The following is a 230,686-nucleotide window of genomic DNA, read 5'->3' as shown; positions in this document are numbered from 1 at the left end:
ATCACGATTTTAAGTGAGAGCAGCGGCTGAATAAAAAAATCCAGAGCCTAAAAGACTCTGGATTTGAATTCGGTCAAAATATCCCGTTATCGATGGCTATCAGTCATCGATCAATGAGGGGTTATCCTAATGCTTTTTCAATATCAGCACTGACTTCAGCAACCTGTTTCGTCCCATCCAATTTCAGATACTGGGTCTTGCCTGCTGCTGCTTCTTTGCTGTAGTACTCAATCAGTGGTGCTGTCTGTTCATGGTACACCGCCAGACGTGAACGAACCGTTTCTTCTTTGTCGTCATCACGAATCACAAGCGCTTCGCCCGTGACATCATCTTTACCTTCAACTTTCGGTGGATTGTATACCACATGATAAGTCCGTCCAGACGGTAAATGAGCACGACGACCAGCCATACGCTCAACAATCACTTTATCCGCCACATCGAACTCGATCACATAATCGATTTCAATACCCATTTCTTTCAGACCATCCGCTTGAGGAATTGTCCGAGGAAAACCATCCAGCAAGAAGCCTTTCTCACAATCAGGCTGAGCAATTCGTTCTTGAATCAATCCCAGAATAATATCATCAGAAACTAACTGACCAGCATCGATAACGGCTTTGGCTTGCTTACCCAATTCAGTGCCGGCTTTAATTGCAGCACGAAGCATGTCACCAGTAGAAATCTGTGGAATACCATATTTCTCCATAATGAACTGAGCTTGTGTTCCTTTACCTGCACCTGGAGCACCCAGAAGAATGATGCGCATGTTTAATCCTCTTTAGAAAATGATGAATTATACCGAAACTCACTGCATTCACGTTGCCACGGAAAGTTTCGGTATAAGCGTGTTATTCAAGTCATCAGACCATTCAATAGGCGAGCAAAATACACGCCTTCCCTAAGACATTCAAGTCTGGGATTCTACCATAAGGATTTGTTTCTCAACCTCAGGTACGACTAAAGATGAATAGATATCTGACGTTCTGTGACAAACATGATATAAAATATCAATGGTTTTCATGTGGTTACATGAACACAAAAAAATAAGCCCGCACAGCGGGCTTACTGTATACCCAAAAACTTATTGGACCTTCGTCAAGAGTCGGTTAACCGCACTCAAGAATTGAGCAGGATCTTCCATTGAACCTCTTTCTGCCAGCATCGCCTGACCTAACAGAATTTCAACCCAACGGCCAAACTGCTCTTCATCCGGCTCATCCGCCATTTTCTTAACCAGATCATGTTCAGGATTTAACTCCAGAATATATTTCACTTCCGGTGCTGCCTGACCCGCAGCTTCTAATAACTTCGCCATTTGTGTCCCGATCTCATAATCATCGGTCACAACAACGGCTGGTGTCGAGGCAAGTTTAAATGTGGTACGAACTTCCTTAACGCGCTCACCAAGATAAGATTGCGTTCTTTCGACGACTGTTTTAAACGCTTCCTCAGTCTCTTTATGTTTTTCTTTCTCGGCTTCGTCCTCGAACTGGCTCAAATCAAGTCCGGCTTTGGTGATGGATTGGAACTGCTTGCCATCGAACTCGGTGAGATAGTTCATGAGCCATTCATCAATGCGGTCATACATCAGAACGACTTCAATACCTTTAGACTTGAATTGTTCTAAGTGAGGACTATTCTTCGCTGCCGCATAGCTGTCCGCCGTCAGATAGTAGATTTTATCCTGACCTTCTTTCATGCGTTCAACATATGCTTTCAGCCCGACATTCTGCTCGGAACTGTCAGTGTGTGTTGAGGCAAATCGCAGCAACCCAGCAATCTTCTCACGGTTTGAAAAGTCTTCAGCAGGACCTTCTTTCATGACCAGACCAAACTCTTTCCAGAATGTCTGATATTTTTCTTCATCGCTGGACATCCGCTCCAGCATCGATAACACGCGCTTGGTACATGCATTGCGAAGTGACTGAGTCACTTTGTTATCCTGCAAAATTTCACGAGATACGTTCAACGGTAAGTCATTTGAATCAATCAAGCCGCGAACAAACCGTAGATAAGAAGGCATAAACTGGGAAGCATCATCCATAATGAACACACGCTGCACATAAAGTTTCAGACCACTTTTATGATCACGGTTCATCATGTCCCACGGTGCTTTAGAAGGGATATACAACAGACTTGTATAATCATTTTTCCCTTCGACTTTATTGTGGCTCCAGACTAATGGATCGGTAAAGTCATGAGAAACATGTTTGTAAAACGCTTTGTACTCTTCCTCACTGATTTCAGACTTAGGCTGTGTCCATAGAGCTTCTGCCTTATTGACTTTTTCCCACTCAGTCTCCCCGGTTTCCTTACCCTCTTCGTCGGTTTTGACGGTTTGAATATAAACAGGAATCCCAATATGATCAGAATACTTGGAAACCAGCTCTTTCAAGCGCCATTCAGATAAGAACTCTTCACCCTCTTCACGTAAGTGCAGGATAATATCGGTACCACGACTCTCTTTATGAATCGTTTCCAGCGTATATTCTCCTTCACCTTGAGAGTGCCATAAAACCCCTTCATCAGCGGAAAGGTTGGCATCACGAGTCCGGACAGTCACTGCATCAGCGACAATAAAAGCAGAATAGAAGCCGACACCAAACTGGCCAATTAGCTGTGAATCTTTGACCTGATCATCAGATAGCTTGGCAAAAAACTCTTTTGTACCAGATTTAGCAATCGTCCCGAGGTTATCGATCACGCTGTCCCGACTCATACCAATACCATTGTCTGAGATCGTTAATGTCTTCGCTTCTTTATCGAAAGACAAACGAACGGCAAGGTCAGCATCTCCTTGGTATAGCTCTGAATCTGATAGCGCCTGAAAGCGTAATTTATCAGCCGCATCAGATGCATTGGAGATCAACTCCCGTAAAAATATCTCTTTATTCGAATAGAGAGAATGAATCATCAGATTCAGCAATTGCTTTACTTCTGACTGAAAACCACGAGTTTCTTTGTTGTTCGTAATCGTTTCGCTCATACTAGCTCCATGACTTAATGCATTCATACCGATTCATAAGGTATACAAATATTCTTACTTGCTAGTAAAATATGGGTCATGAAAGTGAATTCAAGGTTAGACAATCTAAAAACAGTGTTTTTTTCTAAAAATTTTATTATCCTGTGCTCAAGAAATCTCAATATATCTAAATGGCATCAAGAAAGCTTAACTCGCCCTTAACTCAGACATTGAGATAATCACAGAACCAATCGTCAGTATTCAATACATAAAAAGAAGACATTGATGAATACCATAAGCTCAAAGTTCATTCTGGCTGAACGCTTTACCTTCGTTCCCAACAATAACTCGTTGGTCGATAAAGAAAATGATAATGAGACTATCCGGCTAGGGAGTAACGAAAGTAGAATTTTATTGATGCTTGCCCAGCATCCCAATGAGGTCATTCGTCGTAATGAGCTCCATGATTTTGTGTGGCGTAAACAAGGTTTTGAAGTCGACGATTCAAGTCTCACTCAAGCGATTTCAACACTAAGAAAAATGCTCAATGACTCCACCAAGTCACCGCGCTACATCAAAACGGTTCCCAAGCGAGGCTACCAGCTAATCGCAAGTGTAGAGCCGCTTCCGACCGTAAATCCGAACGCATCAGATAAAGATGAGTCTCCGGAACAATCGGAGGAACTGCTGCCACTTCAGGAAGATGCATTGGTCGAGTCAACACATAACACTGCCACAGAATCGGAAAACAATTCGCTCGATATCGTTTCCGATCAGCAGGCAATACCGATGACGCAAGCGACCACTCAAAAAATGAGTTGGAAAACCAAGCTGAGTTACCTGCTCGCATTTATTTTACCAATCATCGCTGTTATGTATAACGGCCCGACTCACTCTCAGTTTCGTAATTTAACTGTCATTGATGATATTCCGATTAAAACGCTAAAAAGCCATCCTGAGTTAACTTCATGGCTGCCGTCCATTGAGATCTGCGTGAAAAAATACCGGGCTGCGCATTCGATGGATACGCCACCGAGTCAGATTATTGCAACCAATGGCCAAGACAACAAAATGATACTGAACTATATCTACCCAATAGAACACAGTGACAAAAATGCCACCTTGAATATTGTTGTCAATCAAGAGGATCTCACGAAGGTATGCCAGTGAAAAAGATGAACCAACGCATTGCGACGCTCACGCTACTTGCATCCATTGCTTTAAGTGCTTGGCTATACTGGGGAAGTGATCTGAAACTCAAACAAGTGCTGACATCAAGTGAATGGCAGTCCAAAGTCGTCACCCTGATCGAAAGTAAAAATGAAGTCGCCTCGGTTGGCCCGCTTCGTCGGGTTGATGTACTCTCGAATGTCAAATATCTTCCCAACAAAACATATATCCGTGTCTCCGTGATTCAGTTATATGCCAATGGGAAAGAGCCTGAGAGTAAAATAGATATCTCAGAAACCGGTACTTGGGAACTCAGTGAAAACTATTTACTGATCTCTCCGACCGAATTTAAAGATGTTTCTTCCAGCGAGAGTAAAGATTTTACGCCGAAGCAATTAAATCTGATCAAACAATTTTTTAAAATGGATGCCCAACAAAGCAGACGCGTTGATGTCATTGACAGTAAGACACTGCTGTTGACCAGTTTGAATCACGATTCAACCATCCTCTTTAAAAACTAACGCTCTTGTCTGTTGCAGCGAAGGGGCTTGATTAAACCAGCCCCTGAATATACCCAGCGAATATCATAGAATGAACATTCACGGGACTCGTCAGCAACAAGGAAACGCAGTCAAAAGATAATTGTGTTTGTTTTTGCTTTTTTTAGATGAATTTTTATTGCTCACATTCATCAAATTTATCCCTATTTGAGATTGATATTCGTGCAAAAAATTAATATTCGTATTTTCTACTGCCGTCAATGTAATTGGATGTTGCGCGCTTCTTGGTTAGCACAAGAGCTACTTCATACATTCAGTGAAGAGATCGAGCAAGTTTCGCTCTGTCCGGATACTGGCGGGCGTTTCGAGATTTTCTGTAATGATATTCAGATTTGGGAACGTCAGAAAGATCAGGGCTTTCCCGACGCCAAGACGCTAAAGCAACGCGTTCGGGATGTGTTCGATCCCGAACGCAATTTAGGTCATATTGATCGATAAACGGCTCTGTGGGCAGTCTCATGCCCAGTGAGCCTCGTCTTACTCAAGATCGTCTTCTTCAAGCATTCCATTGACAACAATATTATTGTAGCTAACCATACCGATCACTTTACCCTGTTCAATCACAGGCGCTCGGCTGATACCAAACCGCTCAAATAAACGAGCACAATATTTAACCTTCATATCAGGATTCACAGACAATGCTGGTTTGGTCATGATCTCATAAATATTCGTCCGCTTTGATGAACGGTTACTGGCAAGCACTTTTTTGGCAATGTCATTCATCAGCACAATGCCGAATTCATCATCCTCTTGGCGTTTATTGACAATCAACGCTTTGATCTGCTGCTGTTTCGCTATTCGAATCGCTTCATAGACAGTCATCAAACCATCAACAAGAGCATAGGTCTCGGTCATCACATCACGGACTCTCACGCTATCATGTCTATTCATAATTCGTCCTCAACGTATTTGGTTAACTTTTCAACCTGATGAGAGATGCCAACGACATCTTCAATATCAATTTGAAAGGCGATTCCCTGCCCCGACTCCGTTTCAAACTCTCCGACTTCGTTAATGGTTTCCAGAATTTGACGAGACAAATGCTCTTCAACGACAAAGAGCACCATATCCTTCTGTACCTCCAATGTCAGACCAAAGAAGGTGGTTTTCTGATTGAGTCCTTCACCTCTGGCATTATTGATCACAGTCGCACCTGTCGCTCCTGCTTGTCTGGCGGCATCTAATACTTTGTCTGTTTTGCTATCTTCAACAAAGGCAACGATTAATTTAAAGCGCATTGTCTTTTTTCTCCATCAGAGAGCGTCTACGGTTCAACCATTGCGTCACTTGCGCATATCCCATCACAGATATCATGGGGAAAAGGCTAGCGAATGCGATTAAACCAAATCCATCGATCAACGGACTCCGCCCCGGAACCGTTGATGCGAGTCCTAACCCCAGCGCCGTCACAACGGGTACAGTGACCGTTGATGTGGTAACACCGCCAGAATCATAAGCTAAAGGCACGATCATTTTTGGGGCATAAAATGTCTGAATCACGACCAGCAAATAACCAATAATGATGTAATAGTGCAACGGATCACCCACGACAATACGGTAACTCCCCAACGTAATACCAAATGCCACACCTAAAGCGACTGCAACCCTCAAACCATTCACACCAATCGAACCGCCTGACACTTTATTGGCTTTAATCGCAACGGCAATCAAAGACGGTTCAGCAATCGTCGTACTAAACCCGATACAAAATGCAAACAGATAAACCCAATAGTAATTGATCCAATGGTACAGTTCTGCATCATTCAAACGGACTTGTGCAAGAAATGAGGGCGCGGTCAACTGCTGTGCCATCATTTCTCCCAGCGGAAACAAGGCAGCATCTAACCCCATCAAGAAAAGAGATAATCCCAGAATGACGTATCCGAACCCAAGAATCACATGGGGTAGACGGGCAACTGGCTTACGCAATATGACCAACTGGAATACAAATAAAATGATCGCAATCGGTAAAACATCCAAGATCGTGGTCCATAAAACCTGCAAGAAATGAGTCATGGTTATCATGCTATCGTCATCCCATAAATCATCACAAAAATCATTGGGAGCAACGATGCAAATGCGATCAATCCAAACCCATCCACCATCGGATTACGCCCTTTAATCGAAGAAGCCAATCCAACCCCTAACGCAGTGACTAAAGGAACCGTGATCGTCGACGTTGTCACACCACCTGAATCATAAGCAATTCCGATAATGGTTTCAGGTGCGAAAATAGTCAGGATCATGACACACGTGTAACCACAGATAATCATCAAATGAATCGACCACCCCTTCAGGATTCTCAAGACCCCTAAAACGATAGCAAGCCCAACGGACAAGGCCACGGTTAATCGTAATCCTATGGTGTAGTTGTTCATCGATTGCGCAGTCATCTCTATCACACCACCCGACGCTGCGACCTTTGCAGCTTCAGCAGCAACCGCGGTCAATGCGGGCTCTGCAATCGTGGTTCCAAACCCCAAACAAAAAGCGAACCCCAATAATCCCAATAAACTCCCTTTCTTGGCTAATGCCTGAGCCATACTTTCACCGATCGGAAACAACCCCATTTCCAGACCAAAAATAAAAAACGTCAAGCCGAGAACAACGAATAACAATCCACCCAAAATTGAAATCAAATCCGGAAGAGGTTGTTGCAAAATGATTAACTGGAAAAATGCAATAACCAAAATTATCGGGAGTAGATCTTTAAAACTTCCCAGCATTACTCTGAGTAACGCGATGAATGCTTTCATGTCTCCTCACTTGAGCCAGACTGACAAACCCGCTCCGAGAGGGAAAAGGTCTTTGTGGCAAGTATCTTCGACGACCTGCATCGTATGGAACAACTTGATTATATGATGACAGATCTATCCAATATTGCGTGTGACTTCGCTAAATTCATCGACTAAAACCAAGAATCAATCACAAAAATATAACACGAACACCGCCTTGGCTGCGTGTCTCTACTTTCTAAAATCATTTATGATTATTCTGTATGTAATGAATTAAACCAACGGATAGAATCACCTCAAACCATTACAAGTACATTCAAACAACATGAAATGGATAGGATATGAAAATACTGATTACCGGCGGTTCGGGACTCATCGGCAGTGAGTTAATCAAGCAGCTTATCACCCATGAACATGAAATTGTTGTGTTGACGCGTTCAGAGAAACAAACTCGGGGAAAGCTCAATCATCTCAACCATTATCCACTTGAATTAATCACCAGCTTAGACAGCCTCCATGACCTCAATCATTTCGATGCTGTGATTAACCTCGCTGGGGAACCCATTGCTGATCGGCGATGGACAGAGATGCAGAAACAAATCATTTGTCAGAGTCGCTGGCAAATCACGGAAAAAATTGTTGAACTCATTCATGCCAGTTCATCCCCGCCATCCGTGTTCATCAGTGGCTCAGCTGTCGGCTTCTACGGCGATCAACAGGATCATCCGATTGATGAAAGCCTGCAAATTCAAAGTAATGAGTTCTCTCACTCAGTGTGTGTCACTTGGGAAAATATCGCCAAAAAAGCCGAGTCTGAAAATACCCGGGTGTGTTTACTCAGAACAGGGGTCGTTCTATCAGCAGACGGTGGTGCATTACCAAAAATGCTGCTGCCCTATCGGTTCGGTTGCGGGGGCCCGATAGGCTCAGGCAATCAATATCTGCCTTGGATTCATATTCAGGATATGGTTCAGGGAATCCTCTTTTTATTAGCAACCACCTATGCTCACGGGCCATTCAACCTCTGTGCCCCCCATCCGGTTCCGAACAAAATTTTTAGTAAAACACTGGCAAAAACACTACACAGACCACATCTAATGTTTGTACCCGTATGGGCAATTCGGCTGCTCATGGGCGAATCAGCAGCACTGCTTCTTGATAGCACTCGCGCGAAGCCGAAAAAATTAACAGAACTCGGATTTAAATTTCAGTACTCTCATCTGGAACCTGCACTCAAACAGATTTTGCAGACATTGCCATAACATCAACCGATGATGTGGCAATGGCTGCATACCCACGAGGAAATTATGTCTAAAACAATACTCATTACCGGATGCTCATCGGGTATCGGCTACGTCACTGCTCATGCTTTACATAAAAAAGGCTATCAAGTCATTGCCTCATGCAGAGATATTGCAGATGTACAACGGCTTCAAAATGAAGGTCTGACAACGATTCATCTCGATGTAACCAATCCAACGAGCATTGACGCTGCGATTAAAGAAGTGATGACACTAACCAATCACCGCCTCGATGCGCTGTTCAATAACGGCGCTTACGGTCAACCCGGTGCGCTGGAAGATCTCCCCACTCAGGCAATGAGAGAACAGTTCGAAACCAATTTTTTTGGATGGCACGATCTAACCACCAAACTGCTACCACAGTTTCGCCGCCAAGGTCATGGCAGGATCATTCAGAATAGTTCGGTTCTGGGATTTGCTGCGATGAAATATCGTGGTGCCTATAATGCCTCAAAATTTGCGATCGAAGGCTGGACTGATACGCTGCGTCTCGAACTCAAACAAACTGACATTCATATCAGTATCCTTGAGCCCGGACCAATCGAGACACAATTTCGCGAAAATGCACTGGCGGTATTCTTACGTTGGGTGACACCGCAAAACAGTATTCATGCCCAAGCGTATCAACAACAGATTGAGCGCCTGAGTCAAGAAAAGTCTAACAATCGGTTCTCATTACCACCGGAAGACTGTCTGCCTGCGATTTTTCATGCCTTAGAAAGCCCGACCCCCAGAATCCGATATCGAATTACCAGACCCACACAAGTTTTTGCCGTACTTAAACGTCTGCTGCCAACCCGTTTGCTTGACAACATCCTCAATAAAGCCGCTTAGAACACGGCGCAGATCATATCGCGACGGGCTGTCATGATTATTTCATAATCACCTTCTAATATGCTTATTGTTCTCGACCGAGAATGCCACATCTTCTGGAATCGGTAAAAATGAGTCTCAATCAGCTAAACTGGCTAAGTATTTGCGTTGTTGTAATGTTTCTGATCATATTTTAACTACACTTGTCCGGTAGAAAACAATCCTGACACATCAGGGATCAGCGCTAACTGACATAGATTTATCAATGGATATAGTCGGTTTTACTTGATTTTTAACAACCCGCCCACACTTATATGCTATTGCCCATTGAATTCAGGAAGTTCACCGTATGCACACACCACTTCACGTTGATGTCACCCAAGAAAATATCCGAGAGCTATTAGAGGGTTCTTTTTCTGCACCGATCCTATTTTATTTTTGGGCACCGATGGACGAATCCAGTGCTGCACTGATCCAACCGTTGCAAGGATTAGCACAAAAATATCAGGGCGCTTTTACACTCGCTTTACTGAATTGTCAGGAAGAGCAAGCCATCGCGGCACAGTTTGGTATTCAGTCAATTCCAACCCTGGCGCTTTTCTCTCAAGGACGTCCTGTGGATGGATTGGGTGGTCCACAAAGCATTGAGTCAGTGACCGCCATGCTTGAGAAACATCTTCCCAGCCAAGACGAAATGAATTTGCAACAAGCACTGGCGATGATAGAGCAGCAAGAATATGTTCAGGCGCTGACTTTATTACAAGCACTCCCTGAAACGCTGCAAAATAAAGGTGAAGTAAAACTTGCCTTAGCCAATTGCCTATTGGAAACCCAGCAGTTTGAAGCGGCTGAAGCGCTCTTACAACATATTCCTTTAGAATTTCAGGATAACGAGTTCAAGAGCCTGCTCGCTAAATTGGAATTGCATCATCAAGCCGCCAATAGCCCGGAAATTGTTGCACTAGAAGAGGCATTGCAACGTTCGCCACAAGATATGAAACTCGCCTGTGAATTGGCCGCACAATACCATCAGGTTCAGAGAGATGAAGAAGCACTGGCACTACTCTGGTCATTTTTGAGCACCGATCTCAATGCCCATGACGGGGAGATGAAAAAAATATTTATGGATATTCTAAGTGCGTTGGGACAAGGGAATCCATTAGCAAGTCAGTACCGTCGTAAACTCTATTCTCTACTCTACTGATTTCACGCAGCTGATCGGTGAGTAACCATCAGTCATCATACTCATGGTTCCCGATGAGAGGACTGCCCCTTTAAATCATCAATAATGGGGCAGTCGCTGTTATCATCACCGGGACATTCAGCAATCCATTGTTCTAACTGAGACTGAATCAGCTGCAACTCATTCAGCTTACGCGTGACTTGCGTCAATTTCTTTCGCGCTTCAGCTTTCACCGCACAACTTTTACGACTCGGATCATTTGCTAAATGAACCAGTAATTTGCATTCCTCAAGATTAAAACCAACCCGTTTTGCCCGGGCAATCAAGAGTAAATCATCAATATGTGACTGCTGATAGACCCGATAGCCATTGTCCCCACGCAAAGGTGGCGACAATATACCCTTCTCTTCATAAAGACGGATTGATTTAGCTGTCAAGCCAGTCAACTTTGACACTTCACTGATATTCACCAAGACCTCCCGATGCCGTAGCATTCAATCAACAAGATGTGTATTGACGTGCTCAGGAAAGTGATGCGATCAAAGCCATCAGATCTTGTTCCGATTGCACCTCGACGCCGAGATCCTGAGCTTTGGTCAGTTTAGAGCCCGCGTTGTCACCGGCAAATAACACATCCGTATTTTTAGACACACTCCCCGTGACCTTTGCGCCCATCGCTTCAAGAGCTGCTTTGGCATCCTGACGTGATAACTCGGTCAGCGTACCGGTCAAGACCACCGTTTTCCCAGCCAGCGGTAAAGCTTCCGGCGCTTCAGCGGCAACCATGTCTGGCCACGTAATTCCCATCGACAACAAATCATCAACAACATCTTGATTTTTCTCTTCCGAGAAGAAAGCAATGATATGACTCGCAACAATCGAACCTATATCGTTCACTTCAATCAGCGCCTCATGCGTCGCATGGCGGACATTTTCCAACGTGAGGAAATATCGCGCTAAATTATTGGCTGTCGCCTCCCCGACTTCCCGAATACCAAGTGAATATAAAAAGCGAGGCAAGGTGGTTGACTTCGATTGTTGTAACGCTTGCACCACATTTTGTGCCGATTTAGGCCCCATCCGGTCAAGCACAGTTAATTGGCCCGCAGAGAGACGGTATAAATCAGCCGGTGTTTTGATCATTTCTTTATCCACCAGCTGTTCAATCACTTTATCTCCCAAGCCATCGACATCCATCGCCTTACGAGAGACGAAATGCTTCAGCGCTTCTTTTCGCTGCGCCTGACACACCAAACCACCGGTACAGCGTGTAACGGCTTCCCCTTCTATCCGCTCAACATCAGAATGGCAAATCGGACACTGTGACGGAAAAATAATCTCCTGAGTATCCTCAGGTCGCTGTTCTAACACAACAGAAACAATTTGCGGAATGACGTCACCAGCACGACGAATCACCACCGTATCCTTGATACGAACACCTAACCGGGCGATTTCATCTGCATTATGTAATGTGGCATTACTCACCGTCACACCACCGACAAACACCGGCTCCAGTTTTGCAACAGGTGTAATCGCCCCCGTTCTGCCGACCTGAAATTCAACATCTTTCAAACGGGTCATTTCTTCTTGGGCAGGAAACTTGTAGGCGATGGCCCAACGTGGCGCTTTTGAGATAAATCCGAGCTGTTCCTGCAGCGCCAGATCATCAACCTTAATGACCACGCCATCAATCTCATAAGCCAGATTATCTCGACGTTGTAATATGTCCTGATAATACATCTTCACCATATCCAGATTCGCCACCTGGCTGGTTTCAGGACACATCGGCAGTCCCCACTGCTTTAACTGTGCCAGACGTTGATAATGTGAAGATGCCAGTGTTGCCCCTTCAATCACACCAATACCATAAGCGTAGAAACTGAGCGGGCGTTTTGCTGTAATTCGTGAGTCAAGCTGCCTCAAGCTACCCGCTGCAGCATTCCTCGGGTTAACAAACGTTTTTTCACCTTTCTTGATGGCAGCATCATTAAGTGCTTCAAATCCGGCTTTGGGCATAAAGACCTCGCCCCGAACTTCAATGCGAACCGGCCAGTCATTTCCTCTGAGTTTTAATGGAATAGCGCGAATCGTTTTCACATTTTCGGTAATATTTTCTCCGGTGGTACCATCACCACGCGTTGCCGCTCGGACTAAGACGCCATTCTCATAAAGCAAGCTGACGGCCAGACCGTCCAATTTGGGTTCACAACAGAACAAAGCAACACGTTGTCCGGCTAAACGCTCATTGATGCGCCGCGAAAAGCTGTCCAGCTCTTGATCGTCAAAAGCATTATCTAACGACAGCATCGGAATCTCATGTTGGACCGTTTCAAAACCATCAAGCGGCATCCCACCGACACGCTGTGACGGAGAATCCGGCGCAATGAACTCGGGATTTGCTGCTTCCAACGCGATCAGTTCTCTCATCAGACGATCATATTCTGCATCAGGAATCGATGGATTATCTTCAACGTAATATAAGATAGAGTGATGGTGGAGCGTGTCCCGCAATTCTTGAATTTTTTGTTCTATGGTCTGCATGTTTTACTTCTCGGATTCATGAAAAAAGGCTCCATGCCGGAGCCTCCTCACCAGATACCTAAACAATTGAGTCAAGCTGTTGTTTGGGTATCTCTATGACAATTAAACAGCTTGGGCTTTAAAGGCCTGAATCTGACGCCGATAATCGGCAAGTTTGTCCGGTGTCATCAACAAACGTTGATCATCAAGGACATTCCCCCCTAAATCATCGGCAATTTGCTGCGCTGTTTTCAGCATTAACTTAAAATTCTGTTCTGGGTCACCGTAACAAGGCAACGTCATAAAAAATGAAATGCCTTTGGTGGTAAATTCGTTCGGATCATCATGTTTCAACGTACCGGGTTGCATGATATTGGCAACACTAAACAATACTCTGCCCGTTCCTGATAAATCAGCATGTCGATGGTAAATATCCATTTCACCGTAGAGCAAGCCGTTCTGTTGCAAGCTATCAAATAGCTTGGTGCCAACAAAAGACTCGCTGCCAGCGCAGTGTACATTGAGCACAATGACTTGATAATCCGGCTCATCACTACCACTGTCGGTTTGTTGTGCTGATTCGGCTTGTTGAATATCTTCATCTTGTGCAACGGGTTGGTCTATATTCGAATCAACATCAATGCCAGACTCGTTTTCAGCTTCAATATCAGCGATGGTCTGATGTTCCAAATCATATGACCGCTTCTCTTCTTCAGGCACATATCCAGCAAATAGTGGATCGACTCTATCATGATGCGTGTCGTCATCCATGAATGGGTCAGTCGTGTTATCGTCCAGTGAAAAGTCCGGCTCCTTACGGGATTTTTTATGCTCACGCTCCTGTGGAAAAGCTCGGGTATTTTTTATAGATGATGCTTCTTCCTCTATTCTGCCTAATGGCTTATCTCCAAATTTCGATTTACTCTCTTTCCGGCTGGTCCACAGCCCATGAAAAAGTAATGCGGCGATGGCGAGTGCGCCAACGATGATGAGTACGAATCGCAATTCTTGCATCTTTAACTCTCAGTCTTCCCGATAACTTGCTTCTGAACAGAATCGCTTAAGTAAGTGTCATGCTCAGAGATTCTCTCCACTGATCCACACACTTTAGCAAAAGTCACCCCTACATTTGAACAAATTAATGTTAGAACTGCGGGATTTTTCTGACTTTCATTCTATATTGGGTCAGTTAGAATACATGCAAACGCCTCACTTTCTTTTTAATAACAACACAGGGAAACAGAATGACGTTAAAAAAACGTTCAGGATTCGGCTATTTCTTTTTCGGAATGAAACTGGCAGTCACCCCCGGGATCAGAAGATTTGTGATACTTCCTCTGCTGGCCAATGTGCTATTGCTCGGCGGCGCACTCTATTATGTGTTTACGCAAATGGGAAACTGGCTCGATCATCTGATGTCCTATGTGCCTGACTTTCTGTCATGGCTCAACTACATCATTTGGCCACTGGCTGTCCTGTCAATACTTTTTGTAACGATGTATTTCTTCAGTGCAGTTGCCAACATTATCGCTTCTCCCTTCAATGGCTTGTTGGCAGAGAAAGTTGAAAAGCTGCTCGATGGTCATACGATAAACGATGAAGGCCTGTGGAGTTTTGTCAAAGATATCCCCCGCATCTTTGCCCGAGAATGGCGCAAGCTACGTTATACCATTCCAAAGATGATTGGCTTATTTATTCTGTTGCTGATTCCTGGAATCGGACAAACCGTTGGCCCATTGGTCTGGTTCATTTTTACAGCGTGGATGCTCGCAATCCAATATTGTGATTACCCTTTTGATAATCACAAAGTCAGCTTTAATACCATGCGTATGCAACTAAAAGGCAAACAGGGACGCGCTTACGGCTTCGGTATGCTGGTCACGCTATTTACAACCATCCCTATCATCAACTTAATTGTGATGCCGGCTGCCGTCTGTGGCGCGACGGCGATGTGGGTCAATGAGTTTAAAGCCGAAACGCTCAAATCCCAGAATTAGGGACCATGGGAGTTTGCAAACATTGATGAATGTAAGAAGAAATTAAGCGGTACATTGAACTTTCAGCTATCCCCTCAAACAAAGCCGTATGGCTTAAACTGTAAAGTTCAATAACCCCTATAAGATATAACTTTTTAATCCTTTCATCATATTAGCGGACATCCTATGCTCTACGGGTCCCCACAAAAAACGTGTTTTCGCTCAATAAAACAACACGAAAATGTGCAATGAAGGAATATAACAATGAGTAAGATTTTCGAAGACAACTCCCTGACCATCGGTAACACCCCACTCGTCCGTCTGAACAAAGTGAGTCAAGGTAACGTACTCGCTAAGGTAGAAGCTCGTAACCCAAGTTTCAGCGTGAAGTGTCGTATCGGTGCCAACATGATTTGGGAAGCTGAAAAATCCGGCAAACTCAAACCGGGTATTGAACTTGTTGAACCAACCAGTGGTAATACCGGTATTGCACTCGCGTTTGTCGCTGCTGCCCGTGGCTACAAGCTGACCCTGACAATGCCTGAGTCAATGAGTTTAGAGCGCCGTAAACTGCTCAAAGCGCTGGGAGCTAATCTCGAGTTGACAGAGGCAGCAAAAGGGATGAAAGGTGCAATCAACAAAGCAGAAGAGATTGTTGCCAGTAACCCTGACAAATATTTGCTACTACAACAATTTGATAATCCGGCAAACCCGGAAATTCATGAAAAAACCACAGGTCCTGAAATCTGGGACGCAACTGACGGTGAAGTAGACGTATTCGTCGCAGGTGTCGGAACTGGTGGTACATTGACAGGAACCAGCCGCTATCTCAAAGGAGAGAAAGGCAAAGCGATTATCTCTGTTGCAGTTGAACCAGAAGAATCACCTGTCATAACTCAGGCCCTAGCTGGCGAAGAAATCAAACCGGCGCCGCACAAAATTCAGGGGATCGGTGCTGGTTTTATCCCGGGTAATCTCGATTTATCTCTCATCGACCGTGTTGAACGCGTGACGTCTGAAGATGCAATTGACATGGCCCGTCGCCTGATGGAAGAGGAAGGAATTCTCGCGGGAATCTCCTCTGGTGCAGCCGTTGTAGCTGCAAATCGTCTGGCTGAACGCCCTGAATTTAAAGATAAAACAATCGTCGTGATTCTGCCGAGCTCCGGTGAGCGTTACCTCAGCACTGCACTATTTGCCGGTATATTTACCGAGAAAGAGAACCAACAATAATATGTGGTGAAATCAATTTTTTTATGAAAAAAGCCCCTAATTGGGGCTTTTTTGTTGATCCTTGCCCAACCTTTGGTAATATCAGACTTGCTTTATTTTTAGGTTCGAAATAAAGAACGCAAGAAGCTTGGTGTCGTCCACTGTATCGCAAACTAGCGTAACAAGGTGACAGCAGCTAAGCTTCATTTGGTTCTAAACTAAGAAAAAAATAAATTAAATTGGGGTATATACAATGTACGAGAAGCAAGTAGAAATCACTGCTGAAAACGGCCTTCACACTCGTCCTGCTGCACAGTTCGTGAAAGAAGCAAAAGAATTTGATGCTGAAATCACCGTTACTTCAAACGGAAAAAGCGCCAGTGCGAAAAGCCTATTCAAACTACAAACACTCGGCCTTGTCAAAGGTACTGTTGTTACCATCTCTGCCGAAGGTGCTCAAGCGAAACAAGCAGTTGATCACTTAGTTGCTTTGATGGATCACCTTGAATAATTCGAAGCACTGAATTTTGAGGCCATTTTACTATAATAGTAGAATGGCTTTTGTTCATGATATATGACAAATGCTAACAATATCGTTAGCATTTAGTTTTGTAATCTCTCAATAAATTTGACCAGTTTAAGGTATGGCTATGATTTCAGGCATCCTAGCATCTCCTGGTATTGCTATCGGTAAAGCACTACTACTTCAAGAAGACGAAATCGTCCTTAACACCAACACTATCTCAGACGCGCAAGTAGAAACTGAGGTACAAAAATTCTACGACGCACGCGATAAATCAAAAACGCAGTTAGAAGTCATTAAACAGAAAGCGCTTGAGACATTTGGCGAAGAAAAAGAAGCTATTTTCGAAGGCCACATCATGTTGCTTGAAGATGAAGAGCTGGAAGAAGAAATTTTAGCCCTCATCAAAAACGATAAGCTCCATGCTGACAACGCAATTCATACCGTCATCGAAGAACAAGCTGAGGCTCTGGAATCATTAGATGACGAATACCTCAAAGAACGTGCGACAGACATTCGCGATATCGGGAACCGCTTTGTAAAAAATGCATTAGGTATCCATATCGTCAATCTGAGTGCGATCAACGAACAAGTCATTCTTGTTGCCTACGATCTGACACCTTCAGAAACAGCGCAAATCAACCTCGATTATGTATTAGGTTTTGTCACTGACATCGGTGGCCGGACATCCCATACATCAATTATGGCACGCTCTCTTGAGTTACCTGCTGTTGTTGGTACCAATGATATTACCAGCCATGTAAAAAATGGTGACACGCTCGTTTTAGATGCGATCAACAATAAAATCATCATTAATCCTTCAGAAGATGAACTCGCTGAAGCAAAAAGCGTTCGTGAGACGTTCTTTGCTGAAAAAGAAGAGCTGGCTAAACTGAAAGATTTACCTGCAGAAACCCTAGACGGGCACCGTGTTGAAGTCTGCGGTAACATCGGTACAGTGAAAGATTGTGACGGTGTGATGCGTAACGGTGGTGAAGGTGTCGGTCTCTACCGCACTGAATTCCTGTTTATGGATCGCACCTCTCTGCCGACCGAGCAAGAACAGTACGAAGCTTATAAAGAAGTGGCAGAAGCAATGCAGGGCGAGCCTGTCATTATTCGTACCATGGATATCGGTGGCGATAAAGATTTGCCATATATGGACTTGCCAAAAGAGATGAACCCATTTCTCGGCTGGCGTGCAATTCGAATCAGTCTGGATCGTCGCGAAATTTTGCGTGACCAGCTGCGTGCGATTTTGCGGGCATCGGCTCATGGTAAGCTACGCATCATGTTCCCGATGATTATTTCTGTTGAAGAAATCCGTGAATTAAAAGATGCGCTTGAAACCTATAAAGCTGAGCTGCGTGAAGATGGTCATGATTTCGATGAATCAATTGAAGTCGGTGTCATGGTGGAAACACCAGCAGCAGCAGCGATTGCTCACCATCTGGCAAAAGAAGTGTCATTTTTCTCTATCGGTACAAACGACCTGACCCAATATACGCTGGCAGTTGACCGTGGTAATGAAATGATTTCTCACTTATATAACCCACTCTCTCCTGCTGTGCTGAATGTGATTAAGCAAGTCATTGATGCTTCTCACGCAGAAGGCAAATGGACTGGGATGTGTGGTGAACTTGCCGGTGATGAACGGGCAACACTACTTCTTCTGGGTATGGGACTTGATGAATTCTCAATGAGTGGCATCTCTATCCCGAAAGTGAAAAAAGTGATTCGAGATGTAGACTTTCAGGCGGTCAAAGCGATGGCTGAGGAAGCACTATCTTTCCCTACAGCTGAAGAAATTGATGCTTGTGTAGAGAAGTTTATCTCAGAAAAGTCACAATAATGATATAAGCATTTGCAGTGGGCCCACAAAAGTGGTCGCCTACTGCATATCATTAGTATACTATAACCCGAAAGAATAAATTCAAACTTTAGGAGCTGACACAATGGGGCTGTTTGACAAACTTAAAAAGTTAGTATCTGACGACAGTGCTGACACAGGCGCAATTGATATTATTGCACCGTTATCTGGTGAAATCGTCAATATTGAAGATGTGCCTGATGTCGTTTTTGCTGAAAAAATCGTTGGAGATGGCATTGCTATCAAACCATCTGGAGATAAGATGGTTGCTCCTGTAAACGGCACAATTGGTAAAATCTTCGAAACAAATCATGCATTTTCTATTGAATCAGAAGATGGCGTCGAGTTATTCGTTCATTTCGGTATCGATACTGTTGAACTGAAAGGCGAAGGGTTCAAGCGTATCGCAGAAGAAGGCCAACCTGTTAAAGCAGGTGACACTGTGATTGAATTTGATCTTGCGCTTTTAGAAGAAAAAGCAAAATCAACGCTAACACCAGTTGTGATCTCAAACATGGATGAAATCAAAGAACTGAACAAACTCTCTGGTTCAGTTGTTGTTGGTGAAACGCCTGTACTACGAGTGACCAAATAAACACAATCACCATCGTGAGAATGTTTATTCATTAAACGCTGCCCCAAAAGCAGCGTTTTTTATATGTCCTTTCCCCTTCATGACAAACCAATCGCGTAACGTAACACTTGTTTTTTAAGCATCCCGGAATGATTTGCTAATTTTAAGGCAACATTTCTGACGATTTTTACTGGTGTATGATCGTTGCTAAAAGTTTTATAAAATACATCCATTCCTGTTTGCATCAGTAAATTATCCGGCCTTCTACGCTGTTCGTAACGCACAAAAGCGCTTTCGTTGAGCTCTCTCGATTCTGAAAGCTGCTTGAGCAAACACTTCACATCTTTAAAGCCGAGATTCACACCTTGTCCGGCAAGCGGATGAATCGTATGAGCCGCATCACCAATCAAAACACAACGTTTGGCAACATATTGATGTGCATGGCGCCGAGTCAAAGCAAATGATCCATGCTGAACCACATCGATCTCTCCAAGCTCTGGAGGGAAATGAGCTTGAATTTGTTGCGCCAGTTGTGTTGAAGATAACTGGCTCAATTGGCGAATTTTCTGGGGTGAATCGTACCAGACGAGTGAAGCCTGATGCCCACTTAACGGTAAAAATGAACGCGGGCCTGATGGATAAAAGCGTTGCCAAGTCACGTCCTGTTGTGGCTGTTCGGTCTTTACATGAATCAGCATACAGTGTTGACGATAATCCCATGCGGTGACCCCAATACGAGCGAAATCACGCACCTGAGAATGAGCACCATCGGCACCGACAACCCACTGAGCACAAATCATCGGTTCTTTATCCAGATGTAAACAATTCTCCTGCTCACCGAACTCAATCTTTTGTAAGCGGCTCGGGCACTTTACCGTTAAATTAGGATATTGCTGAAATGCCTGCCATATGCCAAGTTGGATAATACGGTTTTCAACCATGTAACCCAACTGTTCCAACCCGATATCATGCGCATTAAAACTGGTTCTGCATTCAACAGATTCCCATGTTTCAAGGCGGCGGTAGGGACACACTCGCATCGACTCAATATGTTGCCACACTCCCAATGATTCAAGCAGTTTGACCGAGGCCATCGAGATAGCAGAAACCCGGACATCCATGGGCTGAGTTGCATCAAAAGGCTGCGGCTGATGGCTTTCCAGTAAAACAACTTTTTTACCCTGCTGTGCCAACCCCAAGGCTAAAGCGGCACCGACCATGCCACCACCGACAACAGCAACTTGATATGTTTCCATAATGCTGACTACTTATGACTAATTTTGACCCCGTGATTGTACGGGCTCACTGGCATCTTGAGAACTGATTTTGTCTCATTCACTTAGTCAGACAAAGATATTGCGAATGATTTAACACTAAAGGACATCAAACTTCTGATTGCCGTTTCATTGTATATTGTGATCAGTGTTAAACACTGGTCAGCAGGTTTTGAAAACAGTACAATACGCCGCTTACCGTCAGTACGGTAATTTTCAGTATATACTAGGGCATGAGCCCCAAAGCATTCAGACAGACAAAACGAGCGAAAGTGAGATGAGTAAGAAACTGCTAATTAAAACCTGGGGTTGCCAAATGAATGAATATGATTCATCCAAAATGGCCGACCTACTCAACGCAGCAAATGGCTATGAGTTAACAGAAGAACCAGAGGAAGCAGATGTCCTACTATTGAATACCTGTTCAATCCGAGAAAAAGCGCAAGAAAAGGTATTCCATCAATTAGGTCGCTGGAAAAACTTAAAGGATAATAAGCCGGGTGTTGTCATTGGCGTCGGTGGTTGCGTCGCCACTCAAGAAGGTGACCATATCCGTGAACGGGCACCATTCGTTGATGTGATCTTTGGACCACAAACGCTACATCGCCTGCCGGAAATGATTAAGCAATCTCAATCTGATGAAGCGCCCGTCATGGACATTTCCTTCCCAGAAATTGAAAAATTTGACAGTCTGCCGGAGCCTCGGGCAGATGGTGCAACAGCTTATGTTTCTATCATGGAAGGCTGCTCAAAATACTGCACTTACTGTGTGGTGCCGTATACACGTGGTGAAGAAGTCAGCCGTCCAATGGATGATGTGCTGTATGAAATTGCGCAACTTGCCGAACAAGGCGTTCGCGAGGTCAACCTGCTCGGGCAGAACGTCAATGCGTACCGTGGCGCCACGCATGATGGTGAAATTTGCTCATTTGCAGATCTATTACGGTTGGTTGCATCGATTGATGGTATTGACCGGATCCGTTTCACGACAAGCCATCCGTTGGAATTCACCGACGATATTATAGCGGTTTACGAAGATACTCCGGAATTGGTCAGCTTCCTGCATCTCCCGGTACAAAGTGGCTCTGATCGTATTTTAACAATGATGAAACGTCCGCATACGGCCATTGAATATAAATCGATCATTCGTAAACTACGCAAAGCACGTCCGAATATTCAAATCAGTTCTGACTTTATTGTCGGCTTCCCCGGAGAATCGGATAAAGATTTTCAGGATACGATGAAACTGATTCGAGATGTAGACTTTGATATGAGTTTCAGCTTCATCTTCTCTCCTCGCCCGGGTACACCGGCAGCAGATTACCCTTGCGATCTGAGCGAAGCTGTGAAGAAAGAGCGTCTGTATGAATTACAGCAAACCATTAATAGTCAGGCAATGCGCTACTCACGTCTGATGTCAGATACTGAGCAACGTATTCTGGTTGAAGGACCATCGAAAAAGAATTTGATGGAATTACGGGGTAGAACAGAAAATAATCGTGTTGTGAATTTTGAAGGTTCAGCAGACCTGATCGGTCAGTTTGTTGATGTCAAGATTGTGGATGTTTTCCCGAACTCTCTGCGCGGTGAACTGATTCGTACCGAGCAGGAAATGGATCTGCGCGTGGTTACTTCCCCGCTGGAGATGATCCAAAAGACACGTCGAGAAAATGAACTGGGAGTTGCTACCTTTACCCCATAGTCTCGAACAATTCCCCATCCGGTTTCCGGTCAAAATCGGAAACCCGAGGATGGCACCATGAGAGGTCACATTGAGTAATAAAATTATCACACTTGAAATCAGTCTGGAACCATCCGATAACCGTCGCCTTGCCAGTCTGTGTGGGCCGTTTGATGATAATATCAAGCAGCTTGAACGTCGTCTGGGCGTTGAAATCAATTACCGCAATCACCAGTTTACCGTCGTCGGTAAACCGCATACCGCAACGGCAGCTATCGATATTCTCAAAACGCTTTACGTGAATACGGCACCGGTCAGAGGACAAATTCCGGATATTGAGCCTGAACAAATTCACCTTGCCATCAAAGAGTCCGGTATTCTGGAACAGCATGCTGAACCTTCCTTTGAGCACGGGAAAGAAGTCTTCGTCAAAACGAAGAAAGGGATGATAAAACCCAGAACACCCAATCAGGCACAATATCTGATGAATATGGTGACTCATGATATTACTTTTGGGGTTGGCCCTGCCGGTACAGGAAAAACATATCTTGCCGTAGCCGCAGCCGTTGACGCGCTCGAACGACAAGAAATTCGTCGTATTCTGTTAACACGTCCAGCCGTTGAAGCGGGAGAGAAACTCGGATTTCTTCCGGGCGATCTCAGTCAAAAAGTCGATCCTTACCTTCGTCCACTATACGATGCGCTGTTTGAAATGCTAGGCTTTGAACGGGTTGAAAAGCTGATTGAGAGAAACGTAATTGAAGTGGCTCCTCTCGCCTATATGCGAGGCCGGACACTCAACGATGCATTTATTATCTTGGATGAAAGCCAGAATACCACGGTCGAACAGATGAAAATGTTTTTGACCCGTATCGGTTTCAATTCAAGAGCGGTCATCACTGGTGATGTAACTCAGATTGACCTACCTCGTGGTGCCAAATCAGGACTCCGTCACGCAGTTGAAGTTCTGAATGACGTCAATGAAATCAGCTTCAATTTTTTCCAGGCAGACGATGTCGTTCGTCATCCGGTTGTTGCCCGGATTATCAATGCTTATGAAAAATGGGAAGCACAAGATCAAAGAGAGCGTAAAGAGTACGAGAAAAGACGTCGCGAAGCACAACAAAATCGCGCTGCTGAAGAGCAACAAGACACTTCTCCCACCGTACCGGAGTCTGATCAGTCATGAGTATTGTGCTCGATTTACAAGTTGCCGTAGAACATTCAGAAAACATTCCCTCTGAAGCGAATTTTTCTCGCTGGCTCACGGCAGCAGTCTCCCCTTTTCAGACACAAGCAGAAGTCACCGTTCGAATTGTTGACCACGCTGAAAGTCAGCAACTAAACTCTCAATATCGTGGAAAAGACAAACCGACCAATGTATTGTCATTTCCGTTTGAATCACCACCGGGTGTCACACTGGATCTGTTAGGCGATCTAGTCATTTGCCGCGAAGTTGTCGAACAAGAATCCGATGAGCAGCATAAACCGTTACTCGCTCATTGGGCGCATATGGTTGTACATGGTAGCCTTCATCTGTTAGGTTATGATCATATCGACGATGACGAAGCTGTAGAAATGGAGTCACTCGAAACAGAAATCATGTTGAAATTGGGCTATCAAGACCCATATTTAACAGAGAAATAGTAGAACAGATAATCAACACCCCCCTGTTCTACGATGTGTGCTATCACACGTCTGATAGCGTGACTGAATAGAGTAACAATGAACGAAGACAATTCGCAGAATTCTGAAGGTCCGAGTAAGAAGTCCTTTTTTGGACGTTTAGGTCAGCTTTTTCAGGGCGACCCCAAAGATCGACAGGAATTGGTAGAAGTTATCCGAGATTCGGAAATCAACGACCTGATCGATCACGATACGAAAGATATGTTGGAAGGGGTCATTCAAATTTCTGAAATGCGAGTTCGGGATATTATGATACCCCGCTCTCAGATGGTGACGATTGACCGAGATGCATCTCTCGACAAACTCATCACTCTCATCACAGATGCCCAACACTCACGGTATCCCATCATCAGTGAAGATAAAGACCATGTTGATGGTATCTTGCTGGCAAAAGATCTACTCAAATATCTCGGTTCAACATGTACACCATTTCATATTGATGAAGTTATCCGTCCTGCGGTGGTCGTTCCCGAAAGTAAGCGCGTAGATCGGTTGTTGAAAGAGTTCCGGGAAGAACGCTACCACATGGCGATTGTTGTCGATGAATTTGGCGGAGTGTCCGGGCTGGTGACAATCGAGGATATACTGGAAGAAATCGTCGGAGATATCGAAGATGAGACCGATGATGAAGAACAACAGGATATCCGAAAACTAAGCAAACATACCTTTTCCATCAATGCTCTGACGACGATTGAAGACTTTAATCAGACATTCGGCACCAACTTCAGTGATGAAGAAGTGGATACCGTTGGTGGGCTGGTGATGACAGCATTCGGTCATCTCCCTGAACGGGGTGAAGTGGTTCAATTGTCTGACTATCAGTTTAAAGTGACCAGTGCAGATAATCGGCGCGTTGTTCAACTACAAGTGACAATTCCTGACGTTGAAACCGTTTCAGAAGAGTTCCAAGAATAGTAATATAATCGGTAACTATTCTCTATCGAGTTCAATCATAATCACTGATGTCTAATCCAAACTATTCTCGTTTTATACGGCCATTCATGGCCGTTTTTTCTGGTGCCATCGGGTCATTTGCTTTTGCACCCTATGCATGGTGGCCGTTAGCCTTCCTCTCTCTGTATTTTTTATTTCTTCTGTTATATCAGCGTTCAGCGAAACAAGCTTTCCTGGTAGGGCTACTTTGGGGACTCGGATTCTTCGGTCACGGGGTCTATTGGATTCACGTCAGCATTGATACGTTTGGTGGTGTACCGAAAGTGGTTAGCATTCTCCTAATGGGGTTACTTTCTGCTTATCTGGCTCTTTATCCGGCCTTGTTCAGTTATGTCCTGAACCGATATTTTCCTCGAGAATCTGCAATCCGCTATCTATTGGCAGCTCCTGCGCTTTGGCTGGTGAACGAATGGTTAAGGGGGTGGGTATTTACTGGTTTTCCGTGGCTCTGGCTCGGATATAGCCAAATCGATACGCCTTTAGCAAATTATGCCCCCATCGGAGGCGTCGAACTAATCACACTCGCGATAGCCTTAATCTCAGCGGCGATGGCATATTTCACTTTGCAGCGACAGTGGCGCGCCCTACTCGTTCCATTCGGTATTTACGGGATTGCAGCTGGCCTCAATTGGGTTCACTGGGTCTCTCCACAACCTGAACGTCAAACCACCGTTGCGCTTGTTCAAGGCAATATTGATCAAGCGCTCAAATGGCGTCCCAGCGAGCGATGGCCAACGCTGATGAAATATGCAGATTACACGCAAGAGAACTGGGATGCAGATATTATCATCTGGCCGGAAGCCGCAATTCCAGCCTTTGAACATGAATTACCAGCGTATCTGAGCTCTCTGGATGAACACGCCCGAGAAAATCACTCAGCACTACTCACGGGGATATTAACCAGACCCGATAATCACACATTCTATAACAGTATTCTTGCGCTCGGTCAGGGAACACCCGTATACCAAAGTGTCAACAGACCCAAATATAAGAAACATCATCTGCTGCCATTTGGCGAGTTTGTTCCCTTTGAGCAGTGGCTACGACCACTGGCTCCACTGTTCAATCTCCCCATGTCTTCATTTTCTCCGGGCCCCTATATTCAGCCAAATATTCAGGCAAATGGCCGCTTCTTCGTGGCTGCACTTTGCTATGAAATCGTATTTAACGAACAGATTCGGGAAAATGTCACCGATCAGACTGATTTTCTGCTGACCTTGTCAAACGATGCTTGGTTTGGACGCTCGATCGGCCCGCTCCAGCATATGGAAATCGCGAGAATGCGGGCACTTGAACTGGGGATTCCCCTCATTCGTTCAACCAATAATGGCGTGACAGCCATCACTGACTATCGAGGGAAAATCACCCATCGGTTGCCACAATTTGAAGCGGGTGTTCTCAAAACGACACTGACACCAACTCAAGGAAAAACGCCTTATCGCATATTAGGCTCGTGGCCACTTTATGGCTGGATAGCGTTCAGTTTATGCTTAGGATTTATCATCACCCGCTCTCGTGCTCAGTAACGATATGACGTAAGCGGGTGACAAAGTTCAGCCTTTCTGTCACGACTTTGAGTGAAAAGAAACCCGGCTGAACTGCTCATGACCGCAGTTCATACAAGGGATAATTTCTGTCGGGTGGTTATATTCCATTTTATGACCACACCGTTCACAAACCAGTACGCCAAGGCCAATCACATCACCCGCTTTATACGTCCCTTGATGATCCAGTTCATGATGGAGTTCCGCCCATTCTAACGCTGTTCGATCCGTAATCGATGCTAAAGCCTCCCAGATCGAGTTAGAAATCATCACAGAAAAAGGACCACTTTTGCTTTCCTCATAATGTTCAGCAAACTCATGCAAATCGGCTTTCATATAAGCAGAGATTAGTGCCAATTCATCTTTAGTCATATCAGATGCAGCCTGAACCACTTTTTCCGATGTTTCGATTGCATGCTGTAGCCGTTCCGGACTCTGTTGTACGGTTTCAACCACCTCTTGTAACAGAGTTTCATATCCCGATTTATGTTTTGACATGACAAACCTCTTCCAAACTAGATTGACTATTGTTGTGTACTCTCGCTTTAGGTATTCTATGGCGATCTATTCGTACCTGTTCTAACTGAACTCACAAATTCCAAGATAATCGGACATCATCGATGCAAGAACAATATAATCCACAAGAAATTGAGCCCAAAGTTCAAGCGCATTGGGAAAGTAGCAAAACCTTTACTGTTACAGAAGATCCTAGCAGAGAAAAATTTTACTGTTTATCTATGTTTCCGTACCCAAGTGGCCGACTACACATGGGACACGTACGTAATTATACGATCGGTGATGTGATTTCCCGCTTTCAACGCCTGCAAGGTAAAAATGTCATGCAGCCCATTGGATGGGATGCATTCGGTCTTCCGGCTGAAAATGCAGCAGTTAAAAATAAAACTGCACCGGCACCGTGGACCTATGAAAATATCGAATACATGAAAAACCAGTTGAAACTGCTGGGATTTGGCTATGACTGGAACCGGGAGTTTGCAACCTGCCGCCCTGAATACTACCGCTGGGAACAAGAGTTCTTCACCAAGTTGTATGAAAAAGGCTTAGTCTACAAAAAAACCTCTTCTGTAAACTGGTGTCCGACCGACCAAACGGTTCTGGCCAACGAACAGGTCGAAAGCGGCTGTTGCTGGCGTTGTGATACCCCCGTCGAACAGAAAGAAATCCCGCAATGGTTTATTAAAATCACCGCTTATGCTCAGGAACTTCTGGACGATCTGGATACACTGGACGGCTGGCCAGAAATGGTTAAAACCATGCAGCGTAACTGGATTGGTCGTTCTGAAGGGGTTGAGTTACAGTTTGACGTTCCGAACTACGGCGCACTGGAAGTCTACACCACTCGTCCGGATACATTAATGGGAGTGACTTATGTCGGTATCGCAGCAGGTCATCCGTTGGCGGCCATTGCTGCGCAGAATAGTCCGGAAATCGAGCAATTTATCGAAGCGTGTAAAAATAACAAAGTTGCTGAAGCCGAATTGGCAACAATGGAGAAGAAAGGCATCGATACGGGCCTGAAAGCCATCCACCCACTCAATGGACGTGAAGTGCCAGTCTATATTGCCAATTTTGTCCTGATGGATTACGGCACAGGTGCAGTCATGGCTGTCCCTGCCCATGACCAGCGAGACTTTGAATTTGCGACTAAATACGGGCTAGATATTCAACCGGTCATTCAACCAACCGACGGAAGCTCCTTTGATATTGCTGAAGCGGCTTATACAGAAAAAGGCATCTTGTGCAATTCCGGTGAGTTTGATGGTCTGAACTTCGACCAAGCGCTGGATGCCATTGCCGCCAGACTCGAATCAGAAGGCAAAGGACGCAAGACCGTCAATTTCCGTTTGCGTGACTGGGGTGTCTCCCGCCAACGCTACTGGGGTGCACCAATCCCGATGGTCACCACGCAAGACGGTGAAGTTCATCCGGTACCAGCCGACCAATTACCCGTACGCCTCCCGGAAGATGTCGTGATGGATGGAGTGACCAGCCCGATTAAAGCAGACAAAACATGGGCTGAAACGACTTATAACGGTCAACCAGCACTGCGTGAAACCGATACTTTCGATACCTTTATGGAATCATCCTGGTATTACGCTCGCTACTGTTCACCGCAAGCCGATCAAATCGTAGATCCCGAGCAAGCTAACTATTGGCTCCCTGTCGATCAGTATGTCGGCGGTATTGAACACGCATGTATGCACCTGCTTTATTCACGCTTCTTCCATAAACTCCTTCGTGATGCCGGTTATATCTCTTCAGATGAGCCATTCAAGAAGTTGTTGTGCCAAGGTATGGTTTTGGCCGATGCATTCAGCTACCAGAATGAAAAAGGTGGCAAAGAATGGGTTTCACCAACTGAAGTAAAAATTGAGCGTGACGGCAAAGGACGTATCACCTCTGCCATCGATGCAAAAGGGCGTCAGGTAGCGCATTCCGGCATGGTCAAAATGTCGAAATCGAAAAATAACGGTATCGACCCTCAGGAAATGGTCGACAAATACGGTGCGGATACGGTCCGACTGTTTATGATGTTTGCCTCCCCTGCGGATATGACGTTGGAATGGCAGGAATCAGGCGTTGAAGGCGCAAACCGCTTTTTGAAACGTGTCTGGAAGCTGGTACTTGAGCATACCACTCAAGGCGAAGCGCCTGCCGTTGAACCACAATCACTGAATAATGAACAAAAAGCACTTCGTCGAGAAGTTCATAAGACCATTGCAAAAGTTACCGACGATATTGAGCGCCGTCAGACGTTCAATACCGCGATAGCCGCGATTATGGAATTAATGAACAAATTGGGCAAAGCCCCTCAGGAAAATCCTCAGGATCGCGCCATACTGGACGAATCTCTCAAAGCAATTGTGGTGATGCTGTCACCAATTACACCGCATATCTGCTTCGAAATGTGGCAAGCTTTAGGGAATTCGGATCTCGATCATGCCCCTTGGCCGACCTACGATGAAAAAGCGCTGGTCGAAGATGAAAAACTGATTGTTCTGCAAGTCAATGGTAAGGTGCGTGGTAAACTGACCGTTGCCGCAGATGCCCCCCAAGAGCAAGTAGAAAGCTTGGGACTGCAAGACGAAAATGTTCAGAAATTTACCGATGGTCTGACGATCCGCAAAGTGATCTATGTTCCGGGTAAGCTACTGAGCATTGTGGCAAACTGATTGGATTGTATGTTCACAACAGATTGTATGTTCACAACAAATTGCACGTTATAAATCAATTTGTCTGTTAACAACACCAACATGTTTGCAAATGCGAATAGTACGTGACGAACAAGATCGTACTAAAAAGATGGTACGTTGCTCAAAGAATAACGTACCATCTTGAATTGTGATGAACTCAATCACTAAATAGGAGTCAGTAGACAGACGTTGATAATGTTTACTGACTCTAGTGGATATTTCCCATCATCGATGGTTTGTCACACGGTGTGATGGTCTGGAACTATCTCTGTTCAATAGATTAAAATAGGACTCGAATGCGTTCACTTCATCCCTCATTACTACGACATATTTTCCTGACACTGCTGACAATCTCGTTGACGGCCTGCGGTTTTCATTTACGGGGAGATTATGATGTGCCGGAAGCGTTAGATAAGCTATCGGTGACCAGTTACGACCAATACAGTCAGTTTACCCGAATCGTTAAAAACCGGCTGAGACTGAATGAAATTGAGATTGTTGAACCGGCTGAAGACATTCCTAATTTACATCTCGTCAGCGAAGCGATTTCATCAAGAACACTGTCTATTTATCAGAATACAATCGCAGCGGAAAAAGAGCTGACACTCAATGCGACGTTCCGCGTTACAGTTCCCGATGTGGGTACCAAAACCTTCACAACGACGGTTACGCGTAGTTATCTGGACAACCCGCTCACGGCTTTGGCAAAGTCAATGGAAAGTGCCATGCTCATTGATGAGATGCGTCAACTGGCTTCATCTCAGATTATCCGTCTCATGGCGCGTTTAAAACCAGACCTGACTTTATCTGAACGTTCAGAGCGTTCACGGCAACACAAGATGTCTGAGCAAGGTGATAGCCATGTGTCAACCACTGAGGTTTCAACGGAACAACACACCATAAGCCAATAGAGTTTAACTGAGATTTTGATGCGTATATTTGCGGAAAAATTGCCGGAACATCTTCAACATCAGTTGATGCCAGTTTATCTCCTCTTCGGAAATGAACCATTATTATTGCAAGAGTCCCGGCTCTCGATTGCCCAGAAAGCCAAAGCGCAAGGTTTTACTGAAATCTACCGTTATCAGGCCGACAGCACACTGGATTGGCACCAAGTCTTTGACCATTTTCAGGCATTTAGTCTGTTTTCGAGCCAACAAATGGTCGAGTTAACCCTCCCTGACGGTAATATGAATGCGCAGTTGACGGGACAGTTACTTGCGCTGGGAGAAATGTTACATCCGGATACGATTCTGGTGGTGATTGGCAATAAACTCACCAAAGCGCAGGAAAATACCAAATGGTTTAAAGCCTTAGCCACACAAGGCTGCTTGGTTAACTGCCTGACACCAGATCTCAACCGTCTGCCACAATTCGTCATGCAACGTTGCCGGAAACTGGAACTCGTTCCCGACCCGGAAGCATTACAAATGTTGGCACAATGGCATGAGGGAAACCTACTGGCTCTTGCTCAGAGTCTGGAAAAACTAGCGCTACTCTATCCCGACGGGCAACTGACACTGATCCGAGTCGAAGCATCGCTATCCCGACATAATCATTTTACGGTTTACAACTGGACAGATGCTTTACTGGACGGCAAATCCAACCGTTGCCAACGAATTTTACGTCAGCTCGAAGCCGAAGGCACTGAACCCGTATTACTGTTACGTTCAGTCCAGAAAGAATTACGCTTGCTGACCACCCTTCAAGCCGAGCAACAGGATGCCTCGCTGCATACATTGATGGATAAACACCGCATCTGGAAAAATAAGCGTTCACTTTATGTCAATGCACTCAATCGACTCAGTGCGGACAAACTATACATGCTGATTCATGCCTTGAGTCATATTGAACTCTCGGTCAAAACACGCTATGACATCAATCCATGGCCGCTACTTCAGGCATTTAGCTTACAATTTACCCAAGCCGGTTTGACACCCGCTTTGCCTGATTAAAAGCATGATATACTTTAAACAGGTTTGAAATACGTGAAAGATTCGAATCTGCTCATAAAATGAGTCATTGAAAAGTAGAACAAAGTGAGAGGAAATTTCATTGCAGCACGAAGAACTGAAAAATTTTTTAGTGGATAAAGCAGATGATATGAAAGCTGAAAATATCACAGCACTTCATGTCACCGGAAAATCCAGCGTCACCGACTACATGGTGATCTGCACCGGAACATCAAAACGTCATGTGTCATCGATTGCCAATCATGTCGCCAGTGAAGCCAAAAAATTAGGCATGCCTCCTTTGGGAATGGAAGGTGACTCAGAAGGAGAATGGGTCGTGCTGGATATGGGAACATCGATGTTGCACGTCATGCAAGAAGAACAGCGATCGCTCTATCAGCTTGAAAAACTCTGGAGCTAAAGCGTGAAGATTCAGCTAGTTGCTGTGGGCACAAAAATGCCCCAATGGGTTGAGCAGGGATTCAATGAATATCAACGTCGCTTCCCGCATGATATGCCTTTAGAGCTGATTGAAATCCCTGCAGGAAAGCGGGGTAAAAATGCAGATATCCCGAGAATACTCGATAAGGAAGGGGAAGCGATGCTCGCTGCAATTCCAAAAGGACATCGTATTGTTACTCTCGATATTCCGGGAAAGCGCTGGGATACCCACCAACTAGCACAACAGATGGAAAGTTGGAAATTAGATGCCCGTAATGTCTCCATCTTAATTGGTGGCCCAGAAGGGTTATCACCAGCCTGCAAACAAGCCGCAGAGCAAAGCTGGTCTTTATCACCGCTGACCCTCCCTCACCCTTTAGTCCGTATTGTGATGGCTGAAAGTTTATACCGGGCCTGGAGTGTGACCACCAACCATCCTTATCATCGAGAATAATACGAGATGCTTCGCAAACGCAGTCAGATCCGAGACTACAAGTCAGAAGACAATCTGTTTCGAAACAGGGCCATCATTTCGTTTTTAGCGATTATCATTCTGGTTGGTGTGTTAATCGCAAACTTGTATACCCTTCAGGTTGTGCAATTTCAGGATTACAGAACCCGCTCTAACGATAACCGGATTAAAATTGTCCCTATCGCTCCAAACCGTGGGCTGATTTATGATCGTAATGGGGTCTTACTGGCAGAGAACCGTCCTATCTTTGATTTGGAGATTACACCGGAACAAGTCGATAATATGGATGCGACGATCCAACGGTTAAGACAAGTCGTTGATATTTCGCCGGAGCAAGTTGCAGCTTTCCACAAAGAGTTACGTCAAACCCGACGCTTCAATTCTGTACCGATCCTGACGCAATTAACACCGGAAGAAGTTGCTAAATTTTCGGTAAATCAATACAAATATCCGGGCGTTGCTGTCACAGCCCGTCTAAAGCGTTATTACCCTTTCGGTAAAATGCTGACTCATGTAATCGGCTATGTGTCCCGAATCAACGATCACGATATTGAACGCCTGAAACGAGAAGCAAAAGAGGTCAATTATCAGGCAACCCGTGACATCGGTAAGTTGGGTATCGAACGCTATTACGAAGATATTTTACACGGCATGCCGGGTTATCAAGAAGTTGAAGTCAACAGCCGTGGACGCGTCATCCGTACCCTTAAATACGTGCCGCCGGTACCGGGCAAAGATCTGGTATTGAATATAGACATCAACTTACAACGTTACGTTTATCATTTGCTGGATGGCAAAAGAGGCTCAGCCGTCGTCCTTGATCCGAAAGACAATGGCGTTCTGGCCATGGTTTCCAGCCCAAGCTATGATCCCAATGCCTTTGTCCATGGTATCACCAGTAAAGCTTATCGGGCCCTGTTGAGTAATAAAGACCATCCTCTGGTCAATCGTGCCACGTTAGGCATCTATCCGCCGGCATCCACTGTCAAACCGTTAATTGCTGTTTCTGCATTGCAAGAAGGCGTCATCACACCACACACCACTCGCAATGATCCGGGATACTGGCGAATTCCTAATTCAAAAACCAAGCCTTTCAGGGATTGGCTCCGATGGGGACATGGTAAAGTCAACATCACCAAAGCATTGGAAGAGTCCGTTGATACATTCTTCTATCAAGTCGCTTACGATATGGGCATCGATCGGCTATCTCGCTGGATGAAAATGTTCGGTTATGGCGAATATACCGGTATTGATATTTTCGAAGAAAGTAAAGCCAATATGCCGACCAGAGAGTGGAAAATGGCTCGCCATCGAACCCCTTGGTATCAGGGAGACACCATCCCCGTTGGAATTGGTCAGGGCTATTGGACTGCAACGCCGATGCAAATCACGAAAGCGATCTCAGTCTTAGTCCACCACGGTAAGGTACTGGCACCACATTTCCTCCGGGCAACCATTGAAAATGGAGAGCCCTTTAGCAAGCGGCAAATGGCAGAAGTTGAAACCTATCCACCGATTACCGGCGTACCGGAAAAATACTGGAACATCGCAATCAATGGGATGTATCTGGTCAATCATGGGCCTCGCGGAACGGCACGTCATGCATTCAAGCACCTAAAATATAAAAGTGCCGGTAAGTCAGGGACAGCTCAGGTCTTTGGCCTCGCGGAAGGGGAAGAATATAATGCAGACGACCTTGCAGAACACTTGCGCGACCATGCACTATTCACTGGATTTGCCCCCGTCGATAACCCGAAAGCCATTGTGACGATCGTATTGGAAAATGCGGGAGGCGGCTCCAGCCATGGTGCTCCGGTGGTGCGAAAAATCTTTGATCACATTATTCTAGATGAAGACCAACAAGAGAAGAAAGACTAATGGAATTCGATCCATCTACAGGCCAAAGCCGAGCATTCTTTGAACGTTTGCACATTGACCTTCCTCTATTACTCGGTCTACTACTGGTAATGGGGTTCGGGCTCGTAGTGATGTATAGTGCCAGTGGCCAAAATATGGCGATGATGGAGCGTCAAGCGATGCGGATGGTCTTAGCGGTCGCCATCATGGTTGGCCTTGCTCAGTTATCGCCCCGAAGTTATGAATCTTTGGCACCATTTCTGTTTTTCTGTGGGGTGCTACTCCTTGTTGGAGTCCTGATTGCAGGAGAAGTTTCGAAAGGTGCGCAACGCTGGCTCGATATCGGAGTGATCCGTTTTCAGCCTTCAGAATTACTCAAACTAGCCGTCCCGCTGATGGTCGCACGATATATCGGCAAACATCCGCTCCCACCGTCATTTAAGACCCTCTGCGTCTCTTTGGTTATGGTTTTTGTCCCGACAATTCTCATCGCAAAACAGCCCGATTTAGGGACATCGATTCTGATTGCAGCTTCCGGAATCTTCGTCATATTCCTAGCCGGTATTAGCTGGCGTATTATCTTTGCCGCGCTCTTTGCCGCAGGGGCTTTTGTGCCAATTCTGTGGTTCTTTTTGATGCGTGAGTACCAGAAAGTGCGTGTACGAACATTGTTCAACCCCGAATCCGACCCATTAGGCGCCGGCTATCACATTATCCAGAGTAAGATCGCCATTGGCTCGGGTGGTATTCTGGGCAAAGGCTGGCTACACGGGACTCAGTCACAACTTGAATTTCTGCCAGAACGCCATACCGATTTTATCTTTGCCGTGATTGCCGAAGAATGGGGGCTGATTGGGATTGTTGCTTTGCTCTCCGTTTACCTGTTTATCATCGGACGAGGTCTTTATCTGGCCAGTAATGCCCAGACCGCTTTCGGAAAAATGATGGCGGGAAGTATTGTACTTAGCTTTTTTGTCTACGTGTTTGTCAATATTGGTATGGTGAGTGGAATTTTACCTGTTGTTGGCGTTCCGCTGCCATTAATCAGTTATGGTGGGACATCCATGGTAACACTCATGGCAGGCTTTGGCATTCTGATGTCAATTCATACTCACCGAAAAGCATTTTCAAAGGCAATCTGATGAGCATTCGACTGCTTCTATATTATGGCGCAATCCTTCTGTTTATGGCTGGCTGTAGCTCCTCCGGCCGTTATGATATCCGTGATGATGTGGCTCCCAAGCAGCCCATCTCCGTTGATAATATCGAAGATGCCCACCCCAAATATGAATCTTATAGTCTTGGCGGAAACAAAGACTATACCGTTCGGGGAAAGAGATACCATATCATCAAAAATCCAAAGGGATTTAAGGAACAAGGGCTTGCCTCTTGGTATGGCAAAAAATTCCATGGTCATCAAACCTCCAATGGTGAGATTTATGACATGTACTCCATGACTGCAGCCCACAAAACGTTGCCAATTCCCAGCTATGTCAGGGTTACAAATACGAATAATGGAAAAACAGCGATTGTTCGCGTCAATGACCGCGGACCGTTCCACACCGGAAGAATTATCGATTTAAGCTATGCCGCAGCATACAAGCTTGACGTCATCCGGACAGGCACTGCCCCCGTCAAAATAGAGGTACTGACTTATGACCGCCCAACTGTGACAGCGGCGGCTCCCCCGAAAAAACACCAGTCTGACTATGTCATTCAAGTTTCTTCCTCAAGACATTTGGAAAGAACCCGAACTTTATCGCAAGATTTGAGTCAGAAGTTATCTGTGACCAGCTATATCGATAGCCTGAACGGTAGTCATCGGGTTTTTCTCGGCCCCTTTCATGATTACTCCCAGACACAACAAACTCTGGAACAGGTGAAACAGCTGGGCTACAGCACCGCCTTTATCAGGAAGCACCGGCAGATACAATAAATACCGGAAAATCTGGCCGAATCGCCCTTTGGGTCTGGCTTGAGAAAATGAGTTTCTGTTAAGATATATATAACTAATCGTAAAATTCTGCATTTATCATGAATAAAAAAATATTTTTGAAGTCGATTTCTACCCCTTTTATTGCCTTAGCAGCAATATTTACATTCACTGCTTCAGCCTCTCCGATAGTGGTTCCGGATGCACCTCAAATTGCAGCCCGAGGCTATGTTCTGATGGATTATCATTCAGGTAAGATCCTTGCAGAAAAAGAGATGAACACCAAACTGCCCCCAGCAAGTTTGACCAAAATGATGACCAGTTATGTTATCGGTCAAGAACTGGCTCGTGGCAACATTTCTCCAGATGACGATGTGGTTATCAGTAAAAACGCATGGGCGAAAAACTTTCCGGACTCATCCAAAATGTTCATCGAAGTTGGAACAACCGTGAAAGTGAAAGACTTAAACCGCGGTATCATTATCCAATCCGGTAATGATGCGTGTGTGGCGATGGCTGAGCATGTCGCAGGTTCCGAAGATGCGTTTGTCGATTTGATGAATGCCTGGGCCAACACCATCGGTATGAAGAATACTCATTTTGAAAACGTACACGGACTAGACCACGGTAATCATTATTCAACGCCTTATGATATGGCAATTTTGGCACAAGCACTGATTCGCGATGTGCCAAACGAATATAAACTCTATTCTGAAAAGAAATTCACTTATAACGGCATTACCCAATATAACCGTAACGGTCTGCTCTGGGATAAGAGCATGAACGTTGATGGCATCAAGACAGGCCACACCAGCCATGCAGGTTACAGCCTTGTCAGCTCAGCGACAGAAGGCAACATGCGTTTGATCGCTGTAGTGATGGGGACGAAAAGTTCAAATGCACGGAAGTCAGAAAGTAAAAAACTACTCAGCTATGGCTTCCGCTTCTTTGAAACTGTTGCACCGCATAAAGCCGGAGAAACGTTTATTAATGAGCGTATCTGGATGGGTAACAAAGATACGGTTGCATTAGGTGTGGATAAAGATACCTATGTTACGTTACCAAGAGGACAAGCGAAAAACCTGAAAGCCAGTTTTGTCTTAGAGAAAGAGCTGGAAGCCCCGATTAAGAAAGGTGATGTCGTTGGTAAACTGTACTACCAGCTCGAAGGTAAAGATGTTGCTCAATATCCATTAATCGCACTGGAAGATGTCAACAAAGGTGGTATTTTCAGTCGTCTATGGGATTACATCGTCTTGTTATTTAAAGGGTTATTCTAATCCTGACGATAGCGTGATGTAAAAATCACCCTCAAGAAAAAGCCTGACACGATGTCAGGCTTTTTTGTCACTAAGCGCTTCGTGCTATCGAACCATCCAATCTTGTACACGGCCTGCCGATTATGTCTCTTGTTCTGCTGTCCGTTGTGGCCAAAGCAGTGACTCTCGACGCAACACTCTCTCGATATCTTTAAGCTGTGCGGGTTTCGGCAGTACATCATCCATTCCGCAGGTTTTATACTGCTCAATATCTTCTTCACTGGCGTTAGCCGTGTAAGCGACAATATAAGGCTGCTTCATCTCAATCTGGCGGCGAATTTCACGTGTTGCTTCCATCCCGTTCATCTTGCTCATGTAGATATCCATTAAAATCACATCATAATTGCTGTTTTGGACCGTCTTTAACACTTGGGTGCCATCTTCGATGGTATAAACCCGATGACCTAATTTCTCCAACATAAACCGAGCTAACGATTGATTGAGTGAACTATCATCGACCACCAGAATATTCAGCGGCCTATGATACTGGAGCGACAGTCTGTTTTTAACAGCTGGGTCACTCCCCTGTCCGACGCCCTGATAGGGAATATCAAACCAAAATGTCGCCCCAAGTCCGGGCATACTTTCGACCTGAATATCTCCCCCCATCATTTCAACAAAGCTCTTACAAATCGAAAGACCTAACCCTGTGCCTCCCACGTGGGACCCCACTTGCATGAAAGGCTGAAACAGACGTTTCAGGTGTTCTTGTTCAATCCCGATGCCTGAATCCTTAATCTTAAAGACAAGACGAGGCTTACTCTCATCGAATGTTAGATTTACGCGAAGATGAATTTCACCGTGATAAGTAAACTTGGCTGCATTCCCTAACAAATTAATCAAAATCTGTTGCAGCTTTTTGGGGTCGCTCCGGATATATTGAGGCACATCATCGCTAATCTCATAACTCAGTTGAATCTCTGACGATTTCAGTTGTGGACGAATTAAATCAATCACGGTCGAGATCAGTGGACGTAGCTCGAAGTTGTCAGGCTCGAAGGTAATTTTATCTGCCTCAATTTTCGACAGATCAAGGATATCATTCACAATCGCCAGTAATGAACTCCCACCAGACTCAATAATATTGAGAAACTCTTGCTGTTTGGCATCCAAACGGGAATGGCTCAGAAGTTCGGTGGCACCAAGAATGCCATTCAACGGTGTTCGGATTTCATGACTCATCACCGCAACAAATTTACTTTTGGCCCGGTTGGCAGATTCAGCGGTTTTTCTGGCCGCTTGTAGTGCAGCGGTACTACGACGTAACTGCATCAAGTTATGTCGGATATACGTTAAATACACCCCAACCAAAATGCTGAAATTGATAAAGAGAAAAATAGAAAATCCAGCCAAGCGAAGGCGAGTCTCACCTTCCTCTGCTTTTTGGTGTGCGTAATACTCTCTCATCGACATCTCGGCCGCAGCAATGTAGCGCGAGCCATCTGCGGATCGCATCGGGACGAAGACAGCACGAAAGTCGCCCCAATGGTCATCATAATCCGCCCAGATAATACGATCTTCATGTAATGCGGTGAGTAATTGGTGGCTGGCATCAGGATAGGGATCAAAAAAGCGGACATAAGTATTATTTTTCAACTCATCTTTAGATGCGCTGGATGATACGAGAACCGCCTGTCCGCCCCGCTCAATCACCGTATAAATATAAGTCAGATCCATCTTTCTGCTATATTCGGTCAATCGCTCGATCGCATGCCAATCTTCGGCTTCCGTTTTAGAATTTTTATTAATTAATTCGTCATGGTAATGCTCTCCCAAAACCGCAGAGGCGACCAAAGCACCATGATAGAGCCGATTATTCAGATCATCCTCAATCGATTGCTTCGCTTGGACATACAGATATGCCACAAAAGAAACACAGGAAATGACATACACACAACAGAACAGGACAAACTTCCATGTTTCTTGAATACGAATTTTTTTTCGATGCGCGTTTTTAGCAATCTGCTGCATTATTTCTTAACCTACAAAACCCACGACAAAATCAATGTCATCTCTAATCAGAATAACCCCAAGATTCAGTTTCAGCACACACGAATTAGTTGCATAAACAATACGCTCAATATAAGACGAATCACAGCCGAACACGCTCATCTGCATAGCACTTCACTAACATATTAATCTTTATACATTTATTTTTTATTGAGTACCACACCCTTCACTAAAGCAGTATTCGAGTAAATTCACATTCAGAATATAAACTAACTTTATATAACTAAAATCATTCAATAAACCGATAAAGTTTGCGAGAAACCACACAAATACACACAATTTGAGCATAAAAGTGCATCTTGAGATCCATGTCATTAATCAGTATGATTCTCTCCCTTATCTATCGACCTCAGCCGGAGTTGCACTTATGTTGACAATAAACTCAGATGCAAAACTGAAAGATTTGCTTGAATTTCCTTGTTCATTTACCTACAAGGTTATGGGCCATGCAAAACCGGAGTTACCAGAACTGGTTCTCGAGGTCATCCAACGTCATGCACCCGGTGATTACAGTCCAACCGTTAAGCCAAGCGCGAAAGGAAACTATCATTCAGTTTCTATCAATATCACCGCGACATCGATCGAACAGGTCGAGACACTCTACAAAGAGTTAGGTGAGATTGATATTGTACGTATGGTTCTGTAAGCAAGATAAAAGCTGTATATACAATCGCAAAACTCTATTATTTTTTGAAAGATTCAATTTTTTTTGAAATATAACAACAGTAGTCTTTCCTTATTAATCAGATCGTTAGAATGGCTCATCTAAAGATGCGGCCATTTTTTTATCATCATTGAGTAGTTCCATTGCTCGAAGCAGTTTATAATCCAAACACTTTATTTATCGCGGATGAGTCATATTATGGAGAACCAACTCGTTATCAAACGACTCGGTCAACAGGACTATCAGCCTATCTGGCAAGCGATGCACGATTTTACCGACCAGCGAACAGAGACAACCTGTGATGAAGTCTGGCTGGTTGAACATCATCCTGTGTTTACGCAGGGTCAAGCCGGAAAAGCGGAACACATTCTCAACCCGGGAGACATCCCCGTCATCCAGAGTGATCGCGGTGGGCAAGTCACTTATCATGGACCCGGGCAACTGGTCGTTTATTTTCTTCTCGATCTAAGACGTAAGAAGCTTGGCGTCAGAGAACTCGTCACACACATTGAAAACATTGTCATCGAGACCCTGAATGCATTTGATATTCAGTCACAGGCCAGAGCCGATGCGCCCGGTGTGTATGTCGACAATAAAAAAATCTGCTCTCTGGGACTACGGATTCGCAGAGGCTGCTCTTTCCATGGACTGGCTCTGAATGTCAATATGGACTTATCCCCATTTTTAAGAATTAACCCTTGTGGTTATCAAGGTATGGAAATGGTTCAGATCCGTGAGCTCGGCGGCCCATCCGACATGCACACCGTCGAAGAACAACTCATCACAACGCTTGTAACAACACTGGGTTACGAGCATGTAGAATTCAAAACAGAAGCAATATCATGAGCAAACCAATTCAAATGGAAAAAGGCGTCAAATACCGCGACGCTGACAAAATGGCACTGATTCCGGTCAAAAACATGCCGACCGAACAGAAAGAACAACTGCGTAAGCCCGAATGGATGAAGATTAAGCTGCCATCGGATAGTCAGCGCATTCAGGATATTAAATCCGCCATGCGCAAGAATAATCTGCATTCAGTCTGTGAAGAAGCGTCCTGTCCCAATCTGGCAGAATGCTTTAATCACGGCACCGCGACCTTTATGATTTTGGGCGCGATTTGTACGCGTCGCTGTCCTTTTTGTGATGTCGCACACGGACGTCCTTTAACACCGGATGCACAAGAGCCAAACAAATTGGCGCAAACAATTCGGGATATGAAACTCAGATATGTGGTTATCACCTCGGTTGACCGAGATGACCTACGTGATGGTGGCGCTCAGCATTTTGCCGACTGTAACCGAGAAATCCGGGCACTCAACCCTGATATTCGTATCGAAACGCTGGTGCCTGATTTTAGAGGTCGAATGGATGCAGCACTGACCATCCTGCAAGATAATCCACCAGATGTATTCAATCACAATCTGGAAACAGCACCCCGCTTGTACCGCAAAGTCAGACCCGGTGCAAATTACAAATGGTCTCTTGAGTTATTACAAAAATTCAAACAGCAACACCCCGATATCCCGACTAAATCGGGTCTGATGATGGGGCTGGGTGAAACCAAAGAAGAGATCGTCGAAGTGCTGAAAGATCTGCGTGCCCACGGTGTAACCATGCTGACTTTGGGCCAATATCTGGCACCGAGCCGCCATCACCTACCTGTTGAACGGTATGTGCCGCCAGAAGAGTTTGATGAACTGAAAGACATTGCGCTTGATCTGGGCTTTACTCATGCAGCATGTGGTCCATTTGTTCGTTCATCCTATCATGCCGATCTGCAAGCTAAAGGCGTTGAAGTAAAATAATCCCCAACTCAGGCCGGTATGACATCGGCCTGAGTGCTCTATCAACGGCACGAACTCGCACAAGTCGTTCTCACAGCCATGCTTTCGATTTGCTTAGAAACAACACCGCCATAGCAAATGTGAAACGATTGCCATAATTTGTGTCATGATATTGAATCTCTGATCGTTGTTCTATAGTCTAGAGGACAACTTGAATTCACTGTCGATGTAAGGATATATATGATGAAAACTGCCACTATCTGGGGCATTGTCGGACTCGCGCTCACACTCGCAGGTTGTGCTTCAAATACCAAAGAAGATAACTACCGTGAAGCGTCTTTTGAACTTTGTAATACCGACGTGAAAGTCTACTCGCTGGATAATGCAGGGCGCGTTCGCATCGTCTGTGCCGACGGCTCTAAATTTGCGCTCAAATCAGAAGATACACTCGAAGTCATGCGCGGGATCAATATTGATTACTGTGATGGCGAAGGATTAGGCAAATTTACTGAAAGTGAAAATTACTACTTATTTAAGTGTAAGTCAGGTACGACACTGAGCATCTCTAAAGATTAATCCTTTACTGAGGATGTCCTCAAGCGATTGCCCTTTCCCTGACACTTTTAAATATCTTGTTTGGCTGTGAATCGACTTGATTTGACAACAATAAACCCGCTTAAAGCGGGTTTATTTTTATCACCAGAATGTCAAAACGACTTATGCGTAAACAGGGAGACGCTTACAAATTTCAAGCACTTTTGCTTTGGTCGCATCAATCACACTTGAATCATTGATGTTATCCAACACATCACACATCCAGCCTGCCAACTCTTTCGCATCATCGACAGTAAAGCCACGTCGGGTAATCGCTGGTGTGCCGACACGAATGCCAGATGTCACAAATGGGCTACGCGGGTCATTTGGTACAGAGTTCTTATTCACTGTAATATTTGCTGCACCGAGCGCTGCATCTGCGTCTTTACCCGTAATATCTTTGTCGATCAAATCAACTAAGAAAAGGTGGTTTTCGGTACTATTTGAGACAATCTTATAGCCGCGAGCTTGAAACTGAGCAACCATCGCTTTTGCATTTTGCACAACACGTTCCTGATACGCTTTAAATTCAGGTTCCATTGCTTCTTTGAACGCAACCGCTTTTGCTGCAATCACATGCATCAGAGGACCACCCTGACCACCGGGGAATACAGCAGAGTTCAGTTTTTTGTACATATCTTCACCAGCGTTTGACAGAATCAAACCACCACGAGGGCCCGCTAATGTTTTATGTGTTGTGGTTGTGACAACGTGAGCGTGAGGAACCGGCGTTGGATAAGCACCAGCAGCAACCAGACCTGCCACATGAGCCATATCAACAAACAGGTAAGCACCGACTTTATCAGCGATTTCACGCATCCGAGCCCAATCAACAATCTGTGAATAAGCAGAAAAACCACCGATAATCATTTTCGGCTTATGTTCAACGGCCAGCGATTCCATTTCTTCGTAGTTAATCTGACCACTTTCATCAATGCCATAAGGAATCACATGATAATGTTTACCGGAGAAGTTAACCGGTGAACCGTGCGTTAAGTGACCACCGTGAGCCAGGCTCATCCCTAAAACCGTATCACCGGGATTCAATAATGCCATATATACAGCACTGTTCGCCTGAGAACCGGAGTGAGGCTGGACGTTTGCGTATTCACAGTTAAACAATTGGCATGCACGTTCAATCGCTAATGTTTCAACTTTATCGACATACTCGCAACCACCATAATAACGCTTGCTCGGATAGCCTTCTGCATATTTATTGGTCAGTTGAGAACCCTGAGCTTCCATGACGCGTGGACTGGTATAATTTTCTGAAGCAATAAGTTCAATGTGCTCTTCCTGACGAAGAGTTTCTTCTTGAATGGCTGCGAAAAGATCCGCATCATAATCAGCGATATTCATATCACGCTTAAGCATCTGTATCTCCTGACTCAGATTGACTGGAAAGTTTAATAAAACTACATTCTGACTTAACGCAAACGTTTTCGTCTCTTAACTTGGCGCGTATTCTACCTAAATTGGTTTATGTCATAAAGCCCAAATAGACAAATTATCATGCAGTTTTTTCATGATACCGAAAAGTCACACCACGATAGCATCACGAGTGTCAACTTTTGGGTTTACATGATGTAAAAAACCAAAGACATAGGTTTACCTGAATTTACCACCGCTAGCTACCGAAAGTATCACCTTTTCTTTAGTATGCTCCGCAAATTATCCCAATACTTTTGACTATCGATGGAAAAACACACATTTCAGGAAGACATCATTGCCATGATAACCGGGAGCTTTTTGGTTGCTCAGGGAATTATGTTTCTGCAAGCGGCCAATGAAATCACCGGCGGGACTGCCGGATTGGCATTATTATTCAACCAGTTATTCCCCTACTCTTTTGGTGTACTATATCTGCTGTGTAATGCCCCTTTCTATTGGCTCGCCTGGAAACGGTTTGGTCGCCGGTTCACGCTAAACAGTTTGATTTCCGGCCTACTGGTCTCCCTGTTTACCGAGCTATTTACACACTTCATTCTGTTCACACATGTTAATGTCATTTACTGTGCAATCACCGGTGGGCTTTTCATGGGGCTGGGGATGTTGATCCTTTTCCGCCATCGTTCAAGCTTAGGCGGATTCAATGTCTTCTGCTTATTGATTCAGGATAAATTCGGGATCTCTGTGGGTAAAACACAGTTATGTATTGATGCGTCAATTGTCGGTGCATCCTTATTTTACCTGCCCCCAGCGACAATTGCGGTTTCAATACTCAGCGCAGCGGTACTGAATATCGTACTTGCGATGAATCATAAACCATCTCGATATTCTGTCACTTACAGTTCACCATAAACAAGAAAGTGCATTGGATTTTGTCTTACATATCCTGATGTTGAATAAGAAATAACTCATTTGTCCAAAAAGACATCACTCAGTCATAAATTTTTAGAAAAGTCTTTACAGGCTGGATAGGTTTGCTATGATGCGCCCCGCACCGAAGAGATGTTTCGGGAATATTTCTTCAATATAAAGTGCACACCCTGGAGGGGTTCCCGAGTGGCCAAAGGGAGCAGACTGTAAATCTGCCGGCTCCGCCTTCGATGGTTCGAATCCGTCCCCCTCCACCATATTCAACATGTTTGAATCATTCTTGACTTGATTCGGGCATGAACAAAACTCTGGAGGGGTTCCCGAGTGGCCAAAGGGAGCAGACTGTAAATCTGCCGGCACTGCCTTCGATGGTTCGAATCCGTCCCCCTCCACCATATAGAAAAGCCAGCATTTTGCTGGCTTTTTTCTTATCGGTCATCCGTCAACAACAGGCCATCACCATTCTGTTCCACACCATCGTCATCAATCCACCAAAATAATCCGGGTTTCGTAAGGCCTTAATCGTTGGCATGTCTCTACATGCTGCATATTGAGTCCAGTATAATTCCCCAACAGATAGCGAGCCGGACGACTGATCATATCGGGAGGTAACTCACAGTATTGCAACCGCTCAGAAAAGTTACTCAGACAAATCAGTGATTGCCGTTCTGATTGTCTGATATAACCCCAAATCGCTTTATCATCCGGATACAGATCCCGATAATCTCCGAAGGTAATCACGTCCAGTTCTTTTCTCAACCGAATCAGTTGTTGATAGAAATAAAAAATTGATTCAGGATCCCGAAGTGCAGCAGCGACATTAATTTCAGTATAATTCTCTGCCACATCAATCCACGGTTTTACCCGACTGAATCCAGCATACAATTCACGATTCCATTGCATCGGGGTACGAGCGTTATCTCTGGATTTCTGAGCCAGAATATCCAGCATCTCTCCTTCTGCCATTCCCTGCTGATGCACCAGAATGTCATACATATTCAGACTTTCGATATCCCGGTATTGTTCAATCGAACCATACCCCGCGTTCGTCATCCCTATTTCTTCACCCTGATAGATATAAGGCGTTCCCTGCATCATATGTAATGTTGCTGCCAGCATTTTTGCTGACTCGACCCGATATTGAGACTCATGACCGAAACGGCTGACAACCCGTGGCTGGTCGTGATTACACCAGAACAAAGCCCCCCATCCCGAATCGTGTAAGCCGGTTTGCCAATGATTGAAAATTTTCTTCAGTTCAATAAAGTCATACGGTGCATTGACCCACTTTTCATGATTGGGATAATCCACTTTCAAATGATGAAAATTGAAAACCATTGAGAGTTCTTTGCCATCCAGAGCCGAGTACCGGCGACAGTGTTCAACGGTCGTCGAAGACATTTCTCCGACCGTAACACAGCCATATTTCTGAAACACAGCCGTACTGATCTCCTGAAGAAACTCATGAACTCTCGGACCGTCCGTGTAATAACGTTTCCCATCCCCCGCATCATCATCCGGAAAATTCTGGTGTTTCGAGATCAGGTTAATGACATCCAGCCGAAAACCATCGACACCTTTTTCAGCCCAGAATGAGATAATCTTCTTCACTTCTTCACGAACGTGTGGATTTTCCCAGTTTAAGTCAGCCTGCTCTTTCGCAAACAAGTGCAGATAATATTCGCCTGTGTTTAAATCCGACTCCCATGCACTTCCACCAAATTTTGACTGCCAGTTATTGGGGACTCCCCCCTCTTTGGCAGGACGCCAGATATAGTAGTCCCGATAAGGACTGGACAAATTACCCAACGCATCCTGAAACCAGGGATGTGCTGTCGAGGTATGGTTGACGACAATATCCATCATCACTCTGATATGACGCCGATGGGCTTCTGCCAGTAAGCGCTCAAAATCACTTAATGTGCCAAATTCAGGATGGATATCATAGTAATCACAAATATCATAACCATTATCGACCATTGGGGAAGGATAAACCGGAGTCAGCCAAATCACCTCAATTCCCAACCCTGCCAGATAATCCAGCTTTGAGATCACGCCTTGTAGATCACCAGTCCCGGAACCACTCGTATCACAAAAACTTTTGGGATAAATCTGATATACCGTCGCGGTCTTCCACCATTGATCAGTTGATGTCGGTTGAATCATCATCAGTACTCACTTACCTAAAAAGAAAGAAAAAATCGTCATAAACTTCACGACTAAAACCGATTATGCACCCGCCACTTCAACGGCATTTTTCGCCTGAGCACGTTTGTACAAAAATAAGGTCAATAGTGTGGGAACAGCAATCGCAACCACCATCGCCAGTAAAAAAGTGCCCCAGAACTGCGGTTGAATTGAAAGAATGCCCGGTAAGCCGCCAACACCAATACCATTGGCCATCACACCGGACACACCACAAATACCAGCCGCCAGCGAACTGCCAATCATGGCGCACAGCATCGGGAACTTATACTTCAGGTTAATCCCATACATTGCCGGTTCGGTCACGCCAAGATAAGCAGATATCGCCGCCGGAACTGAGATATCCCGTTCACCATGTTTTTTACTAATCAGAATGATCCCGACCACAGCTGAAGCTTGCGCAATATTCGATAAAGCAATGAGTGGCCAGATAGGTGTTCCGCCCATTTGCTGCATCAACTGTAGGTCCACAGCATTGGTTGTATGATGGATACCCGTAATCACCAGCGGGGCATACAAGAAGCCAAACACCATCGCCCCGAGAACCGCAAATGAACCGGTCATCGCTGATTTAGCAATATAAGCAACGCCATTCCCCAGTTCCCGCCCAAAGGGACCAATTACTGCATGCGCCAGAATCACGGCGAGAATAATCGATACAAACGGCACCACAACCAGATACAGATAGTCCGGCACAATACGCTTCAGACGCGTTTCAATCAGTGCCAGAGCCACCCCGGCTAACATCGCCGGAATCACTTGAGCCTGATAACCAACCTTCTCAATCGTAAACAGACCGAAATCCCAGACCTCAGGTAACTGTTTTCCGATCAGATAAGCATTCATCAGTTGTGGCGAAACCAAGGTGATCCCGAGTGTAATGCCGAGAATCGGTGTTCCTCCGAGTTTTTTCACGGTTGACCAACACACACCAACCGGCAGGAAGAAGAAGATAGCTTCGCCAATCAACCACAAAAATGAATGAACGGTTGCCCAGAACTGACTCATTTGCGTCAGGGTCTGACCATCAAACATTTTGATATCGCCAATCACATTCCTGAAACCAAGAATCAGGCCACCGGTAATAATGGCTGGCAACAGAGGAACAAAGATTTCAGCTAAATGGGAAATCCCCCGTTCCAGCACGTTCATATTCTGCCGTGCAGCAACTTTCGTCTCTTCTTTGGAATCATCTTTTAAACCTGCCATGTCAACAAGCAGGTGATAAACCTGATCGACTTCCGTACCAATAACGACCTGAAACTGGCCAGCATTGGTAAAACATCCCTTCACTATCGACAGCGCTTCCAGCGCTTTACCGTCGGCTCTATCGGTGTCTTTCAGGACAAAACGGAGACGGGTCAGACAGTGCGTCACACTGGCAATATTGTCTGCTCCACCGATGTGAGCGATGAGTGTTTTGATGTCATCTGTTGGTATGTCGCGAGCCATATTGACCTCTCATACTTTGCATACAGCGTATATCCGATTGTTATCGTCATAGCCATGGGAACATTCCCACAACACAAAACAATCATGGCATAGCTGAAATTAAAATAAATGGGAACAGTCCCATAGCATGAAAAAGATCACACCAGAGAAAAATATCAGTCGAGATGATGAGAAGTAGATCTCACTTGGTAGGATGTGGTGACAGCACTAAATGCCGGATGGTTTTCTGACCTTCGATATGCTCGATTAAGAGCTCTGCAGCCTGCTGGCCTGCGGCTTCATATCCCGGATCAACACTGTAAATATTTGGAAACAGAAAAGAGAGCAACTCACTCCGGCCGACACTGGTCACAACGATATCTTCCCGGGACAGTTCCTGAAGGCGCTTCATCACCCCCATGGCAATAGAATCACTGGCACAGACAATCGCCTGTAATGATTCCTGCATCACCCGGTCGACCAGCGTATAGGCACTGTCAAAGCTCAGTTGCCCTGTCTGATAATTCGGTGCCATACCGGATTGTTTACACCACTGACAGTATGCATCCAAACGTTGCTGACCTGTGGTTTTATCTGCCGGATCGACCCCAATGAAGGCGATATCCGATAGTGACTGCCGACTCAAATAATCCAGACAGGACAAAATCATCTGGCGATTATCATAATTGATGGTCGAGATCTGTTCTGATTCCATGGCAAACACAACAGACTTATATTGCCATGCTTGCAAAACCGATAAATCCAGACCTGAGAAACCAAAAACAATCACGCCATCGACATGGCGCTTAGCCAAGACCGAGAGATGTTCTGCGGTTTTCTCATGACTGAACTGGCTTTCCATGATCACAACATCAAAACCACGCTGATATAAAACAGACAGAATCTGGCTCACAACCCGGCTTTCAGAAGAGGACTCCAGTCTCGAAATAATAATCCCAACAACTTTCTGGCTCCCACCTCGCATTGACTGAGCAGATTTTGACGGTGAATAACCTGAATTTTCAATAACTTTTAGAACTTTAGCCCGAGTTTCAGGACTCACTCTTTCATCCTGAGTCAACACCCGGGACACGGTCGACTTTCCGACCCCAGCCAGTCTGGCAACATCAAGAATAGTTAACTTCTTATGATTCATGAATAATTCAGTTCACTCCGGCCGGAAGCGGTAATACAGTGATCATATCAACGAGCCGCCAGATAAGCCGGAACGTCTTTGATACTCGCAAGCACAACATCAGCAAGTGATTCGCCGTCTTCAGTGATCGGTTTTCCGGTGCGGACCAGAATGGAAGTGCTAACCCCTGCGGCCTGGGCTGCAATCAAGTCTGATGGTTTATCACCGACCATCACCGAGTTTGCCATATCGATGTCGAGAAAATCACGCGCAGAGATAAACATGCCGGGCCGGGGTTTACGGCAATCACAGTCCTGCTTATATTTATCGAGACCATGCTCAGGGTGGTGAGGGCAATAATAAATCCCATCCAATTCGACGCCGTGATCAATGAAATTCCAATCCATCCACTGAGTCAGGCTCAAAAAGCGATCTTCGCTAAACAAACCTCGCGCGATACCCGCTTGATTGGTGACAACCACTAAAAGATATCCCATATCCTTCAAGCGTTTGGTTGCCTCAAAAACCCCATCAATGAAGTGGAAATCATGCTCATCATGAACATAACCACTATCAACATTAATCACACCATCGCGATCCAAAAACACTGCTGGTTTAGCCAAAGCTTTACCCCATCCGACCAATTCATGTCGGCTATTATACTCAAACTCACTGGCGGAGATACACCCAAATCCCCTTTGTATTGTGTTTGCGTTTTTTGATTGCTTTTTTCCGAACAAATGACGACAATGGTGCTTTTAGACGTCTAGACGTCGAAAATGATTGACTTCATTATCATGAAGCCATAGCATCCACTACCAAATCGCAGGTGTTGTTCTGATTGAATACCATTGATCTCTCAACACACCATGTCTCAGCATGCAATTCGTCATCTGAGACGGAATTCAATGAATAAGCTAAGTACGTCCTAGTCAGGGTTTCTAATGATTGAAATAAATCACGTCAATAAAATGTTCGGTCAAGGCGATAATCAAATACTCGCCCTGAAAGACATTAATCTCCATATCCGGCAAGGGACCATTTTTGGTGTGATCGGCTCTTCCGGTGCAGGGAAAAGTACGCTGATACGCTGTGTCAATATGCTGGAATCCCCCACCAGTGGTGAAGTCATTGTTGACGGTGTCGATCTGACCAAATTGAGCGCAGCTCAGCTCTGTCAGGCCAGACGCAATATCGGTATGATTTTCCAGCATTTTAATCTGTTATCATCCCGAACCGTATTTGACAATATTGCCCTGCCGCTAGAACTTGCAGGTCATAATCAGCAATATATCCACAATAAAGTGAATGAATTGCTGACACTTGTCGGTCTCGACGACAAGAAACTGGCATATCCATCTAACCTCAGTGGCGGGCAAAAACAGCGCGTCGCGATCGCGCGCGCATTAGCGAGTGACCCCAAAGTGCTGCTCTGTGATGAAGCTACCAGTGCTTTGGACCCGGCCACGACCCAGTCGATTTTACAACTGCTCAGACAGATTAATCGTCAGTTGGATATCACGATCTTGCTGATTACGCATGAAATGGATGTGGTTAAAAGTATCTGTCACGAAGTCGCAATCATCGGTGACGGTGAGTTGGTTGAGAAAGGCAGTATCAGTGATATTTTTGCCCACCCGAAAACAGAACTCGCTCACCAGTTTATTCGTTCGACACTGGATTTATCGATTCCGGAAGATTATGAAAGCCGTCTTCATCCGGAACGGATTCCGAGTAGCTATCCGCTCGTTCGAATGGAATTCACCGGTGCCACGGTTGATGCCCCGTTGGTTTCACATATCTCACGGGATTTTCATGTGGATGTAAATATTCTCAGTTCTGATCTCGATTATGCCGGTGGGGTTAAATTTGGCATGTTGGTCGCAGAACTCTTTGGCGAAGATGAAAACGCTCAGTCCGCAATCGAATATCTCCGTTCACAGCATGTAAAAGTAGAGGTCCTTGGATATGTCAATTAACCTCATTGTTGACTGGGTCAGCCAAAATAGTCACCTGATTCTGAATGCCACATGGCAAACGGTCTATATGGTTGCCATCTCAGGTTTGGTCGGCTTTCTCGTCGGCATTCCGCTTGGTGTTATCTTGCATATCACAAAGCCAAGGGGACTCATGGAAAACCGACGCTTTAACCGTGTGTTAGGCGCAGTGGTTAACATTGGTCGCTCGGTGCCTTTTTTGGTCTTGATGGTCGCAATTATCCCATTAACCAAACTATTGATCGGCACGTTTATCGGCACAACAGCAGCAATCGTGCCATTAACCATCGGTGCAATTCCATTTGTTGCCCGGCTGATTGAAGGGGCCCTGTTGGAAGTTCCTGCCGGTCTCGTTGAAGCAGCCCAAGCCATGGGCGCGAAACCGCTGCAAATTATCACCAAAGTGCTGTTACCGGAAGCGATGCCAACGATTCTTAACGCTGTCACCATAACGCTAGTGACACTGGTGAGTTATTCGGCAATGGCAGGTACCGTCGGCGGCGGCGGCCTCGGTGATGTGGCGATTCGTTACGGTTTCTACCGCTATGACATTACTGTCATGGCTGTGACTGTCGTGATGCTCATTGTTCTCGTTCAGATAATTCAGTCGATTGGCGATGCCATCGTACGCCGGGTTGACCATAGATAAGCAACCATAAATCAACAATAAAAACATTGATGATCGACGATCATCACTCAGGATTAAGCCAAGGAGAAGTTTATGAAATTAAGTCTAAAGGGGTTACTCACGATTGCTACGGCAGCTTCAGCACTTGTGCTGGCCGGCTGTGGTGATAAAACTGCCGACAATAACAAAATTAAAGTGGGTGTGATTGCCGGTGCCGAAGCACAGGTTGCCGAAGTTGCGAAGAAAGTGGCAAAAGATAAATACAATCTTGATGTTGAGTTGGTTACATTCACCGATTACGTCACGCCTAATGCAGCACTGGACGATGGTTCTGTCGATGTGAACGCATTCCAGCATAAGCCATATCTGGACCAACAAATTGCTGATCGGGGCTACAAATTAAAAATTGCCGGCAATACATTTGTTTATCCGATTGCCGGATACTCCAAAAAAATCAAATCAGTTGATGCGCTAAAAGAAGGTGATCGGATTGCGGTACCAAATGATCCAACCAACCTTGGCCGCTCACTGATCCTCCTTCAGCAGCAAGGTCTGATTACCTTACGCGATGGCGTTGGTCTAAAAGCAACCGTACAAGATATTGTGAAAAATCCGAAGCAGTTAGAAATCCTGGAATTAGATGCAGCACAACTGCCGCGTTCACTCGATGATGTAACCATTGCGGTTATCAATACAACGTTTGCCAGCCAATTACACCTTTCTCCGGAAAAAGATGGTCTGTTTGTTGAAGACAAAGAGTCACCATACGTGAATCTGATCGTCGCGCGTGAAAACAACGTCAACGATGAAAATGTACAAAACTTTGTTAAAGCTTATCAGACCGATGAAGTCTATAATGCTGCGATGAAAATCTTCAATGACGGTGTTGTAAAAGGCTGGTAAAACCAAATGTTGCCGTCAACGCAATAACAACATTCGTACCAAGACAAAAAAGGGCATCTGCATGCCCTTTTTTATTGCTTTCATTTGGATGATGACTTACTTCAGATAATCCCACGACAGATTCGAAACAATCCGGCATGAATCGCATTTGAAATGGAAAATATCATGCAGGGGTTCGGCTAATCGCCATTCACCACCACATTTCGGACACCGACGATGTTGTTCACTTTCCAAACTGCTTCCACCGACACGGTACTGATAGAAGTAAGTGGGGATTTTCGTCAAATACTCAATACGTCCACGCAAATCCCAGCCACGCCGGAACAAATCACTGTCCGGCAGCATCATCTCTTTTAACGCCGCATGTTCAGCCTGACAGCCACCGGCCATCTGGAGCTCATCACAGGCTTGCCACTCCGTCTGCCATTTAATCACCGCTTTATGATCCCCATTGAATGTCGCAGGAATGCGGTATAAAGGTATCGGCAGGAGCGTGTCACCATTTCGTAAGGGGGAGCAAGTATGAACATAGGTGGTATATAGTACCTGCCACTCACGTGGCGCATCGGGATCTGTTTGCTCGGAGTGAATATCTCGCCCCAGAACACGAACTTTCGGGGCAAGCAGGCTCGCCTCAGCCAGCCTTGCGATACAACTGCGGACAAAATCGGAGTGATGATTCGGATGCAAACTCTGTTTTTCAGCACATACCGCCCGGACAAAGAACTCTCCGTCTCCCATCACAACGGGAAATTCCCGTCCCAGAATCTGACCGTTAAACCGCAGGGCTTCCAGTAAACCGGAAATCACCCCTTCAACGGCCGCAACCGTGGTGTTATCAAAACATTCAAACTGGAGTTCAACAACGTACATCACTTACACCATTGGTTCTAATTGTTCTAAAAAAGCATCGAGTGTCGGTGCCAGTATGTCCCGTTTTGATGTACCGAGACGCTCCAGAATGACTTCACCGCTCAAATTACAAATCGAAATCACATCGAGTTCTGCATCAGTAGAAGCGATAAACACCGTGGGTTTGATCTTCAAACGGCGCTGGGTGACCAAATGCCCTAAAATATTCTCTTGCAACCGGGCAAAATCAGCGTCACTCCAGACTTGCAGTAACGTTAATGACTCGCCTTGCCAACGCGCTTCCATATCAGCACAAAACTGCGAACCATAAAACGCCTTGATCGCTGCATGAAAATTCAGATCAATCGCCTGCTCTGCATTTGAAAAATCAGCGGGTTCACTTCGACTGACTGGCTGCCAGTACACCATGTCACCTTGTCTATCATCAATACAAGGCGACGGCCAATCCGCTAATTCGGTATTCATTGGCAAAGAACCATGTTCCTGTTGATATGCCAATAAATAACGCTGACAAAACCGCGTCAGGGATGATGATAGAACCATTTCACTCATGTTATTCTCCGAATTATCACTGTGATGCCGCCATTTTCTTCAGCCCGGGCCGAAAAAAGCAATCGTGTCCCGCTCATGCTTGGTTTTCGCCGGTAATTTCCCAATCATTTCACGAAGACAGCCCACGCCTAATGACATTAGCGGGTGGATTGCGTAAAATTCTCGGTATTCTAAACGAATTTAGTCCTGAACATGAGCAAATATTCCGATACTGAAGCCTTGGCTGACCTTAAGTTAGGTCAAGATACTGTCTATGCAAGTCATTATGACCCTTCACTACTGCAAGCAGTCCCCCGAAGCCTGAACCGAGATGATTTGCAATTATCGGAGCCGCTGCCGTTTCAGGGATGTGACCTCTGGACGCTTTACGAGCTTTCATGGCTCAATACCAAAGGGTTACCACAAGTCGCGATTGGATACGTTTCAATCCCGGCCACCAGCCCGAATCTGATCGAATCGAAATCATTTAAACTCTATCTAAACAGTTTGAATCAGACAAAATTTGACGATTGGCAGACGGTTCAGACTAAACTCCGCGCAGATTTATCTCACTGTGCCGGTGAAGAGGTCACCGTGAACCTCAGACATGTCAATGATTTTACTCACCAGCACATCATCACCATGGAAGGCGAATGTATTGATGAGCAGGATATTGAAATCGACCAATATGCATTTAACGCAGCCTATCTGGAACAAGCAACAACAGAGACCTTTGTTGAAGAGACCCTGCACAGTCATCTTTTGAAATCCAATTGTCTGATTACCAATCAACCGGACTGGGGCAGCGTTGAAATACATTATCGTGGCAGACAGATCAATCGCGAAGCCTTACTCCGTTACCTGATCTCTTTCCGTGAACACAATGAGTTTCATGAACAGTGTGTGGAACGAATCTTCACAGATCTGATGAAATATTGCGCACCACAATCATTAACCGTTTATGCTCGGTATACCCGCCGGGGCGGACTGGATATTAATCCTTATCGCTCAACGGAAGATCACCAGCCGGCCAGCGTTTTACGCATGGCTCGTCAGTAAACAGGCTGAGAGTGACCGCATCGATGATCACAACTATCCGGAATGCGCTATTTTTATGGTTGCTTCTCAGCAGCTGCCATGTGGTATTTGCGAGTGTTTATACCTCTCCCACACTAGAAGAAGCGAATCTACTTCTGGATATTTCCCCGAAGGAAGCACAATCGCTCACATCAGATTATCTGGCCAAAAGAACCTTATCAGATACCAACGAAAAATCACCGTCGAAGATCGCCAATGAAAGCTCAGACAATCTCATCCGCACACCGAATTCGAGTGTTGAAGCCATGGAAATTCTGGCTCAGGCGCTCTTTCGTCAAGGGTATTACGATGAAGCGCTACGCTATCTGAAAAATGCTATCGCATTAACCAAAAAATACCAATTACCTTACCTGGAAATCGAGGTTTGTCAGTTAGAGATTCGTCTCAACTGGCTTCTCAACCATGATGCACAACAAGCACGGACTCAGCTCAAAAAACTCTCAGCCGAACTCGCTCAGCTTAAAAATGCAGAACAGCTTGGCAAAAGAATTCACTATAATATTTTGATGCTTCTGGCTGAAATTGCTTCCCAATCCAATGAGAATGAACTGGCAGAACGCCATTATGAAGCAGCCAAAGCCTATATCAGCAAAACGCAATCCGTCAAAAGACAGATCGAGTATCATATTCAGGTCGGTAAGCACTACCTGAACCACAAGCGTTACAATAAAGCACTGTCAGAGCTACTAACCGCTTATTGGAGTGCATTAGAATCCAACGATAGTGCATTACTGGCGATGACGAATTCGCTCTTGGCACAACTGTTTTACGAACGGAAGGTTCTTGATAGAGCTCTGCTTTATCTGTCTCAGGCTGCTGACTTTTATGAGGCGTATGAGGAATCCCCCGTACTGGTAGATATCCTCAAACGGATGGGCGATATCTATTACCAACAAAGTAAGTTCAATCTGGCACTCGTCTACTATCTGAATGTACTGGATCACTCAGTCACACAGTACAACATGCAGCTTTTCATCGCTGTACGGATTCGTCTGGCGGCGACCTATATGCAGCTCTATAACTACCCGCTAGCCGAGGACTACCTGTCAGCAATCGAGCCATTACTGACGCAGTTTAATTTTCCTCAGCTCCAAGGACAGACCCTTCTCCTGAAAGCCGGAATCGCTTTTTATCAAAAAGATATACCCCAGACGATTACCTTGGCTCATCAGGCCACAGTACTGGCCGATAAGACGCAGGACGCTCAAACATTAATGCAGGCGTTTAAGTTACTCTCCGAGGCATCAGAAAAACAAGGGCACTACTTAAAAGCACTCAACTATTCACGCCAGTACAACCAGTTGAGTCAAAGACAACAAAATCAGTTGAATCACATCAGTGAAGAAGCTTTCAAACAGCAAAAGATGTTTGTCGAACAAACATTACATTTAGCCGGTCAGGATCGTGCCCTGAAGCAACAAGAAAAACATTATCGCTACTTGCAAAATATCGCTTACGGCCTTTTTACGGCGGGCTTCATCTTCTTTTTGCTCATTTTACGACGTGGCTACATTATTCGACAGCAGAACGAAGAGATCGAATACCTCAACAATCACTTGTTCATGCATTCTCGCTCTCGTTTGAATAACCTGAGAATGCTGAATGAAGACCTCTCCTCTTCTCTACAAAAGAGCAGCCATACCTATGAGCAATGGCATATCGGTGAATTAATCCACGAACCGCTCAGTGATCGTTTACGATTCGCAATGATCGATATTCCTTTCTTGCGGAATATGTATCTTGAGCATGGTTACACCGAAGGTCTCAAGCTTGAGTTAGCGTTTGGTGAATACCTGAAAGACAAACTGGATGAGCATACCCGCCTGTTTCATTTTACGGATGCCAACCTTGTCTATGTGGAACACAACTACATGCAAAGCGATGAAAGCGATGAAGCGTCTCCACAAGCATTGTTTGAGAAAATTCAAACTTGGATAAATGAATTCCAGCCATCCAGTCACTTGAATCGGATGATTCGAATCGGCATCACCGATTATCCGTTTTTACCGAAAGCATACACTGCAATCAATGAGAAAGAGTTATTGGATATCCTGCTGATGGCGACCAGTGCTTCAAGAGAGCTCAGCATTACCGAGCAAAGTAGCCATTGGGTCTATCTGAAAGCTATCGACAATGCACCAGCGGCCAGCTTTGCAACCGACGATATTCGTCAGGCCTGTCGTCAGGCAATTAGCCAAGGACTGATCAAAGTACATTCTTCACATAAAAATGAAGAAAGCATCAAGAATCTTCTCAAAGATACATAAACGATCTCAGCTATGCTTTCACGAATGACTTTCACTGATAGAATAAGAGCTTACCTTTCAGCACATCCATGGCGAGCTCATTCGCATCCTCTTGTCAGATACCAGTTCAGATCTCAACTCAATAAAGTTCGTTTGACACACAAAGCGACTTCGGGTCAAATCGAAAGGGAATAGTGTATTGAAACGATGTATCATTTTTCTGTCATCTGTTTACGTCATTATGACACGCTAGATGACCTGTGGTTACGTTGGCAACAACGAACAAAATAATAAAACGTTAATTCACGAATGTTCTCCTGAATTTACTGTGACTAACACATACATAAACAACAAACGTTGACTATGGAAAAACCAATGACCAATCTTGAACGCCACATTCGTCATGGCGGAGAGACTTTGTTAAGAATCCCCGGTTTACCTTCAAAGGTAAAACGAGATCTTCGCGATCTACTGAATGTATCTTCCGTTCATCCATCGCCTAAATCAGAGCAGGCGGTAAAGCTACTGGGTCTTTATGAGCGCTCGGTCAAAATAATTGCCACCAATCCCCATCGTGCAAATTCGATGAGTCATACGGCAGAACAAGCCCTGCACAAAAAGCTGTCTGATGAGCTACAAACACTGATTACCGAGCTGGATTTTGAAGGCGAATCAGGAGAGGTACTGATGGATATCCGCGCCAAGTTATTGGTCGGTGTTAACCCTGATACATTGCTGGAACTGACGCTGGAAGTACTGCGTCTGGTCGTTGAGGGAACAACTCAGGAGCGTAAGCAATCAGAACAATTCCTAGAACAACTCAATAGTTCTTTAGTGACGCACCTTAAAAGTACCAAACAGAGCATTCAACAGAGTCAGAGTTACCTGTCACATCGTCAGGAAATGAATCTCGAGTTCAACACGTTGATAACCCGAAGTCATAAGATTCTGGACAAAGAACAGGATTACGCTTCACTCAAATCCGGTTTAACGCCATTACTGTCTCAGTTGACGGCTTTGTCAGAACGACTCACCCATGCAGAGCAGCGTGAAAAAGCATTAATTGAACGGATGGAGTACACACGCACTCAGGCCGAGTCACTGTACGAATCAACCCACGACTATCGTTGTCGGCTTGAAGATCAAGCGCAAAGAGTCCTCCAAGATCCATTAACCAAAGTGTATAACCGAGCAGCTTTTCATAACCGTCTGGAATTAGAATATCATCGTTGGATCAAAAACCAACATCCCCTTCGCATTGTGTTACTCGACATCGATAACTTTAAGTCACTGAACAAAAACTTTGGTTACGCCGCGGGTGACAAGGCCCTGAAAATCATTGCCAAAACGATTCAGAAAGAGCTGTCCGAAACCGATACAGTCGCTCGCTTTTGCGGCGAAGAATTCATGATCATCATGCCGGATCGTGCCGAACAGGAAAGTTACTTACTCATGCAAACTATTTTGCGTCAAGTCGAGCGGCTTCCTTTCAAATTTAAAGATAAACACCTCACCATTACACTCAGTGCTGCCAGCGTTGCATTTCAAGAAGGTGATACACCTGAAGCGCTTCTGGAACGGGTTTATCATGCATTCCAAGCCGCCAAAAAAGCGGGGGCAAGCCAAGTCAGTTGGCAGTAAGGAATTGCAGCACAATCGCTTAAGAATGAGTGATTTTTGACCAATACGACACTATAATGTGATATACATCACATCATTAAACTATTTCAGTTCACTAGTTGATCATCTACGGACTAGATTGTTACTGTAAAATCATACAGTTATTATATCTATTTATCATTAGCCTCAACATATTAGAAAAACATATTATCCTGTACTTATTATCAAGGAGGCATTCATGATTACTCATATCAGCCCAACCGGAAGTATGGACCTGCTCTCGCAGATTGAAGTTGAACGCCTGAAAAAAACCGCATCCAGCGGGGATCTATACCAACTTTACAGAAACTGTACACTGGCTGTTTTGAATTCTGGCAGCCACACCGACAGCTCTAAAGAGTTGCTGGATAAATATCAGAACTTTGATGTCAACGTCCTCAGACGCGAACGGGGGATAAAACTAGAACTTATTGAACCACCTGAACATGCCTTCGTGGATGGCGAAATCATCAAAGGGATTCAAGAACACCTTTGTTCCGTGTTACGGGACATTGTTTATGTCAACATGCATGTCGCAGACAGCAAACGCTACCATCAGGTCGATTCCGTCTATAACACCAATTTGGTATTCGATATCTTACGTAACGCCCGGACTCTTGTCCCCGGACTGACGCCAAACCTAGTGGTCTGCTGGGGCGGACATTCAATCAATCCGGTTGAATACCAATATACCCGCGAAGTCGGCAATGAACTCGGACTACGCGAGCTCAATATCTGTACTGGCTGTGGTCCGGGAGCGATGGAAGGTCCGATGAAAGGCGCAGCAATCGGCCATGCAAAACAGCGTTATAAAAATGCACGCTATATTGGCCTGACCGAGCCTTCAATCATCGCAGCAGAGCCACCAAACCCGATCGTGAATGAGCTGATCATCATGCCAGACATCGAGAAGCGTCTGGAAGCATTTGTCCGCATGGCGCACGGTATTGTGATTTTCCCCGGCGGCCCCGGTACGGCTGAAGAACTGTTATATATCCTTGGCATCATGATGCATCCGGATAATGCCGAACAACCATTCCCGATTATTCTGACTGGCCCGAAAGGTAGTGAAGACTATTTCAATTCGATTGATCAATTTATTAGTGAAACGTTGGGAGAAGCAGCTCGTAAACACTATCAGATTATCATTGATGATCCGGCGCGAGTCGCGCGCAAAATGAATGAGTCAATGCCCGTTGTCCGCCAATTCAGAAAAGCGCATGGTGATGCGTACAGTTTCAACTGGTCACTCAAAATCGATCCAGAGTTTCAGTTACCATTTGTGCCGACTCATCATGCAATGGCGAACCTTGATCTGCATATGAACCAGAAACCCGAAGTACTTGCCGCAAATCTACGTAAGGCATTTTCAGGCATTGTAGCAGGGAACGTCAAAGCGGAAGGTATTCGGGAAATCGAACAACATGGGCCTTTCATCATCGATGGGGAGCCGGCAATCATGCAGAAAATGGACAAGCTCTTGAAAGACTTCGTCAAACAAAACCGCATGAAACTGCCCGGCGGACAGGCTTATGAGCCCTGCTATAAAATTGCCAACAAGTAGTATGGGTTGCCCGAGTATGGGCTTATCCACTAGAATAAGGGCTTCGGTCCTTATTTTAACCTCCTCCTAAGCGAAGAACGCGAATGTCTCTACACCTTGTCATTATCGACGCACTGAATCTGATTCGCCGCGTTCATTCAGCACAACCCAATGCTGAAGATATTGAAAGAACGTGCCAAACAACCAGCCGGACTTTAACCAAAATTATTCAAGAAACGACCCCCTCGCATATCATTGCTGTCTTTGATCATGATTCTGAAGATCGGGGTTGGCGTGCAGAGCTGCTGCCTCACTATAAAGAAAAACGGCAACCCATGCCCGATGCGCTGAAACAAAATATGGATACCATTCAACAAACATGGTGGGAAATCGGCATCGACTCGCTGCTCTCCAGTGGGGATGAGGCTGATGATTTGGTTGCCACACTAGCGACCAAAGTCGCCAGTCATCAGCAACAAGTGACGATCATTTCAACCGATAAGGGTTACTGTCAGTTGCTCTCTCCAACGCTGAGGATTCGGGATTATTTCCAGCACCGATGGCTGGATCAAGAATTTATCACCCAAGAATTCGGGGTACGCCCTGAACAGCTTTGTGATTACTGGGCACTCACGGGGATTCATTCCAGCCAGGTCAGTGGAGTACCGGGGATTGGCCCGAAGGCCGCGAAGGAAATCCTTAATCAGTTTAGCGATATTGAACAGGCCTATCAAAGTGCCGAGCTACCGAAGAAATACCAGAAAAAACTCACAGAACATATTGAACTGGCACGTCAGTGCAAAGCCGTTGCAACCCTCAAAACTGATATCCAGTTGGGATTTAATTTGCAGGATATCCGCTTTCAACCACCCGAGAGAGTGTCGTAACAGACACGCTCCCGGGCACTTCAAAAAGTAGACTGCTCCTCAATTAGTGAGGAGAAATATTAGATAAGCTCCGGACATGCACGGTAATTTCTTCCCGGTCATGATAAAGATGTTTGGCCTGTAACCGGAAATTGACGTGGTTATCCTTCAGAAAATGCTTCAGGTTATCGATATCCTGTAACACTTCGTCATAACGTCCCTTCATCGGCAATTTCAGATTAAACAGCGCTTCTTTCGCCCAGCCGCGGATCAGCCATTCTCCCATCAGTTGTGCGACGCGAGCCGGCTTCTCGACCATATCACACACTAACCAAGTGACATTTTTACGTGGCGGCTCAAATTTGAAGCCATCTTCCATATGATGTTTAACCTGACCGGTATCCATCAGACTATCCGCCATCATGCCATTATCGACCGCATGAACAAACATCGAACGCTGCACCAACTGATAGGTCCACCCACCGGGACAAGCGCCCAGATCAACCGCCCACATCCCTGAAGCTAAGCGTTCATCCCATTCCGAGCGGGGAATAAACACATGAAATGCTTCTTCCAGTTTCAGCGTTGAACGACTCGGCGCATCCGCTGGAAATTTCAGACGTGGGATTCCCATAAAAAACGATGAGTTATTATTGGTATAAGAATAACCGATGTAGCAATGACCGGGCGCGACAAAACAGACATGTAGCACTGGTTTCTTCGGCTCATCTTTGCCAAACAGAATGCCTTTCCCCCGCAATGCTTGGCGCAGCGGTACCGTGAATTTACGGCAAAATTTCAGCAACTCTTTCGCTTCATTGGTATCGGGGGTTTCGACCCGCAGATCACCACAGCGAGGTAACCCTTCGATGTCCCCCAGTGACTGAAGAATGGGCGAGATTCGATCGTCTTTCGGTAAAGATTCACACGTGGCACTGACTGCAAAAATCTGACGCGCAAAAATCAGACTTTGAAAGTCGATCTCTCGAATCAGCTTATCGGCATCGCCATCCTGATAACATTCAAACAGCACATATCCGGTTTGATACTTCAAACGCGGAAAGCCGAATACTTCGATTCGGCTTGCTTTGTCCTGAATTTCTCCGGCACATTCTTTCTCAAAACCGGCACGGCAATAGAGCATGACCTGCTTCACTGATTCACCTCTTTCATATTCCACGCAGCGACAAACATCAGCACCCATCCCACAATAAAACAGACGCCCCCGAAAGGGGTAATGGGACCAAACCATTTCACCCCAGTCAGCGCTAATGCGTATAGGCTGCCGCTAAAACAAAAGATGCCGATAATAAAACAGATTCCTGCCCGATAAAAATATTTCTGCACCGTTTGCTGGGATGAGAGTGACATCATCACACCACATCCCAATAAAGCCAGGGTGTGAATAAACTGATAACGAACACCGACTTCAAACACCCCGAGTAGATTCGGTGATAAAACTGTTTTTAAACCGTGGGAAGCAAAAGCCCCCAGCCCTACCCCAAATGCCCCAAAACAGGCTGCAAAAAGAAATAACGACTTACTCTTCATGATAAGTGCTCCAAATAAACTCACTTAATTGTTCCACCACCAAGGCTAGATTGCCTTGTTCAGTATGACCTGAACGTTTGCGAGGCTTAAAACTATGGTCGCCATCAGGCACGTAAACAACCTGAACTTGCGGACTCAGCGTCATTGCCATCACTTCCTCACGGCAACCAAACGTGTCCCGCTCCCCTTGTAAAATCAGACAAGGCTTTTCACATGTAGCCAAATGCTCTCCCTTCTGCTTCTCTGGCTTTCCCGGAGGATGAAACGGGAAACCTAAGCAGGCAATGCCTTTAACCTGATGATGCTGATGGAAGTGACTCGCAATACGCCCGCCCATGGATTTGCCCCCAATCACGACTGGCTGAGCGGCATAGTGTTGGATGACCGACTCAAAAGCAGCCATCAGTTTCGGTGCGCGATCCGGCGGAAACTTCTTCGCCTCCAGCGCTCTGCGAATCATGTAAGGAAAATTAAAGCGAATCACGCGAATCCCTGTTGCAGCCAATCCACTCGCAATGTTATCCATAAACTCATGCGTCATATCAGCACCGGCACCATGGGCAAAGATAAACACAGGCCCATCACTCGGCCCATTCAACTGTACATATTCACTATCAGGTTGGTATTCGTTGTCGATCATGCCCTTACTCACTGCTCTGTTTTGACTCGCTGTCATAGCTGTCATCCAAAATCACTTCTTGCTCCCGCCGGGCTCGATTCAACATCCAGTTGCGAAATGTGGCAATACGTCCGGTATTGGCCTGTTTTTCATGACAAACCAGATAAAAAGCGTTATCTGTCATCAGCACTTTATCAAATAACGGAACCAGTCTCCCTGCCTCGATTTCAGGCTGTGCCAATACATTGTTGCCCAGCGCAATGCCCTGACCATGAGCCGCTGCTTGTAATACCATGGTTGAGTGACTGAAAATCGGGCCATGATCAACCGCGATGCCTGATAAATGATTTTCCCGGGCAAAAGTATTCCAGTCCTGTCGGGAAGTATCATGTAACAACGTATGATGAGATAAATCTTCCGGTGAATGGAGTGGTTTCCCCTGCGCCAGTAACAATGGCGAACAAAGCGGGATCAAAAACTCCTGATAAAGTTTATCTGTTCTTAAGCCCGGCCACAGCCCTTTACCGTAATAAATGGCGACATCAACATCATCCACTAAAGAGCCTTCTTCTCTATCAACTGCTTTTATCCGAACATCGATATCCGGTTGCTGTTGATTAAAGTCAGCCAGACGAGGCACCAGCCATTGAATGGCAAAACTCGGGGGCAAACTGATGGTTAATGTCCCCTTTTCACTCCGGGACAGGAGTTTATTCGTCGATTCTTGAATCGCTGTAAAAATATCTTTAATTTCAAAAAAATAACTTTGTCCCTCTTCTGTTAACAAAAGGGAGCGATTTCTTCGGATAAATAGCTTCAACCCGAGAAATTCTTCTAACGACTTGATTTGATGGCTGACTGCGGCCTGAGTGACATATAACTCTTCAGCCGCTTGAGTGAAGCTTAAATGACGTGCTGCGGACTCAAAAACCCGCAGAGCATTTAACGGTGGCAACCTTTTGTTCACACAATGATCCTTTATTAAATTGGATTAGTTTTTTTTATGCGAAGCATTATAATTTGTCCATTGTTTACCTACCAGAAAAACTCTATATTTTCTGCCGCAGACAAGTCTGAATGACTTGATTCTCCTTAGGATCAATAGACTTTGTGTTGCGATGTTGTGTTTGCAAACTCGTATTTCGAGTATGTGGTGATTCACCACTTGTTCTGTGGCTCCCAGCCACAAAGCATACTTCCTGTATTTATTTTGACCTGTCTGTCAAATATTTCACACCGCCTTCCGATGGGCGGTGTATTTTTATCTGCTCAATCCTTTTGGCGAGTCGCTACATTCCTTATCGAACGATTCACAAATCAATTCACAAATCAATTACACGACGTTCTGCGATACACGCAACAGCCTTCAACCTGCTTGACTTTACTCAAGTGCAGTCACTTATCTCTGTATACACCAGCAATAAAAAACCAGCCGGTATCTCACTGCGGCTGGTCTTATCAGGCAAAGCGGTTTTAAGGGCGATAGACCTTCACATTCTCAAACCCCTGTTCTTTAAGATACAACGCTTGCAAACGGCTCATGACGCCGCGCGCGCAGTACAGTAAATAGGTTTTTGACTGATCCAAATCACCGAACTGAGTTGCCAGCTTATAGAAAGGTAGATGTTTCACTTCGACCCCTTCCAGAATCAGCGGATGCTCATCTTCTTCATCCGGACTACGAATATCCAACACGACGGCATTTTCCTGAATGGCATCAACCAATTCAACTTCCGGTGCCTGCTGCTCGGTTTCCTGAGCGATATTTCGGATATCCATCTGACGTGCGTTGTAGATCACTTGATCTAAAATTGAAAAATCAAACTTCGCTTCTTCTGCTTCCAGTTTTGCCTGAACCGCTTTGACCGTCGGACGACGGGAAATCACCCCGCAATATTCCGGCATCGTTTTGGCAAAGTCTTCAGTCCCGATATCTCTGGCAAGGTTGATAATGTCTTCCTTATCCCAGTTAATCAGCGGACGTAAAATCAAACGCTCAGTCACACCATCAATATGACGTAAATTAGTCAGCGTCTGACTCGAAACCTGCCCTAACGCTTCACCAGTCACCAGCGCCTGAATATCAAACCGCTCAGCGATCATACCGGCTGCCCGCATGAACATCCGTTTGAGCACCACGCCCATCTGTCCGTCATCGACTTTTTCCAGAATTTCCGCCACGACGGGTTCAAAATCAACGGCAATGAAACGGACCTTGGCCGACGACCCAAACTTATTCCACAAATAATAAGCAACCTGCTTTACGCCTATTTCATGTGCCGGGCCACCTAAATTAAAGAAACAATAATGGACTTTTGAACCGCGTTTGATATGCAGATAACTGGAAACGCCAGAATCGAATCCACCGGAAATCAGGCTCAAGACATCTTCTTGTGTTCCGAGCGGGAAGCCCCCCAAACCACGATGACGTGCAATAATTTGGTTCAGTTTCTCACCGGAAACTTCAACCCGAACGACCACATCAGGTTTGTTAAGCTTCACCCGGGCACTTTCTACCGCTTGGTTCAGGCCACCACCAACGTAGCGTTCCAGCTCTATCGAGGTAAAATCATGCTGACCGCGTCTTTTCGCACGGACCACAAAGGTTTTGTTTTCAATCAGATGCCGACTGTGCGCTAACACTTGCTCATAAATATCATGGAGGTCACTGAAATCAGACTGCTTCACTTCCAGCACATGATGAATGCCCGGTGTATGCGTCAAAATCTCGAGTGTTTCTGCATAATATTGATCGCTCTCTGAAGTGACTTCAATATGATCACGACGGTTAAATACCGCAACCGATTCCGTTCGGCGTTGAATAATATTGCGAATATTACATTCGAGAATTTTGGTAAAACGTTTCCGCACCGATTCACTTTTAACAAAAATTTCCGGATGGGGCTTAACAATAAATTTCATAGGACTATTCGCAACTCAGATTAAAACGTCGCTGTCTTGATTCATACGGTCTAGCTGTCAACGGCATAAACAAACAGCAATGAAAGGCGCAGAATTATACACGAGAAGCGATAACAGGGAAAACATCTATTCTTCCTGAAATCGGTTCTCAGTGAATGTTCATCAGAAGGCGTCACCTCTTGGCATCAAGTGGTGACAATCATTGAATGCGACGGAGTATCCGTCGATTTAAGGAACAGAATGGCCTTTGGAGGCAACCCAAACGCGATACCACTGCTCACGACTTAACTCGATCTCCAGCGCAGCGACAGCGGCTTTGACCCGCTCAATTTTTCCGGAACCAAGAATTGGAATGGGCAATGCGGGCAAACGTCTGACCCAAGCATAGATCACCTGATCAATACTTTGAGCCCCCACTTCCTGGCCAATATCGGCAAGAACCTGACGGACACGCTGTGCCTGCGCACTCTCCCCGCTAAAAATGGCACCGCCCCCCAAACATGACCAAGCCATTGGTCGGGTCTTGAGCATTTGCATCTGATCTAAGGTACCATCATGAGCCACATCGAAATGAAGCGGATTGATTTCAACCTGATTGGTCACCAGGGGTTTATCAAGACGAGACTGTAACAAAGCAAACTGTGAGGGCGAAAAATTAGACACACCGAAGTGTTTTACTTTTCCGGCCTGATGTAATGCCGCAAACACGTCCGCCACTTCATCGGCATTCATTAATACATCAGGACGATGAATCAACAACACATCAATTTCATCAATCCCGAGACGCTGCAGGGAGTTATCGACGGATTGGAGAATGTGAGCGCGACCGGTATCGTAATGATTGATTTGCCGCTGTGGAAAGGCATCGCTACATAATTGAATATCACACTTGGTCACAATCTGAAGTTGCTGCCGTACCGACGGGTCTAATGCCAAAGCTTCACCAAACAGACTTTCACACGTGTACTGACCATAAATGTCAGCATGATCAACCGTCGTGATCCCGAGCTCAACATGCTGCTTTAAGAAAGATAACCGCTCCTGAGGGGTCATCTGCCAATCCGCCAGTCGCCAGTATCCCTGAACAATTTCTGAAAACACCGGTCCCTGCTCTGCAATGGTTACTTGATTCACCATAGTTATCCTCCGTCCAATTCATAGTTCATATCGATAAAAAAGCGCGATAAAAAAAGTAAGCCACATGGCTTACTTTTCATTTCTATCACGATTCTAACACGCAGGGTACAGCATTCACTTGATCTCGGTACTTATTCTCCGGATGATCCCGCGCTAAGGTTTGGCGCTACCACCGGTCGGTTTCGGCACCGCTGGCACTTCATCACTATAAGTCGGTTTACCTTGCAGAATACTGATATCCACCCGTCGATTCAGAGCTCGTCCTCTCGCGGTATCATTCGAAGCAACTGGTTGAGTGTCAGCCATACCACGGACTTCCATTCTTTCATGATTAAAACCGGGGACTTTTTCCATTTCTTGCGCGACCGAAACAGCCCGCTGCGCGGATAGATCCCAGTTTGAACGGTACAATTCAGAGTCAAGCGGTTGGTTATCCGTATGACCGGAAATCCTGACAATACCGGGAATATCTTTAACCAATTCCGCGATTTGCCGCACCAATGGCCGGAACTTCGGTTGCAAAAATGCGGAGTCTTTAGGGAATGCGCCTTTCTCTCGAATTCGAATCACAATTTCCTGACCGAGGTTTTCAACCTCAACAGCGCCTTGTTCAATCTCTGTTGCTAATGCTTTTTGCAGGTTTTCCGAGACAATTTCCATCTCTTCTGTGCTTGGGGATTGAGCTTGCTGTTGTTGGTCAACCGACTCATCATTTTGATTATCCTGCGTCGATGTTTCCGGAGACTGTCCACCGGTCAGGTCACCTTCTTCACGTTGCGTCCCGCCAGCACGATCTGCATCGCCTTCCTGAAACTCAAGCGTTTGCTGCGTGATATCAATGGTTTGCTGCATGATAACATCAATGGGCGTAGGTTCCGGCCGCCCCGGTCTAAATTCCTGAGCGATCACACTGGTACCTTTGGGAATATCTTTCACTTCCAGTCGGTTCTGAACCCCGAAAGCAAATTTCATCGACCCCGCAATCTGCTTGAACTTCAGAACATCCATTTCGGAGAAAGAAAGAAGCAATACGAAAAAGCACATGAGCAGAGACATCAGGTCCGAAAATGTCGCCAGCCATGCAGGAGCACCGGGAGGCGGACATTTACATTTCTTCTCTTCATCATCCATCGTTGACTTCCCCGTGCTTACTCGTTGTCGACATCCAACGCTCGCTTGCCTTCATTGAGGTAGTTTTTCAAATAGCCATCGATCACACGAGGGTTTTGTCCATCCTGAATCGCCAGTACACCATCCATAATCAGGCGTCGATTTAGCATTTCCTGCTCGCGACGTAACGACAACTTATCCGCAATCGGGAAAAAAACCATGTTTGCCATAATTGCACCGTAAAGCGTCGTCAACAATGCCACCGCCATTGCCGGACCAATTGATTTCGGGTCATCCATGTTTGACAACATCGCGACCAAACCAACCAACGTCCCGATCATCCCCATCGCAGGTGCAACATCACCATAGGCTTTAAATACCGCCGTTCCGGCTTCATGGCGCTCTTCTGTCAGTGAAATATCTTTTTGGAGCGCTGAGCGCACAACGTCAGCGTCATGGCCATCGACCAACAGGTCAATCCCTTTTTGCATGAAGCTGTTACTGATTTCCATCTCTTCCAAAGCCAGAAATCCGCCTTTCCGGGCCGCATCTGCCATTTCAACGATTCTGGCAATCAAGTCTTCCGGTTCATCAGCCTTAAACATAAACGCTTTGGCTGCGATTTTTCCTGCGCCAAAAAATTGCCCGAAAGTAAACTTCATCATGACAACGCATGTTGAACCACCCACAACGATTAACACCGAGGTGATGTCCAAGAACATCATCAGACCACCACCCAAAACCATGGCCATTACGATAAAGGCTAAACCACCTATCAAACCAATCAGTGTAGCTAAATCCACGAAACACTCCTCATGCAACCATTCAATTTTGAGAGTTCTCTGACTCAGGGTATCGGCAACGGCATCAGATCTTTAACTAAATTATGGACTCTACCCGCAAAAAAATGCAGTAAAGTCTTTATATTACCCAACGTATTTCCACTATCGTCTCACGATTCAGTGATCACTGCAGTAACAACAGCAAACCATCACGTCGTATCAACACCTGATATTCTCTGGCTCAGGAGCCTCAGGGGGAGCTGCGTATAAGTTTATACCGAAAACCAGTAGAAAATCATAGATACACGACTGAATCCTCACCAAAGCCCGATATTTATGATCTCTGGCAAACTTATAACGCTGCAGCACATCGCTGCGAGAAAACGCAATCAGGGCGATTTAATTTAAATTCTTTATCTGTCGATATCATGTCAGTCCCGCCATTAGCAGTCACATACACCTCATACTTGTCACCGCTAAAAAATTAGCATCTATCTTTATTAGCGATTGATTTTTTCTAATTCAAGCGCAAAATTGTGCTGTGGGAGTAAATTATTCCGGTTCTATTTGACCATCTTCACGCCCTGCGGTAACTTTCCCCCATTCCTCACCGATTGGAAGTTCTATGGCGAGCAAAAAACCTGAAAATATGTCATATGAGGCCACAATTGAAGAGTTGGATACGTTAGTCAACCAACTTGAAAATGGTGATTTGCCTTTGGATGACGCATTGAAGACCTTTGAACGGGGTATTGCACTGGCCCGAGCTGGTCAAACAAAACTCAACGACGCTGAACAGCGAGTCAAGATCCTGCTCAGTGACAGTGATGAAGCATCCCTAAGTGATTTCGTCGAATCTGATGAACAATCTGAAGTATAAGTTCATATGATAACCACCCTAAGCACTTATCAAACTCGGAACAACCAGCAGTTAAACCGTTGGCTTGAACAATTTCCGCATCAGAATCAATCTCTGATTGAAGCGATGCGCTACGGGTTATTGTTGGGCGGCAAACGCATTCGTCCCTATCTGGTTTACATCACCGGACTGATGCTGGGATGCCAACAGGAAGACTTGGATACACCCGCATCAGCGATTGAGTGTATTCATGCCTATTCACTGATTCATGACGATTTACCGGCCATGGACGATGATGCATTGCGTCGGGGACAACCGACCTGTCACATCCGTTTTAATGAAGCCACCGCAATTCTGACCGGAGATGCGTTACAAACGCTGGCTTTTACGATTCTTGCTGAGGGGGCGCTGGCAGAGCATGCCGAACCTCACCGCGTCAAAATGATTCAGGCTTTGGCAAATGCGTCCGGTGCGATGGGGATGTGTATGGGGCAAGCCTTAGATCTCGAAGCCGAACGTCGCCAAGTAACGTTGAACGAATTAGAAACCATTCATCGCCATAAAACCGGTGCGTTAATTCGATGTGCCGTACGTCTCGGTGCATTATCAGCCGGTGAAAAAGGGCTGGCGATCCTGCCCTATTTAGAACGTTATGCTGATGCTATCGGCCTTGCATTTCAGGTTCAGGATGACATTCTGGACATTGTCGGTGATACCCAAACTCTGGGGAAACCCCAAGGTTCGGATTCCAAGCATCACAAAAGTACTTATCCCTCACTACTGGGACTCGACGGAGCAGAGCAGAAGGCTCATTCCTTATTGGATGAAGCTATTCAGGCTCTGGCATCTATTCCTTATAATACTGATTTACTTGAACAGTTCGCTCAATATGTAATTGAGCGGAAAAGTTAATAAGATCATAAGCATAAAATAATGACCCTTGATATTTCAAAATATCCGACACTGGCATTGGCAAATACACCTCAAGAGCTGAGAGCGCTGCCGAAAGACGTGCTACCGACATTGTGTGAAGAGCTGAGAACTTATCTGCTCAACTCGGTCAGTCAGTCGAGCGGACATCTGGCCTCTGGCTTAGGGACAGTCGAACTGACTGTTGCGCTTCACTATGTATATGAGACACCGTTTGATCGATTGATCTGGGACGTTGGTCATCAGGCTTACCCCCATAAGATCCTGACCGGCCGACGCGAAGCCATGCCGACGATTCGCCAAAAAGACGGCCTTCACCCATTTCCATGGCGTGGAGAAAGCGAATATGACACGTTGTCTGTTGGCCATTCATCAACTTCGATCAGTGCCGCATTGGGGATGGCGATTTGTGCCGGTAAAGAAGGGAAATCAAGAAAAGTTGTTAGTGTGATCGGTGATGGCGCAATTACCGCTGGGATGGCTTTTGAAGCGATGAACCATGCAGGCGATCTGCATCCCGATATGCTGGTGATCCTCAACGACAATGAAATGTCTATTTCAGAAAATGTCGGTGCCCTGAATAATCATTTAGCACAACTGCTCTCTGGTCATTTTTATACATCGATCCGCGAAGGCGGTAAAAAAGTCCTTTCCGGGCTGCCACCGATTAAAGAGTTTGCCAAGAAAACCGAAGAACACCTGAAAGGTATGGTTGTTCCGGGCACGTTGTTTGAAGAACTCGGGTTTAACTATATCGGCCCGGTTGACGGACACGATGTGATTGAGTTAGCAAAAACGCTGAAAAATATGCGTGAACTCAAAGGCCCGCAATTCCTTCATATCATGACCAAAAAGGGAAAAGGTTACGAGCAAGCTGAAAAAGATCCGATCGGCTATCATGCGGTACCGAAGTTTGATCCCAATGATACATCGCTGCCTAAAAATAGCGGAACGCACCCAACCTATTCAAAAGTCTTCGGTGATTTTCTTTGTGATATGGCCGCGCTTGATCCCAAACTGCTGGCTATCACACCGGCGATGCGAGAAGGCTCCGGCATGGTGGCGTTTTCCAAAGCATATCCTGAACAATACTTTGACGTCGCTATCGCCGAACAACATGCCGTCACATTAGCAACCGGAATGGCGATTAGTGACTATCACCCGATTGTCGCTATCTATTCAACCTTCCTGCAACGGGGTTACGATCAGTTGATTCATGATGTAGCAATTATGGATTTACCCGTCATGTTTGCGATTGACCGTGCCGGTTTGGTTGGCGCTGACGGGCAGACCCATCAGGGGGCATTTGATCTCAGTTTTCTGCGTTGTATTCCCAATATGGTGATTATGACACCGAGTGATGAAAACGAGTGTCGCCAAATGCTCTATACCGGCCATCAACACTCAGGGCCAAGTGCTGTACGCTATCCGCGAGGGACAGGCACCGGAGCTGAGATTCAGCATCAGTTTACTGCACTTGAGATCGGGAAAGGTCGCATCGTCAGACAAGGTAAAAAAGTGGCTATTCTCAATTTTGGAGCCTTGCTGCCACATGCGCAGACCGCTGCTGACATCCTGGATGCGACCGTCGCTGATATGCGATTTGTCAAACCACTGGATGAAACCCTGATTCGCGATTTGGCACAACAGCATGATGTACTCGTCACACTGGAAGAGAATGCGATTGCTGGAGGTGCCGGTGCTGGTGTGATTGAATTTCTGATGAAAGAAAAGCTGCTGAAGCCCACGTTAAATCTGGGATTACCGGACCAATTCATTCATCAGGGCACGCAAAGTGAATTGCATGCCGAACTGGGATTAGACGCAGCGGGTATTGAACAAGCCATTCGTGATTACATGCAATAAAGCGGTCATTGAATCTCAGTTGACTGAATCATCGGTTAATATGAATACATAACCCATAAAAAAACTCCCGTCTGGGAGTTTTTTTATGGCTATTGATCGGTTAAACCACACCAGCCAAACTGGTCAAATAATTGTTGCCATGATTGGTCGAATGAAGCCCGAATCATGACCGCCGCTCCGGTTACCGGATGAACAAAGCGCAGACACGATGCATGCAGTAACAGGCGGTGACAATCATAATGCGTTCTGAATAAACGATTCTGTTTACCATCCCCGTGAGTCGTATCACCAATAATCGGATGACTTAAGTGATGCATATGCCGACGTAGCTGATGCTTACGCCCTGTCTGAGGTTTCATTTCAATCAACGCAAAACGACTGGTCGGAAAACGTCCGGTGGAATAAGGCACTTCAACTTTGCCCAATGGCCGATAAGCCGTGACAGCCGGTTGCGCCGGTTTATCCGTTTTGGCGTGCTTATCTGCAATCTTATCCAGTTCCTCAACCAGCGGATAATCAAGTACCGCGGCCTCTTCAATCCATCCCCGAACCACTGCATGATAGGTTTTTTCCATCTGATGACTGACAAATAACGGCATCGCCTGTGCAGCAACCTCACTGGATAGCGCAAACACCAACACACCAGATGTCGGACGATCAAGCCGATGTAAAGGAAACACATGCTGACCAATCTGATCACGTAGCGTCTGCATCACAAATCGGGTTTCATGTTTATCCAGCCAAGAGCGATGCACCAACATACCGGCAGGCTTATTAACCGCAATAAGGAATTCATCCTGGTAAATAATTTCAAGCACCACGACAGTGCTCCTCAATCTTGATTAATGTAGCAATCACAGGCTGATAACCCGGATTATCTCGCCAGACTTCACTAAAGTATGGCGTCATTTCAAAACCACTCGGAACGGGTGCTGCTTCAGCTATCCGTTGTCGCATTTGCGGAATAAAAATCCACTGTAGCCACTGTTCCGGTAATAGTGTATCCACAGCAAATGGCTGCCGACTCGACAAAGCCTGCACTGATGGCGGTCTGTTCTGCCATAGCTGTCGCATTTTGAGACACGCTTCGAGTTCATTGAGTGATTGATTTAACTGATAATATTTTGACATAAAGAAAAAAACGACTTGAAATCGGCAGATAGGGTACCATGTATTGGAGACAAAACTAAACTTATCCCAGAGGCTAAGATTCAGTGATTCCGATAGGAATCCTCTTCGACAACATGAGCCTGAAAAGAATGGAACTTATGAAAACAATATATACGCTGACCGAACTCCTGAAGCAAAGTGGCTGCCAATATCAGGTTGTTGACCTCGGACGTCGCATTCAACCCATTGCTTCGGAGAGTTTTGCCAGAATAGAACAGGCACAGCAACCTTACCCTTATCCACTCCAGCGAATGGCTCGGCTGGCAATTGTTTACTGGAATGAAACGAAACAGCCCTGGATTTGGTTTTTGCAGTTTGAACTGGATGAAAGAGGTCGACTACAACCGACAGACATCAGTGAGTTCATTCGCTTTATGCTGGAAGCAATGGGGACTCGGATTCATCAGAATCTGACGGAAGCGCAACAACAGAAACTGGCTAACAATCCTTATACTTTCACGCCACCGGAAGAAAAAATGGCAGTATTTCATAGTCAGGTGAAAGCAATGCTCAAATTACCAGCCAGTCAATACTATGAACATGCACAATGCTATTTTCAGGGAAATCTCGGTTGGAACAATTGGCAAACCATCGGGTTACAGGGCATCACAGATATTTGCGCTCGACTAGGACAGGAACAAAATGCACCCAGTCTGCTGAAAGCTTTCAATCATCTCCCGTCAGAGCCTTGCTACGCCCTGTTAGGTGCTTTGGAACACACGCCTCTGACCGAAAAAATTGCCAATAAATTGCAAGCGATGGTGCATGAACAAATGCAGCAAGCGTCCCCTGACCTGTTCTTTCTCTCAGCCTTACTCCGAGCCTTATCCGGCGCACCAGGTAAACAATTGGAGGAAACTGTTGCCAGCCTGTTGGCACAGCCACACCTGTGTCATGCAGAAATATTGATCGGGATTGCCGGTCGCAGTTGGTCAGCACTCACTCAACCACAGCAGGCTGAACTGTTCTTGACCCGACTGGCTCAAACCGGTCAGCAGACACTGTTCAATCAACTCTTTGCCGATTTAGTGATGCTTCCTGAGTTGAGGGTCATCTTATTGCCATTACTGCATAGCACAGCATCTGAAGAACTAACAACCGCGCTGGTAACGCTCCAGCAACAAACCAGAAGCCGATAAGCCATGCAGGACTTGATGCTAATTTTCTTGGTTTGCTTTGGCTGCTTCTTGTTCTGGCAACAACGGCGCCAAGCCGAAATTGCCAGACAAACGATAGAAAGAAAGTGTCGTCAACTGGAACTACAAGTGGTCAGTATTACGTTCAGACACCGTCTTGTTGATGAACAACGTCGCTGGTACTGGCATACCAGATACACATTCGAGTTTTCATCCTTGGGAGATGATTGCTATGAAGGGTATTTGGATATGATTCGATTCAGCCCTGCCAAATTTTTTGTGCCGGTCCATCGACTGTGAGTTGATACTCATAGAGCGTCTCTGGGGTTTGCGATAATGAAGGGCGGGAAACAAACCCTAGTTTCCGCATTAAAGCGACCGCTGGCTGGTTCTGTTCATTGACGAAAATACGGATTTTTTTCAATGAGAAGCGTAAAGATACATTTTGTAAGAAAGCACTTAATGCCTCTGTACCATAACCCTTGCCCCAATAAAGACGGCTGAGAATAAACTGGAGCTCTCCGACGTCTTTTTCATGTAAATCTAAAGCAAGGTGTCCCATATATTCACGATTTTGATTCTCAACAATGGCCATCGCGTAAATATTTGAATCCGCTAAAACCTGATGAAACTTTGCCCGGGCACTGGACACACTAAATGGCTGTTGATGAAACAACCGGTTTCCCGGAGTGCATAACAGCGATAGAAAATCGAACTCATATTCATCCGTATAAGGCAGCAAAAGCATTCTTTGCGTTGCTATTGTCACAATTCATCCTTGTTCCGTTCGCCCGAACCCGATCATTCGCTGCGAACGTCAATGTTAAACCAATAAAGATTGATTCAATTTACAAATATCGTGGCTGTCAGTCTCGGAATGGAGATAGCGGAAAGCCCCGACACCATAACGGCATCGGGGCTCAGTCTTAACAGTAGCACTCCGGCCACCAATAAGAGCTCCCTGCATCATCCATAACGAAGGCTAATCCTTCAACCAATCCTTGCTGCATCGCATCCAAGCGGTGTCCTTAGTTGTCCATAACACTGGATATCCTGTATCCAGTACACATCACTCGTCCTTAAGCGGTTTCCTTCATCATCCTGATGGTTACCAATCACGCTGATATCATTTTATTCAAAATGATGCCAAGCAAAGTGATGATGGTTCAACGTGACTATTGTACGCTTCCTGCAACAGACATCACGCCTGTTATCGCTTCCTTACGCTGTCCTCAGCACTCCAGCCTGAATGCATCCCTAACATTCATCTTCATTCCCGAAGACATCATCCTTAATGCTTTTATCCATGTCGTTCCCTGCCGACCTCTTCAATGTACGACGTTTGCATTTTTCCGACAACACACTGGTCAGCTTACTTTATAGACAATCCGTTCTTAATCCAACAAAACTCATATTAATCAATCGATTAACCAACATTGGAGTATTTACTCCATAACAAATACCGCTATATCTCACAACACTTGTAAGCGATCTCTTACAAACCAATTAGCACTTTTGTTGCAGCGTTATCCAGCGTAAAATCGTGCCATGACAGCACTTACATTGAAGGCCTCAAAAAAGGATATTTATGCTGACAAAAGACATATCACAAGAGCTTGAATCTGTGATTTTACAATTAGTCAACGAAGGCAAGGAACCGACGGTCGCACTGATCAAAGCGCGACTGAGTGCCAAAATACCTATTCCCGCCATTGTCACTACCATCAAACGCTGGAAATCATCCCAGCACATCCCCAAAGTTGAGATTGCGGTTGAGTCTTCAGCGTCATCTGCAACCGAACAAAGAATTGCCCGGCTTGAACAGCAAGTTGCTGATCTTGTCTCCCGTATCGCACAACTAGAACAACAGTCAGGTCATAAATTATGAATATATGGGTCGATGCCGACGCCTGTCCGAAAGTCATCCGGGAAGTCATCCTACGGGCTGTCGAACGTACCGGAGTCTCATGTACTTTTGTTGCGAACCACGCGATTCCGCTACCCCGTCGCGACAATATCCGCTTCTTACAAGTAGAAAGCGGTTTTGATGTTGCCGACAACGAAATCGTCCGCCGGGTTGCCGCGGATGATCTGGTGATCACATCCGACATTCCGCTTGCCAGTGAAATTTTGGCGCATCAAGCCATGGCATTAAGTCCGCGTGGCGACTGGTTTACCCTTGACACAATTAAAGCCAGACTCACCATGCGCGATTTTATGGAAACCATGCGTGCCAGCGGTGTTCAAACCGGCGGTCCACCAGTCATGAGTCAGGCTGAACGCCGTGACTTTGCCAACCATCTTGACCGGATTTTAGCCAAGTCAACTCGGGCGGCGTCAGGGCCGAAATCATGACACCAAATGATCATACGCTCACACCGATTGGCATCATTCATAGTCCTTACAAAGAGAAATTTGCGGTACCACGACAACCCCGGCTGGTCCCGGCGGCTACCGCTCAAATTCAACTGATAGGTGACGCAAACTGTCCGGATTCAGTCCGGGGTATCGAACAATTCAGCCATCTGTGGCTCTTGTTCTTATTCGATCAGAATCTCAGTGCCGGCTGGAAACCAACCGTCCGTCCACCCCGACTTGGCGGTAACGAACGTATCGGTGTCTTTGCATCCCGCTCAACCTTTCGCCCCAACGGCATTGGTATGTCAGCGGTTGAATTACATAATATCCGTCAGGAAGGCAACCAAACATGGCTCGATATCGGCAGCGTTGATTTAGTCGATGGGACGCCGATTATCGATATTAAACCTTACCTCCCTTATGCTGACCGAATTGAACATGCCCACGGCGGATATGCTGACAGCGAACCGACATCGACAGATGTCCGCTTCAGTGATGCTGCGCGCCAATCACTTGCCGCCCATCCTCGTGTCAATGAAATTGAAGCCGTCATTACTCAGGTTTTAGCGCAGGATCCTCGTCCGGCTTATAAAAAAGGCAAACCTGATGAGAAAGAGTATGCGGTGAATTTGTTCGATCTCAACGTCAAATTCAATGTCAGTCAGTCGATCATCACGGTTACCGCAATAGAACGCTTTTGACAAACGAAAATGACTGATATTATTGACGGCTAATTTAATGCGCCCTCAAATCAACCGAGGGTTGTTGTATAACTTAATGAATGGATACCATCATGCGTACCAGTAAATATCTTCTTTCAACATTGAAGGAGACACCAAACGACGCAGAAATCGTCAGCCATCAGCTCATGCTACGGGCTGGTATGATTCGGAAACTCGCTTCCGGCCTTTATACTTGGTTACCGACCGGACTGCGTGTGCTGCGTAAAGTCGAGAATATTATTCGGGAAGAAATGAATAAAGCCGGCGCTGTAGAAACACTGATGCCGGTCGTTCAACCTTCGGAGCTTTGGCAAGAAACCGGCCGTTGGGATAAATTCGGCCCTGAATTACTGCGGATTGCAGACCGCCATGACCGACCGTTTGTACTGGGACCGACTCATGAAGAAGTCATCACCGATATGATTCGTAACGAAGTCAAATCCTATAAACAGTTGCCTTTGAGTTTGTATCAGATTCAAACGAAATTCCGTGATGAAGTTCGTCCCCGTTTCGGTGTCATGCGTTCACGAGAATTCATCATGAAAGACGCATACTCTTTCCATATCGATCGGGAAAGTCTGGAAGCAACCTATCAGGATATGCATACCGCTTACTGTAATATTTTCAATCGTATGGGGCTCGATTTCCGCCCTGTGTTAGCTGATTCCGGTGCTATCGGTGGCAGTGGCTCACAAGAATTCCACGTTCTGGCTGAAAGCGGTGAAGATTTAATTGCCTTCTCAACTGAGTCAGATTACGCAGCCAACCTTGAAAAGGCAGAAGCGCTGGCTCCGACAACAACACGAGCGGAACCGACACAGACAATGACGCTGGTCGATACGCCGGATGCCAAAACCATCGCCCAGTTGGTTGAACAGTTTAATTTGCCGATTGAAAAGACGATCAAAACACTTTACGTCAAAGCATCAGATCATGTTGAAGCTCCCATTATTGCCTTGTTGGTTCGCGGTGATCATGAGCTGAATGAAGTGAAAGCAGAAAATCTACCTGAAGTTGCAGCGCCACTGACGTTTGCCACCGAAGAAGAGATTCGAGAACTTATCGGCGCAGGGCCGGGCTCTTTAGGGCCTGTCGGTCTGAAATTACCCTGTGTGGTTGACCGTTCCGTTGCGGTGATGAGCAACTTTGCGGCAGGTGCGAACATCGATGATAAACACTACTTCGGGATTAACTGGGGACGTGACGTTGAACTCGGGCAAGTTGCCGATCTGCGTAATGTCGTGGAAGGCGACCCAAGTCCATGCGGACAAGGTACGCTCCTTCTAAAACGAGGCATTGAAGTCGGCCACATCTTCCAGTTGGGCACTAACTATTCAGAATCAATGAAAGCCAATGTGTTGGGCCCGGATGGTAAGAGCGTTACCATGGAAATGGGGTGCTACGGGATCGGATGTACACGGGTTGTTGCTGCCTCAATCGAGCAGAATAATGACCAGAATGGTATTATCTGGCCGGACGCTATTGCACCGTTTGAAGTCGTGATTGTACCGATGAATATGCACAAATCCGAGCGTGTTCAAGAAGCCGCAGAAAAATTATACGCTGACTTACAAGCACAAGGCATTGATGTCTTGTTTGATGATCGTAAAGAGCGCCCCGGCGTGATGTTTTCCGATATGGAACTGATCGGGATTCCACACATGATCATTATCGGTGACCGCAGTATGGATGAAGGCAATTTCGAATATAAAAACCGTCGGTCCGGTGAAAAAACGTCCGTATCGATGGGTGATGTTGTCGCCCATCTTCAGACTCAGCTCACTCGATAACGGTTGGCTGGTACGAAAGGGTTGCTCTGGCAACCCTTTTTCATTGGCTTGACCCAACAACAACTGCAAGGATACCTATTATGAAAGTATACGATTGCTGTGATTTAATCCGTGAGCGATACGCCCAGATTGGTAGTGGTGATCAGGCTTACATCCCTCAGGCGATCAGTTGTGCTCTGCGCGCGCTCAACAGTATCGCTGCCGATGTATCCCTCCCACTGGAAACGCGTGAGCAAGCCGCCTTCGCTGCTGCCAACTTATTGATTTCAGACTTTGAGGATAAATGATGAATCTTGCCAACTTTGCCACGATGGATCCGATTCTACTATTCAGTTTAGTCAATACGAAGTTACGGGATGATTTTGCCGGAGATCTGGATCAGCTTGCATCTTATTACGAACTCGATAAACAAGCGTTGATTGACCGTCTTGCGAGCGCTGGATTTGAATTCCTTCCTGAGGTCGGACAGTTCCGTTAACGGGAGGCGTTCACTGCTGCGATCAATTCTGATTCCGTGACAAATTGACGGGAAGCAAATACGTAATCCCCTTTCCGTCATCGATTTATCCCAATAAATTACCTTTGATGCCCTTATAGATGGCCAGCATCCGATCATGGGCTGGTTTATGCTCAGCAAAAAATGCCAGACAAATCAGAGCACTATCTTGATAACCGTCAGGGAGTTCAACCTTCAGGTCCGAGGCAATACGCCGTGCATAATTTAATTGCTTCTCCGTCGGTAACTTCAATTCATCAGGAATAGCGGATTGAATCGCACTGGTAAACTGTTCAGAAAACAGGGGCCACTCACTGAGGTCAAGTGTCGTTGTTTCTGTTAACGAAGCCAATTTTTGCTGCTCAGGCGTCAGCTGATAGAAGAAGGTGATATGACCGACGGAAAATTGCACTTTATCCATTGAGAGCCTTGTCTGACGTGAGGTTGAATTTTTTAAGCATCATATCAGCAGGTGCAAAAATATGCACTTGAAAGTCTTTTGTCTGGTTCAAAAAACCGAAGCAGAAGCTTCGGTTTTTATTCATATCGAGCTCGGTTGCCGAACCTGTTATATCGACTCAGTATCCGACAATCGCGATCTTACAGTTTAAAACGCGAGACAATTGCCGTCAGACTGTTATTGATATCCGCAATATCGCCCATATCGGACACCGACTGCACCCCAATCGACTCCAGTTCAACAACCATATCATTAATTGCCGACATATTGCGGCTCAGCTCTTGAGTCACACAGCTTTGCTCCTCAGCTGCGGTCGCAATTTGAGAGCTCAGATCATTAATATCCATGACATGTCGGGAGATGACTTCCAAACTATCTGCCGCCTGCCCGGCACCTTCTGCGGTCTCCTGACAACGCGTCCGTGTATGTTCCATCGAATTGACCACCGCGTGGTTACCATTGGCAAGACTCTTCAGCGCTAGCTCAACTTCAGTGGTACTATCTTTGGTTCGGCTGGCAAGGCTACGCACTTCATCTGCAACAACAGCAAATCCTCGCCCTTGTTCCCCTGCCCGGGCCGCTTCAATTGCAGCATTCAAAGCCAGTAAATTCGTTTGCTCTGCAATTTCCCCAATCACACTCAGTATTTCATTAATTTTCTGGGTTTCGACCGTCATATTATGTACATCGCTAACAGAATGTTCCACATCATCAATCAGCGCTGAAACCGTCTCTTTTGAACGATCAATGATCTCACGAGATTCTACACTGGTTTCATTGGTACGCGCCACGAGGCTGGCTGTATTGGCTGCGTCCGTCGCCATCGAGTCAGCCGTCGAACTCATTTCTTCAATCGCCGTGACAACCTGTTCCGTCTCCGAAACATGCTTTTTCAAAATTGAACTATTCTTCTCTGACTGACTCAGCATATGTTCAACATTCGCTTGTAGCGAGTGACAATACTTTTGAATCTCCAGCATCATATGTTGCAGGTTTTCAATGAACTGATTCACACCCTGAGAAATCTGGCCTAAATCATCATTCGTTTCAACCTTCAGGCGCTGGGTCAAATCACCTTGTCCACTGGCTAATCCCTGAATCGTTTCTTTCAATGATAAAATAGGACGGTAAAGTACCTGAATCAGAAAATAAGTGATAATCACACTGACAAGACAAGCAAGGAATGAGAAAAGAATTGCACTGTTTCTGGCTTCGGTTAATTGTTTAAAAACAACTGACTTATCCAAACCGATCATGTAATACCAATTTTTCTGCCCTAAATGAATCCGGTGAGAGAACATCAACTTGTCTATTCCATTCAGATCATAGCCAAGATGGCTAAACTCATGCTCGACCATATGTAAAGCCAGAGGACGTCCCCATTGCGTATCACGAAGATCGTCACCCAATTTCAAGGCAGATGATGTTGTTGCCAAAATCCGGCTATCCTCGTCGAGAATAAGCGCAACAGCACCCTTGATTTTGTTCGATTCCTTAACAATTTGACTTAAAAAATCGAGCTCCATATCGGTCGTGATCACACCACCTTTGATCCTTTCCAGAATACTGACCCAGTATTTTTGCTTGGACGATCCAAGATATGGTGGCGTAATACTCACCGAACCAGATGCCAGTCCTTGCTTATACCAATCCATATCCCGAGAATCCCCCTTCAGTCGGTGATTCGGCCAGGCTTGATTTTCCATGCTCCAATATGCTCTGCCATCATCCAGACCAATCACAAAACTATCCAGATTCATAGCAGCCGCCAGCGACTGTGTTAATGGAATCAACTCATCTTCAGATCTGGTGATGTCCTGCTGCTGATAATGCTGTGCCAGTTGATGAATCCCATTAATTTTCTCTTGCAGAATGGTTTCAATAACCGCTGCTTTTGATGCGACATAATTTTCGCTCGACTGAAAAACATTCTCTGTCAGGATTTTTTCTTCCTGAGAATAGAGTACATAACTAGTAATTGAAACCGACACACCAACCAATAACATGACGGACAATATTAGCAATTTTTTTAATCCAAGTTGTTTCATAAACACCCACTTACACTAACGCCGATTCAAACACACATAAAAATAACTGGCCCAAAAAACGACCAGATAAAAAATAGAGATCAGATAAAAAACTGCAAGTCAATAGCAAAAATGTCTCACATGTGAGAAATGATATCACATTTTGTTGCACATACAACAACTTACTTATCGGCCTTGGCAAGGTCGTCGGGTGTCAAAAATAGAATAAAGGTACGATGAGTCGCTAAAAAGACTAGATAAGCGGCGAAATGTAGGATATTGATGAAAAAAATACATAAAAGTATTCAATTAAGAAAACATATCAATCTGTAACAAAATATGATTTCCATGCTTTCCAGTCCAAGCGAAGAAACTAAGTAGAATCACACCATTCAGGTCATGCTTCTCTCATTTGAATCAACAAAAAAATGCCCCGATATCGCCCATTATGTTGCCGCAATAAAAAATCCCCTGCCGACAGACAGGGGATTTCATATGGCGAATATCGCGTGGGATTATTTTAAATCAAAGCGATCCGCTTCCATCACTTTCACCCATGCTTTCACGAAATCACGGATGAATTTCTCTTTAGCATCATGACCGGCATAAACCTCAGACAATGCACGTAACTGAGAGTTAGAACCGAAGACCAAATCGACACGAGAAGCCGTCCACTTCACATCTCCGGTCTGACGATCACGGCCTTCAAAAATATCAGCCTCATCAGAAGTTGGTTTCCATTCAGTCTCCATATCCAACAAGTGAATAAAGAAGTCGTTGCTCAGAACACCCGGATTTTTTGTCAGTACACCGTGTTGTGACTGACCAAAATTCGCATTCAGCGTTCGCATGCCACCAATCAGAACCGTCATCTCTGGCGCTGTCAAAGTCAGCAACTGAGCGCGGTCAAGGAGTAACTCCTCAGCTGAAACAGTATAAGTACGTTTCTGATAATTGCGGAAACCATCGGCAATCGGTTCAAGTACCGCGAATGATTCCACATCCGTTTGTTCATCGGTCGCATCGGTTCGTCCCGCAGCAAATGGCACAGTAATCGAATGACCCGCCTGACGTGCTGCCTGCTCAATCGCTGCCGAGCCACCCAGCACAATCAAATCTGCCAGCGAAATTTTCTTATTACCGCTCTGTGCAGCATTGAATTTCTGCTGAATCGCTTCCAGTACATGCAATACTTTCTGAAGTTGTTCTGGCTGATTAACTTCCCAGTCTTTCTGCGGTGCAAGACGAATCCGCGCCCCGTTGGCGCCACCCCGACTATCCGAACCGCGGAATGTTGCAGCAGAAGACCACGCTGTATACACCAATTCCGATACCGTCAAATCTGTCGCAAGAATCTCTGCTTTTAATGCCGCAACATCATGTGCATCGACTAAACCATGGTCAACCGCAGGTAACGGGTCTTGCCAAATCAAATCTTCCTGAGGGACTTCAGGACCTAGATAGCGGACTTTCGGCCCCATATCCCGGTGCGTCAGCTTAAACCAGGCCCGGGCAAATGCATCAGCAAATTCGTCGGGGTTTTTATGGAAATGTTCTGAAATCTTCCGGTATATCGGGTCTTCTCGCATCGCCATATCGGCATCGGTCATCATAATACCGACTTTCACAGCGTCATCTTCGGCATCCGGTGCTTTATCTTTTTCAGCCAAATCAACGGGCACCCACTGTGTTGCACCGGCAGGGCTTTTCACCAGCTTCCAGTCATAACCGAACAGCACATCAAAATAACTGTTATCCCATTGAGTCGGCGTTGGTGTCCACGCCCCTTCCAGACCACTGGTAATTGTATCGCGTCCTTTACCGCTACCGTAGGTACTTGTCCAGCCTAGACCCATTTCCTCGAGTGATGCAGCTTCCGGTTCTGGCCCGACAAGCGCCGCGTCACCTGCACCGTGGGTTTTACCAAACGTATGCCCACCGGCAGTCAAAGCGACTGTTTCATAATCATCCATCGCCATCCGAGCGAACGTTTCACGAACATCACGGCCTGAAGCCAGCGGATCTGATTTGCCATTCGGGCCTTCAGGGTTAACATAAATCAATCCCATCTGAACCGCAGCCAACGGATTTTCTAAATCTCGCTCTCCGGTATAACGGTTGTCATTGCCAAGCCATTCATCTTCTGCGCCCCAGTAAATATCTTCTTCTGGTTCCCAGATATCTTTTCGTCCGCCACCGAAACCAAAGGTTTTTAACCCCATCGATTCCAAAGCCACATTTCCGGCCAGAATAAACAAATCCGCCCAAGACAAGCTGTTGCCATATTTTTGTTTCACGGGCCAGAGCAGACGACGCGCTTTATCTAAGTTCGCGTTATCTGGCCAGCTGTTTAATGGTGCAAAACGTTGATTTCCTGTGGATGCCCCACCGCGGCCATCGCCCGTCCGGTAAGTCCCGGCGGCATGCCATGCCATCCGAATCATAAAAGGGCCATAGTGTCCGTAGTCAGCCGGCCACCATGATTTGGAGTCTTTCTGAACGGCCTCAATATCTTGCTTGACAGCATTTAAATCAAGCGCACTAAAGGCGGCTGCATAATCAAAATCGTCACCGAGTGGGTCTGATTTTGCGTCATTCTGATGAAGGATTTTGAGGTTGAGCTGATTTGGCCACCAATCAACATTCTTGGTCCCTTTGCCTCCGACACGGGTATGGCTACCATGCATGACGGGGCATTTTCCTGACATTTTATTCTGTTCCATTGTCTGTCTCCTGCTTCGCAGCGTTTTGATTTATTAAACTCAATATTCTAATAAGTGACTTCTGTCCCCATGAAAAATGGGACGTCAGTGTGATGAATAGAAAGACTCATCAATTCATTACTCGATTATCTGAAACTTTACATTCAACATGTTTCAACTAAAAAAATTAAAAAAAGAACATATCCCAGAATGAGTAAGATTGAGGCGTTTCACTGGCGAGAGCTTCAACCAATAAGTACTGATGACATGCAAAGGAATGACATGCTTCACTTTCGTAGCTAGACAACGTTTCCATTGCAACCTGACTTTCAACACTGGCTATTTTTTCAGGCAATGACTCAGACATAAGGAATCCTTCTTTTGCAATCAGCTCAATCAGGTTCCAGTATAGAAATAGACCACAGAAAGTGATAATGGTTTCGACCTATCCATGCTATAGAAGAAATCTATCTTCTATCGAATGCCCCCCAATACTGAACTGGTCTGAAAAATACGGATGGGTGGCAACAACGGAACAGCGGTGAAAGAAAATAATACGCTTTAAAAATCAATTCGATAATTGATCACAGCGGAAGGAGTCAAGCAAAGTGAGCGATTAAAGTTCAACCGCTCACTGACAACAATTAACAAAACAATCAACAAGATGACATCAACGATTAACTGGCTAAAGCAACCTTTGCATCGACATACTCCAGAGCGTGACTCTCTGCGACAAACCGGTTGGTCAGTTGCCCATGATAGACATTCAGCCCGTTCAGGAAGTGTTCATCAGCAAGTAATGCGGCGCGGTAACCTTTTTCAGCAAGTGCAATAATATAAGGCAATGTCGCATTGTTTAACGCAACGGTTGATGTGCGGGCAACACCACCGGGCATGTTCGCGACACAGTAATGCACCACGTCATCGACAATATAGGTCGGCTCTTGGTGGGTAGTGGCCTTCGACGTCTCAGCACATCCCCCCTGATCAATCGCGACATCCACAAGGACAGCACCAGACTTCATCCGTTTAATCATCTCTGCAGTAATCAGTTTCGGTGCTTCGGCACCGGGCAGTAGCACCGAACCAATCACGACATCAGCAGATAAAACATGTTTTTCAATCGCATCAGCTGTGGAATAAACCGTGGTGATTTTCCCTTGATAAATGGCATCAATATCGCGTAAGGCATCGATATTTTTATCGATAATCACCACTTCAGCACCAAGACCTGCCGCCATTTGTGCGGCATTGCGTCCCACGACGCCCGCACCGATAATTGTCACCTTAGCTGGCTCAACCCCCGGAACACCACCCAACAATAAACCACGACCAGCATGCGACTTTTCTAATGAGGTCATCGCAGCCTGAATTGACATCCGCCCGGCCACTTCCGACATCGGGGCCAGCAGAGGTAATGTCCGGTTGGCGCTTGTGACAGTTTCATAAGCAATGCACACCGCTTTACTTTGAATTAAATCATGCGTCTGAGCCGCATCGGGAGCGAGGTGAAGATAAGTAAACAGGATTTGATCTTCCCGCAACATGGCTCGCTCGCTTGCTTGAGGCTCCTTCACTTTCACAATCATGTCACTTTCCGCGAAAATCTTCGCCGCATCAGGACGAATTGTCGCCCCGGCGTCAATATAGTCCTGATCAGAGAACCCAATCCCGGCTCCGGCTAATGTTTCAACCAAGATGTGATGACCTCTTTTGGTTAATTCCTTAACACTCGCAGGCGTCATCCCAACGCGGTATTCATGGTTCTTAATTTCTTTTGGTATACCAATCAGCATATCCTTATCCTCTGCAACAATTAACGTGATTAGAATAAAGAGACGATACAGTGCTTTAAACCAACAAATCAACAAAAATAAGCATCAAAAACTATAGATATAGTTCAAATTTAGAATAAAACAAACACAAATAAACTTAAAACAAATGATAAAACTAATTTGAATTATTTTTTTAGCAGATGCCGCCAGAAAATATGTAAAAAAAAGTGAGCAAACCACTCACCAATGAAACAATTTTATAACATAAACAAAAAATCCCTTGCCGACTGACAAGGGATCTCGCTCATATTTCTATCAGAATAGACTCAGAAATTAGCCCAGATTTTTCCGCGCATTCTGGAACATCCGCATCCAGGCACCATTTTCACCCCATGAATCAGGATGCCATGAGTTCACCACGGTGCGGAAAACCCGCTCAGGGTGAGGCATCATGATGGTGACACGGCCATCAGTGGTTGTCAGGCCGGTAATGGCATTCGGAGAGCCATTCGGGTTATTCGGATATTGCTGAGTCGCTTGCCCATAATTATCGACGTAACGAATTGCAACCGTTCCGGATTGTTCAATCGCAGCCAAATGGGCGTTATCGCGAACTTCAACCCGACCTTCCCCATGAGAGACCGCGATTGGCATCCGGGAGCCGGCCATATCACTGAAGAAAACCGAATCGGATGGCTGGACCTCAACCAAGCTGAAACGGGCTTCAAAACGCTCAGACTCGTTACGGACAAATCGCGGCCATAAATCAGCGCCCGGGATCAAATCTCTGAGGTTGGACAACATCTGACATCCGTTACACACCCCAAGCGCAAAGGTATCTTGACGGTTAAAGAACCCTTCAAACATATCTCTGGCTTGCGTATTGAACAGAATCGATTTTGCCCAGCCTTCACCAGCACCTAAGACATCCCCATAAGAGAAGCCACCACAAGCAACCAATCCCTGATATTCCGCTAATGTAATACGACCAGACAACACATCACTCATGTGAACATCAATCGCATCAAACCCTGCCCGTTCAAAAGCAGCGGCCATTTCAACATGAGAATTGACCCCCTGCTCACGCAGCACAGCCATTCTCGGTCTGGCACCGGTATTGACAAATGGTGCAGCCACGTCTTCATGAATATCGTAGCTCAGATGAACATTCAGCCCCGGATCGGCATTATCTTTCTTCGCAGCAAATTCTTGCTGAGCACAATCCGGATTATCACGGAGTGCCTGCATCTGATAAGTGGTCTCAGCCCAAATCGTTCTGAGCTCAGTTCTGGAACGCTCATAAACAACTTGATCTTGATGTGTCACAACAAACCGATCAGAAGCTTCGACAGTCCCGATCACATGAGTACAATCTTGCAAACCTTGTTGTGCCAGTATGTCCAGCACTGCATCGACATCATGCTCATGTACTTGAACCACCGCGCCCAACTCTTCGTTAAACAGCACAGAGAGAACGTCATCTCCCAGTGTAGCAATGTCAACATTCACACCACAGTGACCGGCAAACGCCATCTCAGCCAATGTGACCAACAAACCACCATCGCCTTTATCATGGTATGCCAGCAGTTTGTTGGTGCGGACACATACCTGCATGGCTTCAAAGAAGCCTTTTAGTTGCATGGCATCATCAACGTCAGCCGGTTGATCACCAAGCTGCTTGTATACCTGTGCTAATGCGGTTGCGCCAAGGCGATTTTTACCATTCCCCAAATCTATCGCAATCAGTCGGGTCTCCCCTAAATCCGTGCGAAGTTGGGGGGTGACCGTCTTACGAACATCTTCAACCCGGGCAAAAGCCGTAATCACCAGAGACAATGGCGACGTCACTTCTTTCTGTTCACCGTCAGCTTCATCCCATTTGGTCTTCATTGACATCGAGTCTTTACCAACCGGAATCGTCAGACCAAGGGCCGGACATAACTCTTCACCGACCGCTTTAACCGCTTCATACAATCCGGCATCTTCGCCCGGGTGGCCAGCCGGAGACATCCAGTTGGCCGATAATTTAATGTGTTTCAGATCGCCAATCGCAGTTGCCGCAATATTGGTCAACGACTCAGCAACCGCCAGACGGGCTGACGCAGCAAAGTCGAGCAGCGCGACAGGTGTACGCTCACCCATCGACATCGCTTCACCACAATAGGTATCAAAACTTGCCGTGGTGACTGCACAGTTGGCGACCGGAATTTGCCACGGACCGACCATCTGATCGCGTGCCACCATCCCGGTAACAGAACGGTCACCAATGGTAATCAGGAACGTTTTTTCAGCCACTGCGGGTAAGCGCAGGACACGTTCAACCGCTTCATTTAACTCAATACCACTGCGATCCAAAGCGGAACCTTGAACTTTCTGTGTTGTGGCTTCACGATGCATTTTCGGTGGTTTACCCAACAGAATATCCATCGGCATATCAATCGGTGTGTTGTTAAAGTGTGAGTCTTCCAGTGTCAAATGACGCTCTTCCGTCGCGGTTCCGACAACCGCATAAGGGGCACGCTCACGACGACAGATTGCATCAAAGGTTGCCATATGTTCAGGCGCAACCGCTAAAACATAACGCTCCTGTGATTCATTACACCAGATTTCCAGCGGGCTCATCCCCGGCTCGTCATTCGGCACATCACGCAACTGGAATTTACCACCGCGCTCTCCGTCATTGACCAACTCCGGCAACGCATTCGAAATACCACCGGCACCGACATCATGAATAAATGCAATCGGGTTGTTTTCTCCCAACTGCCAGCAACGGTCAATCACTTCCTGACAACGTCGTTCCATTTCAGGGTTTTCACGTTGAACAGAAGCAAAATCCAGATCTTCAGCCGACTGACCAGATGCCATAGAAGATGCCGCACCACCGCCTAAACCGATGTTCATCGCGGGCCCACCCAACACAATCAGGCTCGCACCGACCGGAATTTCTTTTTTCTGAATATGTGCGTCGCGAATATTCCCCATGCCACCGGCAATCATGATCGGCTTATGATAACCACGAATTTCTTCTCCGGCATGAGAGGTCACTTTCTCTTCGTAGGTACGGAAATATCCCAACAGATTCGGACGACCGAATTCATTGTTAAATGCCGCACCGCCCAAAGGCCCTTCAATCATGATATCCAACGCATTGACAATACGACCCGGTTTACCGAAATCGGTCTCCCATGGTTGTACAAAATGAGGAATACGCAGGTTAGAAACCGAAAAGCCAACCAGACCCGCTTTCGGTTTGCCACCAATACCGGTTGCACCCTCATCACGAATTTCACCGCCACTGCCAGTTGAAGCACCGGGCCATGGCGAAATTGCTGTCGGGTGGTTATGGGTTTCCACCTTCATCAGAATATGGGTATCTTCGGTATGGTAGTTGTACTGACGCGTCTGAGGATCCGGGAAGAAACGTCCCACCTTCGAACCGGTCATCACCGCGGCATTATCTTTGTATGCGGATAACACATGATCCGGGGTCGTTTCATAGGTATTCTTAATCATCTTAAACAGGGATTTTTCCTGTTGAACACCGTCTATTGTCCAGTCCGCATTAAAAATCTTGTGACGACAATGTTCTGAGTTTGCTTGTGCAAACATCATCAGTTCAATGTCATTTGGATTCCGGCCCAGTTTGGTAAAGTTCTCAACCAGATAGTCGATTTCATCTTCAGCCAGCGCCAGACCAAGCGTCAGGTTGGCTTGTTCCAATGCTTTGCGTCCACCGCCAATCACATCAACCGCTGTGACTTCTGCCGGTGTTGCACTGTGGAACAGGCTGGCAGCCGACGCCAAATCCGTAAAGACCACTTCCATCATGCGATCATGGAGTAATGCTTGTAGCGCTGTTTGTTCCGCTTCAGTCAATGGTGTTGAGGACTCAATATAGTACGCCGTTCCCCGTTCCAAACGTTTAACTTTATCAAGGCCGCAGTTATGTGCAATATCACTCGACTTCGATGACCAGGGAGAAATGGTGCCCGGACGCGGTGTAACCAGCAACAACAACCCTTCTGGCTGATGCTCTTCAATGGTTGGGCCATAAGTCAGCAATTTTTCTAACTTCTCTGTTTCTTGACGATCCAAATCGGCTGTCAAATCAGCAAAGTGCATGAATTCTGCGTAAATACCAGTCACGGGTAAGCGCAGCTCACGACACCGTTCAAGAAGTTTGTTTACTCGGAATTCAGAAAGCGCTGGGGAGCCACGGAAAATTCTCATGTGCTTAGGTCTCTGTTGCTGTTGGTTAAGGTAGTATTGGAATAAATTCAAACAATTAAATTGAAAAAAGTTGAATTCATACCAATTTCACCTACATTGTGCGGCGCATTATAAAGGAATTATTTTTGTGATGTAACACCAAACGCAACCGTTTGCGTCATTTTTTTTATGAATTTTGAAATCTCTCGCTTTCATACCATTCCCAGCGACATAATTTACCATTTTACACATCTAAAAGTTGCGATTCGGTGGGGCTTTGATATAAAAGCATCATGATGAAAAGAGATACGTTGTACATGATCCGAAAATTCCGATGTCAGACCCAGAGCCTCCTCACTTTTATATTCATAGTAACCCTACTCAGTGGCTGTCAGATTGACTCTAAACCAAAAAGTGAACTCGACCAGATTCGAGAGCGCGGGGTGTTACGTGTCGGCACCCTGAACAATCAGCTCTCGTATTTTATCGGGCCGGAAGGACCATCGGGTATGGATTATGAACTGGCACGTGAATTTGCCAAGTCCCTCGGGGTCAAACTGGAAATGAAACCTGTTTATCGTGTTGCTGCGCTTTTCCCTGCTCTGGAAAAAGGCGAAGTCGATATCATTGCCGCCGGTCAGATCCAAAATACGCAACGCATCCAAAAATTCCGTCCCGGCCCTGCTTATTATTATGTCAGTCAGCAAATCGTTTACCGTCAGGGTCAATGGCATCCTCGCAACATGGGGCAACTGATTCAGAAACAACAAGAACTCTTAAATACACCAGAACAAGACAAGGTATTAAATGTTGTCGATGATTCTCACTTTGAGCAAACACTGGTGCGACTCAAAAAGAAATATCCCCAGTTCCAGTTTCAGATAGAAGCGGATTCAGATGTTCATGACCTGTTGAAAGAAGTCTCTCAGGGGGACTTGATGTTCACGATCGCGGACTCGGTTGAAATCTCACTGGCACAACGGATCTATCCCGACTTAGCCACCGCATTTGAAATTACCGATGATCAGCCTATCTCTTGGTTTATCCGTCGTTCGGATGATGAGAGCCTCTATGCACTAATGATTGAGTTTTTCGGTAATCAGAAACAAGCCGGTACGATTGCTTCACTGGAAGAAAAATATATCGGCCATATCGGGACGTTTGATTATGTCGATACCAGAGCGTTTATCCGAGCACTGGACAGCAGACTGCCGAAGTGGGCTCCGCTATTCCAAAAATATGCCGATGAGTTCGACTGGCGCCTCATCGCTGCATTGTCTTATCAGGAATCTCACTGGAACCCCAGAGCCAAATCGCCAACCGGTGTTCGGGGCATGATGATGCTCACCTTGACGACAGCCAAATCCGTTGGGATCACGAACAGACTCAATCCGGAACAGTCGATCCGTGGTGGCGTCAGATATCTTCGTCGTATGGTGAGTCGAGTCCCTGATTCAATACCGGAACATGAGAAAATCTGGTTCGCTTTGGCCTCTTATAATATGGGCTACGGACACATGATGGATGCACGTCACCTGACCAGACAACAAGGCGGAGACCCAAATGCCTGGGGAGAAGTTAAAGATCGCCTTCCTCTGTTGAGAAAGCGTCGTTATTTCAGCCAGACGCGTTATGGTTATGCCCGGGGCGATGAAGCGCTGGTCTATGTCGAAAATATCCGCCGCTATTATCAAAGTATGATTGGTCATATTAACGCCAAGGCACCAGAGAGTGACGACAGTACCAACATCGATGATCTAACTGTGATTCAGGCAATGATCCCTGATGCGAATGAAGCCATCGAGCAAGATGGTTCGGCTGAAAATATGGATGCCGATGAAGACACGACCACAAACGCTGATCCCCGTGAGACGGGAGCACAATAACGCAATTCAACGCTTGATTTTTGTTATGGAAACCCTTACATATTAGAGATACCCGACATTCGTCGGGTTCATCTTCCGGTCATAATACATCTGTAAAAGACAATTGTCTGATTCTTAACGCTGATTGAAGGCGATTAAGAGGAGATTGTACTGACTATTTTATTGGTATTTTTGAAAGGAGGTTAATCCATGCTGAAAAAACGAACACAGTCTAAGCATCTATGGCGGACAACAGCAGCGATTCACCGCAAACGTAAACTAGCCAACAATAAAAAGAAAATTTTTGCCCGCCATCGGGCTTTTACACACCAGACTGTATGAGTGAATCCACTCACCAGTCTGAATCACTATCCCACGATGGGAATATCCAGTAACCACAGACGTCTCCTTCTCCAAATCAAAAGAAGGAGACAGCACCCGCCCCAAACACTGACCATGATTTAAACGCATCCGAGACCAGCACTGGTCACACCTTCAATTTTGCTTTTGTCATTTGGCTTTATGCACCGATAAACAATCCGAATCTACATCATTGACTGACCTGACCGCTCAGACAGGCTTCTCATCAGATTGATCACGCTCCCGTTGCTGACGCTTGAGGTCTTTAATTTCCTGACGCCGACGCCGAAAAAAGGATTGCAATTGTTCCCGACACGCCGCTTCGAGTAACCCTTGTTCAATCTGTGCATAATGGTAGGCGGCATCACTCTCAAACAAGTTTATCACGGTGCCTGCTGCGCCGGCTTTCAAGTCTGGTGCACCAAAAACAATCCGTTTGACTCGACTGTGTAATAGCGCACCGGCACACATGGGACAAGGCTCCAGCGTGACATACAACGTCGAATCCACCAGCCGATAATTTTCCAACACTTGTCCGGCTTTGCGCAAAACCTGAATTTCCGCATGAGCTGTCGCATCATGGGTGGTGATAGACCGATTCCAGCCCTCAGCGATAATCTGATCGTCTTTGACCAATACGGCCCCGACCGGAACTTCCCCTTCCAACTCCGCTTGATGTGCCAGTTGTATCGCCCGACGCATAAACCGTTCATCATCAGCAGAAAAATGTTGCGCCTGCATGAGTCCCCTGTCTCTTTGCTGCTTATCTTTCATCGCATTATACCCTGAATCGTTGCGCGTTGTTTCGCGTTGATATCATCGGAGCCCCGCCTTTTCTGAGAGCGACTCATAGAGATAGTCAGATAACAAACGAACTTTCGGTGATATATGCCGGTTTTGAGGATACAACGCCCAGACACCTTCCCGATCATCCCGATAACGCGTCAATACTTCCACCAGTTGGCCGCTTGCGAGATAAGGTTCGACATAGTAATCCGGTAACTGAGCAAGCCCCATCCCTTTTAAGGCCGCATCAAGCAATACCACGCCACTGTTACAGCGGATTCGTCCACGAATTCCCAGTGAGCGCGCATGATGATGATCCTTGAAACGCCAGTGATCATTGGTACCGACCAGACACTGATGTTTCGCTAATTCGGATAACGTATACGGTTCACCATACTGCGCCAGATATGCCGGTGCTGCACAAACATGCAACCGTCGGGGGCTTAACTTCCTGACGACAAAACTGGAATCATGCAGTTGCCCAAGTCGGATCGCCAAATCAACGCCGTTTTCAATTAGGTCCAATTGTCGGTTGGTCAGTACCAGTTCCAACTCCAATTTCGGATACAGTTGTAAAAAATCATGCAACAATGGCGCTATTTTCTGCTCTCCGTAAGTCACTGGTGCCGTCACTTTCAGCCGCCCAATAGGCATCTGCTGCATCTGGGTCACAGTACGCTCGGCATGTTCCAGACCTTCTACCAACTGTTTACACTGTTGATAATAGACCTGTCCGGCTTCCGTCAATGACACTTTTCGTGTAGTGCGCAGCAACAACTTAATTGCCAGACGTTCTTCTAATGCAGCAACTCGACGACTAACATTTGCCACCGATGTGGTTAATTTCTGTGCCGCGCGAGTAAAGCTTTCCGTCTCAGCAACGGCGACAAACTCGCTGACACCATCCCATATGGCCATGGCTTATTATTACTATTTTGTAAAAGTTATTCTCTTTTTTACCCGATTATAAAATATAAGAAAAGAACTATACTCAGTTTCACCGTGATTTATCACACGATCCCGATCACCTTATAGACAGGAAAGGAAGAAGATGTCAGAGCAGAAATTTATAAAATCCAAAGCTGCCGTTGCTTGGGGACCCAATCAGCCACTCAGCATTGAAGAAGTCGATGTCATGTACCCGAAAGCCGGTGAGGTTTTGGTTCGTATCGTGGCAACCGGTGTCTGTCATACAGATGCATTCACACTGTCCGGTGAAGATCCAGAAGGGATATTCCCATCGATTCTTGGTCATGAAGGCGGGGGGATTGTTGAAATGGTTGGCGAAGGCGTGACCAGCGTTGAAGTCGGTGACCACGTCATCCCACTCTATACCGCAGAGTGTGGCGAATGTAAGTTCTGTACTTCAGGTAAAACGAACCTGTGTCAGGCGGTTCGCGAAACTCAGGGTAAAGGGCTCATGCCCGATGGAACGACTCGTTTCTATAAAGACGGTCAGCCAATCTATCACTACATGGGATGTTCGACATTCTCTGAATATACCGTCTTACCGGAGATCTCACTGGCTAAAGTCAACAAAGCTGCCCCACTGGAAGAGGTTTGTCTGCTGGGATGTGGTGTAACCACTGGTATGGGTGCAGTGATGAATACAGCCAAAGTTCAAAAAGGTGACACTGTCGCTATTTTCGGCTTAGGCGGGATAGGTTTATCTGCGGTTATCGGGGCAAAGATGGTCGGTGCCAGCCGAATTATCGGTATCGATATTAACGAAAGTAAATTTGATTTGGCTCAGCAACTGGGCGCAACTGAATGTATCAACCCCCAGAAATTCGACAAACCCATTCAGGAAGTGATTGTTGAAATGACTGATGGTGGTGTGGACTTCTCGTTCGAATGTATCGGTAATGTCAATGTCATGCGTCAGGCGCTGGAATGTTGTCATAAAGGATGGGGCGAATCGGTGATCATCGGTGTCGCGGGTGCAGGACAAGAGATCTCAACACGTCCGTTCCAACTGGTAACCGGCCGAGTATGGCGCGGTAGTGCATTTGGCGGTGTTAAAGGTCGCTCACAACTGCCCGGTATCGTTGAACAATATCTTGCCGGTGAATTTGGTCTGCAAGAGTTCATCACGCATACCATGTCGTTGGAAGCCATTAACGATGCATTTGATTTGATGCATTCCGGTGAAAGTATTCGTTCTGTGGTTCACTTCAAATCATAATTTTATGCGCCTGTCTCTGGTTCCGCGCGAACCGGAGACAGGAAAAAGGAGTCTGACACATGTTAGAACAAATCAGCCAGGCAAAAGTATTTGGTGGATGGCATAAACAGTACACCCACCCTTCAGATAAACTCAACTGTACGATGCGTTTTGCGATTTATCTGCCGCCAGACGCCAGTGACAGCCACCCGGTTCCCGTACTTTACTGGTTATCCGGCCTGACCTGCTCAGATGAGAATTTCATGCAGAAAGCAGGGGCATTCCAGAAAGCAGCCGCTCTCGGTATTGCGATAGTAGCACCGGATACCAGCCCGAGAGGAGCCGGCGTACCGGATGACCCACAAGGAGAGTATGATCTGGGACTTGGCGCCGGATTCTACCTCAACGCGACCCAAGCGCCTTGGAATCAGCATTACCATATGTACGATTATGTTGTGAATGAGCTGCCCTCACTCATCGAGAAAAACTTTCCGGTGACCGCTGAGCGTTCGATTTCAGGCCACAGTATGGGCGGTCACGGTGCTCTGACAATCGGCATCAAAAATCCTGAGCGCTATCGTTCGATTTCAGCCTTCAGCCCGATTTGTCATCCTGTCGCCTGCCCTTGGGGACAAAAAGCACTGAAAGCTTACTTGGGCGACGATCAGACACAGTGGCAAGCCTATGATGCAACTGAACTGCTAAGACAAAAAGCGTGTCCGGTACCGATACTCATTGATCAAGGTGAAATGGACCCATTTTTGGAAGAGCAACTGAAACCTTGGGATTTACTCGAAGTGGCCGATCACCAACAGTGCGAACTGACTTATCAGTCTCACCCCGGTTATGATCACAGCTATTATTTTATTCAAAGCTTCATTGAGTCACATTTACAATTTCATGCACAACATCTGCAGGGGCTGCGCTCTTAGGGGCTGTTGACCTTTCGTGATGGCTTTTGCAGCAATTCAAATTCATTGAATCGTGAAATCATGGTGGAAAGCGCAACTTGATGCGTTTTCCCCTGTTGCCCCTGCCAACTCACAACCACACGAACCGGCTTCAGATCACCGTGAAATAGGGGTGCGCTAACCTGTATCTCAATACAAAAATCATCCTGGGAATCACAATCCTGACGGGTTTTGAGCTGCTCAAAGTCAATCGAACCGCCCCCAATCAAATGGTTCACCACACTATCCGTCTTTGAACGATTTATATATGAACGATTTGTCTTTGCCGAGCCATGCGTGCGTAGACATTCCAAGGTTGAGCTGGCAAGATCCAACGCTTGTGTCCGCTGAAACATCTCCCGGGTCTGAAACATCGTCAGCCGTTGTAACTGCCCCACACTCAGTATACCGATGCTCAATATCACCAGAGCAATCATGACTTCGAGTAAAGAATTCCCACGGCACTTCCCGCAACAGCCACGTTGCACATGTCGGTTAATCTCGCTACGGTTCATACCAGCTTTCCCCACGCCACTGAGCCGGACGAATCAGGCTGAGCGGCTTCATCAATAGATCGCGTCGATAATGAAAATCAATGCGTCCTTGAATCACCGCAAAACGTCTATCAGCATCCAGCACGAGACCAGCCGCCGGATAGAAAGAGCCGAGTTGGAAATAACTCACTTGCTCAGGCGATATATCCGCTTGCGGGGCTTGCGCCAAAGACTCGGTGAGTGCTGCCTGTAATGTCGTGTCACCCCACCCCTGAAATGCCATGTTCGCATGATGTGGTGAAATAAATTGATAGAGCATGCCCTGTAGCGCGTGATGACTTTCAATTCCGACTAATCCATCCTGAATCAGTACAATAATTCCCTGCTGAGAAAATTTTGTCTGAATCGCAATATTGATCCGTTGAACATCCGGATCAGACAATACACAGCCACCATAGACCCAGATAATCATTTTCCCATGCCAGATCAGATCTTCGATTTGAGCGCCACATTCAGGATTAAACTGACTGAGGGGTAATTCAACTGCACGCTGGTAACGTATTTGACCATTAACAGTTTCATTCAGGGATTGGGGAATTCGCCCGACCTGAGGATTTGACATCACTTGAAACCAATCTTGCACTGCAATACCAAACAGATCCCGAAAAGGCGACAAACCGGGCGTGTGCTGATAGTCAGATTTCGCATTTTTGGCCGACAAACCCACTGAGTGATATGTCCCGGCACATTGTTCTGAATCTCCCGCCAACCCCGAATATAACTGATAAGGTAACTGCGCTGGATGATAGGTGGTGACCGACGGTGCATGAAAATCATATTTATAGCGTAAAGCGATACATTGCCAACGTCCCTCAGTATTTAAACGAGCAAGCGCTGGCGCAAACGAGGCTTGCTTCATCAAGATCAAACGACTACTCGTCTTCACAGCACCGGCAGAGTCCGGCAAAGGCAGACGATAGCGCTTTTGTAGGGTTGTTGTCCCGACCGTCGCGGTCAGTTGTTGATTCTGCGGAGAGACCAACTTGATTTGATGCTCAATCTGCTGACACGCCGAAGGTAAGGTCTCTCCAGCATGGTGTGAACGAGCCTGTGTCCACAGGCATTCAAGCTCACCTTCAGCCAGCCAGAAAGACTGACGACGTTCGATTTCATGCTGAACTTCAGCCAATTGATAACGACTGAGCAATGCAGAGCGTCCCACCACGAACAGCATCAGACTCATCATCAGTGTCGTCAGCAACAATGTTGCAGCCCCCTGTTGCCGAATCGATGTACGACGAAGACAGCACCACTTCATAACGACCAATGCCGCTGTAAAAATGCCAAATCAGCAGATTCATGAATCGACGGATCTTGCACCAAAGATAGTTTCAGATGGATTGCGATCCACCCGGTATTGATCAACGTCCCTGCGCTTGATTGGAGGGGTTGGTAACGAACCTGAAACGCATCGACACGAATCCAATCCGTATCAAACAGCGAGAAGCATGGTCCTGATTCACCGGAAGATGCCGCTTGTTCAAATGTGAGTCGACGGTCATGCTGTTTCTCACACAGCCGTAAGGCTGACTCTCCTAATTGATTTGCTGTCAGTTGATAGACAACATGGTGGAAATCATTCTGAGCGGTTGAACTTCCCTGATACACATATCCGACTTGAGTTCCGTTTCGGACATCACTAAGCGTCTGACTCCCTTGCAGAAATATAGGTATATGAGCTGAAGCATCAAACCCGGCCATCAACAGGTTTCGCTTGATTAATGCCAGCGATGACCGCAACTGTTGATGTAACTGAATTTTGCGACTCAAATGTTCCGTCACCCGAAGTTCAGTGACAATCAGCCGACTCATCATAAGGATTAACACACTGCTGATGACACTGGCCAGTAGGACTTCTAACAACGTCATTCCTCGCTGCGCATGATAGATACGCACTGTTTTCACTAACATGCCGGATAACCATATATTGCAGTACCAACGCTACAGTGACGCACTCGTCCCGCGCCGTAAGAAGTGATCACTTTGATTTGTCGTTCCGGTGTGTTGCGGGCCGAGAACGTGATGCTGCCATTACCTAATTTGCCGGAGTGACCATCGATAAATAACCGGTTTTGCGGGAATCCGGAACGAACCAGAATCTTCCGGTAGCGTTGTCCGGATAGCGTGAGTAAACGCTGACCTTCCGAGCGGTCTTCCGCAGTACTCACCCGTAACTGCCACCCCGGAGAGGCGTCATTATCTGTGGCAGATGATGGAAAGGTCAGATGTAACCACAAGTTTTGATGGTGAGTGATTGCCAGTGACCTTGCTTGTAATATGAATGCCTGAACATCACTGACCGCTGTTTTTAACTGTTCCTTGTCCATTTGTTGAGAGAATTGAGGGACAACCAGCAACAGGGAAAGGCTTAGTAATGCGATCACCACAACTAATTCAAGCAGGGAAAATCCTGTGCGCATATTTTTTCCAATCGGTTAATGTCATTTCCCCCTATGATAAAAAAATAAAACGGTTCTTCTGCCCCCCAAGCCAACATCTCGCAGTGACATCAACGAAATAACCACATGATAAACATCATAATTACATCCACAGCTTGAACTCCCCGCCAAAGTTGATCATCCAGAGATATGACAGACATAAAAAAACCTGCCGAAGCAGGTTTTTTACACGCATGATTTAGTTTTGATCAGCTTGTAAGATCATCAAAAAACTTTTTCACACCACTGAAGAAGCCTTCCGATTTCGGCTTGTGCTTACTTGCCGCTTCACCACCGCAGGATTCCTCAAACTCACGAAGCAATTCTTTCTGACGCGAGCTTAGGTTCACAGGTGTCTCAACAGCCAAACGTACAATCAAATCACCAGCTGCACCACCACGAACATTCTTCACGCCTTTTCCGCGCATCCGGAACATTCTGCCAGTTTGCGTTTCTTCCGGCACTTTCAGATTCACCCGACCATCGAGTGTAGGCACTTCAACTTCCCCACCGAGTGCTGCCATGGAGAAACTAACCGGGACTTCACAGAATAGATTATTGCCTTCACGTTCAAAGATATGATGTTCTTTCACATGAACCTGAACATACAAATCACCGGCTGGCGCGCCCATTTCACCCGCTTCACCTTCTCCGGTAAGACGAATCCGATCCCCGGTATCAACACCGGCAGGAATCTTCACATTGAGCGTCTTACGTTGTTGCTTACGCCCCTGACCATGACAATCACGGCAAGGATCTTTGATGATTTTTCCCTTACCATGACAAGTCGGACAAGTCTGTTGCACCGCAAAAAAGCCTTGTCTCATCTGAACCTGGCCATGGCCATGACAGGTACCACATGTTTCAGGCGTGGTCCCTTTCTTCGCACCACTGCCATTACATGTATCACAATGAACCATCGTTGGGACTTCAATTTCTTTCGAACAACCGCGGACAGCTTCTTCTAAAGTGAGTTCCATATTGTAGCGAAGATCCGAACCGCGCTGCGCCCGAGCCTGACCACCACCACGGCGGCCACCGCCAAAGATATCCCCAAATACATCGCCAAAGATATCCCCGAAGTCAGCATTTCCGCCACCGAAGCCACCGCCAAAACCACCACCGCCTTGCTCGAATGCGGCATGACCATACTGATCATAAGCTGATTTTTTCTGAGGATCGGTTAACACCTCATACGCTTCTTTTACTTCTTTAAACTTATCAGCTGCGGTTTCATCGCCCGGATTACGGTCAGGATGGAATTTCATCGCCAAGCGTTTATAGGCCTTTTTGATATCACGCTCAGAGGCATCACGGCTTACGCCTAAGATTTCGTAAAAATCACGTTTTGACATGTTCTTCGTCACCAATTAATTACTGCAAGCGACGCTTGTCGCCCGGTAGATGTATCGATATAGATGATATTTCACACAGAATGAAACATGACCTAAATCGACACCAAAATTACAAACAGACGGGCGTTAGAGTCACCCCAAACGCCCGTATCATACCTGAAAAGGTCTGAAGTCATATCAATGAATAGTCATTCACTGATTACTTTTTCTCGTCTTTGACTTCTTCGAATTCAGCATCAACAACATCATCTTCCTGACCAGACGCTTGCTCTGCACCACCAGCTTGCTGTGCTTGTGCTTGCTGTTGAGCAATTTCCATCAGTTTCTGAGATGCTGTCATCAGTGCCTGAGTCTTGGCATCAATTTCTTCTTTGTCGCCGCTCTTACGTGCAGTTTCAAGGTCACTGATTGCTGCTTCGATGCTTTCTTTGTCATCCGCAGGAAGCGCATCACCGGCTTCTTCTACTTGCTTACGAGTGGCGTGGATGATTTGGTCAGCTTGGTTACGTGCAGTTGCCAATTCTTCGAACTTTTTGTCCGCTTCTTTATTGGCTTCCGCTTCTTGAACCATTTTTTCGATTTCATCATCGTTCAAGCCACCAGATGCCTGGATTGTGATCTTCTGCTCTTTATTGGTCTGCTTATCTTTTGCAGATACGTGCAGAATACCATCCGCATCCAAGTCGAAGGTTACTTCGATTTGTGGCATGCCACGCGGTGCAGGCTGAATGCCTTCCAGATTAAATTGACCCAGAGACTTGTTATATGTCGCCTGTTTACGCTCACCTTGCAGTACATGGATGGTTACAGCGCTCTGATTATCTTCGGCAGTTGAGAACACTTGATTCGCTTTTGTTGGAATCGTGGTGTTTTTCTCAATCAGCTTGGTCATCACACCGCCCATGGTTTCGATACCCAGCGACAGTGGTGTTACGTCAAGCAGCAGAACGTCTTTCACATCACCTGCAAGGACACCACCTTGAACCGCAGCACCGACAGCAACAGCTTCATCCGGGTTCACGTCTTTACGTGCATCTTTACCAAAGAACTCAGCCACTTTCTTCTGAACCATTGGCATACGAGTCTGACCACCGACAAGAATGACGTCAGTAATATCACCAACAGACAGGTCTGCATCCGCCAGAGCAACTTTCATCGGCTCAAGAGAACGTTGAACCAGATCTTCAACCAAAGACTCAAGTTTTGCACGAGACACTTTGATATTCATATGTTTAGGACCCGTCGAATCTGCTGTAATATAAGGCAGGTTCACGTCAGTCTGTTGTGCAGAAGAAAGCTCAATCTTCGCTTTCTCAGCCGCTTCTTTCAGACGCTGCATTGCTAACGGATCATTTTTCAGGTTGATGCCTTGCTCTTTATTGAATTCATCAACCAAGTAATTGATCATGCGAGTATCGAAGTCTTCACCACCTAAGTGTGTATCACCATTGGTTGCCAGTACTTCAAATGTTTTCTCACCTTCAACATCATCGATTTCGATGATAGAGATATCGAATGTACCACCACCTAAGTCGTATACAGCGATAACACGGTCACCGCCTTCTTTATCCAGACCATAGGCCAGCGCAGCAGCAGTTGGTTCGTTAATGATCCGTTTTACTTCCAGACCAGCGATACGACCCGCATCTTTGGTTGCCTGACGCTGAGCATCATTAAAATACGCAGGGACAGTAATCACGGCACCCGTTACGGTTTCACCCAGAAAATCTTCTGCGGTTTTTTTCATTTTTTTCAAAACTTCAGCAGAAACCTGTGGCGCTGCCAGTTTTTCATCGCGAACCTGAACCCATGCATCACCGTTATCTGCCTTGGCAATTTTATAAGGCATGATCTCGATATCACGTTGAACTTCTTCGTCTTCAAAGCGACGACCGATCAAACGCTTGATTGCAAATAATGTGTTCTCAGGGTTGGTAACCGCTTGACGTTTTGCAGGCTGACCAACAAGTGTTTCACCATCTGTAGTGTAAGCAATTATAGATGGGGTTGTACGCTCACCCTCAGCATTTTCAATTACGCGAGGTTTTCCACCATCCAGTACAGCAACACAAGAGTTTGTAGTACCTAAGTCAATACCAATGATCTTACCCATCAGGACATCTCCGAATAATTCTATTGTCGTTTTGCCAGTACCCCATATATGGGGTTGGAGAATCGGGTTTCAACCCCTAACTCACCGCTCAACAAACGAAGTTTGCTTCTCTATGCCCCTTAGATAAGGGCAGAAAATACCTTTTCAAGGGAAAAAATGAAAAAAATACGAATTTCCTTATTTTCTGACCGGAGATCAGGGTTCAACAACACTCAAACACCGGAGAATCGTCAAAATCAATCATGAGATTCACCTTGTAATTCATCCTTATTTCACAAAGTTACCCTCAGTTTGGTGACCTAACCAGTGTTTTATCAATCCCGCTATACCCAGAGATATCAACATCGTGATATCAAAACCGATACACGACCTTCACATTTACACGAGACTCACATTGCTTATGCCCAGCATGGTAATGAACATACCCAATGTAAATACTTCTTTTATATCAGCAGAAAAACAGGGAGTTTCTTATGTACAACATCGTCAAGAAAGGTTTGATGATTCTCGGGCTGTGTATTGCACTACCAGCCTTTGCGAATAACTACACCATAGGAACAGGCAGTCAAAGCGGGACTTACTACCCACTGGGCGGCACACTGGCTAAAATCTGGAGTGAAAACATTCCTGATTTCAATATGCGCGCCGAAGTCACCGCAGCATCCGTGGAAAACATCATCAAAGTCGCCACGCAAAAACAGTTGGTCGGTATCGCAATGGGGAATGTCGCGCTGAAAGCCTATACAGGAGAAAAGCCATTCCCGAGAAAAATGCCGACTCAGGTACTCTTCGCCCTTTATCCAAACGTCGTCCAGTTCATTGTCCCTGCTGATTCCGATATCCATACCATCAGTGACCTGAAAGGTAAGAAAATTTCGCTCGGGGCGCCCGGTTCTGGTACACGGGTGAGTGCGGTAAGTATTCTGAATATACTCGGTATTACGGAAAACGATGTAAAAGCACAGTCACTGAACTACACCGCAACCACAAGTGCGCTGGCGAATGGACAAATTGACGCAGGTGTCATTGTCGGCAGCCTTGGCGTTGGTGCAATCACAGAGCTGGCACTCACCCGCAAGATCCGGATTATCTCTTTTACGCCACAGGAACTGAAGAAAATCTCAGCGGCCAACTCATCCTATCAAGCATTCACGGCACCGGCTAACAGCTATAAAAATGTCCCGGCATTCGAGGTCCCCGCAGTTTGGAACGTTCTGGTCACCAATCAAAAGATGGATGACAAGCTGGCTTACGAAATGACCAAAGTCGCCTTTGAAAATATCGACAAAATCCGTCAGGCGGTTGGTGTCACGAAGTTTATGACTATCGATAACATGCCTAAGCTGAAAGGTGTACCGCTTCATCCCGGTGCTTTGAAATACTACCAAGAACATCACCAATAAAATCATACCCCCGATGATTCAATCTATCAGATGACAGCATTCAGCCGAATATGTCATCTGATTTTGCTTTATGTAATGACATTTGGAGTTAGCTATGACTCAGGTTTTACCCCGGCACACGAAATTCGCCAACCGTCTTACGCTCGTGACCGGCCTGATCGCAATTTTGCTGACAGTGTTCCAGATATGGCAAGGTATCACAGCCGATCTGTCAGCAACCGTTTTCAGACCCACCCACCTCAGCTGGGTTTTAATCCTTGCCTTTTTAGCGTATCCCGCGGCGCGGATCGACACCGCCTCACCAGCTAAATATGTGGTGCTACGTTGTCTCGACATGGTGCTAATCGTCATCACTTGTTGGGCAGCCAGCCGAATCATTCCATTTGATTATGATGATATCAGTTTCCTGTTGGACGGATTGCAGCCGAATGATCAATACGCGGGACTGTTGCTCTTGCTGCTCCTCTTGGAAGCCACCCGTCGGACTGTCGGAATGGTCATGGTGTTTGTGGCGGTCATCTTTCTCAGTTATGCACTATTTGGCAATGTTCTGCCGGATGCCATTGCCAGTAAAGGTTTTTCCTTAGAAGAGATGATCCGCTTTCATATCTATTCCACCAACGGCGTCTTCGGTGCACCACTGGCAATCGCCGCGGGTGTCGTTTTTGTTTTCGTCCTGTTCGGGGCATTTTTACAAGTCAGCGGGGCCGGGCAATTTTTTATCGATGCCGCATTTTCGATTGCCGGAAAATCAAAAGGAGGCCCGGCCAAAGCCAGTGTACTGGCCTCTGCCGCTTTGGGATCGATTTCCGGTTCAGCCATTGCCAATACGGTGACAACCGGTTCCCTGACCATACCGATGATGAAAAAGCTCGGTTATAAAGCAGAGCAAGCAGCCGGCATTGAGGCGGCAGCGTCAACCGGAGGACAAATTATGCCCCCGGTCATGGGAGCCGGTGCGTTTGTTATGGCGCAATTTACCGGTATTCCTTACAGTGAAATCATTCTGGTTTCGATTGCACCGGCAATCCTCTATTTTGCCTGTACGCTACTCTACGTTCATCTGATGGCATGTAAGCTCAATCTGCAAGGTATGAGTGAAACGGAGAAGATTGGTCGGATTTTGAAACAGGGATGGCATTTCCTTCTGCCATTGGTGATGATCACCGCACTGTTGATTATGAGTTACTCCCCGATTTTAGTCGGTATTGCCGGATGTGCCGCGATACTCATCGCCGCAATTACACGCAAACATACTCAAATCAGCATTAAGCTCGTGCTTGAAGGTATGAAAGAAGGGGCCATTCTCGCGCTCCCTATATCAATTGCCTGTGCAACCGCCGGCATTGTGGTTGGCGTGGTCGGACAAACAGGGATCGGCCTGCAATTTACTCAATTCCTGACCTCACTGTCCGGCGGGCATCTCTGGTCTGCATTATTGTTTATTGCAATTGCGGCCGTGATTCTGGGGATGGGCCTCCCGGTGACCGCAGCTTATATCGTGCTGTCCGTCATGGCAGTGCCTGCCTTAATGGATCTCGGTGTACCGTTGCTCACCGCACATATGATCGTATTTTGGCTCTCGCAAACATCGAATGTGACACCGCCTATCGCACTCGCCGCTTTTGCCGGTGCCGGTATCGCCAACGCCTCCCCCATGCGTTCTGCGGTTCAAGCCTTTAAGCTGGCACAGGGATTTTTCCTCATCCCAGCGATGATGGCATTTTCCGGCCTCATCTGGACTCAAACCGAAACACCACTGGCATTTATTGAATCCGTCCTTGGGTGTATCGCATTGATTATTGCATTTGCGGGCGGTATCGAAGGTTACCTATTCCGTCCAATGTCAGGCATCCTGCGGTTGATGTTCCTGTTACTGGCGGCAGCAACCCTGTTTATTACCGATAATTATCGTCTGATCGGTATGGTGTGCATTGCTGTTCTGATGATATGGGAGTGGAAGAAAAGCCGTGACGGGCATGCTCCTCGTCCAGTCTAGCCATACGAGCAATCATCGTGCACCGCAATGAATGGATGATAAAAAAGGTTGGCCTTTGCCAACCTTTTCATTTTATTGCTGTGAGGCTGTCACCTCATGACTGAGATGCCGTTATTTCGCAACCATCACCATCGCAGGACGAACCACACGACCATTCAGTTCATAACCCTTTTGCATCACAAACATCACGGTGTTTGACTCATGGTCGGGACTTTCCTGAATGGACATCGCCTGATGCAACTCAGGATTAAATGTTTCACCTTCAGGGTTAATCTCTCTGAGACCAAATTTCTCAATGGTGCCGATAAAGGTTTTATGCGTCAGCTCTACCCCTTCCACCAAAGGCTTGATCACTTCATTCTCAGCATCTGCTGCCTGAATTGCGCGCTCAAGATTATCAATAACTGGTAATAGTTCTTCCGCAAAACGATTCAGCGCATATTTACGCGCTTTATCGACTTCCTGCTCACTCCGACGGCGGATATTCTCAACTTCTGCCTGTGCACGCAAGACGGCATCTTGCTGCTCTTTCAACTTCCGTTCGCTCGTCAACAACGCCGCTTCCAATTGGGCAATTTTCGCGTCTTGCTCATCCTCTGGTGCATCGCTTTCATTCCACTCGATATCAGCCTCACTACCGACGACTTCAGCCTCAGTCTCTTCTTGTGCTACCGATTCTTGCTGCAGCTCTTCTTCTTTGACTTTATTCTCTTCGTTGCTCATGATATCTCCAGAGTTCCATGATCTTTTGTATTGATGATCAACATTCAACACACTAAACATTCGCATAAAAGCATAACTTGCCTTTATTATGGGGATGAAGATTCCTGATTCAAGCCTAATTCGATTGGAAACATTATGAAAAAATCTTTTGCCGTGATTGCCATCATTGGTAAACCACGGGACCAGTCTGCGATACAAACCCATCGTGAGTTATACCAATGGTTGTCAGACCAAGGATATTCTGTGTTTATCGATGATCGACTGAGCAGTATTCTTACTGATCTTCCGCCCGAATGTTTTTCTCCTTTACTTGAACTCGGAAAAAAAGCCGATCTGGCTATTGCTGTCGGTGGTGACGGTAACATGCTCGGCGCAGCCAGAGTGTTATCCCGTTTTGAAATTCGGGTGATTGGTGTCAACCGCGGGAGTCTGGGATTTCTCACCGACTTAAATCCCGAAGATTTTCAGGCAGCTTTACAAAAAGTGCTCGCTGGCGAATACATTGAAGAAGAACGCTTTCTGCTGGAAACCGAAATTCATCGCAACGGGCAGATTAAAAGTCATAATGCAGCCTTAAACGAAGCTGTTCTCCATCCGGGGAAAATCGCCCACATGATTGAGTTCGAGGTGTACATTAATGACATTTTCGCGTTTTCCCAGCGCTCGGACGGCCTGATTGTTTCAACACCAACCGGTTCAACCGCTTATTCACTATCGGGGGGCGGCCCAATTCTGTCACCGAGTTTAAACGCCATCTCACTGGTACCGATGTTTCCACACACTCTGTCATCCCGCCCTTTGGTCGTTGATGGTGATTGTCGGATCAAACTGTCTGTCTCACCGAATAACCGAGGCACACAGGAAATCAGTTGTGATGGACAAATTTCGCTCCCGGTCTCTCCCGGAGATGAAGTGCTGATCTACCGCAGCCCGAATAAATTACATTTGATTCACCCGAAAGATTACAGCTACTACCATGTCCTGAGAAACAAACTGGGTTGGTCAAGTAAGCTGTTCTAGCGTTCTGAAAGCTCATATGACTTGTCATTTGCAAAGCTGAAGAGGCATCGATTCAGCCGTTTCGTCCTGCCTGATATATTGGTGAAAATAAAATCACCAAACATCTTTACTGTATAAAGAAACAGTATATACTGTTTCTTTATACAGTATTGGTAAAACGTACAGGTGTGAACATGCTGGCTCATTTAAGTGTCAATAATTTTGCAATCGTAAAATCATTACAGTTAGAACTTTCTCAAGGAATGACCACCATTACCGGCGAAACTGGTGCAGGTAAGTCCATTGCGATTGATGCGCTCAGTTTATGTCTCGGAGGCAGGGCAGAAGCCAGTATGGTGCGTCAAGGTGAAGAAAAAACCGAAGTCTGTGCTGCATTTCTGCTCGATCACAATCTGCATGCCACCCGATGGCTTGAAGATAATGAACTGCTCGACGGCAGCGACTGTATTCTTCGTCGGGTGATTACCAAAGAAGGCCGCTCCCGCGCATTCATCAATGGGAATCCGGTACCGATCTCACAACTGAAATCACTCGGCCAGTTACTGATCAATATTCATGGTCAGCATGCCCATCAACAACTGATGAAAAGTGAACACCAACTGACGATGTTGGACCAATATGCCGGTCATGCCGATTTATTGAAAAAGACACGAGTGGCTTACCAGAATTGGCGTCAGGCCAGTAATGAATTGAAACAAATCCGTGAAAACAGCCAACAGAATCAGGCACAGCTCCAGTTACTTGAATATCAAATTAAAGAACTGGATGAGTTATCGCTCGGTGAAGATGAGTTCCCCGAACTGGAACAGGAATACAAACGTCTGACCAATAGTGGTGACTTACTCACCCTCAGCCAAAATGCAATCCAATTATTAAATGAAGGCGATGAAGTCAATGCTATCGGTTTACTTCAGTCAACCAATCAGGTTCTGGTTCAATTAGCCGAGCTGGATGAAAAAATGGCGATGTTGCCTGCTATGCTTGCAGAAGCACTGATTCAGTTAGAAGAAGCAAACAGTGAACTGCGCGACTATCTGGATCGGATAGAAGTCGATCCGGCACAAATGGCGCATATTGAAGATCGCTACTCCAAAGTCATGTCGCTGGCTCGTAAACACAATGTGCTGCCGGAAGAGCTCTACCAGCACCACCAAAACCTACGTCAACAGATTTCCGCACTTGATTATTCTGACGAAAAACTTGAGCAGCTTGAGAATATTGTGGCAGAAGCGTATCAGTCATTTGTTCACCGCGCTGAAAAGCTGCATCAGTCCAGAATGCGCTATGCCAAAGAACTCAATAAATTAATCAGTCAGAGTATGCATGAACTAAGCATGGAAAAAGCCAAGTTCCAGATGGATATTCATTATGATGACAATCACCCGTCTCCACTCGGATTCGATTCGGTGAACGTCATGGTGTCGACCAATCCGGGCCAACCATTGCAACCCATGACAAAAGTCGCCTCAGGCGGAGAACTATCGCGAATATCACTCGCGATTCAGGTGATTACTGCACAAAAAGTCGAAACCCCAAGTTTGATCTTCGATGAAGTCGATGTCGGCATCAGTGGCCCGACAGCTGCTGTCGTCGGGAAAATGCTACGTCAACTGGGTGAATCGACCCAAGTCTTATGTGTCACCCACTTACCACAGGTTGCCGGTTGTGGACATCAACAACTTTTTGTTGCCAAACAAACGAAAGGCGGAAAAACCCAAACACAAATGCTCAAGCTGGATAATCAGCAACGGATTGAGGAATTAGCAAGATTACTTGGCGGTAGTCAAATTACTGAAACAACGTTAGCGAATGCAAAAGAGTTATTGCTTGTAGCTGCATAACGATTTTCACACAAATTTATTTTATTATCCATTTCCTGAATATCCCCCCTCATTATAAATATCGGGCATTTTGATTAAATGATATCCCGCCCGATATTTATTTTGATTTTTTCTGCATTTGATCTTAACTTAACAAAAAAAACGGATAGAATGTGCCGCAATTCATCATTGCCCATTCAAAATATCATACAAATAATATATTCATGTTATGTTAAAAGAACAATGCATAAAACACATTGATAGAAATATTAATGGCGTTATTAAAATCACAGATCAAAAGAAAACTTATTGGCTAAAAATTGGCGGAGAGGATAAATCTAACTTTATCCGAAAGGTTTCGTCACTTGCGAGTAAGTTCAATTTATTTTCATGCTTCCAGTCAAAAGCAACGATGAATTCATGGTCACGTTTTGAGCATGAAAAATCGGTATTGCTTTATTTAAATTCAATTGGATTTCAAGTTCCGAATATCGCGCTGGAAGGGAAACGCTTCTTTGTCACATCTGACAAAGGCCTACCACTCTCTCAGGTTGAGGCAGACCGTATTACTGATGATATATTGATGCAACTGTTCAATCTATTCATCAAATTACATAATGCGGATATTGCTCACGGACGCCCGGCACTGCGCGACATATTAATCGACCAGCATAATCAGCTCAGTCTGATTGATTTTGAAGAATCAATTATGCACGCAAGTCCAAAGCTCAAAGCAAGAGACATTTATCTCTTACTTATGGACTTATGCCGTATCAAACAAGTCACGATTGAACAAAAAAGAAGGGCATTATGTTATTGGAAGCAACAGGTTTCCGATGAATATTGGCAAAGCTTAATAGAAATCCATCAGCTTTTGCGTAAATTTAAACCACTAGCCTATGGTGTTCTATTCTTTAAAAAGAATAATAAATTAAGTCGGCAACTGATAGAAACATGCCACCTGCTTGATAGTTTTTATCATATGAATTCATTCACAAAGATTCACCAATATAAATAATTCCGATTCATCAATTTATTATCAACCAATACAGTATAAATCAGAATATTAAACATCAGACCAATTATATTTTATTTGTGAATATCTAAAATCAATCATTGGTTATTTTTATACCCAAATGACCTCAAGATGCAGTTTCAGCGAGAATCACTGGGCTCAGAGGCAAGGCAGAGATTTGAGTCATAGCCATTCTATGGCGAGAATCTCTAACACAGTCTCTGAGTTCAGTTCATGAGAAGCGCCATCATCCTCTCAACCAGCCCGCCATGATTGTCGGGTGCTTCTCATGACCGGAGATATCCCGTCAACTCTATCTGTCTAACCAAATCTACCTATCTAACCAAATGAGGCTGTCCAACCCCATTAAACCGTTCGAAAAGCAGCACATATGACCATCAGGATCTATAATCAGTGACGAATTTTGAAAAAAAACCGATCAGATGCAACAAAATCTAAAATTTGTAGTCTGAGTGTGGGATAAGATGGTGGGGAACCCTTTTACTTCTTCACCAAGCTTGTTTATTATCAGCCAAGCTTTCACTCTAAATGACAATGTAGTAAACAAACTATGCAATTGAAGAAGTCTCTCATCACCGCGTCATTAGCAATACTTGTCCTTAGTGGATGTTCATCGGTTACCGATATGTTGGTTTACCGGATTGATATCAACCAAGGCAACTACGTTGATCAACAAGAAGTTGATCAATTGAAATTCGGCATGACCAAACAACAGGTCCGCTATGTCCTTGGTTCTCCGATGCTCGTTGAGAATGGTTATCCCGATACTTGGTACTACATTTATCATCATGTCTCTGGTCATGAAGATCCGGTTCAGAAGAATCTGATCGTCAAATTTGACAAGAGGGGGTCACTGATTCATCTGGCTGGTGACTTTCATAACAGTGACCAATTCTTTGAAAGCGTCCAGTAAACGAGTCAAACCATCAATTATAAAAAAAGCTCGCGGCGCGAGCTTTTTTACTATCAGAATCACAACGATTTCTTAAGTGGATTGGGTTTACCGCCGGTTACCGGGTCAGCGGTTCCCGCAGCTTTTGCCTGCTCTGCCCGCTTCCTGCGAATTTCTTTCGGATCGGCCAGCAATGGTCGGTAAATTTCGATCCGGTCTCGATCCCGGACTGTCGCATCCAGTTTCACCGGACGACTGAAAATCCCCACTTTATTCTTGGCCAGATCAATCTCCGGATACATATTCAACACACCAGATTGGCGGATAATCTCTTCCACCGTCATCGATGGCGATACAACCAACGACAGCACGCGCTGCTCATGTGGCAGCGCATACACAACCTCCACATGAATCGTATTCTCTTCATCCGTCATACATACACCTGCTTTGCCCGTTTGGTGAAAGCATTCACCATATTATTGGTCAGATCATTGAATACTTTGCCGAATGCCAGCTCAATCATCTTGCTGGAAAACTCAAATTCAAGCTTCAGTTCAACTTTACAAGCCCATTCATCGAGCGGTGTAAAATACCATCCACCACGCAGCATTTTAAAAGGGCCATCCACCAAATCCATCAAAATAGCTTCAGCCGTTATCAACTGATTCGACGTAGTAAATGTTTTGCTGATCCCCGCTTTGGAGACATCAACAGAAGCGACCATCTTGTCAGCATTTGACTCAATCACTCTCGCACCGGAACAACCCGGCAAAAACTCAGGATAACGCATCACGTCATTGACTAAATTAAACATCTGTTCAGCGCTAAACGATACCAGTGCAGAACGACTCACCTGCTTCATTGATGCTCCTTCTTCCTCTTTACACCTAAGCGCTGTAATTTTACTGTGATACACAAGTGAGCTCAAGGTCAGCATCTCGCTCCCGACTGGTTTCAACCAGTCAATCCATCACCTCAGAATGACAATAATCGCAGATTTATCAGACAATTGTGTATATTTTGCACCAATGCCAATAAAAGGATTTCCCAAGCAACACGCAATCCGTATAATACGCCCCACTATGGCAAAGAAAAAATCAAAACCAGGGAGCAACACGATTGCTCTGAACAAAAAAGCTCGCCACGAATATTTCATTGAAGATGAGATAGAAGCTGGTCTGGAGCTTCAGGGCTGGGAAGTGAAGTCACTTCGCCAGGGCAAAGCAAATATCGCAGAAAGTTATGTCTTCTTGCGTAACGGAGAAGCTTTTATCTCCGGCATGAGCGTTATCCCACTGCAACAAGCTTCGACACATGTGATTGCCAACCCGACTCGGGTGCGCAAACTCCTTCTCTCTCGTCGTGAACTCGATAATTTATTCGGCCGAATCAATCGTGAAGGGATGACCTTAATCGCGCTATCGCTGTACTGGTCTCGCTCATGGGTCAAAATAAAAATCGGGGTTGCCAAGGGTAAGAAGTTACACGATAAGCGTGATACGGCCAAAGACCGTGACTGGCAACGCCAAAAAGATCGCGTGATGAAGAGCTCACTGCGTTAAACTTAACCATATGATTGTGCAGCACTAGACAGTAGGAACAATTCTGGTAGTATGCACACTCTACCTCTGGGGCTGATTCAGGATTCGACGGGAATTTTGCAGTCTGAGGTGCATGCCGAGGTGCGGTAGGCCTCGTTAACAAACCGCAAAAAAATAGTCGCAAACGACGAAAACTACGCACTAGCAGCTTAATAACCTGCTGAGAGCCCATCTGCCCTAGCCTCTGCTTGTAGGACGGGGAGTTCAGATGGTCAAACCAAAACAAGCTGGCGTGGATTCCCCCACCTGAGGGATGAAGCGTAAGACATAATTCAGGTTAGCTATTCATTCGCGTGTCGGTTCGCAGGTGGTAGTGAAATTAAAGATCGACTAAGCATGTAGTACCAAAGATGAATGATTTTCGGACGCGGGTTCAACTCCCGCCAGCTCCACCAAATCATAGTTTAAAGACGTCCTCGGGCGTCTTTTTTCTTGCCTGTAACATATTAAAACCAACAAGTTAACACCCCACAGTATTTCACTACATCTTTGATTTTTAGTAACCATGATAGTGGTTTAATGACCTCGGACATCAATTAAGATGGTAAAGTACATACCATAGCAAGACGTGCTCTATGACAAAGAAGCGTCGTTCATTTATAGCAGAGTTTAAACTTGAAGCTGCATGTTTGGTCACTTGACCAAGGTCATTCTATACCCGAAGCCAGCCGTTCCCCTGGTATCGGTGAAACAATTCTCCGACATTGGGTTAAACAGCTTGAACAAGAGAGAACTGGCGTAACGCCAGGCAATAAAGCGCTAACGCCTGATCAGCAAAAAATTCAGGAGCATGAATACATCGAAAAGGAAGCTGGCTAGTTATTACTCTAAAGTGAGGTTATCAATGAAAAAACAACTTAACTTAGCATCTTGCAAATGTTCTTATACTATCTATGGCAATCAAGAACGACTTGGAAAAAATAGCACACCATTAATTTTATTACATGGAACAAATAGTGATGGTGAAGCCAGTTATGGAAAAATTCATCCCTACTTTTCAAAGGACAGAGTAGTCATCATACCTGATTATGCCGGCTGCGGAGATTCATCTCTGCCCGAAACTGAACTTTCTGTCGAGCTCTTAGTAGACCAAATTTTAGCTATCTTTGCGGACAGTGGTTATGAAAAGTTCGATGTTGTAGGCCATTCACTTGGCGCTGTTGTGGCTGCGGTACTCGCCAGTGGGCATCCACAATATATCAATAAGCTTGTATTGAGTGCACCTTGGTGTAACTCAAATGATGCTAGACACCAATTGATTTTTAATACATGGAAAGAACTCGAAGAGTCAAACTCAAAACTTTCGATGTCCTTTGCTCTCTCTCATGTCCTGAGCCCTAGTTTCTTAGCAAAAATGGACCACCATGTTGTCCAAGCTATCTGTCATAGTAAAAGTGCTCCCGAAACAAATCGCAGAATCCAACTAGGGATGGAAGTTGACATTATCAGTGAGCTTGAGGGGATAACATCTGAAACTTTAGTCATTGGTTTGAAATTCGATACATTAATTCCAACCAATATGGTTCAAGATGTAGCCAGATTAATCAATAACAGTCAGTACAGAGAAGTCAATAGTGGTCACGCAGTACAGATAGAAAACCCATCAGACTGGGTTGAAGAAATAAATCAATTTATCTCAAATTAAAAGAGTCGTTGAAAAACAATGAATCATAAATACCACGCAGTCATTGTCGGAGGGGGAACCTCCGGCATATGTATCTTTATTGCTCGATTTTTGTCAAAAAGATATGATCCCCTTATATACAATACATTTATTGTTAAACAATTGTATTGTATATAGACATAGAGCGATGGCAGTCAAAACAGCATGGGCAATGAGGGACAGTTTAATTCATATCAACCAGTTAAATAGAGACACCGAACGTGGCTCCAAATGCAACTGTGTTTGTATCTCATGTGGCTCAGGACTTGTCACAAGAATGGGAGAACATAAGGCATATCACTTCTCACACAGCTTAGACAGCAACTGCTCCGTTGAAAGCATCCAGCACCAACTAGCTAAATCCATTATTGCCGAAAGCATTTCAGATTCCATCACTACAGCACATCAGAACCCCGTTTATCACGCTTTAAGCAACAAAACCGTGTTAGCCTTGAAAACTCATCCAATTGCTAATTTTGTCTCCGCAAAACGCAGTTTTTTCTGGCGTGGACTGGCTAAAAAGTACGCCAAGGTTAAAGGTCCTAATCTCCCCATATACATCATAAAGATGATAATCAGTTCACCCGATGCGGAAAGCTGACCTGTTAAACCACGAGATAAACCCACAGTGCCCAATGCAGAAACTGCTTCAAACACGACATCGATCATCGGGGCATTTTCCGTCAAGAGTAATGCAAAGATGGCTAACCACGTCACTACAACCGAAATCATCGTCAGTGCAAGAGCTTTGCTGATCGTATCTTTCGCGATTTCACGTTTAAATACATGGATTTGCTCATCACGACGTAAGTAAGCGTAAGTCGATAAAATCAACACCATGAAGGTCACAACTTTGATACCGCTTGCTGTACTTAAAGAGCCGCCACCAATGAACATCAATACGAGAACAATAGCAGTTGTAGCATCTTCGAGTTGGTCAATCGCGAGTGTATTAAAGCCTGCGGTTCGTGGGGTTACTGCCTGAAACCAAGAAGCCAGCCACTTACCGAGTTCGCTGAGTGGCGCTAAGGTGTTGGGGTTATCACGCTCGATTAGGTAGATGGCTATCACTGCCACGGCATTGATAAGCACGGTTCCCGTTATCATCATGCGACTATAAACCGTCAGTTTTGACCATCGACGATTTCGCTTTAAATCTATCCACACCGAAAAGCCCAGCCCGCCAATAATAAAGAGTCCTGTAATCGTCAGGTTAACGACGGGATCATCCACATAAGGCATCAAGCTATCAGCACTTAAGGCAAACCCTGCGTTATTGAACGCACTGATGGTATAAAAGAAACCGTGAAATACACTGGTTGCCCAGCCAAGTTCATCGCTCCAATACCAAGACAGTATGATCATTCCAACTAGCTCGACGGTGAGCGCAAACATCAGCACGGATTTAGCGGTCGCCACAAGCGTCGAGGCATCGGTTTGATCGAAGGCTTCTCTGGCAACCGTGCGCTCTAAAAAGCCAATTTTTCCTCCCAAAGCAATCAAGGTCACAATGGCAAAAGTCATGAGTCCGAGACCGCCACACTGAATGAGTAACGCGATGACCACTTGCCCAAATAAAGTGAACTGTGTGCCTGTATCCACCACCACGAGTCCTGTCACCGTCACCGCTGAAGTCGCCGTGAACAGACTCTGTATCCAAGTGATAGGCTCATGAGCAGCAATCGGCAGCTTGAGTAAGACTGTCCCCAACAGAATAAGCAGTAAAAAGCTGCCACTTAAAATCAGTGGCGGCGCACCGACTATTTTTTTGCCTGACTTGGGTTTGCGTTCTAACGGCGTGATAGAGGGGTGCCACAATACCATGTCACACCAACCTTGGAGCGAGGTACTTTAGCTCGGCGCGTGTGCCACACAACAGAATGATATCATTCGCTTTCAAGACAAAATCCTGATCAATCTGATTAAGCACGTCTTGTTCACGTTTGATAAGGACCGTTTGCACGCGGCCTTTGGCCCAACCAAGAATGTGTCCAATCGGAGTATCGTGTAACGATGCTTTGATATGAATTTCAACCACATACAAGCCGTGACCTAAGGACAAGTAGTTATTCACCATGGGGTAGTTGAGTGACTGAGCGACACGCACGCCCATTTCCTCTTCTGGATGAATAATACGTTGCACGCCAAGTTTCGATACAATGGTGTGATGTGCTTTGCTGCTAGCCTTAACCCAAATCTCTTGAACACCGAGATTTTTCAATGCCAACGTGCAAAGCAAACTGGATTGCATGTCTTCCCCAATCGCGATCAATACCGCTTCACTGTTGCCAAGATCTAATTCACGCAGCGCGTTTTCATCGCTAGAGTCACAAATAATGGCTTGCGTTAGCTCCTCGACATATTTATCGACAATTTTGGGGTCGCGATCAACGCCCGTCACAGTGTGTCCGAGATAGATCAATTCAAGACTGGCCGCGATACCAAAACGTCCGAGCCCAATGACAGTAAAATGTGCCATGACAATACCTTTACTATTTTGTCCAAAAGTGTGGCAATTACAGGGCTAACACCGCGAAGTATTTCCGCCAGCGCACGATCATTGCCAGATGTAATATTCAGATGCCTGTATTAGAAACAAGTGGAAAATTGCTTGCTACCACGTCCAAGTACATTGATACGAGGTCTTAATCGACTCAGGTGTTTCTGCTTTAAGCAGACCCATTCGTCCGATATGGAGTATGACCAATCATCAAGTGGTGTTATGAAGATTCATCACGAGGTGACGCCATCGAAACTAAACGGTAGCCGATCCCTGATTCGGTTTTAATGATCTGTTGTTCGTCTGCACTGTCGTTGAGTTTTTTGCGTAACTGACTAACCAGTATGCGCAGATAGTGGGTGTCGTCGGTATGACTTTCGCCCCACACCTCTTTCAACAAATCCGTTTGCTTCACAAGTTGGCCCGGTGTCCTCATCAGCATGTCGAGAAACGCAAATTCCTTTTTGGTCAGAATGACTTCTGCATCGGAAAGCCAGCATTGATGGGTACTTTTTTGTAGCTTGAGCGGACTAAAAGTAACGATATCCTCGCCAAAATGGTGACTGACTAAGTCTCGCAGTAGTACCTTAATGCGTACAATAAGTTCTTTAATGCCAAACGGCTTACTGAGATAGTCATTCGCCCCCGCTTCAAGCAAGCGGATCTTCTCTTCTTCTTGATCGCGTGCCGTGAGGATAAGCACCGGTGTTTTACTTGACTGACGAATCATCGATAGGAATTCAATGCCATCACCATCAGGCAATCCCAAATCGAGCACCACCACATGCGGTTGAACACGCTCAAATTGCACTTTTGCCGTCGCTAACGAGTCTGCTCCTACGTAATCAAAGCCTTCAGCCGCCAAAGAAATGCGCATAAACGTTTGGATTTGAGGCTCATCATCCACCACCAGTATTTTGTAATTCACTTACTGCTCTCCTTGTTGACTGCTAGGCAGCGTAATCCGAATCAAACAACCTTGTGATACGTCGACACATTCGATATGGCCATGATGGGCTGAGATCACACCTTGAGCCACACTCAATCCAAGTCCTGAGCCAGAATCGTCACTTCTTTTTTCCTTGCCGGAATAAAACAGCTCAAACATTCGTTGTGCGTCTTCGGGTTGCAGTGATTGCCCTTGATTGTAAACATCAATCACCACATTCTGCTGGCTCTGATAAATCGTCACACTGACCTGTTTATCTTTGGGAGAATAACGCAGCGCATTGTCTAGCACATTGAATAACGCTTGCTCTAACAAAGCCCGACTGACTTCAACCGATGGCACCGCCCCATTGACGACAACCTCAATACGGGTAGTAGATGAGGAGAAACGGCCGATGACACTTTTTACAATGTGAACAATAGATTCTTGTTGCTTCTGGATGCGAACCACGCCGTGCTGCAATTTCGTTGCTTGCAACAGGTTCTCTATGTATTGATGCAAGCGATGACTCTCTTTGATGGCACTGTCGAGCAGTTCATCCTTTTCTTTGGCTTGCAGTTGCATCTGATATTCTTTGAAGGTGGTAAGGTTACCGATAATCCCCGCGAGCGGCGTTCGCAAATCATGGGATACAGAGAGCAAAATTTGGTGGCGCAATTGCACTTGTTTTAGCGCATTCTGTTGACGTCGATATCGCTCGGCGAGTTGGCTGGTGGTAAAGGCCACCACAATAAAAACGACTAAATTGATGATGTCATCTAAGTGGAACATCTGAAGCGAATATCGAGGCGTGGTAAAGAGAAAGTTGAAACTGACGGCTTCGGCAATCGCAGCCACATAAGCGAGTCGTGAGTGACAATGGAGAGCAATGACAACAATAGAAAGCTGGAGTATCAGTAACACAGCCATTGTGGAGCCTAACCAGTGGTCAAGTCCGAAAGAGACGACAAGTGCCAAAACCAACACCGACGCGGATAAAAGGTAACGCTTCTGTAGCCAACGCATTGTCATAGCCGTCATTTGAAAGAAAATTTAACAGCGACTCTATCAGATGCGCAATCAGGGTTCGCGTAAAAAAAGCGTAAAAAATAGCGAAATCTAGACACGGTATATCCAATCAGAGGAAGTCACAAACATCATCGTAACTTCCTCGACTTATGTATCGCGATTAATCAGTTCCGTCATTACCTAGGCTAATATATAACGGGTGAAGCGCACCGTGTATATGACATGGCTATGCGCGAGACTTTTGGCTGGGATTACCGATATGCAGAAAGCAGAGTAAAGAGCCACCAATAACTCAACAAACCGAGATTGTTACCGTCTCATGGGAGATATCATCGGATAGGTGGAAGACGTTAAATCCAATCTCTTTTTCTTGATCATATTTTGTTTCATGATGACAAGAATGATCAAACTGAATCCATGAAGACGGACATGATAGAAATACCGTATTTGCTCTTTCTTCGATAAAGTAATTATGACAATGCCCATAAGCAAGATATTTTAAATTATCTATTTCCGATAGTGATTGCATCAATAAATCACCGTTATCAAGACATATCTTTTTAAACCAATCTGCGCCAATTTTAAAAGGCGGATGATGAATGAAAACGATTTTATTGGCGCGCGCTCTAAGCTGAGACTTTATGACTTCAAAATAAGCAAGGTCGATCTTTCCTCCACCGAGATGCTCTCCTTTTTCACTGGAGTCCAAGAAAACGATATCATTGTTCCCTATTTCTAAAACATCTTGAATTTTAAAGCATTCCTCTTGCATAGCCAATGCTTTCATGAGTGCAATATTGTCATGATTACCGGGAATCGCATAGATATCGCTTTTAGTAAAATCTCTTATATATTGATAAAGCGCCAAATAATGTGCCCGATCAGCGTTCATGACCAGATCGCCGGAAAGGACTAAAATATATTCATCATATAAATCATTAATTTTGTTTAACACGAAAGATAAATGCTTCCTTGAAGGATGATCTTTATCTTTAATACAAAAGTGTATATCTGATATTTGAACAATTTTATCCATTTTTATTTCGCCTTCCCATCATGTTTTAATGCCGTACACATTATCAAAAATAAATGGATGAGAAGCGATGTTTTATAATCAAATATATCTATTTTGTTAACCGGTACGCTCATCATGGTCCAGAAGAACAATCGCAGCCTAAGCCATGGTTACCTTGTTCCTGAGATTGGCTGTCACGGCGAACTGTCCGTCAACAGTTATCACCACGGCTTCCAGACCATCGATTTGATTCACCGTCTCTAAAATACTTTGGGGATCTAATCCAAACAGCTTGGTGGTATAGATGTCACAATCCAATGATTGATCGGCAATAATACTTAACGAAGCCACATTGTTGTCGACAGGGTAACCCGTGTGGCTATCAAAAATGTGGTGATACTGATTGCCATCGTGTTTCAAGGTTCGTTCATAAATGCCTGAGGTGACAACCGACTGATTTCTTATCGCGACTTTGGCAACACAATTGCCTCTCGGTAGAAAAGGATTTTGAATCCCGACATCCCAATCAAGGTTGTTTTTGGGTGACTCACCGTAAACCAGCAAATTCCCCCCGATATCAACCATGGCAGCAATCGGCTGTTTTTCTTTAAAGAACTCCATGACCTTATCGCTGAAATATCCTTTCGCAATCGCCCCCAAATCAATTTCTAAACCTTCTTGAGCAAAGAATACCGAATGACGCGCATCGTCGAGGACAATATTGGCAGGATCTAAACAGCCCAAGACGTTGTTGATCTCCTCCTGGCTCGGAACCCGCGCTTCTTTAAAGCCGATGCGCCAAAGCTTAATCAACGGGCCAATGGCAATGTTCAAAAAACTGTTGGGTTCAAGGCTGTGCGCTTTGCCGATCTTGATCAGTTCATACAAGTCTCGGTCAACGACGACCGGCGCTTTCACCGCCGTCGTTTTCAACGCAAATAATTGAGAGTTCTTATCGTTGGCACTAAAAACCTGCTCGTAATGTCTTAACAGTGCACACGCTTCTGCGACCCATTGTTCAGCCTGCTCCCCCTTGAAATAAAGGCGAATCTTCGTCCCCATCAGTTCGATCATTTGATTGGCGTCAGTCATATGTTCTCCTTTTCGTCCCATCGGTGTTCTGTCTCATTCGTGCGCGGCGGTCTCTTTAATGTGCAAAAACGAATCCAGCAGACCTTGATCCAAGTCTGACAGTTTCCGCTCACTATGATAGGCAATGAAGTAATCTAAATTTAATTGGTCCACAGGCAGTTCATAGATATTGTACTGTGAAGGGTTGGGAGTAATTGCCAGACTCTCAGGGATAAAAGTGACGCCTAAATCGGCCATCGCAAGACGCCTCACGGTTCTTATTTCGGTACTTTCCAGCATGATGTCGGGCTTTACTTTATAAACACTGAATAGCTGGTCTACCTGCGCTCTGATTGCCGAACCTCTGGCGGTTAATACAAGCTTCTGCCGCAATAAATCTTCTATCGCAATGCTGCCCGGAGCAATATTGGCGGTATCCTTTTGATAAAGCGCGCAAGACTTCGGAATGATGGCAAAATAGCTATGTCTTCCCCATGTCACTGCCAGTAAATTCGGGGCGATATGACTTGAGTTCTGCCCGATGAAAAAATCCACTTCACCCTTTAATAACCGCTTCTCATTATTTTCCGGAAGATCTTCCACCAGCTCGATTTGACAATGGGGGAACTGAGCCAAAAAATCAGGCAAAAACAATGGGATAAGGTAGCTGCCAATACTGGCTAAAATCCCGATCTTGATTGTCGTTTTATCCACATCGGTTAAAGCGGTGACTTGCCTGCGCATGTTGGCGTAAAGCGTTTCAAGAGAGCTGAGATAGTCATAGTAAACTTTCCCCTGCTCGGTTAAACGGTAAGGCAGTTCACTGCGGTTGATGATCTGACAGTTCAGTTCATTTTCAATACGTTTGATGACCTGCGTTAAATAAGGTTGGGAAATATAGAGCGAATCAGCAGCCTTACTGTAATTGCTAAACCGCAACAAAGCATCAATGTAATATAAAGTGTTTTGATTGTGGTACTTTAACATCTCATTTCCCTTCTAAACTGCCAGTCTTACCACTATAACAAATTACTTATTAATAACTAACACATTACTATTAGATAGCCACTTCAGACTATGTTAAAACAGTAACCAGAATTTAATTATGGTTATTAAACATACAGGAAGATTTCTCATATGAACTACTTAGCAATTGTTGGCACCAATTCTAATGTGTCAACCAACCGTATGCTGTTGCAATTTATGCAACGGCACTTCAAAGAAGAAGCCCGAATTGAACTCTATGAAGTCAGAGACTTGCCAGTATTTTACGAAGTGAAAGACGACCAAGTCCCCGAAGAAGTCGCAGCGCTATCGGCTAAAATTCTTCAGGCGGATGGTGTCATCATTGCAACGCCAGAGTACGATCATGCGATCCCCGCGGTACTGAAAAGCGCATTGGAATGGATCAGTTATACCAGTCAGGCACTGACCGACAAGCCGGTACTGATTGTCGGCGCATCCCACGGAGCGCTGGGATCCTCACGCGCTCAAGCGCATCTTCGCCAGATTCTTGACTCACCAGAACTGGCCGCACGTCTCATGCCAAGCAGCGAATTCCTGTTAGGAAAATCGCAATCTGCCTTTAACACCAGCGGCACCTTAATCAATGAAGAGAAGCGCGCTGAACTCGATGAGATTTTTAGAGAATTTGTGCTGTTTACGCAACTCATAACAAAACTCTTATCAGAAAAAACCGTCATCAAAAAAGACAAAAAATACGTTTGGCAAACTCAAGAGGCATAAGATCAATGAAATTTACAGCAATCGTCGGAACCACTTCGCCAAAGTCCCACAACCGGACACTGCTTCAGTTCATGCAAGCGTATTTTAAAGACAAAGCAGACATCGAGTTGTTGGAAATCGACGAAGTTCCGATGTTTAATCAGGACAACCCATCCAACAATCCGCAACTGCTAGCAATCAACGAGAAAATTATCGCAAGTGACGGCGTGATTATTGCGACCCCCGAGTATAACCACTCGATTCCGTCAAGCCTGAAGAGTGTTCTGGAATGGTTGAGCTACGAGCTCCATCCGCTTGATGGCAAGCCGGTGATGATCATCGGCGCATCCATTGATGCTCAAGGCTCTTCACGAGCTCAGCTGCACTTGCGTCAAATACTGGATGCCCCCGGCGTCAATGCGAACGTGATGCCCGGATACGAATTCCTACTGGGCAATGCACATCAAGCTTTTGATGACAATGGCCAGCTGAACAGCGATAGCACTATCGACTTCTTAGAAATTTGCTTCTTACGCTTCATGCGTTTTGCCAAGATTTCCAACCAATTAAATGAGGAAGAAGCGTTCTCGTTCACACCGGGCACTTATGACGTTCACGCGCTGGGTCACGGTGGGGCGCTGCCAATGAAAGTGGCGTTCAGCGAGAAGAAAATAGAACGGATTGATATCGACACAGCCGGTGAGACAGAAGGTCTGGCAGACGTGGTATTCGTTCGTATCCCAGACAAAATCATCGAAGGTCAGACACTGAATGTCGACGCTCTGTCTGGCGCGTCTGAAACCAGTCATGCGGTTCTCGATGGTGTCGCGAAGGCCGTGAAACTGGCGGGCGTGAACCCTGATATTTTAAGACGTCGTCCGAAACCGGCCAGTAGCTTAAACAAAGGGGATGAAGAATACAGTTGTGATGTTGTGGTGATTGGCGGCGGCGGTGCCGGTTTAAGTGCTGCGGCAACGGTCTTACAACAAGGGAAACAAGCCATTGTGCTGGAAAAATACCCAGCCGTCGGGGGGAATACGATCCGTACCGGTGGTCCAATTAACGCAGCAGATCCCGAATGGCAACGCACGTTTGAAGAAAACCCCGGTGAAAGACACACCATTGAAGCGCTTCTCAGCATCGATGAAAGTGATATTCACGAAGAGTACCGGGATGACTTCCGCGCTTTAAAACAAGAATTCGCCGCTTACCAAGCACAGTTCGGTAAAAATAAAGGTTACCTGTTTGATTCACCGCTGCTGCACAGAATGCAGACTTATTTCGGTGGTAAACGGACTGACCTCCAAGGCAATCATATTTATGGCCAATATGATCTGGTTAAAATCTTAACCGATCGTGCGTTAGAGAGCGTTCAATGGCTTGAAGATATCGGTGTGGAATATGACAAAGATATCGTCTTTGCGCCGGTCGGTGCGCTCTGGCGTCGTGGTCATAAGCCCGTGAAAAAATACGGAACGGCCTTCATTCTTGCGTTAAGCAAATATATTGAAGACATGTCCGGCACCATTATCACCGATAGCCCGGCGAAAGAATTCATCATCGAAGATGGCGAGATCAAAGGGGTTATCGCAACGGGCGTCAACGGGCAGAAAATCACGATTCGTGCGAAAGCGGTTGTTCTGGCAAGCGGCGGCTTTGGTGCGAACACCAAGATGCTCAAACAGTACAACACCTACTGGAGCAACATTGCTGACGATATCAAGACAACCAATTCCTACGCGATGACAGGTGACGGCATCCTGCTGGGTCAGTCTGTAGGTGCCGGATTAACGGGAATGGGCTTTACTCAGATGATGCCGGTCGCAGACCCGAACACCGGTGAACTGTTCAGCGGTCTTCAGGTGCCACCGGAAAACTTCGTCATTGTGAACAAACAAGGCAAACGGTTTATCAATGAATTCGCAGGGCGTGACGTTCTGACCAAAGCGGCATTGGCTGAGGGGGGGCTGTTCTATCTGATTGCGGATGATGAAATCAAGAAGACCGCAGCCAACACCAGTCAGGAGAAAATTGACCGTCAAGTTGAAGCCGGCACCCTGTTCAGAGCCGATACACTGGAAGATTTAGCCCGCCAAGTGGGGATGGATCCGGCCGTACTGGTGGAGACCGTGAACAAGTACAACAGCTATGTTGAAGCTGAACACGACCCTGAATTCCATAAAGATACGTTTAGCTTGAAAGTGGAAAAAGCACCTTTCTATGCAACGCCACGTCAACCCGCCGTGCACCATACAATGGGCGGCCTGAAGATTGATACGGCAACGCGTGTGCTTGATGAAAATAACCAGCCAATCAAGAACCTTTACGCAGCCGGTGAAGTGGCCGGTGGTATCCATGCCGGTAACCGTCTTGGTGGCAATGCACTGGCTGATATCTTTACGTTTGGCCGAATTGCAGGGCAAACCGCGATTGCAGAAATGGACTAAACACACCGATTCAAACCACAAAAGTGCCACCGTCAGGTGGCCTTTTTGTCTCTAAAAGTATTAAAGAAGTATGGGAATTCACGAATTGTGTCGCAAAGTGACCCTGCCTGCCTCGCCACTGCCAACAAAATCGCTCACGATACCAACATCAAATCACAGCAAGGTATCATCATGATAAAACTGGCAATGTTCAGCAAAAACAACCCCACTCGACGCGGTAACGGTTTGTTTTACCCCCGGCTCATAGTAGGATAACCGCGATGAAAACAGCACTCGACCACCTCCCGGAGCGGAAGCAGCAAGAACTTCACACCATCACCACCGTATTACGCGATACGCTGGATGATTTTCTGCGCAACAAAAATGGCAGTAAGGCTGAATTTCGGATCCTTAAAATTATCCTGTTCGGCAGCCATGCCAAAGGCACATGGGTGAGCGACCGACCCAACGGTTATATCAGCGATTACGATATTCTGGTGATCGTCAACCGCTCATCATTGGTCGAAGAGTACGCGGTGTGGCACAGCGCCGAAGAGCAGATCGCGCGTCGGGTCACTTCTGCCCCACTCGGCTTGATCGTCCACACGCTCAATGAAGTCCATCAGCAGCTCCAGCAAGGTCATTACTTCTTTGCTGATATTCGTGAACAAGGCATTGAACTGTTCAGCGCCGATAAGCGAGAGCTGCCCATGCCGGGGAATTTAAGTGAAGCAGAGCGCGTTGCGATAGCCAGTAAACACTTTAGCCACTGGTTTGAAAGTGCTGAGCAACATGAAAAATATTTCAGAATCATGTTCGAGAACAAAGACTTGAATCTCGCTGCATTCATGCTTCACCAAGCCACCGAACGTTTTTTCGCCTGCACCCTGTTAGTGTGTACCAACTATCTGCCCAAAACCCACAATATTGAAAGCCTGCGCTCGATGTGCGCCCAACAAGATCCGGCCTTTGCCGAGCGATTCCCGATGGACAACAAATTCCACCGCCGCAGCTTCCAGCGCCTTAAACGCGCCTACATCGATGCCCGTTATTCCGAGCATTACGAGATCACCGCCGAAGAGCTGACGTATTTACAAAGTGAAGTAGATAAATTGCGGGAGATAACCGAACGGGTTTGTCGCGGGCGGATTAAAGGCACAGAATAATAAACAGTGTCGATGTACTCTGGCAGCTTAGCTTTATCGCAACCTTTGATACTCAACAAACGAAAAACACACCAGAACTTCGATGACTTCTCAGAGGTTGCAACAATAAGGCTCATGTCCAATCAGAATCAGCAAAATTATAATCATGCGCTTGTACATTACCACCGAGCTTTTCTAACTTTGTTTCGCTGCCAACAATCCACTGCCACATGCTATCTACGGATGATTTGGTATTTTTTTCATTCATAAATTGTGAAATACTGCTTGCTGGTTTCCACTTCCGATCTTGTTTATTCCCACCGATATAAACACCTCGTCCATCTGTGAGCGGTCCGACATCCTTTTGATTTAAAGGATTTAAAAAACTGGGTACGATAGAAACAAGTTGTGCTTCAGATTTGTAATGCGCGAGCTCTTCGAAAGTGATCACTGGCACACCTGCAATCGTTAGATCTTCATGAATATTGAGTGATTGTAGCCACTGTACATAATCCGCATGAAACTCAACGTGCCAAGCATGCATCAACTTAGCGACCTTTCTAACCACTGAGCGATAAATGTGTAGTCCTACTTGAGATGGAGCGCCATTTGCCGCGGCATTTCCTCCACCGTAAGGGTATAGATTACCGACCAAAGTTGAATGCGTACCAGGCACACCGTAAAGGTGAAAACTTCGGTTATCAACTACCCCGGTCATCGTCGGCATTGTGGTAGCAAAACCAACAGAGCGTTCGTCATGCGCATAAAAGCCATGATATTCAGTGACATGCTCAGGAAGTTCCCACCAATTAACAAGTTGATTGTTGAGCTTTCTCAAATTGTTGACAACCGTTTCGCCAAACTGACGTGTATAACTTGATATCCACGTAACGGTTGACATGACAGCAAGATCCAACCATCCCATATCCAGCGCTCGTACATTGGTACCGAGCCCTGATACCGGGTCCATTGCTACGATTTTTATTTTAAGAACGATAGGAGCACCATCGAGTTTATCAAGTTCGCACCAAACTTTTGACACCATATTAGCCGCATAAATACAACCTATACCACCTCTACTCCATCCCATCATCGTTACAACAAGCTCAGTATCGTGACTGTGTCCTTGTTGAATCGCCTCTTTCATTCTTGTTCTTGTATTCATCACAAATGTAACAATATTTTGTACATCACTTCTCATCTGCACGCCAAAAGCTGTACCTAATCCACTTGATATAGCATTTCCACCTTTACTTCCACCGACACCATTTATACGTAATACATTGTCATTTTGCCCAGGAGCATCTTTAGCATACTTCCCAAAACGTGAAACTATTTCACCATGAATGAAACGTCCTTCCTCTCTAAAGTCTTTTTCATAATTAGAATCTGTACCGTTGTAAAAAATATGTAGTTTCATATATACCTTCCAACTCGCAAACATCCAGTGGACGCGTAGATTATTGAAGTCAAAATATTGAAGTAATCAATACTATCCATATGCCCATGGTTCATATTATGAAGGTAAATTTAAGCTTAACAGCCTGATATCACTTGGGGTTACACATGAGGTTTACTGTCGAAATAATGTTTTTAAGGTACAAAGACCTCCACTTTCTATTCGTAGGTAAAAAATTGATTGGATATAGATCAACCTGACACACATGAATCAAATACACTTCTCACTCTACTTATATTCACCCATCACCAATTTTAACAATTAAATAACAAATAAAATATTTATGTGATTTAACTCACAATAAAACCCTGTGATTGAGATCTCTTTTATTCATAGATTGTTTTTTGATCTAATTTTTGTCGATCTTGATCACAACATAGCCTTATTGAGTGTTTAATAATCAAACCATAACAAAATAAGGAGAAACCTATGAAAATTGGTATCGTGATTAGTGGCGGAGATGGCGCCGGTATCAATAACTTTATATTTCAGGTGGCTAGACTGTCCGGTGCGGATATCACTATTTTTAATGGCGGTATCTACGGATTGCTGAACGGTAGCAAGATCGATATCAGCTATCGCGATTTGATTGATTACTCGATTTCTTCAATGCCGATTATTTCATCGGGGCGTTCAGAACGATATTTAAATCCCAAAGAGTATGATTTGATTGCGAGTCGTTTGAAGAAAGAAAAAATATCTGTGCTTATTTTAGCTGGCGGTGACGGATCGATGAAGTTTCTCCATAAACTTAGTCAATATGGGGTGAACTGTTTTGGCGTCGGCATGACGGTGGATAATGATCTAGAAGGCTCTGAATATACGATTGGATTTTCAACCGCCTGTGAAGAAGTATTACATGAAGTCACAAAATTAAGGAATACCGGTCGGGCACTGCCGAATCGGGTATTTATGGTTGAAGTGCTTGGTGCATATTGCGGGGAATTAACACTCCAGTCGGCAATAAAATCGAATGCTGACTTTGCACTGATTCCTGAATATATGATTCCGACTGAAGAATTAGCCAACCGAGTCAAAGATAAATTAGCGATTCAAAATAGTGTGATTATTTTATGTGCCGAAAGTTATACCCATGAATATACCCCGGGATTTCAAGGATCGATTGATACGGTTGCAGAACAACTAGAACCTTTAATTGGTATCCGAATCAGAAAAACAACATTAGGTTTTGGTTTAAGAAATGGCAACCCGACAACGGAAGAGATTTATCAAGGTACGATTGCTGCCAGCGAAGTCGTACGTTGTATAAAAAGTGGTATGGCAAACAAAGTCATTGTCATCAACGCCAGCAATAAACCAATACCGGTGGACCTCAACACAATGCAAAACCGGACAATTGATAAGGAAGGCCACTATTTTAAACTAGCAAAACAATTAGAAATTATATGAAAACATAACGTGATGAAAGGTAGAACATGAAGAAGGATTAACTCATGACTTATAATATATGGTGTGTATGCGGTTGTGGTTTGGGCTCTAGTTTTGCGTTAGAAATGACAGCCAAACCGATACTGGAAAAACTCGGTATTGATTTTAGTTTAAATCATACAACGGTATCAGAAGTTTTAGCATTAAAACCTGATGCGATTATTACCTCAAGTTCATTCTCCGACGCAATAAAAGCAAGCGCCTCTCCTGAGGATGCAGAAAAGATAATTACTATCCAAAAATTTACAGACAGTCATGAAATGGAAGAGAAATTAAATAAATTCTTTAATCATTAATAATATTTCTCTATTTATTTTATTGATATAACCCCCAAACATAGCTTAATTAAAAATTAAGCTATGGCACCCTACTGATTAAAAATGGAGCACATATTATGAGCGCCTTTTTCGAATTTATTGTAAAAGACTTATTAGGTCAGGCATCAATACTGATTGCATTTATTGCCATGATCGGTTTGATATTACAGAAAAAAACCTACGGTAAAATTTTTGAAGGTACATTTAAAACCATGCTTGGCTTTTTAGTCATGATGGCTGGTATTAATATTATTGTCGAAACCCTCACCTTTTTAAACCAAATATTTACTACGGGCTTCGGGATGACGGGCTATATTACTGATGTTGCCGCCATTGCCGGTGTTGCTAATAAACAGTTAGGCAGTGAAGTGGCTTTAACGCTCATCGTCATATTCGCCACCAATATACTGATTGCCCGATTCACACCATGGAAATATATATTTCTCACCGGTCAGGCGCTGCTATGGATGAGTACCATTGGCGCAGTCATTGGCTATAAAGCCGGACTAACCGGACTCCCCCTGATTCTGACCGGTGGGATCTTCGGTGGCATTATGGCTGTCGCAATGCCCGCTATTGCACAACCTGTGGTACGGCGTATTACAGGCAACGACAGTATCGCACTGGGGCATTTCTGTACCATTGGTTATATGGTGCAAGCCGCAGTGGCGAAAGTAGTCGGCAAAAACTCCAAATCAACCGAAGACATCCAACTGCCGAAAGCATTCTCTTTCTTGAATGACACCTATCTGTCGATGGCTGTCGTGATGATCCCGATGTACCTCATCCCGGCATTAGCCGCTGGTCCGGAATACATTGCGAAATACTCAAATGGAATGAATTACCTAATGTATGCGTTCATGCAGGCGATGGTTTTTGTCGCCGGCGTATTTGTCCTGTACTCCGGGGTCCGCTTATTGCTGCAAGAGTTAGTTCCTGCGTTTCAGGGCATCGCGATGCGTTTGGTGCCGAATGCGAAACCTGCGTTAGATTGTCCGGTGCTGTTTCCCTATGCCCCCAATGCCGTCATCTTAGGTTTCTTATCTACCACGGTGGGCACTGTGATTGGGATGCTCCTGTTCCCAGTATTCGGACTCGCCATGATTCTGCCGGGATTATTAACCAACTTCTTCGCCGGTGGTACGGCTGGCATTTTCGGTAACGCGATGGGCGGCAGACGTGGCGCAATCATCGGTGGTGTGGTCCACGGTTTGTTTATCACCTTCTTGCCCGCAATCCTCATCCCATTACTTGAAACCTATGGATTTGTCGGTGTGACCTTCAGTGACTCCGATGTCATTTCATCCGGTCTGCTGCTCGGCAACGCCTTTAACGGCAACTGGGGATTTGTCGTGACGTTCATCGTGTTTGTCATCGCGATTACCTATTTCGTGAACAAATCTCTTTCTCGCTCTGAAGATAACAAGGATATCACCAATGAAACTGCTTAATTTCAAACAACTCTTGCCCATTGCACAACAGCGTGGTTTTCATGCGGTGGGGTCATTTAACGTCCACTGTATTGAAATGCTTCCCGCATATTTCGAAGCAGCACTCGATACCAATTCACCATTGATGCTCCAAATTTCAACCGGGACTGCGGAGTATTTAGGTCGTGAGTTACTGGTGGCTTCCATCAAAGCTTTGGCGAAAGCACACGATGTGCCGACCTGTTTACATCTGGATCACTGCTCCAATATCGATGACATCAAAAAGTCCATCGACAGTGGTTTCAGTAGTGTGATGTACGATGGCTCTCATTTGCCGCTCAGCGAAAATATCGCCAATACCAATATCGTTATTGACTACGCCCGTCAGTTCAATGTCACTGTCGAGGCCGAATTAGGCGCCATTGGTGGTGCCGAAGATGGTAAGGCCGTCGCAGAGAGTGATATCGCCTTTACTTCAGTGTCAGAGGCCACAGAGTTTGTCAGTCAGGCGGATGTCGATATGCTGGCGGTTAGCATCGGGACGGTACATGGTTCCTACACGGCTAAAACCAATATTCAGCACGCACTGCTGGCAGAGATCCATCAAGCCGTAGACAAATCACTGGTTCTCCATGGCGGCACCGGGGTCAGTGATGAAGATATGCGTTATGTCATCCGTCACGGCATGGATAAAGTCAACGTCGGCACCGAGATGAATGTTCAGTGGGTCAGACACTGCCAGGATACGTTCTCAAGCGGTAAAGTCGATGACTCGGTGCGTAAGTTCTTTATTCCGGCGCGCAAAGCAGTCAGAGAGGTCATCGCTGAAAAAATGCGCTTATTCTCTTAAATCAATGATATGGCTTACAGCCCCGCTGCGGCGGGGCAATTGAGGGGGCACGTATGCAATTTTTGAAAAAGTTATTCGCCAATCATACAGATAGTCATGCAGACAAGCAGGTCACCCAAAGTCAGGCCGATGCGATTCATCAAGACATTCTGCAACTGGAAGAGCGCTATGCCGCACAACCGGATGATGTCGCACTCCGGCAAATGCTGTTGGTGAAATACACCCAAGCAGCCTCAGTTTATGCGCAAGTTCCGTCATACAAAGATAGCGTCAACGATGTGTTTAACAAAATGAATGAGCTGAGAAATACGGCGCGAAAAAATTTCTGAGAAGGAAACATTATGCTGAAAGAGCTTTTAGTTGAAGCCGATGCGATCCAATTACAAGTGGAGGCGAAAGACTGGCGAGATGCACTCGATATTGCAGCCCGTCCACTGTTAGAGCATCAATTTATTGATCTCTCTTATTTAAATGCGATTAAAGCAACAACTGAAGAAACCGGCCCTTATTACGTATTCGAAGACGAACGGTTTGCCCTGCCCCATGCGCGACCCGAGGACGGCGTGAATCGGCTCGGTTTTAGTTTAGTGACACTCAAACACCCGATTACTATTCAATCAAGTCCTGAGGTTGATCTGATTATCATGTTATGTGCTTTAGATGGTCACAGTCATATTGAACAGGGACTACGACCGATTTTTGAGCGACTCAGTGATGAAAAAACGCGAGCGCAATTAAAACACGCGACCACGAAAGAAGAGGTGCTGAATTTACTATGAAAACTGTCATTCTTGTTAATGGAATTCCAGCTTCAGGCAAAAGCACGACGGCAGCTCAAATTGCCGACTATTTCACCTGTCCCTATCTGTCGATCGATACCATTAAAGAGCCGTTTATGGGGCTGTATCACGATGTGGACCGCAAACTCAACCGCAAACTCGGTCAGGCCGCTTATCAAGTGATTTGGAATACGATAGCCCAGGCCCCGGACGAATGTGTTTACGTGGTTGATGCCTGGTTTGGTTTCCGCCCCAGAGAAGAACTGCTCCAGTATGTCGAACAATCCGATGTTCACCATGTGATAGAAGTGTGGAACCAAGTGTCGCCGGAGACCGTCGTTGAACGTTATAAGCAGCGTCTGCCCTATCGGCGCAAAGGCCACCCCGGTGCGGAATATTTGCCCGAACTTGAAACGTTAGCCCGGAAAGCGCAACCGATGAACATTGGTAAGCTGATTTGGCTGGATCAGGATGATACGCCGAGCCACGCCAAGCTGTTGCCTGAGCTCTCCGCCCTGATGGCAACCTTGTCACAGGTCAAGACGTCACCGGTTAAGAAAACCATCAACTATTAAGTCACCCGTGCTCAAACGCCCTGCCTCCGTGGGGCATCGACACCAGACCGGTGGCAGAGCAATCCACGCTTCAGTCTTGATTACCGGGTTATATAATTTTGTCGATATTGGCTTGGGGTACACCCGCTGGCAAGTTTAAATCGATTGGAAAAGTGCCCCGATGAACTGAAACCACACTGTAAAGCGATGGTGACTAAAGATAGATCGGTTTTCTTCAGCAGTGTTTTCGCCAACAGTAAGCGCTGTTGCATCACATATTGATGGGGTGTCAGTCCGGCAGACTGTTTAAACATCCGGGCAAAATGATATTCACTTAAATTTGCGACTGCCGCCAAATCCGAGAGTTGTATATTGGCACTCAGATTCGCGTCAATATAGCCTTTGACTCTGGCAAGCTGGAAAGGCGCAAGCCCACCAGTGACGGGGAGCGGATGCCATTTAAAATTGGTGTAGTGGCGCACTAAGTGGGTTAATAACAAGGTTGACGCTGAACTCAGTGCTAAGCGGTCAGCCGAATCATGCCAACTCAGATTCAATAGAAATTGTCGATATAGCGTGGTGATTTGCGGATCATCGGCAAAGATGCGTTCATCAATACTTAACCCATATGGGCTCTTGTCCCAGACCGATTCCGCCACATCGCTTAAATGCTGGTCTGTAAAATAGAAATGAACAAACGATATTGCCCCACGAATATCCCACACAGACGAGTAATCTTTAGGCATTAAACACAGCCGATCAGGCCGCCCACCGTTACGCCAGCCATGCGGGGTTTTCAGGAAAGACTGGTAACCATCCTTGATATATAAACTCAATGTATGGTGATCCGGGGAATCGACATCAACGAGCGCATGTTGATTATACCAAGATGACATCCCGATCCCATTCTCCAGAATCGTGGTATCTAACTGCTCTGCCTGATACTGCTGCAAACATTCCATCATCCGGTACGGCTTAGACATGGCTCATCTTCTCCGGTATATCATCCTTAAAATCCTTAAACCTAACGCTGGATAAATGAGCGACAAATTGCTGTAAAAACCATCACGAAAGGTCAACAGCCTCTAGTGTATGGGGGATCATGAGGGCAAGTAAACCCATCCCGGCGAGACCATCCGCAGAAATCCGCAAGAATATGTAAATCATCAGCAAGCCGCTGTAATCCCCATGATGACAACGCCGTTAAAATGGTCTCACCACAACAGTTAAGATGAATACAATTATATGATCAACGGTTCACTATATATCATGACCGTCCTCATCTGGGGGACAACTTGGTTTGCGATTGCGCTACAAACAGGCGAAGTACCAGCGATGGTTTCGGTTTTTTATCGCTTTGCAATTGCTGCCTGTTTATTGATTGGCATCTTGAAATTTTCAGGGAAACTGCAATCCATCAGGCGACGCGATCATCTCTTTTGTCTGCTGCAAGGATTATGCGTCTTCTGCTTTAACTTCTTATGTTTTTATGCCGCCAATCACTATATCAACAGTGGGTTAGAATCGGTTTTATTCTCAATGGCGATTGTGTTTAACGCAATCAATGGCGTGCTCTTTCTCGGCCAGCGGATTACCTATCGGCTCGCCTTTGCCAGTTTTATCGGTATTGTCGGCATCATTTGTCTCTTCTGGGAGACGTTATTAGCCAATGATTTTGATACAGCAACACTGACCGGTATCGGTTTGTGCTTACTGGGCACCTACGGCTTTTCGATCGGTAATATTATCAGTGCCCGCCATCAAAAAAGAGGGCTCGATGTGTTGTCCACCAATGCGTATGCGATGCTCTATGGCGCGCTGACCATGTTACTGATCATTGTTGTCACCCGCACGCATTTCACCCTTGAAACAACGGTGAGCTATATCAGTGCTTTATTCTATTTGGCCATCTTTGGTAGCGTGATTGGTTTTGGTACTTACTTTGCTCTTGTGGGGCGTATCGGGACCGGGGCGGCGGCTTATGCGACCATCTTATTCCCGTTAGTTGCTTTATCGATATCGACGCTATTTGAAGGTTATATCTGGACGGAAACCGCCATGGTGGGGTTAGTGCTGATTCTGTCCGGTAATCTGGTGATGTTTGTTAAATTGAAGCCTCGTTCTAAAACCAATCCTCGTTCTAAAACCAATATAGCTTGATACATCGTGAAAATTGTTGGGCAATGAATCTGCTCGTATTGATTGCATCAATATCAGGACAATATCCCTGAAATACTGAGTTTACCGAGGTGCTCCCCCGGTAAACTCGCTTGACATATATTTTATGCTTGAGGATTAATCACCGAATGCATCATCCATATGGTTGAACTGGTACAACAACTTAAACGGCCTGATGACTGCAGGATCACTGTACTTGTTGGCTTCTGACCACCACAGTTTTTTCAGCTCTGCCACTTTTTTCGGATACTTGTTCGCGAGGTTATTCGACTCTGAAAAATCAGCTTCAGTGTCAAACAGAGCCCATTGGTCATCAGCAAATTCGGTACCGAGTTTGTGCATCGCAATTGCCTTCCATTTCCCCTTCGTAATAGCACGCTGACCACGCATTTCGAAAAACTGAACATTGCGGGTTTTCGCACTTTTGTCGGTCAAAGTCGATAACATTGATTTACCTGCCACCGGAATTTGTTTAACACCATCGACTTTATCAGCAAATTGGGTCCCCGCAGCCTCAAGCATTGTGGGTCCCAAATCAATCAGATTGACATACTGATGGCGAATCGACCCCGGATCAGTCACATGCCCAGGCCATGAGATGATAAGCGGTGTTCTCACACCACCAGCAAATGGCCACAATTTGTAACGACGAAATGGTGTAGCACCAGCCCATGCCCAAGGACGCTGATACAACATATAAGTTTCCGGACCACCCGCTTTATCCAGATCGGCATCCATTTGTTCAACCGTCGTTTTATCCATATAGGGTTGATAGAAGCCCCCTTTCTGCGTACCTTCCGAAGCGGCACCATTATCTGACGCAAATACAATCATCGTATTGTCGTATTGACCGGTATCTTTCAAATGCTGAATCAGACGACCAATCTGTTCATCCGTATGGGTGAGAAAGCCAGCATACGTTTCCATAAACCGAGCATAGACTCGTTTTTGCTGAGCAGTCAGAGAAGCCCAGGCCAGATCACCTTTCTCCCGTTTCGGCAGTACTGTATTTGCCGGGATAATGCCAAGCGCTTTCTGACGCTTAAACCGTTGCTCACGCAGTTTATCCCAGCCCATATCATACTGACCTTTGTACGCGTTAATATATGATTTGGGTACATGCAAAGGTGCGTGTGCAGCCCCTAGGGCGAAATACAGGAACTTCGGTTTGGGATTGTGCTCATCCATCAGATGGATAGCATGATCAGTCAGATCCACAGACAAGTGGTAACCCGGCATTTGGGGTGTTGGGATCTTATCGTTATTTTCCATCAACTTAGGATGCCATTGATCAGCGTGACCACTGATAAAGCCATAGTAATAATCGAAGCCTTTTTTCAAGGGCCAGAATTCACGATCACGCCACTTGTTCCCCTCTGCATACTCTGGAGCCAGATGCCATTTCCCCAAGACGTAAGTCGCATAACCATCAGAACGGAAAGCATCTGCCACTGTCTGGGCATTCAGAGGCAATTCACCACTGTTGGCCGGGCCGCTCCCCAATGGCACATCTTTAGCCGGACCAGGAGCCGGCATAAGACCGGGGATGTGTTTGGGCGGTAGATCTTCCATATGAACCGTTTGCGCGTTTCGCCCCGTCAGTAACGAAGCACGAGTCGGCCCACTCATGGCATTGGTATCAAAACGATTATAACGAATCCCCGCTTCAGCCAAAGCATCAATATTTGGCGTTTTTATCTCGGAACCATAAGCGCCGATATCGGAGAAACCGACGTCATCGAGCAGGATAACGATCACATTCGGCTGCTGTTGTTCTTTTGCTTGTGCCTGCGCTGCCTCAACCATATTTGGTATCGTCATCGTCGAAGCCAGTGCTACCACGGAAAAAACATTAAAAAGCTGTTTTTTGGCAACCGCATTTATTCCCGCACACAATGGATGCTTATCCGCTGATGAATTTTTGGCTTTACCAAAATGATGCGAGATCATTTCTCTGAGTTGATTGGTTTTCATATTCTGTCCTTTTAAACGAATTACATACCTTTAAAAATCAAATTGGAACTCGACTTTACTAACGTCCTGACCACTTGAGTTAAATACGTGTGCAGCCCAAACACGCATGTAAGGTTTAATAAAGTATTGGAGTTCAGGCGCAGCCGTGGTCCCAAATTCATCCTGGGAAACAGTCACGACCGGAGAAAAACCAGTTAATCCGTCCGGGAACATCTGGTAGCTGACCGTCCCTGAAAGTCCAAGCCCTTTCGTCGCATAACCACGGCTTTCAATCAGGCTCGCACTCTCATTGCTGGCCATCTTAGAATATGAAATGTTGGCCGCCACTTTATGCTTAAACCCAAATTGTTTATAACCCACCAGACTATAGGTATATTCAGATTTACTGTTACGAGGCCGTCCGGAATCTGAGTTCACCTTTCCGTTAGGGTTTGCGTTACCCATAATAAAGTTACCGGCACCATTTTCCAGCGTCGGCTGACCATTGTGTGCAGAAACATAAACACCATATGAGTCAGGGGCATACGAATAGAAATCAGCCGTCTGATAACCAAGGTCTACCCCCATAATGTAGGATTGAGTGTCGTAACTCGCATTTAAAAAGAGGTTATTATCAAATTGGTTTTTATAAATGATTTTGTCCGAGTTTTTAACACCCGCATCCCCCTGGGTATCGTACAATCCCTGAACACCGATATCGGTAGCAAATACTGACCAAGTTGCCGTATGTTTAGCGAGCATCAGTGCACCGTATTCGTCCGACTCAAAGCCAAAACGGAACTGTTCCCAAAGAACGCGATCTTCCAAATCACCTTCAAAGTTACTGACGGTCACACCGTCAACTCTACGGTGGTTTTCCTGCACTTTGAGCCAGAAATCACCAATAAAACCCACGTCATTTGTCAGCATGGTTTTACCACGCAAACGTAGATTCCCCTGTAAATAAGCACTCTCGCGATTCTTAGCGGAATCACCGCGAGCTATTTCAGCATTACCTTTAAGACGTACAGTTGCATACCAGCGCGAATTATTGTCAGGATCACTGATTTTGCTAATCTCAGCCCCTTTATTCGGATTCAGATAGTTTTCGACCACGTCTGAATCCCATGGATTGGTGTCACTTTTTGCATATGCGGCCGAGGAAAGCAGCAATGGGATAAGTATGGTAAGCGTTTTCTTTTTCATCGTAAGTCCTTCACGTGTTGAATTTTATTATTTTTTATGTTGATAAAAAAAACCCAGAGAGCCCCAAATGCCATACGGCTGGGTCTCTCTGGGTTTTGCCCTGTCAGTGGTAACAATCCCGAGAAATAACGAAAAACTGAATTTTATATATAAAAAAAACCTGACCACTCACCAAATACTATTTCGGAATGAGTGAAATCAGGTTTTGCTCGCTTTCGCGATAACAATCCTTTTAGCCTCATGGGCTGACCAAGGTGATCAACTGCCTTGGATTTAATAATACATTGATTAATAACCACACCATAATTCTGCTTATTCTATTGGTCAATACGATCAGATGAGAGTTGTGAATTCGATCAATTAGTATAGAAATTAACCTGAACAATAGTCAGTATCGAAGGGTATTGTTCCTACACGGCCCAAAAAAAACCAAGATGTAATTCGCACGATTGGACGATCGCCATTGGCTCGCTCATAGCCGTGAAAGGTTCGCTCTTGCGTGCTCAGAACCGGCACTTCGGCAAATTGAGGATGATACTCGTAGCTATCGGTGGTTAAGGCCAAAATACAGACCGGTCATGATTGATATCCAAACATGCTCAATACTGTGTAACACACCAATAGCACGTCCACCCTTATGTGATAAACAACCCAAAAAACACGCCTGCAATACGATATCTGTGATCAAATACAGTGTTTACCTCGTCACAGATGTTGCTATCTACGGGTGGGTATGTTTATGCTCTTAGTCTGGCTCTGTCCTCCAATCATCATGTCTGTCAATATCGTCTTGGCTAGCATGAAATGCTCAAAGACACGGCCAATAAAGATGAGAACAAAGCTAGGATTGTTACTGTTCATATCAGGCAAAACCTAAATAAGTCAGCATCCATTGCGGGTGTTGAGTTGTTTAGGTTTTTTTTATCCACATTTTTGATAACGATAATTCAGAGAGCCATGTCATGAATGACCACACCATCCCCATCAATATTGTTGATCCGTCACCGCAAGCGGGGCCTTCCCTGCACTTACCAAAGCTCGGTGATGATGATTACTACAGCTATCACAACATGGTTAAACCAACAGGATCGTTATGTAATCTGGATTGTACGTATTGCTTTTATCTGCATAAAGAGCAGCTCTTGAATCAGTCCAAACGTCCCAGAATGGCCCCGGACTTACTGGAACTTCATATCCGGCAATACATGGAAGCCAATACCGGTCCCAGTGTCGATTTCACCTGGCAAGGGGGAGAGCCGACACTCGCGGGGCTCGACTTCTACAAACGGGTGGTCAGCATACAACAAAAATATAAGCGCCCGGATCAAATCGTATATAACGATTTACAAACCAATGGCCTGCTTCTGAATGATGAATGGTGTCAGTTTTTAAAGGAACATGATTTCCTTGTCGGTCTGTCGATCGACGGTCCGGCAGAATTTCATGATCGTTATCGTTACACCAAAACCAAAATGCCGACACATGCAAAAGTCATGGAAAAAGTGGCGCTGCTTCACCAATACGGCATTTCGTTTAATGCACTGTGTGTGGTGAACCGGGACAATGCACAACAACCGTTAGCCGTTTATCGCTTCCTCCGGGATCAGGTAAAACCGAACATCATTCAATTCATCCCCGGTATCGAAACCAAAGATTTTGAATCAGTCGCACCGGGACAGTGGGATCCGGATAAACTCCCTTTAATTTCTTCTCCGGCAGCAAGACCCGGCAATGAAGACTCCGTCGTGACCGACTGGAGTGTCGATCCGATCGATTGGGGTAACTTTCTGTGTACGATTTGGGATGAATGGTTTCAGCGTGATTTTGGCCGAACCTTTGTCGATCAATTTGAAAATGTCATCTCAATCATGTTCAACCACGGACCACAGAAATGTGTGAATGCTCAAGTCTGCGGTAAGGCCGTTGCGATTGAACACAATGGTGATATTTATTCGTGTGACCACTTCGTCTATCCCGAATATAAGCTGGGCAATATTCAACACACGCATCAAGGCGATTTGGTGTTCTCTGCAGCGCAGAAAAAATTTGGCTTTGCTAAATTTGAGTCTCTGCCAAAACATTGTAATCAATGTTTCTTCCTCAATTTATGCTGGGGAGAGTGCCCGAAAAGTCGCTTCATCCGCACACCGGACGGTGAAGCCGGGCTCAGTTATCTTTGTTCGGGGCTCAAGCTGTTTTATGCCAAAGCAACCAATGCCTATCCCTCACTGAAAAAACGACTGCAACTGTAGTCGTCAACTTTCGTCCCGGATGGTCAGTAATATCGCGCCATGTTCAATCGGATCGCCCTTTTGAGCATGGCATATTACGTCATCAAACGCTGCTGAGTTTTTGATAATCACCACTGTTTCCAGATCATATCCCATCCCGGAAACCGCCACATGATCAAAAAAGATAATCGGTTGTCCGCGTTTTACTTGCGTTCCTTTTTGCAAAGCAGCGGAAAAATGTATCCCTTCCAGTTTGGCCATATCCATACCAATATGAATAAAAACTTCCACGCCCTGCTGCGTTTTGAGGCCAATCGCATGGCTGTGATTAAAATCGGAGACGACCTCACCGTCAACCGGTGAATACACCGTGCCACTGTCAGGAATAATCACAACGCCTGCGCCTAAAATCCCCATTGAAAAAATCGAATCCGCCGACTCTTCAAGCGGCAGAATCACCCCGGATAAAGGTGAATAGATCGTGTCACGCAATACACTTTGGGGTGACTCATCGGTGGCCATTTGCTGTTGCTGCGTCTGTGATGCCGACGTCATAGCGACCGAACTGGAGACCTGCACGGATGGCCGTTTTGTTTCTGGCTTTTTTTCTGGCTTTTTTTCTGGTATGGACGCTTGCTCCATACCACCATGGTGCTGAACATCAGATGGTTTCTGAACCAACTGACCCGAAAAATAATAACTCAGGTATCCAGCCAATAAGGCGGCAATAAGATTGGCAACTAAGGCGGCATAAACGGTAGCATCAATGCCGTGTTCAGGAATAATTTGTGTCAAAGTGAACAGGCTCATGAAGCCCATGGAATAGACTTTGGTTTGATAAAGACCGACCAACAGTCCGCCGAAAGCGCCCCCCAAACAGCCAAACAGAAAAGGCCGCCTATTGGGTAATGTAAACCCGTACACCGCCGGCTCCGTGATCCCAAAAAACGCGGTGACGGTGGCAGCCCCCAGGAGTCCTTTTCGCTTACGGTCTTTTTCACGCAAAAACAGCCCGAGACAAGCACCGGCCTGCCCGAAAACAGCAGGCATCAACAAAGGCACCAACACATCATAACCATAGACAGACAGGTTATTCATAATGACGGGAACAACGCCCCAGTGAATCCCAAACACCACAAGGACTTGCCAGAGAGCCCCCATCAGTAACCCTGCGATTCCCGGACCAACCTGATACAGCGAAATGATCAGCCATGAAATTTCGAAGGCAACCCAAGATGAGAGCGGGCCGATAAAAATAAACGTCATCGGGACAGTCACAGCAAGACACAGCGCAGGGATCAGTAAATCTGCAAAAGAAAATTTCATGTACCTCGCGAGAAAATGCTCTAGTTTCGCATTCATCCATGTGGCGAGTATCACCGGAATAACACTCGATGAATAATCAATATAATAAATGGGCAGGCCGAAAAACGTACCGAGCGTCTGACTGCTGGCAACACTTTGTGGGCCATTTTGTGAAAAGAATAAACCTGCGGTATTGATAATATCAGGATGAACCATAGCAGCACCGATGGCCATCCCCACAAACGGGCGTCCCTTAAACTTTTTCGCTGCGGTGTAGCCCAGAAAAATCGGCAGAAAGATGAAGGTTGATGACGATGCCAGATTCAGTAAACGATAACTGCCACTCCCAACGGTCAGCCACCCTATGGATGAAAATAATGCCAACATACCAGTGAGGATTCCGGCACCCGCTAACAGTCCAAGTAACGGGGTAAAAATGCTGGTTATAATGTCAATAAATTGGTTCAAAACCCCATGAACAGGCGGATCTTCTACGTGTTCGCCTAACAATACCAGAAGCTCATCATAGATTTGGACAACATGCCCACCGACCACAATATGATACTGGCCCAAACACTTCATCACCGCGACAATATCCGGCAGTTCAAGCAGCCTTTCATCTGCAATTTTCGCTTCATCTTTCAATACAAAACGCAGGCGCGTCGTACAATGAACGACACTTTTAATATTATTCGCCCCACCAACAAAAACAAGAATCTGGCTCGCCAGTGCCTGATAATGATTCATTTCATATGTTCTCAGTCATCATGTGTTCGCAATCATATTGTCTAACCAATGCTTTCTACATCATCATAGTGCGGCCCGTCTGACCCGCTCTATATGGACGGTCAGAAACATCATCTCTTCTGAAGTCATCACATGTTGATATTTTTTCTCTACGTACTGACCAATTCGCGCTGTACAATCAAACGATTGAGGATACTTCTCTTTGACGGAGATAAACATTGAATCATCATCAGACTCGATAACCTTCTGATGAATTAGGCGATGCGCAAAAAATTTCAAATGGGTCACTAATCGTTGAAAATCGGTACTTTTTTCATCCAGACTGATTTCCAGATGGTATTGGATCATCTGCACAATATCACGAATCAGATTCGTCACATTGACCGTATTATTCATATCCTCATTGAGCTGTGCATTGACTAAATGCAACGTGATAAAGCCAGCCTCATCTTCATCAAACTGAATCCCCGAAGACGCCTTCAACAAATCTAGTGCTTTCAGGCTGACACGATATTCCTGTGGATAAAGCTGGCGAATTTCCCATAGCATCGGATTTTTGACCGATTGATTATTGACCATTCGCTCGATGGCAAAAAATAGGTGATCCGCTAAAGAAATATGGATACTCGGATGTAACTGTCCCGGCAACTCTTGCTTCGCTAAGCTCACAATCGATTCCGTCACGGAAAGCAGTTCCAAAGGGATTTTCTCCAGCAGTTCGTGGTAACGTGCGTCAGACGATTTATCGTCAGTTTTGGCTAGCGTAAACACCTTTTCAATCAACTGCTGATCAATCGACATCCCTTGCTTCATTTGAAAGCCGATGCCTTTGCCCATAACCACAACTTCATGTCCATGCTCATCAATAGAGATAATGACATTATTATTCAGTACTTTTTCAACCTGCATGTTCATCTAAACCCATTCTTCATATAAAAAAAAACCTGAAGACTTCAAAACAGTACTAGTCGTAGTAAATGTTTCGAAAACTTCAGGTTTTGCATGCTTGTGCATTCGCAATCCATGTTTTCTACCAACATAGCATGTAATTTGAAACGCTATCAATGCAAGATCATATAACTGTGCAGTCCAGCACAGCATAAACGACACAACATCAATAGCGATCACTTAATGACCCATATCAACGTTCCGTCACATTTATTTGATAGAATTATAATCTAAGATGCATCCCCATCACTGTGCTTATTTCATCCAGAAAAGCCGCATTCATCATCACGGATAGAGCGATAATAAAGAGATTACGATGACAGACAAAAGAGTCAGGTTTTCAGAGAATGACAGTCTCATCTCAACCACTTCCCCCGACAGTCATATCACCTGCTGCAATGAAGTTTTTTGCCAGGTTGCCGGTTATCAAGAAACGGAACTCCTCGGTAAACCCCATAATGTCATTCGCCATGACGACATGCCAAAGGCGGCTTTTGGCCAGTTATGGGACTATATACAATCCGGCAAAAGCTGGATGGGGCTGGTCAAGAATCAATGTAAAAATTCCGGTCATTATTGGGTCTCGGCTTTTGTCACCCCCATCATGGGCAAAGATGGCAAGATCTACGAGTATCAATCCGTCAGAACACAACCGACAGATGCACAGATTTCACGGGCGGCATCACTTTATCGTCGTCTGAAAAAAGGTGCTGTCACCATCAGACGCACCCAATGGATGAATCTCTCATTCGGGCTCATGCTGATACAGTTGCTCACCCTAATCGTTTTTGCTTTTACGACTTTATCTGCCCCACTGATGCTCGGGGTGATGATCCCATCGATCCTGCTCCAGATTGCATGTTCATTGCGACTGAAACAACGCATGACAGCCTTGAATGAATTGGCAAAAGAGCATTACAACAACCCCCTCATGGAACAACCGTATACAGGGTATTGTGATGATCTCTCTCGCATCGAATTAGCACTAATGATGAAGCGTGCTGAGTTAAGAGCCGCGACTGCGAGAGCCAAAGAAACATCCGCCACGCTGCTCGAAACAGCCAATGAAGAAGTTCACAACCGCCAGTTGATTGATCGAGAACTGAATGGACAAGAAGCAGCAACCCGTGCAATGGCCGTGTCTGCTGAAGAAATGTTGGCCTCCATTGATGAAGTCTCTAAACAGGCAAAACACAGTGCTGAATTTGCTAGCGACGCACAAGAGCAAGCACGGGAAGGCACCCAGACCATCGACGAAGCCGTCCACACCGTCCATCTCCTGAGTCAGCATCTCACCCATTCGAAAACCGCACTGGAACAACTTTACCATGACGTTCATGGCATCGAAACGATTCTGGAAATGATTCAAGGTATTGCCGAACAAACCAACTTATTGGCTCTCAATGCCGCAATAGAAGCCGCAAGAGCCGGTGAGCATGGACGCGGCTTCGCCGTGGTCGCAGATGAAGTCCGAGCTCTCTCAGCCAAAACAAGCACATCTGTCGGAGACATTCGCTCGAAAATTGAAGAACTGCAAACCACCGTCAATAAAACGGGACAATTAATGGAAGAAGGGGTGCAAGCTTCTGAGCAAAGCGTCGCCAAATCACAACAAAGCAAGGAATCATTCGAGGCGATTGTGAATGACTTGGTCTCTATCGGTGAGCAAAGTTCATACACAGCACAAGCCATTACCGAACAAGTCCAAGTGACTCAGGGGATCAACGAACATGTGATTCGGATGAATGATGCCATTCAGTCAACAAAATCCCTCTCGTCATCATCGGTTGATCGAACCAATATTCTTGTAACACGACTGGAAAGTTTACAGCGACTGGTACAGCAATTCAGTCGGTAACAGATGTATTGTGCGCCACATACAAACCGGATGATGGCCGAAGCGCGCTGCCAGATTGTTGCAGCGCCTGTATGTTGGGGCTCTCATCTTCAGGATCAGGGCTATCCCAAACCGTTGCTGCCCAAAACCGCAGCTAGCCCGAAATCAGCTGCGCCTTTGCATCGGCAGCAGCATACACAAAGTAAAAGTGCAAACGTGTCTGTCCCCGTAAGCGCTCAAGAAAAAACGTAAAAGTGTCTGCCCTAACCCTCTATCTCCTAAACCATCCCTGCCCCGAAAGCCCCTTTTCGAGAAATAGCATTGTCACTTTCTGCGGCAAACCGATACACTCTGCCCTTCAATCATCACTCAGAATTTACCGATGCAAAATAATGAACACCACGCTGATGAAGCGGCAGAAACAGAAATTGAAATCGAAATCGAAGCGATTGGCATTGAAGTCAACAGTCAGCCCATCGAACTGTATAAAGTCCTTAAGATAGCGGATGTCGTCAGTGGCGGAGGGGAAGCCAAATATGCCATTGCTGAGGGATATGTCGTGGTGAATGGCGAACTCGAACGGCGTAAACGCCGTAAAATGTACGATGGTGATCTGGTCGAATTCAACGGTGAGTACTATCTCGTGATTTGTGATGCCCCCGTTGATGAACCCGCTCTGGCTGAGCCTGTTCCAGAGCAGACTTCGCAGCGTAAAGGCAAAAATACCCCCGCGAAAAAAACGTCAGCGAACAAAAAATCATCTCAATCGAAACAGAGAAAAACCAATAACAATGAGCTAATCATTGGCAAACATTATCAGCCTGAACAAGGGCAGAATTCCGCCAAAAGTAATCGTCTTGCCGACAAAAACCCGGAAAAGGAAACACCCTCGGACGAATCTGAATCCACAGCACATGATGGGGTTGGCGGACGCGGTGCGATTAAATTTTTCTGACGCGACAACATGAGCTGGGTGATGTTGCATACCTGCCGCTGCCGAGGGAGCGTACCGAATATTTTTGGACCATCAGCATCGCATTCGGGCAACGGGGATTGAGCTATCACGCATCACCTCCGCCCAACGGTTTATCATGATGCATAATATAAAAAACCTGTTTCCGGGCGTAACCCCAGAAACAGGTCGTGTTAATCAACTCTGTGGGCATTACCCATGATATGTCAGATGAGCGATGTCATAAAAAATAATATAGCTCTTGTCTGTTGTGTATTTTGAGTTGCTACCATCATATGATGTTTCGTCTATGACCATCTGAGGGATCGTTGATAATTTGCCGCCATAGTCAACATAAATAACTAACGCATGAAGATCATAATGATAGGTATAGACAGGGCCATAGAATGAAAGACGACCGTAATCCGCAGGGGATATGACCTTGAGTTCAAAATTACCGTTTGCGTCTGTTGTCGTCCAGGCAACTTCATTCAAGGATTTACCGGCATTACTTTGAAACTCAAACTTCAATTTTGTAGAAGCAATCGGCTCTCCTGCTGAATTGATCGCCTGCCCTTTAATGGTGGCATAGGATTTAAGTGCAAAGTAATCACCCTGACCATAATCGATTCTTCTGGAAGAATATTGATCCGTCGTAACGCTAAGTGATAGACCCGCCAATTTTTCAGTGGTAGTCAGGGTATAGGTATCAGTAGCAACCACTTTGTCACCGGATGCCATAACCGCCCAATAATAAGTCCCCGCAGTCAGTGTTGCTGAGGCTAGGTCTTTATCATTGATCACCCCGAGACTCTGACCATTCGCATTAAATAGTTCAGCTTTATAATGACCATAACCTTCTCCGGTGAGCGCAAAAATCAGTTGTTTCTGTGTAGCAACCTCAATTTTATACACATCAAGGTCATACAGATTGTCCATTTGCCCGGTGATGGGTTTCGAGATGTCAGCATCCGTCGCCTGCCAGAAGTTATCATTTGGCTCATTGGCATCGTATGTCGTTGAAAATGCAGTAGTGAGAACAAAACTATCACCATAGTTATCACCTTCAGAGCGAAGCACTAAAATGTAGTCGCTCGCAACAGTGCTCGTCGCACTAATTTGTTGTCGTTCAGCGCCAGGAATGATTGAAAAGCCAGCAGAGGTATAATCGCTCGCTGGATCTCCCGATGGTTTGCTATACAAATACGCTTTGTAAGTCATGTTATTCGGAATCTGCGACGCAATCACAGTGACCTTTCCTGCTTCATTGGCACTGAAAGAATACCAATGTTCAGGAGAGTCGGCAGTCAACGTATCTTTGTAGCTATTGTTTAAAGCTATTGAAAAGTTCGGTGGTGTGGCATCAGATGCCGCGGTTGGTAATATTGATTCAGCCTCATCGAGATGATTGAGCTGAATGATATCAAGTGATTGGGCAAAAGATTGTGGCGCGCTATTAACACCAAATTGAGAATCACTCTCAGACTGAGTCATGGGTTTAATCTGAAGCTGAACGGGTTCAGACAGCAGTTGGGGTTGAGAATAAGTATAAGTGGATATCAACAGACAACAGCTAAATAATGCCTGAATATTTCTCTTGTAGAACGTATATTTCATGACGATGTTCCATGATTGAAGAATAAAAATAGATGAAGTGGCTACAACGGAAGTGACGATAAAGAATGCAAGACAATGAGGTCCTTCAGCCAACGGAACAGATAATAACAAAAAACCATACTAAATTTGTGTCATATGTGGCATATGCGTTATTTTTCTTATATAGCCTTAAATATGATATGACCTCAGCCATCGTGGCTGCCTCACCCAAAGCACCCGTTCGCCCTGCTTCAGTTAAAAATCAATCGGACCGATACCGAACACCGGCTCAACCGATTCCGACGGGTCTTGGTCGGTTTCCCACTCACCTGTAACAAATACCAGCATGAATATAAGATAAAATGCAACCAGATGAGGGAGGTCGTAATAAGGAAAGTCGTAAGAAAAGAATCAGTGCAGCCAGCGCATCGGACAAAGCTGCGCAGAGGGATCAGAGCTCATCTTTGCTGAGGGCCTGAGAGTCCGGCACTTTTTCCGGACGCCTCCAGATGTAGTAACTGCCGATCAACATACCGATAGTCGATACCGCTACCCAGATCCAGGCAACCTTATGCAACAATAAAATCAGTAGACAAACCGACATCGATACCGCTGACAAAATCTTATTCTTTCTGGAGATGACTTTACCGTTTTGCCAGTTTTCTATCATGTTACGGAAAAAGGGTTTCGACATTAAAAAACGGTGAATCGTAGGAGAACCTTTCGCTGATGCCCATGCACATAAAATAACAAATTCGGTTGTAGGCAGGCCCGGTAAAACAGCACCGATAATCGCCAAAATCAGACTGACGATCGCAATGAGTTTATAAACCCATAAATGCATCCCTGATGCTTTTTTCGTTTGCTGCTGTTCTGTCATCACTCTTACCGACGTTCTCCGAGATCCGGGCCCAATGATCATCACAACCACATTCATTCTGTGTTGAGATGAACCGTTTATCATCGCTATTTTACCTCAGCGTTAAGCTGTGTTCAGTCTCCCACGTCTCATTCAGAAAGTACATGACGTATATGCTTTGACATCATTGATACTCGCCTAAAGAACCGCATATACCCATTGAAATGGAAAGGCCATTCCTGCCGACATTTTCCTTGAATGACGCCGATTGAAGACACTCTGAATCCGGCATCTTGAGGTTACTTGGGTATATATGAAAAGATGAATCATTTGAAATAAACAATCGTAAAAACCTATTTATATGATAGATACCTAAAAATATACTATAGTGTGAATGTTATAATGCGGTTATAGATTATATAATTGAAACATATATTGTCAGTAGAGGGCGCCATGGAAAGTAATAAAGAAAAAATAAGAGAATTTGTCCAGTACTTACTGAAAAAAAATGGGCAAGAAGCTGATGTTAATATCAATGATGATGACTCGCTTATCGAATCAAATCTCTTCGACTCACTTGACATCGCAGAGTTAACATTATTCCTTGAAGATGAATACAATATTTATACTTCATCTTCAGATAATGAAGTATTCAAACAAATAGATACTATTAATTTAATTGAGCAGTACATAATTTCACAAAAATAGCACACCTTATTTTTGTGGAATCATTTATTAAAAGCTTTATCATTGGATTTTATGTAACGTGCTATCTTTTGAGCTAATATTTTATTCCCATTCGGGGTCAGATGACTGCCAGCATCTATAAAAAACAGCTCCTTTTTATCGTCAAATATATTAGACATATCAATAACATGACTGTTTTTTCTAGATAGATTAGATAAATTCCTTGCTATAGTGTTCATAAATTCATTTTCTGTTATATTTTTTCGAATATTATCCATACTATCTTCATTCCCCCACACCGACGGAGGAATAAAGATCAAAGTTTTTACATTTAAGTCAGCACCATAATCTATGATGTCTTCAAATCCACTCATTATTTTCTTCGGAATTGCAGTTTCATAATATTCCATATCACGTAATGAAATATCATAGCCAGATTTTAAAACTATATTTTTAATTTTATTTTTAACTAAACGTAGAAAAGAAACCAGTGCTATCTCATTATCTCTTTCCTTAACTTTTACATTTTTAAACTTTGCATATTCAACTATATAGTCAACCGGTCCGTTAACAATAATAGCTAAATCATAATGATGGTCTTTAGTATTATGAATTCTTTGCCAATTAGCAAGATTCTGAGAGACCTCCTGTCCTGGTGATGAATAATTATCAATCCTATATTCAGGCAATAGCTCTGCAAGATAATAAACTAATGTTGTATCGGAAGAATTATAGAAACCAAAACTTTGAGAAGCCCCTAAGACTAATATACTCTTTGTTTGTTTTCTAGAAGCATGATAACTGTACTCCCTTCTACCAAATTCATCAATTTTATATATTCCATACTCTCCCGGTCGAATGACACCCCCTATATATGGAAGATAATAAGTTTCGAGAGCACGGGTATCATCATAATACTTAGCATATTTCTGACGATCTAGATTTTTAGGTAAATTTTGGATAAAATTATCCTTTTCACTTACCGACCGATAATAACCTCTAGCATACAATAGCAAATCACTTCCTGCATCAACAAGCAAGCCAAGCAATACAATAAAAAATAATAGCGCAATAGAATATTTAATTTTTTTCATCATATTAAAAGTCAAAATAATAAAAACTTTCTGGTCTCTGTGCGGCAACCATTGAGCAGCCCAGAATAATCGTAATCATAATTGGAACGGATATGTAAAATGGGATTTTAACCAATTTAGTTCGTACATAGTCAGCACTATCCAATGCATGTAGAGCTAGCGTTAATACAATCAAAATCAGGATACCGAGCTCTTTCGATGTTATGGGATCCATATGAAAAGAAAATAATGATTGATAATAAGACATCGCCATATCAAGAGATGGGTTACGAAACAATATCAGTAATAGTGTCCAAACAGAAAAGTTCCATATGATCCCTAACAGCTTCACATATTTATTCGCTTCCACAAACCGTTCATAACCACTGTACTTTTCCAAAATCATGATAACGCCCTGAATCCCGCCCCACAAAACAAAATTCCAGTTAGCACCATGCCACAATCCCGAAATCAACATTGTGATAAAAATCGGCATATAGGGCAAAGTATTACGGAAATGGCGTACCAAAGGGATGAAAATATAATCTCGCAGCCAAAAGCTCAAGGTCATATGCCAACGTTTCCATGTTTCCGTAAGCGAGTGGGACAAATAAGGAGAATGAAAATTTTCAGGAAAGCGAATCCCCAAAGCACCCGCTGTTGCAATCGCCATATCCGAGTAGGCGCTGAAATCACAATAAATCTGGACACTGAACCCAATCGCAGCAATCAATAAACTAACACTATCATTTGATTCCGGATTCAAGAATATAGGGTGAACATAAGCCCCGATCTGATCTGCAATCAAAACTTTTTTTATCATTCCAACTGAGAACAGAGGCAGATTATAAACAATATTCTGCCAAGACACTTTAATTTTGGAAAGCTGTGGGATTAACTCTCGGCTTCTTAAAATGGGTCCAGCGATTAAATGTGGAAAAAAACTAATATAGAGACTAATGTCCAAAACCGTAAATTTTTTCTTGGAAGAACGGGAAAAATCAACCATCATACTGATTAATGTAAAAGTAATAAACGAAAGACCTAATGGAAGACCGAGTCCAAGCCTCATATCTAACCCAATACTTTCTAGTACAAAATCAGTATATTTAAAAAACATTAAGGGAATTAAGCTAATTATAACTAAAAGAGCGAGTGATTTTTTTCGTTGAATCAACAACTGACATGACAGAACACCCAAAATAATGTAAAAAATCAATATATAAATATAATGAACATTCCAATATGCGTAGAAAAATATACTACACATCAATAGAATAATTTTTTGCCATCGATTGTCACGAACCAGCCGAACAGTCAACAATACAGATGAAAAAAATAATAAAAAAACAGGCAATTGAAAAAGCATAGGTCTATAAAAACTCCACCTAATTGAATCCGTTCAGTCTAATTCGTAATTATATTTCTGATACTTTTGGCTTCTTTGTTGATGTTTATCAAGCACAATATTACCAATAACCAACATATCAATTTCTGTATTCATAAAACAGTTAAATGCATCTTCAGGAGAAAGAACCATCGGCTCTCCCCTGACATTCAGACTCGTATTCACCAATACAGGACATCCCGTTATTTCATAAAACTGCTTCATTAACCGATAAAACCGCTGATTCGTACGTTCAGAGACGGTCTGAAGTCTTGCTGTGCCATCAACATGAATGACTGATGGAAGTTTATGATTCACGCCATCTTTAGCCGTATAAATGAAATTCATATATGGCGAAGCGCCCTCAATATCAAACCATTCACTTGCATATTCTTCTAATATCACGGGAGCAAAAGGCCGGAATGATTCTCGGTACTTAATTTTTAGATTGAGTTCTCGCTTCAAATCTGGCACTCGGGGATCCGCCAGAATAGAGCGATTTCCTAATGCTCTGGGACTAAATTCAGCTTTCCCTTGAAACCAGGCAATAATTTTACCATCAGCTAAAGCATCAGCCGTTAATTGAAATAACTGCTCGTCCGGCACAAGACGATACTCGGCATCCATGTTATCTAATTGGGTTAAAGCTGTGTCTTGTTCAAATGCCGGTCCAAGATAGGGCATATAATCCGACGCAGGAGTCCTTGGTGATTGAAGGTACAGATGATGACATACTTGTGCAGCGCCTAATGCACTTCCTGCATCTCCCGCGGCAGGTTGTATCCAGATTCGCTCAAACACCCCGCTTTTTAGCACTTTCCCAGCCGCCGCACAGTTCAATGCGACACCTCCGGCTAAACACAAGTTCACTTCTCCGGTAAGTTCTCTCACATATCGGGCTAAGGCTAAAAATATCTCATCAGTGACTTCCTGAATAGACGCAGCAATATCCATATGAACCTGCTCTAAACTACTTTCCGGTTGCCTAGCCGATATCCCAAACAACCGTTCAAGTTCCGAACTATACATACGAAGCTCAGTCGCGAAACGAAAATACTTCATATTCAGGCGAAAACTGCCATCCGATTTAATATTCACCAGATTTTCTTTGATCAAAGTGCTATAAACTGGCTGGCCATAGGGTGCAAGTCCCATGATCTTATATTCACCAGAATTAACTTTAAATCCCAAAAAAGCTGTAATGGTAGAATAGAGCATGCCTAAAGAATGGGGAAAAGACATCTCTTTGATTCTTCGAATATCCTGTCCCGACCCTATCGCAACTGTCGTTGTCGCCCATTCACCGACCCCATCAATCGTCAATATAGCAGCCGACTCAAAAGGAGACGGATAAAAAGCAGCGGCGCTATGAGATAAGTGGTGGTCAGAAAAGAGTAACTTTTGATTCCAAAGCTCTCCGCCTTTGAATTCAATCAACTGCTTTTTTAAATTAACTTTCTGAAATAGTTTTTCCTTCAACCAGATAGGAATTGCATGACTAAATAACTGATATCCTCTCGGAGCAAAACGTATACAAGTTTCTAGAATTCTTTCAAATTTATTAAATGGTTTTTCATAAAAAACAACATAATCAATATGCGCCATCGTGACATTATGCTGCTGTAAAATCCACTCAATTGCATTTTTCGGGAACACATCATCATTCTTCACGCGACTAAAGCGTTCTTCCTGCACAGCCGAAAGAATCTCTCCATCACGAAGCAATGCGACAGCACTATCATGATAGAATGCCGATATACCGAGAATATAAGTCATCCATACATTCCTTTAGAATTGCTTTTTAAAATCATCGGAAGTAATCGCATCTTTTTCTGGCTCTCCCCAATAACTAGATAGATGCTTATCTATTTTTAAAGGGAGTAATTTAGGACGGAACAAACGCAATAACCAACTCAGCGGTGTAATAAAAATAAAAAACAAGACCCAGAATAGTCCCTTTCCAATCAAGGCATGGATTTTGTCAAAAGCCTTAATTACAAATTGTAACTTCATTGGCGCAATCAAAGCATATAGTAAGATGATGACCGCAAATGGAACGGTCCATATCCACATGGCTTCTTTGACAAAACTCATCACACCGGAAAATATCAATAATCCACAACTGAGAGCCAACAGGCGGATACGGATCTGTTGTCTCCCCACAGATACATTATTCACCATTCTAAAGCTCCTTCTTCATTTTTTCAGCGACCAATCCTGATATGATTCCTAATGCCTTTTTGTTCAAATGAATATCATTTTGAGAGACCCAGAATGACGAGGTTGGCGCCCCCTGAAACATCGGTAAGGGATCAATAAACTCAAACTGATACTGCTGAGCAAATTTTTGGGTGATTTCTCCCATAAATGAGAATTGATAATGATTAAAATCATGCATCTCAGGAATAGAGACGATAATAATGTGACTTTTGGTTTTATTTTGAATGTGTTGTAACTTATTGAATGCCTGAGACAACACCATCTGACCAGCAGAGCTTTGCCATTGTTGGCGGTATCCATCAAGTAAAGCTTCTTTACCAAATTTACCGCTGATGATTTGCTGAATAAATGTAGAGACCAAAGCAGCCAATTCACTATGTTCTACCAGCCATCCGGGGGATTGCGTTGTAACTTGAGCGGTTGATCGAGGGGTAACGAGTACAACAAGAGTATCTGCCGATAAGCTTTGTCCAATCGATTCCCATAATGTCACCGACTGATTCAAATTCATGTTGCCGATGCCGGCATTGACGACATCCACATCAGTTGGCAACTCACGTTCAAGTTGTCCTCTGAGACTATCGGCATCCTCGACTCCCCATCCCAGCGCGATAGAATCTCCGACAATTGCAACACGATGAGCTGATGTTTTATCTGGTTCAGGCCCGCGCATCCCAAGACTATTAATCTGAATCGTAACATTCTGTAACGTCGCAGAATGATTCGGGATGTGCTGATGTCCGATATTCGGATCTGGACTTTTCTCTTTCAGCAAATTGGCATAACGCCACATTTCAATGACATAATTCTCTTGGCTCATCGTCGCCAAACGTACAAGACCTTCACCAAGAATCAATGCTAAAACCACACCGAATAGCATCAAAAGGCTATTACGCCCCCATGAACTCATATGAATAAATCCCTTTCGTCATCAAATCAGAGAGTAATAATCGACACACCAACAATACCAATAAGCACTTACTCACCAGTAGAGCCAAAACAGGTAAGATAAAGAATTACTGAACGAACAGAAACATGGCTTCTACACCAAATTTTTAGAAAATAGCATAGATAAATGGTGCCCAACTTGAGCCACTAGAGAACACAAATAAGCCGGATAGCAGAAACAAAACCAACAAAAAAGGCAGCAAAATTATCCGACTTTTTTTAGAAAACAAAAAACCCAATAACTCAACAAAAACTTCTTTCATATTTGACCTATGCTTGACGTTAAAAACATGAATATGAACACATATCGATTATAAACCTGTTGTAAACATAAGGCTGTTTAGAACCTCATTATGAATATAGTAGAGTTTTAAACTTTAGAGAAAACAATACTCGGAAACAGAATTACCCAGACGTTTACACACCTTTTAAATAACAAAAAAATCAATAGAAAATTCCCTACCTGTGCTGTGGATTCAACGCCCATAAAAGCGTTTGCCGAGCATGAGCGATCCGTGGCTGACGCAGCGCACTGGGAGTCCATGCCATATAATATTCCAACCGCGTATCCGCTATCGGGGCTTTGATCTGTTGCAGCTCACCGCGCTGAATTTGCTCACGACACAAATAGTCCGGCATCACTGTCCAGCCGAACCCTTCAATCAGTAAACGGCGTAAAGACCGTAAATCCTGACTGACCAATGCCGGGGGATGGCTCCCCAAATGCAGGTTGTTTTTCTTCAACCAACGATCAATAACCGACAATTCAAGGTTGTAAGTCAACATCGACTCATTCAGCAAAGCCTGCGTTAAATCCTCTGCCTGAGCAATTCTGGCCGCAACTTCCGGTGCGGCAACCGCCATCACCGGTGCTTCCATTACCGTTTCGCTACGCAGACGTTTATCCGTCACCGGATGGGCGGTAAATCCCAAATCACAGTGTCCTTCGACCAACATATGGTGAACTAAATCCCCATCACCAGCATGCATCCGGATACGAATACCTGACTGCAACAACGGTAAGAGCCGTGGTGCAATGACTTCAGCCATAAAATCGGCATGACCAATCATTTGCAGCACGCCTTCCATATTGATTGAACGCGACCTCGCCTGTGCCAGCGCCGATTCAACGGCATCCAACTTATCTCCGATATCCATCGCCAGTTCATCAGCCGCTGTCGTCGGCTCCACACCAGAGGCTTCACGAGTAAATAGTTTTCTCCCGACCGCCACCTCCAGCCCGGCAATATGTTGTGACACCGCCGGTTGCGTCAAATTGAGATTTCTTGCCGCAGCACTGATCGAGCGCTGACGATAAACTTCCACAAAGGTTCTTAAACGAGCAAGTGACATAACAACGCCTCTCCCTAAAGGGGTCATAAATATATTTATACCCCATCTAAAATAACCTTGTTAGCATGATTACGCTACTCTCATATATGATTTCCCCATCTTGAAGCACAGCAGTCGAATCACTCATTTGCGTTGAATGAAACAGTTACATTGCCAAAAACGCTGAGTTTTGAAAGCAAAGTGATCAATCACTGTCTTCGACATACATTGTCAGCTTGATTAAGGAGTCTATATGTCCGTTCAAACATCATCCGCTCAGGTCATCGCAGCGAACCTCGATTCTTCCGATGCATCATCGTTCAATGAGATGAAGTCAATTCTTAGCAGCATGAAACGGGCTCATCTCAAATCGGGCCCCGCAGATGCTGAATTACGTCAGGACCGTCTGTTGCGTGCAATTCGCTTACTGAAAGAAAATCGCGTCGCGCTGTCACAAGCCATGAGTGAAGACTTCGGACACCGCAGCACTTATCAGTCAATGGTCGCCGATATTACGACGTCAATACGAGCGCTCCAGCACGCAGCAGAACATGTTGCACAGTGGATGGCAGCCGAAACGATCGACACTGAACAAGAAGGACTACAAGCCCGAATTCAGCCTCAGCCACTGGGCGTCGTCGGTGTTATCAGCCCATGGAACTTTCCGCTGAATCTTTCATTTGGCCCATTGGCGGGTATTTTCTCTGCGGGTAACACCGTAATGCTCAAACCGTCAGAACTGACCCCGAAAACATCAGAACTGGTTGCCGAGCTGGTTGGACGTTACTTTGACCCGATGGAATTTGTCGTGGTGCTAGGCGATAGCAAAATCGCCCAACAATTCAGTTCCCTGCCATTCGATCACCTGCTGTTTACCGGCAGTACCGCGGTCGGCAAACTTGTCATGCGTGCTGCGTCAGAAAATCTGGTGCCTGTCACACTCGAACTCGGCGGTAAATCTCCAGTCGTTATCGCACCGGATGCAGATGTGTCTACCGCGGTGGCAAGAACCCTGACCATTAAAACGTTTAACGCAGGTCAAATCTGTCTGTCCCCGGATTACATCCTGCTCCCTCAAGGTGCAGAGGAACAACTCATTGACGCTGCGCAACAATTCATGCGCCAGAGTTTCCCGACACTCCAAGCGAATACGGATTACACAGCAATCATCAGCGATCGACACTATCAGCGTTTGGTCGAGTTACTTGAAGATGCGCAACAAAAAGGTGCCCGCGTGATCAGCCTCGCCCCAGATGATGAAGTTGATTTCTCTGCGTCCAGTCGCAAAATTGCCCCGCATCTGGTACTTGATGTCACAGAGGATATGGCAATTATGCAAGAAGAAATTTTCGGCCCGCTGCTCCCAGTGAAAACCTATCACGACCTAGAAGATGCCATTGACTACATCAATCAGCATCCCCGCCCGTTGGCCGCTTACTATTTCGGCGAGAGCCAGACGCAACAGGCACAATTCGCCAGTCAAACCACTTCGGGTGGACTGGTCATCAATGATGTCATGACGCACGTGACCATTGAGGATCTACCTTTTGGCGGGGTTGGCGCTTCCGGGATTGGCGCATATCATGGTATTCACGGTTTCCGCCGTTTCAGCCATGCCAAACCAATTGTCATCCACAGTCCAGAAGGTCCATCCAACCTGAGACTGAGAGCACCTTATACCGATAAACTGACACAACTGGAAGAGTTTTTAGCGCAGTAAATGCTTTTAGATGCAATTCACAAACACGAACAACAATGACTTGAAAAGGAAGAGAATAATGAAGATTTTAATGGTTCTGACCTCACATAGTGAACTCGGCAACACCGGTGAAAAAACAGGCTTCTGGCTCGAAGAATTCGCAGCCCCCTACTACAGCTTTATCGATGCAGGCGCTGAAGTCGTACTCGCCTCACCAGACGGTGGACAGCCACCACTGGATCCAAAAAGTGATCTGGCTGATTTTCAAACCGAGCAGACACACCGCTTTAAAGCCGACCCAGCCGCACAGCAAGCCCTTGCCAATACGGTCAAGCTGGCAGGTATCAAACAAGAAGATTTTGATGCAGTCTTCTACCCAGGCGGGCACGGACCACTTTGGGATCTGACCAACTCACAAGATTCGATTCAGCTCATCGAAAGCTTTGAACGTGCAAATAAACCGATCAGCTTTGTCTGTCACGCACCGGGCGTACTACGTCATGTCAAAGCAGCCGACGGAACCCCACTGATTCAAGGACGCAAAGTGACTGGTTTTACCAACAACGAAGAAGCGGCCGTGCAACTGACTGACGTGGTTCCGTTTCTGATCGAAGATGAGTTTCAGGCACTCGGTGGTCTGTATGAAAAAGGCGCAGACTGGGCACCTTATGTCGTTGAAGATGGTCTGTTGATCACCGGGCAAAACCCAGCTAGCTCTGAAGCAGTCGCTCAGGCGCTGTTGAAGAAACTGGCATAATCATTCATCTGAGCAGATAAGCTCACACAATCCACTGTCTATATCCAAACGATACTTTTTCGGCCTGCTCTTGATTTGAGCAGGTTTTTTTATAGCACTTGCTCATTCTCAGCCCCCCTTAAATACTCCCCGATGATAACCAAGATATTACTGATGCTCGCGATGTAGGGAACACTGCATCCTCTAGATTTCCAATTTGCGAGCCTTTCTTTAAAGGCAAATCACTACGATATTAGATCGGATTACATCCGCCCTGTCATTAACAGCATCGACAATATAATTTCTTTAAAAATCATCAAATAATAGAAATATTTCTATTGATATATAGGAAGTTATATTTATGATGGTAGCTTCTTTTGACGGGCAAAAGTTCAATATAAACATTGACATAAATCAATATGCCTTAACAACACGTTGGAAATGCTGTATGGATATGAATCGAAGAAAAAACAATTTTCGTTTAAATGATAAAACATTGATAAAAAGTTGGCAGCACTTGTTTGCCAAATCATGCTTCTTATTTTTGATTGGCTTCTCTTATTCATCAATTGAAAATAACGCTCATGCTTTCGGCCTTGGTGATGTCGTCAAAATCGGTGGCGATTTAGTTGACTCAGCAATGGAAAAACAAGACGAAAAAGAAAAACAAGAGCAAGAACAAAAAAGAAAATTATTACAAGATGCTCGAGGGTATGCCGACCCAATCATGAAACGATATAAACATATTTCCAGCTATCATGGCCTCAAAGTCTCTCACGATACCCAAACACTGTATAGCGACCTGAAATATATCTACAGTGCTGATAATGCTGAAAAAATACGCCAAACTGCGAAAAAACTCGATGATGATCTAAACATCTATCAATCAAAAATTAATCAAATCGAACAACAGAAAAAAGCACAAAAAGAAAAAGCAAGACAACAACGGATCGCTGCTGAGAAAAAACGTCAGGAAAAAATGAGAAAACAAGCGGCAGCTGAACAAGCAGCCGCTAAAAAAGTAGCAGCCGAACAAGCAGCCGCTAAAAAAGCAGCAGCCGAACAAGCAGCCGCTGAAAAAGCAGCAGTCAAACAAGCAGCCGCTAAAAAAGCAGCAGCCGAACAAGCAACCGCTGAAAAAGCAGCAGCCGAACAAGCAACCGCTGAAAAAGCAGCAGCCGAACAAGCAGCAACTAAAAAAGTAGCAGTTGAACAAACAACAACCAGAAAACCAGCTGTAGCGGAACAAGATGAGAAGGAAAGACAGAATCTTGTAACTGAATTACAAAAAAAACGCTTATTCGATAGCGAACTATCTAAATATGTCAACGACTATCCATTACCTCAACTCAAATTAACCATTGCATCTTACAACGGCCAAATAGCATATCAAGAAGCAACAAGTGAACAGTCAAAAGGAGCGGCCCGTGAACAACGGAAAAATAAACTATGTGGTCTCCAAGGCAAACATTACGGTTGGATTGGTAAAGTAACAAATCTGACAACCAACAGTGAAGGGAAAGGGGTACTCACCGTGAAGTTCGGTGAAAATATGCACCTAACCACCTCTAATAATACCTTTAGTGATATTGGTGCAAATAGCTTGCTCGACCCGAGCAGTGACATATTCCAGTCGGTCTTCAAGCTAAGCCGTGGTGACATAATTCGGTTTGATGGCTATTTATTTCCAAGTAACAACGACTGTATCCGAGAGTTCAGTGACACAATGAAAGGCAGCATGACAGAGCCGAACTACCTATTTAAATTTATCCATATAGAGAAACTCAACTAATATATTGTTGACCAACAAACGTAACCGAACCTGCCCATCAATGGGCAGGTTTTTTATTCTCTGTATATATCATTGAAAACGAGTCGGTTCAGAATCCTTTAAACAACTCAACCCGATGATAGTCGAGATATTTCCGGTGCTCCCGATGTAGGGTGCAGTGCATTTCTTCGCGGATACCGAGGGTTGCGGGGGATTGGAGATATTTGGAGATCATCACCTTGCCATGTTGATCGAATGAGATAAAACCAAGGTCAAATGCTTTATCAAGGTTCGCCAACAGTAACAGGCCGTTGTATTTATCCAGTCGTTCATCGTTATTCGAATCCCGCCAAGGCTTGATATGAGAAGCCACCAGCATTTGGGTATTACGATAGCGCGTCACCGCACAGCCCTGCCACAGATCAATCAGTTGTCTGCGATAAGTTCCCTGCCCCAACCGCGCATTTCTCAGAATTTGCTTTTCCGTGGTTGTCAGATGTTCATCTGCATCAATCTGAGCGACATCCTGTTGTAAATCAATCTGCGTCAGGTCTTTTAAAAACTGCTGATAGGAATCAATAACGGCTGAAAACAGATTCAGGTTCGGATCATTCACCTGTAATGCATGCGACTGTTTAAACCGCAGAGCCAAGTCATGAAATGCCCGATATGACTTCATGTCAAACACAGGGATATTGGCAAGCCCTTGTTCCTGTAACCACTCGGACAAATCACTGGCAATCAGCCGAGTATAACGTTCGACAGTCTCCGGAGCTTGGCCGATATCCACCAACCATTGCTGATACAAAAATGCCAAATCAGACAAATTATGATTTAAAGCCTCTTTGAGATCAGTGTTAGTAATCCGGCTTTGCAGATACGCAAACAGCGCATCATCGATAGTAATATGAGACACAGCGGTTTTGGAGTAACGTTTTACCGTTGCAGGATCTATTCCCGGGTTGTAAACGATATGCCAAAACCCTTCGCTTTTAAGATGGAAATACGGATTCTCTGGGGTGTTTTGATCCGTATCACGACGACGCTGATTGAAAAAACGCGTGAATGCCTCTTTTAACGGTTCATTGAGATCAATTCGATTGGCCGCAATCACTCCGCTTTCAATCAGCTCCGTCACCGCCAGCAACATGCATACCTTATGTGGGCTTTTGTGATTGCCCTTGGTATTCATATTGAGATTGCGAAACTTATCCTCGTAGTATTCCAGAGACATGCTTATTCCCTTACTACATTCAATATTGGGTCTAACAGAGACAGAACCACCGTTTGCCAAGACACATCACTGCGTTTGAGACCGTCCCCCTGCCGCTCCGAAATCAGCATTGGTTTTAACCCAGCTCCAGCAGACTGAGCCACTAATTCCTCAACGGAGAGCGGGTAAGTCACACGTCCATCGCTAAATTCACCATCGCGTAAAGAGATCACCAGACGTCCTTCCGATGTCAGCAACGCTGCCAGATGACCCAATGCCTGCTGACGTTGCTCCGGTGTCAAATGCATCCACACCGCACTGACCAGAATCACATCGAATTGCCGTTTGCGTTCTGCAAGCTGCGATAACTCCGGCAGTGCGTCATCCAGCCATTCCACCGTATCACCAGTTAACCGCTGCCCTTCCGCCCGCATCAGTGCCGCAGGCTCCACAGCAACGACCAAACAACCTCGCGCCGCCATCCAGCACGCATCCCGCCCGGAACCGGCCCCGACATCCAACACCCGATCACCGCAGCCCGGCCAGAAATCCCGCCAACATGCGTGAACGTCTTCAAAACTGAGGCTATAGTATTGGGTTACCAGTGAGCTGGCGTTTTGGTTGTAGAAGTCTGAATGTTGCATCGTCTCTTGTGTCATTCGATTAAGCAATAATTTGATTTTCCCAGAGAAAATTACATATTTTTTCTCTTATCCGTCTTTACCAACCAGCCGAGCTTCCAACTCTTTGAGAGATTCTCCCAATTCAGTTCTCCAACTCTGAGGCCCACTCCGGCTATTGCCTGAAACTAAGCAAGCCGCATATGAGGAAGAACTCATCAACTTATCTTTGAGCAACTCATACCAATTCTCCCGTTCAATCAGAACACCACTGTCAATCATCTCCTGCTTTATTTGCTGGCTTTTACCCGGCATGCTTTGCGATGATCGTTTAGCGATTTGAGAACCTTTTGCAAGCAAAAAACCATCATCCGTCATTCGTCCATAGGCTTGCAATTTATTCACAGTGAGAGTCAGAGGATAATGAGTCAAAGATTCATTGCTCTCTATTTCTGTTGTCGAGGATGAAGCAATCGGTTCCAATAATCGATGCCCCAGACTTCCCAGTACCAATTTGATATTTTCAATAAACTCTTCCATTGCCGCCATATCTGCACGGGGCAAACCTGACTTAGTCGGACAATTTGAATTACTGACGGTATAACGATCTGCGGCTTGACTCATTTCAACTAATCTTGCTTCTAAATATTTGATATGTGCTTTGGTGAGGTTTTCATCTTTACTGCTGAATATAATCACCTCGTTCCAGAAGTCTTTTTCACGATCATGATTGGCTAATCGTCTGAAAACATCTTCGGACTCACCGATATAAGCGACGTTATCATCATCACCCGATGCCTTTTCCAGCAAAAAATAAACACCGGGACGTTTCACTTCATCCCAGTGCTTCAGTTCAAAAAATCGAGTTCGCGGACACGCCATCGCCTGCCCCGACCAATTGACGATTTCCACATGACGCAACCCTGTCGGGCTACCGTCAGCAAAGAAGATACGAATACTGCGACCAAATTCTGCCATACTGCCTCGTTGTAAGAATAATCTGACTTTTTAATGCAGTTAAAAACAATAGCATTAAAATAAATCCCCCCCCAATAGAAAGCTGGATTCTTCATAAAGCAAGTAGAGTGTTCAGCAACAACTAATCAACAAATACAGATTATGAACCATGATTCATAATAATTGCTATTGATGATATATTGAATCTCATTGCTAATTTATATGTCTAGCCTGCTTACCTCTTCTTTCTTCATCCTCAACCAACACCCCATTTACACCAAAAACTGCACTCACACGCAAAACTCATCTCAACCCCGATGCTGCCATTTACCCGATTCTCACCGCGTAGTACGATGACCGACATGAAAAAGACACTTGACCATCTTCCCGAGCGGAAACAACAAGATATTGACACCATTGCGACTATTTTGCGTGATGTGGTGGATGAATATGTGGCGGGCAGAAGCGGCAAAAAAGCCGGTTTTAAGATCCACAAAATTATCCTGTTCGGCAGCTATGCCAAAGGCAACTGGGTCAATGACCCGGCAAACGGCTATGTCAGCGACTATGACATACTGGTGATCGTCAACCGCTTTGAACTGGTGGAAGAGTTCACCCTGTGGAGTCTGGCGGAAGACCGTATCAGCCGTCGAATTCCCAAAACCCCGTTGGGGCTGATTGTTCACACCCTCGGTGAAGTCAATCAGTGGCTGCATGACGGGCACTATTTCTTTCGGGATATCCGCGAGCAAGGCATCGAACTGTATAGCGCTGATGGTCGCGAGCTGGCACTGCCGGGAGATCTGAGCGCCGAAGAAAGTCGGCAGATTGCGCAAAAGTATTTTGCTCAATGGTTCGAAAGTGGTGAGCAGTTCTTTATTACTTTTCGGGATCATATGAATCGAGGATGGGTGAACAAAGCAGCCTTTGAACTTCATCAAGCCACCGAACGCCTGTTTGCCTGCACCCTGTTAGTGTGTACCAACTACCTGCCCAAAACTCACGACTTAGAGAAACTACGCGCCTTCTGTGCCGGGCAAGACGAACGCTTCGCCCACCTGTTCCCTGCCGACAACCAGTTTCACCGTCGCAGCTTCCATCGCCTCAAACGCGCCTACGTCGATGCCCGCTATTCGGAGCACTACGAAATCACCGTTGAAGAGCTGGATTATCTGGCCGAAGAAGTGAAAAAACTCAAAGTGCTGACGGAAGCGGTTTGTCGGGGAAGGATTGAGTAAGTCATCGCAATCACACATCAACTTCAGAGCTCAATTATCTACGCAGTGCGTAGATAATCTTAATCTTGGCACACAGATTCCGAATACCTCACCTCAGGCCGCAGATTGCTCCGCCATTAATTTCAATAATTTCTGCTCAAGTGCGGAGTCCGAAATAATCTCAAAATCGGTATAAATCGCCACTGGTTTCAGAGCCTTACCGGTAGTCGGCTCCATGCGAACGAAACCTTTTTCACTGAGCGTTTTTAAGGTGTTGGATAAATTAGATTTGGCCCGGCCGGATATTCTGGCTAATTCTGTCAGGCTTGCTGGCTTTTCCGTATCAATCAGACGTAATAAGGCAATATTCTCCGGCCTTAAAATCTGTGCTACCGCATTGACCGATGTGTACCAAACCTTCGGCTCATCCGCTTGCGGCATATATTTCCTTTGCGCAATCGCCAGCAGGCGAAAACGGATCAGATCTTCAGACATAATGCCGATTCTTGCTTTCATGTGGTTTCCCCTCAATTGCTTCTATGGTTGTATCAATGCCGGAGAAGAAGTCTTGCAGTAACGTATAAACATCCTGAAATTCATAGGGTGTTCCCTGATCAATCGCAGTCCGATGCAAATGATCGTAGTCATACCGTTTGCCACTAAATCGTTTATTTTTCCGTGGCTTCACTGCATGGGCATTGTCATAACCAAAAACTCTTTTGTTAAATCGATTATGTAGCGTCATGTTGTAACGGATCCCGTGAGGGCGTTCTCTGGTTGGCGGAACCGTCCATGCTTCAATTTTCCACCAATAACCGTCATCCCGGTACACTTCTGTGCCATGCATACTCAACAAAACATCTAACTCTTCCATCAGCTTACCCTGATGTTATACCTAGAGTATAACAAAATTAATCTTATCAGGAAGTCATTCATCATCAAATCGCTCTGTTCTGCACTTCTGAATTCCCCGATATCCAACGCATTCTTTAATCTCTCATCCTCAACCAACACCCCATTTACACCAAAAACTGCACTCACACGCAAAACTCATCTCAACCCTGATGCCGCCATTTACCCGAATTCCACTGCGTAGTACGATGACCGACATGAAAAAGACACTTGACCACCTTCCCGAGCGGAAACAACAAGATATTGACACCATTGCGACGATTTTGCGTGATACCCGCTATTCCGAGCACTACGAAATCACCGTTGAAGAGTTGGATTATCTGGCCGAAGAAGTGGAAAAACTTAAAGTGCTGACGGAAGCAGTTTGTCGGGGGAAGGATTGGCTAAGTCATTGAAGTGCTAAAATCACCTCATACTGTAACGGAGGGACAAGCATAAAGCAGCAAAAACTCACTGTTGAAGCGTTGGCAAATCGTTCTGGTGTGCCTTACAGCACGATCAGAAAATTTGAAAACAGCGGTAATATCTCTCTCCGGCAGTTTCTGATGCTATTTGAAGCGGTTGGTGATATCGGCCAAATCAGATCTAACGCTGCAAAAAGCACCGCCCCCCATGATGGCTTGCATGGTGTATTTGCTGACAGCTTACCGGACGGTTGGGGGCTTTATCTGATGGATCGGGTCTTCAAAAAACATGGCTATCCCCCTCACTTGATTACCGCACTGGAACGGTTAACTTATATCGGGGAACAATGTGAAATACCACCAAGACTTTCAGACGCATTGATTCAGTCGCATTCGCAACATTAAGCCATCATGATGGTTGAGCAAAATAATTGATGCTTATCCGCAACTGATGATTGATAGCACCGAAATATGTCAATATGATGTAGTGATGCACACAGAATCATCGCTTGACCGCGAGGCTCTGTTCACGGAGAAAACAGCTGAAATCATACCGTACAAGTTATGTCGGTCTGTGATTTTACCCGTTTCGTATGTTTCAGGAGGCAATGTATGTACGTTGTGACGGTGACTTTCACCATCGATCCCGAGTCATTTGAATCATTTATTAAACTCGCCCAAGAGAATGCAGACATCGCAAAAGATGATCCGGGATGTCTCCAGTTTGATATCTGCTGGAATGATAAAGATAAACAGGTTTTTTTCTATGAACTGTATGGTTCGGAAGACGAATTTAATGAATGTCTGCAAACCGAACATGCGCTGCTCTTTGATCAGAAAACGGAACCGATGATTGAAGAAAAAACATCCAAAATCTTTTCCCGAATCCATATGGCATAGCCATCAATTCACGATCCGCACCTTCCCAAAGGCAGGTACGGATCATTTTTATAACCTCAGACATTGGCAGACTGTAATCTCGCCTGACGCATTTTCTTCAATGCGATACAAGTGAGCGCAGTGACAACCGCACCAAGCGCCATACAAAATAGCGCTAACAACGGTTTGTTCATCGCTCCCAGTAAGGCAACAACCGGTCCGCCATGCGCGACACTATCGGTGATCCCAAAAGAGAAAGCCATTACCGCAGCAACCATCGACCCCAGCATGTTGGCCGGAATCACCGACACCGGATCCTGCGCAGCAAACGGAATTGCCCCTTCAGAAATCCCGACCAGCCCCATCGCACCGGCGGCTTTACCAGCTTCAAGTTCTGATGCTTCAAACAGGTTCAGTTTACGACCAAGCACCGTGGCGAGTCCCATGCCGAGCGGAGCAACCGGAATGGCACACGCCATCGCGCCCATAAACTGTGTCTGACCACTGGCAATCATGCCGACAGAGAACAAGAAGGCAACTTTGTTGAACGGGCCGCCCATATCAAACCCGGCCAGTCCGCCCAGCACAATGCCCAGCAACACCATATTCCCGGTACTCATGGTGGTCAGCAGTTCTGTCATCCCATGCATCAAGCTGGCAATCGGAGCACCGATCACAAAAATAAACAGACCAGAGATAAACAGTGCACCGGTGATCGGTGCGATCATAATCGGCACCAGCGGCTGAATCATCTTGTGATAATTGAAACTGGTCAGCCAGCGAATGAAATACCCCACCAATAAACCGGCAACAATTGCGCCGATAAATCCGGTTCCGGCGTCAGCATCGTAAAATGAGCCGTTGTTGGCAATCCAGCCACCAATCATCCCCGGGGCCAACGCCGGGCGATCGGCAATCGCATAAGCAATATAACCGGCCAGAATCGGAATCATCAGTTGGAAGGAAACGACACCGACATCCAGCACTTTATTCCACAAACTACCTTGTGGAATCGCCATCCCGGCTTCCGTCGGCTCCCCGCCAATCGCCAGTGCCAGCGCAATCAACAGCCCACCGGCAACCACAAACGGGATCATATGCGAGACACCGTTCATCAGATAACGATACAACTCCGGTCGGTTCCGGGATGGTTCCGTATTACGGGATTCAGCCGGAGAATCAGGTCGATACACGGGGGCCTGCAATGCTTTCTGAATCAACCCTTGCGCATCACGGATCGGCTCTTTCACGCCGGTTTCAATCAGTTTTTTACCGGCAAAGCGGGTGATTTCCACCTGTTTGTCACTCGAGACGATAATCGCGTCTGCCGCTGCAATCTCTGCTGCCGTCGGGCTGTTTTTCACCCCGATCGACCCGTTGGTCTCGACTTTAATCTGATAGCCCAGTGCTGCGGCACCTTTTTCCAGCGATTCAGCCGCTAGATAAGTATGCGCAATCCCGGTCGGACAGCCGGTCACACCGATCAGAAAACCGTTTTCTCCCGATGACTGCGGCGTCGGTTCTGACTTGGACAACAGTAGTTCCAGCGCTTGCTGCTCGGTCTGTGCGGCCAAAAGCTGCTCGGCGAATCCGTCTTCAATCAGTTTGGCAGAAAGCTCGGCCAAAACTTCGACATGATGATTGGCATTGCCATCGGGAGAAGCAATCATAAAAAAGAGTTTCGATGGCTGGCCGTCTTCGGCGCCGTAATCAATGCCCTGACGACTGATTCCCACCACCACGGCAGGTTCACTCACAGCAACGCTTTTGGCATGAGGAATAGCAACGCCCTCATCAAAGCCAGTATTGCCGAGTGCCTCTCGGGCATAAATATCCGCTAAAAATTGTTGTTGATCGGTGATGCGTCCTTCTGCGGCCAGCATACCAGCCATCTCGGTAAGCACTTCATCTTTGGTCGTTGACGAAAGATTCAGCCGAATCAATCGTGATGAGATAAGTTGAGTCATCATTTTCGTTCCCCGTTCATTCTGTCTGCCACTGTCCGCTTCATTGGGGAAGAATAGGTGTCTGTCCCCATAAGAAACTCGACATTTACGGTGTGTGTCCCCGTAATTCTTGTCACCTGTCACTCTTGTCCTTCGAAAATAAGGGAGATAGTGGTAACTAGAGTATTGTGGTGACAGTCTCCGTCAGTTGATAGTGAAACAAAAATGCATTTACTGGAGGATTGTATCATGATGATTTAAATGTGATCTAAGCCCAACGATGACATGAAATAGACCGTTCTATTTATATAAAATCACATTTATATACAAGCAATGGCTTAATCAACCTTTATATGGTGTAGCACATTGAATTTTTGATTTGAATAACTAAAATCTGCATCTTCAAATGAATGGGGAATCCCCACATCATTGAAAGATGCAGAAGTTAGAAAGTGTCTGATTCTAATGCAAAACAGATATTGAATTTTGTTCCAATTCCGTCGATTAGAAACATTTCGTTAGAAAGATTCTTCTAAAACTAGAACCTGCCTAGTATCACCTAATACAGTAACAAATTCTTCCATACCCTCAATCGAATAAACACGTCTAGGTAGTGAGGAACCCATATCGTAAAAGCGTCCATCGTATTTCGGCAAGGCCACCGTAGTGCGGTTATTTGAATAAATGACATAATCATCAACAATGTTATCAAGATAGAAAACATCATCATATTTCAAGTCAACAAGATATGATTCTGCATCGTCAATTGACAAATTGCCGTTACGTAGTCGGATCATCAAAGGAGTCATACCTTTCAACACATCTTTGTAACCTAGAGCTCTTGCTTTCCTTACTTTTTCATCATGAATAGCCTGTTCTTTTCGGTTAGCTTCTGCCTGAGCTTCTGCCTGAGCTTCTGCCCGTTTTGCGTCTATTTCGGCTTGTTTTGCATCTCTTTCAGCTTGTACAGCACGTTCTGCAACCATTCTATCATGCTGTTTTTTCTCTTCTGCGGCTTTTAAATCGGCATACTTTGATGAGAATACTTCATCACATTGATTCAGTTCATCTGTTTTCCATAGAATGTCTACTTTTTGTTGCCTGATTTTTTCCAGTTGCTCTTTATACGAATAAAATAAATCGGATATATAGCTATAGTTGGTATTGTATCTTGTCGGATTATCAATCCATTTTTTTCCTAGCTCACAATTTGAGAGAACCTTATCTACAGCTTGCTGAACATCTCTACTCGGTATTTTTGCTAATTCACTTTCTGTGACATCAATCAGACTCTGACAATGAGACAAAGTTTCATTGAATGGCTGACCTCCGATAATATATTCAGAATTCAGCATATCAGGATTCATTTCTTTCAGCTCTTTCAAGTCTTTCATAAACCAACGTTTACGCTGTTTATATAAATCAAGTGCTGTATCAGCATAAGGGTCAGGGCGTGGAAAATCCAACTTAGGCATACTAGTACAACGTCTTGCAATACTGTCCATTAGTTTAAATGCATCTTTGGGTGGTACTTTTGATATTTCATTCTCTATTGAAAAAATTCGATTTTGACACTCGGATAGCTCCTCAACAAATGGCTTCTTCTGCCAAACTTTTGTCGATTTCAACGCTTCAGGATTGCTGGATTCTAACTCTTTCAACGTATCCGAGAGCGTTTTTTCCTTATCCTTAAATAATTTGATCTCTCTATCATTTGACGTATAAGGGCGAGGGAATTTCAGGGTAGGAAGAGTTGAACAATCCCAAATAATCCGACTCATTAAAGATAAGTCATTTTTCCCAAGCTCTTCTGCACCAACTGAAAAACTAAACATAGAGAGAAAGCACAATATGGTTACAGGTATTTTCATTTCTAATCCTATTATATAATTTCACTTACGTGGAAGAGGCTTCTGAAACAGAAAAATCATTATAAATAAAACCAATAATAACCACAATAAAAAACACTAAAATCAATAAGTAACAACTCTTATCTCTTAATCTTTCAGACAAAAAATGTGGTTCCACTGTAATGAAACTAAGAATGTCAATACTATATTTTCTATCACCAGCAAGATTATAATGAGAAAGTTATTTCCGTCTGAATATTAAAGAGAAGTAAAGCAGCCCATCATGATTCAAATGTGATCTGTATCGGTATGAGACATTTAAATTCTGTGTATTAATAATATTTATATTAATAAAGTACACAACGGCTCAGGAACAGAATAATGGATGGTGATCACTGCACGACTTGTCATCGACGTTGCATCAATGGATAACGGCAGGAAATCATGAGCCAAGTATTTCATCATCTGATTGAAGCCATTATTGATGAGCGGGACAACTGTCAGCGTATCTGGTTTGCCGGTGATCAGCACACCCCACCGCCATTCAGCTATCAGGTGAACTTTCCTCGTCTGGAGATCGCCCTCAAAGGCAATTACTGCAACCAGATTGAAGATGCACTGCACGGGATCAGTGTCGTTCATATTCAGGCAGGAAATGCGCTTTATATTCCCCCCAACTGTTGGAATAAACCGGACTGGGAAGATGAGTGTTCAGTCATCAGCCTTCTGTATGGCCGTCGTCAGATTGGGTTTAGCTTTGTTGCCAAACGCAAAGGCACCGATGGTTTTTATGATGTCCAGAAACACAGTGTGCAAATGCGAACCGGCTATGCGATTGATAATATTCTGGAAAGCCTCAACGCTCTGGCCAGAGAGCCGCAAAAATCGCCGATGGATGAGCATCTGCTTTGTGCACTGCTGACCTACACGCAGAGTATTCTCCGTCAGCCACAACTTTCAGCCAGAAGCCATAGTGAAGATCTCTATCAGGGGATTTGTATCTATATTCAGGAAAACTTTCACCGGGCGATCACCAGAGATTCCATCGCATCACGGTTCAGCCTGTCTGCCAATCACCTCTCCCGCTTGTTTCATCAGCAGGGACACATGACGCTGGCTGACTACATTGCGTGGGTCAGAATTGATCGGGCGAAGTTCATGTTGAAAAAATATCAGTTCCGCCTCAGCGAAGTTGCCGAACGGTGCGGGTTTCAGGATGTGAATTACTTTTGCCGAGTGTTTAAAACGAAAACCGGTATGACCCCTTCCGAGTACCGGACACGCTTTGATTAAGAAATTTCAGTGTTCTGTATGATCGTAAGCCATGACATGGAGCAGAATGCCTTTGAGCGTTTCTTCTCGTTTGGCATCCAGCAGCAGCTGTGCATTGAGATCGTCAATCAACCAGCGGGTCAATCGCGTCATCGCTGTCACAATATTCCGGTTCAGCGGCTGCGGCAGAACCAGAGCAAGCACGAATGAAACGGGTGAACCGGCAGACTGCCAGTCCAGTGGCTGTGCCAATGGCATCGCCAGCACCATCGGCGTGTCCACCACGTCACTCATCACATGGGGCAAAGCGACTCGATTCGGGAGTGCCGTGGTTGAGATATTCTCCCGCTGATTGAGCTGTGCCAGTAATTGTTCAGGCTTTCCGGGAGCAATCCGTTTGGCAAGATAATGCAATGCCGAATGCTTATCGGTGAATCTCAAGTGGGCTTCATAGTCCCAGCGACACGCAAACGGCAGAGAAAACGCCGGATGAGTCGCGAACAGTTGCTCTGCGGCAGCATTTTTACGATGTGAAGTAGAGATCAGAATGGCCTGTTCACTGAAATATTCCGTGAGCACCATACAAGCGAGTTCGGCATCGAGTCCTTCAATCGCAATCTGGCACAAATGTCCGGCACGATTTCTCAGGCTCAAAACATTGAGAGGCTGATTGAGCCGGGAGTGGGTTCCCCGGCTCAGATTGTAAAAGACAAAAATGGAACGGAAATAGCCACAAAGCTGCTTCAGAGCGCTGACCTGCCAGCCCGGCAGCCCTTCTTCTTTGAGCAGAAACGTAATCCGGGTGGTGATCATACTTTTCTCAGACAAGTTTCTAAAACTTGTTCAGCATTGATCAAAACGTCTTCAATCGAGAAATGAAAGACCTGACACCCTTTAAAACGGGATTTCTCTTCAATTTCGATATCAGACACAATGATGCGAATATCCGCTGAAACAATATCCGCAACGGTCAGCTCATTTTCAATTCCCATTGCCCCTTGTGTTTCAACTTTGATTGACACACCACGGTGACCGGCGGCTTTGAGCAGCTGCTCGGCAGCCATATAGGTATGGGCAATTCCGGTCGGGCATGCGGTTACGGCTACCACCTTCATGATCGCTCCTTACTTATCTGCGATCCTTGATGACCAAACAGTCATCAGGCCAAAGATATAAGCCTATCACAATGATATTGCCGATATTGTGGCTGACTGCATTTTTCGGATGCCATACATGGCTGAAAAGACTCGTTCTTTCGTCAAGCCGCCCATCACAGGGCGGCAAGATTGCATCAGATGACTTACAAAAATGCCTTATAAGGCAGCTCCGGTTCATCGGTGAAAATATCGCGGAAGCCGCGGAAGTGCTGGTAATGCATTCGGCCTTTATCCGTCGGGTAAGTATATTTTCCGCCGACCTGCCAGAAGAATGGTGCAAAACCGTATTGCAGACGCTCTTTTTTCATCTGCCATAACACTTCGATTTCGCGGGGATCATTTTGGAAGTTGGCCCAGATATCATGGTGAAATGGCACCACGACCTGACAATCCAGCGCTTCACCGGCCCGCAAAATATCGGAAGCGGTCATTTTATCGGTGACACCGCGTGGGTTTTCACCATATGAGAGCAAAGCAACGTCGATCTGGTATTGGTTACCATGTTTGGCGTAATAGTTTGAGTAGTGCGAATCACCGGAGTGATAAACCGTACCGCCAGTTGTTTCGATCAAGTAATTCACCGCACGCTCATCCATGCCATCAAGAATGGCTTTATCATAAGATGAGACACCTTCCGGCAAGGTCACCAGCGCTGTCCGGTCAAAAGAATCCAGCACTTTGATGCTCACATCACCAATTTCAATACAATCCCCGACTTTGGCAACAATGCAGCGCGCCTGCGGGACGCCCCAACTGGTCCATAAATTGACACAAGCTTGCGGACCAATAAATTTCACATGTTCACCACAGTTTTGCAGCACAGCGGCGGCAACGTTCACATCAATATGATCGGCATGATCATGAGAAGCCAGCACGGCATCAATCTCTTTGATGGCAAAGGGGTCCATCACAAACGGAGACGTTCTCAGATTTGGCTGAAGTTCACGCACCCCACCCATCCGCATCATCTGATGCTGGTTTTTCATCAGCGCATTTTTTTGGGTCCGTTTCCCGGTGCCACACCAGAAATCAATCGACAGATTGGTATTCCCTGCCGTTTTCAGCCAGATACCGGTACATCCCAACCACCACATTGAAAACGTATTTGGTTCAACCACGGTTTGCTCAATTTCTTCATTGAGCCAGGTTCCCCATTCAGGGAACGTATTGAGGATCCACGATTCGCGTGTAATTTCGTTTACCTTGCTCATAACAACACCTTTTATTTCTGATTTATTGTAAATTTTGCATGTAGGGAGCCGTGCGCTTGGACCGAAGCCCAAGCACCTGCAAATATGATTCGTTCAGAGCGGTGATCGATTCAGCGCGTTAGCGACTAGACCAGAATGACCTGTGTCCCCTGCGCCTCTAATGCACTCACAACCTTTGGCGATGCATCTTTACCGGTAATCACCATATCGATTTTGCTGGTCGGACAAAATAACATGCCCGTTCGCTGACCGACTTTGGAGCTATCAACCACCACAACCAGCTTGTCGATCTGTTCCAACATCTGCTGCTCTGCAACGGCGGTTAACATATCCGCTTTATACAATCCGCTTTCCGTCAGACCTTTACCACTGGTAAACATCCAATGCCCGGCATAACCGCCCAATGCATCCGGTGCCGGATTGAGGAAAATATTCTGCGCTTTATTGTATTGACCACCGATAATGATGACATCTTCGTGATCTTCGTTGATCAGATAGCTTGCCAAAGGAAAGTAATTAGTTACGATTTGAACATCCTGCCCGCATAACTGCTGCCCCAGCATGAATGCCGTCGAACCACAGTTGATCACAACACTATCTCCCGGTTGGCAGAGCTCAGCCGCGCGTATAGCAATGAGAGACTTCTCCCGATAGTGCTCGGTACTATCGATATTCAGTGGTGTCCATCTTCTCTTTTTGCCAACAATCCGTTCAGCCCCGTTGCGAACTTTCTTCAGTTTACCGAGTTCATCAAGTTTTGAGATATCGCGTCGGGCAGTTGCCGGAGAAACGTGAAAGGCATCGATAATATGAGACACATTGATCGATTGTTTCTCTTCTAACAAAGACAAAATGCCATGATGTCTCTGGACTTCATTCATAAGCATCATCCTATTCATCACAATGTGATTATTTATGATTACATTTGATTTTTTTTGATTCTATTAATCATCCTCTTTGATGTCAAACAATTCAGATGAAAAATTAAACACTAGGCAACCTCAAAATATAAGTTATTGTTTTTAATGAATTATTAATTCTATCAAGTGATCAGCGTAGCATTTGTCGCACCTGCTTCCATGTAAAATTGATATAAATCAATACAATCAAAAACAATCATTGAATGATTATAAATGATTTTTTAAAGTCTATTCCGTGAGCAAAACAAATCGATTCCTGCATATCACATTGACGGAATCACTCTGACCTACATCTAACGACAAATAGAAATATATCTAGGGGTAAAGATATGGAGTTCTTGTATAACATCTTCTATATTTTTTACAGCCAAGTGATGACCAAAGCCCCGTTACTCCTCGGTTTGGTTACTCTCATCGGTTACTGGTTGCTAAAAAGAGATGCAACGACCATTTTGAAAGGATCAATTAAAACCATCGTTGGTTTTATGCTGGTTCAGGTCGGTGCAGGTACACTGGTCGCAGGCTTTAAGCCCGTGATCGCGAAACTCTCGGAATACCACGGACTGACAGGTTCGGTGATTGACCCATACACGACGATGATGGCCACCATGGAGACCATGGGCGAGCGGTACTCATGGGTCGGCTATGCGGTATTACTGGCGCTGGCAATTAATATTGTGTTGGTGCTATTTCGCCGTTATACCGGCATTCGGACCATCATGCTGACCGGACATATTATGTTCCAACAAGCCGGTCTGATTGCTGTCTTTTACCTGATTACAGGCGCTGGTATGTGGGAAACCGTGCTCTGTTCCGCGGTGTTGATGGCGCTGTACTGGGGTATCTCGTCAAACATCATGTTTAAACCAACCGAAGCGGTAACTGGCGGGGCCGGATTCTCCATTGGTCACCAACAGCAAGTCGCCTCTTGGATTGCCACCAAAGTTGCCCACAAACTCGGGGACAAAAATGACAGCGTCGATCATCTGAAGCTTCCCGGCTGGCTCCACATTTTCCACGACAGTATTGCCGCGACCGCGATTGTCATGACAGTGTTCTTCGGCATTATCCTGCTCTCTTTTGGTCTTGATAACCTCCAGGCGATGGCCGGAAAAACCCACTGGACAATTTACATTCTTGAAACCGGTTTGAAATTCGCGGTTGCCATTCAGGTGATTGTGGCTGGGGTGCGGATGTTCGTTGCCGAACTGTCCGAAGCTTTCAAAGGGATTTCTGAACGTGTCATTCCGAATGCGGTACTCGCGATTGACTGTGCGGCTATCTATGCCTTTTCTCCCAATGCCATGGTATTTGGGTTTATGTGGGGTGCCATCGGGCAGTTCACTGCGGTATTAGCAATGCTCGCTTTCAATGCACCAATCATGATTATTCCCGGCTTTATTCCAATGTTCTTCTCCAACGCCACGATCGGTGTGTTTGCGAACCACTTCGGCGGCTGGCGGGCCGTGATGAAGATCTGCTTTGTGATGGGTATCATTGAGGTGGTTGGTTCTGCATGGGCGATTCACTTATTCAGCCAGCACGGTGTCACGTTCAATGCCTGGATGGGAATGGCTGACTGGGCCTTAGTTTTCCCACCGATTATGCAAGGGCTCTCGATATCGAAACTGTTCTTCTTCGCACTGATCGGACTGGCGGCCGTTTATATGTTCTTCGCATCAAAACGTCTGCGGGCAGAAGAAGATGCTCAGGGCACAGTTGACATCAGCGAAGAGCCTGAAGTCCTCGAAGCGGTAGAACAGGCTCTGAAAGCCCACTACGGACAACGCCCGGTCAGTATTCTCGCGGTGTGTGGGAATGGTCAGGGCTCCTCCATGATGATGAAAATGAAGATCGGTAAATATCTGGAGAAAAAAGGCATTCCGCATGTGATGGATTCCTGTGCGGTGTCTGACTACAAATCCAAGCTGGCAACCACCGATATTATTGTGTCATCGAGACATCTTTCCTCTGAAATGGATCCGGGAGAAGGGAAATTCGTCCTTGGCGTACAGAACATGCTGAATCCGAACTCTTTCGGGGATGAGCTGCTGGATATCATCAATAAAAACTTTGCAGAGCGCTGATAGCGTAGCCTGGATTGACAACCGGCATGCTTCGGTTTGTCACTTTTTTCACCATCAAATATCACTATTGAACAACCACTATGGGCCCGTCCCTGACGTCTTATGTCGTCAAAGGATGGCCCCTCGCGGAGAAGATTATGGGACTGAAACAGTCACTGATTGAAAATCATTCAATTCGATTACAAGCATCCGCCTCGGACTGGCGTGAAGCGATTAAAATCGGCACCGATCTCCTGATTGCATCAGGGGCAATTTTGCCGTCTTACCACGATGCCATTATCAGCAGTGTCGAAACACTGGGCCCTTACATTGTCATTGCCCCTCAGTTAGCGATGCCGCATGCCCGGCCAGAAAATGGTGTCGTGCGGACAGCGTTTGCGTTAGTGACACTGGAAACGCCGGTCTACTTTGTCGGAGAAGATGAACCGGTTGATGTGTTGATTACACTAGCTGGCAGCAGCTCGGATGAACATATGGAAGGCCTGATGGAAGTCACTCAGGTGTTGGATGATGACGAGAGTGAAACGGGGGTTGATCTCGATAAACTCCGCCGTTGTCGTTGCAACGAAGATGTACTGCAAGTGATTGATGCCGCACTGGCGGAAACGACCGTTTAGGAGTCAACATGTCAGGACACGACCATTCATTTCAATCTTTAAAACAGCAAGTGCTGGACGCCAATCTGCAACTCCCGCGTTATGGACTGGTCACCTTTACCTGGGGGAATGTCTCGCAAATTGACCGCGCTGCCGGTGTGGTCGCGATCAAACCATCCGGCGTGGCATATGAGACCATGACCATCGATGACATTGTGATTGTCGATCTGGCCGGCAATCAGCTCGAAGGCGCGCTGAATCCGTCGAGCGATACCGCCACGCACCTAGAAATTTATCAGGCATTTGAGCAAGTTGGCGGGATTGTTCATACCCATTCGCGTCATGCAACCATCTGGGCGCAGGCTGAGCGGGATATTCCGGCACTCGGCACCACACATGCCGATTATTTTTACGGGGACATCCCCTGCACACGCCGGTTATCCGGTGACGAAATCATCAATCGTTACGAAAAGAATACCGGATTGGTGATTGTCGAAACGTTTCACATGCGCCATATTGAACCGATGTCTGTCCCCAGTGTGGTTGTCGCAGGACACGCACCATTTTCATGGGGGGCCGATGCAAACGACGCCGTACATCACGCGGTGGTGTTAGAAGAAGTTGCTGCGATGGCGATTGCAACACGATTCCTGAATCAGGAAATCAACATCCAACAGGAACTTTCCGACAAACATTACCTGCGTAAACACGGTGTAAATGCTTACTACGGACAAAGGTAATCTTACATGTATAAAGTGCTTGCATTAGACTTAGACGGAACCGTACTCACGGACGACCATACCATTCATCCTGAAGTGAAACAGGCGATTCACGCGGCACAACAACAGTGCCATGTCGTCATTGTCACCGGTCGTCATCATACCGCAGCAAGACCCTATTATCTGGAATTGGGGCTCAATACACCGATCATTTGCTGCAACGGAACGTATGTCTATGACTATCAGAATGACGCTGTCTTGCAATACGATGCGATTGCCAAAGACGATGCGCGCAAGTTCATCGATCTCGCCACACAATACCAAATGAAAATGGTCCTGTACGTCACCGATACGATGAACTACGGCAAACAGAATCCGATTGTTTATATGGAAGCACTCGAAAAATGGGCCAACCAATACCCTGAATCCATTCGTCCTCAGATTCATCGGGTTGATTCATTTCACCAGTTAGTAGAACAGGCAGATCACGTGTGGAAATTCGTTGTCGAAGGCCTGCCAAGCTCCGTCGAACGTCTTGCAGAACACCCTTGGGTGAAAGAGACATTCAATGGTGAATTCTCTTGGTCAAATCGTATCGATTTTGCCGCCAAAGGGAACAGCAAAGGCAAGCGACTAGCCGAATATGTCGCTGCACTGGGGTATGACGCCAATCACGTCATTGCCATCGGTGATAACCATAATGACATTTCAATGCTGACTTATGCCGGCTTGGGTGTCGCAATGGCGAATGCTGACGACACCGTCAAATCTCACGCGAAACAGATCTGTCAAACCGATAACAATAGTGATGGCCTTGCCCATCTCATACGACAGAAAATTCAAGGATAAATCTCATGACCCTACCCATGATTCAAATCGCTTTAGACCAAACCAATCTGACCTCAGCCATTGAAGTGGCACGCCGTGTCGAAAGTTTTGTCGATGTGATTGAGGTTGGTACCATTCTGGCTTTTGCCGAAGGCATGAATGCCGTCAAAACCCTGCGTCACAATCATCCGGAGCATTTGCTGGTCTGTGATATGAAAACGACGGATGGCGGTGCGATTCTGGCACGCATGGCATTTGAGGCCGGTGCAAACTGGATCACCGTTTCCGCTGCGGCTCATATTGCAACCATCGCAGCCTGTAAGCAGGTTGCCGATGAATTCAACGGTGAAATTCAGATTGAAATTTATGGTAACTGGACCATGGCTGACGCCAAATCATGGGTCGATTTAGGGATCACTCAGGCGATTTACCACCGCTCGCGTGATGCAGAGCTGGCCGGTATCGGCTGGACACCGGGCGATCTGGATAAGATGCGCCAGCTGTCAGATTTAGGCCTGGAACTCTCGATTACCGGCGGCATCGTACCGGAAGATCTCTATCTGTTTGAAGGCATCAAAGCCAAAACATTCATTGCCGGCAGAGCGCTCGCCGGAGAAGAAGGCCGTGAAACGGCAGCCGCGCTGAAAGAGCAGATCGCACGCTTTTGGGGGTAATCTGATGTACCAACATGTACAACGTCACCGGACCGGCCTGTATGAGAAAGCCTTGCCAAGCGACATGACATGGGAAGAGAAACTCACAACGACGCGAGCATTAGGATTCGACTTTCTTGAAATCTCGATTGACGAATCGGATGAGCGGCGCAGTCGGCTCGACTGGGATAACGAGACCATTTATGGTTTACGTCATTTGTGTGAGCAACTTCAGGTGCCGCTTCATTCGATGTGCCTGAGTGCTCACCGAAAATTCCCATTCGGTTCGATGGATCCAGACGTTCGTCAACAAGCAGACCTGCATCTGGAAAAAGCCATCACGCTGGCTTATAAACTGGGCATCCGGGTGATTCAGTTAGCGGGGTATGATGTTTATTACGAACCCAACAGTGCCCAAACACATGCCTATTTTGTTGCCGGAATGAAACGTGCAGCAAAACTGGCAGAACGTGCCGGTGTCATGTTAGCGGTAGAAATTATGGATACACCGTATCTTAATGCGTTGAGCAAATTTGAAGTGCTGAACCGTGCGGTTCACTCCCCCTATTTCACCGCTTATCCCGACGTCGGTAACATCAGTGGCTGGAATTACGATGTCTGCACGGAACTCGCACTGAGCTTACCGCATATCACGCAGATTCATCTGAAAGATACGCATCCGGTCAAACCGGGGTATCCGGGGCAGTTCCGCGATCTGGTGATCGGAGACGGTGATGTAGATTTTTCAGCGGTATTCAGCACCCTCAAACAGCTCGACTGTGTCGTGCCGTTGGTGCTCGAAATGTGGGCTCAAGATGACCACTGGCAAGACAATATTTACACGGCACAGCAACGTCTTAATCAAGCCTGTACCGTGGCCAACCTGGCACCGTTATTTCCGGAATCCACGGCTGCCGTGCATTAAAATCATCGCCTATGAGCGAGGGTAAAATAGTCGGGTAAACCATTCGGGCAGACACATGGGTGTCTGCCCGTCTCTTATTGTTCAATGTCTCTTGTTGTTCAATGTCACCGATTGCTCAACGTCACTGAAAGCTGGATAAGCAAAAAGTTTAACCGGAAAAATTGACTTCTTTCCTCGGTTATCGCAAGGTGAACACTTGTGCATATAACGCTGATCTCGCTCGCAATTTGATGAAATTACTCCACCTACAACTCTTCTGGTATGAGAAGTATCACGCACTGCTTGATATGGAAGACTTACCCACCTTATCCCCTTCACAAGCGCAGGAACTCAAACACTGGCTCAAAAAACGCCGCAAAATTCTCGCTTACGAGGTCCACCATCAGCCGTGGGTCAAAGTCAACGTTGATGGATCGTCCTCAAGCCTATTGTTGTTACCGAACGGTGCATTGACCGAACAGGATTTGTTCAGTGACAAAACACTGCGCGGCTTGTGGAAAGTAGTTGATGGTTTCTTATTTATCAAAGTGATCAGTGGTGAGTTTATTATTGAGTATCAAGTGGTCGGTTGTGCGGAACAGAATATTCACTGTGGTATCGAGTATATTAACGGACAGCTCAGTTCCTACAGTAAATTTATTCAAACTCAGTCATAAACAACGTGGTCAAACGCGAATCAGTCACGATAATCATAAGAATCTGTTTTCATCGGTTAAAAAATTGTTTTAAATAGCAAACACCCGTGTGACACAGATGGAACGAGTCAGTTATGTCGATCGATTTCAGAGCCAGATTCAGATTCAACCGCCCTTATGATCAAAATAATGGCAAAGAAGAAAGTATCATTCCATACAGCCACAATGGGAAAATCCCCCAGTTATCTCACTTTGAAAGTGATCGTGGCCGGATCATCAACTCTGCGGCGATTCGCCGCCTGCAACAAAAAACGCAGGTTTTTCCGCTGGAACGAAACTCCTCCGTCCGTAGTCGTCTGACACATTCGATGGAAGTGCAGCAAGTCGGGCGTCATATCGTACAGCAAATTTATAAGATGCTGGGGCCTGATGCAGAACGCTACGGGCTTGAATCACTGGAACGTCACTTTGAATCGATCGTGGAAATGGCGTGCCTGATGCATGATGTCGGTAACCCGCCTTTTGGTCACTTCGGTGAGCAAGCAATCAATGACTGGTTTCATCACTATATTCCGTTAAAAGCAGCAACCATACCGCTTCCTGAGCCATTGCAGAAAGATCTCACCGAATTTGAAGGCAATGCGCAGGCGGTCCGGTTGGTACATTCGATTCTCAGTCTCAACCTGACCTACACACAGATTTCTGCGATCCTCAAATATACCCGGCGTGGCGATGAACTGAGCCCGAAGGCATTGCAAGCCAAAGGTCACCAGTTCGCTGCCGGTGAGCTGCAATATCTGAAAAAGAAGGTCGGTTACTATCTCAGTGAAGCGCTCTTTATCGATAAACTGTACCGCTCTCTCTCGATGGAACAAGGCAGCCGTTCTCCCTTCTCTTATATTATGGAAGCGGCTGATGATATTTCATACGGGGTTGCAGATATTGAGGATGCGGTTGAAAAAGGCATCATTGATATTAAACAGACCAGTGATGCCCTGAAAGCCGAGTATCGACGTCTGCGGCAAACGGACTACCCAAATACAGCTCATGACACAATGGATAGCATTGTTGAGACGGCACTCAGTAGTGCCGACCGTGCCAATAACTGCGCGGTGAGTCACTTTTTTATTACCTTAAGAGTCGAAATCAGCAAGCGTCTGCCGAAGCATGCAGCCAGACAGTTTATCCACAATATCGAGGCTATTTATCACGGCCATCTGGACCGGGCACTGATTGAAGATGACAGTACCGAACATGTGCTGGTCGAAACCCTGAAAAACGTCGCCAAAAAACATGCGTTCTGTGATAAAGAAGTTGAAGCCCGCGAGCTGCAAGGTTATCAGATCATCACGGGCCTGCTCGACTTCTATAAGCCACTACTGGAACTGAGCAGAGCTCAGTTTGAAGCGATTGTCGGCGGTGAGACCAAACCGCTTCTCCCTGCCCGGTTATATAAAAAGCTACCGAACAAACATCTGCGAGCCTACGAAAATGCGATGAAAGCCGTTCAAGACGGGCGTTTTCCCGGTGGGTATTCGCTGGATGAAGACAGTTGGGAATATTACTTTCGGGTGCGGCTGATTCAGGACTACATCAGTGGTATGACCGACCAGTTTGCCTTTGATGAATTCCGCTCATTGAGTGTGATTGATAGCTTGTAAACCACGATTTATCACAAAGCAGGTCCATCGGATGATCGACCTGCTTTGTAGCATTTTTAACCGACCCGTTACGCTGCAACCATGACCCGTCCGAAAACCGTTCGTCCCCACAGTGTGTCTATATTTTAACCAATTTTGCCAAGTTATGACCTTTATACCGGCTAGGTGCAGAATAAAATATCAATCCCATGCGTTTCACAAATCACATCTTGCTTAAAAATCCCTAAAATCATTATCTGCTTATTATTCTATAAATAAGCCTCAAACTGACATCATTCATCCAATAAATTATTTAAAACCAGAATATAACTCTTTATATTTGGCGCAAATCACAATTTAACATCAATTTAAAAATAGATAGCATTGAAAAGTTACATATATTAACATTTAATTTACATTGAGATTAAAATATTGCAAACACAACACCGCCTCAATGACACACAACAACACTCAAATACAGGAAAATAACTATGCAGTCACTTGTTGATTTTTTGAATGGGATCATCTGGAGCCCGGCACTGATTTATCTGTGTCTCGGCGCCGGACTTTTCTATTCAATCCTGACACGCTTTGTTCAGGTCCGGCACTTTGCAGAAATGTGTCGCTTACTTTTCTCGGCCAAAACGTCAACGAAGGGGATTTCTTCGTTCCAAGCTTTGGCCGTGTCTCTTTCCGGACGAGTCGGCACAGGGAACATTGCCGGTGTTGCAGCCGCAATTGGTTTTGGTGGCCCGGGAGCCGTGTTCTGGATGTGGGTCGTCGCTTTCCTTGGTGCTGCGACCGCTTATGCAGAATCAACACTGGCTCAAATTTATAAAGAAGAAGACAATGGTGAGTTCCGTGGTGGTCCGGCTTACTACATTGAAAAAGCGATGGGACAAAAATGGTATGCCATGATTTTTGCAATTGCGACCATCATCGCCTGTGGTGTGCTGTTACCGGGGGTTCAGTCAAACAGTATCGGCAACGCAATCGAATCTGCTTTCGGCAGCGGTGAGATGGTCGAGACTGCAATCGGCACATTCAGTATGGCGAAAATCCTGACCGGGACGATCATTTCCATTCTGATGGCTTTCATCATTTTCGGAGGCGTTAAACGAATTGCAAGTTTCACCCAGATTGTCGTCCCTTTTATGGCACTTGCATATATTATTACCGCTTTCGTCATTATCCTGCTCAATATCAGCCAAGTGCCACAGGTTTTCAGCCTGATTGTCGGTGATGCATTTACACCAATGGCAGGCGTGGGAGCGGCCATCGGCTGGGGTGTCAAACGCGGGGTATACTCCAATGAAGCCGGCCAGGGGACCGGGCCTCACGCAGCAGCCGCTGCGCATGTACAACATCCGGCTCAGCAAGGTCTGGTTCAGTCCTTCTCAATCTACATTGATACGCTGTTAGTCTGTTCTGCGACTGCTTTCATGATTCTGATCACGGGAGCCTACAACGTTCATGGCGCGGCCGAAGGGACATTCCTCGTACAACATTTGGCAGCCGATGTGGCGGCAAACAGCCCGGCATTTACGCAGATTGCGATTGAAAAAGCGATGCCGGGCGTCGGCAAAACCTTTGTCGCCATTGCGCTGTTCTTCTTCGCATTCACGACGATTTTGGCCTACTACTATATTGCAGAAACCAACGTCGCCTATATTTGCCGTCGGTTTGGCTCCGGTGCGCTGACCTTCTTGCTCAAAGTCATCCTACTCAGTGCAACGTTCTACGGTTCAATCAAAACGGCTAATCTCGCATGGGCCATGGGTGATATCGGGGTCGGGCTGATGGCATGGCTCAATATTATCGGGATTCTGATTATCTTCTTCCTCAATAAACCAGCCATGTCCGCCTTGAGCGATTATGAAGAACAACAGAAGCGAGGCGTCAAACAATATACGTTCAATCCGGTGAAACTCGGGATCAAAGGCGCGGATTACTGGGAACGTCGCTATGAACGTAAAACAGGGCAAAAACCGACTGCCACCTCTGACCATGACATTATGCCACGGTCAGACAAGCAGACTGAGTCATCGTGATTGATCATCAAGATGAAACCAGCAGAGGGAGCCATGCATGGCTCCCTTTTTTGATTCGGTTCATCGTTGTGCAGTCAATCTCAATACAGAAGGTCTATGAACGGGGCTGTGATTTATTTTAACGGGGACAGGCGCCTGATGGGGGTGATATGGATGACGGCCAACATAACTCAATGGTGGTTCCGCCAGCATCATTGAGAACACAAGTCACTTCACCCTGATGCGCATGAACAATCGCGGCAACGACGGCCAAGCCGAGCCCGCTCCCTCGCTGGGATGCATCTTTTGCCCGGTGGAATGCTGTAAACACATTGGGCAATAATTCCGGTGCGATACCGGGGCCTTGATCGGCAATGCTCAAAAAGTACATCCCGTCTTGTTCCCGTGAGCGAATGGTAACCGTCCCCGGAACGGCATATTTGCTGGTATTATCGAGTATTGCCAGCAGCGCTTGTCGAATCCGCACCGAATCACACCACACCAACTCAGCGTGTAACGCCAGCTGGACCGACTGCCCTGCCGCCTGAAGCATATTCTCCGCCATATCGGTCACCGACTTGATTTCCGTAAAGAGGTGCACCGCTTCGAGATTGATATTCAGTTCGCCACTATTCATTAAGCTCACAACGCGTAAGTCTTCAATTAAGTGAGATAACCCTTCAACTTGGGCCAATAATTTGTGGAACTGTGCCTTGTCCGGGGTAAAAATCCCTTCGGCTAATCCCTGTAACCGCCCGCGTAATATGGTGACCGGGGTTCTTAATTCATGGGCAATGGCGGCATTCCAAAAATTTTGCGCTTCAGACATGTGTTGTAATTTTTCGGCTAAACGATTGAAATCCTCAGCCAGTAGCGCGGCTTCACCTAACGAACGATCCCCGACGGATACCCGCACATCCAAATCACCTTTGGCAATGGTTCGTATGCCTTCAGCAACCGAATTTAAAGGTTCTAAAATCCGTCGGGATAGCTTGATTGCCACATGAACAGCAAACCAAATCACAAAAACAAAGGTACAGATAATCCAAATCCACTCCGGCACAGAGGGGGCCATATTATTATCGTTGGGAATCTCATCCGGCCAATACTTTTCCCACAGGTAATAAAATAAAAAGGAACCGAAAATCACCAGTAATGCTGATCCCATCGCAATTTTCATCATCGATAATGCAACCTGCCGGCTCAGCCCCGCTAATTTCATGATTCGCCCCTGAAGCGATACCCGACACCACGAACCCCGGCGGGAATGCCATGAATGCCGACCATTTCGAGTTTTTTGCGGATCTTGCTGATGTGGCTATCAACCGTGCGTTCGAGTGTATCGCCCTCCGGTAGGCACGTATCTAATAACTCTCCACGGCTGAATACCCGCTTCGGTGAGCGAATAAAGTGGGTCAGTAACTTAAATTCAGTCAGCGTTAAAGAGAGTAAAGCGCGCTGTCCGTCTTGATGGATTGAGATTTCATGACTGTCTAAGTCAACCTCGAAGGGATCAACACGCAGGATACGCTGCGTATGATGCTGGCGACTGTCCATCGTTCGGCGTAATACGGCTTCGACCCGCGCCACCACTTCTGCCGGATTGAACGGTTTAATCACATAATCATCGGCCCCTATTCTCAGTGCCACCAGCTTATCGACATCCTGATCCATTGCGGTCAACATGATAACAGGGGTCTGACTGTGCTGACGCAGTTCAGCCAAAACTTTCCATCCGTCCATCCTCGGCATCTGAATATCGAGCAAGATGAGATCGGGTTTCATCGATGAATGCAGCGCAAGCGTTTCTACCCCGTCAGTGGCATGTACCGTACGCATCCCGCTCCGTGCTAAATAAGCACTCAGTATATCGGCAATTTCTGGCTCATCTTCGGCAATCAGTACCAGCACTTGACCGTTTGTGCCTGCGCCTTGCTCTGAATCAGCGCTCAATTTTTGCGCACCAACGCGTAAATCATTCATCTCCATCAAATCTCCACATTTACTCGGCGGAACCTCCACATAGGGGCGGTAGACTGCATCTCTCTACAGCGCTAACGCATCAATGATTGCCAAGAGGATACCTCAGTGAAAAAGATAAATATATGTGTCCGTTGCCACTTACACATATTGGCACTGCTCTTTTTAGTGGCTTGTCATCCGTCTGAAAGCGATCAGGAAACAGCATCTCAAGCAGCCGAACCTTTCGTGTCAACCATGACGATGAAGCCTGCACAACTGGATATCTTTGAAACCCTACCGGCAAGAGTCGCGGCAGTCCGTGTCGCAGCGATCCGCCCCCAGATCAGTGGTATCGTCCAACATCGTCTCTTCAAGCAAGGACGCGAGGTCAAGGCCGGGGATCCTTTATTTCAGCTTGATCCGGCGCCATTTCAGGCCGATGTCGATACCGCCCGAGCGACACTACAGAAAGCGCAGGCGACTTTAAAACGCGCGATGGACAAAGCATCCTATTTAAAGCCTTTGCTCGACGCTGATGCGATCAGCCGTCAGGAATATGATGATGCCGTTTTACAACGCGATCAGGCCAACGCCGATGTGGCTCAGGCTCAGGCCACGCTTGCCCGTCGTTTACTGGATTTAAACTATACCCGCGTTACCGCGCCAATCGCCGGGCGTATCGATCAAACACTGGTCAGCGAGGGAGCACTTGTCAGCCGCTCCGATACCACGCCTATGACACGCATTGAACAGATTGATCAGGTTTTTGTTGATGTTCGCCGCCCGGCATCATCACTTGAGTCAATCAATCAGACGCTCCCAACCGGTTCTGCTGAATCTGCCGCAGCGACACAAACCAATATCAACATCTTACATTCGAACGGGCAGCCTTATCCGCTGCAAGGTCAGTTGCTATTTTCCGGGATCAATATTGATCCCAGTACCGGAGATGTTTTATTGCGCGTGTTGGTGGATAACGAGCAACGCTTATTACTACCGGGAATGTTTGTCAAAGCACGCGTTTTGCGTTCGCGTTATCCCAACGCGTTGACAGCCCCGCAGCAGGCAATCGTCCACATCGGCGGCGTCCCTCATATTTGGACCATTGATTCCCATGATCGTGCCGCGTTGAAACCCGTCGCTCTCGGGGCGTTGGTGCAAGGGCAATACCATGTCAAAGCGGGGCTGAATGCGGGCGACCATATTGTGGTTGAGGGCAAAGAAAGACTACAGGACGGTATCACCGTTCATCAGCGGCCATGGCAAGCCTCGCCGCCCCTTTAACTTTCAATCGTCACAGTCATCAACACATCCACAATCCATGCTTTAGGTGAGAGTGTCCTTTTATGTCTCAGTTTTTCATACAACGCCCAGTGTTTGCGTGGGTGATTGCACTATTCATTATCTTATTCGGCTGTCTGGCAATTCCTCAACTGCCTATCTCCCGCTATCCGTCCGTTGCCCCACCCACCGTCAGCATTACCGCGACGTATCCGGGGGCTACGCCCAAAGCGATGAACGATGGCGTTCTGAGTCTGATCGAAAGTGAACTATCCAACGTCAAAAACCTGATGTATTTCGAGTCATCTGCGGATACCTCCGGCTCTGCCTCTATTACAGCGACGTTCAAACCCGGCACCGATCCGAATATTGCTCAGGTTGATATTCAAAATCAGCTCAAAATGATTGAGTCGCGACTGCCGCAAGCCGTCCGTCAGAATGGCTTAAGCGTTGAATCGGCGACCTCAAATTTCCTGATGATTGTCGGCCTGAAATCAGATGACAATCGTTTCGATGAAATCGCCCTCAACGACTATCTGTCGCGCAATCTGGTAGAAGAGTTACGTCGCATCGATGGCGTCGGACGGGTGCAATCCTTCGGTGCAGAGAAAGCGATGCGTATCTGGGTTGACCCGGACCAATTGAATGCACGGGGGTTGACCATGACCGATATCAGTCAGGCGGTTATCCAACAAAATACCCAAATCGCTCCCGGTAGCGTCGGGGCTGCGCCCACGGTATCGGGGCAACGCGTGACGGTGCCATTAACGGTTCAGAGTCAGCTCACCACACCGGCGCAATTTGCCAATATCATTCTGCGCACCAATACCAACGGTGCCAGCGTGATTTTAGGTGATGTGGCTCGCGTGGAGATCGGCTCGCAATCCTATGGTTTCTTAAACCGGGAAAATGGTAAAAACGCGACTGCTGCTGCAATACTCCTGAGACCGGGGGCGAATGCCCTCAGCACAGCCGAAGCCGTTCAAAAACGACTGGCGGAACTCAGACATAGTCTGCCGACCGGTATGAGTGACTCAATCCCATTTAATACCGCACCATTTGTCAAAGTGTCGATCAATAAAGTGATCCAGACGTTAATTGAAGCGATGCTTTTGGTCTTTTGCGTGATGTTCCTGTTTCTGCAAAATATCCGTTATACGTTCATCCCGGCGATCGTCGCACCGATTGCGCTGTTGGGCACCTTCACCATCATGCTGATCACGGGCTTTTCAATCAACGTCCTGACTATGTTCGGCATGGTGTTAGCCATCGGTATCATTGTTGATGATGCCATTGTCGTGGTCGAAAATGTCGAGCGCCTGATGTCAGAAAAAGGCTTATCACCACAAGCTGCAACATCGGTTGCCATGAAAGAGATCACGGGGGCGATTATCGGTATCACGTTAGTGCTCACCGCTGTTTTTATTCCGATGGGGCTGGCCGGTGATTCGGTGGGAGTCATTTATCAACAATTCACCCTCTCCATGGCTGTCTCGATCCTGTTTTCTGCATTTCTGGCGCTGACACTCACCCCTGCCTTATGCGCCACACTACTCAAGCCAGTCAGCGCCGCACACGAAAAACGCAAATTTTTTCAGGGCTTCAACCGCAACTTTGCGCGCCTCAACAACCGCTATGCGATTCATGTGCGAGGCTGCATTCAGCGTCAGGGCCGGATGATGATCATCTTTGTGCTGCTCACCGCTCTACTGGTGGTCACATTTCGTCAGTTGCCCACCTCGTTTCTGCCCGAAGAAGATCAGGGATATTTCATGACCAACATTCAGTTACCTGCGGATGCCACGGCTGAACGGACCTTGGCGATCGTCAAACGGTTTGAAGACTATATCCTCTCCCGACCGGCGGTAAAATCCACAATGGCAGTCATCGGGTTTGGTTTTTCCGGTTCAGGCACCAATACAGCACAGATCTTTACCACCTTGCAAGATTGGGAAACCCGCGATGACACCTCGACCCGCCAAGAGTTAGCTCTGGCTCAAAAAGCCATGGCTGACGTACCGGAAGGCACCGTCACCCATACGCTGCCACCCGCGATTGAAGAACTCGGCACCAATTCAGGTATCAGTTTCTTCTTACAAGATCGAGGTCATCACGGCGAGCAAGCGCTCAAACAAGCTGAAGCACAACTGATTGCTCTGGCTGAAAAAAGTCCGCAGTTGGGCAAGATCTACGCTGACGGTCTCCCCTCTGGCACCAGTATCCATTTAGAGATTGATCGCCAGAAAGCAGCCGCACTGGGGGTCTCATATCCGACGATCAGTGACACGCTCTCGACGGCTTTAGGATCGTTATACATCAACGACTTCCCCAATGAGGGACGCATGCAGCAAGTGATCATGCAGGCGAATGCTTCAGCCCGGATGCAAATCGATGATGTTCTGCACCTTTATGTGCGCAATAACAAAGGCGGCATGGTTGCTTTATCAGAGTTTATCACCCCGAGCTGGCGTGAAACCTCACCGCAATTCATTCGTTTTCAGGGGTATCCCGCCTTACTCATTTCGGGTGATACCGCATCAGGATACGCCAGTGGCGAAGCAATGGCAGAAGTCGAGCGCCTTGTCCAACAACTGCCTTCGGGGTTTACCATTGCCTGGACAGGTCAATCGTTGCAAGAGCGTCAGTCTGCCGCACAAGCCCCGAAGCTGATGGCACTGTCCATGCTCGTCATTTTCTTGGTGCTGGCCGCCCTCTACGAGAGCTGGTCAATTCCGCTGTCGGTAATGTTGGTTGTTCCATTAGGTCTGCTGGGCGCTGTGATGGCCGTGATGTTGCGTGATCTGCCCAATGATGTGTTTTTTAAAGTAGGCCTGATTACGGTGATTGGCTTGTCGGCCAAGAATGCCATTCTGATTGTTGAGTTTGCCAAACAACTCCGCGAGCAAGGCCACGGGTTAATTGAGTCGGCAACGCAGGCCGCCCAATTGCGCTTACGGCCGATCTTAATGACCTCGCTGGCATTTGGTCTGGGGGTGGTGCCGCTGATGCTGGCGAGTGGCGCGAGCCAAGAGACACAACATGCGATAGGAACAGGGGTCTTTGGCGGCATGGTGAGTGCGACTGTCCTTGCTATCTATTTTGTGCCGACATTCTTTGTCTGGGTGACCCGCCTGCAAGAACGACTCACCAACTGGCGAAAAACAAGTTCAAAATCCTCAGCTCAGCCCAAAGGTTAAGTAAAGATGATGCGTTTATTTATTTTTTGTCTGACAGGCTTGCTTTCGGCCTGTTCCCTGACGCCCGAGATGACCAAACCGGCACTCCCCGTACCGGCAACTTTTCCGCCGATAGCCAGTGACACGGGGACGAAGTCACTGCCAACGGCTGAGCTTGGCTGGCGAACCATGTTCAGAGATGAACGCTTACAACAGCTCATCGAACTGGGCTTGGCCAATAACCGGGATTTACGGATTGCGATCCTCCATGTGAAAGCGGTGAAAGCCCAATATCATATTCAGCGTTCGGCTCAAGTTCCTCATCTGAATGTGACGATGAGTGCCAGCCGACAACGAAATCTGACGAGCGATGACCAAGGCACCCAATCATCGGAAATCCAACAACAAAGCAATCTGAATCTCGGTTTCAGTGCGTTTGAAATTGACTTGTTCGGCCGCACGCGTTCCATGTCAGATGCTGCATTTGCACGTTACTTAGCCAGTGATTATGGTCAAAAGGCGGCACAAATTGCGCTGATCAGCGCAATTGCTGACGCTTATTTTTCTGAACGTCTGACCGCAGCACAACTCAGCTTGACTGAGAAAACGTTAACGGACTGGCAGGCATCGCTCGACTTAACGCAAACACTCAGGATGGGAAATCAGGCGAGTGCCCTTGATGTTGCTCAGGCGGAAAGTCAGGTCGCCGGTGCACAAGCCAATCGAGCCGCCAAGATACGGGCATTGGCACAAGCCAGAAACGCACTCCGGCTGCTGGTTGGCTCGCGTTTACCGGATGATCTACCCGCCCCCCGGTCACTGACCGATCAAGAGATCATGACCCGGCTCCCCGCCGGGCTTCCTGCTGATTTATTGTTGTATCGGCCGGATATTTTGCAAGCGGAGCAAAACCTCATCGCAGCCAACGAAGACATCGGTGCAGCGCGAGCGGCCTATTTCCCCCGCCTCTCTCTGACCAGTGCCATGGGCTATGCCAGTTCGAGTATTCGCCATTTGGTTCGGTCGGGGGCGACCATGTGGTCATTGTCCCCGCAAATAGAGCTGCCTATATTCCAAGGCGGAAAACTGGATGCCGCGTTAAAATTGGCAAAAGTCCGCCAATCCAGTGCCATCGCGCAATATGAAAAAACCATTCAGACCGCTTTTAAAGAAGTTGCGGATGGTTTATCAGGCAGTGAAACCTACCAACAACAAATCGCGGCACAAATGGATGTAATTGCAGCAGAACAACGCAGAACACAACTGTCTAAACTGCGTTATCAGGCTGGTGTTGAACGGCATTTGACGTTACTCGATGCCCAACGGCAACTCTACGCAGCCAAACAGACATGGCTTGAACTCAAACAACAAGAATTAAGCAATGCTGTTTTTTTATACAAAGCGTTAGGCGGCGGATTAGTTGAGTCATCAGAGACACGGGAGTGACTGGTGACTTGAATCAGCGAATCGGCCCTTTGATTGCTCATCGGGTCAAGGTGAGCGATGCCACTCACTCAGTACATTCATCTCAGTAAAAGGTAATGATAATGCAAGAAAAACAGGTCACATTAATGTCGGTTCAACAAGAAGACCGGCTCGAATTTAAACAAAAATTAAAGACAGCCTTCACCGATGCAGTGATCAAAGAGTTTGGTCAGTATCATGGAAAACCCATTCCCTCTGATGAAGACATTGAGTCATCATTTGATGAGGAGAATATGGTTCTCTACCATATTTTATCCAATGGTAACCCCGTTGGTGGTGCGGTTTTGCAGATCAACGAAGAGACGCAACATCATGAACTTGAATGGTTTTTTATTGACTCAGGCAATCATAACCAAGGGATCGGCCTTGCTGCATGGCAGGCGATAGAAGCGGCCTATCCGGCAACCAAGGTCTGGCAAACCGGAACGCCCTACTTTGAAAAAAGAAACGTCCACTTTTATCTCAACAAGTGTGGCTTCCACATTACTGAATTTTACAATCGCTATCATCCGGATACGCATTTTCCTGCCGATCTGCGCGATTACAACCTGACGGATTTATATGAATATGAATACTTCATTTTTGAGAAAGTGATGAAAAAATAGGCCTAAAAACGGCCCTATAACAATACCGATGCTACATCAACTCAATGATCAGCGGTTGAGATCAACACTTGAGCAAGTCTCTATGGATGCCTATCATGAAACCTCAAGTTCAGTTGAGGTGTTATGACAAATGCAAAAAACGATCACTCCTAAAGCAGTCATTCCTGAGTGGATCTCTGTCGGCGTGCTGAGTAAGAGAACGGGAGTTGCAGTATCAGCATTACATTTCTACGAAAAAAAAGGCTTAATCAAAAGTCACCGAAACGCTGCCAACCACCGCCAATATCCCAAACATGTCATTCGGATTGTCTCTCTGATTCAGGTTGCCCAGCGAACCGGTTTTTCTTTGGACGATATTTTAGCGGAGCTTGAAGGCCTGCCGAACCGCACTCGTGTCACGCTGGAGGACTGGGAAGCATTGGGCATCAGATGGCGACAAGAACTGGATAAGAAAATTATCCAGTTAACCGAGTTAAGAGACATGATGACAGACTGTATCGGCTGTGGCTGTCTTTCCCTTGAAAGATGCAGGCTGCTTAATCCTCAAGATGAATTAGGCGAGAAAGGCGCCGGCCCGCATCTGATGAGTCAATAAGGTATCGCAATTAAACTATCGAGTAGCTCATGAAACAAAGCTGGCGACAGACATACAAAGCAAACCATTGCCCCGAAAGTTGAAAAATTATTATGTTATCTTGAATGCAGCTTCTTTCCTGACTGCATAAACGGCATCCAATACAGTCAGAAACAATCCCATTCCTAAACCAAATGCAATAACCATATAAGCTTCTTCTGCGCCTTGTTTAGCCAACAAGAATGAGGCCAGAGGCATAGCAGCAAAAATCACAATATTGTTCATTGTTTCTGCAAACGATAATACTGTTCCTTTTGCATGAGCGGAACGCTCAGCTAGAACTACCGTACTAGACGGAGCTCCTGCCCCCAACGCAGCTCCCCAAGCAACTAAGCATATAATCGTTCCAAAGACTGATAATGTGACTAGCATAAATATTGAAATAGATAACATAAGCAAAGAGGTCACTATCACTAATGATAATTCCTCTAGCCGACATTTTTTCTTTAATATGCCCGCACTAAGGTTGCCAAGACCAAGACCAAGACCGAAAGCAGTAACAATCATCCCTACCTCTGCCGCATCATATCCATATCGGTGTTGTAGTATTTCCCCTGATAATAAAAAAGCAGCAACACCCGAACCATTCCAACACCCTTTTGCAACTAATGGTCGCCAAACCGGCCATTTTCTATACCAACGCCCAATACTACTCTGAGAAATTATTGACTGTTTACCCGTATGAGGAAGAATATAAAAGCAGACAATACAGATCATAACGCATCCCAATGACGTCATTGTAAATGGTGCACGCCAACTAACTTCTTCGGTCAGTATTCCTGCTAGAGCTGGTCCGAAAGCAATTCCTGCAGTCATCCCTAACATCAATACGCCCATTGATTTAGCCTGATGAATTCGTGGCACCCATTCAGAAATCAGAGCAAAGGTTGTTGGAATAATAATTGCGGAAGCTATCCCACCAAAAACACGTAGTCCCACAGCAGTCTCAAAAGTTGGAGCGAAAGAAATAGCTGCACCATCAATAGAAAAAGCGAGAAGTGCAAATAACAATAACGAGCGTCGGTCAACTCTATCCGATATATATCCTAAGATAGGGGCTGATACAGCATAAGCAATCGCATAACTGGCAACCAACCATGAGGCATTAACAGGCGTGGTATTGAACGCATTGGCAAGAGGTCTCAACATAGAAGACAACATAAACTCTGTTGCTCCGACAAAAAAAACTGATATCGCTAATATAATCAGAACACGAGTACTTATCTGGGGTCTCAAATTTTCTCTCTCTTGCATAGAGGACGAAGAATCAAACATATTTAATAAAGTCCTTGAGTATTTGCATCATATGTATTCTTGAGGATCTCGTTTAGAAATGTTCTGAATTCCACCTCAAAAATTAATCCTTTATTTGGTATATATTTATAGAGCCCAGGACAAACAGTTTCATCTAAACTGCTATCAATGAACAGCGCATAGGAAAACCTATCAGCTTGTCGTCTATGCTCGAATTGCTCTTTTACACGGTGTGCCACTGCAGAGACCGGAGTCTTAGATTCCCGCATTAAGATTTCGATAGCACAACCAAAATTAACAATGAACTTTCCAAATTTAGGATTGATAGGTTGCCATTTCCCATTGCGTAAAACCTCTAATCCCGGCTCAATTGAACGGAGGATTGTTAGCCAACCAGAATCCTTATGTACATTTAATCCTCTGGCCCTCATAGTATGTCTGAAATGGTTAAATGTCAGATGATAACAACCTTGCCCACCTAATGAGTACCCACTATTTTAGGGGGTGATTACATCCCCAACACTCAACGGGCATGTGAGGGCAGATCCCAAACCTTCCCCTACGCTTCAAGATACTGCAATAGCTGCTGTTTCAGTTCTTCATACAACTGAGCCTGAACGGCTTCAAGTTGGTATTGATTGCGATCCAGACACAATTTTAGCGTCCCCAATGGCGGAAAACCGCTCAGTTTGGTGATGCTCTCCGGGTGGCTAAAAGAGGATCGCACGGTAATCCCTAATCCGGCTTCCACCGCACGCCATAAATTACTTAAGCTTCTGCCAACAAAGTTAATTTTCCACGGAATCCCTTGATGATCTAACGCTTCGGTTGCTTGTTTGCGGATCAGACATGAACCGTCCAGCATCACTAACGGTAAAGGCTTTGTCGTCAGCACTGACTCTCGGAGGTGCTTACTGGCCGGTCCGTACCAATGCATGGGTAACTCGGCTAAAAGCTCACTATAAGGCGCACTTTTTTCGCCCACCCATCCGAGCGAGAAATCCAACTCACCCGATACGATACCGTCAAGCAGCTCTTGGTGTCGCCCGACAATGGACTGCAATTGGATTTGCGGATGAGTGCGTGCAAATGCACCTAACATTTGTGGCAAGAGCACATCACTGAAATCTTCTTGTAAGCCAAACGTGACTCTACCTTCCAGCCGCTCCCCCACCAGTCGGTACATTAACTCATCATTCAGTTGCAACATTCGCCGGGCATATCCCAGCACCACTTCCCCTGCTTCTGTCGGTTCAAGGTGCCGGCCAACTTTCACGGCTAACGGCGTATGACACTGTTGCTCTAGTTTTTTTAACTGGGCACTTGCGGCGGAAGGAGAGCGATTCAGACGCTCGGCAGCCAGCGCAAAACTGCCCAATTCAATCCCTAAAACAAAACATCGCAAAGCATCTAAATCAAGACTGCGCATGACCAATCATCCCAAAAATCGAAACAGTTAATACCAATAGTTTTGATTTTTTGTATCAATAAATCAACTTATGATTTTCCCGTCCATTGAAACAAGCGAGGAAAATCGATGACTTCCCAAGAAACAGAACTGATGGCGATGTTCGCCCGGCTCGCGCCTCAGTTTCATCAACTCACATCAGAAGTATTATTCGGGCAAGTTTGGCAGGACGACAGATTAAGCCAGAGAGACCGCAGTTTGATCACAGTCACCGCGCTTGTCGTCCTCAACCGTACGGAACAATTACCCGGTCACCTGACGCGCGCGTTAACCAATGGCTTGACCCCTGAAGAGCTCAGTGCAGCAATCACTCACTTAGCTTTTTATGGCGGCTGGCCTGTCGCCGCCTCGGCGCTTGAGCGTCTCGATGCCAGCCAATCTCAATGTCATCCAGCGGAGTAACAATCAGATGCCTTTAACACGAATTACACTCACCCCGGCTTTGTTTGAAACAGGCCATCAGGAAATTTCGACGATTTTACAACAGTGCTTAGAAACCCATTTTGATGTCCCCAGTCGTGACTGCTTTCAGATCTTTGATGTGCAAGCGCCACAGCACATCGTGTTTGATGGCTACTACCCCAATTTGCACAAAAAACGCAGTGAATCCGGAATTCTATTCCATATCTTTGCCGGAAAGCCGCGCAGCTGTGAGCAAAAGCGAGCTTTATATCAAGCGCTCAATCAACACTTGACTCAGTCTCTTCCCCTCAATGAAGAAGACATTATGGTCATAATTCAATTTAATCATGCGGAAGATTGGTCTTTTGCTTCCGGTATTTCAGCCATCGATTGATAGGAAAATGATAATGATTGCAATGCAATATAAGTTTGTACTCCCCGCTGATTACGACATGACACGCATCGAACGACGGATCACAGAGAAGGGCTATTTATTAGATGATTGGCCGGGATTAGTCTTCAAGGCTTACTTATATGCGCGTCAGGATGCGCCGCTGTACCACAGTCCGGTAAACAGCTATGCCCCCTTTTATGTCTGGCAAGATCACCATGCGATGATGGCCTTTCTTAACAGTGAGGGATTTAAAGCGCTGTGTGAGCAATTTGGCCGGCCAAAAGTCGAAACCTGGTTTATTGATGAACCCCCGACGCCCCCCACAGCGCAACATCAATTTGCATCGATTACCCATGATGCAAGCCAACAGGCGGATGTCCAAGGCATCAATTACCACGCTTGGCAACCTATCAGGGTCACATGGATTCGTCACGCAGAGCTGAGCGCCTACCAAGCGCATGACCTTTACGCGGTGGGATATATTGCCCGAGGGCAAGCCTTCACCGCCAGCTAATGTCAATTGAAATAGGGGCAGTCACTGCTCTCTGCCCCACCAGCATCATGGTTCCTTTCGTGCATTCTCATGTCACAACATGTTGTGACATGAGAATGCTAAGACAACCGGGCTGATTTAGGGATAGATACCAACATCACCAATAGCAGGCAAACCATGAGCGCTGCCCCAAAGTTATACAGCATTCCTGTCACAAAAGCGGATGCATACTGACTCGCCTGATTCATCGGTTCATGAGTGGCAGATAAGGCGGAACTGAACAGCATACCGATCACTGCAACGCCTAAGGCTGCACCAATTTGCTGAACGGTAGAAATCACACCGGAAGCCATCCCGGCCTGATGCTCCTGAACAACCCCCAACACCAAATTTAGAAGCGGTGTCATAATCAATCCTTGCCCGAATCCGACAATCGATAAAATAGGAATCAGACGAACCGGAACTAAATCGCCACCCGCGTCGTAGACCTGTAAAATCAATAAACCAATCGATACAGCATAGACCAGCGCGCCCCCGACAATTGCACAAGTTCCCAAGCGGGCAACCAGCTTGGGTGCGATGAATGAAGCAAGCACGAAACCCACACTGCACGGTGCAAATATACTGCCCGCTATCCATGGATCAATCCCAAGCCCTGTCTGTACCAACAAAGCAAAGCTCAAGAAAAAAGAGCTGGATGTCGAATAAACTAGTAATATCAGAAGTGTTCCTAATGCAAAATGTCCTTGAGACAAAAGCTGCATATCCACCAGCGGTAACTGACCGAACTTCCTTCGGTGTTCCTGCTGGCGATAGAACAGTAACAACATCAATACCGCACCACCTAATGCCCACAAACTCCAATCGGGCCAACCTTTTTCCGCTCCTTCAAGCAGAGGGAAAAGCAGCAGTGCTAACCCGAGACTGACCAAAGCCACACCGAACCAATCCAGATCGGGCCGTTGCTCGGCATGAGATTCAGGAATAAACCGGGCCATCATTACGGCGAACAGTCCGACAGGAATATTCATCAGAAAAATAGTGCGCCAGCCCAAGTCAAAGAAATTACCATGCACCATCCATCCGCCAAATACCTGTGCAGCAATCGCCGCCATGCCGAGAGTCATTCCTAATAAACCAAACGCACGACGACTATCATCGCCACGAAAGTGAACCCGAATCGAGGCGTACACCTGTGGAAACAATAACGCAGCCGTAGCCCCTTGTAATACTCGCGCCCCAATAAGCAGCTCGGCACTCGGTGCCAGCCCGCAACAAACCGAAGTCAGGGTGAACCCTGCCATACCAATCATAAACAAACGGCGGCGTCCGAACATATCACCTAACCGGCCACCAGAGATCAACAACACACCAAAGGCTAATTCATAGCCCACGATGATGAGTCCAATCTGGGCAAAGCTCGCGTTCAAGCCTTTCTGCATACTGGGAATTGCCACATTAACGACAAATAAGTCAAAAATAGTGACAAAACCTGCGAGCAACAATACATATAAACCGCGCCATGGTGCCGATTCAGAAGGTGTTTGATTGATAGCCAAAAGGTGAGAATTCGCACTCATAGTGTGTCTCCAAAGCAATAAAAAACTCATTCTATAACTTCGTTAGACAGTTACAATTTAACACTTTATGCTATTACTAATAGTGATATTGTCAGTGAGACCAATCATGCGCACCATGAAACGAACCCGCGAAGAACTCGCCACTTTTTTACGCGCTCGGCGCGAGCGTCTTTTGCCAAGTGATGTTGGCTTGCCGAGCAGCGGACGACGGCGAACTCCGGGCTTACGGAGAGAAGAAGTCGCAGCACTCGCTGGGGTCGGATTAACTTGGTATACATGGCTGGAACAAGGTCGCGATATCGGTGTTTCAGCGACATTTCTCGATAATCTGGCGAAGGTTTTTAAATTAGATGCCTCAGAGCGCAGGCATTTATTCTTGCTGGCTCATGAACGCCCACCAACCGAGCCGGGCAAAACATGGTGTGAAGTGCCGGCATTGATACGCCGGCTCATCAATGACATGGCGCAACACCCTGCTTATGTGTTAAATCTACGTTGGGATGTGCTCATTTATAACAGCGCTGCCGATCATTTGTTTCATTTCGGGCAACATCCGCCTGTCAGGCGTAACCTTTTGTGGATGTTATTTACTGAGCCGGCTCTGCGAACGCTGTTTATCGACTGGGATATTCAAGCGCCACGTATCCTATCGAGTTTTCGCCGTGACTATGCGCGCGCTAACCAAGAAACCGACATCCGAGCGTTGGTGGATGAATTACAGAAAGTGTCACCCGATTTTAATACCTGGTGGAAACAGCACGATGTACATGCACCATGCGATGGGACTCGTGATTTCCGAGTCGATGGCGAAGTCGTTACGTTTGAACATACGTCTCTGACCATCGATGAAAATCGTCATCTGCGTTTAGTCGTTTATGCGCAAAGTGAGTCTAAACAACGCTGACTGAATTTATTGATAGATTGCCAACGTATCTCTTCATTCTGTTCATATGCCAGTGCTTATACAGTATGTGTTCATACAGGCCGTATTGCTTGGCCATCGTACAAACACAACTTGTATAGGCGCTTTAAAAACAAAGCGCCTCCTGATGTCGGTCAATCGGATTGAACGATCCCGGTTGTCACAGCAAACTCTCTGACTTCCTGCGGTTGTAAATGAATCAGTGTGCCGCTCTTTTTAGCAGACAAGTAACCCTCAGGCCGGCATGTCGCCGGCAGGACATAAGCTGCGACTTTTTGATCACCGTTATGCAAAATCCAACGCGTCGCAAAATTGAGCATGGCGGTATCAAAATGCGTGATTAATGTTTTACCGCCTCCGATTGCCATTTCAAACTGAGCCCTGTCGGTGTACAACGATAAATTATCCATGAAGTACACGATCTCAGGGTCATACATGTCTGGTGTTGAGAGTTGTTCTATTGGGCTTGCCTGCGTTTTGAGCATTTCATTAAAATCAAGCCATTGTGCCGTCGGGGTGACATGATTCGGGATAGACTCACGAAGTTTTACCGCACTGTCGGGAATATTCTGCTTCATTTCAGCATCTGGGAAATATGCCGTGTTCATATGACACATATATTGAAGCGGCATAGGCACAGAGGCCAAGTTTTGCACCTTCATTTTTATCTCGAATACGGAAGCGTCTTGCTGAATCGAGACCGATGGTGATGCCAGATAATGATCACCAAACCCCATCACATACTCGTATTCTCCCTTGATGGTGATGTGGTGTTCATCCATTTCTAACCATGCTTTATCCATATTGGCACATGGCATTTCACCATGAAGGGGATGGTCATCCTCAGGACTAGGGCAGCCGTTCCGGATCAAGCCAGAATGAAACGCAAAACAACCATACGTGGCGACAACTTCACAACTTGGCTTTGGTTCAGAGAACATATTCTCCATACACAGGTTTTCACCGAGAAATTGAGCATCCCATATCATTTGGCCCATAAAAGGCAGAATAACCAAATAACCTTTGGCATTTTCTATTCTCAGTGCTTCAATACCAGAGTTATATTTAAAACCAGAAACTTTAAAGTGTTTGGATTGAATGAATGTGACTTCTTGTTGATTAAATAAATGTTTACCTAAAGGCATTATGTACATTATTTTATCTCCTGAAGAGGAAAGCCACTATAAAAGTGGCTTCTCTATATTAATGAGTTTGTTCGGCTAATTTAGGTTGTATTGGATTTGCTTTTTTATTTTTCATTTCACCGAAAAAGTAATAACCAACATAACCAAAACAAATAAAGTTCACCAAGAACGATAATTGCATACCAACCATATCAGCAACCAGACCTTGGATTGCTGGCACGACAGCAGCCCCGACAATAGCCATGACGATAACGGCACCAGCCGTTTCTGTATATTCATTATCGACCGTATCCAGGGTGCCGGCATAAATGGTCGCCCAACAAGGTCCAAACAGAATACTGACCCCAACCGCCACATAAACAGCGCTAAAATCATGACCTAAAGACACATAGGCCAGGAACGCCATACCAATGATTGAATAAGCGATCAATACCTTCTCTGCCGAGAACCGAGTCATTAAAATATTGGCGACGAACTTACCAATGAAGAAACACACAAACGAATACACCATATAGTTGGATGCGGCCCGTTCGTTAATATCGGCCATCTCTAATGCCAGGCGGATCGTAAATGACCAGACCGCGACTTGCATTCCCACATACAGGAACTGAGCAACGATCCCTTTCTTAAAGCGGTTATTGGTCGAAAGATACTTTAACGTTTTGCCAATCGAAGGCGCTTTATGACCACTTTGTCGTGCGACTTTACATTTCGGGTATTGCGTCAGTGCAAACAGAGTGAAGACACCAACAAGAATGAAGATAATATACTTATATGGCTTCAACGTATGCTCAAGCATCTCCAGTCGGAACGCATGAATCTGATCCACAGACATCACTGCCATCTGCGATTCCAGACTCGCACCATCCTGAAAAATCAGATACTTACCAAGCAAGATACCGGCAATAGCACCAACAGGATAGAAGGTTTGGCTGATATTCAGACGTAATATCGCGTGCGATTTCGGCCCCAGCATTGAAGAATAGGTATTGGCGGCGGTCTCCAGAAAAGACAAACCGACTGCAATGGCGAAAATCGCTGCCAGAAACATCGTGTAAGTCGCCATATGGGAGGCAGGGAAAAATGCAGTGCATCCCAAAATATAAAGTGACAAACCAATCATGATGGCAACTTTATAGGATGACTTTTTAATGACTAAAGATGCAGGAATGGCAATTAAAAAATATCCGCCATAAAAAGCACTTTGCACTAATGCACTTGCAAAATTCGACAATTCAAAAACAGATTTAAATTGGGTAATTAGAATGTCGTTTAATGAAGCGGCACAGCCCCATAATGGAAATAGACAGGACAATAATATAAATTGAAATATCGGTGTTTTATCCAAATACCCATCGGATCCTTGGATGGCATTAGCTTTAATCATTGTAGGGTTCCTTTTAGGACAGTTATTATGTGGCCCATTTAAAAATGAGCCTGTTTTTAATTGTTATTTCAGACCAAGATATTATTTCGTGTGTTTTGTTTCGAATTCTTCAAACTGTTCAATGCTGGGATAAGAGAACTGTGTTCCTTTCTCCGTCACACTGAATGCAGCGAATAACGACGCTTTTTCCAGCGACAGCTGTACATCACGGGTTTGCATGAAGTAATGAGAGAAGCAACCAATAAACGCATCACCTGCACCACTTGTATCCACTGCATTGACTTGCGTCGGTTCGATAAAGACGTCTTTACCATCTTTACTTAACCAAATGGCCCCTTTCTCCCCCATCGTCACAATAATGTTGTTCAATCCTTTATTCAGAAGGATCGTTGCGGCTTCTTTTATTTGCTCGACGGTTTCAACAGGTTTATTGACTAAGATTTCGAGCTCTGTTTCATTCGGAACAAAGAAATCACAGCGACAGGCATATTCAATGTCCAGCTCAGGAACCGCCGGAGCAGGATTTAGCAGCACCGGAATGTGATGTTTGTTACCAAATTCGATCGCGGCATAAACCGTTTCAAGCGGCACTTCTAACTGAAGGACAATCAGGCTGCATTCGACCAGTGTTCTTTCTGCTTTATCAATATCAGCCGGCTTGAGAAATTCATTGGCTCCCTTGATGATTAAAATGGAATTCTGCGATGTCGGGCTGACAAAGATCGGCGCCACACCACTCGATGTTTGAGGCTCTTTACTTACGTATTGGGTGTTAATGCCATAAGATTGAAAATTCCTGATGGTATTGTCGGCAAACATGTCATCACCCACTTTTGTTACCATCACCACATCCGCGCCCAGCTTTGCGGCTGCAACAGCTTGGTTTGCCCCTTTACCACCACATCCCATTTTGAATGATGGCGCTTCCAATGTTTCACCTTCTTTTGGCATACGTTCTGTGTATGAAATGAGATCGACCATATTCGAGCCGATAACTGCAATTGTTTTCATTTTGTACTTCCTCATTCATGTTATGAAATTAACATTAATCGATCTCGATGAACACTTACTGCGATCTGTATCACCCTAATGATGTTAATATTGATTAATAAATAATAATTCACGTACTTGATCACAATTTCATGTAAATATAATAACATTGATATTTTCAAGTGTTATTAATGTAACACGAACCCTTTTTTCAAAATGAAAGTACAAGGTAACCTTATGAATCACTATATTGACCACACGCTGCTATCTGCTAACGCAACCACAAATCAAATCAACACATTATGTGATGAAGCCCATCAACATCAGTTCTTCTCTGTCTGTGTCAATCCCGGTTTTGTTGAGCATTGTGCAAAGCGGTTAGAAACATCAAATGTGAAGATCTGCACAGTGATCGGTTTCCCATTAGGTGCGAACACCACGGCAGTTAAAGTTTTTGAAACCCAAAATGCCATCTCGCTGGGCGCCGATGAAATCGATATGGTTGTCAACATCAGCGATGTGTTGGCGGCTAACTGGGGCAACGTTGAACAAGAAATCCGAGCGATCAAAGAAGCATGTGGTTCACAATTACTCAAAGTTATCTTTGAAACGTGTCTGTTAACCAACGAACAAATCGTTGAACTGTGTAACATTAGTCAGCGTGCCGGGGCTGATTTTGTGAAAACCTCAACAGGTTTCTCGACTGGTGGTGCAACTGTTGAGCATATTAAGTTAATGCGTGATACTGTTGGCAAAACAATGGGCGTCAAAGCATCTGGCGGTGTCCGTACGAAAGAGGCTGCACAAGCAATGATTGATGCCGGTGCATCACGCGTTGGTGCCAGTGCCAGTGTCAGCATTGTTTCAGGCCAAGCGCCAACAACTAATGATTACTAAAAGTAGGAAGCCTTCGGCCGTAAAAGGCCGAAAATGGAGAAACATGGTTACAAAGCAGTTAGAAAGACTTCGACGAATTGAAGCGTGCCTCAAGCACAGCGATAAAATTCACTTGAAAGAAATAGCCCGTCTTTTAGAAGTGTCAGAAATGACAGTGCGTCGAGATTTAAACTCCAACGCTGCCCATTCTTTTCCCCTCGAGTACTACGGCGGATATATCCGCCGTGGTCATCCAATCGTGCATGATGACGTTCAGGAAGGTCTCGAATTCATATCCTACGAAACCTCTCCGCCATCTCCTGACGATCACACAGCCAACACCGCGAACGCTTTTCCCCCAGTGAAAGTGAACAACTACATTTCAGCAATTGTCTCTGATTTTATCGAGATGAATGATGTGGTGTATTTCGACAACGGCGATCTCAATGCTGACATTATTGGGTCTATCCCGAATCATGTGATGTTTACTGGGGTGACGGCTTCGATGAATGTTTTCTTAGCGCTAAAGCATAAGCCGAACTGCAAAGCAATTTTGCAAGGTGGCAGCTATAACCCTGTCCATGATGTGTTTATTTCAGCGTCCAATGATGTCCTGACACCGATGATATTTCAGAAAGTATTTATTTCATCCGCTGGTGTACACGACAAATTTGGCGTCACCGCTTCAGACATGTTGGTCTCGAATATCGCTAACATCGTGATGGAAAGAAGCATGAAAAGATATCTTATCGTGGAAAAGAAAGCCATTAACCAAGCCGCGACCTATAAAATCGGCGACCTGATGGATTTCCATTATTTGATTTCAGATGACACCTTACCCAACAAACTCGAAACCGCGTGCCACGAAGCTCGCTTGCAGGTTCTCACCCCAAAGACATGAAGGATGAGGGCATGCGGACTGCCGCTGGATACGAGCAGGTCAGCATCATTATCAATCTGTATGCTTGATACACGATGTGTCCATTCACAAAATAGATGCCTATTGGAAAAATATATCCATTTAGAAACCATATCATGCAAAAACAACCTTGATTAATCATTAATCTCTTGCATATAATTTCCAAAAGGAAACTATATTGGGTTCAAAAATGAAACCTGGAGAGATCTCAGAACTGGAAGCAGCCCTCTCACTGCTGCAATGTGAATTAGTCGCTCGCCGTAACCGCTTTACACCAGAATCCATAACATGGGCACAGTATGATGTGCTCGAGGTACTGCGTGTTAACGGGGCTTTGCGTCCGTCGATCATAAGCACTCGGCTCGGGATTTCCCGGACTCAACTGTCAAAAGCACTGCGTGTGCTCAAAGATTTGCAGTTGGTAGAGCAGACATCAGACGACAACGATGGTCGGGTTCAGGCGACGCGGTTAAGTGCTCAGGGCAATGCTTTCATGGAACGAGCAGCCAAGCAGCGACACGGGGCAGCCCAGTTAGTCGCATCAGTGATGACTTCAGGAGAACAGGCGATCTTCGCTGAACTCTGCCATAAAGCTATCAAGGGATTGCAGATCGAGAGCGGTGAGCATGACTGATCGACCGATACGTATTGTTCGGGCCAGAACTCACAACCTGAAAAATGTGACCATCGATATCCCAAAATATCAAGTCGTTGCTTTCACTGGGGTTTCAGGCTCGGGTAAGTCGTCACTTTTGTTCGATACAATTGCAGCCGAGTCCCAACGTCAACTGGCTGAAACCTATTCAACTTTCGTCCGTAACCGACTGCCTCATTTCGGTCAGCCTGATGCGGATCGTCTGGAAAATTTACCGGCATCGATTGTGATTGACCAACGCAGACTGGGTGGCAATGCGCGTTCCACCGTCGGGACCGTGACTGAGATTTATGCGCTGCTACGCCTACTCTTCTCGCGCATCGGAAAACCATATATCGGTGAATCCAGCTTATTTTCGTTCAATAACCCACATGGCATGTGTCCACAGTGCCAGGGGTTGGGAACGGTGCGGACGATAGACGAAAGTGCCTTGTTCAATCGCGAGAACTCGCTGGATGAAGGCGCCATCTGCTTTCCCGGATTTGAACCCTCTTCCTGGCGTTGGAAACGTTATGCCTTATCGGGATTCTTTGATACCACAAAACCGCTTAAACATTATACCGATGAAGAGTGGCAACGATTGACCGTCGAAGAAGGTACTCCCGTCACGGCACCGAAACCAGGCTGGCCAAAAACGACAACTTATGAAGGCGTGCTACCGCGTCTGCGCCGTTCATTTGTGGAACGCGAAGAGAGTGAGCTTTCAAATGTTGAGCGCGAGGCGCTGTCCCTCGTCACGAAAAGCGGTCCCTGCCCAGCATGTCATGGTGGCCGTCTCAATCCGACGATACTGACCTGTCGCATCGCAGGACTCCACATCGCTGACTGTGCCGCCATGGAGGCAAATGAGTTGCTGGATTTTTTACATACAATCAACGAACCGGAGATGCGCCCGGTCCTGTCTTCGATGACTGAAAAGCTGGAAAGCATGATTGATATCGGTCTCGATTATCTCAGTCTGGATCGAGGAACGTCTGGTTTATCGGGCGGTGAATCACAGAGAATCAAGATGATCCGCTATCTTGGCAGCAGCCTTGCCGGTATCGCTTATATTTTCGATGAACCCAGTATCGGCCTACACGCACGTGATATTCATCATCTGGGGGAACTGCTGATACGCTTACGAAACAAAGGCAATAGCGTCCTGATGGTCGAGCATGATCCAGACCTGATCCGTATCGCAGATCAGGTCATCGATATGGGGCCACAAGCCGGCCAATCCGGAGGAGAAGTCGTCTACCAAGGCACAGTGGCTGAGCTGCAAGAGACCAAAACGGTAACCGGACAGAGCTTTCACAAACGGCATTCGCTCAATCAGGAGCCCCGAACCCCATCCGGCTGGTTCAGTATCAAACATCAATCGATGTTTAACGTACATGATCTATCGACCGATATACCTCTTGGCGTCATGACTGTTGTCGTCGGTGTTGCGGGGTCTGGCAAATCGACACTCACGAACCGGATATTGCCGAAACTTCACCCTGATGTGGTGGTGATAGACCAGACTGAACTTCGAGGCTCATCCCGTTCGACACCTGCCAGCTATCTAGGTGTACTGGATGACATTCGCCGCTTATTTTCCCGCCAGAGTGGTAAACCTGTTGGCTTGTTTAGCAATAACGCTGCCGGATCGTGCCCGATGTGCAAAGGCCGTGGTATGGTCCGCACCGATTTGGCCTTCCTTGATACCGTTGAATCGGTGTGTGAGGTTTGCGACGGTTCTGGTTATAACGATGAGGCTCGTTCGATCCGGGTCAAAGGATACACGATTGATCAGGTGATGCGCATGCGTGTCCCCGAGGTTCACCGTCTGTTTGATAACAAGCCAGAGGTTCAGGATAAGATGACACGTATGGAACAGGTTGGGCTGGGCTATATACAGATCGGACAGCGGCTTTCAACCTTATCAGGGGGGGGAGCGGCAGCGACTAAAACTGGCAAAAGAACTGGGGCTAAGTAGCCGGATATACGTGCTTGATGAACCCACCTCAGGCCTTCACATGGCAGATGTAGAACACCTGATACAATTGTTTGGCACTCTTGCCGATCAGGGGCTCACGCTTATCGTCGTCGAACACAACCTCGATATGATCGCGGCTGCTGACTATGTCATTGAAATGGGACCGGGAGCCGGAAAATACGGCGGTAAGATCATCTATCAGGGGAAACCTGCTGACATAAGAGATGACAAGCAATCCGTGACTGGCCCTTTTCTTTCCAAATATTTAAAAAAAACCACCCCTGGCGCACCATCTGCCTGAGCCGGCTTTGTTATATACATCCCATTCGACGCTCAATAAACAGAAAAAGCACGCAAGGGGCTTAACCATTAAACAAAGCTCTCGTGCGCTTCGGTATTCAGGATGGCTTTGATCTTTGTCAGCCCTTGGATGAGTTGAGTATCTGACAAGGTGCCGCCGAGAGAAATACGCACAGCAGCGGGAACGTAAGTTCTGGACGTACAAAACGAAGCGGCGGATTTAATGATCACCCCTTCCTCTTTCATTGCTTTGACAAAGCTTTCAGGTCGCCAGTGAGCGGGCAAGGTAAGCCAAATGTTGAGCGAACCAGCCGTGTGTTCACTGAGATAATCGCCAAGGATCGTATGTGCAATACGATGACGTTCTGCCAGTTTTTGCTTTTGCTTCGCCATCAAGGCATGTAGGTCATTGTCGAGCATCAATTGGGTGTAAAGCTCGCTGGTCAGCATCGGGGGAACCAAAATTTGCGTGGTGACGGTATTGCGTACACTGCGGCTTAAACGTTCAGGGACATAGAGCAGACCAATACGTAACCCACCGAGTAGCGCCTTCGACAAGCTAGAAACCAGCAAGGTAGAGTGTGGCACGGTATTGATGAAAAGTGCGTTGGACGTTGGGTGTAAACAGCCTTGGACATCATCTTCAATCATCCAAACGGACTTCTCTTGCACGATCTTGGCGATGGTGTCGATACGAGACTGCGGCATCGACATGCAAGTCGGGGTGGAAAGACGCGTCATCAAATAAACTGCTTTGGGCATGTAGCGCTGGATCGCCAGTGCCAATGCGTCAGGAACCATACCAAATTGATCACTCTCAATCCCCACAACTTTGATGTTTAAGCGTCGGCCAATCGCCAGAAGTCCCGGATATGTAAGTTGATCGCTCAAGATGGTGTCTCCTGCCTCACACACCGATGAAAGCGCGGCATATAAGGCATGCTGACCGCCGACAGTGGTGCAAATATGCTGCGTTTCACACAAGTTCACACCAATCGCAGCGAGCCACTTCTCATGCGCGGCCCGGAGATGTTCATGACTGATTTCAGGCTGATAACGACTCATTCTCGCTAAGGCATTGAGATCAGCGGCTAAATCAAAGTAAGGCTTGGTGATGTAACGCGCTTCCAGCGGTAAGGCCACGCTTAAGCTCATATCAAGTATGTCAGCAGAAGGGGCATCGATCCCCAAATCACCGCTCTTCTGGCCTTTTGATAAAACAAATGTCCCACTCCCAACGGTTGATTGTATCAACTGTAAGCGTTCAGCTTCTGCATAACCGCGGGTTATCGTTCCTATACTCAGCCCAAGCAATTCAGCGAGAGCTCGATGGGTCGGCAATTGGTGACCCGGCTGTAAAATCCCAGACTTGATGCCTTGCGTGATCGACTCGGCAATCGCTTTATAGGCTGGAAGGTGGCTGCCAGTAATGTCAGGTATCCAGATTTTATCCATTGGTTGCTTTAACTCTCTATCCTGAGGAAGGAATTTAAAAGGTTAGTCACGTTAATTGTCACAGTGACAAAACATGCTTTGATCCACTAATTTTCTCTGAATAGTATAAACAAAACGAAATTGAACTATAGCAATTCATTGAAATTGACTTGATTACCTTGAATGGAAAACGTGATATGGACAGCTCATCGACCAAAATAATAGCGACACCGGACAACCCTCGGTTCGTCATGGATGGCGTTGTGGATATATTGCCATTGGCTATTGCAACCGTTCCTTGGGGAATATTATGCGGTTCATTGTCAATTGACATCGGATTAAGCGGACTTGAAGCCCTTTTAATGTCGGCATTGGTCTTTGCTGGTGCAGCACAATTAGGAGGATTGGCACTCATGGGGCAAGGTGTACCCGGACTTTCTATTTTAGGTTCTACCTTTGTGATCAGCTCGCGTCATTTACTATATTCGGCGACCTTTCGTGATGATGTCAAAGATTTACCTTTCAATAAAAAAATCGCGCTGGCCTTTCTTCTGACTGATGAGATGTTTGCGGTGACAGAGAATTACACAAGGCGCATCGGATATTTTTGTGTGCCGTATGCGCTTGCATCGGGATTGACTTTCTACATTCTTTGGAACATTTCTACACTGACTGGCATTTTTCTCGGGCAGAAAATGCCGAACTTACAAAGCATTGGTCTTGAGTTTGCGATTGCAGCAACCTTTATCGCCATCGTTATCCCGGGTCTAAACCGTTATCCGATGGTGCTGGGGACTGTCGTGAGTTTTGCGCTGTCCGCTTACCTGAATTGGATTCAAATGCCTCACGCATTGGTGATCTCAACCTTAGTGGGAATGACAGTAGGCTTCATCATAAAAACCGGTAAGGTGAAATAATGACATTCATTACGATTCTACTAATGGCCGCAATTACTTTTAGTGTTCGCTACCTGTTTTTCATGACCACTCTTCCTTTTGAGCTTAGCGACAAAGCAAAGGAATTTCTTAAATTTACCGGCCCCTGTGTACTGTCAGCGATGGTTGCACCAATCATGTTTACTCCGGTGGACGGTTTGATGATCTATAGCCCTTATTTACTTGGCGGCATAGCAACCATTATGATCAGTCTGGTGTTACGCAACACATTCATGATCGTATTGTTAGGAATGACGATGTTCTTACTCTTGAAAAATTATATATAGGGACGTTGGCGGTATGTTATCTGTGGCTCCACCCCAGCAAAATACCACGGTCAAGCTGTGCTTGGCACTGCCAGACATGGCTAAGTGACTAAGTGACTAAGCCAAAAACAACAAAGTCCGCAGTTGCGCGGACTTCAAGTTTGATTTAGGGTCTGTTCCTGCCAGATGTTTCCGGCATACCCCGTCAATAGAGCACCCAGTTAGTCGCATAAACCACTGAAATAACTAAAATAATGAGAAAGACTGGGAAAGCGAGAACCATTGCCAACTTTTTCATGAAGCCTGGTTTATCAAATACCACACCTTCTGCTTCCCTTACCCTTTTTTCTTCATCAAAATGCCATTTAATCGCTAGATAGGCTGCAATCGCTAATACAATAATCTTTAAGGCGCCAGCAAAGTATGGAAAGAAGTTACCCAAATCGCTGTTCATTATCTGTCTCCATCAAATCAAAGTAGCATACGGTAGCATAGTCAAATGCTCATGTTTACTCTTTAATCTCTAAACATGGACATTTTATTGCTTGTGTAGACGGCCTGAAGGGCTTTCCGGATACCGGTTAATCCATCGCTGTATCGTTTTATGATTGAATTTGGAAAGTGTTCATCGGATGACATGTAACGACTGGCATTTACACAGAAGTTAGGACAGTCTCCGAACCCTTTATTCTCATCTGTGGCTGGGGCTAGCTCAGTACGATGTGGATTAACGTTGTCTAAACCTTCTTGTAGCAACTTACGCAAGTTGCTGCTTGATTAAGGGAAGCAGGTCAGTTGTAACGTGTTGCATTTTGAGTATTTACATAACGCTTCACGATGTGGTCACAGAGTCCACCATATCGCCACAAACCGTATACTTTTGACTGGTTTTCAGCATTTTTCTGCCGCATTGTTGATTTTGTAATGATGACTGAGGATGCAAAGGGGAAGTGGACATTGCCAAAAATGACTAAGCCAAAAACAAAAAAAGTCCGCAATGACGCGGACTTAAGTATGATTCTGTGCCTGTTCCTGCCAGATTTTCCGGCCTAACAATCATTTCCATTCAATAGCATTGTTAACACATTGATTTATTTAGGGTTAAAAGCAAATCTCTAACAAGTTTCTAACGATTCGATTCGTTAACAAGCACGAAGGAAATCATTTACAATGCGCTCGTAAAAAGGCGATTAGAGACCATCAAATGATATCTAAAAGGATCGTTCAACCCTAACGATAAACACTAAATCGGGTTTTTCAATTGAGTCTGATATCATTGAAGGCAAAACATCGATGTTGTGATGCCAATGCCCTAGATATTTTACATTTGAAAAACTTGCATTCAGATATGGTTTGATCGAGTTAGCAAATGAATCGCCCAACACCCAAACAACTAACTTATTTAGGCCTTGTTTGTTTTTTACAACCCCTTCCCAACCAGTTTTATACATATTTGAGGGATCGGCTTGCTCTGGGTTTGGAACAATCTCTAACCGTTCATCACTCAGAACACTTTGACTCCAGTTATCATCAGTATGAATGGGAAAATCATTTAAATTAGAAATTCCAATTAAATCACCTTTGTGATCACCTTCTAAATTAAACTGAAGTCGAGGGTAATTGAGCCCCAACTTCTCCATCATTGCAGTAAATGCAATATAAGCCCCTTTCTGATTCCAATGAGTATCAGTTCTCCAATAAACTAAACCCTCAGTTTTCTTCGTTCTAATCAACAGCTCTGTAGGATCAACTAAATATAGATTATCAATCTTACTAAACTGATTAGTAAAGTAAGAAATGTATCTCGTCTCAGATGGCTTAATTTCTTTGGGTAGATCTTCTCCGTAAACACTTGATTTATTTGGGCCAACTAAAAGAGCAACTTTTGCCCCGACTTCGCTTCCTTTTTCAGCTAAAGAATTAAAACGAGTTACTTCCTCAGATATATTGTGGTCTGAAGGCTTTATAGCCAGTTTCAGTTTAGCAACTGTATCATTGTAAGAATTACCCAAAAATAACCAGTCGTTTAATCCTTCATACCAACGAGATGTAGCTCCAATGCGATGCTCCAATCCTTCCCTGAAATAGACATCATCAACGCCATTCGTCTCCTTTAAGTCTAATTTGCTGATCGAAAATCCGACCAAACCAATTAAGACGCTTCCTACAACAAGAGCGATTGTTCGAAACGATTTAATCGAATTACCATAGCGAATAGGCTTTTCAACAAATTGAAAAGTAATCCAAGCGAGAGCAACCGACAGAGCAACTGCAAGTATCCTTTTGTTTCTGTGCGGTGTGCCATCTTCAATGATATGAAAATATGAAAGTATAGGCCAATGCCACAAATACAAAGGATAACTAATTAAGCCAAACCAAACAGCTACCCTATTACATAAGACTCGCTTTGCTACATAACTAGCACTACCACCAATAATGATTAAAACTGCACCCAATACCGGGAAAATGGCCCAGTATGAAGGGAACGGCTTCGCCCTATCGATTAACACAACGGACAGAACTAATATAAGTAGTCCGACAAGTGAAAATACCCCACGTTTATTTAAAGTCGAAAAAAATAAACCCAATTCGCCTCTGCGGCCATTCGTTTGGAAAGATAAAATCGAGTTATTAGAGGGCTTGTAAAGCATCACCCAAGCCAAAACACTACCGGTGAGCAACTCCCAAAAACGGCCAAACGGCCAAAAAAACATTTCAGTGGGAAAGCGGTCGACAAAAAATATATTTACAGAAAATGAAGCGATCAAAACCACCAAACAAACCATAAGAAGGTTTATTCTTAGCTTTGAAGCGAGCAAAAGCAACAAAGGGAAAAAGATATAGAACTGCTCTTCTACTGCCAAGCTCCACAAATGGAGCATAGGCTTTAAATCGGAGGCAGTATCAAAATAACCGACTTCACTTGCAAAGATAAAATTACTGATAAACGCTGCTCCGCTCGCTACGTGTTTGCCCAATTGGTTAAGTTCATCGGCCAATAGAACAAACCAACCAAATGCCAAAGAACACGCCATCACTAAGATTAGGGCTGGGAAAATACGTCTGATGCGACGTCCATAGAAATCTGTAAGGCTAAAACGATCACTAGCCAAATTTTCAAAGATATGGCTAGTGATTAGAAAGCCACTAATTACAAAGAAGACATCTACACCGACAAAACCACCCTTTAGCCCCGTTGGGAAAGCGTGAAAGATTACGACGGATAGAACAGCAAATGCTCTTAGCCCATCAATTTCAGTTCGGTAAGCGGAGTTGTATGGTGATGATTGGTTCACTTGATTCACTTGATTCACTTGATTCACTTGGGTTAATTAGTTCACTTGGTTCGCTAAACGAACAACCGCCTAATTTTATAGAGATTTAACTTGGAAAGACACCTTTGACTAATGACTTTTTGCATAATAATTCGCTTGGACGATTTTCCAGTCTGGGTGACGCAGACTCGTTCCCTATCACACAGGATTTGATACATCTAGGCTCTATAAACAGTACAGTTGAAACAGCCAGGATTCGCATTGTGAACCTGTAGGTATTTAACGTTGGGGTCGGTCAACTGATGGTAAATAACCTTTTCCAAACCTGAACCCGACGTAGTTTCAGCATGAATCATCATACTATCTTCACTATAAGCTCTTACAGAGAGCTGTCGTTTAGTGAGTATTTCGGGAATTTCATTGATGTTCAATTTTGCCTCGACAGCATATTCCCGAATGAAAATGGGTCCGGAAGCTTTATATGGTGAGTTTACATCATGATATTTGTGCGGGATGAGTAAAACCCTCTCGCCGATCTCAGCTTCTTTTAAAGAGACTCGACATGGGAAACCTGGCTTTGAGTCTGCAATCAACCATTTTGCGTTAAATTTTTCAAGTTGTTGATCGTTGAGGTTAAAGTATTCACTAAATATGCTTTTTTTAATTGGTTTTATAATAAAATTTGTATTCATTCGGTGATCCCTGATTAGCTATTTTGCTTTTGATGAATACTCATGTTAACGATGTGAACCGCTCTTAAACATCCGAAAATTGCGCCATATTCAAATGGAAGGGTTAATCAACATCCTCTAATTAATCAGCAAGAATCGGATGGTATCATCAAACTTGGTGTGATGAGATGCTGATGAATCACGCGACACAGTGAGCGTAGCTATGCCAAAGTTATCAGACAATGCAATGAAAAATGCGGTAGCGCAGAAAGATGGATCTTTTGACGGACATTTTTACTATGGCGTCATCACCACTGGGGTATTTTGTTCGCCTTCCTGTTCAACCAAAGCGGCAAATCCAGAAAACCTGAGATTCTTCTTAGATATCGAATCTGCAATGCAAGCAGGGTATCGTCCTTGTAAGCGTTGTAATCCAGCAGGACAGGACGAGCGGACTCAACAGCTAATCGATGTGGCTCGCTATATAGAAACCCATGCCGAAGACAAAATGACACTAACCCAGTTAGGCAATATTGCAGGGGTTTCACCTTCCCGATTACAACGCTCATTTAAAGACATGTTTGGTGTGTCTCCCAAGCATTATCAGGATGCAGTGCGAATGCGAAAATTTAAGCGCTCGTTAAAAGAGGGAGAGCGTGTGACTGATGCGATTTATTCGTCCGGTTATGGCTCAATCAGTCGGGTATATGGTGAAGCGACCAGAAATATCGGCATGACGCCAAAAGCATACAGAGCTGGCGGTAAAGGTGAAATTATCCATTATGCGTGTCGAGAGACGGCGCTTGGGTTCATGATAATGGCTGCAACAGATAAGGGGGTATGCTCGGTACAGTTTGGTGATGACAAAGATTCTTTGCTAACTCTGTTAGGTGACGAGTTTCCAGAGGCTCGGCTTGTACTTTCTGCGGCACAAGACGCACCAGAACTGGATAGCTGGATGTTGGCTTTAGATCAGCATATGAGTCAGGGCGCTCCCAGACCCGATGTTCCTCTTGATATCAGAGGAACGGCATTCCAAATTAAGGTGTGGCAGTTTTTACTAAGTATCAAAGAAGGGGACGTGATGAGCTATGGTGAGGTTGCAGCACATATTGATAATCCGAAGGCGGTTCGCGCTGTAGGAACCGCTTGTGGCAAAAATCCAGTTGGGATTCTTATCCCCTGCCACCGAGTATTGCGCAGCGACGGTTCTTTAGGAGGCTACCGCTGGGGACTAGAGCGCAAAAGAACATTGTTGGATATGGAAAGAGCAAGACGCTAATTCAACTGACCACGAGGATAAGGGATGTTTACAAAATGAATCTAATCGTGTTGGTGGCGAGTGGAAGATTTTATACAGTTCCGCGCAAATCGAGCACCGCTGACAACGGTGGTCTTTAATGTTTTAGGATACGAAAAGTTATTCAAAGATAGCTAATTTAGTGAACTCACTGGCAAACGTTTGTCCAACGCCTTTTTAAAACTGACTATCCCCAAATTCGCTGAAACGCTCATCGGCTGATTATTTTGAGAACCCACATCCAAAATCTCATACTTTTTTAATACTTTTTATTTACCACAATCAGATAACCTGACTCCTGCACTGGCAAAATCCGGTGCCGGGCGTAGGAACCCGTTATAGCTTTCCGGCATTATAGGTTGCTAACTTTACGTTGGTTTTTTACTATATACGGCCTCAGCACATCTGAATTATGGTGAGCTGGCCAAGGCAGCTTCGGCTGGCCGTGTTCCGGAGAGAACGGTATTCCTACACCTTGTTCCAGTTCACCACCCGAGCGTAGGAACTCCCGTGGTGATATGTTTTTTCACTAACTCTTCGGAAGATAACTATGTACGAAACCATCCCTTACGATCATCAATTCGCCCAAAAAGCCCGCGAATACTTGCGTCAGTTAGAAGAAATGTTTGAAGCCGAACAGCGGCACAACAGTCAAGAACTGCGCAACGTGCTGCTGTATCTGAATAACCTGATTACCACCCATTATGTGCACTATCATGAAGAGCCAGATGAATCAGATTTGGTGTGATGATTGATTGGTTTATTTAGTTTTCGAGCCGCAGTTGCGGCTCGTTTTGATCAAGTTCTAAGAGCCTGCCCTGCTCGCGAGACTGAATCACATGCTGAACATCATAGGTGTATTGCTTGCGAGAAGATTTTGATGATTAAAACGGTGGTAACTTGTTTATGCCCCAAGACGAGTTAACTCGTCGTCTGTAACACAGTTAAACGAAGACTTTCTCACCTACAAATTTTCATCCATTTCACTCAGATGTTGCCATTCTGTGCAATACTTAAAAGCTGGACGGACACACAGTCATATTCAAATCATAACGACTTTTATACCAACTCCGTGCGCGTTTTTACTGATCCAACGAGGTAATCTCGCATGAGCACTAATAAATTTTAAGTGTCCGAATGTCCGAAAGAAATTCGTAAATAAAGTGAAATTATGGAAAATAATGATCGTCAAGAAAGAATAGAAAAACTTATGAGGGAACCTAGCCCTTTAGAAGTGACTAACTACGAAGAAAAAATACGAAGGAATTTATTAATAGTATCGATAATCGTTTTTGCTTTAACATATCTACAATTAGTACCAGCATCTGATTCAAAACTTTTCGGATTATCTTTTGATAATTTAACACCTAAAAGTATCTACATAATATTACTCATAATTATCGTATATGAATTAATTCATTATGTTTGGCTAATATTAAATAAGCTTGCATATTGGCGAGTTAGGCTAACTGGAACTTATCCTGGTGTTAGTCGTGGTAATACAGGTATGCGTTTTGGAACTGAATTCGATTCTAAAGACCATTCTGGTGAACAGAAAAATTCCACATTTTATGTTTGGATGTTAGATTCAAAAAGTTCATTTAAAGAGGTATTTCAAAACTATGATAGTAAATGGAACAGCATAGAAATGGCCACTTTCGATAATCAATCTTTAGATCAAAAAACAGCAGAAGGGATACTAGAAAAATTGAATGAAATTAGTCAATTGCAAATTAGATTAGAAGGTCATGTAACGAATGTACGCATTGAAGCATCCTTTAATAGATTTGAAAAATGGTATTCCATGATGATAAGAAGCCAGTCACTTAGATGGATAATTCTCGACTTTTTACTGCCAATTTTAGGCGGATTGGGAGCATTAGTGGCATTATTATATCGTTGGTACGGTTTGTAAAAACACTTAACAAAGCAAATCAATGGACGCTTAACGCTTGGTCACTTGTTGTTTTGAGTTTTTAAAGTGTTGTAACATTGGTGAAAACGCCACTGTTTGCGACGTTATGTTCACTCTCATGAGAGGTAAATTTGGTACGAAGAACATTAATTAATAAGTTTCACCTTTTTGAAATTAACACAAAGGATACGCTTAGCTATTTGTTGCTAAAAAACACTACGATTGACCCTCGTTCAATTCAAGAAGATGTTTTTCGACAGCATTCAGAATTAACACGACAGCAAGTGGATTTATTGCTTAAATTTCATTTATCATCTCTCGGAGATGCACCTCAAAAAGTGAGCAAGATTGGAAGCATGGAAGTTTTCCCAATAGGGGAAGAGTTATATTCTGATATAGAAACGCACGAGCTTGAAATCAAACTCATACGTTACTCGAATAGCAATTTTGTGATTCTAGGTACAGCTGAAAGTGACGAAGTGTTTTTAGATGCTTACTTTGATGAACTTGACGATTATGGTGAGGGTTATAGCTCTATAGTCGAATCATACATTGTTCATTTTATGCCAAGCGTAAACTATAAGCATATTAGTGATATCGACGAAATTTTCTCTAATTGTACGGTATATGACTATGAAACAATGGATTGGGTTACATCAAAGGCCCCAACATACTTTTCCTAATCTGACAGAAACACTATAGAGAGTCGGTTCTAAAACGTTTCTGTCCAGAAACAAGTTACAGCTTCACCATAATCGGTTTGATATATGTAAAAATGTAAAAATCCATAAAAAATGCCAGTCAGTAACACTGACTGGCATTGCATTTATTGGCTTAAGGCTTTAATCGCTATTGATAATCAGCCCTACTCCCACTCGAATATCAATAAGAAGAAAATACATCGCCATAACAGCTAGTTAGAAGAGTGGTCATTATCAATACCATCATCTGTACCATGCGCAGAGTTTTTTTAATTTTTTGCAGCTCGTCGAGGTTATGGGTGTCTTATTTATTTGGAATCCAAAGTCTATATAACTAGGGCCAATATAATTGGCCCTAGTTATTCAGGTGACTGAATTACGTAGATGAAAAAGGAGTTATTCAACAGTAATAGATAATTACCCTATATGCGTATTTAACCACTGCTCAGTATCTTGAGTTTCAATTCCTTTTTTAAAATTGTACGTTTTCTCGATATTCCACCACATGCCATCACCAAGAGCAAAGGCTGCCCGGTACCTTAGCATTTGGTCGTCAGGGTTTTTAGTTAGCTCAGTTTGCAGGTTATCCAAACTGAGAACATTACGTGTGAAAGGCTTATTACTGAAGCTATCAACTACATCAGCTAAGTCACCGTAACTAATAGTATCACCAGCAACAAAGACGACGTCATTGATGATTCGGGGGGATTCTAATAAGATTTCAGTGGTTAATTTACCAATATCTTCAGGGGCGGTTACCGTGACTTTATTATCCCAACTGCCAAGTGCGTTGATATAGCCTTCTTCTAAGTTAACCACATCAAAGGCTGGTTCAAACAGAAAACTAGTAAACATACCGGTAGAAACAATGACCCACTCAGTACTTTGCTGCTGGCGTAAAATAGATCTAACCTCATACTGTTCATCGAATACTGGTTGACCACTTCCTTTACCTACTACATCGTAATCTACACCAAATTGCCACGGGAAGTACCGCGCAACACCCGCCTCTAGAGCAGCTTGTGTGATTCTTGTTTGAGTACCTAAACCCGCAACAAAGCCTGTACAATTTATAATTGTATTAAACTCAGAAAAAAAGACAACTAAGGCTTCTTGACTAATGTTACTTAAATCTAATGCCTTAAATTTCACCCCTTTTGCTGTAAACGTCCTTAATGACTCGTCAATAGGTGTTGCACCATTCTCAAGTGAACTAGGCGAGACTAAAACAGTTATATCCCCACCCAATGCAAATACTCTAGGTTGTAATGCATTAAGAACCGCTAGACCAAGCTGGCCAGCCCCCATGACAAGTATTTTTGATACATCTACGTTTAAATTGTGATTCATAAATTGATTACTCTCTATTGATTGTTTCGAAATAAAGTGTAATTTAGATTATTCAAAGTGATAATAGCTAGTTATAGGCTAAACTGTTCTTAATTTTGGGATAATGGTGGACATAATGGATCGCTTCGAAGGTATGAGAGTATTTGTTCAAGTTGTAGATGCGAAGCATTTCGGTAAGGCGGCTGAGGCTCTTAATATACCTAAATCCACGGTATCCAGAATTATAAAAGAGATGGAAGATTATTTAGGGGTCAAGTTGTTACAGCGAACCACACGCAAGTTAAGTGTAACGCCCGATGGTGAGAGTTATGCAACACAATGTCGACACATACTCGCAGAAATATCAGCAATAGAGTCCAACTTCCCAAACAAAGCTAGAAATCCAAGTGGCAGGCTAAAAGTGAGTATGCCAACATCCTTAGCGCATCATTCTATTTTACCAAAAATTAGCGAGTTTATTGATAAATATCCAGATATTGAGCTCTTACTTTGTACCAGCGATAAGAATGTTGACTTATTTCATGACGGCTATGATTGTGTCATTCGTGCTGGAGAAATTGAAGACTCAACATCATTAGTTGCACGCCCACTCATTACTTCATCTTGGGTTGTGGTCGCATCGCCAACCTATATAAAGCGCTTTGGAAAACCAGAGAACTTAGATGAATTAACTAAGCACCATTCTATCGGCTATCTTAGTCAAAGTTCTGGGCGTGTAATTAACTGGCAGTTTATTGATAACGAAGAAAACGTTAAGGTTCAAATGAACGAAACACTAAAAGTGAATGATACTGATACGTTCATAAACTGTGGGTTGCAGGGCTTAGGTTTAATACGCATCGCTAGCTATTTAGCACAACCCTATATAGACAATGGTAAATTTATACCAGTTCTTGAACAATACCAGACGCCGATGATACCACTATCCCTCGTTTACCCTCAGAGTAAACATTTAAACCTGTCATTTCGAGTTTTCGCTGATTGGATTCAATCCGTTTTGACTACGGCTTAACAATTTAATAGATACATTCCATGCTCAGCGCTTTGTTTGGCCTTTTCTTATGTAGATGGGGTAACGAGTAAGAACGCTGAATCACTAATTGAATAGGATCGAGAAACGGGTTTGATTCTGGTCACGACAAAGAGCACTTATTCGGAGAAGTTAGAATTAATGGTAATGAGTCGGCGATAGCTTATTTATTGGAACAAATTGTCCCTATATTTCGAGAACGTTACCCTAGCATTAAATTGGATCTTGTTAGTGATGGCAAGTTAAGTGATATTACTCAAGACGGATTTGATGCAGGAATCCGACTTGGAGAGTCTCTTCTTAAGGATATGATTGCTATTCCTCTTGGCCCTGAAGTTCGGTTTATTGTCGTCGCATCGCCTCAATATTTAAATCAATATACTGCGCAATAACACCTATTGAGCTTAATCAGCACCATTTGTAATCACCCCCTAAAATAGTGGCATACCATTTTGGAGTTCTTCAGCATAAACTGAGCTAATCAGGGAGAACTCGCTATGAAAAAATCACGCTATACCGAAACACAGATCGTGAAGATTTTGAAAGAAGTAGAAGGTGGCCGCCTTATCAAGGAAGTCTGCCGAGAATACGGCATATCTGACGCAACTTATTACAACTGGAAATCTAAATATGGTGGTATGGAAGCATCGGACGTTAAACGTTTAAAAGAGCTGGAAGACGAAAATCGTCGTCTTAAATCGATGTTTGCAGAATTGAGCTTAGAGCACCGAATTCTCAAAGATATCGTGGAAAAAAAGCTGTAAAGCCAGCGACTAAACGTGAACTCGTTGATTATGCTCGACAGGTGCATAACGTCAGTTTACGTCTTGCTTGTCGCGCAGTTGGCATTAGCGACTCTGTTTATCGATATCAGCCTAAAGCGAACGATGACCAAGAGGTGATCTGTGAATTGCAGAAGGCCGTTGAGCGCTATCCGGCATACGGCTTTGGTATGTTACTCAAGATCCTTCGTCGCTGGGGTAAGACGTGGAATCATAAGCGGATATATCGGATTTACTGCGAGCTAAAACTCAATAAACGTCGTAAAGGGAAAAAGCGTCTGCCAAATCGTAACCCAGAGCCGCTGAGTGTACCGTTGTCAGAGAATCAGTGTTGGTCTATTGATTTTATGAGCGATAGCCTGCAATGCGAACGTCGGTTCCGAACCTTCAATATTGTGGATGATTTTAACCGAGAAGCATTAACTATCGAAGTCGATCTCAGCCTACCCGCTCAGCGAGTGGTTCGAGTACTTGAACGAGTCATTGCATGGCGAGGCTACCCTGAGAAACTTCGAATGGATAATGGCCCTGAGTTTATCTCCACAACATTAGCAACATGGGCAGAAGAACACGATGTTCAGTTGGAATTTATCCAACCAGGAAAACCCACTCAGAACTCGTACATTGAACGATTTAATCGCACATACCGCACTGAAATCTTGGATATGTACGTCTTCAAAACACTGACGGAAGTTCGAGAATTAACGGAAGACTGGCTCAGGGAATACAACGAAGAACGTCCTCATGGAGCACTGAACGATCTGACACCATGGGAATATTTAATGAAGCATGAACAGACTGAAAGCTCTATTTTTGGGTGTAACTAATTAGGGGAGGTTTACAGTCGGCGTTTTAGTTCGGCTTTGGCCCAGACTGAGGATTCTTGCATATCACGACGAAGCTCTTGTATCTCTTCAACACTAAGCCGTCGCGGACTCGAGGTAATTCTATCCATCTTGTCCCTCCAACTTGTCACTGTATATTTTAGATAGCGCATCAGAACATGAGTTACCAACAAGGCACCTCAAGGATATTTTTTAAACTATTTTTCATACACATCTTGAAAGCCATCAGCATTGACCAAAGATTGTACATTGGGGGAATGTCCCCCATTAAAGACAAGGACAAAATTATGGGTTTGAAACCAGGACCAAAACCAATCGCCGATTCAACCGGCAAGCCAGATCAACGTCGACGTGACAACAAGAAAACGCCAGGCAACACTCCAAGCCTAAAGCCGAGTAAATCCTCAACTAAGTAACGCTACCTCAATATCGAGTCAGAGTATGTTGTACTGACTCTTGTAGCTAAAACCCAAAACACACTTTTGCCCCATAGTTTGCTAGCGATTATTGCTTAGGTGGCGGTCCTAGGCTAGTGAAGAAGGCATAGAGTCAGAGTTGCTGTGTAAGTAAATAAGATGCCCACAAAAATATGGGCGTCTATATTTAAATCATAACTGAAAGTTTAACACTGGTTCCACTAGGTTTTCTGTTTACTGGTTTTTCTTCATAGTCGGAAGATACTCGCCAAACAGGCAATTTTTCATAAAATTCAATAGCAATAAGAACGCTAATAGCTGTTAGAATTTTAGGTCCTAACGGGGCTATAAGAGGTGTCGCAAACGAAGAAGTCGCACTTACTAGGTCTCTCATATCAATGTATGTGTTATAAGGTTGATCTAATCTGTAATGGACAATTCTCGAGCTAGGGATCTCATTTAAGAATGCCTGATTATTTTTAACAACTAAATCGTCAAATTTTTTGTCAACACCAATTGGGACTAAAGCAAAATTGAACTCTGGCTCAAGATAAGTTGCTAATCCAAGAGCTTTGCCGTCTTCATAACCTAAACCTAAGATTAACGCCGTCGGTTTATTTAGATCCCCTATAGCGCCAGATAGTTCAGGTATAATATCCCCCACTTTTTTTATTGGAGATAGTCCATCAGGTGCAGAAACGAACTTCGATATTTCATAAGATATAGTTAAGATAGAGTTTTTAGGCATGCTTTTCACCAAAATATATAATAGTGCCGCAAGTCTTGGTCTGGAAAAAACTGTGATATCTATTAATACATTGATAGGTTTATTTTTTTCACCAATCTTTTCTTTAAGCCATTCATTTAAATATGATTTAACATCGTTATCATTTCCTTCAAAGACATTGCTATGCCCTGAAACATACTTATCTTTATTAGCTTTATAATGAAGAATCTCAGTATGTGTCAGGTAACCCAAAGCTAAGACTTCACCAAGTAAGTCTTTTTCTTGGTTATACTTACTTGAAGCTCGTTCTTCGTAACCTAATCCTAATATTGATAAGTCATACGGTCCATTAAAGCTATCACTTAGTATTTTCATTCAAGCTCCAAAGAGTATTGTTGATAGTTAGTAAAACCTAGTAAGTCAACGATTTTCAATCTAGTCGATTTAAGCTTAGTTTGATTTATTAGATCTATGATATCTATCTCACTTTGCTTAGTCATTAACAAGTCATAATGATGTGAGAAGATATAAGATAATCTGCAGCGTTTACTAGAGTTTAAATCATTTAACGAACCTATCTCAGTATCGATTGGTATAAGTGCGCCAGCATTAAGTGCATATCCTATTATTTCATTGAGTTCATCACTTATTTTGTTTTTGATTGCTATTGAACCTTTAGGTTGAGTTTTAAACTGTGGCCCATGAATTTCGTCTTTAAAAAATTGTGCAATCTCTGATATTAAATCATATATATTGTTAAATTTATTGTCTCCGGAATCTACTGCAATTGTGCCTAGTAACGAACGGTAGTCATGAAAGTATTCTTGTAAGCTTATTAATTGCTGATTTAAACTTATTTTCCCTTCTTTAGCATGCGAAATAAATTTATTCATTAAACCGATAAGCATTCTAGGATTATACTCGACCGCTTTGCATATGTTTTCAAACCCACCATAGTAGTCGGCAGGTCTTCTTCGTGCATGTTTTTTACCATCTTTACTACGTTTAAAGTTCCGTAGATGCACTATAAATTTTATTTTTCTAAGTTGGCTGTCCTGATTAGTATAGATATCAGACTTGAAACCTCTTTCAATAAGATAGTTATTGAAGGAAGGGTCCTTCGCTGACAAATCGTTAAAATCTTTGTCGATATTTATCTCTTTAGGTTCTTCAAAGTAATGCTCAATATTGTTAAATAGTCCTTTTCTTTGAAATAGAGCGGTACATAGTGTATTAGCGAAGGTATTACCATCATTGTCACTTAGACCTGTTAGATCAATCAATTCTATATCTTGAGCTTTCATGGCACTATCAGTGTCATCAGTTATAGAGACACCTTTGTGGTAAGGTGATAGTGCAAGTTTGAATATAATATCCTTATGCCCACCACGCATTTCGTTTACCAGTGGTTTTATTATCTGGTTTGGTGCAAGTTCCAACTCGTCAAATAAAAATGCCCATTTTCCACTTTTTTCTTCAAAGTATGTGTTAACGATAGTAACAACACTTTCTAGATTACTTATTAAATCAAAGTTACCTACTTTTGGGACATCAACATTATCGTTAGATATAAGGTTGTTTACGGTATTTGATATAAGTTGTTTTTTTAAGATTACTTCTGTTAAAAGACTTTTTAAAGAATTTATTCTTGGTTCAACCTCTAGGATAATTTTTAGGCTATAAACTAGCTCTACTTCAGATTCTTTGGTAAATTCCACGCTCTTAAAATTGTTCTCTTTCTTTGTTGTTCTGCTGCATCTGTAATTAACTACAGAGAGGAGATTTTCAAAAACGTGATAAGAAAATAATTGTTCTAAAAGAATAATTGCGGTGTCATATCGTAATTTTTCTTTCTTTGATATTTCATTATCTTTTAATTTATTTTCAATTTTTTGATATTGCGTTTTCCAATAACGGTCTGTGGGTATAAATACACCTGAATAATTGATAGTTTTTCTATATTCACTTGCTTTTTCTGATTTCCACAGCTCGAGAGATTCAATATCCAACATTCTCATAAGCGTTGTTTTACCACTACCTCTAGGCCCGATCATAATACAGTGGTTTGGACAAGCTAATTTGTCATAAAATTCATTTGTGATAAAAGTCTCGCAGAGATCCTCGGTAGTTGATGTCTTTGCGTTGAAAGAGTCGCTGACACTCGGGATTCTATTTAGCATTGGCTGGCCCTACCTGTAAAATGAATTGATTTGCTTCATCAATGTCAGAAACTAGTGCATTTTTTTCTAACCTGTTCTTAAATTTTTTGAACTCTACAGGCAAAAAATATCGGAGTTCGTCGTTTATATCTTTTATGTCAGTTTCTTCTAGAAATGCTTCATTTTTTAAAAGTTCTTTTATTCTATTAATCAATGTTCGTGAATTGATATTTGAACCAAGTCCACTTTTAGCTGGCATATTGGTGGAAGTTGAAGGCTTCCATCCGCTGCCAACAGAGAACTGATGCGTTTCAAATGTACCAATAATCCGTTCGTTTTCAGAAGTTTTTGTTATGTCAATATCGATTGAATAAAATTGATTATCTATGAGGTCTGC

At 45.3% G+C, this 230,686-nt stretch carries 214 protein-coding genes, 2 tRNA genes, 1 other RNA gene and 2 pseudogenes (1 of these 219 only partly in view); 122 read left to right on the top strand and 97 right to left on the bottom strand.

The window, feature by feature from the left end; translation table 11 throughout:
• Window positions 1-121 precede the first annotated feature (121 nt).
• Both adk and htpG read right to left on the bottom strand, forming a co-directional pair.
• Window positions 122-766 carry an adenylate kinase gene (gene adk, locus BSQ33_RS13730; protein WP_088134318.1) on the bottom strand — a complete coding sequence of 215 codons (645 nt, stop codon included), beginning with the start codon at window positions 764-766 and terminating at the stop codon, window positions 122-124.
• Window positions 767-1,081: 315 nt separating this feature from the next.
• The gene (gene htpG, locus BSQ33_RS13725; protein WP_021019459.1) at window positions 1,082-2,986 is read right to left on the bottom strand and encodes a molecular chaperone HtpG; all 1,905 of its coding nucleotides are present in this window, start codon (window positions 2,984-2,986) and stop codon (window positions 1,082-1,084) included.
• 264 nt (window positions 2,987-3,250) lie between these two features.
• Between htpG and BSQ33_RS13720 the strand changes: the two genes are divergently transcribed.
• The 3 genes from BSQ33_RS13720 (at window position 3,251) to BSQ33_RS13710 (ending at window position 5,133) form a co-directional block, all read left to right on the top strand.
• The gene (locus tag BSQ33_RS13720; RefSeq protein ID WP_021019458.1) at window positions 3,251-4,135 is read left to right on the top strand and encodes a transcriptional regulator; all 885 of its coding nucleotides are present in this window, start codon (window positions 3,251-3,253) and stop codon (window positions 4,133-4,135) included.
• 5 nt (window positions 4,136-4,140) lie between these two features.
• Entirely contained in the window at window positions 4,141-4,656 is a 516-nt protein-coding gene (locus tag BSQ33_RS13715) for a regulatory protein ToxS (protein ID WP_027694056.1), read from the top strand.
• Between the two features lie 249 nt (window positions 4,657-4,905).
• A complete protein-coding gene (locus BSQ33_RS13710; protein WP_232471981.1) occupies window positions 4,906-5,133 on the top strand; it encodes a SelT/SelW/SelH family protein in 228 nt (75 codons plus the stop codon).
• Window positions 5,134-5,172: 39 nt separating this feature from the next.
• Here the strand turns inward: BSQ33_RS13710 and BSQ33_RS13705 are convergent, their stop codons facing one another.
• From BSQ33_RS13705 to BSQ33_RS13690, 4 genes are read right to left on the bottom strand one after another with little or no spacing between them, the layout of a single operon-like run.
• Window positions 5,173-5,586 (bottom strand): CBS domain-containing protein, encoded by a 414-nt coding sequence (locus BSQ33_RS13705; protein WP_021019455.1) that lies wholly within the window; start codon window positions 5,584-5,586, stop codon window positions 5,173-5,175.
• Entirely contained in the window at window positions 5,583-5,933 is a 351-nt protein-coding gene (locus BSQ33_RS13700) for a P-II family nitrogen regulator (protein ID WP_021019454.1), read from the bottom strand. Before BSQ33_RS13700 ends, BSQ33_RS13705 begins: the two co-directional genes overlap by 4 nt.
• The gene (locus BSQ33_RS13695; RefSeq protein ID WP_021019453.1) at window positions 5,923-6,720 is read right to left on the bottom strand and encodes a DUF1538 domain-containing protein; all 798 of its coding nucleotides are present in this window, start codon (window positions 6,718-6,720) and stop codon (window positions 5,923-5,925) included. The genes BSQ33_RS13700 and BSQ33_RS13695 overlap by 11 nt, the downstream gene beginning before the upstream one ends.
• Entirely contained in the window at window positions 6,717-7,451 is a 735-nt protein-coding gene (locus BSQ33_RS13690; RefSeq protein ID WP_088134317.1) for a DUF1538 domain-containing protein, read from the bottom strand. Before BSQ33_RS13690 ends, BSQ33_RS13695 begins: the two co-directional genes overlap by 4 nt.
• A 320-nt stretch (window positions 7,452-7,771) precedes the next feature.
• Between BSQ33_RS13690 and BSQ33_RS13685 the strand changes: the two genes are divergently transcribed.
• The 3 genes from BSQ33_RS13685 to BSQ33_RS13675 all read left to right on the top strand — a co-directional run bounded on the left by BSQ33_RS13685 (window position 7,772) and on the right by BSQ33_RS13675 (window position 10,748).
• Complete coding sequence (locus BSQ33_RS13685) at window positions 7,772-8,692, top strand: TIGR01777 family oxidoreductase (protein ID WP_088134316.1); 921 nt, start codon at window positions 7,772-7,774, stop codon at window positions 8,690-8,692.
• Between the two features lie 45 nt (window positions 8,693-8,737).
• Complete coding sequence (locus BSQ33_RS13680) at window positions 8,738-9,565, top strand: SDR family oxidoreductase (RefSeq protein WP_088134315.1); 828 nt, start codon at window positions 8,738-8,740, stop codon at window positions 9,563-9,565.
• Between the two features lie 328 nt (window positions 9,566-9,893).
• Window positions 9,894-10,748, top strand: coding sequence for a co-chaperone YbbN (locus tag BSQ33_RS13675; RefSeq protein WP_021019449.1), 855 nt, complete (start codon window positions 9,894-9,896; stop codon window positions 10,746-10,748).
• 41 nt (window positions 10,749-10,789) lie between these two features.
• Here BSQ33_RS13675 and cueR read toward each other — a convergent pair whose 3' ends face one another.
• The 3 genes from cueR to zipA form a co-directional block, all read right to left on the bottom strand.
• Window positions 10,790-11,197 carry a Cu(I)-responsive transcriptional regulator gene (gene cueR, locus BSQ33_RS13670; protein WP_088134314.1) on the bottom strand — a complete coding sequence of 136 codons (408 nt, stop codon included), beginning with the start codon at window positions 11,195-11,197 and terminating at the stop codon, window positions 10,790-10,792.
• Window positions 11,198-11,249: 52 nt separating this feature from the next.
• A complete protein-coding gene (gene ligA / locus BSQ33_RS13665) occupies window positions 11,250-13,268 on the bottom strand; it encodes an NAD-dependent DNA ligase LigA (protein WP_088134313.1) in 2,019 nt (672 codons plus the stop codon).
• Between the two features lie 102 nt (window positions 13,269-13,370).
• On the bottom strand, window positions 13,371-14,261 hold the full coding sequence (gene zipA, locus BSQ33_RS13660; RefSeq protein WP_021019446.1) for a cell division protein ZipA: 891 nt from the start codon (window positions 14,259-14,261) through the stop codon (window positions 13,371-13,373).
• A gap of 230 nt (window positions 14,262-14,491) precedes the next feature.
• On the opposite strand from zipA, the gene cysZ reads away from it, so the two are divergent.
• The 5 genes from cysZ to crr all read left to right on the top strand — a co-directional run bounded on the left by cysZ (window position 14,492) and on the right by crr (window position 19,423).
• Window positions 14,492-15,244 (top strand): sulfate transporter CysZ, encoded by a 753-nt coding sequence (cysZ, locus tag BSQ33_RS13655; RefSeq protein ID WP_021019445.1) that lies wholly within the window; start codon window positions 14,492-14,494, stop codon window positions 15,242-15,244.
• Between the two features lie 243 nt (window positions 15,245-15,487).
• Entirely contained in the window at window positions 15,488-16,456 is a 969-nt protein-coding gene (gene cysK, locus BSQ33_RS13650) for a cysteine synthase A (protein WP_088134312.1), read from the top strand.
• 232 nt (window positions 16,457-16,688) lie between these two features.
• Window positions 16,689-16,946 carry an HPr family phosphocarrier protein gene (locus tag BSQ33_RS13645; protein WP_021019443.1) on the top strand — a complete coding sequence of 86 codons (258 nt, stop codon included), beginning with the start codon at window positions 16,689-16,691 and terminating at the stop codon, window positions 16,944-16,946.
• 139 nt (window positions 16,947-17,085) lie between these two features.
• Window positions 17,086-18,810, top strand: coding sequence for a phosphoenolpyruvate-protein phosphotransferase PtsI (gene ptsI / locus BSQ33_RS13640; protein ID WP_021019442.1), 1,725 nt, complete (start codon window positions 17,086-17,088; stop codon window positions 18,808-18,810).
• 103 nt (window positions 18,811-18,913) lie between these two features.
• The gene (crr, locus tag BSQ33_RS13635) at window positions 18,914-19,423 is read left to right on the top strand and encodes a PTS glucose transporter subunit IIA (RefSeq protein ID WP_021019441.1); all 510 of its coding nucleotides are present in this window, start codon (window positions 18,914-18,916) and stop codon (window positions 19,421-19,423) included.
• Window positions 19,424-19,500: 77 nt separating this feature from the next.
• Here the strand turns inward: crr and BSQ33_RS13630 are convergent, their stop codons facing one another.
• Window positions 19,501-20,658, bottom strand: coding sequence for a 2-octaprenyl-3-methyl-6-methoxy-1,4-benzoquinol hydroxylase (locus tag BSQ33_RS13630; RefSeq protein ID WP_021019440.1), 1,158 nt, complete (start codon window positions 20,656-20,658; stop codon window positions 19,501-19,503).
• A gap of 295 nt (window positions 20,659-20,953) precedes the next feature.
• Between BSQ33_RS13630 and miaB the strand changes: the two genes are divergently transcribed.
• From miaB to lnt, 5 genes are all read left to right on the top strand, one after another.
• Entirely contained in the window at window positions 20,954-22,378 is a 1,425-nt protein-coding gene (gene miaB / locus BSQ33_RS13625) for a tRNA (N6-isopentenyl adenosine(37)-C2)-methylthiotransferase MiaB (protein ID WP_088134598.1), read from the top strand.
• Window positions 22,379-22,448: 70 nt separating this feature from the next.
• Window positions 22,449-23,546: a PhoH family protein gene (locus BSQ33_RS13620; RefSeq protein ID WP_088134311.1), complete on the top strand. Its 1,098-nt coding sequence runs from the start codon at window positions 22,449-22,451 to the stop codon at window positions 23,544-23,546.
• A complete protein-coding gene (gene ybeY / locus BSQ33_RS13615; protein ID WP_088134310.1) occupies window positions 23,543-24,004 on the top strand; it encodes an rRNA maturation RNase YbeY in 462 nt (153 codons plus the stop codon). Before BSQ33_RS13620 ends, ybeY begins: the two co-directional genes overlap by 4 nt.
• Window positions 24,005-24,082: 78 nt before the next feature.
• On the top strand, window positions 24,083-24,958 hold the full coding sequence (corC, locus tag BSQ33_RS13610) for a CNNM family magnesium/cobalt transport protein CorC (protein WP_021019436.1): 876 nt from the start codon (window positions 24,083-24,085) through the stop codon (window positions 24,956-24,958).
• 47 nt (window positions 24,959-25,005) lie between these two features.
• A complete protein-coding gene (gene lnt / locus BSQ33_RS13605) occupies window positions 25,006-26,523 on the top strand; it encodes an apolipoprotein N-acyltransferase (RefSeq protein WP_088134309.1) in 1,518 nt (505 codons plus the stop codon).
• Between the two features lie 39 nt (window positions 26,524-26,562).
• On the opposite strand, the gene BSQ33_RS13600 is transcribed toward lnt, so the two are convergent.
• Window positions 26,563-27,039: a zinc ribbon-containing protein gene (locus BSQ33_RS13600; RefSeq protein ID WP_088134308.1), complete on the bottom strand. Its 477-nt coding sequence runs from the start codon at window positions 27,037-27,039 to the stop codon at window positions 26,563-26,565.
• 122 nt (window positions 27,040-27,161) lie between these two features.
• On the opposite strand from BSQ33_RS13600, the gene leuS reads away from it, so the two are divergent.
• The 9 genes from leuS to BSQ33_RS13555 all read left to right on the top strand — a co-directional run bounded on the left by leuS (window position 27,162) and on the right by BSQ33_RS13555 (window position 37,691).
• Window positions 27,162-29,735, top strand: coding sequence for a leucine--tRNA ligase (gene leuS / locus BSQ33_RS13595; protein ID WP_088134307.1), 2,574 nt, complete (start codon window positions 27,162-27,164; stop codon window positions 29,733-29,735).
• 317 nt (window positions 29,736-30,052) lie between these two features.
• On the top strand, window positions 30,053-30,667 hold the full coding sequence (gene lptE, locus BSQ33_RS13590; protein WP_088134306.1) for an LPS assembly lipoprotein LptE: 615 nt from the start codon (window positions 30,053-30,055) through the stop codon (window positions 30,665-30,667).
• Between the two features lie 18 nt (window positions 30,668-30,685).
• The gene (holA, locus tag BSQ33_RS13585) at window positions 30,686-31,711 is read left to right on the top strand and encodes a DNA polymerase III subunit delta (RefSeq protein WP_088134305.1); all 1,026 of its coding nucleotides are present in this window, start codon (window positions 30,686-30,688) and stop codon (window positions 31,709-31,711) included.
• A 100-nt stretch (window positions 31,712-31,811) separates the two neighbouring features.
• Window positions 31,812-32,129 (top strand): ribosome silencing factor, encoded by a 318-nt coding sequence (gene rsfS, locus BSQ33_RS13580; protein WP_021019430.1) that lies wholly within the window; start codon window positions 31,812-31,814, stop codon window positions 32,127-32,129.
• 3 nt (window positions 32,130-32,132) lie between these two features.
• Window positions 32,133-32,603 (top strand): 23S rRNA (pseudouridine(1915)-N(3))-methyltransferase RlmH, encoded by a 471-nt coding sequence (gene rlmH, locus BSQ33_RS13575; protein WP_021019429.1) that lies wholly within the window; start codon window positions 32,133-32,135, stop codon window positions 32,601-32,603.
• A gap of 6 nt (window positions 32,604-32,609) precedes the next feature.
• A complete protein-coding gene (gene mrdA / locus BSQ33_RS13570) occupies window positions 32,610-34,499 on the top strand; it encodes a penicillin-binding protein 2 (RefSeq protein WP_088134304.1) in 1,890 nt (629 codons plus the stop codon).
• Window positions 34,499-35,620 carry a rod shape-determining protein RodA gene (rodA, locus tag BSQ33_RS13565; protein WP_021019427.1) on the top strand — a complete coding sequence of 374 codons (1,122 nt, stop codon included), beginning with the start codon at window positions 34,499-34,501 and terminating at the stop codon, window positions 35,618-35,620. The genes mrdA and rodA overlap by 1 nt, the downstream gene beginning before the upstream one ends.
• Complete coding sequence (locus tag BSQ33_RS13560; protein ID WP_021019426.1) at window positions 35,620-36,414, top strand: septal ring lytic transglycosylase RlpA family protein; 795 nt, start codon at window positions 35,620-35,622, stop codon at window positions 36,412-36,414. The genes rodA and BSQ33_RS13560 overlap by 1 nt, the downstream gene beginning before the upstream one ends.
• 98 nt (window positions 36,415-36,512) lie before the next feature.
• Window positions 36,513-37,691 (top strand): serine hydrolase, encoded by a 1,179-nt coding sequence (locus BSQ33_RS13555; RefSeq protein WP_021019425.1) that lies wholly within the window; start codon window positions 36,513-36,515, stop codon window positions 37,689-37,691.
• Window positions 37,692-37,811: 120 nt separating this feature from the next.
• On the opposite strand, the gene BSQ33_RS13550 is transcribed toward BSQ33_RS13555, so the two are convergent.
• Window positions 37,812-39,701: an ATP-binding protein gene (locus BSQ33_RS13550; RefSeq protein WP_088134303.1), complete on the bottom strand. Its 1,890-nt coding sequence runs from the start codon at window positions 39,699-39,701 to the stop codon at window positions 37,812-37,814.
• A 406-nt stretch (window positions 39,702-40,107) separates the two neighbouring features.
• On the opposite strand from BSQ33_RS13550, the gene ybeD reads away from it, so the two are divergent.
• From ybeD to BSQ33_RS13530, 4 genes are all read left to right on the top strand, one after another.
• On the top strand, window positions 40,108-40,386 hold the full coding sequence (ybeD, locus tag BSQ33_RS13545; protein WP_005384135.1) for a DUF493 family protein YbeD: 279 nt from the start codon (window positions 40,108-40,110) through the stop codon (window positions 40,384-40,386).
• A gap of 216 nt (window positions 40,387-40,602) precedes the next feature.
• Entirely contained in the window at window positions 40,603-41,250 is a 648-nt protein-coding gene (gene lipB, locus BSQ33_RS13540; protein WP_021019421.1) for a lipoyl(octanoyl) transferase LipB, read from the top strand.
• Entirely contained in the window at window positions 41,247-42,212 is a 966-nt protein-coding gene (gene lipA, locus BSQ33_RS13535) for a lipoyl synthase (RefSeq protein WP_021019420.1), read from the top strand. Before lipB ends, lipA begins: the two co-directional genes overlap by 4 nt.
• Window positions 42,213-42,434: 222 nt before the next feature.
• Window positions 42,435-42,767, top strand: coding sequence for a hypothetical protein (locus BSQ33_RS13530; protein WP_021019419.1), 333 nt, complete (start codon window positions 42,435-42,437; stop codon window positions 42,765-42,767).
• 141 nt (window positions 42,768-42,908) lie between these two features.
• Here the strand turns inward: BSQ33_RS13530 and glyA are convergent, their stop codons facing one another.
• The gene (gene glyA, locus BSQ33_RS13525) at window positions 42,909-44,159 is read right to left on the bottom strand and encodes a serine hydroxymethyltransferase (protein WP_088134302.1); all 1,251 of its coding nucleotides are present in this window, start codon (window positions 44,157-44,159) and stop codon (window positions 42,909-42,911) included.
• 321 nt (window positions 44,160-44,480) lie between these two features.
• Here glyA and BSQ33_RS13520 point away from each other — a divergent pair, with 321 nt between their 5' ends.
• The 3 genes from BSQ33_RS13520 to BSQ33_RS13510 all read left to right on the top strand — a co-directional run bounded on the left by BSQ33_RS13520 (window position 44,481) and on the right by BSQ33_RS13510 (window position 45,499).
• Entirely contained in the window at window positions 44,481-45,086 is a 606-nt protein-coding gene (locus BSQ33_RS13520; RefSeq protein WP_088134301.1) for a YitT family protein, read from the top strand.
• 190 nt (window positions 45,087-45,276) lie between these two features.
• Window positions 45,277-45,361, top strand: a tRNA-Tyr gene (locus BSQ33_RS13515).
• Between the two features lie 53 nt (window positions 45,362-45,414).
• A tRNA-Tyr gene (locus tag BSQ33_RS13510) sits at window positions 45,415-45,499 on the top strand.
• A gap of 88 nt (window positions 45,500-45,587) precedes the next feature.
• Here BSQ33_RS13510 and treC read toward each other — a convergent pair.
• The 4 genes from treC to gmhB all read right to left on the bottom strand — a co-directional run bounded on the left by treC (window position 45,588) and on the right by gmhB (window position 50,498).
• Complete coding sequence (gene treC / locus BSQ33_RS13505) at window positions 45,588-47,270, bottom strand: alpha,alpha-phosphotrehalase (RefSeq protein ID WP_027694284.1); 1,683 nt, start codon at window positions 47,268-47,270, stop codon at window positions 45,588-45,590.
• Between the two features lie 63 nt (window positions 47,271-47,333).
• Entirely contained in the window at window positions 47,334-48,761 is a 1,428-nt protein-coding gene (gene treB, locus BSQ33_RS13500; RefSeq protein WP_088134300.1) for a PTS trehalose transporter subunit IIBC, read from the bottom strand.
• A gap of 181 nt (window positions 48,762-48,942) precedes the next feature.
• A complete protein-coding gene (gene treR, locus BSQ33_RS13495; protein ID WP_021020954.1) occupies window positions 48,943-49,896 on the bottom strand; it encodes a trehalose operon repressor TreR in 954 nt (317 codons plus the stop codon).
• Between the two features lie 47 nt (window positions 49,897-49,943).
• Window positions 49,944-50,498 (bottom strand): D-glycero-beta-D-manno-heptose 1,7-bisphosphate 7-phosphatase, encoded by a 555-nt coding sequence (gmhB, locus tag BSQ33_RS13490; RefSeq protein ID WP_088134597.1) that lies wholly within the window; start codon window positions 50,496-50,498, stop codon window positions 49,944-49,946.
• Between the two features lie 321 nt (window positions 50,499-50,819).
• Here gmhB and metN point away from each other — a divergent pair, with 321 nt between their 5' ends.
• The 3 genes from metN to BSQ33_RS13475 all read left to right on the top strand — a co-directional run bounded on the left by metN (window position 50,820) and on the right by BSQ33_RS13475 (window position 53,403).
• On the top strand, window positions 50,820-51,854 hold the full coding sequence (gene metN, locus BSQ33_RS13485; RefSeq protein ID WP_088134299.1) for a methionine ABC transporter ATP-binding protein MetN: 1,035 nt from the start codon (window positions 50,820-50,822) through the stop codon (window positions 51,852-51,854).
• Window positions 51,844-52,521 carry a methionine ABC transporter permease gene (locus BSQ33_RS13480; protein ID WP_021020951.1) on the top strand — a complete coding sequence of 226 codons (678 nt, stop codon included), beginning with the start codon at window positions 51,844-51,846 and terminating at the stop codon, window positions 52,519-52,521. Before metN ends, BSQ33_RS13480 begins: the two co-directional genes overlap by 11 nt.
• Before the next feature lie 72 nt (window positions 52,522-52,593).
• Entirely contained in the window at window positions 52,594-53,403 is an 810-nt protein-coding gene (locus BSQ33_RS13475) for a MetQ/NlpA family lipoprotein (protein ID WP_021020950.1), read from the top strand.
• Between the two features lie 96 nt (window positions 53,404-53,499).
• On the opposite strand, the gene BSQ33_RS13470 is transcribed toward BSQ33_RS13475, so the two are convergent.
• Both BSQ33_RS13470 and syd read right to left on the bottom strand, forming a co-directional pair.
• Window positions 53,500-54,276 (bottom strand): Zn-ribbon-containing protein, encoded by a 777-nt coding sequence (locus BSQ33_RS13470; protein ID WP_088134298.1) that lies wholly within the window; start codon window positions 54,274-54,276, stop codon window positions 53,500-53,502.
• Window positions 54,277-54,279: 3 nt separating this feature from the next.
• On the bottom strand, window positions 54,280-54,828 hold the full coding sequence (syd, locus tag BSQ33_RS13465) for a SecY-interacting protein (RefSeq protein ID WP_021020948.1): 549 nt from the start codon (window positions 54,826-54,828) through the stop codon (window positions 54,280-54,282).
• A 192-nt stretch (window positions 54,829-55,020) separates the two neighbouring features.
• Here syd and queF point away from each other — a divergent pair, with 192 nt between their 5' ends.
• The 5 genes from queF (at window position 55,021) to xni (ending at window position 62,240) form a co-directional block, all read left to right on the top strand.
• Window positions 55,021-55,866 (top strand): NADPH-dependent 7-cyano-7-deazaguanine reductase QueF, encoded by an 846-nt coding sequence (queF, locus tag BSQ33_RS13460; protein ID WP_021020946.1) that lies wholly within the window; start codon window positions 55,021-55,023, stop codon window positions 55,864-55,866.
• 23 nt (window positions 55,867-55,889) lie between these two features.
• Window positions 55,890-58,172 carry a tetratricopeptide repeat protein gene (locus tag BSQ33_RS13455; protein ID WP_039837531.1) on the top strand — a complete coding sequence of 761 codons (2,283 nt, stop codon included), beginning with the start codon at window positions 55,890-55,892 and terminating at the stop codon, window positions 58,170-58,172.
• Window positions 58,173-58,526: 354 nt separating this feature from the next.
• Entirely contained in the window at window positions 58,527-59,792 is a 1,266-nt protein-coding gene (locus BSQ33_RS13450) for a diguanylate cyclase domain-containing protein (protein ID WP_232471929.1), read from the top strand.
• 217 nt (window positions 59,793-60,009) lie between these two features.
• Window positions 60,010-61,374: a nucleotide 5'-monophosphate nucleosidase PpnN gene (gene ppnN / locus BSQ33_RS13445; protein WP_021020943.1), complete on the top strand. Its 1,365-nt coding sequence runs from the start codon at window positions 60,010-60,012 to the stop codon at window positions 61,372-61,374.
• Window positions 61,375-61,457: 83 nt separating this feature from the next.
• Window positions 61,458-62,240, top strand: coding sequence for a flap endonuclease Xni (gene xni / locus BSQ33_RS13440; protein ID WP_088134297.1), 783 nt, complete (start codon window positions 61,458-61,460; stop codon window positions 62,238-62,240).
• A 43-nt stretch (window positions 62,241-62,283) separates the two neighbouring features.
• Here xni and rlmM read toward each other — a convergent pair whose 3' ends face one another.
• The 8 genes from rlmM to pomA form a co-directional block, all read right to left on the bottom strand.
• On the bottom strand, window positions 62,284-63,375 hold the full coding sequence (gene rlmM / locus BSQ33_RS13435) for a 23S rRNA (cytidine(2498)-2'-O)-methyltransferase RlmM (RefSeq protein ID WP_021020941.1): 1,092 nt from the start codon (window positions 63,373-63,375) through the stop codon (window positions 62,284-62,286).
• Window positions 63,372-63,770, bottom strand: a complete 399-nt coding sequence (locus BSQ33_RS13430; RefSeq protein WP_088134296.1) for a DUF423 domain-containing protein — start codon at window positions 63,768-63,770, stop codon at window positions 63,372-63,374. Before BSQ33_RS13430 ends, rlmM begins: the two co-directional genes overlap by 4 nt.
• Complete coding sequence (locus tag BSQ33_RS13425; protein WP_088134295.1) at window positions 63,760-64,410, bottom strand: alpha/beta fold hydrolase; 651 nt, start codon at window positions 64,408-64,410, stop codon at window positions 63,760-63,762. The genes BSQ33_RS13430 and BSQ33_RS13425 overlap by 11 nt, the downstream gene beginning before the upstream one ends.
• Before the next feature lie 4 nt (window positions 64,411-64,414).
• Window positions 64,415-65,356: a transcriptional regulator GcvA gene (locus tag BSQ33_RS13420; protein ID WP_021020938.1), complete on the bottom strand. Its 942-nt coding sequence runs from the start codon at window positions 65,354-65,356 to the stop codon at window positions 64,415-64,417.
• A gap of 506 nt (window positions 65,357-65,862) precedes the next feature.
• A complete protein-coding gene (gene thiI, locus BSQ33_RS13415) occupies window positions 65,863-67,311 on the bottom strand; it encodes a tRNA uracil 4-sulfurtransferase ThiI (protein WP_021020937.1) in 1,449 nt (482 codons plus the stop codon).
• A gap of 228 nt (window positions 67,312-67,539) precedes the next feature.
• Window positions 67,540-68,448, bottom strand: coding sequence for an aldo/keto reductase (locus BSQ33_RS13410; protein ID WP_021020936.1), 909 nt, complete (start codon window positions 68,446-68,448; stop codon window positions 67,540-67,542).
• A gap of 153 nt (window positions 68,449-68,601) precedes the next feature.
• On the bottom strand, window positions 68,602-69,579 hold the full coding sequence (locus tag BSQ33_RS13405) for a flagellar motor protein MotB (protein ID WP_021020935.1): 978 nt from the start codon (window positions 69,577-69,579) through the stop codon (window positions 68,602-68,604).
• Between the two features lie 17 nt (window positions 69,580-69,596).
• Window positions 69,597-70,361 carry a flagellar motor protein PomA gene (gene pomA / locus BSQ33_RS13400; protein ID WP_021020934.1) on the bottom strand — a complete coding sequence of 255 codons (765 nt, stop codon included), beginning with the start codon at window positions 70,359-70,361 and terminating at the stop codon, window positions 69,597-69,599.
• Window positions 70,362-70,965: 604 nt separating this feature from the next.
• On the opposite strand from pomA, the gene xseB reads away from it, so the two are divergent.
• The 3 genes from xseB to dxs are packed head-to-tail and all read left to right on the top strand — an operon-like array spanning window position 70,966 to window position 73,995.
• Window positions 70,966-71,220, top strand: a complete 255-nt coding sequence (gene xseB, locus BSQ33_RS13395) for an exodeoxyribonuclease VII small subunit (protein WP_021020933.1) — start codon at window positions 70,966-70,968, stop codon at window positions 71,218-71,220.
• Between the two features lie 6 nt (window positions 71,221-71,226).
• Window positions 71,227-72,111, top strand: a complete 885-nt coding sequence (ispA, locus tag BSQ33_RS13390; protein WP_021020932.1) for a (2E,6E)-farnesyl diphosphate synthase — start codon at window positions 71,227-71,229, stop codon at window positions 72,109-72,111.
• Window positions 72,112-72,132: 21 nt separating this feature from the next.
• Window positions 72,133-73,995: a 1-deoxy-D-xylulose-5-phosphate synthase gene (dxs, locus tag BSQ33_RS13385; RefSeq protein ID WP_021020931.1), complete on the top strand. Its 1,863-nt coding sequence runs from the start codon at window positions 72,133-72,135 to the stop codon at window positions 73,993-73,995.
• A gap of 89 nt (window positions 73,996-74,084) precedes the next feature.
• Here the strand turns inward: dxs and truC are convergent, their stop codons facing one another.
• Both truC and BSQ33_RS13375 read right to left on the bottom strand, forming a co-directional pair.
• The gene (gene truC / locus BSQ33_RS13380; RefSeq protein ID WP_027694279.1) at window positions 74,085-74,813 is read right to left on the bottom strand and encodes a tRNA pseudouridine(65) synthase TruC; all 729 of its coding nucleotides are present in this window, start codon (window positions 74,811-74,813) and stop codon (window positions 74,085-74,087) included.
• Complete coding sequence (locus BSQ33_RS13375; RefSeq protein WP_021020929.1) at window positions 74,806-75,126, bottom strand: YqcC family protein; 321 nt, start codon at window positions 75,124-75,126, stop codon at window positions 74,806-74,808. Before BSQ33_RS13375 ends, truC begins: the two co-directional genes overlap by 8 nt.
• 137 nt (window positions 75,127-75,263) lie before the next feature.
• On the opposite strand from BSQ33_RS13375, the gene BSQ33_RS13370 reads away from it, so the two are divergent.
• Window positions 75,264-76,304 (top strand): DUF3549 family protein, encoded by a 1,041-nt coding sequence (locus BSQ33_RS13370; protein WP_088134596.1) that lies wholly within the window; start codon window positions 75,264-75,266, stop codon window positions 76,302-76,304.
• A 3-nt stretch (window positions 76,305-76,307) separates the two neighbouring features.
• Window positions 76,308-76,601, top strand: a complete 294-nt coding sequence (locus tag BSQ33_RS13365; protein ID WP_088134294.1) for a DUF3301 domain-containing protein — start codon at window positions 76,308-76,310, stop codon at window positions 76,599-76,601.
• On the opposite strand, the gene BSQ33_RS13360 is transcribed toward BSQ33_RS13365, so the two are convergent.
• Window positions 76,561-77,070, bottom strand: a complete 510-nt coding sequence (locus BSQ33_RS13360; RefSeq protein WP_021020927.1) for a GNAT family N-acetyltransferase — start codon at window positions 77,068-77,070, stop codon at window positions 76,561-76,563. The two genes, BSQ33_RS13365 and BSQ33_RS13360, sit on opposite strands and share 41 nt — an antisense overlap.
• A gap of 819 nt (window positions 77,071-77,889) precedes the next feature.
• Between BSQ33_RS13360 and BSQ33_RS13355 the strand changes: the two genes are divergently transcribed.
• The 6 genes from BSQ33_RS13355 (at window position 77,890) to BSQ33_RS13330 (ending at window position 81,649) form a co-directional block, all read left to right on the top strand.
• A complete protein-coding gene (locus tag BSQ33_RS13355) occupies window positions 77,890-78,189 on the top strand; it encodes a hypothetical protein (protein ID WP_021020926.1) in 300 nt (99 codons plus the stop codon).
• Window positions 78,186-78,656, top strand: coding sequence for a YaiI/YqxD family protein (locus tag BSQ33_RS13350; RefSeq protein ID WP_021020925.1), 471 nt, complete (start codon window positions 78,186-78,188; stop codon window positions 78,654-78,656). Before BSQ33_RS13355 ends, BSQ33_RS13350 begins: the two co-directional genes overlap by 4 nt.
• Entirely contained in the window at window positions 78,653-79,360 is a 708-nt protein-coding gene (gene tsaA, locus BSQ33_RS13345) for a tRNA (N6-threonylcarbamoyladenosine(37)-N6)-methyltransferase TrmO (RefSeq protein ID WP_088134293.1), read from the top strand. The genes BSQ33_RS13350 and tsaA overlap by 4 nt, the downstream gene beginning before the upstream one ends.
• A gap of 92 nt (window positions 79,361-79,452) precedes the next feature.
• A complete protein-coding gene (locus tag BSQ33_RS13340; RefSeq protein ID WP_088134292.1) occupies window positions 79,453-81,171 on the top strand; it encodes a proline--tRNA ligase in 1,719 nt (572 codons plus the stop codon).
• An 80-nt stretch (window positions 81,172-81,251) separates the two neighbouring features.
• A complete protein-coding gene (locus BSQ33_RS13335; RefSeq protein WP_021020922.1) occupies window positions 81,252-81,458 on the top strand; it encodes a YaeP family protein in 207 nt (68 codons plus the stop codon).
• Window positions 81,458-81,649 (top strand): DUF4250 domain-containing protein, encoded by a 192-nt coding sequence (locus tag BSQ33_RS13330; RefSeq protein WP_027694276.1) that lies wholly within the window; start codon window positions 81,458-81,460, stop codon window positions 81,647-81,649. The genes BSQ33_RS13335 and BSQ33_RS13330 overlap by 1 nt, the downstream gene beginning before the upstream one ends.
• Window positions 81,650-81,734: 85 nt before the next feature.
• Here the strand turns inward: BSQ33_RS13330 and BSQ33_RS13325 are convergent, their stop codons facing one another.
• The 6 genes from BSQ33_RS13325 to purL form a co-directional block, all read right to left on the bottom strand.
• Window positions 81,735-82,088, bottom strand: a complete 354-nt coding sequence (locus tag BSQ33_RS13325; protein WP_088134291.1) for a hypothetical protein — start codon at window positions 82,086-82,088, stop codon at window positions 81,735-81,737.
• 179 nt (window positions 82,089-82,267) lie between these two features.
• The gene (locus tag BSQ33_RS13320) at window positions 82,268-84,175 is read right to left on the bottom strand and encodes a methyl-accepting chemotaxis protein (RefSeq protein ID WP_088134290.1); all 1,908 of its coding nucleotides are present in this window, start codon (window positions 84,173-84,175) and stop codon (window positions 82,268-82,270) included.
• A gap of 494 nt (window positions 84,176-84,669) precedes the next feature.
• On the bottom strand, window positions 84,670-86,877 hold the full coding sequence (gene katG / locus BSQ33_RS13315) for a catalase/peroxidase HPI (protein WP_088134289.1): 2,208 nt from the start codon (window positions 86,875-86,877) through the stop codon (window positions 84,670-84,672).
• Between the two features lie 166 nt (window positions 86,878-87,043).
• Window positions 87,044-87,223: a hypothetical protein gene (locus BSQ33_RS13310; RefSeq protein WP_021020916.1), complete on the bottom strand. Its 180-nt coding sequence runs from the start codon at window positions 87,221-87,223 to the stop codon at window positions 87,044-87,046.
• A 310-nt stretch (window positions 87,224-87,533) separates the two neighbouring features.
• A complete protein-coding gene (gene ald, locus BSQ33_RS13305; protein WP_021020915.1) occupies window positions 87,534-88,652 on the bottom strand; it encodes an alanine dehydrogenase in 1,119 nt (372 codons plus the stop codon).
• 312 nt (window positions 88,653-88,964) lie between these two features.
• Window positions 88,965-92,861, bottom strand: coding sequence for a phosphoribosylformylglycinamidine synthase (purL, locus tag BSQ33_RS13300; RefSeq protein ID WP_088134288.1), 3,897 nt, complete (start codon window positions 92,859-92,861; stop codon window positions 88,965-88,967).
• Window positions 92,862-93,157: 296 nt separating this feature from the next.
• Here purL and mltF point away from each other — a divergent pair, with 296 nt between their 5' ends.
• Window positions 93,158-94,726, top strand: a complete 1,569-nt coding sequence (mltF, locus tag BSQ33_RS13295; protein WP_088134287.1) for a membrane-bound lytic murein transglycosylase MltF — start codon at window positions 93,158-93,160, stop codon at window positions 94,724-94,726.
• A gap of 189 nt (window positions 94,727-94,915) precedes the next feature.
• Entirely contained in the window at window positions 94,916-95,047 is a 132-nt protein-coding gene (locus BSQ33_RS22120) for a hypothetical protein (protein ID WP_021020912.1), read from the top strand.
• Window positions 95,048-95,275: 228 nt separating this feature from the next.
• On the opposite strand, the gene tadA is transcribed toward BSQ33_RS22120, so the two are convergent.
• Together tadA and BSQ33_RS13285 are read right to left on the bottom strand one after the other, a co-directional pair.
• Window positions 95,276-95,806 carry a tRNA adenosine(34) deaminase TadA gene (gene tadA / locus BSQ33_RS13290; RefSeq protein WP_088134286.1) on the bottom strand — a complete coding sequence of 177 codons (531 nt, stop codon included), beginning with the start codon at window positions 95,804-95,806 and terminating at the stop codon, window positions 95,276-95,278.
• Between the two features lie 75 nt (window positions 95,807-95,881).
• Window positions 95,882-96,769 carry a LysR family transcriptional regulator gene (locus BSQ33_RS13285; protein ID WP_021020910.1) on the bottom strand — a complete coding sequence of 296 codons (888 nt, stop codon included), beginning with the start codon at window positions 96,767-96,769 and terminating at the stop codon, window positions 95,882-95,884.
• A 133-nt stretch (window positions 96,770-96,902) separates the two neighbouring features.
• Between BSQ33_RS13285 and BSQ33_RS13280 the strand changes: the two genes are divergently transcribed.
• Together BSQ33_RS13280 and fghA are read left to right on the top strand one after the other, a co-directional pair.
• Window positions 96,903-98,036 (top strand): S-(hydroxymethyl)glutathione dehydrogenase/class III alcohol dehydrogenase, encoded by a 1,134-nt coding sequence (locus tag BSQ33_RS13280; protein WP_021020909.1) that lies wholly within the window; start codon window positions 96,903-96,905, stop codon window positions 98,034-98,036.
• 59 nt (window positions 98,037-98,095) lie between these two features.
• A complete protein-coding gene (gene fghA, locus BSQ33_RS13275; protein WP_021020908.1) occupies window positions 98,096-98,947 on the top strand; it encodes an S-formylglutathione hydrolase in 852 nt (283 codons plus the stop codon).
• On the opposite strand, the gene BSQ33_RS13270 is transcribed toward fghA, so the two are convergent.
• The 6 genes from BSQ33_RS13270 to dnaK all read right to left on the bottom strand — a co-directional run bounded on the left by BSQ33_RS13270 (window position 98,944) and on the right by dnaK (window position 105,425).
• Window positions 98,944-99,480 (bottom strand): type IV pilus modification PilV family protein, encoded by a 537-nt coding sequence (locus BSQ33_RS13270; RefSeq protein WP_088134285.1) that lies wholly within the window; start codon window positions 99,478-99,480, stop codon window positions 98,944-98,946. The genes fghA and BSQ33_RS13270 overlap by 4 nt on opposite strands.
• Complete coding sequence (locus BSQ33_RS13265) at window positions 99,470-100,777, bottom strand: hypothetical protein (protein ID WP_088134284.1); 1,308 nt, start codon at window positions 100,775-100,777, stop codon at window positions 99,470-99,472. Before BSQ33_RS13265 ends, BSQ33_RS13270 begins: the two co-directional genes overlap by 11 nt.
• A complete protein-coding gene (locus tag BSQ33_RS13260; protein WP_021020905.1) occupies window positions 100,774-101,430 on the bottom strand; it encodes a PulJ/GspJ family protein in 657 nt (218 codons plus the stop codon). Before BSQ33_RS13260 ends, BSQ33_RS13265 begins: the two co-directional genes overlap by 4 nt.
• A complete protein-coding gene (locus tag BSQ33_RS13255) occupies window positions 101,424-101,939 on the bottom strand; it encodes a GspH/FimT family pseudopilin (RefSeq protein WP_088134283.1) in 516 nt (171 codons plus the stop codon). Before BSQ33_RS13255 ends, BSQ33_RS13260 begins: the two co-directional genes overlap by 7 nt.
• Before the next feature lie 227 nt (window positions 101,940-102,166).
• Window positions 102,167-103,312, bottom strand: a complete 1,146-nt coding sequence (dnaJ, locus tag BSQ33_RS13250) for a molecular chaperone DnaJ (protein ID WP_088134282.1) — start codon at window positions 103,310-103,312, stop codon at window positions 102,167-102,169.
• 199 nt (window positions 103,313-103,511) lie between these two features.
• Window positions 103,512-105,425, bottom strand: a complete 1,914-nt coding sequence (gene dnaK, locus BSQ33_RS13245; RefSeq protein WP_088134281.1) for a molecular chaperone DnaK — start codon at window positions 105,423-105,425, stop codon at window positions 103,512-103,514.
• Between the two features lie 473 nt (window positions 105,426-105,898).
• On the opposite strand from dnaK, the gene BSQ33_RS13240 reads away from it, so the two are divergent.
• Window positions 105,899-106,828 (top strand): TAXI family TRAP transporter solute-binding subunit, encoded by a 930-nt coding sequence (locus BSQ33_RS13240; RefSeq protein ID WP_088134280.1) that lies wholly within the window; start codon window positions 105,899-105,901, stop codon window positions 106,826-106,828.
• A 94-nt stretch (window positions 106,829-106,922) separates the two neighbouring features.
• A complete protein-coding gene (locus BSQ33_RS13235) occupies window positions 106,923-108,827 on the top strand; it encodes a TRAP transporter permease (RefSeq protein ID WP_021020900.1) in 1,905 nt (634 codons plus the stop codon).
• A gap of 111 nt (window positions 108,828-108,938) precedes the next feature.
• On the opposite strand, the gene grpE is transcribed toward BSQ33_RS13235, so the two are convergent.
• Window positions 108,939-109,550, bottom strand: a complete 612-nt coding sequence (gene grpE, locus BSQ33_RS13230; protein ID WP_021020899.1) for a nucleotide exchange factor GrpE — start codon at window positions 109,548-109,550, stop codon at window positions 108,939-108,941.
• A 135-nt stretch (window positions 109,551-109,685) separates the two neighbouring features.
• On the opposite strand from grpE, the gene nadK reads away from it, so the two are divergent.
• From nadK to bamE, 4 genes are all read left to right on the top strand, one after another.
• Window positions 109,686-110,570 (top strand): NAD(+) kinase, encoded by an 885-nt coding sequence (gene nadK, locus BSQ33_RS13225; RefSeq protein WP_021020898.1) that lies wholly within the window; start codon window positions 109,686-109,688, stop codon window positions 110,568-110,570.
• Between the two features lie 173 nt (window positions 110,571-110,743).
• Window positions 110,744-112,411 (top strand): DNA repair protein RecN, encoded by a 1,668-nt coding sequence (gene recN / locus BSQ33_RS13220; protein WP_021020897.1) that lies wholly within the window; start codon window positions 110,744-110,746, stop codon window positions 112,409-112,411.
• Window positions 112,412-112,619: 208 nt separating this feature from the next.
• Complete coding sequence (locus BSQ33_RS13215; RefSeq protein WP_088134279.1) at window positions 112,620-113,408, top strand: hypothetical protein; 789 nt, start codon at window positions 112,620-112,622, stop codon at window positions 113,406-113,408.
• Window positions 113,409-113,976: 568 nt separating this feature from the next.
• Window positions 113,977-114,339 carry an outer membrane protein assembly factor BamE gene (bamE, locus tag BSQ33_RS13210; protein ID WP_021020895.1) on the top strand — a complete coding sequence of 121 codons (363 nt, stop codon included), beginning with the start codon at window positions 113,977-113,979 and terminating at the stop codon, window positions 114,337-114,339.
• 59 nt (window positions 114,340-114,398) lie between these two features.
• Here the strand turns inward: bamE and BSQ33_RS13205 are convergent, their stop codons facing one another.
• Together BSQ33_RS13205 and BSQ33_RS13200 are read right to left on the bottom strand one after the other, a co-directional pair.
• Entirely contained in the window at window positions 114,399-114,752 is a 354-nt protein-coding gene (locus BSQ33_RS13205) for an RnfH family protein (protein ID WP_021020894.1), read from the bottom strand.
• Window positions 114,749-115,180, bottom strand: coding sequence for an SRPBCC family protein (locus tag BSQ33_RS13200; protein WP_088134278.1), 432 nt, complete (start codon window positions 115,178-115,180; stop codon window positions 114,749-114,751). The genes BSQ33_RS13205 and BSQ33_RS13200 overlap by 4 nt, the downstream gene beginning before the upstream one ends.
• Window positions 115,181-115,400: 220 nt before the next feature.
• On the opposite strand from BSQ33_RS13200, the gene smpB reads away from it, so the two are divergent.
• From smpB to BSQ33_RS22175, 5 genes and pseudogenes are all read left to right on the top strand, one after another.
• Window positions 115,401-115,880, top strand: a complete 480-nt coding sequence (smpB, locus tag BSQ33_RS13195) for an SsrA-binding protein SmpB (protein WP_021020892.1) — start codon at window positions 115,401-115,403, stop codon at window positions 115,878-115,880.
• A 68-nt stretch (window positions 115,881-115,948) separates the two neighbouring features.
• Window positions 115,949-116,314, top strand: a transfer-messenger RNA (tmRNA) gene (ssrA, locus tag BSQ33_RS13190).
• A 180-nt stretch (window positions 116,315-116,494) separates the two neighbouring features.
• Window positions 116,495-116,714: pseudogene (locus BSQ33_RS13185) on the top strand (transposase); the annotation flags it as partial.
• A 49-nt stretch (window positions 116,715-116,763) separates the two neighbouring features.
• Complete coding sequence (locus BSQ33_RS13180; protein ID WP_157721397.1) at window positions 116,764-117,564, top strand: alpha/beta fold hydrolase; 801 nt, start codon at window positions 116,764-116,766, stop codon at window positions 117,562-117,564.
• A gap of 103 nt (window positions 117,565-117,667) precedes the next feature.
• A pseudogene (locus tag BSQ33_RS22175) lies at window positions 117,668-117,886 on the top strand (hypothetical protein); the annotation flags it as partial.
• A 155-nt stretch (window positions 117,887-118,041) separates the two neighbouring features.
• Here the strand turns inward: BSQ33_RS22175 and BSQ33_RS13170 are convergent.
• From BSQ33_RS13170 to BSQ33_RS13140, 7 genes are all read right to left on the bottom strand, one after another.
• Window positions 118,042-119,406 carry a TrkH family potassium uptake protein gene (locus tag BSQ33_RS13170; protein ID WP_088134276.1) on the bottom strand — a complete coding sequence of 455 codons (1,365 nt, stop codon included), beginning with the start codon at window positions 119,404-119,406 and terminating at the stop codon, window positions 118,042-118,044.
• A gap of 1 nt (window position 119,407) precedes the next feature.
• Window positions 119,408-120,061: a potassium channel family protein gene (locus tag BSQ33_RS13165; RefSeq protein ID WP_021020886.1), complete on the bottom strand. Its 654-nt coding sequence runs from the start codon at window positions 120,059-120,061 to the stop codon at window positions 119,408-119,410.
• Window positions 120,062-120,302: 241 nt separating this feature from the next.
• Window positions 120,303-121,010 carry a response regulator transcription factor gene (locus tag BSQ33_RS13160; protein ID WP_021020885.1) on the bottom strand — a complete coding sequence of 236 codons (708 nt, stop codon included), beginning with the start codon at window positions 121,008-121,010 and terminating at the stop codon, window positions 120,303-120,305.
• A complete protein-coding gene (locus tag BSQ33_RS13155) occupies window positions 121,011-122,036 on the bottom strand; it encodes a sensor histidine kinase (RefSeq protein ID WP_088134275.1) in 1,026 nt (341 codons plus the stop codon). It abuts the gene before it with no gap.
• A 295-nt stretch (window positions 122,037-122,331) separates the two neighbouring features.
• Window positions 122,332-123,075 (bottom strand): metallophosphoesterase, encoded by a 744-nt coding sequence (locus BSQ33_RS13150; RefSeq protein WP_088134274.1) that lies wholly within the window; start codon window positions 123,073-123,075, stop codon window positions 122,332-122,334.
• Window positions 123,076-123,213: 138 nt separating this feature from the next.
• Window positions 123,214-124,146, bottom strand: a complete 933-nt coding sequence (locus tag BSQ33_RS13145; RefSeq protein WP_088134273.1) for an FAD:protein FMN transferase — start codon at window positions 124,144-124,146, stop codon at window positions 123,214-123,216.
• A gap of 33 nt (window positions 124,147-124,179) precedes the next feature.
• Window positions 124,180-125,112, bottom strand: coding sequence for a LysR family transcriptional regulator (locus BSQ33_RS13140; RefSeq protein ID WP_088134272.1), 933 nt, complete (start codon window positions 125,110-125,112; stop codon window positions 124,180-124,182).
• A 150-nt stretch (window positions 125,113-125,262) separates the two neighbouring features.
• Here BSQ33_RS13140 and BSQ33_RS13135 point away from each other — a divergent pair, with 150 nt between their 5' ends.
• From BSQ33_RS13135 to BSQ33_RS13125, 3 genes are all read left to right on the top strand, one after another.
• The gene (locus tag BSQ33_RS13135; RefSeq protein WP_021020879.1) at window positions 125,263-125,871 is read left to right on the top strand and encodes an NADPH-dependent FMN reductase; all 609 of its coding nucleotides are present in this window, start codon (window positions 125,263-125,265) and stop codon (window positions 125,869-125,871) included.
• A 5-nt stretch (window positions 125,872-125,876) separates the two neighbouring features.
• Window positions 125,877-128,297, top strand: coding sequence for a flavocytochrome c (locus BSQ33_RS13130; protein WP_088134271.1), 2,421 nt, complete (start codon window positions 125,877-125,879; stop codon window positions 128,295-128,297).
• Window positions 128,298-128,557: 260 nt separating this feature from the next.
• The gene (locus BSQ33_RS13125) at window positions 128,558-129,442 is read left to right on the top strand and encodes a HEPN domain-containing protein (protein WP_088134270.1); all 885 of its coding nucleotides are present in this window, start codon (window positions 128,558-128,560) and stop codon (window positions 129,440-129,442) included.
• 112 nt (window positions 129,443-129,554) lie between these two features.
• On the opposite strand, the gene BSQ33_RS13120 is transcribed toward BSQ33_RS13125, so the two are convergent.
• Entirely contained in the window at window positions 129,555-130,841 is a 1,287-nt protein-coding gene (locus BSQ33_RS13120; RefSeq protein WP_088134269.1) for a hypothetical protein, read from the bottom strand.
• 468 nt (window positions 130,842-131,309) lie between these two features.
• Between BSQ33_RS13120 and BSQ33_RS13115 the strand changes: the two genes are divergently transcribed.
• The 7 genes from BSQ33_RS13115 to BSQ33_RS13085 all read left to right on the top strand — a co-directional run bounded on the left by BSQ33_RS13115 (window position 131,310) and on the right by BSQ33_RS13085 (window position 136,280).
• On the top strand, window positions 131,310-132,290 hold the full coding sequence (locus BSQ33_RS13115; protein ID WP_021020875.1) for a 6-phosphofructokinase: 981 nt from the start codon (window positions 131,310-131,312) through the stop codon (window positions 132,288-132,290).
• 44 nt (window positions 132,291-132,334) lie between these two features.
• Window positions 132,335-132,625, top strand: coding sequence for a PTS sugar transporter subunit IIB (locus BSQ33_RS13110; protein ID WP_021020874.1), 291 nt, complete (start codon window positions 132,335-132,337; stop codon window positions 132,623-132,625).
• Window positions 132,626-132,723: 98 nt separating this feature from the next.
• Complete coding sequence (locus BSQ33_RS13105) at window positions 132,724-134,097, top strand: PTS sugar transporter subunit IIC (protein WP_021020873.1); 1,374 nt, start codon at window positions 132,724-132,726, stop codon at window positions 134,095-134,097.
• Window positions 134,084-134,926: a class II fructose-bisphosphate aldolase gene (locus BSQ33_RS13100; RefSeq protein WP_088134268.1), complete on the top strand. Its 843-nt coding sequence runs from the start codon at window positions 134,084-134,086 to the stop codon at window positions 134,924-134,926. Before BSQ33_RS13105 ends, BSQ33_RS13100 begins: the two co-directional genes overlap by 14 nt.
• Window positions 134,927-134,979: 53 nt before the next feature.
• On the top strand, window positions 134,980-135,255 hold the full coding sequence (locus BSQ33_RS13095) for a hypothetical protein (RefSeq protein WP_088134267.1): 276 nt from the start codon (window positions 134,980-134,982) through the stop codon (window positions 135,253-135,255).
• Window positions 135,256-135,267: 12 nt separating this feature from the next.
• Complete coding sequence (locus BSQ33_RS13090) at window positions 135,268-135,705, top strand: PTS sugar transporter subunit IIA (protein ID WP_021020870.1); 438 nt, start codon at window positions 135,268-135,270, stop codon at window positions 135,703-135,705.
• Entirely contained in the window at window positions 135,702-136,280 is a 579-nt protein-coding gene (locus BSQ33_RS13085; RefSeq protein WP_088134266.1) for an AAA family ATPase, read from the top strand. The genes BSQ33_RS13090 and BSQ33_RS13085 overlap by 4 nt, the downstream gene beginning before the upstream one ends.
• A gap of 80 nt (window positions 136,281-136,360) precedes the next feature.
• Here the strand turns inward: BSQ33_RS13085 and BSQ33_RS13080 are convergent, their stop codons facing one another.
• Complete coding sequence (locus BSQ33_RS13080; protein WP_088134265.1) at window positions 136,361-137,242, bottom strand: AraC family transcriptional regulator; 882 nt, start codon at window positions 137,240-137,242, stop codon at window positions 136,361-136,363.
• A gap of 262 nt (window positions 137,243-137,504) precedes the next feature.
• On the opposite strand from BSQ33_RS13080, the gene BSQ33_RS13075 reads away from it, so the two are divergent.
• The gene (locus tag BSQ33_RS13075; RefSeq protein ID WP_198298108.1) at window positions 137,505-138,419 is read left to right on the top strand and encodes a DMT family transporter; all 915 of its coding nucleotides are present in this window, start codon (window positions 137,505-137,507) and stop codon (window positions 138,417-138,419) included.
• A 135-nt stretch (window positions 138,420-138,554) separates the two neighbouring features.
• On the opposite strand, the gene BSQ33_RS13070 is transcribed toward BSQ33_RS13075, so the two are convergent.
• Window positions 138,555-140,411, bottom strand: a complete 1,857-nt coding sequence (locus tag BSQ33_RS13070) for an arylsulfatase (protein ID WP_198298107.1) — start codon at window positions 140,409-140,411, stop codon at window positions 138,555-138,557.
• A gap of 30 nt (window positions 140,412-140,441) precedes the next feature.
• The gene (locus tag BSQ33_RS13065) at window positions 140,442-141,596 is read right to left on the bottom strand and encodes a hypothetical protein (RefSeq protein ID WP_021020865.1); all 1,155 of its coding nucleotides are present in this window, start codon (window positions 141,594-141,596) and stop codon (window positions 140,442-140,444) included.
• Window positions 141,597-142,558: 962 nt separating this feature from the next.
• Between BSQ33_RS13065 and BSQ33_RS13060 the strand changes: the two genes are divergently transcribed.
• Window positions 142,559-143,848, top strand: a complete 1,290-nt coding sequence (locus BSQ33_RS13060) for an anaerobic sulfatase maturase (RefSeq protein ID WP_088134264.1) — start codon at window positions 142,559-142,561, stop codon at window positions 143,846-143,848.
• Window positions 143,849-143,851: 3 nt separating this feature from the next.
• On the opposite strand, the gene BSQ33_RS13055 is transcribed toward BSQ33_RS13060, so the two are convergent.
• Both BSQ33_RS13055 and licT read right to left on the bottom strand, forming a co-directional pair.
• Window positions 143,852-145,879, bottom strand: coding sequence for a glucose PTS transporter subunit IIA (locus BSQ33_RS13055; protein WP_088134263.1), 2,028 nt, complete (start codon window positions 145,877-145,879; stop codon window positions 143,852-143,854).
• Window positions 145,880-145,942: 63 nt separating this feature from the next.
• Window positions 145,943-146,794, bottom strand: a complete 852-nt coding sequence (licT, locus tag BSQ33_RS13050) for a BglG family transcription antiterminator LicT (protein ID WP_021020861.1) — start codon at window positions 146,792-146,794, stop codon at window positions 145,943-145,945.
• A 349-nt stretch (window positions 146,795-147,143) separates the two neighbouring features.
• On the opposite strand from licT, the gene BSQ33_RS13045 reads away from it, so the two are divergent.
• From BSQ33_RS13045 to BSQ33_RS13035, 3 genes are all read left to right on the top strand, one after another.
• Window positions 147,144-148,685, top strand: a complete 1,542-nt coding sequence (locus BSQ33_RS13045) for a methyl-accepting chemotaxis protein (protein ID WP_021020860.1) — start codon at window positions 147,144-147,146, stop codon at window positions 148,683-148,685.
• Window positions 148,686-148,688: 3 nt separating this feature from the next.
• Window positions 148,689-148,916, top strand: coding sequence for a hypothetical protein (locus BSQ33_RS13040; protein WP_088134261.1), 228 nt, complete (start codon window positions 148,689-148,691; stop codon window positions 148,914-148,916).
• A 130-nt stretch (window positions 148,917-149,046) separates the two neighbouring features.
• Complete coding sequence (locus tag BSQ33_RS13035; protein WP_088134260.1) at window positions 149,047-149,619, top strand: RNA-binding S4 domain-containing protein; 573 nt, start codon at window positions 149,047-149,049, stop codon at window positions 149,617-149,619.
• A gap of 210 nt (window positions 149,620-149,829) precedes the next feature.
• Here the strand turns inward: BSQ33_RS13035 and BSQ33_RS13030 are convergent, their stop codons facing one another.
• Both BSQ33_RS13030 and BSQ33_RS13020 read right to left on the bottom strand, forming a co-directional pair.
• Entirely contained in the window at window positions 149,830-151,233 is a 1,404-nt protein-coding gene (locus BSQ33_RS13030) for a hypothetical protein (protein ID WP_088134259.1), read from the bottom strand.
• Window positions 151,234-151,663: 430 nt separating this feature from the next.
• Window positions 151,664-152,092, bottom strand: a complete 429-nt coding sequence (locus BSQ33_RS13020; RefSeq protein WP_021020856.1) for a YbaN family protein — start codon at window positions 152,090-152,092, stop codon at window positions 151,664-151,666.
• A 432-nt stretch (window positions 152,093-152,524) separates the two neighbouring features.
• Here BSQ33_RS13020 and BSQ33_RS13015 point away from each other — a divergent pair, with 432 nt between their 5' ends.
• Window positions 152,525-152,779 (top strand): acyl carrier protein, encoded by a 255-nt coding sequence (locus BSQ33_RS13015; RefSeq protein ID WP_021020855.1) that lies wholly within the window; start codon window positions 152,525-152,527, stop codon window positions 152,777-152,779.
• A 20-nt stretch (window positions 152,780-152,799) separates the two neighbouring features.
• Here the strand turns inward: BSQ33_RS13015 and BSQ33_RS13010 are convergent, their stop codons facing one another.
• From BSQ33_RS13010 to BSQ33_RS12985, 7 genes are all read right to left on the bottom strand, one after another.
• A complete protein-coding gene (locus tag BSQ33_RS13010) occupies window positions 152,800-153,855 on the bottom strand; it encodes an SGNH/GDSL hydrolase family protein (protein WP_021020854.1) in 1,056 nt (351 codons plus the stop codon).
• Between the two features lies 1 nt (window position 153,856).
• Complete coding sequence (locus tag BSQ33_RS13005) at window positions 153,857-155,200, bottom strand: MBOAT family O-acyltransferase (RefSeq protein WP_088134256.1); 1,344 nt, start codon at window positions 155,198-155,200, stop codon at window positions 153,857-153,859.
• Between the two features lie 33 nt (window positions 155,201-155,233).
• Window positions 155,234-156,994, bottom strand: coding sequence for a carbamoyltransferase (locus BSQ33_RS13000; RefSeq protein WP_088134255.1), 1,761 nt, complete (start codon window positions 156,992-156,994; stop codon window positions 155,234-155,236).
• 12 nt (window positions 156,995-157,006) lie between these two features.
• Window positions 157,007-157,399 (bottom strand): hypothetical protein, encoded by a 393-nt coding sequence (locus BSQ33_RS12995; protein ID WP_088134254.1) that lies wholly within the window; start codon window positions 157,397-157,399, stop codon window positions 157,007-157,009.
• 1 nt (window position 157,400) lies between these two features.
• On the bottom strand, window positions 157,401-158,348 hold the full coding sequence (locus BSQ33_RS12990; RefSeq protein ID WP_157721396.1) for an SGNH/GDSL hydrolase family protein: 948 nt from the start codon (window positions 158,346-158,348) through the stop codon (window positions 157,401-157,403).
• A gap of 145 nt (window positions 158,349-158,493) precedes the next feature.
• Window positions 158,494-158,649, bottom strand: a complete 156-nt coding sequence (locus tag BSQ33_RS22235; RefSeq protein WP_021020849.1) for a DUF5989 family protein — start codon at window positions 158,647-158,649, stop codon at window positions 158,494-158,496.
• A gap of 196 nt (window positions 158,650-158,845) precedes the next feature.
• Window positions 158,846-159,739, bottom strand: a complete 894-nt coding sequence (locus BSQ33_RS12985; RefSeq protein WP_021020848.1) for a LysR family transcriptional regulator — start codon at window positions 159,737-159,739, stop codon at window positions 158,846-158,848.
• Window positions 159,740-159,971: 232 nt separating this feature from the next.
• On the opposite strand from BSQ33_RS12985, the gene BSQ33_RS12980 reads away from it, so the two are divergent.
• The 3 genes from BSQ33_RS12980 (at window position 159,972) to BSQ33_RS21830 (ending at window position 163,945) form a co-directional block, all read left to right on the top strand.
• The gene (locus BSQ33_RS12980) at window positions 159,972-161,438 is read left to right on the top strand and encodes a coniferyl aldehyde dehydrogenase (RefSeq protein WP_088134252.1); all 1,467 of its coding nucleotides are present in this window, start codon (window positions 159,972-159,974) and stop codon (window positions 161,436-161,438) included.
• A gap of 58 nt (window positions 161,439-161,496) precedes the next feature.
• Window positions 161,497-162,174, top strand: a complete 678-nt coding sequence (locus BSQ33_RS12975; RefSeq protein ID WP_021020846.1) for a type 1 glutamine amidotransferase domain-containing protein — start codon at window positions 161,497-161,499, stop codon at window positions 162,172-162,174.
• Between the two features lie 340 nt (window positions 162,175-162,514).
• Window positions 162,515-163,945 (top strand): hypothetical protein, encoded by a 1,431-nt coding sequence (locus tag BSQ33_RS21830; protein ID WP_198298106.1) that lies wholly within the window; start codon window positions 162,515-162,517, stop codon window positions 163,943-163,945.
• Between the two features lie 88 nt (window positions 163,946-164,033).
• On the opposite strand, the gene BSQ33_RS12965 is transcribed toward BSQ33_RS21830, so the two are convergent.
• From BSQ33_RS12965 to BSQ33_RS12955, 3 genes are all read right to left on the bottom strand, one after another.
• Window positions 164,034-165,158 (bottom strand): HNH endonuclease, encoded by a 1,125-nt coding sequence (locus tag BSQ33_RS12965; RefSeq protein ID WP_021020844.1) that lies wholly within the window; start codon window positions 165,156-165,158, stop codon window positions 164,034-164,036.
• A gap of 2 nt (window positions 165,159-165,160) precedes the next feature.
• Window positions 165,161-165,781, bottom strand: a complete 621-nt coding sequence (locus BSQ33_RS12960) for a class I SAM-dependent methyltransferase (protein ID WP_088134593.1) — start codon at window positions 165,779-165,781, stop codon at window positions 165,161-165,163.
• A gap of 66 nt (window positions 165,782-165,847) precedes the next feature.
• The gene (locus BSQ33_RS12955; RefSeq protein WP_088134251.1) at window positions 165,848-166,735 is read right to left on the bottom strand and encodes a GIY-YIG nuclease family protein; all 888 of its coding nucleotides are present in this window, start codon (window positions 166,733-166,735) and stop codon (window positions 165,848-165,850) included.
• 341 nt (window positions 166,736-167,076) lie between these two features.
• Here BSQ33_RS12955 and BSQ33_RS12950 point away from each other — a divergent pair, with 341 nt between their 5' ends.
• Complete coding sequence (locus tag BSQ33_RS12950) at window positions 167,077-167,952, top strand: HEPN domain-containing protein (RefSeq protein WP_157721395.1); 876 nt, start codon at window positions 167,077-167,079, stop codon at window positions 167,950-167,952.
• Between the two features lie 93 nt (window positions 167,953-168,045).
• Here BSQ33_RS12950 and BSQ33_RS12945 read toward each other — a convergent pair whose 3' ends face one another.
• Both BSQ33_RS12945 and BSQ33_RS12940 read right to left on the bottom strand, forming a co-directional pair.
• Window positions 168,046-168,447, bottom strand: coding sequence for a MarR family transcriptional regulator (locus BSQ33_RS12945; protein WP_088134249.1), 402 nt, complete (start codon window positions 168,445-168,447; stop codon window positions 168,046-168,048).
• Window positions 168,419-168,805 carry a toxin-antitoxin system TumE family protein gene (locus BSQ33_RS12940; RefSeq protein WP_088134248.1) on the bottom strand — a complete coding sequence of 129 codons (387 nt, stop codon included), beginning with the start codon at window positions 168,803-168,805 and terminating at the stop codon, window positions 168,419-168,421. The genes BSQ33_RS12945 and BSQ33_RS12940 overlap by 29 nt, the downstream gene beginning before the upstream one ends.
• Before the next feature lie 235 nt (window positions 168,806-169,040).
• On the opposite strand from BSQ33_RS12940, the gene BSQ33_RS12935 reads away from it, so the two are divergent.
• The 3 genes from BSQ33_RS12935 to BSQ33_RS12920 all read left to right on the top strand — a co-directional run bounded on the left by BSQ33_RS12935 (window position 169,041) and on the right by BSQ33_RS12920 (window position 170,147).
• Window positions 169,041-169,238, top strand: a complete 198-nt coding sequence (locus tag BSQ33_RS12935) for a hypothetical protein (RefSeq protein WP_157721394.1) — start codon at window positions 169,041-169,043, stop codon at window positions 169,236-169,238.
• Between the two features lie 69 nt (window positions 169,239-169,307).
• Window positions 169,308-169,652 (top strand): HipA N-terminal domain-containing protein, encoded by a 345-nt coding sequence (locus BSQ33_RS22170; protein ID WP_332457861.1) that lies wholly within the window; start codon window positions 169,308-169,310, stop codon window positions 169,650-169,652.
• Between the two features lie 207 nt (window positions 169,653-169,859).
• Complete coding sequence (locus tag BSQ33_RS12920; RefSeq protein ID WP_157721393.1) at window positions 169,860-170,147, top strand: putative quinol monooxygenase; 288 nt, start codon at window positions 169,860-169,862, stop codon at window positions 170,145-170,147.
• Between the two features lie 56 nt (window positions 170,148-170,203).
• Here the strand turns inward: BSQ33_RS12920 and BSQ33_RS12915 are convergent, their stop codons facing one another.
• Complete coding sequence (locus BSQ33_RS12915; RefSeq protein ID WP_088134245.1) at window positions 170,204-172,096, bottom strand: PTS fructose transporter subunit IIABC; 1,893 nt, start codon at window positions 172,094-172,096, stop codon at window positions 170,204-170,206.
• 494 nt (window positions 172,097-172,590) lie between these two features.
• Entirely contained in the window at window positions 172,591-173,943 is a 1,353-nt protein-coding gene (locus tag BSQ33_RS12910; RefSeq protein WP_157721392.1) for a hypothetical protein, read from the bottom strand.
• Window positions 173,944-174,366: 423 nt separating this feature from the next.
• Between BSQ33_RS12910 and BSQ33_RS12905 the strand changes: the two genes are divergently transcribed.
• Entirely contained in the window at window positions 174,367-175,215 is an 849-nt protein-coding gene (locus BSQ33_RS12905; protein ID WP_088134243.1) for a helix-turn-helix transcriptional regulator, read from the top strand.
• A 6-nt stretch (window positions 175,216-175,221) separates the two neighbouring features.
• On the opposite strand, the gene BSQ33_RS12900 is transcribed toward BSQ33_RS12905, so the two are convergent.
• The 4 genes from BSQ33_RS12900 to ulaR all read right to left on the bottom strand — a co-directional run bounded on the left by BSQ33_RS12900 (window position 175,222) and on the right by ulaR (window position 178,443).
• Window positions 175,222-176,007 carry a PTS sugar transporter subunit IIA gene (locus BSQ33_RS12900; RefSeq protein ID WP_088134242.1) on the bottom strand — a complete coding sequence of 262 codons (786 nt, stop codon included), beginning with the start codon at window positions 176,005-176,007 and terminating at the stop codon, window positions 175,222-175,224.
• Window positions 176,004-176,309, bottom strand: a complete 306-nt coding sequence (locus BSQ33_RS12895; RefSeq protein WP_021020830.1) for a PTS fructose transporter subunit IIB — start codon at window positions 176,307-176,309, stop codon at window positions 176,004-176,006. Before BSQ33_RS12895 ends, BSQ33_RS12900 begins: the two co-directional genes overlap by 4 nt.
• A 185-nt stretch (window positions 176,310-176,494) precedes the next feature.
• Window positions 176,495-177,562 (bottom strand): L-ascorbate 6-phosphate lactonase, encoded by a 1,068-nt coding sequence (gene ulaG, locus BSQ33_RS12890; RefSeq protein WP_021020829.1) that lies wholly within the window; start codon window positions 177,560-177,562, stop codon window positions 176,495-176,497.
• A gap of 125 nt (window positions 177,563-177,687) precedes the next feature.
• Entirely contained in the window at window positions 177,688-178,443 is a 756-nt protein-coding gene (gene ulaR / locus BSQ33_RS12885; RefSeq protein WP_021020828.1) for an HTH-type transcriptional regulator UlaR, read from the bottom strand.
• Between the two features lie 368 nt (window positions 178,444-178,811).
• Between ulaR and BSQ33_RS12880 the strand changes: the two genes are divergently transcribed.
• The 9 genes from BSQ33_RS12880 (at window position 178,812) to BSQ33_RS12840 (ending at window position 188,616) form a co-directional block, all read left to right on the top strand.
• Window positions 178,812-180,569, top strand: a complete 1,758-nt coding sequence (locus BSQ33_RS12880) for a PTS ascorbate-specific subunit IIBC (RefSeq protein ID WP_088134241.1) — start codon at window positions 178,812-178,814, stop codon at window positions 180,567-180,569.
• Window positions 180,570-180,706: 137 nt separating this feature from the next.
• Window positions 180,707-181,186 (top strand): PTS sugar transporter subunit IIA, encoded by a 480-nt coding sequence (locus tag BSQ33_RS12875; RefSeq protein WP_027694267.1) that lies wholly within the window; start codon window positions 180,707-180,709, stop codon window positions 181,184-181,186.
• Between the two features lie 8 nt (window positions 181,187-181,194).
• Window positions 181,195-181,905, top strand: coding sequence for an L-ribulose-5-phosphate 4-epimerase (locus BSQ33_RS12870; RefSeq protein ID WP_088134240.1), 711 nt, complete (start codon window positions 181,195-181,197; stop codon window positions 181,903-181,905).
• Window positions 181,906-181,911: 6 nt separating this feature from the next.
• Window positions 181,912-182,733 carry a Cof-type HAD-IIB family hydrolase gene (locus BSQ33_RS12865; RefSeq protein ID WP_021020824.1) on the top strand — a complete coding sequence of 274 codons (822 nt, stop codon included), beginning with the start codon at window positions 181,912-181,914 and terminating at the stop codon, window positions 182,731-182,733.
• A gap of 5 nt (window positions 182,734-182,738) precedes the next feature.
• Window positions 182,739-183,386: a 3-keto-L-gulonate-6-phosphate decarboxylase UlaD gene (locus BSQ33_RS12860; protein ID WP_021020823.1), complete on the top strand. Its 648-nt coding sequence runs from the start codon at window positions 182,739-182,741 to the stop codon at window positions 183,384-183,386.
• A 4-nt stretch (window positions 183,387-183,390) separates the two neighbouring features.
• The gene (locus BSQ33_RS12855; protein WP_088134239.1) at window positions 183,391-184,290 is read left to right on the top strand and encodes an L-ribulose-5-phosphate 3-epimerase; all 900 of its coding nucleotides are present in this window, start codon (window positions 183,391-183,393) and stop codon (window positions 184,288-184,290) included.
• Window positions 184,291-184,520: 230 nt separating this feature from the next.
• Window positions 184,521-184,946 carry a hypothetical protein gene (locus BSQ33_RS12850; protein WP_027694266.1) on the top strand — a complete coding sequence of 142 codons (426 nt, stop codon included), beginning with the start codon at window positions 184,521-184,523 and terminating at the stop codon, window positions 184,944-184,946.
• A gap of 113 nt (window positions 184,947-185,059) precedes the next feature.
• A complete protein-coding gene (dgt, locus tag BSQ33_RS12845) occupies window positions 185,060-186,586 on the top strand; it encodes a dGTPase (RefSeq protein ID WP_088134238.1) in 1,527 nt (508 codons plus the stop codon).
• 470 nt (window positions 186,587-187,056) lie between these two features.
• Complete coding sequence (locus BSQ33_RS12840) at window positions 187,057-188,616, top strand: alanine/glycine:cation symporter family protein (RefSeq protein ID WP_088134237.1); 1,560 nt, start codon at window positions 187,057-187,059, stop codon at window positions 188,614-188,616.
• Window positions 188,617-188,734: 118 nt separating this feature from the next.
• Here the strand turns inward: BSQ33_RS12840 and BSQ33_RS12835 are convergent, their stop codons facing one another.
• Together BSQ33_RS12835 and BSQ33_RS12830 are read right to left on the bottom strand one after the other, a co-directional pair.
• Window positions 188,735-189,817 carry an ATP-binding protein gene (locus BSQ33_RS12835; protein ID WP_088134236.1) on the bottom strand — a complete coding sequence of 361 codons (1,083 nt, stop codon included), beginning with the start codon at window positions 189,815-189,817 and terminating at the stop codon, window positions 188,735-188,737.
• The gene (locus BSQ33_RS12830; protein WP_232471928.1) at window positions 189,814-190,578 is read right to left on the bottom strand and encodes a response regulator; all 765 of its coding nucleotides are present in this window, start codon (window positions 190,576-190,578) and stop codon (window positions 189,814-189,816) included. Before BSQ33_RS12830 ends, BSQ33_RS12835 begins: the two co-directional genes overlap by 4 nt.
• Before the next feature lie 105 nt (window positions 190,579-190,683).
• On the opposite strand from BSQ33_RS12830, the gene BSQ33_RS12825 reads away from it, so the two are divergent.
• The 5 genes from BSQ33_RS12825 to soxR all read left to right on the top strand — a co-directional run bounded on the left by BSQ33_RS12825 (window position 190,684) and on the right by soxR (window position 197,699).
• On the top strand, window positions 190,684-191,841 hold the full coding sequence (locus BSQ33_RS12825; protein ID WP_232471927.1) for an efflux RND transporter periplasmic adaptor subunit: 1,158 nt from the start codon (window positions 190,684-190,686) through the stop codon (window positions 191,839-191,841).
• A 62-nt stretch (window positions 191,842-191,903) separates the two neighbouring features.
• The gene (locus tag BSQ33_RS12820; protein WP_088134234.1) at window positions 191,904-195,035 is read left to right on the top strand and encodes an efflux RND transporter permease subunit; all 3,132 of its coding nucleotides are present in this window, start codon (window positions 191,904-191,906) and stop codon (window positions 195,033-195,035) included.
• Between the two features lie 6 nt (window positions 195,036-195,041).
• Entirely contained in the window at window positions 195,042-196,460 is a 1,419-nt protein-coding gene (locus BSQ33_RS12815; RefSeq protein ID WP_232471926.1) for an efflux transporter outer membrane subunit, read from the top strand.
• A 101-nt stretch (window positions 196,461-196,561) separates the two neighbouring features.
• Complete coding sequence (locus tag BSQ33_RS12810; RefSeq protein WP_021020812.1) at window positions 196,562-197,104, top strand: GNAT family N-acetyltransferase; 543 nt, start codon at window positions 196,562-196,564, stop codon at window positions 197,102-197,104.
• A gap of 130 nt (window positions 197,105-197,234) precedes the next feature.
• Window positions 197,235-197,699, top strand: a complete 465-nt coding sequence (gene soxR / locus BSQ33_RS12805) for a redox-sensitive transcriptional activator SoxR (protein WP_088134233.1) — start codon at window positions 197,235-197,237, stop codon at window positions 197,697-197,699.
• A 90-nt stretch (window positions 197,700-197,789) separates the two neighbouring features.
• Here soxR and BSQ33_RS12800 read toward each other — a convergent pair whose 3' ends face one another.
• The 3 genes from BSQ33_RS12800 to BSQ33_RS12790 all read right to left on the bottom strand — a co-directional run bounded on the left by BSQ33_RS12800 (window position 197,790) and on the right by BSQ33_RS12790 (window position 200,421).
• Complete coding sequence (locus BSQ33_RS12800; protein WP_198298105.1) at window positions 197,790-199,013, bottom strand: MFS transporter; 1,224 nt, start codon at window positions 199,011-199,013, stop codon at window positions 197,790-197,792.
• 2 nt (window positions 199,014-199,015) lie between these two features.
• On the bottom strand, window positions 199,016-199,423 hold the full coding sequence (locus tag BSQ33_RS22230; protein WP_088134232.1) for a 2OG-Fe(II) oxygenase family protein: 408 nt from the start codon (window positions 199,421-199,423) through the stop codon (window positions 199,016-199,018).
• A 128-nt stretch (window positions 199,424-199,551) separates the two neighbouring features.
• A complete protein-coding gene (locus tag BSQ33_RS12790; RefSeq protein WP_021020810.1) occupies window positions 199,552-200,421 on the bottom strand; it encodes a LysR substrate-binding domain-containing protein in 870 nt (289 codons plus the stop codon).
• Between the two features lie 108 nt (window positions 200,422-200,529).
• On the opposite strand from BSQ33_RS12790, the gene BSQ33_RS12785 reads away from it, so the two are divergent.
• Genes BSQ33_RS12785 through BSQ33_RS12775 form a run of 3 tightly spaced genes read left to right on the top strand, consistent with a single transcriptional unit; the run spans window position 200,530 to window position 201,770 of the window.
• Window positions 200,530-200,862 (top strand): carboxymuconolactone decarboxylase family protein, encoded by a 333-nt coding sequence (locus BSQ33_RS12785; RefSeq protein ID WP_088134231.1) that lies wholly within the window; start codon window positions 200,530-200,532, stop codon window positions 200,860-200,862.
• Window positions 200,863-200,869: 7 nt separating this feature from the next.
• On the top strand, window positions 200,870-201,256 hold the full coding sequence (locus BSQ33_RS12780) for a tautomerase family protein (protein ID WP_088134230.1): 387 nt from the start codon (window positions 200,870-200,872) through the stop codon (window positions 201,254-201,256).
• Between the two features lie 13 nt (window positions 201,257-201,269).
• Window positions 201,270-201,770: a DUF4865 family protein gene (locus BSQ33_RS12775; protein ID WP_021020807.1), complete on the top strand. Its 501-nt coding sequence runs from the start codon at window positions 201,270-201,272 to the stop codon at window positions 201,768-201,770.
• A 98-nt stretch (window positions 201,771-201,868) separates the two neighbouring features.
• Here the strand turns inward: BSQ33_RS12775 and BSQ33_RS12770 are convergent, their stop codons facing one another.
• Window positions 201,869-203,329 (bottom strand): MFS transporter, encoded by a 1,461-nt coding sequence (locus BSQ33_RS12770; RefSeq protein ID WP_088134229.1) that lies wholly within the window; start codon window positions 203,327-203,329, stop codon window positions 201,869-201,871.
• Between the two features lie 106 nt (window positions 203,330-203,435).
• On the opposite strand from BSQ33_RS12770, the gene BSQ33_RS12765 reads away from it, so the two are divergent.
• A complete protein-coding gene (locus tag BSQ33_RS12765) occupies window positions 203,436-204,233 on the top strand; it encodes a helix-turn-helix transcriptional regulator (RefSeq protein ID WP_088134228.1) in 798 nt (265 codons plus the stop codon).
• 152 nt (window positions 204,234-204,385) lie between these two features.
• On the opposite strand, the gene BSQ33_RS12760 is transcribed toward BSQ33_RS12765, so the two are convergent.
• The 3 genes from BSQ33_RS12760 to rbsK form a co-directional block, all read right to left on the bottom strand.
• Window positions 204,386-205,405, bottom strand: a complete 1,020-nt coding sequence (locus BSQ33_RS12760) for an aldose 1-epimerase family protein (protein ID WP_088134227.1) — start codon at window positions 205,403-205,405, stop codon at window positions 204,386-204,388.
• A gap of 49 nt (window positions 205,406-205,454) precedes the next feature.
• Window positions 205,455-206,783: an L-fucose:H+ symporter permease gene (gene fucP / locus BSQ33_RS12755; RefSeq protein ID WP_088134226.1), complete on the bottom strand. Its 1,329-nt coding sequence runs from the start codon at window positions 206,781-206,783 to the stop codon at window positions 205,455-205,457.
• Window positions 206,784-206,864: 81 nt separating this feature from the next.
• Window positions 206,865-207,794 carry a ribokinase gene (gene rbsK, locus BSQ33_RS12750; RefSeq protein WP_021020802.1) on the bottom strand — a complete coding sequence of 310 codons (930 nt, stop codon included), beginning with the start codon at window positions 207,792-207,794 and terminating at the stop codon, window positions 206,865-206,867.
• Window positions 207,795-208,010: 216 nt separating this feature from the next.
• Between rbsK and deoC the strand changes: the two genes are divergently transcribed.
• The 5 genes from deoC (at window position 208,011) to BSQ33_RS21825 (ending at window position 212,484) form a co-directional block, all read left to right on the top strand.
• Window positions 208,011-208,670 carry a deoxyribose-phosphate aldolase gene (deoC, locus tag BSQ33_RS12745; RefSeq protein WP_088134225.1) on the top strand — a complete coding sequence of 220 codons (660 nt, stop codon included), beginning with the start codon at window positions 208,011-208,013 and terminating at the stop codon, window positions 208,668-208,670.
• A complete protein-coding gene (locus BSQ33_RS12740; protein ID WP_232471925.1) occupies window positions 208,624-209,550 on the top strand; it encodes a DeoR family transcriptional regulator in 927 nt (308 codons plus the stop codon). Before deoC ends, BSQ33_RS12740 begins: the two co-directional genes overlap by 47 nt.
• Before the next feature lie 208 nt (window positions 209,551-209,758).
• Entirely contained in the window at window positions 209,759-210,202 is a 444-nt protein-coding gene (locus BSQ33_RS12735; RefSeq protein WP_021020799.1) for a MarR family winged helix-turn-helix transcriptional regulator, read from the top strand.
• Window positions 210,195-212,183 (top strand): ATP-binding cassette domain-containing protein, encoded by a 1,989-nt coding sequence (locus BSQ33_RS12730; RefSeq protein ID WP_198298104.1) that lies wholly within the window; start codon window positions 210,195-210,197, stop codon window positions 212,181-212,183. The genes BSQ33_RS12735 and BSQ33_RS12730 overlap by 8 nt, the downstream gene beginning before the upstream one ends.
• Window positions 212,184-212,223: 40 nt before the next feature.
• On the top strand, window positions 212,224-212,484 hold the full coding sequence (locus tag BSQ33_RS21825; RefSeq protein ID WP_198298103.1) for a hypothetical protein: 261 nt from the start codon (window positions 212,224-212,226) through the stop codon (window positions 212,482-212,484).
• Between the two features lie 68 nt (window positions 212,485-212,552).
• Here BSQ33_RS21825 and BSQ33_RS12725 read toward each other — a convergent pair whose 3' ends face one another.
• Entirely contained in the window at window positions 212,553-213,938 is a 1,386-nt protein-coding gene (locus tag BSQ33_RS12725; RefSeq protein WP_088134224.1) for a PLP-dependent aminotransferase family protein, read from the bottom strand.
• Window positions 213,939-214,114: 176 nt separating this feature from the next.
• Between BSQ33_RS12725 and BSQ33_RS12720 the strand changes: the two genes are divergently transcribed.
• Complete coding sequence (locus BSQ33_RS12720) at window positions 214,115-214,834, top strand: AzlC family ABC transporter permease (protein ID WP_198298102.1); 720 nt, start codon at window positions 214,115-214,117, stop codon at window positions 214,832-214,834.
• Window positions 214,834-215,139, top strand: a complete 306-nt coding sequence (locus tag BSQ33_RS12715) for an AzlD domain-containing protein (RefSeq protein ID WP_021020795.1) — start codon at window positions 214,834-214,836, stop codon at window positions 215,137-215,139. The genes BSQ33_RS12720 and BSQ33_RS12715 overlap by 1 nt, the downstream gene beginning before the upstream one ends.
• A gap of 184 nt (window positions 215,140-215,323) precedes the next feature.
• Here the strand turns inward: BSQ33_RS12715 and BSQ33_RS12710 are convergent, their stop codons facing one another.
• From BSQ33_RS12710 to BSQ33_RS12700, 3 genes are all read right to left on the bottom strand, one after another.
• Window positions 215,324-215,572, bottom strand: coding sequence for a hypothetical protein (locus BSQ33_RS12710; RefSeq protein ID WP_088134223.1), 249 nt, complete (start codon window positions 215,570-215,572; stop codon window positions 215,324-215,326).
• Between the two features lie 757 nt (window positions 215,573-216,329).
• Window positions 216,330-218,432 carry an acyltransferase family protein gene (locus BSQ33_RS12705; RefSeq protein WP_198298101.1) on the bottom strand — a complete coding sequence of 701 codons (2,103 nt, stop codon included), beginning with the start codon at window positions 218,430-218,432 and terminating at the stop codon, window positions 216,330-216,332.
• A gap of 179 nt (window positions 218,433-218,611) precedes the next feature.
• Window positions 218,612-219,085, bottom strand: coding sequence for a DUF1203 domain-containing protein (locus BSQ33_RS12700; protein WP_088134221.1), 474 nt, complete (start codon window positions 219,083-219,085; stop codon window positions 218,612-218,614).
• Window positions 219,086-219,287: 202 nt separating this feature from the next.
• On the opposite strand from BSQ33_RS12700, the gene BSQ33_RS12695 reads away from it, so the two are divergent.
• From BSQ33_RS12695 to BSQ33_RS12680, 4 genes are all read left to right on the top strand, one after another.
• Window positions 219,288-220,346: a bifunctional transcriptional activator/DNA repair enzyme AdaA gene (locus BSQ33_RS12695; protein WP_088134220.1), complete on the top strand. Its 1,059-nt coding sequence runs from the start codon at window positions 219,288-219,290 to the stop codon at window positions 220,344-220,346.
• Window positions 220,347-220,914: 568 nt separating this feature from the next.
• On the top strand, window positions 220,915-221,112 hold the full coding sequence (locus BSQ33_RS12690; protein ID WP_021020789.1) for a hypothetical protein: 198 nt from the start codon (window positions 220,915-220,917) through the stop codon (window positions 221,110-221,112).
• Between the two features lie 423 nt (window positions 221,113-221,535).
• On the top strand, window positions 221,536-222,279 hold the full coding sequence (locus tag BSQ33_RS12685; protein WP_088134219.1) for a hypothetical protein: 744 nt from the start codon (window positions 221,536-221,538) through the stop codon (window positions 222,277-222,279).
• A gap of 131 nt (window positions 222,280-222,410) precedes the next feature.
• On the top strand, window positions 222,411-222,962 hold the full coding sequence (locus tag BSQ33_RS12680; protein ID WP_088134218.1) for a hypothetical protein: 552 nt from the start codon (window positions 222,411-222,413) through the stop codon (window positions 222,960-222,962).
• A 435-nt stretch (window positions 222,963-223,397) separates the two neighbouring features.
• Here BSQ33_RS12680 and BSQ33_RS12675 read toward each other — a convergent pair whose 3' ends face one another.
• Window positions 223,398-224,330, bottom strand: coding sequence for an aromatic alcohol reductase (locus BSQ33_RS12675; protein WP_088134217.1), 933 nt, complete (start codon window positions 224,328-224,330; stop codon window positions 223,398-223,400).
• Window positions 224,331-224,445: 115 nt separating this feature from the next.
• Between BSQ33_RS12675 and BSQ33_RS12670 the strand changes: the two genes are divergently transcribed.
• The 3 genes from BSQ33_RS12670 (at window position 224,446) to BSQ33_RS12660 (ending at window position 226,969) form a co-directional block, all read left to right on the top strand.
• Complete coding sequence (locus tag BSQ33_RS12670; protein WP_021020786.1) at window positions 224,446-225,342, top strand: LysR family transcriptional regulator; 897 nt, start codon at window positions 224,446-224,448, stop codon at window positions 225,340-225,342.
• 188 nt (window positions 225,343-225,530) lie between these two features.
• A complete protein-coding gene (locus BSQ33_RS22225; protein ID WP_021020785.1) occupies window positions 225,531-225,752 on the top strand; it encodes a LysR substrate-binding domain-containing protein in 222 nt (73 codons plus the stop codon).
• A gap of 105 nt (window positions 225,753-225,857) precedes the next feature.
• Window positions 225,858-226,969, top strand: a protein-coding gene (locus BSQ33_RS12660) for an IS3 family transposase (RefSeq protein WP_232471924.1) whose coding sequence is annotated in 2 segments (ribosomal slippage) — window positions 225,858-226,119 and window positions 226,119-226,969 — 1,113 coding nt in all. Because the reading frame shifts where the segments join, the coding sequence is not laid out codon by codon here.
• A 621-nt stretch (window positions 226,970-227,590) separates the two neighbouring features.
• On the opposite strand, the gene BSQ33_RS12650 is transcribed toward BSQ33_RS12660, so the two are convergent.
• The 3 genes in view from BSQ33_RS12650 to BSQ33_RS12640 are tightly spaced (each overlapping or abutting the next) and all read right to left on the bottom strand, a layout consistent with a single transcriptional unit that may run on beyond the window.
• Window positions 227,591-228,505 (bottom strand): hypothetical protein, encoded by a 915-nt coding sequence (locus BSQ33_RS12650; protein WP_088134214.1) that lies wholly within the window; start codon window positions 228,503-228,505, stop codon window positions 227,591-227,593.
• Window positions 228,502-230,310, bottom strand: a complete 1,809-nt coding sequence (locus tag BSQ33_RS12645) for a hypothetical protein (RefSeq protein WP_088134213.1) — start codon at window positions 230,308-230,310, stop codon at window positions 228,502-228,504. Before BSQ33_RS12645 ends, BSQ33_RS12650 begins: the two co-directional genes overlap by 4 nt.
• A protein-coding gene (locus tag BSQ33_RS12640; protein WP_088134212.1) for a metallophosphoesterase family protein crosses the window boundary here: on the bottom strand, window positions 230,300-230,686 show its end. It continues 798 nt past the right edge of the window; only the last 387 of its 1,185 coding nucleotides appear in the window; the start codon falls outside the window, past its right edge; its stop codon occupies window positions 230,300-230,302. Before BSQ33_RS12640 ends, BSQ33_RS12645 begins: the two co-directional genes overlap by 11 nt.

The organism is Vibrio gazogenes, from assembly GCF_002196515.1.
Lineage (GTDB): Bacteria > Pseudomonadota > Gammaproteobacteria > Enterobacterales > Vibrionaceae > Vibrio > Vibrio gazogenes_A.
The sequence above is the reverse complement of the archived record's forward strand: the minus strand, read 5'-3'. Positions and strand labels throughout refer to the sequence as shown.

Coding starts and splice junctions, on each gene's coding strand:
- BSQ33_RS13720 (WP_021019458.1), top strand. CDS start 3,251: ATGAATACCATAAGCTCAAAGTTCATTCTGGCTGAACGCTTTACCTTC.
- BSQ33_RS13520 (WP_088134301.1), top strand. CDS start 44,481: ATGGAAAAACACACATTTCAGGAAGACATCATTGCCATGATAACCGGG.
- BSQ33_RS13285 (WP_021020910.1), bottom strand. CDS start 96,769: ATGGCCATATGGGATGGTGTCAGCGAGTTTGTCGCCGTTGCTGAGACG.
- BSQ33_RS12985 (WP_021020848.1), bottom strand. CDS start 159,739: ATGTCACTTGCTCGTTTAAGAACCTTTGTGGAAGTTTATCGTCAGCGC.
- BSQ33_RS13095 (WP_088134267.1), top strand. CDS start 134,980: ATGCAATTTTTGAAAAAGTTATTCGCCAATCATACAGATAGTCATGCA.
- BSQ33_RS13215 (WP_088134279.1), top strand. CDS start 112,620: ATGTTAAAAGAACAATGCATAAAACACATTGATAGAAATATTAATGGC.
- BSQ33_RS13480 (WP_021020951.1), top strand. CDS start 51,844: ATGTCAATTAACCTCATTGTTGACTGGGTCAGCCAAAATAGTCACCTG.
- crr (WP_021019441.1), top strand. CDS start 18,914: ATGGGGCTGTTTGACAAACTTAAAAAGTTAGTATCTGACGACAGTGCT.
- BSQ33_RS13020 (WP_021020856.1), bottom strand. CDS start 152,092: ATGACAGAACAGCAGCAAACGAAAAAAGCATCAGGGATGCATTTATGG.
- ybeY (WP_088134310.1), top strand. CDS start 23,543: ATGAGTATTGTGCTCGATTTACAAGTTGCCGTAGAACATTCAGAAAAC.
- BSQ33_RS12915 (WP_088134245.1), bottom strand. CDS start 172,096: ATGATGACTCAACTTATCTCATCACGATTGATTCGGCTGAATCTTTCG.
- BSQ33_RS13600 (WP_088134308.1), bottom strand. CDS start 27,039: ATGTCAAAACATAAATCGGGATATGAAACTCTGTTACAAGAGGTGGTT.
- BSQ33_RS13310 (WP_021020916.1), bottom strand. CDS start 87,223: ATGTCTGAGTCATTGCCTGAAAAAATAGCCAGTGTTGAAAGTCAGGTT.
- BSQ33_RS12850 (WP_027694266.1), top strand. CDS start 184,521: ATGAAATTACTCCACCTACAACTCTTCTGGTATGAGAAGTATCACGCA.
- BSQ33_RS13700 (WP_021019454.1), bottom strand. CDS start 5,933: ATGCGCTTTAAATTAATCGTTGCCTTTGTTGAAGATAGCAAAACAGAC.
- BSQ33_RS13475 (WP_021020950.1), top strand. CDS start 52,594: ATGAAATTAAGTCTAAAGGGGTTACTCACGATTGCTACGGCAGCTTCA.
- BSQ33_RS12715 (WP_021020795.1), top strand. CDS start 214,834: ATGACATTCATTACGATTCTACTAATGGCCGCAATTACTTTTAGTGTT.
- BSQ33_RS13685 (WP_088134316.1), top strand. CDS start 7,772: ATGAAAATACTGATTACCGGCGGTTCGGGACTCATCGGCAGTGAGTTA.
- BSQ33_RS13630 (WP_021019440.1), bottom strand. CDS start 20,658: ATGGAAACATATCAAGTTGCTGTTGTCGGTGGTGGCATGGTCGGTGCC.
- BSQ33_RS12880 (WP_088134241.1), top strand. CDS start 178,812: ATGGAGTTCTTGTATAACATCTTCTATATTTTTTACAGCCAAGTGATG.
- BSQ33_RS12775 (WP_021020807.1), top strand. CDS start 201,270: ATGATTGCAATGCAATATAAGTTTGTACTCCCCGCTGATTACGACATG.
- metN (WP_088134299.1), top strand. CDS start 50,820: ATGATTGAAATAAATCACGTCAATAAAATGTTCGGTCAAGGCGATAAT.
- BSQ33_RS22235 (WP_021020849.1), bottom strand. CDS start 158,649: ATGAAAGAAGTTTTTGTTGAGTTATTGGGTTTTTTGTTTTCTAAAAAA.
- BSQ33_RS13145 (WP_088134273.1), bottom strand. CDS start 124,146: ATGACTGACGCCAATCAAATGATCGAACTGATGGGGACGAAGATTCGC.
- BSQ33_RS12975 (WP_021020846.1), top strand. CDS start 161,497: ATGAAGATTTTAATGGTTCTGACCTCACATAGTGAACTCGGCAACACC.
- dnaJ (WP_088134282.1), bottom strand. CDS start 103,312: ATGTCAAAACGTGATTTTTACGAAATCTTAGGCGTAAGCCGTGATGCC.
- nadK (WP_021020898.1), top strand. CDS start 109,686: ATGAAAAAATCTTTTGCCGTGATTGCCATCATTGGTAAACCACGGGAC.
- BSQ33_RS13550 (WP_088134303.1), bottom strand. CDS start 39,701: ATGCAGCAGATTGCTAAAAACGCGCATCGAAAAAAAATTCGTATTCAA.
- holA (WP_088134305.1), top strand. CDS start 30,686: ATGCGTATATTTGCGGAAAAATTGCCGGAACATCTTCAACATCAGTTG.
- BSQ33_RS13180 (WP_157721397.1), top strand. CDS start 116,764: ATGAAAAAACAACTTAACTTAGCATCTTGCAAATGTTCTTATACTATC.
- BSQ33_RS12945 (WP_088134249.1), bottom strand. CDS start 168,447: ATGAAAGCAAGAATCGGCATTATGTCTGAAGATCTGATCCGTTTTCGC.
- BSQ33_RS13070 (WP_198298107.1), bottom strand. CDS start 140,411: ATGAAAACCAATCAACTCAGAGAAATGATCTCGCATCATTTTGGTAAA.
- BSQ33_RS12920 (WP_157721393.1), top strand. CDS start 169,860: ATGTACGTTGTGACGGTGACTTTCACCATCGATCCCGAGTCATTTGAA.
- BSQ33_RS13370 (WP_088134596.1), top strand. CDS start 75,264: ATGAAAACAATATATACGCTGACCGAACTCCTGAAGCAAAGTGGCTGC.
- dnaK (WP_088134281.1), bottom strand. CDS start 105,425: ATGGGTAAGATCATTGGTATTGACTTAGGTACTACAAACTCTTGTGTT.
- BSQ33_RS12830 (WP_232471928.1), bottom strand. CDS start 190,578: ATGAATGATTTACGCGTTGGTGCGCAAAAATTGAGCGCTGATTCAGAG.
- BSQ33_RS13120 (WP_088134269.1), bottom strand. CDS start 130,841: ATGAAACTACATATTTTTTACAACGGTACAGATTCTAATTATGAAAAA.
- BSQ33_RS12960 (WP_088134593.1), bottom strand. CDS start 165,781: ATGCAACATTCAGACTTCTACAACCAAAACGCCAGCTCACTGGTAACC.
- BSQ33_RS13200 (WP_088134278.1), bottom strand. CDS start 115,180: ATGAAGCAGGTGAGTCGTTCTGCACTGGTATCGTTTAGCGCTGAACAG.
- BSQ33_RS12980 (WP_088134252.1), top strand. CDS start 159,972: ATGTCCGTTCAAACATCATCCGCTCAGGTCATCGCAGCGAACCTCGAT.
- BSQ33_RS12815 (WP_232471926.1), top strand. CDS start 195,042: ATGATGCGTTTATTTATTTTTTGTCTGACAGGCTTGCTTTCGGCCTGT.
- fghA (WP_021020908.1), top strand. CDS start 98,096: ATGTTAGAACAAATCAGCCAGGCAAAAGTATTTGGTGGATGGCATAAA.
- treR (WP_021020954.1), bottom strand. CDS start 49,896: ATGAATCATAAGAAGTTAACTATTCTTGATGTTGCCAGACTGGCTGGG.
- BSQ33_RS13170 (WP_088134276.1), bottom strand. CDS start 119,406: ATGGTATTGTGGCACCCCTCTATCACGCCGTTAGAACGCAAACCCAAG.
- BSQ33_RS12935 (WP_157721394.1), top strand. CDS start 169,041: ATGAAAAAGACACTTGACCACCTTCCCGAGCGGAAACAACAAGATATT.
- BSQ33_RS13330 (WP_027694276.1), top strand. CDS start 81,458: ATGAATCTTGCCAACTTTGCCACGATGGATCCGATTCTACTATTCAGT.
- BSQ33_RS13405 (WP_021020935.1), bottom strand. CDS start 69,579: ATGGATGATGAAGAGAAGAAATGTAAATGTCCGCCTCCCGGTGCTCCT.
- BSQ33_RS13125 (WP_088134270.1), top strand. CDS start 128,558: ATGAAAACAGCACTCGACCACCTCCCGGAGCGGAAGCAGCAAGAACTT.
- fucP (WP_088134226.1), bottom strand. CDS start 206,783: ATGATTAAAGCTAATGCCATCCAAGGATCCGATGGGTATTTGGATAAA.
- ligA (WP_088134313.1), bottom strand. CDS start 13,268: ATGCAGACCATAGAACAAAAAATTCAAGAATTGCGGGACACGCTCCAC.
- zipA (WP_021019446.1), bottom strand. CDS start 14,261: ATGCAAGAATTGCGATTCGTACTCATCATCGTTGGCGCACTCGCCATC.
- BSQ33_RS13010 (WP_021020854.1), bottom strand. CDS start 153,855: ATGATGAAAAAAATTAAATATTCTATTGCGCTATTATTTTTTATTGTA.
- BSQ33_RS13715 (WP_027694056.1), top strand. CDS start 4,141: ATGAACCAACGCATTGCGACGCTCACGCTACTTGCATCCATTGCTTTA.
- BSQ33_RS12790 (WP_021020810.1), bottom strand. CDS start 200,421: ATGCGCAGTCTTGATTTAGATGCTTTGCGATGTTTTGTTTTAGGGATT.
- BSQ33_RS12720 (WP_198298102.1), top strand. CDS start 214,115: ATGGACAGCTCATCGACCAAAATAATAGCGACACCGGACAACCCTCGG.
- ulaG (WP_021020829.1), bottom strand. CDS start 177,562: ATGAGCAAGGTAAACGAAATTACACGCGAATCGTGGATCCTCAATACG.
- mltF (WP_088134287.1), top strand. CDS start 93,158: ATGATCCGAAAATTCCGATGTCAGACCCAGAGCCTCCTCACTTTTATA.
- BSQ33_RS13140 (WP_088134272.1), bottom strand. CDS start 125,112: ATGTTAAAGTACCACAATCAAAACACTTTATATTACATTGATGCTTTG.
- ppnN (WP_021020943.1), top strand. CDS start 60,010: ATGATTACTCATATCAGCCCAACCGGAAGTATGGACCTGCTCTCGCAG.
- BSQ33_RS12905 (WP_088134243.1), top strand. CDS start 174,367: ATGAGCCAAGTATTTCATCATCTGATTGAAGCCATTATTGATGAGCGG.
- BSQ33_RS13065 (WP_021020865.1), bottom strand. CDS start 141,596: ATGAAAAAGAAAACGCTTACCATACTTATCCCATTGCTGCTTTCCTCG.
- BSQ33_RS12950 (WP_157721395.1), top strand. CDS start 167,077: ATGAAAAAGACACTTGACCATCTTCCCGAGCGGAAACAACAAGATATT.
- BSQ33_RS13375 (WP_021020929.1), bottom strand. CDS start 75,126: ATGTCAAAATATTATCAGTTAAATCAATCACTCAATGAACTCGAAGCG.
- leuS (WP_088134307.1), top strand. CDS start 27,162: ATGCAAGAACAATATAATCCACAAGAAATTGAGCCCAAAGTTCAAGCG.
- htpG (WP_021019459.1), bottom strand. CDS start 2,986: ATGAGCGAAACGATTACGAACAACAAAGAAACTCGTGGTTTTCAGTCA.
- BSQ33_RS13240 (WP_088134280.1), top strand. CDS start 105,899: ATGTACAACATCGTCAAGAAAGGTTTGATGATTCTCGGGCTGTGTATT.
- adk (WP_088134318.1), bottom strand. CDS start 766: ATGCGCATCATTCTTCTGGGTGCTCCAGGTGCAGGTAAAGGAACACAA.
- ybeD (WP_005384135.1), top strand. CDS start 40,108: ATGTTGACAATAAACTCAGATGCAAAACTGAAAGATTTGCTTGAATTT.
- lipA (WP_021019420.1), top strand. CDS start 41,247: ATGAGCAAACCAATTCAAATGGAAAAAGGCGTCAAATACCGCGACGCT.
- grpE (WP_021020899.1), bottom strand. CDS start 109,550: ATGAGCAACGAAGAGAATAAAGTCAAAGAAGAAGAGCTGCAGCAAGAA.
- bamE (WP_021020895.1), top strand. CDS start 113,977: ATGCAATTGAAGAAGTCTCTCATCACCGCGTCATTAGCAATACTTGTC.
- BSQ33_RS12670 (WP_021020786.1), top strand. CDS start 224,446: ATGGATCGCTTCGAAGGTATGAGAGTATTTGTTCAAGTTGTAGATGCG.
- BSQ33_RS12810 (WP_021020812.1), top strand. CDS start 196,562: ATGCAAGAAAAACAGGTCACATTAATGTCGGTTCAACAAGAAGACCGG.
- glyA (WP_088134302.1), bottom strand. CDS start 44,159: ATGCTTAAGCGTGATATGAATATCGCTGATTATGATGCGGATCTTTTC.
- deoC (WP_088134225.1), top strand. CDS start 208,011: ATGAATCACTATATTGACCACACGCTGCTATCTGCTAACGCAACCACA.
- BSQ33_RS13030 (WP_088134259.1), bottom strand. CDS start 151,233: ATGAAATATACGTTCTACAAGAGAAATATTCAGGCATTATTTAGCTGT.
- smpB (WP_021020892.1), top strand. CDS start 115,401: ATGGCAAAGAAAAAATCAAAACCAGGGAGCAACACGATTGCTCTGAAC.
- BSQ33_RS12685 (WP_088134219.1), top strand. CDS start 221,536: ATGGAAAATAATGATCGTCAAGAAAGAATAGAAAAACTTATGAGGGAA.
- BSQ33_RS12735 (WP_021020799.1), top strand. CDS start 209,759: ATGAAACCTGGAGAGATCTCAGAACTGGAAGCAGCCCTCTCACTGCTG.
- BSQ33_RS12875 (WP_027694267.1), top strand. CDS start 180,707: ATGGGACTGAAACAGTCACTGATTGAAAATCATTCAATTCGATTACAA.
- ald (WP_021020915.1), bottom strand. CDS start 88,652: ATGCTGATTGGTATACCAAAAGAAATTAAGAACCATGAATACCGCGTT.
- BSQ33_RS13675 (WP_021019449.1), top strand. CDS start 9,894: ATGCACACACCACTTCACGTTGATGTCACCCAAGAAAATATCCGAGAG.
- BSQ33_RS13150 (WP_088134274.1), bottom strand. CDS start 123,075: ATGGATAAAATTGTTCAAATATCAGATATACACTTTTGTATTAAAGAT.
- BSQ33_RS13680 (WP_088134315.1), top strand. CDS start 8,738: ATGTCTAAAACAATACTCATTACCGGATGCTCATCGGGTATCGGCTAC.
- BSQ33_RS12700 (WP_088134221.1), bottom strand. CDS start 219,085: ATGAATACAAATTTTATTATAAAACCAATTAAAAAAAGCATATTTAGT.
- BSQ33_RS13705 (WP_021019455.1), bottom strand. CDS start 5,586: ATGAATAGACATGATAGCGTGAGAGTCCGTGATGTGATGACCGAGACC.
- BSQ33_RS12780 (WP_088134230.1), top strand. CDS start 200,870: ATGCCTTTAACACGAATTACACTCACCCCGGCTTTGTTTGAAACAGGC.
- BSQ33_RS22120 (WP_021020912.1), top strand. CDS start 94,916: ATGCTGAAAAAACGAACACAGTCTAAGCATCTATGGCGGACAACAGCA.
- BSQ33_RS12695 (WP_088134220.1), top strand. CDS start 219,288: ATGCCAAAGTTATCAGACAATGCAATGAAAAATGCGGTAGCGCAGAAA.
- BSQ33_RS13710 (WP_232471981.1), top strand. CDS start 4,906: ATGTTGCGCGCTTCTTGGTTAGCACAAGAGCTACTTCATACATTCAGT.
- BSQ33_RS12895 (WP_021020830.1), bottom strand. CDS start 176,309: ATGAAGGTGGTAGCCGTAACCGCATGCCCGACCGGAATTGCCCATACC.
- BSQ33_RS13155 (WP_088134275.1), bottom strand. CDS start 122,036: ATGCGTTGGCTACAGAAGCGTTACCTTTTATCCGCGTCGGTGTTGGTT.
- BSQ33_RS13055 (WP_088134263.1), bottom strand. CDS start 145,879: ATGAATCATTATCAGGCACTGGCGAGCCAGATTCTTGTTTTTGTTGGT.
- BSQ33_RS12840 (WP_088134237.1), top strand. CDS start 187,057: ATGCAGTCACTTGTTGATTTTTTGAATGGGATCATCTGGAGCCCGGCA.
- BSQ33_RS13040 (WP_088134261.1), top strand. CDS start 148,689: ATGTATTGTGCGCCACATACAAACCGGATGATGGCCGAAGCGCGCTGC.
- BSQ33_RS13090 (WP_021020870.1), top strand. CDS start 135,268: ATGCTGAAAGAGCTTTTAGTTGAAGCCGATGCGATCCAATTACAAGTG.
- BSQ33_RS12645 (WP_088134213.1), bottom strand. CDS start 230,310: ATGCTAAATAGAATCCCGAGTGTCAGCGACTCTTTCAACGCAAAGACA.
- BSQ33_RS13470 (WP_088134298.1), bottom strand. CDS start 54,276: ATGTACGTTGTTGAACTCCAGTTTGAATGTTTTGATAACACCACGGTT.
- BSQ33_RS13000 (WP_088134255.1), bottom strand. CDS start 156,994: ATGACTTATATTCTCGGTATATCGGCATTCTATCATGATAGTGCTGTC.
- BSQ33_RS12900 (WP_088134242.1), bottom strand. CDS start 176,007: ATGATCACCACCCGGATTACGTTTCTGCTCAAAGAAGAAGGGCTGCCG.
- BSQ33_RS13365 (WP_088134294.1), top strand. CDS start 76,308: ATGCAGGACTTGATGCTAATTTTCTTGGTTTGCTTTGGCTGCTTCTTG.
- BSQ33_RS13255 (WP_088134283.1), bottom strand. CDS start 101,939: ATGCGCACAGGATTTTCCCTGCTTGAATTAGTTGTGGTGATCGCATTA.
- BSQ33_RS13205 (WP_021020894.1), bottom strand. CDS start 114,752: ATGACGGATGAAGAGAATACGATTCATGTGGAGGTTGTGTATGCGCTG.
- BSQ33_RS13450 (WP_232471929.1), top strand. CDS start 58,527: ATGACCAATCTTGAACGCCACATTCGTCATGGCGGAGAGACTTTGTTA.
- BSQ33_RS12710 (WP_088134223.1), bottom strand. CDS start 215,572: ATGAACAGCGATTTGGGTAACTTCTTTCCATACTTTGCTGGCGCCTTA.
- treC (WP_027694284.1), bottom strand. CDS start 47,270: ATGATTCAACCGACATCAACTGATCAATGGTGGAAGACCGCGACGGTA.
- BSQ33_RS13645 (WP_021019443.1), top strand. CDS start 16,689: ATGTACGAGAAGCAAGTAGAAATCACTGCTGAAAACGGCCTTCACACT.
- BSQ33_RS13115 (WP_021020875.1), top strand. CDS start 131,310: ATGAAAATTGGTATCGTGATTAGTGGCGGAGATGGCGCCGGTATCAAT.
- BSQ33_RS13060 (WP_088134264.1), top strand. CDS start 142,559: ATGAATGACCACACCATCCCCATCAATATTGTTGATCCGTCACCGCAA.
- BSQ33_RS13045 (WP_021020860.1), top strand. CDS start 147,144: ATGACAGACAAAAGAGTCAGGTTTTCAGAGAATGACAGTCTCATCTCA.
- rodA (WP_021019427.1), top strand. CDS start 34,499: ATGGAATTCGATCCATCTACAGGCCAAAGCCGAGCATTCTTTGAACGT.
- BSQ33_RS21830 (WP_198298106.1), top strand. CDS start 162,515: ATGATGGTAGCTTCTTTTGACGGGCAAAAGTTCAATATAAACATTGAC.
- queF (WP_021020946.1), top strand. CDS start 55,021: ATGAGCAAATATTCCGATACTGAAGCCTTGGCTGACCTTAAGTTAGGT.
- BSQ33_RS12865 (WP_021020824.1), top strand. CDS start 181,912: ATGTATAAAGTGCTTGCATTAGACTTAGACGGAACCGTACTCACGGAC.
- licT (WP_021020861.1), bottom strand. CDS start 146,794: ATGAACATGCAGGTTGAAAAAGTACTGAATAATAATGTCATTATCTCT.
- BSQ33_RS13265 (WP_088134284.1), bottom strand. CDS start 100,777: ATGAAGTGGTGCTGTCTTCGTCGTACATCGATTCGGCAACAGGGGGCT.
- cysK (WP_088134312.1), top strand. CDS start 15,488: ATGAGTAAGATTTTCGAAGACAACTCCCTGACCATCGGTAACACCCCA.
- cysZ (WP_021019445.1), top strand. CDS start 14,492: ATGACGTTAAAAAAACGTTCAGGATTCGGCTATTTCTTTTTCGGAATG.
- BSQ33_RS13075 (WP_198298108.1), top strand. CDS start 137,505: ATGATCAACGGTTCACTATATATCATGACCGTCCTCATCTGGGGGACA.
- BSQ33_RS13085 (WP_088134266.1), top strand. CDS start 135,702: ATGAAAACTGTCATTCTTGTTAATGGAATTCCAGCTTCAGGCAAAAGC.
- katG (WP_088134289.1), bottom strand. CDS start 86,877: ATGGAACAGAATAAAATGTCAGGAAAATGCCCCGTCATGCATGGTAGC.
- BSQ33_RS12725 (WP_088134224.1), bottom strand. CDS start 213,938: ATGGATAAAATCTGGATACCTGACATTACTGGCAGCCACCTTCCAGCC.
- BSQ33_RS13280 (WP_021020909.1), top strand. CDS start 96,903: ATGTCAGAGCAGAAATTTATAAAATCCAAAGCTGCCGTTGCTTGGGGA.
- BSQ33_RS13110 (WP_021020874.1), top strand. CDS start 132,335: ATGACTTATAATATATGGTGTGTATGCGGTTGTGGTTTGGGCTCTAGT.
- BSQ33_RS12965 (WP_021020844.1), bottom strand. CDS start 165,158: ATGTCTCTGGAATACTACGAGGATAAGTTTCGCAATCTCAATATGAAT.
- BSQ33_RS12835 (WP_088134236.1), bottom strand. CDS start 189,817: ATGAAATTAGCGGGGCTGAGCCGGCAGGTTGCATTATCGATGATGAAA.
- BSQ33_RS13320 (WP_088134290.1), bottom strand. CDS start 84,175: ATGAAACAACTTGGATTAAAAAAATTGCTAATATTGTCCGTCATGTTA.
- BSQ33_RS12765 (WP_088134228.1), top strand. CDS start 203,436: ATGCGCACCATGAAACGAACCCGCGAAGAACTCGCCACTTTTTTACGC.
- lipB (WP_021019421.1), top strand. CDS start 40,603: ATGGAGAACCAACTCGTTATCAAACGACTCGGTCAACAGGACTATCAG.
- BSQ33_RS13015 (WP_021020855.1), top strand. CDS start 152,525: ATGGAAAGTAATAAAGAAAAAATAAGAGAATTTGTCCAGTACTTACTG.
- BSQ33_RS13340 (WP_088134292.1), top strand. CDS start 79,453: ATGCGTACCAGTAAATATCTTCTTTCAACATTGAAGGAGACACCAAAC.
- BSQ33_RS12910 (WP_157721392.1), bottom strand. CDS start 173,943: ATGAAAATACCTGTAACCATATTGTGCTTTCTCTCTATGTTTAGTTTT.
- BSQ33_RS13100 (WP_088134268.1), top strand. CDS start 134,084: ATGAAACTGCTTAATTTCAAACAACTCTTGCCCATTGCACAACAGCGT.
- lnt (WP_088134309.1), top strand. CDS start 25,006: ATGTCTAATCCAAACTATTCTCGTTTTATACGGCCATTCATGGCCGTT.
- rbsK (WP_021020802.1), bottom strand. CDS start 207,794: ATGAAAACAATTGCAGTTATCGGCTCGAATATGGTCGATCTCATTTCA.
- BSQ33_RS13005 (WP_088134256.1), bottom strand. CDS start 155,200: ATGCTTTTTCAATTGCCTGTTTTTTTATTATTTTTTTCATCTGTATTG.
- BSQ33_RS13335 (WP_021020922.1), top strand. CDS start 81,252: ATGAAAGTATACGATTGCTGTGATTTAATCCGTGAGCGATACGCCCAG.
- syd (WP_021020948.1), bottom strand. CDS start 54,828: ATGAGTGAAATGGTTCTATCATCATCCCTGACGCGGTTTTGTCAGCGT.
- BSQ33_RS13260 (WP_021020905.1), bottom strand. CDS start 101,430: ATGTTAGTGAAAACAGTGCGTATCTATCATGCGCAGCGAGGAATGACG.
- BSQ33_RS13270 (WP_088134285.1), bottom strand. CDS start 99,480: ATGAACCGTAGCGAGATTAACCGACATGTGCAACGTGGCTGTTGCGGG.
- ulaR (WP_021020828.1), bottom strand. CDS start 178,443: ATGAATGAAGTCCAGAGACATCATGGCATTTTGTCTTTGTTAGAAGAG.
- BSQ33_RS13355 (WP_021020926.1), top strand. CDS start 77,890: ATGCTGACAAAAGACATATCACAAGAGCTTGAATCTGTGATTTTACAA.
- BSQ33_RS12955 (WP_088134251.1), bottom strand. CDS start 166,735: ATGGCAGAATTTGGTCGCAGTATTCGTATCTTCTTTGCTGACGGTAGC.
- BSQ33_RS12760 (WP_088134227.1), bottom strand. CDS start 205,405: ATGTACATAATGCCTTTAGGTAAACATTTATTTAATCAACAAGAAGTC.
- mrdA (WP_088134304.1), top strand. CDS start 32,610: ATGCTTCGCAAACGCAGTCAGATCCGAGACTACAAGTCAGAAGACAAT.
- BSQ33_RS13325 (WP_088134291.1), bottom strand. CDS start 82,088: ATGGATAAAGTGCAATTTTCCGTCGGTCATATCACCTTCTTCTATCAG.
- BSQ33_RS12650 (WP_088134214.1), bottom strand. CDS start 228,505: ATGAAAATACTAAGTGATAGCTTTAATGGACCGTATGACTTATCAATA.
- dgt (WP_088134238.1), top strand. CDS start 185,060: ATGTCGATCGATTTCAGAGCCAGATTCAGATTCAACCGCCCTTATGAT.
- BSQ33_RS13235 (WP_021020900.1), top strand. CDS start 106,923: ATGACTCAGGTTTTACCCCGGCACACGAAATTCGCCAACCGTCTTACG.
- BSQ33_RS13350 (WP_021020925.1), top strand. CDS start 78,186: ATGAATATATGGGTCGATGCCGACGCCTGTCCGAAAGTCATCCGGGAA.
- BSQ33_RS12800 (WP_198298105.1), bottom strand. CDS start 199,013: ATGTTTGATTCTTCGTCCTCTATGCAAGAGAGAGAAAATTTGAGACCC.
- xni (WP_088134297.1), top strand. CDS start 61,458: ATGTCTCTACACCTTGTCATTATCGACGCACTGAATCTGATTCGCCGC.
- BSQ33_RS13555 (WP_021019425.1), top strand. CDS start 36,513: ATGAATAAAAAAATATTTTTGAAGTCGATTTCTACCCCTTTTATTGCC.
- BSQ33_RS13165 (WP_021020886.1), bottom strand. CDS start 120,061: ATGGCACATTTTACTGTCATTGGGCTCGGACGTTTTGGTATCGCGGCC.
- corC (WP_021019436.1), top strand. CDS start 24,083: ATGAACGAAGACAATTCGCAGAATTCTGAAGGTCCGAGTAAGAAGTCC.
- BSQ33_RS12940 (WP_088134248.1), bottom strand. CDS start 168,805: ATGGAAGAGTTAGATGTTTTGTTGAGTATGCATGGCACAGAAGTGTAC.
- tsaA (WP_088134293.1), top strand. CDS start 78,653: ATGACACCAAATGATCATACGCTCACACCGATTGGCATCATTCATAGT.
- BSQ33_RS13455 (WP_039837531.1), top strand. CDS start 55,890: ATGATCACAACTATCCGGAATGCGCTATTTTTATGGTTGCTTCTCAGC.
- lptE (WP_088134306.1), top strand. CDS start 30,053: ATGCGTTCACTTCATCCCTCATTACTACGACATATTTTCCTGACACTG.
- BSQ33_RS13130 (WP_088134271.1), top strand. CDS start 125,877: ATGAAATTTACAGCAATCGTCGGAACCACTTCGCCAAAGTCCCACAAC.
- soxR (WP_088134233.1), top strand. CDS start 197,235: ATGCAAAAAACGATCACTCCTAAAGCAGTCATTCCTGAGTGGATCTCT.
- tadA (WP_088134286.1), bottom strand. CDS start 95,806: ATGCAGGCGCAACATTTTTCTGCTGATGATGAACGGTTTATGCGTCGG.
- BSQ33_RS12675 (WP_088134217.1), bottom strand. CDS start 224,330: ATGAATCACAATTTAAACGTAGATGTATCAAAAATACTTGTCATGGGG.
- thiI (WP_021020937.1), bottom strand. CDS start 67,311: ATGAAATTTATTGTTAAGCCCCATCCGGAAATTTTTGTTAAAAGTGAA.
- BSQ33_RS12990 (WP_157721396.1), bottom strand. CDS start 158,348: ATGAGTTCATGGGGGCGTAATAGCCTTTTGATGCTATTCGGTGTGGTT.
- BSQ33_RS12995 (WP_088134254.1), bottom strand. CDS start 157,399: ATGGTGAATAATGTATCTGTGGGGAGACAACAGATCCGTATCCGCCTG.
- BSQ33_RS13425 (WP_088134295.1), bottom strand. CDS start 64,410: ATGATCGACAACGAATACCAACCTGATAGTGAATATGTACAGTTGAAT.
- BSQ33_RS13410 (WP_021020936.1), bottom strand. CDS start 68,448: ATGGTGAATCAAGTAACCATTGCAGAGCAGGGACCGGTGTTTTCAGAA.
- BSQ33_RS12870 (WP_088134240.1), top strand. CDS start 181,195: ATGTCAGGACACGACCATTCATTTCAATCTTTAAAACAGCAAGTGCTG.
- purL (WP_088134288.1), bottom strand. CDS start 92,861: ATGAGAATTTTCCGTGGCTCCCCAGCGCTTTCTGAATTCCGAGTAAAC.
- dxs (WP_021020931.1), top strand. CDS start 72,133: ATGACCCTTGATATTTCAAAATATCCGACACTGGCATTGGCAAATACA.
- BSQ33_RS12785 (WP_088134231.1), top strand. CDS start 200,530: ATGACTTCCCAAGAAACAGAACTGATGGCGATGTTCGCCCGGCTCGCG.
- BSQ33_RS12820 (WP_088134234.1), top strand. CDS start 191,904: ATGTCTCAGTTTTTCATACAACGCCCAGTGTTTGCGTGGGTGATTGCA.
- BSQ33_RS13695 (WP_021019453.1), bottom strand. CDS start 6,720: ATGATAACCATGACTCATTTCTTGCAGGTTTTATGGACCACGATCTTG.
- BSQ33_RS21825 (WP_198298103.1), top strand. CDS start 212,224: ATGGCAGATGTAGAACACCTGATACAATTGTTTGGCACTCTTGCCGAT.
- BSQ33_RS12730 (WP_198298104.1), top strand. CDS start 210,195: ATGACTGATCGACCGATACGTATTGTTCGGGCCAGAACTCACAACCTG.
- BSQ33_RS13430 (WP_088134296.1), bottom strand. CDS start 63,770: ATGAAGAGTAAGTCGTTATTTCTTTTTGCAGCCTGTTTTGGGGCATTT.
- ptsI (WP_021019442.1), top strand. CDS start 17,086: ATGATTTCAGGCATCCTAGCATCTCCTGGTATTGCTATCGGTAAAGCA.
- BSQ33_RS13035 (WP_088134260.1), top strand. CDS start 149,047: ATGCAAAATAATGAACACCACGCTGATGAAGCGGCAGAAACAGAAATT.
- BSQ33_RS13135 (WP_021020879.1), top strand. CDS start 125,263: ATGAACTACTTAGCAATTGTTGGCACCAATTCTAATGTGTCAACCAAC.
- BSQ33_RS22230 (WP_088134232.1), bottom strand. CDS start 199,423: ATGAGGGCCAGAGGATTAAATGTACATAAGGATTCTGGTTGGCTAACA.
- treB (WP_088134300.1), bottom strand. CDS start 48,761: ATGGCTCGCGACATACCAACAGATGACATCAAAACACTCATCGCTCAC.
- xseB (WP_021020933.1), top strand. CDS start 70,966: ATGGCGAGCAAAAAACCTGAAAATATGTCATATGAGGCCACAATTGAA.
- BSQ33_RS12860 (WP_021020823.1), top strand. CDS start 182,739: ATGACCCTACCCATGATTCAAATCGCTTTAGACCAAACCAATCTGACC.
- BSQ33_RS12855 (WP_088134239.1), top strand. CDS start 183,391: ATGTACCAACATGTACAACGTCACCGGACCGGCCTGTATGAGAAAGCC.
- BSQ33_RS13530 (WP_021019419.1), top strand. CDS start 42,435: ATGAAAACTGCCACTATCTGGGGCATTGTCGGACTCGCGCTCACACTC.
- BSQ33_RS13560 (WP_021019426.1), top strand. CDS start 35,620: ATGAGCATTCGACTGCTTCTATATTATGGCGCAATCCTTCTGTTTATG.
- BSQ33_RS13105 (WP_021020873.1), top strand. CDS start 132,724: ATGAGCGCCTTTTTCGAATTTATTGTAAAAGACTTATTAGGTCAGGCA.
- ispA (WP_021020932.1), top strand. CDS start 71,227: ATGATAACCACCCTAAGCACTTATCAAACTCGGAACAACCAGCAGTTA.
- BSQ33_RS12770 (WP_088134229.1), bottom strand. CDS start 203,329: ATGAGTGCGAATTCTCACCTTTTGGCTATCAATCAAACACCTTCTGAA.
- BSQ33_RS13080 (WP_088134265.1), bottom strand. CDS start 137,242: ATGTCTAAGCCGTACCGGATGATGGAATGTTTGCAGCAGTATCAGGCA.
- BSQ33_RS12690 (WP_021020789.1), top strand. CDS start 220,915: ATGTACGAAACCATCCCTTACGATCATCAATTCGCCCAAAAAGCCCGC.
- BSQ33_RS13690 (WP_088134317.1), bottom strand. CDS start 7,451: ATGAAAGCATTCATCGCGTTACTCAGAGTAATGCTGGGAAGTTTTAAA.
- miaB (WP_088134598.1), top strand. CDS start 20,954: ATGAGTAAGAAACTGCTAATTAAAACCTGGGGTTGCCAAATGAATGAA.
- recN (WP_021020897.1), top strand. CDS start 110,744: ATGCTGGCTCATTTAAGTGTCAATAATTTTGCAATCGTAAAATCATTA.